Genomic DNA, 216,579 nt, shown 5'->3' with positions numbered 1-216,579 from the left:
GCGTCCGTAGCTCAGTTGGTTAGAGCACCACCTTGACATGGTGGGGGTCGGTGGTTCGAGTCCACTCGGACGCACCATATTGCTAATTTATCTCTCCCCCTATCGCGTTATACTTCCCGTTGTTTCGTCTCTGCTCGACCGCTCGATTTCTCATGTCGATTGCGCCGAACTACCGCCATCCACCATCAGGAACGCCACATGACCACCTTTACCGCCAAAACCGCCTTTTTACCGCTCGACAATGGCCTTGCCCGCCGTGAAGGGGTGATGAGCGACGGTTCGCCGGCGGCGGAAGTGCGTTTCGAGGCCGGCGCCTTTGGCCAACTGCAAAAGCCCCCGCATGCGCTGCAAACCCGGGTGATATCGGGTGAATTCGAGTTCACCCTCGGCGGCGATACGCGGACAGTACGGGCCGGCGAGAGCCTGATCCTGCCGGCCAACGTCGCCAGCGGCTGCTTCTGCCTGAGCGCCGGCGTGCTGCTGGAAATCCCGCAAACGCGCTAAGCCGTATTTACAGCAAGGTTATTTGCGCAACAAGCTGTACGCAACGCGTTGCATTTGCGCCACATTTGCCCCCGTTTTGACATATCCGCCACACCGCTGCGGTTTTTTATTTTGTTTCCCGCCGCTTAGCCTTTATAATGCGCAACGTCTATCAGTTGAATGGTTTCAGCCCTTGATCTGCGAAAACGCAATAACAACACGATTTCATCTCACCCCGTTGCGCAGCATCTCCGCGCCCCCGCGCGGGCTGAATTTTTCCGCCCCACTTCAACTGTCGTCACCTATCCTTAACTATGTTTTTCACCACCAGGCACGGCTCAAATTCCCTATCGGCGTAAATAGCGCCGGTCAAATTCGTTTTTTTATCCATCACAACTTGTAGAAAACTCCGCCATGAAAAAGACCAAAATTGTTTGTACCATCGGTCCAAAAACCGAATCGGAAGAAATGCTGACCAACCTGCTCAATGCGGGCATGAACGTGATGCGTCTCAACTTCTCTCACGGCGACTATGAAGAGCACGGCAACCGCATCAAGAACATGCGCGCCGTGATGGCGAAAACCGGTATCAACGCCGGCATCCTGCTGGATACCAAAGGCCCGGAAATTCGCACCATGAAATTGGAAGGCGGTAAAGACGCCTCGCTGGTCGCCGGCCAAACCTTCACCTTCACCACCGACCAGAGTGTGATCGGCAACAGCGATCGCGTAGCGGTCACCTACGCCGGCTTCGCCGCCGACCTGAAGATCGGTAACACCGTGCTGGTTGACGACGGCCTGATCGGCATGGAAGTCACCAACGTGACCGAGAACGAAGTCGTTTGTAAGGTGCTGAACAACGGCGATCTGGGCGAGAACAAAGGCGTCAACCTGCCGGGCGTGTCCATCCAGCTGCCTGCGCTGGCCGAAAAAGACAAACGCGACCTGATCTTCGGCTGCGAGCAAGGCGTCGACTTCGTGGCGGCGTCCTTCATCCGTAAACGTTCCGACGTGCTGGAGATCCGCGAGCACCTGAAAGCGCACGGCGGCGAGCAGATCCAGATCATCTCCAAGATCGAGAACCAGGAAGGCCTGAACAACTTCGACGAAATCCTCGAAGCGTCCGACGGCATCATGGTTGCCCGCGGCGATCTGGGCGTGGAGATCCCGGTCGAAGAAGTGATCTTCGCCCAGAAGATGATGATCGAAAAATGCAACCGTGCGCGTAAAGTGGTGATCACCGCCACCCAGATGCTCGATTCCATGATCAAAAACCCGCGCCCTACCCGTGCGGAAGCCGGCGACGTTGCCAACGCCATCCTGGACGGCACCGATGCTGTCATGCTGTCCGGCGAGAGCGCCAAGGGCAAATATCCGCTGGAAGCGGTCAACATCATGGCGACCATCTGCGAGCGCACCGATCGCGTGATGCCAAGCCGCATCGACTCCCTGAACGATCGCCGCAAGCTGCGCATCACCGAAGCGGTGTGCCGCGGCGCGGTTGAAACCGCCGAGAAACTGGACGCGCCGCTGATCGTCGTCGCCACCAGCGGCGGCAAGTCAGCGAAATCCGTGCGTAAATACTTCCCGAACGCGGTGATCCTGGCGCTGACCACCAATGAGACTACCGCGCATCAGCTGGTGCTGAGCAAGGGCGTCATCCCGCAGATGGTCAAGGAAATCGCTTCTACCGACGACTTCTACCGCATCGGTAAAGAAGCCGCGCTGGCCAGCGGCCTGGCGCAAAAAGGCGACGTCGTGGTGATGGTTTCCGGCGCGCTGGTGCCGAGCGGCACCACCAACACTGCCTCGGTACACGTGCTGTAATATAAAACGTGACATAATTGCCTTGATCAAAACGCCGCTTTGCGGCGTTTTTTTTATCAGCAGTAACCTATTTTTCTCAAAACGCAACCGCGGACCGCTCATTATTTAGCTAATAAAGAATCGGAGTAGTCCCATGGAAGCCGGCTGTTTTCCCTCGTTTTTTTAACTAATTTGTAAAACCAGATGCAAGTTTGAGCGAACGATCAAAATAAAGCACCTCAACACTAAAAAATTATTCTCTTTCGAAAAAAGTTTGTGTAATACTTGTAACGCTACATGGAGATTAACTCAATCTAGAGGGTGTTATAATGAATCGTACTAAACTGGTACTGGGCGCGGTAATCCTGGGTTCCACTCTGCTGGCTGGCTGCTCTAGCAACGCTAAAATCGATCAACTGTCTTCTGACGTTCAGACTCTGAACGCTAAAGTTGATCAGCTGAGCAACGACGTGAACGCAATGCGTTCTGACGTTCAAGCTGCTAAAGACGACGCAGCACGCGCTAACCAGCGTCTGGACAACCAAGCTCACGCTTACAAAAAGTAAGATAGCTTTGGTTATTGAAAACGGCGCACATTGTGCGCCGTTTTTTTTCGCCTGTATCCTGGACTGATTTTTCCTGCATAGCGGGCAAAAAAAGAGGTTCAGCACGCTGAACCCCTCTTCGACCGCTCAATCTTGCAAACTTAGTTCACCGAACTGATTGGCGCTGCCTTGAATGGGCTCTTATTCGCCGCAGGCGCCGCTGCAGGCGTTAAACTCACCTCAGACGGACTCTCTCCTACGTTGACCAGCACCGGCATGCCAGAACGGCGTACAACCGCGCTATCGAACACGGCGCGATCGGTCTGACCATCCGCAGCAAAGGCTTTCTCCGCTTTAGACAACGCGATCGGCATGGTCTGCGGATCGTCGCTTTCTACCCGCGACAGCGGCTGGTGCACTTCCACATAGCGTTTGCCGTCCGGCTCAACCGAAATCTTCACCGGATCGTTGATCACCTGCACCCGTGTACCACGCGGCACCTGATTGAACAGCGCTTCGATGTCCGTCGGACGCAGGCGAATGCAGCCGGAGCTGACACGCATGCCGATACCGAAGTTGGCGTTGGTGCCGTGGATCAGGTATTCACCGCGCCCCATCGCCAGACGCAGGGCGAACAGCCCCATCGGGTTCTCAGGCCCGGCCGGCACCACTGCAGGCAGCGTCACGCCCTGGGACTGATAGCGCTTGCGGATGTTGGCGGTGGGCGTCCAGGTCGGGTTAGGGATCTTCTGGCTGATGGAGGTCACTTCCAGCGGCGTGTGCATCCCGGTCTGGCCGATGCCGATCGGATAGACGATCACTTTGTTCTCGCCTTTCGGGTAGTAGTAAAGACGCAGCTCGGCCAGATTGACGATAATCCCTTCACGCTTAGTGTCAGGCAGCAGCATTTGGGTCGGAATGGTCAGCACCGTGCCTGGCTTGGGCAGGAACGGGTCGGTGCCAGGGTTGGCTTCCAGCATGCCCAGCAGGCCAATCTTGTAGTCGGCGGCGATCGCCTCCAGCGGACGGCCGTCGTTTGGCACGGTATAAGTGGTGTTTTCACCGATCAGACGGCTGTCTGGCGGCGGCAGCGGGTACTCGGTCGCACTGGCGGCCTGCGTGCCGGCCAGTACGGTGGCGAAGACCATGCCCATTAAACTCAACGCACGTTTCATTATCATCCCTATATTTTTTATGACGGTTCGCCCCCAAGGCTAACGAGCGCCCGACGGTGGGTAAATCAGACAATACCTGATTAATACTAGCAATGCTGGCATCAAAGGCAATAAGTTCTCTAAAAATCAACACGTTATAACGTAATCGCCGTCGTTGATTGTCAACGAAACGTCAATAGGTAAGCTGCTGAAATATCACTGAATTGGGGGATGGTTCCTGGGGAAAACAACGGATTGTAAAGACTCATTGACAAAGCGAATATATCAATGAGCCTTGAGGAGAAAGGCGTTAAGGATCAGGCCAGCTGCGCCGCTTTACTGCGAATGGCACGGATCATCGCCTCCAGCCCCTGCGAGCGTGAAGGCGTCAGATGTTGGCTGAGCGCCAGTTCGCCGAAAAACGGCCGCACATCGAGATCGACGATCTGTTGTGGCGTTAATTGACGATAAAGAATAAACACCACCGCCAGCAACCCTTTGACGATCGCCGCATCGCTGTCGCCGTGAAACTCGACCTGCCCCTGCTCATCGAGACGCATCACGATCCACACCTGGCTCTGACAGCCGGAAATCAGGTTGCCGGCCTGCCGCTCGGCCTCGTCCAGCGGCGGCAACTTGGCGCCAAGTTCAATCACGTACAGGTATTTCTCCTCCCAGTTCAGACAGCGGGAGAAATTACGCACCAATTTATCTTTGTCCGGCAAATTCGCCATGGGGATCCTTTTGTACCGCCGGGGACGCGCCCCGGCCTAACCTAATAGCTGATGAATGCGTTGCAGCCCGGCCACCAGCCGGTCCACCTCTTCGCGGGTATTATATAACGCCAGCGAAGCGCGGCACATGCTCGGCACCTGATAAAACGCCATCAGTGGCATGGCGCAGTGATGGCCGGTGCGAATGGCGATGCCATACTGATCGAGGAAGCTGCCGACGTCATAGGCGTGGTGTTCTCCCAAATTAAAGGCGATCACCCCGGCCCGATGTGCCGGACCATAGATTTTCAGCGTCGGCACCTGCTTGAGCGCCTCGAGCGCGTAGTGCATCAGCGACTGTTCATAATCGTGGATCGCATTCAGACCCAGGGCTTCGACGTAATCGAACGCCGCCCCCAGCCCCATGATGCCGGCGGTGTTCGGCGAACCCGCCTCGAAGCGCCACGGCGGATCGGCGAAGGTGGTGCCCGCCGTCAGGCTGACCTGGCGGATCATCGAGCCGCCCCCTTCCCACGGTGGCATCTGCTGCAGCAGCGCCTGGCGGCCATACAGCATGCCGATACCGGAAGGGCCGTACAGCTTGTGGCCGGAAAACACGTAAAAATCGCAGTCCAGCGCCTGAACATCGACGCGCTGGTGCATCACCGCCTGCGCGCCGTCCACCAGCACCGTCAGATCCGGCGCCAGGGCTCTGGCGCGGGCGATGATGTCGCGCACCGGGTTGACGGTGCCCAGCACATTGGAGACCTCGGTCAGCGCCAGCAGTTTGCAGGACGCGTCGACCAGCTCCGGCAACCGCGCCAGATTCAGCGTGCCGTCGGGCTGCAGCGGCCAAACCCGCAGCTGCAACCCACGCTCCTGCGCCAGCATCTGCCAGGGCACGATGTTGGCGTGGTGTTCCATCTCGGTGATGAGAATCGCATCGCCCGGCTGCAGCAGGTGGCGGCCAAAGCTGTTGGCCACCAGGTTGATGCCTTCGGTGGTGCCCTTGACGAACACCATCTCTTCCGCCGAGGCGGCGTTGATAAAGCGCGCCGCCTGTTCCCGCACCGCTTCCATCTGCTGAGTCGCCTCGGCGCTCAAGGTGTGAATGCCGCGATGCACCGCGGCATAGCCGTGGCGATAGAAATCCAGCTCGCGGTCGATCACCACCTGCGGTTTCTGCGCGCTGGCGGCGCTGTCGAGATAGGCCAGCGGTTGGCCGTTCACCTCACGCGCCAGCAGCGGGAAATCGCCGCGCACGCGTTCAATCGGATAACTCATGCAGCCTCCCCCGGCAGGCGCTGGGCGATGCGTGCCAGCACCCGCTCCCGGATGATGTCGTTGGCGATGCCTTCGGTCAGCTCGGCGGCGAAGGCGAAGATGATCATCTGCTGTGCCGCGTGCTTGTCGATACCGCGCGACTGCAGATAGAACAGCTGCTCTTCATCGATGCGCCCTACGGTGGCGCCGTGGCTGCACTTGACGTCATCGGCGTAGATCTCCAGCTGCGGCTTGGTGTCCACTTCCGCCACCTTACCCAACAGCAGGTTATGGTTGGTCATCTGGCCGTCGGTTTTAATCGCGTGCTTGGCCACTTTGATCATGCCGTTGAACACCGCCTTGCCGCGATCGCTGACCACGGTTTTATGCAGCTGGCGGCTTTCGCAATAGCCCTTGTTGTGCTCCAGATAGGTACGGGTATCGCAGATCTCTTTGCCCACCGGCAGCACCAGGCTGTTGATCACCAGGTTCGCGCCTTCGCCGTTCAGCTGCGCGCTGGTGTTATGCCGCGTCAAGCCGGCGCCCAGCAGGAAGCTGTCGCTTTTCACCCGCGCGTCGCGGCCAATGACCAAATCGTTATGGGCAAAGTGGTAGCTTGGCTGGCTCTCAAACGCCAGCTTGCAATGCAACAGTCCGGCGTTGTCCGCCACGTTGGCGGTCAGGCGTGCACCGGTGAAGTGCGCGGCCTCGCCCAGGCTGACATAGTGTTCGATCACTTCCGCCTCGGCCCCGCGCCCAATCTCCAGATGATGGCGGTGATGCACGGTGTTCACTTCCCCGCTGGCGCCGCGTCCGCTGCTGATATGCAGCAGGTACAGCGGACGAGCCGGGGCCTTGTCGGCCGGCAGGCGAATCAGGCTGGTTTCCTGCGCCAGGCTTTCGGTCAGGTGCAGGAAAATTTCCGGTTGGATCGCCTCCGGCAGCGCCTGTGGCGTGCCGTAGGCGGTCAACTCGAACTGGTAATCACCCAGATCGTCATCGCTCAGCGCGGCGCTGTAGCGGCCGTCGATAAACACCAGCCGGCAGGCATCGATGCCGAGCGCCAGCGCCTCGAGCTGCTCTGCGCTCACCAATGCGGGCTGCGGCTCGAGGAACTGCTGCTCCAGCAGGCTCTCCAGCGGCGTGTATTTCCAGTTTTCATGCTTGCGCGTCGGCCAGCCGAGGCGCAGCGCCTGCTGCCAGTGCGCCAGCGCATGCGGCGAACGCTCGCCACCGCGGCCTTCGAACAGGCGATACAGCTGCTGCAGCGCGTTTGAATTACTGTTGGTCGGTAAGCCAGCCATAGCCCTGCTCCTCCAACTGTTTCACCAGCGAGAAATCGCCGGATTTGACGATGCGCCCCTGGGACAGCACGTGTACGTAATCCGGCTGGATGTAGTCCAGAATGCGCTGATAGTGAGTCACGATGATAAAAGCGCGCTTGCCGTCCCGCAGCGAGTTGACGCCGTTGGCGACGATCTTGAGCGCATCGATGTCCAGACCGGAGTCGGTTTCATCGAGAATGCACAGATCCGGCTCCAGCGCCGCCATCTGCAGAATGTCGTTGCGCTTTTTCTCGCCGCCGGAGAAACCGACGTTGACCGAACGGGTCAACAGATCGGCCGGCATGTCCAGCAGCGCAATTTTCTCTTCGATGAAATCGGCGAAGTCAAAACGATCCAGCGGCTCCTGCTCGCGGTATTTGCGCACCGCGTTGACCGAGGTCTGCAGGAAGAAGTGGTTGCTGACGCCGGGGATCTCCACCGGGTACTGGAAGGCCAGAAACACGCCCTCGCCGGCGCGATCTTCCGGATCAAGCTCCAGCAGGTCCTTGCCCTTGAAAGTGACTTCCCCTTCGGTCACTTCGTACTCTTCACGCCCGGCCAGCGTGGCGGACAGCGTGCTCTTGCCCGAGCCGTTCGGCCCCATGATGGCATGCACTTCGCCCGGTTTGATCTCCAGATCCAATCCCTTGAGGATCTCGTTGCCTTCCACGCTGACTTTCAAATTCTTGATGCTTAACATGCTGTGTCCTCAGATAGCGCCGACGGCGCTAAAAATGCGGCGATTAACCCACGCTGTGTTCCAGGCTGATGGCCAGAAGTTTCTGCGCCTCGACGGCGAACTCCAGCGGCAGCTCGGAGAAAACGTCCTTGCAGAAACCGTTGACGATCATCGAAATGGCGTCATCCTCGCTGATGCCGCGCTGCAGGCAGTAGAACAGCTGGTCGTCGCCGATCTTCGAGGTGGTGGCTTCGTGCTCCAGCTGAGCGCTGTTGTTGCGCGCTTCAACGTAAGGGAACGTGTGGGCACCGCTGTCCGGCCCGATCAGCATCGAGTCGCACTGGGTAAAGTTACGGGCGTTTTCCGCCCCCGGCAGGATTTTCACCAGGCCGCGATAGGTGTTCTCGCTGTGGCCGGCGGAAATGCCTTTGGCGATGATGGTCGACTTGGTGTTTTTGCCGATGTGGATCATCTTGGTGCCGGTGTCCGCCTGCTGATGGCCGCTGGTCAGCGCCACCGAGAAGAATTCGCCGATCGAGTTGTCGCCCTGCAGGATCACGCTCGGGTATTTCCAGGTGATGGCCGAGCCGGTTTCCGACTGGGTCCAGGACATTTTCGAGCCGGCGCCTTCGCACAGCGCGCGCTTGGTGACGAAGTTGAGGATACCGCCCTTGCTCTCACCGCCGGAGAACCAGTTCTGCACCGTCGAGTATTTCACTTCGGCGTCTTTATGCAGGATCACTTCCACCACCGCCGCGTGCAGCTGATAGCTGTCGCGCACCGGGGCAGAACAGCCTTCGATATAGCTGACATAGCTGCCTTCGTCGGCGATCAGGATGGTGCGCTCGAACTGGCCGGTTTTGGCGGCGTTGATACGGAAATAGGTCGACAGCTCCATCGGGCAGCGCACGCCTTTCGGCACATAGACGAAGGTGCCGTCAGAGGCCACCGCGGCGTTCAGCGCAGCGAAGAAGTTATCGTTGGACGGCACTACGCGCCCCAGGTACTGACGCACCAGATCCGGGTATTCCTGAATCGCTTCGCCGAACGAGCAGAAGATCACCCCGCTCTCCGCCAGTTTTTCACGGTAAGTGGTAGCGACCGATACTGAGTCGAAGATGGCGTCCACCGCCACTTCGCTGCCCTCGCGCACCGGCACGCCGAGCTGATTGAACGCCAGCTCCACTTCGCTGGTCAGGTAATCTTTTTCCGTCGCCGCGCCCGGTTGCTGCTCGGCGCCGGGTTGCGAACCACAGGCATCGTCGCAGCTGCCGCAGGACGGCGCCGAATAGTAACTGTAGTCCTGGTAGTTAAGGCGTTCGTAATTGGCCTTCAGCCAGTGCGGCTCTTCCATCTGCAGCCAGGCGCGGTAGGCCTCGAGGCGGAATTCCAGCATCCACTCAGGTTCGTTGCGCTTGGCCGAGATGGCGCGCACCACCTCTTCGTTGATGCCTTTGGCCAACTCATCGGTTGCCAGCTGGGTGAAGAAACCTTCTTTGTAGCGACCTTCGCTGACCCAAGCCTGCACTTCATTAGGCATTTCTACATTGCTTCGTGTCATGTTGATTGCATCGCTCAAACGCCAAAGCTCTCGCCGCACCCGCAGGCATGCTGAGCTTTAGGGTTGTTGAATTTGAATATCTGATTCAGCCCTTCGCGGACGTAATCTACCGTGGTGCCATCGATGAACGGCATGGCCTTCAGCGGCACATAGAGTTTGGCGCCGTCGCGCTCAAACAGCAGATCGTCATCGGCGGGTTCGCGGGTCAGATCCAGCACATAGGCAAAGCCGGCGCAGCCGGATTGTTTCACCCCTAGCTGCAGCCCTTTCACCTGCGGATCCTGCTGCATCAGTTTCGTTATTTGTCGTACGGCGCTGTCGCTGAGCGAAATGCCTTGCCAGACATTTTCATCCAGAGAAAAAGTGCCGACATTTTCCGTTTGCATAGGGTCTACCTCACACTCGTGTTTGGCCACAGCCAATCTGGGTTGCTTATATGTTAGTGATAACGATTATCACTTCAACCGTTTGTTTTGCGGGGGTATCCACCGCGAGCGCGGTTTTTCGCTGCGGCGTGCGGCAAGCCAGCGGGACATCCGTGGTGGCTTGCGGCATCTGGCGGCAAGGTGTGCATGCTATCCCTATGAATTTGTTCTTTATCCTGCATCACCGTACCGCACTCCCCGGTGGCCCGTCAGCGTTACAGTGCCGCGGTACACTGCCGATCTAAACATTCATAGAAAATACCTATTTCTGCATTCTGTCTGTCGTAAATGTGCGTTTATCGGCATTTCGTGGCGCGGCACCAGCGCGCGCCCCTCAGGTTAAAGTTTAGTCGCTCAGGATTAAATTGGGTCGTCGGCGGCCTTTTACACCCCCGCGATGAAAAAACGCCGCGCCGGGGATTGATCGGCAACGCGGCAATTTATATGATAATGATTATCATTCAATTAGAATTTGAGCGCGAAGCCAATGACTCTTTCGATCAACGCATGGTTGCTGGGCAAGATTGATGACTACAAATTCAGCGTGCGCGACGCCACGGTGGACTTTTATATGGCCGAAGCGGCGCTGCGGCGCCCGGAATGCAATATTGATCATCTGAAGCGGTACAACAGCGTCAGCCTCACCATGGCCAATCTGTGCCTGGAGAACGGCGATGATGACAGCTATCTGCACGCGCTCAGCAAGCTGCACAACCGGCTGATCGTCGAGATCAACAATCCGCAGCGCTGCCAGCTGTTTCGGGTGCAAAGCTACCACTTCGCCCGCCACACGCTGACGCTGATCTGCCAAAAATATGCGATGGAAGGCACCTGGGAGAAGGCAAACGCGTTTCAGAAGGACTTCGTCAAACGCGTGCCGTTTCAGCTGTAAAACGAAGCGCTCCGCAGGCCGATCGCCTGCGGAAACCGGCGGGGATCAGTCGATGACCGCCGTGGTCAGACGCGAGGTGCAGCACAGCCGATCGCGCGCGTCGAAGATCTCGATTTGCCACACCTGATGGCGACGGCCGACGTGCAGTGCGCGACATACCCCGCGCACCTGGCCATCGAACACCGCGCGCAGGTGGTTGGCGTTGATCTCCAGCCCCACCACTTTCTGCTCGCCCTCACTGCACAGGTAACCGGCCATCGATCCCATCGATTCCGCCAGCACCACCGACGCCCCGCCGTGCAACAGCCCGAACGGCTGGCGGGTACGGCCATCGACCGGCATGGTAGCCTCGAGGAAATCCTCGCCCAATTGGGTAAACTCGATGCCCACATGGCTGACCATGCAGCCGTCGCCGGCGCGGTTCAGCTGCTCCAGCGATGTTTCACGTTTCCACAATTTCACTCAATCATCTCCAGAAGTGCCTGTAATGGGTGGCGCACGCCATTGCCCTCGATGCGTTTCACCTGACTGCGGCAGGAATAACCGGTCGCCAGGCAGCGCTGCCGCGGCAAACGCTGTAGCGTCGGGTGCCATGATAGCTCATAAATGCCGAGCGAGTTTTGCAGGTTCTTGGCTTCATGGCCGTAAGTCCCCGCCATGCCGCAGCAGCCGACGCTGACATTCTCCAGTTTGGCGCCGAAACGGGCGAAGATCGCCGCCCACTGTTGGCCGCTGGCCGGCAGCGCGGTGGTTTCGGTGCAGTGACCGAACAGATACCAGGGCTCGCCGGTCGCCGGCTGTTCGGCGCGATCCGCGATCCGCTGCTGCAACCATTCATGCACCAGCTGCACCTGGAAATCGCCGCGCTCGGCGCCGAGGATCTCGCGGTATTCGTCGCGATAGCACAGCACCAGCGCCGGATCGACACCCACCAGCGGCATGCCGAGCTGCGCCACGCGGTTGAGGAAATCGGCGGTTTTGCGCGCGGTGCGGGCGAACCGCGTCAGGAAGCCCTTCACATGCTGCGCCTTGCCGTTCGGCGAGAACGGCAGCAGCACCGGTTTATAGCCGAGCTTTTCCACCAGCCGAACGAAATCCGCCACCACTTTGGCGTCGTAATAGCTGGTGAACGGATCCTGAACAATCAGCACGTGTTCTTCGCGTTGCTCGGCGTTCAACCCTTCCAACTGTTCCAGCGTCAGCGTGGTCGCACGGTGGCCGGACAGCTGCTGACGCAGCGTCGGGCTGGACAACAGCGGCAGATCGACCATGCCGACGGCGTTGCGGCTCATCTCCCGCAGCCACGGCTGGCGGAAGAAGAAGTTGAACACCTTCGGCGCGCGGGCCATCAATGGGGTATAGCTCTCTACGCCGGCGACCATGTAGTCGCTCACCGGGCGCAGGTAGCGGGTATGGTAAAGCTGCAGGAAGCGCGAACGGAACCCCGGCACGTCAATTTTGATCGGGCACTGGGTGGAACAGGCCTTGCAGGCCAGGCAGCCGGACATCGCCTCTTTCACTTCGTGCGAGAAGTCGTACTCGCCCTTGCCGGCATGCCAGCTGTTGCGGGTTTTCTCGATTAGACCGCGCAAGCTGAGGCGCTGCTGCGGCAGCTGTTTCTCCAGCGCCAACGGATCGACGCCCTGCTCGGCCAACAGACGCAGCCACTCGCGCACCAGCGTCGCCCGCCCTTTCGGCGAATGAATGCGGTTGCCGCTGATCTTCATCGACGGGCACATCGGGCTACGCACGTCGAAGTTGAAGCACAGGCCGTTGCCGTTACACTCCAGCGCGCCGCGGAACGAAGTGCGCACCTCGACCGGGATCTGACGATCGAAGGTGCCGCGTTTGACCGCGTCTACCTCCATCATCGGCGCATCTACCGCCAGTGGCGAACAGATCTTGCCCGGGTTCAAACGGTTATCCGGATCAAACGCCGCCTTGATGCGGCGTAGCTCTTCATACAACGTTTCCCCGAAGAACTCAGGGCTGTACTCGGCACGGAAGCCCTTGCCGTGCTCCCCCCACAACAGACCGCCGTATTTGGCGGTCAGCGCCACCACCCGATCGGAGATCTGCTTCATCAGCACTTCCTGCTGCGGGTCGCACATGTCGAGCGCCGGGCGCACGTGCAACACCCCGGCGTCGACGTGGCCGAACATGCCGTAGCTCAGGTTGTGGTCGTCAAGCAGTTGACGGAATTCGACGATATAGTCCGCCAGGTGTTGCGGCGGCACACAGGTATCCTCGGCAAACGGAATCGGCTTGGCGCGCCCCTTGGCGTTGCCCAGCAGCCCGACCGCCTTCTTGCGCATGTTGTAAATGCGCTCGATGCCAGCCAGATCGCCGCAGATCTGGTACCCGATCACGCCGCCCTGCCGCTGCGCGATCAGTTCATCCAGCCGTTGGCACAGAGCCTCCATCTGGCCGTCGATCAGCGCCCGATCGTCGCCGGCGAACTCGACGATGTTCAGCCCGAGCATTTCTTTATCCGGCACGTCGGCGATCAGTTCGTTCACCGAGTGCCAAACAATGTCTTCACGCGCCAGATTCAGCACCTTGGAATCGATGGTTTCCACCGACAGCGCCTTGGCCTCGACCATAAAGGGCGCATTGCGCAGCGCCGAGTCGAAGGAGTCGTACTTCACGTTGACCAGGCGGCGCACTTTCGGCAGCGGCGTGATATCCAGCCGCGCCTCGGTGATAAACGCCAGCGTGCCTTCGGCGCCGGTCAGGATGCGCGTCAGATCGAAGGTTTGCAGATCGTCGCTCAGCACGTGGCGCAGATCGTAACCGGTGAGGAAGCGGTTGAGCTTGGGGAATTTCTCGAGGATCAGTGCGCGCTGCTCACGGCAGCGATTGAGCACCGTGCGGTAAATGCGCCCTTCCGCTGTCTCTTCCAGAGCAATCGTTTCCGCCAGCGCCGTCGGCATGGCGCGGGTATCGATCATCTCGCCGCCCAGCAGCACCGCCCGCAGGCCCAACACGTGATCGGAGGTTTTGCCGTATACCAGCGAACCTTGGCCGGAGGCGTCGGTGTTGATCATGCCGCCCAGCGTGGCGCGGTTGCTGGTGGACAGTTCCGGCGAGAAGAAGTAGCCGAACGGCCGCAGGTATTGATTCAGCTGATCCTTGATCACGCCGGCTTCGACTTTCACCCAGCCTTGTTCGACGTTGATCTCCAGAATGCGGTTCATATGGCGCGACATATCGACCACGATGCCGGTATTGAGCGACTGGCCGTTGGTGCCAGTGCCGCCGCCGCGCGGGCTGAAGGTCAGCGTATTGAATCGCTCTTCCCCGGCCAGACGCGCAATCAGCGCCACGTCAGCGGTGGAACGGGGGAACACCACCGCATCGGGCAACAGCTGATAGATACTGTTGTCGGTGGCCATCGTCAGGCGGTCGGCGTAGCTGGTGGCGGTATCGCCGTTGAATCCGTTTTGCTTCAGTGCTTCCAAAAAGTCGAGCACCCGTTGAACGAGGCCGGGCGCCTGAGAAATCTGTGGGATCATTCGCTTTTTTGACCCTGTCCGTCTATTTTTTATGCGCTGATGTACGCTGAATCGGGCCTTTAATTCAGACCCACCCTATTTTTTAGTGACACTAAAAACTAACATACTCGTTTAGTGAAGGCATTCACATTATTACCGCCCTGCGAGCGCCGCCACAGGCGGCCGCCCGGCGGCGATAAACCGACCGACAGGCACCCCGATTCGCCGGTGCCAGGGATTTAATTGACCAGGATGAGAAGCCACTGATGCCACTCCCGCAATCGCGTTACGACTTACCGCGAATTATTTTCGGCGTGCTGTTTATCGCCATCATGATCGTTGCCTGTTTTTGGGTGATCCAACCGTTTATTCTCGGCTTCGCCTGGGCGGGCATGGTGGTGATCGCCACCTGGCCGTTGCTGCTCAAACTGCAAAAGCTGCTGTGGGGCCGTCGCTCGCTGGCGGTGTTGGTCATGACCCTGCTGCTGATCCTGCTGTTCATTCTGCCGATTTCCCTGCTGATCAGCAGCGTGGTGGATAACAGCGCGCCGCTGATCGCCTGGGCCAGTTCACCCGGCAAGCTGCACATTCCCGATCTCGCCTGGCTGCAGTCCGTGCCGATGATCGGCGACAGGCTCTATACCAGCTACCACACATTGGTTAACGCCGGCGGCGCTGCGCTGCTGGCGAAGGTACAGCCGTACTTCGGTCAAACCGCCACCTGGTTCGTGGCGCAGGCGGCGCATATCGGCCGTCTGCTGCTGCACTGCGCGCTGATGCTGCTGTTCAGCGCCTTGTTGTATGCGCGCGGCGAGCAGGTGGCGCTGGGTATCCGTCACTTTGCGGTACGCCTCGGTTCCAAACGCGGCGATGCGGCGGTGCTACTGGGCGGCCAGGCGATCCGCGCCGTCGCGCTGGGCGTGGTGGTGACGGCGCTGGTGCAGTCGGTGCTAGGCGGCATCGGTCTGGCGGTGAGCGGCATACCAGCCGCCACCCTGCTGACGATGCTGATCTTTATCTGCTGCGTGGCACAATTGGGGCCGCTGTTGGTGCTGGTGCCGGCCATCATCTGGCTGTACTGGCACGGCGACACCACCTGGGGCACCGTACTGCTGGTCTGGAGCTGCGTGGTAGCCACGCTGGATAACGTGCTGCGCCCGGTGCTGATCCGCATGGGCGCCGACCTGCCGCTGCTGCTGATCCTGTCCGGCGTTATCGGCGGCTTGCTGGCCTTCGGCATGATCGGCCTGTTCATCGGCCCGGTGGTATTGGCGGTATCTTATCGCCTGCTGACCGCCTGGATGGATGAAGCGCCGGAGCCGACCACCGCGCCGGAGCAAGTCATCGAAGATCTGGAAAAACGCTAATTCCCCCCTTCCGCCCGCATCGTCGGGCGGAACATTTCACTCAGGTCATTATTCCTACCTCATTCGAGTAATATCTCCGCCAAATATAATGCCGCCCTATATTGATTACGGTACAGCGAATGAAAGGTGCAATGTAAATCCCTGTTTGTTGCAAGCGGCAAAAAGAGATAACTCCCACAAATAAAATGTGATGGCGCTATCGATTAGGATGATTCTTAATGACTAGTCGCGTTCAAAAATCTAGTATTATGGCCATCTATTGCTTCAAATTACTGATTTTAAAGCAACCTTTCTGAACAATGTAATGCCATACATGTGAATTGCTGTGTGTAGTCTTTGCCCATCTCCTACGGTGGGCTTTTTTTTATTCTTTTTTCGTCGAATTGATTATTTTACGCGCCGTTATTTACATTCGGAAATAAAAAGGCCGCAGCGTTAACTGCGGCCCTGCGTTAATGCCTCAGCGAGGCCGAGACATTATTTCTTTTTCGACAAATTGATCCAGGTCTGCACCACGGTGTCTGGATTGAGCGACAGGCTATCGATGCCCTGCTCCATCAGCCACTCGGCGAAGTCTTCATGGTCAGACGGGCCCTGGCCGCAGATGCCGACGTATTTGCCGTGGCGTTTGGCCGCCTGAATCGCCATCGACAGCAGCGCTTTCACCGCCTCGTTGCGCTCGTCAAACAGCTCCGACACCACGCCGGAGTCACGATCCAGCCCCAGCGCCAGCTGGGTCATGTCGTTGGAACCGATAGAGAAGCCGTCGAAGTGCTCGAGGAACTGATCCGCCAACAGCGCATTGGACGGGATCTCGCACATCATGATCACTTTCAGCCCGTTTTCACCGCGCTTCAGCCCCTGACGCGCCAGCTCCGCCACCACCGCTTCCGCCTGGGCCACGGTGCGCACGAACGGCACCATGATTTCGACGTTGGTCAGCCCCATTTCGTTACGCACGCGTTTCACCGCCTCGCACTCCAGCGCGAAGCAATCGCGGAAGCTGTCGGCCACGTAACGGCCGGCGCCGCGGAAGCCCAGCATCGGGTTCTCTTCGTGTGGTTCATACTTATCGCCGCCCACCAGGTTGGCGTACTCGTTGGATTTGAAGTCGGACAGGCGCACGATCACACGCTTCGGCCAGAAGGCGGCACCCAGCGTCGCGATCCCTTCTGTCAGGCGGCCAACGTAGAACTCGACCGGGTGGTCGTAACCCTGCATTAACGCGCGAATTTCGTTTTGCAGCGCCGGCGTCTGCTGATCGAACTCCAGCAGCGCGCGCGGGTGCACACCGATCATGCGGTTGATGATAAATTCCAGCCGCGCCAGGCCCACGCCTTCATTTGGCAAACGCGCAAAGTCGAAAGCGCGATCCGGGTTGCCGACGTTCATCATGATCTTCAGCGGCAGATCCGGCAGCTCGGTCACTTCGGAGCTCTGCACGCTGAAATCCAGCATGTCGCTGTAAACGAAGCCGGTGTCGCCTTCCGCGCAGGAGACGGTGACTTTTTGGCCGTCTTTCAGCACATCGGTGGCGTGGCCGCAGCCTACCACCGCCGGGATGCCCAACTCACGGGCGATGATCGCCGCGTGACAGGTGCGCCCGCCGCGGTTGGTGACGATCGCGGCGGCCTTCTTCATGATCGGCTCCCAGTCCGGGTCGGTCATGTCGGTCACCAGCACGTCGCCCGGCAGGATGCGATCCATTTCGCTGATGTCGTGGATCACTTTCACCGGACCGGCGCCGATGCGATGACCGATGGCGCGGCCTTCCACCAGCACCGGGCTAGTGCCATTCAGCTGGTAGCGCTCCATGGTTTGTTCGTTGGAGCGAACGGTTTCCGGACGCGCCTGCACGATCAGCAGCTTGCCGGTATGGCCGTCTTTCGCCCATTCGATATCCATCGGGCGGCCGTAATGCTTTTCGATCAGGATCGCCTGCTGCGCCAGCGCCTGCACTTCGTCATCCGTCAGCGAGAAACGGCTGCGCTGCGCTTCCGGCACGTCTTCGATGCGCACCTGCTTACCGTGATCCTGCGACGGTGCGTACACCATGCGGATCTTTTTCGAGCCCAGGTTGCGGCGCACGATCGCCGGCTTGCCTTTTTGCAGCGTCGGTTTGTGCACGTAGAACTCATCCGGGTTCACCGCGCCCTGCACCACCATTTCACCCAGACCGAAGGCGGAGGTGATGAACACCACCTGATCAAAGCCGGACTCGGTATCGATGGTGAACATCACGCCCGAGGAGGCCAGATCCGAGCGCACCATGCGCTGTACGCCCGCCGACAGCGCCACGCCGCGGTGGTCATAGCCCTGGTGCACGCGATAAGAGATGGCGCGGTCGTTGAACAGCGAGGCGAACACGTGCTTGATCGCCACCATTACGGCGTCGATGCCCTGCACGTTGAGGAAGGTTTCCTGCTGGCCGGCGAAGGACGCGTCCGGCATGTCTTCCGCCGTGGCGGAGGAGCGCACCGCAAAGGAAGCTTCCGGTTCGCCGTCGGCGAGCTGTTGGTAAGCCTGATGAATTTCACGCTCGAACTCGGCGTGGAACGGCGTGTCGATCACCCATTGGCGGATCTGGGCGCCGGCCTTGGCCAGTTGGGCAACGTCGTCAACGTCGGTCTGATCCAGTAGCTGATAGATGCGCTGGTTAACACCGCTTTGTTCGAGGAAATCGTTAAACGCCTGTGCGGTGGTGGCAAAACCGTTCGGCACGGCCACGCCCAAATCGGAAAGATTGGTGATCATTTCACCGAGGGAGGCGTTTTTGCCGCCGACACGGTCAACGTCGTGCATGCCAAGCTGGTTGTACCAAAGCACATTACGCAAGTCTGGGCCATTGTTGGACATCGAGACAATCCTTATTGCTATCAGTAGGGTAAAGACGGATTTAATTCGCTTGCTTTACAGCGCCGCTAACACGGAGCCGAATCAGACTAGCACACTGATCTGGGGAAAATGGAAAGGTGAATCGATCAACCCACTGAAGAAAGTGGTTTTTAAGAGAATGTCCTAACCGGCTGATTTGGCAGGGAACCGTTCCCAATCGCACGAAAAGCTTAGATCTCAACAAATTACGTTCTTTTTAAACTTCTGTTTTAATGACCGCGCAAACGCTACCGTTTTTGGTGAAAATAACGGCAAATTTACGTTTCGGGTCGAAAAACCTCGTTGCGCCACAATTTTTACCGCCGGCAAAACGCGCTTTTCTTCACGCGCCGGCGCAAAGCGCTTTACCGTCCCGCCGTCACAATTTTTTCCCTCCCCCCTTTACCGACGGATCGTCCGCGGCCCATGATATTGACAGTGATGACAGCAGGAACACCGTTTTCAGGTAAGGAGCCTCGGGTGGAAAGAAGCGTTTTTTATATTTCGGATGGTACGGCGATCACCGCCGAAGTGTTGGGGCACGCGGTGCTGTCGCAGTTTCCGGTCACGGCGACCACCTTTACCCTGCCGTTCGTCGAAACCGAGGCGCGCGCGCGCGCAGTTCGCCAGCAAATCGATGATATTTATAATCAAACCGGCGTGCGGCCACTGGTGTTTTACTCCATCATCTCGCCGGAAGTGCGCGATGTGATCGTGCAGAGCCAGGGCTTCTGCCAGGATATCGTGCAGGCGCTGGTCGGCCCGCTGCAGGGCGAGCTGGAAGTGGAACCGACGCCGGTGCCGAACCGCACCCACGGCCTGACCGCCAGCAACCTCGGCAAGTACGACGCGCGCATTGCCGCCATCGACTATACCCTGGCGCATGACGACGGCATTTCGCTGCGCAACCTCGATCAGGCGCAGGTGATCCTGCTCGGCGTGTCGCGCTGCGGCAAAACCCCCACCAGCCTTTATCTGGCGATGCAGTTCGGCATTCGCGCCGCCAACTATCCGTTTATCGCCGACGATATGGATAATTTGCACCTGCCGGCCTCGCTGAAACCGTTTCAGCATAAATTATTCGGCCTGACCATCGATCCGGAACGCCTGGCGGCGATCCGTGAAGAGCGGCGTGAAAACAGCCGTTACGCTTCATTACGCCAGTGCCGCATGGAGATCGCCGAGGTCGAGGCGCTGTTCCGCAAAAATCAGATCCGCTACCTCAATACCACCAATTATTCTGTCGAAGAGATTTCCACCAAAATCCTCGACATCCTCGGTATGAGTCGCCGCATGTTCTGATCATTTTCTCGCGGGGCCGCCGTGCCCCGCCGCCTGCCGTTTATTTCAACAGCAGCTGATTTTTTTGTGCTTTTTTTCGCGGTTTTGATCAACAGAACACAATCTCTACGGTTGAATTCAGCGCTTTTTGCGTTATTGTGATCGCCATCACTTCCCGGCACTCCTGCCGCAGAGAAGAACAGTTTCCAGGGAACAACATGCACAAAACAGATGAACTGCGGACCGCGCGCATCGACAGCCTCGTCACGCCGCAAGCGTTGGCAGACAAGCTGCCGATCTCGGCGGCCGTCGCCGACAACGTGACAGCGTCACGAAAACGCATTGAAAAAATCCTCACCGGTGAAGACCGCCGCCTGCTGGTGGTGATCGGCCCCTGCTCCATCCACGATCTCGACGCCGCCGTCGATTACGCTGGCCGGTTGAACGCCCTGCGCGAACGCTACCAGGATCGTCTGGAAATCGTGATGCGTACCTACTTCGAAAAACCGCGTACCGTCGTCGGCTGGAAAGGCCTGATCTCCGATCCGGCGCTGGACGGCACCTTCCAGGTCAACCGCGGCATCGAAATGGCGCGCCGCCTCCTGCTGGAAGTGAACCAGCTCGGCCTGCCGACCGCCACCGAATTCCTGGACATGGTCGTCGGCCAATACATCGCCGATCTGATCAGCTGGGGCGCCATCGGTGCGCGCACCACCGAAAGCCAGATCCACCGTGAAATGGCCTCGGCGCTCTCCTGCCCGGTCGGCTTCAAAAACGGCACCGACGGCAACACCCGCATCGCCATCGACGCCATTCGCGCGGCGCGCGCCGGGCACATGTTCCTGTCGCCGGACAAACATGGCCAGATGACCATTTACCAGACCAGCGGCAACCCGTACGGCCACATCATCATGCGCGGCGGAAAAACGCCGAACTACCACGCCAGCGACATCGCCGCCGCCTGTGACAGCCTGCGCGAGTTCGATCTGCCTGAACACCTGGTGATCGACTTCAGCCACGGCAACTGCCAGAAAATGCACCGTCGCCAGCTGGAAGTGGCCGACAACGTCTGCCAGCAGATCCGCGCCGGCTCCGCCGCCATCACCGGCGTAATGGCGGAAAGCTTCCTGGTGGAAGGCACGCAGAAAATCGTCGCCGGCCAGCCGCTGACCTATGGCCAGTCGATCACCGATCCTTGCCTGAGCTGGTCCGACAGCGAGCAGCTGCTGGCGATGCTGGCGGATGCGGTTGATAGCCGTTTCTAACCCAGTAGAGGCCGGGGCCACGCCCCCGGCTTTATTCCTTCTGCCCCGCTCATCTATACTGATTGCAACGCTTTAGCGCCCGCCGAAACGCACTGGGAGCCCCGGCATGATTCACTCTCTGTTATCCATCCCCTGCGTCACGCTGCAGGGCGAGCAAAAAACGCTGGGCGATTTCCCGGCGCGCGCTTACCTGGTGGTCAACACCGCCAGCAAGTGCGGCTTCACCCCGCAATACCGTGGGCTGGAAAATTTGTGGCAATACTATCGCGAACGCGGCCTGGTGGTGCTCGGCTTCCCCTGCAACCAGTTTGGTTCTCAGGAGCCGGGCAGTCCGCTGGAGATCGCCAACTTTTGCAGCCTCAACTACGGCGTCAGTTTCCCGCTGTTCAGCAAGATAGACGTTAACGGTCCCGGCGCGCACCCGCTGTTCAATGAGCTGAAACGCCTGGCACCCGGCATTCTGGGCAGCCGCCGCATCAAGTGGAATTTCACCAAATTCCTGCTCACCGCCGACGGCCAGCGCATCACGCGCTTTGCGCCGATCACTAAGCCCGAGCGTTTGTTTGACCGCATCGAAACCCTGCTGAAATAACGCCCCTTTTTTACGGGCCGAGTGCGCTCGGCCCGCCGCCGGATGTCCGTTCGACAAAAAGGTTCCATCGGTAAGAAAATTTTCCTTGATGTAACCTTTCCTTCACATGATAATGATTCTCAGTTTGATATTAATTACCATTTAATGGTCTGTTTTATAAGCACAATGATGATGGATACTGCCAACACGCCTACCCCCGCCGCCGCGGCCCCGACCGAGCACAGCGCAAACGCGCCGCCCAGCTACGACAGCGCACAGCTGCTCGGCACCGACGGCATCGCGTTCATTACCCATCAGGGCCAGCGCTATCAGCTGCGGCAGACCAAAGCCGGGAAATTGATCCTGACCAAATAACCACAGAATCCTCAAACGCCAGCCACCCCGATCTTTTGATCCAGGCAGCCAGCAAATCTATTGATATGTTTTATTACATACGGAGAGTTGCACCATGCCTCTGACATTTTCCACCCGGCTGCGTTTTTCCGCTTTGAGTCTGGCGATTGCCTGCGCTCTGCCTACGGTGGCCTTGGCACAAAACACCAGCACAACATCCTCTTCCAACGCGGCGCCGGCTAAAAAAGCCAAAGCCGCCGACGAGACCATGACGGTGGTCGCCACCGGTAACCAACGCAGCAGCTTTGAAGCGCCGATGATGGTCACGGTCATCGAAGGCAATTCGCCAGAAAGCCAAACTGCAGGCACCGCCGCCGATATGCTGCGCCGCGTGCCGGGCATTACCGTCACGGGTTCCGGGCGCAGCAATGGGCAAGATCTCATGATGCGCGGTTACGACCGACGCGGCGTGCTGACGTTGGTTGACGGCATCCGCCAGGGGACCGATACCGGCCATATTAACGGCACATTTTTGGATCCTGCGTTAGTGAAACGCATTGAAATCGTGCGCGGCCCCTCCGCGTTGCTGTACGGCAGCGGCGCGTTGGGCGGCGTAGTGTCTTATGAGACCGTCGATGCCGCCGATCTGCTGCTGCCGGGCCACGATACCGGGTTCCGCGTCTACGGCACCGCCGGCACCGGCGATCACAGCCTGGGGATGGGCGCCAGCGCCTACGGCAAGACCGATAACCTCGACGGCCTGCTGTCGTTCGGCACTCGCGACGTCGGCGATCTTCGTCAGGGCAACGGCTTCGATGCGCCTAACGACGAAACCATCAGCAACGTGCTGGCCAAAGGCACCTGGAAGATCGACGATAGCCAGTCGCTGAGCGGCAACCTGCGTTACTACAACAACAGCGCCCAGGAGCCGAAAAACCCGCAAACTCCAGCCAGCTCCAGTGGAAACTTAATGACCGATCGTTCGACGATTCAACGCGACGCGGCACTGAGTTACAAACTGAAACCGGCCGGCCAAGATTGGCTGGATGCAGAAGCGAAAGTGTATTATTCAGACGTAAAAATTAACGCTCACGCCAATGGCAGCGAAGATGAAGCACGCAAACAAACCACGAAAGGCGCCAAACTCGAAAACCGAACGCGCCTGTTTGCGGATACTTTCGCCTCTCACCTGCTGACCTACGGCACCGAGGCTTACAAACAGGAACAAACGCCGGGCGGCGCTACCGAAAGTTTCCCGCAAGCAAAAATCAATTTCGCTTCAGGCTGGCTGCAAGATGAAATCACGCTGCGCGATCTGCCTGTCACTCTGCTCGCCGGCACCCGCTATGACAATTACAAGGGCTCAAGCGACGGTTATGCCGATGTGGATGCGGATAAATGGTCCTCTCGCGGTGCGGTCAGCATTACGCCTACCGACTGGTTGATGCTGTTCGGCTCCTATTCTCAGGCGTTCCGCGCGCCGACGATGGGTGAGATGTACAACGACTCCAAACACTTCTCAATTCCAATGGGGCCAACCACCATCACCAACTATTGGGTGCCTAACCCGAATTTGAAACCGGAAACCAACGAAACCCAAGAGTACGGGTTTGGTCTGCGTTTCGATGATTTGATGCTGGCCGATGATAGTCTGCAGTTCAAAGCCAGCTATTTCGATACCAAAGCCAAGGACTACATCACCACCGATGTCACAATGGAACTGGGACGCGGTCCGCGAGGCCCTTATTGCATCAGTTGCACCACATTCTCGACCAATATCGATCGCGCCAAAATCTGGGGATGGGATGCTACGCTCAGCTATAAAACACCGTGGTTCGGCTGGGATTTGGCTTATAACCGCACCCGTGGCAAAAATGAAGCGACCGGTGACTGGTTAAGCAGCATCAATCCAGACACTGTCACCAGCTCGCTGGACGTGCCGCTGGGCGAAACCGGTCTGTCCGCCGGCTGGGTCGCCACCTTCGCCGAACGCGCGACGCGCGTGGAGACCGGCACGGCCGAACAAGCCGGCTATGGCGTCAACGACTTCTATCTGAGCTACAAGGGTCGCGATCGGCTGCAGGGCATGACCACCACCGTGGTGCTGGGCAACGCCTTCGACAAAGAATATTACTCGCCGCAGGGCATCCCGCAGGATGGACGCAACGCCAAACTGCTGGTCAGCTACCAGTGGTAATCATTTGACTATCTGGCGGACAACCCGGTTGTCCGCCGTTCGCATTACAGCGCAGGAGAATCCCGCATGAGCAACACCCTATACGAACGCTACCAACAGGCCAAAATCGACCACCCAGGCAAATACGCCCGCGATCTGGCGGCGATCCTTGGCGTCAGCGAAGCGGAGCTGACGCACGCCCGCGTCGGCCACGACACCCGCCGCCTGCAGGCCGACGCGCGCACCCTGCTGACCGAGCTTGAGCAGGTGGGCGTCACCAAGTCCATCACCCGCAACAGCTATGCGGTGCATGAGCAGATGGGCCGCTACCGCAACCAGCACCTCAACGGCCACGCCGGGCTGATCCTCAACCCGCGCGAGCTGGATCTGCGCCTGTTCCTCAACCACTGGACCAGCGTCTTCGCCATGAGCGAAACCAACAAGCGCGGCGTGCGCCACAGCATCCAGTTCTTCGACCAACAGGGCGATGCGCTGCACAAGGTCTACACCACCGACGAAACCGATCTGCCGGCCTGGATGGCACTGGTGGAGCGCCACCTGAGCGAAGAAAACCCGGCGCTGGCGCTGCAGCCCGCCGAGGCGAGCACCGCGGATGAAACGACGCAGGATCATGCCAAAATCGACGGTGAATGGCGCGCGATGACCGACGTTCACCAGTTCTTCCAGCTGCTCAGCCGCAACAAACTGACGCGCCAGCAGGCGTTCCGCGCCGTCGGCGACGATCTGGCCTATCAGGTGGACAACAGCGCGCTGTCGCAGCTGCTGGAAGCGGCGCAGCAGCAGCAAAACGAGATCATGATCTTCGTCGGCAACCGCGGCTGCGTGCAGATCTTCACCGGCCAGATCGAACGTTTGATGCCGCAGGAAGGCTGGATCAACGTGTTCAACCGTCGCTTCACGCTGCACCTGATCGAAGACGCCATCGCCGAAAGCTGGATCACCCGCAAACCGACCAAGGACGGCATCGTCACCAGCCTGGAGCTGTTCGCCGCCGATGGCACGCAGATTGCGCAGCTGTATGGCCAGCGTACCGAAGGGCAGCCGGAACAAACCCAGTGGCGCGAGCAGGTTGCCGCGCTCGCCGCCAAGGACATCGCCGCATGAAATCTTCCTTGATCCGCCGCCTGACGCTGATGATGACGCTGGCGCTGCCGCTCACCGCGGCGGCGGCGCAGCGCATCGTCTCGATCGGCGGCGACGTGACGGAAATCGCCTTCGCGCTCGGCGCCGGCGACGACGTGATCGCCCGTGACAGCACCAGTCTGCATCCGGAGGCGGTGAAAAAGCTGCCGGACGTCGGCTACATGCGCCAACTGAACGCCGAAGGCATTTTGGCGCTCAAACCGACGCTGGTGCTGACGACCGAGCTGGCGCAGCCGGCGCTGGTGCTCAAACAGCTGGCGGACAGCGGCGTCAAAGTGGTCAGCGTGCCGGGTGACACCACCCTGCAGGCGGTGCCGCAGAAAATCGCCGTGATCGCCGCCGCGCTGCAGCGTGATGAGCAAGGCAAACAGCTGAGCGAGCGCTATCAACAACAGCTGGCGGCGGTCGACACCTCTCCGCTGCCGGTCAAGGTGCTGTTTGTGATGAGCCACGGCGGCATTACGCCGATGGCCGCCGGGCAACACACGGCCGCCGACGCGGTGATCGCCGCCGCCGGATTGAAAAACGCCATGCAGGGTTTTGACCGCTATCGTCCTCTGTCGCAGGAAGGCGTCATCGCCAGCGCGCCGGACCTGTTGCTGGTCACCACCGACGGCGTGCGCACCCTCGGCGGCGAACAGCAGCTATGGACGCTGCCGGGCCTGGCGTTGACGCCAGCAGGCAAGCAGCGCCGCGTACTGATCGTCGATGACATGGCGCTGCTGGGCTTCGGTCTGGAAACGCCGGCGGCGCTGGCCAAACTGCGCCACGCGGCGGAGCAAAAGTAATGCGCTGTCGCACCTCGCCTCAGTTGGCCATCATCGGCCTGCTGGTGCTGCTGACGTTGCTGGCCCTGGTCGCCGCCAACCTGGGCGCGCTGACGCTGTCGTTTCGCACCCTGTGGCGCGAACCCTTCAGCGACGCCGCCTGGCACATCTGGCTGAACATTCGTCTGCCGCGCGTGCTGCTGGCAGTAGTGATCGGCTGCGCATTGGCAGTGTCCGGCGCGGTGATGCAGGGGCTGTTCCGCAACCCGCTGGCGGATCCGAGCCTGCTGGGCATCAGCAGCGGCGGCGCGCTGTTTGTCGCCCTGTTCATCGTGATGCCGCTGGCGTTGCCGGTGACGATCGCGCTATACGGCCATATGCTGGCGGCGTTCCTCGGCAGCCTGCTGGTATCGCTTTTGATCTACGGCATCAGCCGCAGCGGGCACGGCAATCTGTCGCGGCTGCTGCTGGCGGGCATCGCCATCAACGCCCTGTGCATGGCGGCCATCGGCGTGCTCTCCTACGTCAGCAGCGATCAACAGCTGCGCCAGTTCTCGCTGTGGATGATGGGCAGCCTCAGCCAGTCGCAGTGGCCGACGCTGGCCGTTTCCGCCTCGCTGATCCTGCCTACGGCGCTGCTGACGCTGTTGCAGGCGCGCCGGCTGAATCTGTTGCAGCTGGGGGACGAAGAGGCCCACTACCTCGGGGTGAACGTCCAGCGCGCCAAGCTGCAGCTGCTGTTGCTGAGCGCCCTGCTGATCGGCGCGGCGGTAGCGATGAGCGGCGTGATCGGCTTCGTCGGTCTGGTGGTACCACATCTGGTGCGCATGCGCCTTGGCGGCGATCACCGCTGGCTACTGCCCTGCTCCGCGCTGGGCGGCGCCTGTCTGCTGCTGGTCAGCGATACGCTGGCGCGCACACTGGTGGCGCCGGCCGAAATGCCGGTAGGCTTGATGACCAGCCTGATCGGCGGTCCTTACTTCTTATGGCTGGTGATGCGCCAGCGGGAGCGAACCGGTGGATAACGCCGCCTGCCTGACAGCCCGAGAGCTGCGTTACAGCCTCGGTACGCGCCGCTTGATCAACGACGTTTCGCTCAGCCTCGCCAGCGGTGAGATGGTGGCGATTATCGGCCCTAACGGCGCCGGCAAATCGACGCTGCTGCGCTTGCTGACCGGCTATCTGACGCCGGACTGCGGCGAATGCCGGCTGCTCGACCGCCCGCTGGAACACTGGGCGCCGCAGCAGTTGGCCAAAGTCCGAGCCGTGATGCGCCAATACAGCGATCTGGCGTTTCCCTTCAGCGTGGAAGAAGTGGTCAGCATGGGGCGATCGCCGCACGGCAAACGCGACGAGCATCAGGCGATCCAACAGGTGATGGAACAAACCGACTGCCTGGCGCTGGCGCAGCGCGATTACCGCCGGTTGTCCGGTGGCGAACAGCAGCGGGTGCAGTTGGCGCGGGTGTTGGCGCAGCTGTGGCAACCACAACCGTCTCCCGCCTGGCTGTTTCTCGACGAGCCGACCTCGGCGCTGGATCTGTATCACCAGCAGCACACCCTGCGCCTGCTGCGCTCGCTGACACGTCAACAGCCGCTGGGCGTCTGCTGCGTGCTGCACGATCTCAATCTGGCGGCGCTGTACGCCGATCGGATCCTGCTGTTGCATCAGGGACGTCTGGTGGCGAGCGGCACGCCGCAAGAGGTCCTGCAGACGGAGATCCTCACCCGCTGGTATCAGGCCGATCTCGGCGTGGTGCATCATCCCGAAGTGTCTCTGCCGCAGGTCTATCTGCGACAATGAAACGTTCAAGGGCGCCATGAGGCGCCCTTTTTCATCTCAACTGGAGCAGGAAATCTCCAGATGTTTGCCCCAATCCGGCGGCAGCGCAGCAAGATCGTCATACTCCGGCGCATCGTCGAACGGTCTCAGCAGAGCCTGATGCAACCGCTGCAAACGGCCCACGTCGTCTTTCTCCGCATCCTCAATCGCCTGCTGCGCCAGATAGTTGCGCAGGATCAGGCGCGGGTTCACCGCCTTCATCGCCCGTTGCCGTTCCGCATCGCTGACCTGTTCCTGTTGCAAGCGCTGACGATACTGCTGATACCAGGCGTCGAACGCCGCACGGTCGATAAACTCGTCGCGCAGCGGCGACTGCGCCTGCTGCTGTTCGGTCTCGCTCAACAAGCGGAACGTGCGGGTATAGTCCCGCCCTTCCTGCGCCATCAGGCTCAACAGACCGGTGAGCACGTCATTATCCTGCGCCGTCGGCGTGAAGAAGCCGAGTTTGGCGCGCATCTGTTCACCGTAGGCGCGCATCAGCGCCGGCTCATATGCCGACAGCGCCTGCTGCAGCTGCTCGGTGGTCATCAACCCAGACAGGGTTTGTGCCAGGCGATGTAGGTTCCACAGCGCCACCGCCGGCTGATTGTCGAAGGCGTAACGCCCCTGGTGATCGGAGTGGTTGCAGATATAGCCGGGCTGGTAGTCGTCCAGGAAGCCATAAGGGCCGTAATCGATGGTGATACCGAGAATCGACATATTGTCGGTGTTCATCACGCCGTGGGCGAAACCGACGGTTTGCCAATGGGCGATCAAACGCGCCGTGCGTTCGACCACGTCGGTAAACCACAGCAGGTAACGCTCAGCCAGATCCTGCAACTGTGGCCAGTGACGGGCGATGACGAAATCCGCCAGCTGCCGCACTTGCTCCGGCTGTTTACGGTAATAAAAGTGTTCGAAGTGGCCGAAGCGCACATGGCTTTCCGCCACCCGCATCAGCATGGCGCCGCGTTCTGGCTGCTCGCGATATACCGGTTGCTGGCTGGTGACGATAGTCAACGCTCGGGTGGTGGGGATCCCCAGATGGTGCAGCGCCTCAGAGGCAAGAAACTCGCGGATAACCGAACGCAGCACCGCGCGGCCATCCCCCATGCGTGAATATGGCGTTAGCCCGGCCCCCTTCAGGTGCCAATCGCGGTGGCTGCCATCCGCCATGACCTGTTCGCCCAGCAAAATGCCGCGGCCATCACCCAGTTGCCCGGCCCACACGCCGAACTGGTGGCCGCTGTACACCTGTGCCAGCGGCTGCATGCCGGGCAGCAGCGATTCTCCCGCCCAAATGGGGGTTTTATCCTGGGTAAACCAGCTTTCATCCAGCCCCAGCTCGCGTGCCAGCGGCTCGCTGTGGTACAGCAGGCGTGCATCCTTGAGCGGTGTCGGGTTCAGGGCGGTGTAGAAATCGGGTAACTGTTGGTAGTAAGCGTTATCGAACTGCGGCATAGGCCCTCCGTTTCAGCGTAGTGTAGAGCCTGAACGGGCGGATTAACACCGAAGGAATGCAGGGAGAACGCATCCGCCTGTCACCAGGGCGGATGCGGGGAGTTTGGCGTTGCCCCTCAGCTGAGGAAACGCGCTTTAACGTCGGCTGACAAACGCAGTTATCAGCATAAAGCGATGGCGAATAACGGCGACGGGATCACAGTAACCTCACCCCGTGCATTATTTACCTCATTGTGTGTAGTTTTTTATATCACTTCTTAATTATTGAACTCGCTGGGCCTCGCCAGCAAAGCTTGCAGATTATCCACACCAACGCTGGGCCATAAAAAACCTTGCAGGCCTAAAACACCGGCGTATCTGAGTTTATTAAAGTACTCTTTTTTCTCTATTCCTCCGACGATTACGCCTTTACATAACAGGTTGATATTCTTTAACAACGAGTCGATGACCACGTCATATCCCTGATGGGTAAACAGCTGCCAGTAAAAACGCTTGTCTATCTTTACATAGTCAAACAAACCATCGTACAGCGCGGTCAACGTGGCTTTACCGGAACCGAAATCATCGAGCCACAGCGTAAACATTTCGCTTAATCGCCGCACGCTCGGGTTGTTCTTCCCGGCCGAAAGATTCGGAAAACTCTCACTGATTTCAAATGCAATAAAAGGATATTGCCCGATCCGTTGACATAACGCCGAATCAGAAAGAATAAGTTCGACGATGGTTTCTTCGATATTGATGGTCAACTGCACGTTGTTACCGGTAAACCAAGCCGCATGCTGCTCCGCAAGTTTCAATTGCTCATTAAATAACTCAATCCTTTGTTCAGACGTCAATAAATTAATCCCAATTTCGGCCGGCATGGCTAAATCACCGTCGAGACTGTTGAAACGGCTCAACATTTCAACCGCCAACAGCCCGCCCTCCATTGAGTAAACAGGTTGCAAAACATAGCTACTAATAAAGTCAGCTTCGAGTTGGATGTTCATTTTAATGCCACAGGATGAATGGCTAGCGTATCATCGTATATCAATATATTTTATCGATCAATCCCTCTGGGATTAATCGGAAATATCAATGTAAATACCCATGAAATATCATTTAATTGATAGATTAAAGCTATACGACAATCGTGAAAGGCGCAAAGAAAAGCAGCCTGACTTATGCCATAGCGACCGCCAAACGCGTTATGTGAAAAGGTATTTGGCTTAAGTTGAATGGATTGGCGGCTAAATTTGACTTATCTCCCTTGTTTTATTTAAGAAAAATCTTAAATAAAGTAAAATAATCTTTCCTCCTTAACGCGGATTTTTCCCACCGTTAACGACGACTGATTAAATTTAATAACGCATCAATTCCGCCCGTTATTCTCGGCATTGAAAATGTAAAAAAGTGCCCATCTTGATTTTCAGAAAATCTGCGCTACGCCCCTGCTAAACGCCGATTTCAGCGATAAAAAAAGGGATGAGCACGCTCATCCCCTTCACCATTCCCACTCCGGCTAACGGATCGTTTCGCTCAGCCATTGCCGCAACTCGGCTAATTCGGCCGCCTGTTGAGGATACTCCGCCATCAGTCGGTCACAGCAGGCGGCGACGGGCTCACTGCGGTACGCGCAGCCCACCAGCATGTCCGCCAACCGCTGCAGCGGAGCGGGATTCAGGCTATCGGTGAACACCTGCGCGCGAACAATCGCCCCTTTCTCCACATCGAAGAACAAGTCTACGCCGCCCCAGACGAAACGCTCGTTAAGCAAGTGGCTGAACGCCGGCGCCTTGCCAAAATTCCATTCCCAACTGCTCTGTTTGGCGAACTGCGCGGCAAAATCGGGCAGATCGGGGAACACGTCCGGCGAAATAATCTCCGGCTCGACCGTCTCGCCATAGTGGGCGAAGAAGGCCTGTACGATGGCGTCGCATACCTGCGCATGGCTGATGCCCGGCAAAAACTCCGCCAGATTGGCGACGCGCGAACGCACCGAGGTAATTCCCTTGGCCTGCAGCTTTTTGGGATCCGGATTGAGATAGTCCGCCAACCGTTCCAGATCGGCATTCAGCAGCAGCGTACCGTGATGGAAACCGCGATCCTGCGTTTCTCGATAGGCCGAGCCGGATATTTTGCGCGGCCCGTCGGCGGTTTCCATCACCAGATCGTTACGCCCCGATGCGCTGGCCGCCACGCCCAGCTCCCGCAGCGCTTGCAGAATGATGTCGGTCGAGACGCTCTTGTCGTAGCCCGGCTTGCCGGCCATAAAGGTGAAGCAGGTATTGCCCAGGTCGTGAAATACCGCCCCGCCGCCGCTGCTGCGCCGCGCCAGCCGAATGCCATCCTGCTCCATGCGCCGGGTATTGCACTCTTTCCAGGGGTTCTGCGACTGACCAATCACCACCGTTTCGGCATTGCGCCACAGGAAGAGAATTTTTTGCGTGGTCATTTCGCGGAAGATGCACTCTTCCACTGCCAGGTTGAACCAGGGATCGTAGGAGTCGGAGATCAGTAAACGCAGGCTGTTCATGGCAGGCACCGTTCAAAACACGAGATGCCGCCATGATACACCAAATCAACGGGTTAAGGTTAAATGCGTCGCGCCTGCCAATACACCCGCTTCCAATAGACGTTATCGAGCGAGGAGCGGATCACCCCGCGGCTGGTCGAAGCGTGGATAAACTGGTCATTGGTATCGTAAATGCCGACATGCAGGCCGTTCTCACCGCCGCCGGTTTTGAAAAACACCAGATCGCCCGGCATCAACTCATCGCGTGAGACCTTGGTACCCAGTGAGGTCTGTTCTTCGGTCGAACGCGGCAGTTGCATGTCGAAGCGATCGCGGAACGTGCGGTAAACAAAGCCGGAGCAATCTACGCCGCCGCGATCCAGGCCGCCGTAACGGTATGGCGTACCGTACCACTGGCGCAGTTGTTCATTGAGTTGGGCCACCACCACGATAGAATCCGCCAGGCGGCCGCTGGGCGGCGGCGCATGGCTGCTGCAACCGGCGAGGATCAAACTGGCTAATAAAAACCACACACGCATCCGCATAATATCCCTTCATTGAACACGTTGCCGCATTATGCCATCCGGTACACCACCACACCGCCTGCGAGGCAAAGCCGGCACCACGTAAGGAGAGCGCTATTGGGCGTTAATTTATCTCCCGCACGGGGAAAAAGGCAAGCGCCATGAGGGAGATAATAGCAGGATCGCCGGTTTAGCCCCTATTCCGGCGATTTTGTCTCGGATTTGCTGTTAATCAGCCCGACGCCGAACAGAATAAACAGCGTGCCCAACGTTTTCAGCAGCGTAGCGGACTCGTTAAACCACGGCAGGATCACCGCCGCCAGGTAGACCAGCGCGTAGCTAACGCTCAACAGAGGATAAGCACGATTTAACGGCAGATGGCGCAGCGCGAAAAACCAACACAGCATCGACAGCGCATAGCCGAAGATGCCGCCGCCCACCGCCAGCAGCGGTAGCCAGTAATTGCCGATCAACGCCAACGAGACATCGGCGAACGACATCAGCGGGATCTGCACCATGCCCCACTTCATCAGCAACTGCGCCAGCGTCACCAGCAGTACGCTGGCGGCGCCCCAGGCATAGCCCTTCATGAATGCACGCTCATCAGCAGGATCCCCAGCATAATCGACGCCACGCCGCACCAGTGGCGAGCGGTCGTCGGCTCATGAAACAGCCAGCGCGCCGCCAGCGTCACCATCACGAAGTTAAGGCTGAGCATCGGGTAAGCCAGGCTGAGCGGCAGACGTTGCAGCACATTGAGCCACACCGCCATGCCCAGCCCCAGCAGCAGCACCGCCAGCGCCAGCCAGCGCAGCGTCTGTTTCAGCCGCGCCTCGCCCGCCCGTTCCCAACAGTGCGCCGCCTGTTTCTGGCACAGCTGCCCACCACAGGTGAGCAGACTGACCACTATCACCAACAGAAAACCGATCATGGTTGCTGTTTATACCACATCAGCACCAGGCGGTTCATGCGATCCACCTTGTCTGCGGCAGGCAGCTCCTGCGGCAGCGCTTCGCCACGTGACAGTTGCAGCACCAACGATACGTTCCCCTGCTTACGCGCCTGCGCCAGCCACTGCGGGAAATCGGCATCGCTGATCAGGTGACCTTTGGCGTCCGGATACTCCAGACCATAGGCCACCTCGCCTTTCTGGCTGTACATCAGCACGTCGCTGCGCTTCAGCTCCCAGGCCAGGCCGGCCGCCAGCCCAACGCTGTCGCTTAGCACGTAACGACTGTCGCCCAGCTCGGCCATCGTGGCGCGGGCGAAGTTTTGCGGCAGTTTGGAATCGGTCACCTGTTGCGGAATGGCGTAACCGATCACCAGGCACAGCAGCACCGGGCAAGCCGCCGCCCAGCGCCATTGGCGGCCGTTATCGCGTGCGGAAACCAATGCGAACAGCAGCCAACCACCGAAGGCGATCAGGCCGAGCACCACTTTCGGCCACTCTTGGGGAGTAAACAGATGCGCTTTCGGCAGCAGACCGGAGCTCAACACCACCAGCGCCACGATGCCAATCAGCCCGAACAGGCCGTTCAACCAGGCATTGGCCTTGAACAGCTTGGCGCGCAGCGTGGCGGCATAGTCTTCCGCATAGGCGGTCATCAGCAGCGCCAGCGGCGCCATGCACGGCAGAATGTAGGTCGGCAGCTTGCCTTTGGCGATGCTGAAGAAGATCAACGGCATCATCGCCCAACTCAGCAGGAAGAACAGCTCCGGGCGCTGCACGCGCTCGCGCCAACCTTTGAGCAGCGCGCCGGGCAGCAGCGCCAGCCAAGGCAGCACCGCCGCCAGCAGAACCGGCAGGTAATACCAGAACGGCGCCTTGTGTTGAGCATTATCTTCGGCGAAACGCTGAATATGCTCGACCCAGAAGAAATAATTCCAGAAGTCGGGTTCGCGTTGCGCGATCGCCAGCGCCCACGGCAGGCTGAGCAGCGTCGCGGTCACGATCGCCACCGGGCCATAGCACAGCAGATCCTTGATGCGGCGTTGCTGGATAACGATCGGGATCACCGCGATCACCGGCACCGCCAGTGCCAGGAAGCCCTTGGTCATAAAGCCCATGCCGCAGGCCAAGCCCAGCAGTGCGTAAGCGCCCAGTTTTCCCTTGACCGAGGAGGCCTTCAGCGTCAGGTAATAACTGACCATCGCCGCCGCCAGCCACAGCGAGATCATCGGATCCAGCACGCTGTAGGTGCCGATGCTGAACACCAGCACCATCGACAGGAACATCAGCGCCGCCAGGCTGGCGCGGCGCGCATTGCGCCACATCAGCATCGCCAGCGCGAACACCAGCAGCGCGGTCATGCCGGTGCTGAACACCGAGCCGAAACGCACCGCAAAGTTGTTTTCGCCAAACAGCCACTGGCTGATGTTATTGAACCAGTAACCCGCTACCGGCTTTTCGAAATAACGCAGCCCCAGCAGGTGCGGCACCACCCAATCGCCGCGCTGCAGCATTTCACGACTGATCTCGGCATAACGCGTCTCATCCGGCTGCCACAGCAGGCGGCCGTTAAGCGGGATCAGGTAAACCAGAGCAAAAAAAACGGCCAGCAGAATGGCCCAGGATCCTTTTAGCGCCTTCATGTAACGTCCTTCACATCGGTTTGACAGCCCAGCCAACCTTCGCGGCCGGGGAAAGGAGCACGCTTGATGCGGCCCAACGGCAGTGACGCCAAATCTTGTGGTAACAGCGCGCTAAGCGGACAGAATTCGATGCCCTGCTGCCGTGCGCGTTGCAATAACTGTTCGAACATCGCCGCTTGCGACATGCCTTCCACTTCGGTGTGAATGGTGTACACCGGCACGCCGCGATCGTTCTCGATGGCGCGCAGAATGTAGTCGTTGAAGTCGGCCATGCTGACTTCGCTGCCGATCACTTCGTCGAAGGTCGGCAACGTCACCGGGATCTGCACCGTGCCGTGGCGCCCGTCGCTCAGCACCGGACGGAACGGATGGGTGCCGCGGCAATCGCTGTTGTAATGAAAGCCGAAGCGCTGCTTGACCTCCAGCACGCGCGTATCGGCACGCCAGCCCGCCACGGCGGAGCATTTCACCGGCTGGCCGGTGCAGGCGCTCAGGGCGTCGACGCCCCGCTGCACCTGTTCGGTCAGCTGCGCTTCGCTCCACTTGCCAACCTTGGCCTGCCACCCTTGGTGATCCCAGGCGTGCAGCCCGACTTCATGGCCGGCTTCGGCGGTGCGCTTCATCAGCGGCCCCAGCGCGCGTGAAATGTTGCGCCCCGGCCAGGCGGTACCGGCCAGCAGAATATCCAGCCCATACAGCGAGGCGGCGTTCGAACGCAGCATTTTCCACAGAAATTTCGGACGCAAAAGGCGCCAAAGATGGCGCCCCATGTTGTCCGGTCCCACGCTGAAGAAGAAGCTGGCCTGAATGTCGTACTTGTCGAACAGGTCCAGCAACTGCGGCACCCCTTCACGGGTGCCGCTGAAGGTATCTACATCAACCCGCAGACCGACTTTCTTCATGCACCGTTCCCTTCCTGAACGGTAGTGCGCAAGAAGTAGTCCAGCGTATCGGTGACGGTTTGCTTCATCTCGATGGTTGGCTGCCAGCCCAGCAGGCGGTGAGCGTTCTTGATGCTCGGCGTGCGGTGCTCGACGTCCTGGTAACCTTTACCGTAGTAGCTGCTGCTCTCCACGTCCTTGAAGCCGGCAAACGGCGGGAAGCGGTCGCGCAGCGGGTGGTTGTTGAAGCTTTCCAGCAGCATTTCCGCCAGCTCGCGGATGCTCGCTTCGTTGGTCGGGTTGCCGATGTTGACGATCTGGCCGTCGCACAGGCCATCGCGGTTCTCAATGATGCGGAACAGCGCTTCGATGCCGTCGTTGATGTCGGTGAAGCAACGTTTCTGTGCGCCGCCGTCCATCAGTTTGATCGGCGAACCTTCCACCAGGTTGAGGATCAGCTGGGTGATGGCGCGGGAAGACCCGATGCGCGCGGCGTCCAGGTTATCCAGACGCGGCCCCATCCAGTTGAACGGACGGAACAGCGTGAACTTCAGGCCTTCTTTGGCGCCGTAAGCCCAGATCACCCGATCCAGCAGCTGTTTGGAGACCGAGTAGATCCAGCGCTGTTTGTTGATTGGCCCGACGATCAGACGCGAATGGTCTTCGTCGAACTCTTTGTCGTCGCACATGCCGTACACTTCTGAGGTGGACGGGAAGATGATGCGCTTGTTGTATTTCACGCAGTCGCGAACGATCTTCAGGTTCTCTTCGAAGTCAAGCTCGAACACGCGCAGCGGGTTACGGGTGTATTCGATCGGCGTCGCGATCGCCACCAGCGGCAGCACCACGTCGCATTTCTTGATGTGATACTCGATCCACTCGGAGTGGATGCTGATGTCGCCTTCCACGAAGTGGAAACGCGGGTTGTCGAGGAAGCGGCTGATGGCGTCAGAGCCGATATCCAGGCCGTAGATGTCGTAGCGATCGTCACGCAGCAGGCGTTCGGTCAGGTGGTTACCGATGAAGCCGTTAACTCCGAGGATCAGCACGCGAGTGCGGCGTTTCATTACGGCATTCGGCTTGGCGGCCAGGCGCACGTCGGTGACGATGCCCATTTCTTGCGCCAGGCGGCTGCCCTGCACGTACAGACCGCTGTCGTTCTGGCCGGCGACGATCTCCAGCGCGCCTTCGCCACAGGCGATGACCAGCGGCGAGGTGCTCAGCACGGTGCCCGGTTGTTTATCATGTTGGGTATCCAGCACGCGGGAGCGCCAGACGATCAGCTTGCGCTGGCCGAGGTAGCTGAATGCGCCCGGGTACGGTTCGGTGACGGCGCGTACCAGGTTGTTGATCTCTTTGGCGGACTTGTGCCACAGGATCTCGCCGTCCGCTGCGGTGCGGCGGCCGAAGTAGCTGGCCTGAGACTCATCCTGCTTGGTGAAGGTGGCGGTGCCGTTCTTCAGCTTCGGCAGCTGCTCTTGCAACACGACCTGCGCGGCTTCCAGCACTTTTTTGTGCAGCGTCAGCGCGGTGTCGTTGTCTGCGATGGTCACTTTCTGCTGACCGACGATGTCGCCGGCATCCGGGCGTTTCACCATCTTGTGCAGCGTGGCGCCGGTTTCGGTTTCGCCATTCACCAGCGCCCAGTTCACCGGGGCGCGGCCACGGTAGTGCGGCAGCAACGAACCGTGCAGGTTGAAACCGCCCTGCGGCGCCAGCGACAAGATCTCGTCGCTCAGCATGTGGCGGTAGTAGAACGAGAAGATCACGTCCGGCTGCAGTGCGCGGATGCGGTCAACCCATAGCGGGTGATTTACGTCTTCCGGCGCATAGACCGGCAGATCCAATTCGGCGCCCAAACGGGCCACGGAGGAGAAGAAATTGTTCTCACCAGGGTCGTCGGTGTGCGTGAATACGGCCTGCACGTCATAACCCGCCTCAGTCAGCGCTTTCAGACCTGCGCAGCCAATATCGTGGTAAGCAAATACAATAGCTTTCATCATTCTTCTTCCTGAGTATTGTGGTCCTGCTGTGCACCGACCACTTTCTGAACAAAATAGCGAGGACGCGCACGCACGTCGGTATAGATGCGGCCGATGTATTCACCCAGTAGCCCCATGCCAACAAACTGGGCGCCGATAAAGGTGAACAGCACGGCGAAGAGGGTGAACACGCCGCCGGCGGCCCATTCAGGGCCGAGCAGCAGACGCAGCGCAATCAGCACCAGTGCCAATACAAACCCGGACAGCGCCACGATGCTGCCGACCACGCTGAGCAAACGCAGCGGCGTAGTGGTCAGGCAGGTGATCAGGTCGTACATCAGGTTGATCAGCTTCATCAGGCTGTACTTGGAGTCGCCAAACTCACGTTCGGCGTGACGCACGTCGATCTCGGTCGTGCGACGGGCGAAGGTGTTCGCCAGAATCGGGATAAAGGTACTGCGCTCATGGCAGTGCAGCATCGCCTCAACGATATGACGACGGTAGGCACGCAGCATGCAGCCATAGTCCCCCATCGACTTGCCGGTGGCGCGTTGAATCATCATATTGATCACGCGCGAGGCGCTTTTGCGGAACCAGGAGTCTTGACGGTTGGCGCGCACGGTGCCCACCACGTCATAGCCCTCTTCCGCCACGCTGACCAGACGAGGGATCTCCTCCGGCGGGTTCTGCAGATCGGCGTCCAGCGTAATCACCAAATCGCCGGTCACCTGATTGAAACCGGCCATAATGGCCGAGTGCTGGCCATAGTTGCGGTTCAGTAAGACAGCGACCACGTTGCTGTCCGGCTTTTCCGCCGCCGCAGTCAGCATGTCGGCGGAATTGTCGCTGCTGCCATCGTCGACGAGGATGATTTCATAGGGTTGAGATAACTGCTTACAGGCGGCAGTAGTGCGTTCCAGCAACGCCGGCAAGCTTTCCTGCTCGTTGTATACCGGGATGACTATCGACACTTTTTTAATCGGTTCAACGCGAGACACGTAAAGACTCCACAACAGAAGACAAGGCATTGACCACGCGATCCACGTCGGCGTCGGTCATATCAGGGAATAGCGGTAAGGTGCACAGCCGCGCCGAGTTCCACTCGGTATTCGGCAAAGAAAGCTGCGGATAGCGCTCACGGTAGAATTTCTGGGTGTGCGCGGCACGGAAATGCAGCCCGGTGCCGATGCCAACCTCTTTCAGGCGCTCCATCAGTTGGTCGCGATCGAGGCCGCAGCGCTCGGGATCGACGCGCACCATAAACAGGTGCCAGGCGTGGTCATGCGGATAATCCGGCACGCCCAACGGTTGGAACGGCGAGCCTTCCAGCGCGCTCAGGTAGCGCTGCGCCAGCGCCTTGCGACGCGCGTTCAGCTCGGCGAAGCGCGAAAGTTGCACCACGGCGATCGCCGCGTGAATGTCGGACAGATTGTATTTGTACCCCGGTTCCACCACTTCGGCCTGCGGTTTGCGGCCAAGCTGCTGGCGATCGAAGGCATCGACGGCCAGACCGTGGAACTTCAGGCAACGCAGGCGATCCGCCAGCGCATCGTCGTCGGTGGCGATCAGGCCGCCTTCGGCGCAGGTCACGTTTTTGATCGCATGGAAAGAGAAAATCGCCGTGCCGCGCGCGCCGACCCATTCGCCGTTGTAGCGCGTGCCGACCGCGTGGGCGGCGTCTTCGATCAGCGGCAGACCATGGCGTTCGGCCACGGCGCGCAGCGCATCCATCTGCAGGGGGGCACCGGCGTAATGCACCGGAACAATCGCTTTGGTATTCGGGGTGATGGCAGCCTCGACGTCGGCGGCGCTGACCATCAACGTATCGCGGTCAACATCGATCATCACCGGCGTGGCGCCCAGCAGCTCGATCATGTTGAGGGTGGAGACCCAGGTTTGCGAAGGGGTGATGACTTCGTCGCCAGGGCCGACGCCAAGCGCCATTAACGTGATGTGCATGCCCGCCGTGGCGGAACTGACCGCGATGGCGTGCTTACAGCCGAAGGTGGAACAGAAGTCGCTTTCCAGTTGCTGGTTTTGCGGCCCGGTGGTGATCCAACCGGAGCGCAACACTTTCTCTACCGCGGCGATTTCTTCATCGCCGATGGCCGGACGAGAGAAAGGCAAAAATTGATCCATAGTTAACCCCAAACGTATCGAGCTGCTTTTGATGACACTGTAAATCCCTTTCGTTTAACGAATATTAAACGCCAGAGAAGAATCGTTTCCGTGGATTAACTGACAATGTAAGGCCGCAAGCTTAACTAAACCTTAAGACGAGACTCGTCATCAGTGGGAGAACTGATAGGAAGGTGCCGTCATCATTAATTTAAATTTATTATTAAAATCAATTTCTTATATTTATTAATAATTATTTACTTATTTTATTTTTGCCGAATCAAGCGTAGCACGTCATCGACGTTTTTCAAGAAAATCCACGAGAAAATGAGAGGCAGCACAATAATAGCCGATGATTACCCGGATATTTATATTCACTACGTTTAGTTTTCGTTTACATTTATGCCGCCGGGGCGAATTAAGCCGTGCGGGTCATGATCCAACGCTGGTTCCCCACCCATTGCAGGTGGAAATCCACTTCATAGATCTGCGACAACAGTGCGGGCACCATCACCTCACGGGTGATGCCCTGCGCGACCAACTGCCCAGCGTGCAACAACCAAACCCGATCGGCCTGCTGCAGGGTATGATTCAGATCGTGCGCACACACTAGCGCGCTGCGCCCACTTTGGCAGAATTCGCGCAGCAGGCGATCCAGCGCAACCTTTTGCGCCACATCCAGGCTATTGGTCGGTTCATCCAGCAACAACAATCGGCTATGCGGGTTGACGCTGGGCCACACCTGCAGCAATACCGCCGCCAGTCGCACCCGTTGCCATTCTCCGCCGGAAAGCTGCGCCAGCATGCGTGACAGTTTATCCACCAGCTTCAACCGCTGGCACAGATAGAGGATGGCTTGCTCCACCTCGGTTTGCGCCGCGCCGGCAGGCCGGTGCAACGCCAAATACTGAAACACCGGCATGAGCGACACCGGCGGCTGTTGCTGGCTGAGATAACCGCGTCGGTGCGCCAGCTCGTCGCCCGAATAACCGGACAGCGCGCGTCCGTCCAGGCAGACTTCGCCCTGCCCCGGCAGCATGCCCGCCGCCCGGGCCAGCAAGGTGCTCTTCCCTGCGCCATTTGGGCCGATCAGGTGAACCTGCAACCCGCCGTCAATCTGTGCCGTAAAAGGCGCCAGGCGCCCCGCCACCCCAACCTCAACGAGTTGCAGCATCCGTATTATCCCGCCAGCGCTTGTTTCACCGCCGCCACCAGCGCCGGATCCTCTGGCGTGGTGTCAGGCGAGAAGCGCTGGATCACCGTGCCGTCGCGTGCGATAAGGAATTTCTCGAAGTTCCACAGAATATCGCCGGTGTGCTTCGGCGCACGCCCTTTGCTGGTCATCCGCGCCAGGAACTCGCTGCCTTCCGGGGCGACAGCTTCCGGCTGGGCGGCAATCAACGCCTGATACAGCGGATGACGGCCTTCGCCGTTCACCTCAATCTTGGCGAACATCGGGAATTGCACGCCGAAGGTTCCGCGGCAAAACGCCAGGATCTCTTCGTTGCTGCCCGGCTCCTGACCCAGAAATTCATTGGACGGGAACCCCAGAACTTCCAGCCCCCGATCGCGATAGGTTTCGTACAGCGCTTCCAGCCCTTCGTACTGCTTGGTCAGGCCGCACTCCGAGGCTACGTTGACCACCAGCAGCACCTTGTCCTGATAGCTCCCCAGCGTGGTGGCCTGATTCTCGATAGTCTGTAACGGCAGATTGTAGATTGGCTTACTCATCGGTTGTCATCCTTTGGTTTTTTAATGGCAGGTGAATAAAGAAAACTACCTTACGCCCTTTGTCCGGGTCAGTAACCAGATAAATAGCGGCGCCCCCAGCGTGGCGGTCACCACGCCGATCGGCAGCTCGGCCGCCAGCAGCGCAACGCGGGCCACCACATCGGCCACCAGCAACACGCCGGCCCCCGCCAGCGCGCAGGCCGGCAACAGATAGCGCTGGTCAGTCAGGCCCGTAAGCCGCAAAATATGCGGGATCACCAGGCCGACGAAGCCGATCACCCCGGCCAGCGCCACGCTGACACCGACCAGCCAGCCGATCGCCAGCACCAGCAGATTGCGCCACAGATGCAGCGACAGCCCGAGCTGTCGCGCCTGCACCTCGCCCAGCGCCATCAGATTGAGCACCCGCCCCTGGCCACACAGCCACAGCAACACCGGCAGCAGCGCCAGCACCAGCCACTTTTGGCGCCAGTCTACGCCACCGAAGCCGCCCATCATCCAGTACATCAGCTGCCGCAGATCGAGACTGGTACTGAAATAAACTGCCCAGGTCATCAGCGCGCTACACACGATGCCCAGCGCCACGCCGACCAGCAACAACCGCGCATTGGTCAAGCGTCGCCGGCGAGCAAAGCCCAACAGCAAGAAAGTCATCGCCAGCGCACCGACTATCGCGGCGGCGCTCAACAGCGCCACCGGCAACAAACCGTGCCCCAACAACACCGTCAGCACCAGCGCGACACCGGCGCCGTTAGCGACGCCCAGCAGACCGGGCTCCGCCAGCGGGTTTTCAAACAGCGCCTGCATCACCGCGCCCGCCACCGCCAGGGCAGCGCCGACCAGCATCACCGCCAGCGCGCGCGGCAAGCGCAGTTGCCAAACGAACAGTTGCGCCCGTTCGCTGAACCATTCTGACGGCCATATCCATTGGTCGCCGGCGCAAAGGCTGAACAGTAAAGCCACCGCCACGCCCAGCGCCAACAGACTGACCTGGCGTTTATCGCAGTAACGTTGATGTTGCAACAGTAAGGTGAAGGTACGGCTGGTTGGCATGGCGCGGCGATTCCCTGCCGGCCGCTGTCGTGGCCGGATAATTGACGTCTGAGTCGAATATTAGGGGGTTAACGCCGCAAGGGGAAGCCTTGCGTAGGCGATGGCGCAGGAAAGCAGCGGCTGGTCCTGCCCGTCATCGCAACGATGATGGCAAAACCAGCCGCCGATAAACTCAGGGATTAACGATGCGGGCCGGCGTTGCCCGGTGGATAAGGCTGACCGCGGGCGTCATCACGGCGGTCATGGTCACCACGATCGTCATGACGGCGGTCGTGGTCGCGATTATCGCGATCGCCGTGGAACGGATTGCCGCTGCGTGCCGGCTGGCGATGTTCATAGCCACGCGGCGGCGAAGGTTGCCAGCGTCCGCCGTCCCAGTACAGACCGCGCGCATTGCGCTCCCCCAGACCTCGGCCCTGGTGCGCATGCCACCACTGCGGTGGGCGCCAGTCGTAGCCATCCCAGTAGTAGCCGCGGCGGTCCTGATCCCCCAGGTGCAGAGAAACGCCCGGCACGTTGATATCGACGGACACATCGGCCTGCGCCGCCAGCGGCAGCGACAGCGACAGCGGGATACACACCAGCAACAGGATTTTTTTCATTTTACCTTCTCACTCTATTTTTCTTGCTGCAGTGGTTATATCAGCGCATTTATTTAACGACTATCTCATCGATACCTATTTTCAGATCGTTTTCGACGGCCTTACACAATCCCTACACTGTTTGCCGCCGCCTTTAATTATCATAGCCACTGACAAGGCTTAACGAATTGCTGACATCGCTTAAGCGACGCGAAAATTATAATTAACCGGATTCCCATCGGAGGATAATAAAATGATTAAACGTATAGGTAGGTTGTTAGCCGTTGTAGCCTTGGCCTCAAGCCTCAGCGCCTGCTGCTGGGGCCCTCACTGGGGCGGCGGCCACCGCGGCGATGGCCCTGGCCATTATTACGGCCGTTACTGAGGAGAGAAAATAGATTCACTCATCAACAATAATAAGATATAAGAATATTCCGCAACTGAGGTTAAATTAATTCCTCCATACCGACTTAACGAACAAATTTAATAGTCGCCTTGAGAATTAGGAATAAACTGAATTTTGTCCCAGAAAAGAAAAAGGCCGCGCAAGCGGCCTTTTTTGATGTCACGTCACTCACCCTTTCGGGCTGGCGTTTTCTACCCGGCTTTTCAGCTTCTGCCCCGGACGGAAGGTCACCACGCGGCGCGCCGTAATCGGAATGTCTTCGCCGGTCTTCGGGTTACGCCCCGGACGTTGGTTCTTGTCACGCAGATCAAAGTTGCCAAAACCCGACAGTTTTACCTGTTCGCCATTCTCAAGGGCCCGACGGACCTCTTCAAAGAACAGTTCCACCAGGTCTTTGGCGTCCCGTTTGCTAAGCCCAAGCTTCTCAAACAGGTGTTCTGACATTTCAGCTTTAGTAAGCGCCATAGGTTCAATCCCTCAAGGATGCTTGGAATCGCTGTTTTAGAGCCTCTACGCATTTTGCAACGGTAGCGGCTATCTCCTCTTCTTCCAGTGTACGAGCGGTATCCTGCAATACCAGACTGATAGCCAGGCTCTTGTCACCTTCTGCCACGCCCTTGCCACGGTACACGTCAAACAAGTTTACGCCAACTACCTGATTTGCGCCAACTTTCTTACACTCGGCCAAAATATCTTCTGCGGGGACGTTTTCAGCCACCACAACAGCGATATCACGGCGGTTTGCCGGGAAGCGCGAAATCTCCCGCGCCTGAGGCACGGCGCGGCTCGCAAGCTTGTTCCACTCCAGTTCAAACACCACGGTGCGGCCGTTAAGATCCAGTTTACGTTCAAGTTCCGGGTGAACCACACCGATGAAACCAACGCGTTCGCCGTGCAAATAAATCGCCGCACTTTGCCCTGGATGCAGGGCCGGATTGGCTTCCGCCCGGAACTGAATTTCGGATAATTTACCGGTCAGCTCGAGGACAGACTCCAGATCCCCTTTTAAATCATAGAAGTCGACGGGCTTGCGCGCCAGATCCCAATGTTCATCGTGCGTATGGCCGGCGATCACGCCTGCCAGCATGACGTCCTGACGGATACCCAGATTTGCCGCACTATCAGGCACAAAGCGCAGGCCGCTTTCGAACAGGCGCAGACGCGTCTGCTGGCGGTTCTGGTTGTACACTACCGCGGACAGCAGGCCGGTCCACAGCGACAGGCGCATGGCCGACATTTCGACCGAAATCGGGCTCGGCAGGATCAGCGCTTCTTCATTCGGATGCAGCAACGCCTGCACTTTCGGATCGACGAAGCTATAGGTGATCGCTTCCTGATAACCGTGATCGACCAGCATGGTCTTCACGCGCTTGAGCGTCAGATCGGCTTCGCGATGCTGGGTCATCACCAGATCGGCACGCACCGGCACATCCGGGATGTTGTCGTAGCCGTAAACACGCGCCACTTCTTCCACCAGATCCTCTTCGATCTCCATATCAAAACGCCAGCTCGGCGCGATCGCTTGCCAGCTGTCGCCCTGCTCGGTCACCTGGCAACCCAGGCGGCGCAGAATGTCGCTGACCTGCTCGCTCGGCACCACGTGGCCGATCAGGCGATCCAACTTCTCGCGGCGCAGCGTGATGGTGGCGCGCTTCGGCAGTTCGTTTTCATCGGTCACGTCAATAATCGGACCGGCCTGGCCACCACAGATGTCGAGCAGCAGGCGCGTGGCGCGCTCCATCGCTTTGTACTGCAGCGCCGGATCGACACCGCGCTCATAGCGATGAGAAGCATCGGTGTGCAGGCCGTGACGGCGCGCACGACCGGTGATCGATAGCGGACTGAAGAAAGCGCACTCCAGCAGCACGTCCTGGGTTTCCCCGTTGACGCCGGAATGCTCGCCACCGAAGATGCCGCCCATCGCCAACGCTTTTTGATGATCGGCGATCACTAAGGTGTCGGCGTTCAGTTTGGCTTCGTTACCGTCCAGCAGCGTCAAGGTTTCCCCTTCTTCCGCCATGCGCACCACGATGCCGCCGTCGATGCGGCTCAGATCGAAGGCGTGCATCGGCTGGCCAAGTTCCAACAGCACATAGTTGGTGACGTCGACGACGGCATCGATAGAACGGATACCGCAACGACGCAGTTTTTCACGCATCCACAGCGGGCTTGGCGCCTTGACGTCGATGCCTTTCACCACGCGGCCCAGATAACGCGGGCACGCCTGCGGCGCGTCAACGCGGATCGGCAGCGTGGCGTCGATAGTGGCAGCCACCGGGCTCATATCCGGCTCGGTCAGCGCAACCTGGTTCAGTACGCCCACGTCACGCGCAACGCCGATGATGCCCAGGCAGTCGGCGCGGTTCGGCGTGACGCTGATCTCGATGGTGTTGTCGTTCAGTTTCAGATAGTCGCGGATGTCGGTGCCGATCGGCGCATCCAGCGGCAGCTCAATGATGCCGTCATGATCGTCGGAAATGCCCAGCTCGGAGAATGAGCACAGCATGCCTTCCGAAGGCTCGCCGCGCAGCTTGGCGGCCTTGATTTTGAAGTCGCCCGGCAGCACCGCGCCCACGGTGGCGACCGCCACTTTCAGGCCGGTGCGGCAGTTCGGCGCGCCGCAGACGATGTCGAGCAGGCGATCGCCGCCTACGTTAACCTTGGTGACGCGCAGTTTGTCGGCGTTCGGGTGTTGGCCGCACTCGACCACTTCGCCCACCACAACGCCGTTAAACGCGCCGGCAACCGGATCCACGCCGTCCACTTCCAAACCGGCCATGGTGATTTGATCGGATAATGCTTCGCTGCTGATGGCCGGGTTTACCCACTCGCGCAACCAGAGTTCACTGAATTTCATGTGATATTCCCGCCTTACTTAAACTGTTTGAGGAAACGCAGATCGTTTTCGAAGAATGCGCGCAGGTCGGTGACGCCGTAACGCAGCATCGTCAGGCGCTCCATGCCCATACCGAAGGCGAAGCCGGAGTAAACTTCCGGATCGATGCCCACGTTGCGCAGCACGTTCGGATGCACCATGCCGCAGCCCAGCACTTCCAGCCATTTGCCGTTCTTGCCCATCACGTCCACTTCAGCGGACGGTTCGGTGAACGGGAAGTAGGACGGACGGAAACGAACCTGCAGGTCTTCTTCAAAGAAGTTATTCAGGAAATCGTGCAGCGTGCCCTTCAGGTTGGTGAAGCTGATGTCTTTATCGACGATCAGCCCTTCCATCTGGTGGAACATCGGGGTGTGAGTCTGATCGTAGTCGTTACGATAAACGCGGCCCGGCGCAATGATGCGGATCGGCGGCTGCTGGTTCTTCATGGTGCGGATCTGCACGCCGGAGGTCTGAGTGCGCAGCAGGCGCGTGGCGTCGAACCAGAAGGTATCGTGGTCGGCGCGCGCCGGGTGATGCCCTGGAATATTCAGCGCGTCGAAGTTATGGTAATCGTCTTCAATCTCCGGGCCGGTAGCGACGGAGAAGCCCAGCTCGCCGAAGAAGGTTTCGATGCGGTCGATGGTGCGGGTCACCGGGTGCAGGCCGCCGTTTTCCATGCGACGGCCCGGCAGAGAGACGTCGATGGTTTCAGCCGCCAGGCGCGCGTTCAGCGCGGCGCTTTCCAGCGCGTTCTTGCGCGCATTCAGGGCGTCTTGCACCTCTTGCTTGGCCTGGTTGATCACCGCGCCGGCCGCCGGGCGGTCTTCCGCCGGTACGTCGCGCAGAGACTGCATCTGCAAGGTGAAATGACCTTTCTTGCCAAAATATTCGACGCGTACCAAATCTAACGCGGCAACATCCTGGGCATCTTCTACGGCTGCCTTGGCACTGGCAACCAGCTCTGCGAGATGTGGCATTGCTTTCCTCTTCCTCTGGCCGGGATGGCCCTAAGTAATTGTTATCTATTATTCGAACACGCCTTTGAGCAATCTTCAAAGACTTTTCAATGCGTTGTCGGCCGGATGGCTCACCTGCGCGGCACAGGGCCGGCTGAGTACCCGCCGTTCTCACCGCAACGCTTTGCAAGGCGAGCCGATGGCCAAAAACAAAAAAGCCTCCACGAGGGAGGCTTAGGCGCTACTTTTCGTTTCTTTTCTTACGCGCAAAGCCTCCTGAAATCAGGCGCTAAAGTAAAAAAAGAAACGAAAAATAGCTGCGTGCATGATTGCGGTACCTTGTCGATGATTGACCACCAGTGATATAGCGGCGGGCAATGAAAGTCAATATTTGTCGCTGAAAACAAAGATTAAAAGAGGGAGCAAGCTCCCTCTTCTACTGACTTACGCCAGAGCTGCTTTCGCTTTCTCAACCAGTGCGCCGAAGGCCACTTTGTCGAAGACTGCGATGTCAGCCAGGATCTTACGGTCAATTTCGATCGACGCTTTTTTCAAGCCGTTGATGAACTTGCTGTAAGACAGACCGTTCTGACGAGCAGCTGCGTTGATACGTGCAATCCACAGCTGACGGAACTGACGCTTACGTTGACGACGGTCACGGTAAGCATACTGGCCTGCTTTGATTACTGCCTGGAAGGCAACACGATATACGCGCGAACGGGCACCGTAGTAACCTTTCGCCTGCTTCATAATTTTCTTGTGACGTGCGCGTGCAATTACACCACGTTTTACGCGAGCCATATGCTCTCTCCTAAAGTCTTATTCTAAATTCAAAAAAAATGGCTTATGCGTACGGCAGGCACGCGGTAACCAGGACCAGATCGTTTTTAGACACCATGCCTTTCGGACGCAGGTGACGTTTACGCTTGGTTGCTTTTTTGGTCAGAATATGACGCAGGTTGGCATGTTTACGCTTAAAACCACCGCTGCCGGTTTTTTTGAAGCGCTTGGCTGCACCACGTACAGTTTTAATCTTTGGCATTTTAATTAAATCCACTTCGCATTGTTAAACAACGAATCAGTTGGGCGAATAAAACCCACACAGCGCAAGCGCCGCGCGGGTTCCATTACTTGTAAGCCTTACTGTTTCTTCTTAGGAGCGAGCACCATAATCATCTGGCGGCCTTCGATCTTCGTAGGGAAGGATTCGACCACTGCCAGATCCATATCTTCACACAGGTCTTTACGGACGCGGTTAAGCACTTCCATACCGATCTGCTGGTGCGCCATCTCACGCCCACGGAAACGCAGGGTGATTTTGGCTTTATCGCCATCTTCCAGAAAGCGAATCAGGTTGCGTAGTTTGACCTGATAGTCGCCATCATCGGTGCCAGGACGGAATTTGATTTCCTTAACCTGGATAACTTTTTGCTTCTTCTTCTGTTCTTTCGTCGACTTGCTCTTCTCGTAGAGGAATTTGCCGTAATCCATGATTCGGCAAACTGGCGGTTCGGCATTTGGGCTGATTTCTACTAAATCAACGCCCGCTTCCTCAGCTTTTTCAAGAGCTTCATTCAGACTGACAATACCAATCTGCTCGCCATCGACGCCGGTTAGGCGAACTTCTTGCGCGCGAATTTCTCTGTTAATGCGATTAGGACGCGCCGGTTGAACTCGTTTTCCGCCTTTAATACTTTATTCCTCCAGTTGATGAAGACTACGGCTGCGAATCTCTTTCAGCAGCTTGTCTACGACTTCGTTTACGTCCAGGCTTCCCAAGTCTTTGCCACGGCGGGTACGAACGGCAACTTTGCCTGCTTCGACCTCTTTGTCACCGCACACCAACATGTAAGGGACTCGACGTAAAGTATGTTCGCGAATTTTAAAGCCAATCTTCTCATTTCTCAAGTCCGCTTTCACGCGAATACCTGCATCCTGCAGTTTTTTGGTCAATTGCTGGACGTAATCAGACTGGCTATCGGTGATATTCATCACCACCACCTGCACCGGAGCGATCCAGGTCGGGTAGAACCCGGCATATTCTTCGGTAAGGATACCGATGAAGCGTTCCATGGAGCCCAAAATGGCGCGGTGAATCATTACCGGCACGACGCGATCGTTGTTTTCGCCAACGTACGATGCGCCCAAACGGCCCGGCAAGAAGAAATCGAGCTGCACGGTACCACATTGCCATGCGCGATCCAAACAATCATGCAGGGTAAATTCAATTTTCGGTCCGTAGAAGGCGCCCTCACCCGGCTGATATTCAAACGGAATGCCGTTCTCGGTCAGCGCGGCGGCCAGGTCTTCTTCCGCACGGGTCCACATGTCGTCGGTGCCGATGCGTTTTTCCGGACGCGTGGACAGCTTGACGGCGATCTTGTCGAAGCCGAAAGTGCCGTACACGTCATACACCATGCGGATACATTCGTTCACTTCGGCGCGCACCTGCTCTTCGGTACAGAAAATGTGGGCGTCATCCTGCGTGAAGCCGCGCACGCGCATCAGGCCGTGCAGGGAACCCGAAGGCTCGTTGCGGTGGCAGCTGCCGAATTCACCCATGCGCAGCGGCAAATCACGGTACGACTTCAGGCCCTGGTTGAAGATCTGCACGTGACCCGGGCAGTTCATCGGCTTGATGCAGTATTCGCGGTTTTCCGACGCGGTGGTGAACATGGCGTCTTTGTAGTTTTCCCAGTGGCCGGTTTTTTCCCACAGCACGCGGTCCATCATGAACGGACCTTTCACTTCCTGGTACTGATACTCTTTGAGCTTCATGCGCACGAAGGCTTCCAGCTCGCGGAAGATAGTCCAACCGTCGTTGTGCCAGAACACCATACCCGGCGCTTCTTCCTGCATGTGATACAGGTCGAGCTGTTTGCCGATCTTGCGGTGATCGCGCTTGGCCGCTTCTTCCAGACGCTGCAGGTAGGCGTTCAGCTGCTTCTTGTCTGCCCAGGCGGTACCGTAGATACGCTGCAGCATTTTGTTTTTGCTGTCGCCGCGCCAGTAAGCGCCGGAGGTTTTCTGCAGTTTGAAATGGTGGCAGAAACGCATGTTCGGCACGTGCGGACCGCGGCACATGTCGACGTATTCTTCGTGGTGATACAGGCCCGGACGATCGTCATGGCTGATGTTCTCATCCAGGATCGCCACTTTATAGATTTCGCCGCGCTCAGCGAAGGTGTCACGGGCTTCTTGCCAGCTGACCTTCTTCTTGATGACGTCGTAATCCTTATCGGCCAACTCGTGCATCCGCTTTTCCAGCAGATCCAGGTCTTCCTGCGTCAGGGTGCGGTCGATGTCCACGTCATAATAAAAACCGTTGTCGATCACCGGACCGATCGCCATTTTGGTATCCGGCCACAGCTGCTTGATCGCATGACCCAGCAGGTGCGCGCAGGAGTGGCGCATGATTTCCAGACCGTCTTCATCTTTGATGGTGATGATGGCCAGCTGCGCATCCGATTCGATCAGATCGCCGGCGTCAACCAGCTCGCCGTTGACGCGGCCGGCGATACAGGCTTTCGCCAGGCCAGGGCCGATATCGCGCGCGACATCCATCGGGGAAACGGGGTGGTCGAAATGACGCTGACTACCGTCAGGAAGAGTAATAACAGGCATTAATAATTCCTTATCTACAGTGGTGACCCACACGACAGATCACATGCAGTACGAAAATTGGATTTTGGGTTTGGTCAGCCAGGTTTCAGATCTCGCCCACAATTGCCAGATTGAAACCTCACTGGGTATACAGAATGGAACGCATACCTTCTCAGCCGCATTCGGCTAAGCGAATAGTATCACTAAAATTGTTCCGGATAAATAAAGTGCCGCCGCCCTCACACTTTCGCCTTATTCGGCGCAAAAACGTCTTTCAGGTAGCTGAGGGTGGCCAACAGACACAGGCCATAGCCCAACAGTTCGCACCCCTCTTCCACCATGTTTTTCACCACTCGGTTGTAGCCGTCCAGCATCAGCGTTTGCCACAGCGCGCTCATGCCGAACAGGCGTGAAAACACCAGAATGCACAGCAGGCCGGCGCACATCATGCCGTAGCCGGGATGCGTCACGAAATAGGCCAGACCGCGCACCGTGGCCGCAATATGCCGTGCCGCATGCCACAGGCAGGCCAAGGCGACCGCCAGTGCGAACCACACCCAGGCGCCATGCCACAACGCATCGAACGCGAAGTCCATCTCGCGGATCAGCATGCAGAGAAAGAAGCCGCCAACCAGCAGCCAGGCGGAACGCCGTTCAGCCTGTCGCCGGGCCGCGGCGAAAAAACCGCCGGAGATGGCGAGCAGCAACAGTTCCTGTGCCGCTTCGGTCAGCGAGGTTTCATGAACGAAGTTATGCAGCCAGTGCACATCGATAAACACCAGGCCGACCAATGCCGCCATGAAGGCGGCGGAAAGCGCGAATGCGCCGATTTTCCCCAGTAAAAGATGCAGTTCTTGTTTCATAATCACACTCATTATTATTTACAGCGCATCTATGGTATCCACCTGTTCTCAGGGATCGTGGCAATTGGTGCCTAATGCCCTGAGCCACGCGAAAGGTGGTCGTTAATTACGCCGAAACAATAAAAAAACCCCGGCACCTGGGCCGGGGTGGGGCCAGTCTTTCCTGGCTGTCACTTCATCGTCGTCAGTATTCCAGGCTCTCATCCCTCTATCATCGAGACGCGCAAAGGAGCCCGAAGATTACGCCTGCGCAGGTGATACCGCGATACGGCGGGCATTGGTGTTAACGCCCCACAAGCCTGCCAACGCACTGACCACTGCGCCAATCAACAGCGCAAAGAATGACCATAATGCGGCCCGCGACAATTCGTCTGCAGCAGCGGCAGCCTGTTCGCGCGCTTTCTGTTTCAGCTCCACATACTCCTGTTTTGCCTGATTGATTTTTGCTTCGGCGTCATCCAAACGCTGATTAACCAGCTGCGCAGTTTTATTTTTGGCTTCGACCAAATTCTTCACCGTCTGGTCCACTTCCTGCGGCGTCATATCGGTATTTTCTGCCAAGGCCTTTTTCAGGGCGTCTTGATCCACATCTTGCGAGATGGCCTCACCCTGTTTTTTAAGCTTGGCGACCAGTTGATTAATAATGGCGTCGCTATTGTCAGGCTGAAGTACCAGGGCTTTTACTGCGTCCGCCAAATCAGTTTTGGCCGCATTCAACTGCTGTTGCATGAATTCAGGCTGCAATGACGGGATACCGCTTTTTTTAAGCGCCGTAACCACATCGCCTTGCAGCTGTTCAGGTTCCAAGGTTGTGTCAATGCCCAACTTGTCAAACACTTTACCGCCGGCGTCCGCCAATCCGGATGCCCCTTTGCCAATCGCTGAACCGGCGCCGGAGAGCAAGCTGCCGGAGGTCGAAGCGATAGCGCCCAGCGCATTGCCGGTCGCCTTCACTGCAGACCCGACCAGCATCCCACCCAGTACCGCCGCCACAATCAGTGACGTAGCCCAGACCAGGAAGCCATGAATAAGTCCGTCATTAGCAGCCAAACGCCCAGCAATAAAAGCGCCGGCGGCCAAACTAATAATGATTGAAACAGCGGACCAAATCACTACGGTGGTACCGGCGCCGTTTATCGGATCGTCTGATGTCGGATCCACGATGGAGAATCCAAGACTGGTGCCTAACGTCGACAGCAGCAGTGAAACAGCCAATACGGTGATCACGCCGCCGATGACGCTGCCCCAGGAGATTTTTTTCGCCGCTACCCATTCTTTTGCCACTTCCATAGTAAAACTCCTTTTAAGTTTTCGATTATAAAGAAATGCCAGAAAGCCTTACCATTATAGACTCGCTTCATCAATCAGGCGGTTAAAGGGTGAAAACAGTTAAAAATAATTAATGATAATAACATCAAGAGTGCGTCTACTCTCAGCGGCGATACGCTGACAGACCGTCTTAGCATCACTATTCTTACGCTATCCACCAGTGAACAGGGTCTTAGCGCACAACATGAACCGGTTACTCGCAGCCCTCATCGTGGCGTGCGCGGCATTGGCGACGTTATATGGGCTGGTGCATTTTGGCGCACGTTCGGTGCCGCGCGCGATCGCGGTCAACGAAGCGCCGCTGGGGTGTGAGGATGAACCTGAGCTCGCCGGCGAGTGCGGCGATGACGATGAGTCTCCCGCCGACCAATTTCGCCGGCCGGCGGCACTGAACGCCCGGGCCGACGGTTAATTAACGTTACGAGCTATCCCCATTGCCGCCAGGCGTACGGCAAGCTAGGCTGTTCAGCTCATGGGCCGCCGTTTGGCGGCTTGAACGTTGCACAGGGAGTCTATTTTATGACGGGTATTTTGCAGTTATTCCAGGCCATCGGACTGGGTTTGGTGCTGCTGTTGCCGCTGGCCAACCCGCTGACCACGGTGGCGTTGCTGCTCGGGTTGTCCGGCAATATGACGCGCGAAGAGCGTAATCAGCAGTCGCTGATGGCCTCGGTTTATGTGTTCTGCATCATGACGGTGGCGTTTTACGCCGGGCAGGTGGTGATGAACACCTTCGGCATTTCGATCCCCGGCCTGCGCATCGCCGGCGGCCTGATCGTCGCCTTCATCGGTTTTCGCATGCTGTTCCCGCAGCAGAGCCCCGAAGACGCGCCGGAGGTGGAGAGCAAGTCGCACGAGCTGCGCCACAAGACGTCGGCCAACATCGCCTTCGTGCCGCTGGCCATGCCGAGCACCGCCGGGCCGGGCACCATCGCGATGATCATCAGCTCGGCATCGAGCGTCAAAGCGAACTCGCTGGGCTTTGAACCCTGGGTGTTGGCCGTGGCGCCGGTCGCCATCTTCCTGACGGTCGCGGTGATCCTGTGGGCCTGCCTGCTCAGTTCCGGCGCCATCATGCGGTTGGTGGGGAAAAGCGGCATCGAGGCGATCTCGCGCCTGATGGGGTTCCTGCTGGTGTGTATGGGGGTACAGTTCATCATCAACGGCGTGCTGGAGATCATCTCCACCTATACACCGACCGCCTGATCATACAAAACGGGCGCGACATCGCGCCCGTTGCCGTTATTTCCCCGCCGGCGCCTGCGCGCCCAAAATGCCCTTGCCTTCCGGCACTTCGGTAAAGCGACTGAGGATCTCGCTGTAGGTCTTGGCCGGATCCAAATCCGGGAACTGCGCCGGATAGATAAACTTCGCCAGATACTCTAGCCCGACGATGTTGTACGGGTGGTTGTAGAAGTTATGGTAGATGCCGTAGAACCGCCCTTCCTTCACCGCCGACACCTGCGAGAACCCTGGGCGCTGCTTCATGCGGTTGAAGGCCTCATCCACCTGCTGCTGCGTCACGCCATAGCCGAACGGCACCGCGGCATTGGTCTTGCTGGCCCACTGCGAGCCGGAAACGATATACGCATCCGGTTTCATACTGATCACTTTTTCCAGCGCCACGTCGCCGGTCGCACCCGGCAGCAGCGCAGAACCGATGTTACGCGCGCCGACCGCTTCGACCAACGCGCCCCAGCCGACGTGCGCATGGGTGAAGCAGCAGGATTCCAGGCCATTCAGACCGGCCTTGGCTTCGAAGAACACCAACGGTTTGGGTGCCACCGCCTGCGTTTTGGCCAAAATGGCCTGATAATGCTGCTGATAATAATCGGTATATTGCTTGGCTTCGCTTTCACGGTTGAGGGTTTCCCCCAACAGCGTCACGCTTTTCGGCGTGTTTTCCACCGGCTTGAGCATGGTATCGATAAACAGCACCGGCACGTTCAGCGCCTTCAGCTTATCCAGCACGCCGGTTTGGCTCAGCGAAGGCTTGGAGCGCAGCTGGGCGATCATCAGATCGGGGCGCTTGGCGATCACGCTCTCCAGATTCACCTCGCCTTTATCGCTGAATCCCATGTCGATGATGTTTTTCGCCGCCGGCCATTTGCTTTGCAAGATTTCCCAGGTCGCCGCGTCGCTTTTCTTCAGCAGGTTATTCCAGGCCACCAGCCGGCCGAACGGGTTGGCGCGATCGAGCAGCGCCAGCGTGAGAATGTCGCGCCCGTCCTGCACCACGATGCGTTTCGGCTCCTGCGGGAGGGTGACCGTCTGGCCGGAGGTGTCGGTCAGGGTCAACGGATAGGTAGTGGCCATCGCCGGAGAGGCGAGTAAGGCGGCGCAGACCAGCGCCGGCAAAGTGATTCGACGGTGCACGAAAGACTCCTTAGTCATGAATACATTCAGGAAATACTAATGAGAATGGCTTGCATTATCAAAGATAACGCCCAGCATGCCGGCGATTAATTGCAAAGGGATGTGTAAAGGAAGGATAAGAGGCGCGCCGGAGCCGGCGCGCCCAGGGGATCACATCAGGCCGTAGATCAGCGCCGACAGCGCAATCAAGCCCATCACCAGCACGAAGACGTTGCTCGCCGCGCGATATTGGCGCATGGCCGGCACCGCACGCACCGCGTACATCGGCAGGATGAACAGGATCGCTGCAATCAGCGGGCCGCTGATGGTTTCGATGATGTGCAGCGCGCTGGGGTTCCACACCGTCGCCGCCCAGGTGAGCAGGAACAGTGCCACCGCCGAGATGCGGTGCGTCATGCGCGAGCTGAGCGGCTTGCCGACCGCGCGCGTGACGCCATCGATCAGGCTGGTCGCCCCTTCCGTCACCCCCAGCGAGGTGCCGAGATAGGATTTAGCCATTGCCAGCATTGCCATCACCGGGCCGAGATAGGCGATCAGCGGGTTGGAAAACTTGTTGGCCAGCGTGGTCAGCACCGTGATGTTCTGATCTTTCGCCTGCTGCATGTCTTCATGGGACAGGCTCAGCACGCAGCTGAACACGAAAAACAGCACGGTAACGCAGATCAGCACATAGCTGTAGCGCATGATGCGCGCGCAGCGGCGCTCCGCCTTGTCGCCATACAGGCTCTTCTGGGTCGAGGCGAAGGAGGAAATGATCGGCGCATGGCTGAAGGAAAACACCATCACCGGCACCGCCAGCCACAGTGAATGCCACAGCCCCGGCGTGTCGAAGCGGGTGGTGGCCAGGCCGTGCACGAAGTTGGCGGTATTCCAGCTCGGCATCAGGTACAGCGAAATACCCATCAGGAACACCAGCAGCGGGAACACCAGCATGCCCATCGCCGCCACGATGCTGTCTTTGCCACGCAGCAGCACCAGATTGAGCACTACGACCACCGCCAGACTCAGCCAGATACGCGGCAGCGGCGCCACGTGGAACTGGTGGATCAGGAAGCTGTCCAGCGCGTTGGTGATCGAAATGCTGTACACCAGCACGATCGGGAAGAACGCCATCAGATACAGCATCATGATGATTTTTCCGGCCAGCACGCCGAAGTGTTCCACCACCACATCGTGAATATTGCCGTCGCGGCTGGAGCCAGAAAGCACGAAGCGGCTGAGCGCGCGGTGCGGCAAATAGGTCAACGGGAAAGCGAACAGCGCCATCAACAGCAGCACCAGCGGGCCGTTCAAACCGGCGTTGATCGGCAAGAACAATGTGCCGGCGCCCACCGCGGTGGCATAGAGACCGAACATCCAGACGGTGTCGGTTTTGTTCCATTTGGCAGGCTGAGCGGCCGTCAGCGTGCCTGAATCGGGAGAAATCGTACTCATGAGACAGTCTACCTTAATCTGCAGCGCCAACGATTGCGCCTAACGGGATATCCTTCTCCGCGAATTTTTTAATAGTAATCAGTGAATTAAAGCGATATTTCATACTTACGCCTGATGAAAGGACGGCAAAGGATAATGAAAAATCCGCTGCGGGTCTATGTTTTATCGGCTGAACGGATGATTTGTGAACAGAAAATGCTGAAAAAACCGGCACGGGCAGGAAAAACTAAGGGCTCCTTGCGGAGCCCTTAAGCGGTTTACTTCTTCGCGTCCGGATGGTCCGGCACCTCGGCGCTGCCCATCTCCTTCTCGTCGCGGATCATCGAGCGGTCTTTACGCACGTCGGCCACGTCGGAGGCGCTCACCGGTTTGGCGCTGTTGCCCCAGCTGGTACGGATGAAGTTCACCACGTCCGCCACCTGCTGATCGTTCAGACGCCAGCCAAACGGCGGCATGGTGATGTTGGACACCGCGCCCTGCACCGCCGGCGTGGTGTTACCGGTCAGCACGATGTGGATCAGCGAGGTCGCGTCCTCGGTCTGCACCACCGGGTTGCCCTTCAGCGACGGGAAGGCGCGCTTATAGCCCACGCCGTCGGTGCGGTGGCAGGCCGCGCAGTTATCGACATACAGCGCCGCGCCGGGCTTGCTGTCGTCACCGCGCCACAGATCCTTGGCCACGCTGTCTTCGACCGGTGCCGCCTGCTGCTTGCCGTCTTTCGGCGGCAGCGATTTCAGGTAGCGTGCGATGGCGGTCAGATCGTCGTCGCTCAGGTATTGCAGGCTGTGCTCCACCACGTCGCTCATGCCGCCAAACACGATCGCCTTGTCGTTACGGCCGGTTTTCAGGAACTCGGTCAGCTCGGCTTCGCTCCAGCTGCCCAGGCCATCCTTACGGTCGCTGCGCAAGCTGGAAGCCACCCAGCCGTCGATCGGCGCGTTGCTGCCGGACAGGTAGTCGTCGCTTTCGCTGTTGCTCAGCGCTTTTTCCTGCATGGTGATGCTGCGCGGGGTATGGCAGGCACCGCAGTGGCCCAGGCCTTCCACCAGGTAGCGGCCGCGCTCAATCACCGGATCGGCCTTGGCGTCAGCGACGAAATCCGCCGGCGACGGCGCGAACATGCCGCGCCAGATGCTCAGCGGCCAGCGCATCGACAGCGGCCACGGGATGTCGGAATCCTTGTTGGCCTGCTCCACCGGCTGCACGCCGTGCATGAAATAGGCATACATGGCGCGCATGTCGTCCTCTTTCACCAGCGCGAACGACGGGTACGGCATCGCCGGGTACAGGGTGCTGCCGTTTTTGGCTACGCCCTTACGCACCGCGTTGTCGAAATCCTCGAAGCTGTAATCGCCGATGCCGGTTTTCTTGTCCGGCGTGATGTTGGTGGAGTAAATGGTGCCGATCGGCGTCTCCATCGCCAGACCGCCGGCGAAGGTTTTGCCGCTCTTGCCGTCGGTGTGGCAAGCCACGCAGTCGCCGGCGCGCGCCAGGTATTCACCGCGCTTGATCAGCTCGCTGCTGACGGTGGCGTCCTGCGCCCAAACGGAAAAACTCACTGCACTGAGAACCAGTGCCGGTACAAATGCTTTCATCGTTCGCCGTCCTTATGCCTGCACCAATGGGCCTGGGTTTTTCAGATACTGCTCGCGAATGGCGCAGGCAGACCAGTAAGCCAGCGCCGCCACGGTGCCGGTCGGGTTGTAGCCCAGCCCTTGCGGGAAGGCCGATGCGCCGATCGAGAACACGTTGTGCACGTCCCAGCTCTGCAGATAGCGGTTGACCGCGCTGGTCTTCGGATCTTCCCCCATTACCGCGCCGCCGTTCATATGGGTGGTCTGGTAGCTGGTGGTGTCGAAGTGGCTGTTGGCGTTTTTCGGGCTGCCGGCGATCAGTTTCGGGTTCATCGCCTTGGCGATCGGCGCCATCTTGTCGTACATGAACTGCGCCATCTTGATGTCGTTTTCCTGCCAGTCGAACGTCATGCGCAGCAGCGGCTGGCCAAAGACGTTCTTGTAGTTGGGATCGAGATCCAGATAGTTGTTGCGGTACGACTGGTGCGCGCCGTGGGCGTCCATCGAAACGTGGTGGGTGTAGGCATCCGCCACCGCCGCTTTCCATTTGCTGCCCCAGGCCGGGGTGCCCGGAGGCGTCGGCAGGCCGGAGATCGGCTTGGTGCCAGCCTGGTTGACCCAGAACGGCGAACCGCCGACGAAGCCTTCTTTGGCATGGTCGAAGTTATCGGCGTTGAAGTCGTCCACGCCCACGCCGTTGCCGCCGGCGCCGATGAACGGGTTGGTGAACACGTCTTTATCGAAGAACGCCTTGATGGTGGTCATGTTCTGGTAGGCGAAGTTGCGCCCGACCACGCCTTCGCCGGTCACCGGATCGTAAGGCTTGCCGATGCCGGACAGCAGCATCAGGTGCACGTTGTGGAACTGGAACGCGCCCAGGATCACCAGATCGGCCGGCTGTTCAATCTCGCGGCCCTGCGCATCGACGTAGTTCACGCCGGTGGCGCGGGATTTGTCGTCGGTCAGGTTGACCTTCAGCACGTTGGCGTTGGTGCGCAGCTCGAAACGTTTCTCCATGCGCAGCGCCGGCAAGATGTTGACGTTCGGCGAGGCCTTGGAATACATGTAGCAGGCGTAGCCGCTGCAGAAACCGCAGAAGTTGCACGGGCCCATCTGCGCGCCGTACGGGTTGGTGTAAGAGTCCGAGGTGTTGGCGGACGGCAGGTTGTAAGGGTGATAACCCACCTCCAGCGCCGCTTTCTCGAACAGCTGGGCGGAGTAGGTATTTTTCTGCGCCGGCAGCGGGAAGTCGCTGGAACGATCCGCCGCAAAGCGGTTGCCGCCCTTCTGCGCCACTTTCTGCCCTTTGATGGTCCAGGCGGTGCCGGAGGTGCCGAACACTTTCTCCGCTTTATCGAAGAACGGTTCCAGCTCGTCGTAGGTCACGCCGAAGTCCTGGATGGTCATGTCCTTCGGAATGAAGTTTTTGCCGTAGCGCTCTTCATAGTGGCTGCGCATGCGCAGTTCGATCGGATCGACGCGAAAATGCACGCCCGACCAGTGCAGGCCGGCACCGCCAACGCCGGTGCCCGGCAGGAACGCCGCCAGCTGGCGGTAAGGCACCGCGGTCTGGCTGCTGTTGTGGCGAATGGTGACGGTGCTTTTCGACAGATCCTGGAACAGTTTGCGGCGGATGTTATAGGTCAGCTCGTCGATCACCTGCGGATAAGAACCGTCCGGATAGGTGTCGCGCATCGGGCCACGCTCCAACGCCACCACGTTGAGGCCGGCCTCGGTCAGCTCTTTGGCCATGATCGCGCCCACCCAGCCGAAACCGACGATCACCGCATCTACTTTTTTCATTACCGTTGCCATGATCAGCCCCTCTCCCCACGAATCGAGACCGGCGGGAAGGGATAACGCTCCCCTCGCTCAACCCAGTCCATAAAATCGGCGCGCGCGCCCGGAAAATTAATCAGCTTCCAGCCCACCATGTCTTTGTTGCCGCCATGGATAGGATCGCTGAAGAAACCTTCGCGGGTGTTTTGCAACAGATAGGAGAAGAACAGTTTCGACGGCAGCTGCTGGAACTCCGCCTCGCCGGACTCGAACTTTTGCAGCATGGCGTCTTGCTGTGCGCCATCCAGTTCGGCGAAGGGCTTGCCGGCGGTTTTCTTGCTGTAGGCGTCGGCGTCACTGATGCCGAGGTTGTAGATTTGCTTGGGCACCAGCGGCAGCTGATAACCCATCTCCTTCGGCACATCGGGGTTGAATGGCCCCTGCATGTACCAGATGGAGCCGGTGGCGTATGGGGTATTCATCTGGCGATCGATAAACTCCGGCACGCCGGCTTCCAGTGCGCCAGGGCCGCGTTCGTCGGCCGGGATCAGGCGCGCGACGGCGGCCCTGATGAAGGCCCACTCTTCCGGGGTGAAAAAGGTCGGTTGGTAATCGTTCTGCGTTGAAGTGTTCGGGGCCGCGACCGCTGGTGCCGGTGCCGTCAGCGCGCCAACGCCACTGCCACCAATTACCGCCGCAGGAATTAAGGTCATCGATTTCAACAAGAAATCGCGCCGCGAATTGTTGGTTTTATGATTCGACATGTCACATTCCATCCAAAGATAGTCACAACTATTTAACCGCAACCTTGCGATCGATACGGGTTTTTAAAATAATTTGTTACTTATTTGTCTATTTATTGAAGGTCAGAATGCGAGCAAATGCAAAAATGTTACCGGTAACTTATTGAATGAACGTAAAGATTTATCTGCTAACGTAAATTTAACTTTTTGTGCGGTTTTTCTGATAACCGGCGAGGAAATAACGAAAAATGAGAGGTGCGTCGTGCTCTTAAGCGGCGCCATAAACAAAATCGGCCGCGTTCAGCGGCCGATTCGACAAAAGAGAGGGTTACTGCGACATCGCCTGGTAGGCGGTGGTCACCTTCCACAAATAGCGCGGCGCCTGCGGTGCCGGGTGCTTTTTCTGGATGTGCTGATAAAACTCGTCCGGACTCATCTGATTGATGCGATTCACCGCCACACGCTTGTCCGAGGAGAAGGTGCGTAACATGGCACCCGCCCCGTTCACGTACGAAACGATGGTGGCATAACGCAGAGTCTGAGGGTTGTTGATCCCGGCTAGCTGCTGGCTTTGAAGAATATTGATATAGGCCGTTCCCAGATCAATATTGACCGCCGGATCTTTCAGCTCACGCGAGCTGGGTTGCCCGTTTCGTCCTTTCATGCGATAGGCGTCGCGGCCGGCGGTAGAAGCCTTAAGCTGCATCAATCCCACTGCGTTCGAGGTGCTGACCACGTTCGGGTTAAACCCGGACTCCACCTGAATAATCGCTTTAATCAGCGTTTCGTCAACGCCGTAGTTGCTGGCGGCCTGACGAATGTAATCGTTATAAGCAACCGGGGTGCCTGTGCGGTTTACCGGTGCCTGCGGAGGGGGTTTTAACCAACCGCCGCGCGTTGTGCCACTGCCTGAAATATTGCTTGCCGTTTGTGGGTCTTTGGCGCACCCCGACAAAAGCAAAATTGCCGTAAGGCAACCTATTTTTGTTTTCACAGAATCCCTCACTCCTTTCAATGAGTTGCGTAGCATATACAACTTGTAAGGACACCTGCAGTAATTTTTTGGGCTAATCTCAAGCTATCCATATACCAAGAGGTGATTTATGAGTCAATCTGCAACAAACTGCTTTGTGGTGACTTTTCGCTATCAGGAAGCGGGATTAACCGACCTGGCGAAGCTGACCGGGCAATTGACGCGCGAAGGTTTTGTCACGTCGGTGACAGACGAAAATGGCGTTCACCATGAGCTCGGCAGCAACAGTTTTGCGTTTATAACCGTGCTGGATCAAGAGGATGTACAGCGTCTGGCGCAGGGGTTCGGGCAGTTGGCATTGGGAAAACAGCCGGAGGTGGCGATATGCAGCTGTAAGGACTACCTTCAGCGGTTACATACTGATACATAAAATGCTATAACTCCCCGGACGGTATTATTTTTTCAGTTGGAGAAATACCCCGCCGGCGGTGGGCAAGTGACGCTTGACTTCGCTTCAATTGATATTGATAATCATTTTCATTTGAACCAGGAGACGTCATCATGCCATTGATAAGTAGCGCTTTTCGTCGCAGTCGCCCTTCCCGCGCTGCCGCACTGTTACGCCCTTTCACGCTCGCCTGCCTGCTGCTCGGCACCGCCTTGGTCAGTCAACACGCGCTGGCGGATAAAAAGCTGCGCGTGGTGACGACCTTTACCATCATTCAGGACATTGCCCAGAACGTGGCCGGTGACGCCGCCGTGGTGGAATCCATCACCAAGCCGGGCGCCGAGATCCACGACTATCAACCGACTCCGCGCGACATCGTCAAAGCGCAGCACGCCGACCTGATCCTGTGGAACGGCATGAACCTGGAACGTTGGTTCCAGCGCTTCTTCGAAAACATCAAACAGGTGCCGGCGGCGGTTGTGACCGAAGGCATCACCCCGCTGCCGATCCGCGAAGGGCCGTATAACGGCAACCCGAACCCGCATGCCTGGATGTCGCCAAGCAACGCGCTGGTGTACATCGAGAACATTCGCAAAGCCCTGGTGGAGCACGATCCGGCACATGCGGAAACCTATAACCGCAACGCCAAAGCCTACGCAGAGAAAATCGGCGCACTGGACGCCCCACTGCGCGAACGCCTGGCGCGCATTCCGACCGCACAGCGTTGGCTGGTGACCAGCGAAGGCGCTTTCAGCTACCTGGCGCAGGACTATCAGCTGAAAGAAGTCTATCTGTGGCCGATCAACGCCGATGAGCAAGGTTCGCCGCAGCAGGTGCGCCGGGTAATCGACGCGGTGCGCGCCCACCATATTCCGGTGGTGTTCAGCGAAAGCACCATTTCCGACAAGCCGGCCAAGCAGGTAGCGAAAGAAACCGGCGCCAAATACGGCGGCGTGCTGTACGTGGATTCGCTGTCCACCCGCGACGGCCCGGTGCCGACCTATATCGACCTGCTTAACACCACCGTGCAAACCATCGCCAAAGGATTCGATCAATGACCCATGAACCGTTTGTCCGCCCTGAATTGAACGTGGACGACGTCACCGTGACCTACAACAACGGACACACCGCCATTCACAACGCCAGCTTTACCCTGAGCGGCGGTTCGATCTGCGCACTGGTCGGCGTCAACGGCAGCGGTAAATCGACGTTGTTCAAAAGCATCATGGGCCTGGTCAGGCCCACCAGCGGCCGGGTGTCGCTCAGCGACAAACCGGTAGCGGACGCGCTGAAAAAGAACCTGATCGCCTACGTGCCGCAGACCGAGGACGTCGACTGGAACTTCCCGGTGCTGGTGGAAGACGTGGTGATGATGGGCCGCTACGGCAAGATGAATTTCCTGCGCATTCCGTCGCGAGAGGACCGGTTGCGGGTTGACAAGGCGCTGGAGCGCGTCGGCCTCAGCGAGCTGCGCGGTCGGCAGATCGGCGAGCTGTCCGGCGGCCAGAAAAAGCGCGTGTTTCTGGCGCGCGCGCTGGCGCAACAGGGCACCGTGCTGCTGCTGGATGAACCGTTCACCGGCGTGGATGTGAAAACCGAGAATGCCATTATCGAGCTGCTGCGCGCATTGCGCGACGAGGGGCATCTGATCCTGGTCTCCACCCACAACCTCGGCAGCGTGCCGGAGTTTTGCGATCGGGTGATCCTCATCAACCGCACGGTGCTGGCCGCCGGCCCAACCGAAACCACCTTCACGCAGAGCAACCTGGAGCAGGCATTCGGCGGCGTGCTGCGCCATATCAACCTCTCAGGCCCGGACCTGCACGACGACAACGATCCGCGCACCGTTACGGTGTTGACCGACGATGAGCGCCCGGCGGTGTTCTACGGCCACACCAAAAGCGATCCGCCGGCCAACAGCCAGGCCAGGGAGAAACAATCCTGATGCTGGACCTTCTGCTGCAACCTTTCAGTTATAACTACATGGTGAAAGCCATCTGGGTCAGCGCCATCGTCGGCGCCGCCTGCGCGTTCCTGTCCGCCTATCTGATGCTGAAGGGATGGTCGTTGATGGGCGATGCGCTGTCGCACTCGGTGGTGCCCGGCGTGGCCGGCGCCTACGCCCTCGGCCTGCCCTACGCCGCCGGCGCCTTCTTTACCGGCATGCTGGCGGCGCTGGCGATGACGCTGGTGCGCCACATCACCCGCCTGCGCGAAGACGCCATCATCGGCTTCATCTTCTCCACCTTCTTCGCCGTCGGCCTGCTGATCGTGTCGCTCAACCCCACCTCGGTCAACGTACAGTCGATCATCTTCGGCAATATCCTCGGCATCGCCGACGAAGACGTGCTGCAGGTGGAAATCATCATCGGCGTTTCGCTGCTGATCCTGTGTCTGGTGTGGAAAGACCTGCTGGCGGTGTTCTTCGACGAAAGCCACGCGGTATCGATCGGCCTGTCGCCGCTGAAGCTGAAGATCCTGTTCTTCACCCTGCTCAGCGCCTGCACCGTCGCCGCGCTGCAAACCGTCGGCGCCATTTTGGTGATCGCCATGGTGATCACGCCGGGCGCCACCGCCTATCTGCTGACCGACCGCTTCAGCCGGCTGGTGATCATCGCCATCATCATCGGCGCATTGACCAGCGGCATCGGCGCCTACCTGAGTTTCTTCCTCGATGGCGCCACCGGCGGGGTGATCGTCACCCTGCAAACGCTGGTGTTCCTGGCGGCGTTCTTCTTCGCGCCGAAACACGGCCTGCTGGCGTCCCGGCGCCGTGTGGCGCATTCGCAAACCGGAGGCCGCTGATGGACACCCTGTATCAACTGCTCAGCGAACCCTTCGCCTACCCGTTCATGCAGCGGGCGATCGTCGCCGCCATCGTCACCGGCGTAGTGTGCGCCGTGCTCTCCTGCTATCTGGTGCTCAAAGGCTGGTCGCTGATGGGCGACGCCATCTCGCACGCGGTACTGCCCGGCATCGTGGTGGCGTTCGTGGTCGGCATCCCGCTGGCGATCGGCGCCTTCCTCTCCGGCATCTTTTGCGCGGTGGCCACCGGCTACCTGAAAGAGAACAGCCGGGTGAAAGAAGACACGGTGATGGGCATCGTCTTTTCCGGCATGTTCGCCTTCGGCCTGGTGCTGTTCTCGCGCATCGACACCGACCAACACCTAAGCCACATTCTGTTCGGCAACATGCTGGGCATCACCGACGGCGAGCTCAAGCAAACCCTGCTGATTGCCGGCATCACCCTGGCGGTGGTGTTGCTCAAGCGCAAAGACTTCATGCTGTACTGTTTCGACCCGCACCACGCCCGGGTGATTGGCCTGCCGGTCAAGCTGCTGCACTACGGGCTGCTTTGCCTGCTGGCGATGACCATCGTCGCCTCGCTGCAGGCCGTGGGGGTGATCCTGGTGATCGCCATGCTGATCGCCCCCGGCATCATCGCCTTTATGCTGTGCCGCCGGTTTGATCGCATGCTGATGGTGGCAACGGTGGTGTCGGTGTTCTCTTGCGTGCTCGGCACCCTGATCAGCTTCCACATCGACGGCGCCACCGGGCCCTGTATCGTCATCGTGCAGGCCGTGCTGTTCGTTGTCGCCTTGTTGTACAGCAAGCTGCGCCCGTTACAGGGTAACCAAAACGCCCCGATGGGCAGTTAAACGCCCCTCTGATGCGGCGGTGTGCCCGCCGCATCCTATTCCTCCGCTGGCTTATCCGTTGTCATCAAGTTGCAATCGGTATTGCGCTTAAATTAATCAATAGGGTATATACTTTGAGCTGGCGAGGCGCTGAAAAAATCGCCGCCTTTGACGCCGGCTGTGCGCCGCGTCGTGTTTTCACCACGGGAAAGACGCTAACCTAATGAATTATCAGGCAGCACAGAGGGGGAAATACCATGTGGCAAGCCGTTAGCCGTCTGTTAAGTGAACATCTTGGCAGCGCAGAGATACGCGAAAGGATTGAACTGCCCGGGGGCGACATTCACCCGGCGTGGCGCGTGAGTTACGGTGACAACGAGGTGTTCGTGAAATGCGACGCCCGTGAGCAACTGCCGATATTCACCGCCGAGGCCGATCAGCTGGCGTTGCTGGCGCGCAGCAAAAGCGTGCGGGTACCGGAAGTGTATGGCGTCGGCAGCGATCGCGACTACAGCTTCCTGCTGCTGGAGTATCAGCAGTTGAAACCCCTCGACGCCCACGGCGCCTACTGCCTGGGGCAACAACTGGCGCATCTGCACCAGTGGAGCGAGCAACCGCAGTTCGGTCTCGACTTCGACAGCGATTTGACCACCACCCCGCAACCCAACGCCTGGCAACGCCGCTGGTCGGAATTCTTCGCCGAGCAGCGCATCGGCTGGCAGCTGCAGCTGGCGGCGGAAAAAGGCATGACCTTCGGCGACATCGACGACATCGTCGATCGGGTGTATCTGCGCTTGCAGCATCACCAGCCGCAGCCTTCCCTGCTGCACGGAAACCTGTGGCCGGGCAACTGCGCGATGACCGCCAACGGGCCGATCCTGTTCGATCCGGCCAGCTACTGGGGCGACAGAGAGTGCGATTTGGCGATGCTGCCGCTGTATCCGGAGCTGCCGCCGCAGATCTACGACGGCTATCAGAGCGTGTGGCCGCTGGGGGCCGGATTTATCGAACGCCAGCCGCTGTATCAGCTGTACTACCTGCTCAACCGCAGCAATCTGTTCGGCGGCCAGCATTTGGTGGCTGCCCAACGCGCGGTGGAGGCGCTGCTGCAGCCCGAGGCGTCGTAACGTACCGGGGCGCCGTGCGGCGCCCCGATCATGGTTCAGGCCGCGCCGGCCAACTGCCCCAACAGGCGGATCACGAACCAGGCGATCACCGCAATCACGATAGGCAGGATGTACAGCGGGAAGTATTGCAGGAAGATGGTGTGGTGCGGCAGCGTAATGCGCTCCTCAAGCTGTTGGCGCGTGTGCCCTTCGCTGCCCTTGGCCTGCTCCAGGATCATCTGGTCTTCTAACCCTTCGCGGATGAACTTGACCTGACGCGACATGCGCGCGCCGGAGGCCTGCAGCGCCAGCCCGACGAAAATCAGAATATAGATGATGATGAACATCAGATTGGCGCCGCTGAACAGGCTTTTATCCACGTCAGGCACCGGTGAGTTGTACCAGAAAAGGTTCAGGAACGGCGTGTTGAAACGCACCATGTCCACCATCACGTGGACAAAATCCAGCATCACTGCGTTGATGCCCTTGGTTTTTTCACTGTGCTGATAGATAAAACCCAGCACGGAAATCAGCGTCGACAGCAACGCCGGGATAAAAACCACCCATCCGAGAATGCGTTTCAAAATGGCGAGACGCCCGGCCTGTTGATACGTCATGTGTTCCCCTTGTTAGCGACGTAACCGAATCGGCTAAGTCTACCTGCTGTTGGCGAAACTCGCCCACCGTTTTCTTCACTCCCGCTGTGCTACAAGCTTAGCCGAATTCGTCGAAATCAAAAACTTAACGGCGCCGGCACACTATCATTGAAGGGGTAACGTTATCCATTCGGACAGAGGCCGCCATGATTCGACTGATTATCTTATTGCTGGGCGCCCAGGCGCTGCACGGCCAGCGCCGCCTGCTGGTGCTGTTCGGTTGGCTGTGGATAGCCGCAGGGGCGCTGATGTTGTTCGACATACTGCAGGATGGCCGGTCGGTGCTGGCGCTGGATGCGCTGGCGGTCATCCTGGCGCTGGAGGGGCTGGTGGCGATATCCGCTGCGCTGGTGATCGGCTCTTCGGCCAGCAGGCCGGTGTTGCTGAAGGGATTGGGTTTCGTGTTTATGGCCTTTTTAATGCTGGACGTGCCCGCAGACGATAACATCGTCGCCACCGTGGTGTTTGGCAGCGCGCTGCTGCTTGACGGCGCCGTGCGCATCGCCTCCTCCACGGTGATTCAACACAGTCGATGGAAAGGCGTGGCGCTGGCGGGCGGCGGCGAGATCCTGCTTTCGTTGATGATTTTTGTCGGCTGGCCGGCGCCGCATCGGATGACGGTGCCCTTTTGCCTCGGCGTGATGATGGTGCTTTCCGGCTGGGCCTTATTGCGTATCGCCCGGAGACTGACAAGCTTCTCTCTGAATCAGCACCCCGCGCGGCAGCCACCGCACCCGGAGGATGAGACTGCGCCACTCACGGTGTACATCTGGACACCGATTGGTGCGGCTAAAGATCCACGCCGGCGTTACATCGTCGACCGATACATCGCGGCGGTCGACGGCGGCGGCAATATCTCCACCGGTCATGCCGCCCTGGCGCTCGCGCCGGATGTGTATATCAGTCACTACCCGCTCAACGACATCAGCCATTCCGTTCAGGATTTCCGCCAGTTGTTGCATGCCGGCGAGCAGAACAACGTCGACGGGCGTTTCCTGCCCGACCTGCCGGGTGAGATCGCCGCCTGGTGCCCACCGGACAAGAAAATTCAATTCTACCGCTATAACCCGGCGGCGCTGCGCGCATTCTGGCTGCGTTATCGGCAAGACGCCACCTACAATCTGACCCGACGCAACTGTTCCACCACGGTCATCGGCGCGCTCGACAGCGCGTTGGAAGGCGTGCTGGGTGATAAACATCTGTGGCGCCGCTTTCTGTTGCTGGTGCTCGATCCCAATCTGTGGATGCTGGCGGTACTACGCAGCCGCGGCGAAAGCATGACCTGGACGCCGGGTTTGGTGCTGGACTACGCACGCATGTTGCAACAGGTCACCGAGCGTCAACATCAGCGCTGGTGGCTAAAATTGCGCGAGGCGTGGAATATCCTGCGTTTTGGCAAAAGCCAAACGCGCAGGCAAAGGTTTTAGTCTCGTCACCGGCGATGATAAAGTGTCGGGCACATTCACCCGCGCCGGCAGGAGTTAACCGTTAATGGCTTATTCGCAACGCATTGAAACCGCAATTTTTGATATGGACGGCTTGTTGATCGACTCGGAACCGCTATGGCTGCAGGCCGAGCTGGATATCTTCGGCGCGCTGGGTTTGGATCTGTCCGACCGTCACAAGCTGCCGGACACGCTGGGGTTGCGCATCGATCTGGTGGTGAAGATGTGGTACCAGGCGATGCCGTGGCAAGGGGTTTCGCTCGATGAGGTGTCGGCGCGGATTATCGAGCGCGCCATCGAGCTGGTGCACGAGACGCGCCCGCTGCTGCCGGGCGTTCAGCAGGCGCTGGAGCTGTGCCGCAGCCAGGGGCTGAACATTGGCCTCGCCTCCGCCTCGCCGCTGCACATGCAACAGCAGGTGCTGAAGATGTTCGATCTTGAAGGTTACTTCGATCAGCTGGTTTCCGCCGAATACCTGCCGTACAGCAAACCACACCCTGAGGTCTACCTGATCGCCGCCGAGCGCCTGGGCAGCGATCCGCTGCGCTGCATCACGCTGGAAGACTCCTTTAACGGCATGATCGCCACCAAGGCCGCACGCATGCGTTCCATCGTCATCCCGGCGGCCGAATACCGTCACGATCCGCGCTGGGCGCTGGCGGACCACAAGCTGGAGACCCTGGAACAGCTCACTCTCGCCCACTTTGCCTGACCTGCGGCGCCGGTCATCGGCGCCCTGGCTTTCCGCTCTGCGCCATAAAAGGGATCCGTGCCGCAAAACAAACGAAACAGCGTTTCATTATTATTGAATCGGCATGCTGTTGTTATTATGCTGGGTGGCAGGGAAAGCGACGGCCCGCGGCGCGTTGTCACTGCCACGCAGCGCGGTTCAAGGCCGCCGCTTCCTCCCGCCACACGCCAAGCCACCGTCTTTTTTCTCATCTTCATGCATCGCCCATCGCCCGCTTTTTGTTCTCGCCAGTCAAAATCGATGATTTGTTACGCAGCACCGTAACAAGCCGTTGTAAAACAGGGAAAAATAAACAATTGGTTACAGGGTAACTGCTTCCACTACTGGGAATTTTCCCATATACTGGATAAATTAACAGTTTACCAGCCGGAATCGCAACAGCATGACCGCGGAAGGACATCTCATTTTCTCTGTCGCTTGCGCGATCTTCGCCAAGAAGGCGGAAGTGACGCCAGAGCTGGCTACCGGCGACTGGTGGCACATCATACCCGCCGCGCTGCTCACCTCGCTGCTGCCGGACATCGATCACCCCAAGTCGGTACTGGGCCAGCGCCTGCGCTGGATCGCCCTGCCCATCGCCCGCGCCTTCGGCCACCGCGGTTTCACCCACAGCCTGCTGGCGATCGCCGGCGGCATGGCGCTGTTTCAGCTGGACGTGCCGCGTAGCTGGCCGATCCCGGCCGATGCGATGCACGCCATGATCATCGGTTACTTCAGCCATCTGCTGGCCGACATGCTCACGCCCGCCGGCGTGCCGCTGCTGTGGCCGTGCCGCTGGCGTTTTCGCCTGCCCCTGCTCAACTCGCAAAAAGGCAACCAGCTGGAGCGCGTACTGTGTCTGTGCCTGGTGGCGTTTGCCATCTGCTGGCAAGGCGATTTCACCCTGCCGGTGCAATCCTATGTCGAGCAAATCAGAAATATCAGACTCTGATCACAAAAATACGCCCAATCCATCATCTTGGTGTATATAAAACAAACAAAAAAACACAAAAAGCTATATCAAATTCCATTTGGATATAAGTAGGCCACTCAGCAAACTGTTACGATATTTACATCGCGACATACGTGATGCGTAGTCGTTTTTATAAGAAAGATTATTGGAGACATTGGGGATGAATCTTCCGCTCGTGATTAACGTGCTGGTGTTTGTCGCGCTTCTTTTGCTGCTGGCGCAAACCCGCCACAAGCAATGGAGCCTGGCGAAAAAAGTGCTGGTCGGCCTGGTGGTCGGCGTAGTATTCGGTCTGGGCCTGCAGCTGGTGTACGGCGCCGACAACCCGGTACTGAAAGAATCCATCAGCTGGTTCAACATCGTCGGCAACGGCTATGTGCAACTGCTGCAAATGATCGTCATGCCGCTGGTGTTCGCCTCGATCCTGAGCGCGGTGGCCAAGCTGCATAACGCCTCTTCTCTGGGCAAAATCAGCGTCCTGACTATCGGCACGCTGCTGTTCACTACGCTGATCTCGGCGCTGGTGGGCGTGCTGGTCACCAACCTGTTCGGCCTGACCGCCGAAGGCCTGGTGCAGGGCGCGCAGGAAAGCGCGCGCCTGACGGCGATCCAGACCAACTACGTGGGTAAACTGGCCGATCTGACCGTGCCGCAGATGGTGCTGTCGTTCATCCCGAAAAACCCGTTCGCCGATCTGACCGGCGCCAGCCCGACGTCGATCATTAGCGTGGTGATTTTCGCCACCTTCCTCGGCGTGGCGTCGCTGCAGCTGCTGAAAGACGACAAGCCGAAAGGCGAGCGCGTGCTGGTGGCTATCGACACCCTGCAGGCCTGGGTGATGAAGCTGGTGCGTCTGGTCATGAAGCTGACGCCGTACGGCGTGCTGGCGCTGATGACCAAAGTGGTCGCCGGTTCCAACATTCACGACATCGTCAAGCTCGGCAGCTTCGTGGTGGCCTCGTACATCGGCCTGGCCATCATGTTCGTGGTGCACGCTGTGCTGCTGGCCTTCACCGGCGTTAACCCGATGAAGTTCTTCCGCAAGGTGTGGCCGGTGATCACCTTCGCCTTCACCAGCCGCTCCAGCGCCGCCAGCATTCCATTGAACGTGGAAGCGCAGACCCGTCGTCTGGGCGTGCCGGAATCCATCGCCAGCTTCTCGGCGTCGTTCGGCGCCACCATCGGCCAGAACGGCTGTGCGGGCCTCTACCCGGCGATGCTGGCGGTGATGGTTGCGCCGACCGTCGGCATCAACCCGCTGGATCCGGTGTGGATCGCCACCCTGGTTGGCATCGTCACCCTCAGCTCCGCCGGTGTGGCGGGCGTGGGCGGTGGCGCCACCTTCGCCGCGCTGATCGTACTGCCGGCGATGGGCCTGCCGGTGACGCTGGTCGCGCTGCTGATCTCGGTCGAACCACTGATCGACATGGGCCGTACCGCGCTAAACGTCAACGGCTCCATGGCGGCAGGCACCATCACCAGCCAGCTGATGAAGCAAACCGACAAAGCCGTGATGGACAGCGAAGACGAAGTCGAATTGGCTCACAGCTAACGCCCTCTCAGATCGAAAAAACCGGGGATTATCCCCGGTTTTTTTATGCCCCGCGTTCGGTCGTTACGGCCGCTCGCCGTTCGCCAGCCGCCGGTTGATATCGGCGATCACATCCGGTAATTGCGCCAGCGTGTCTATCACATAATGCGCGCCCGCCGCGTACAGCTTATCGGCGGCCGCCGTGCGGCGCTGCTCTATTTCCCCTGCCGCCATTTGACGGTACTCCGACCAGGTAGCGCCGAACTCGTTGCCGGACAGCGCCAGCCCGACGCTCCACATCCCGGCGTTCAGCCCTTCGGCAATGCCCGGCACCGCGTCATCGACCTTCACGCAGTGCGCCACCGCATCGATGCCCAGCGCGATGACGTTCTGCAACGCCATCCACGGCCCCGGTCGGCCGCCGGCCGCAAGATCGTCGGTGGCGACCCAATAATCCGGCGCATAGCCGCGCTGCGCGGCGGCCGGCGCCAGCACCTCCATCACCGCGCGCGGATAACCGGAGCAGGAACCGATTTTGATGCCCTGTTCGCGCAGCCCGGCAATCACCTGCGGCACGCCCTCGATGGGATCGGCAAAGTCGATCACTTTGGCGATTTGCAGCGGCATAAACGCCTGATACAGCGCGTCGATATCCTGGTGGCTCATCGAGCGGCCCAGCTTCTGCCGCCAGCGCGCGTCGACCGCCGGCAGTTTGCCCAGCGCCTCGATGTGCTGCCATTTGCCGAGCCCCATCGGAATGCGCGCCTCCGCCAGGCTGATGTCGATATCGAAGGTTTGCTTGAACGCCTCGACAAAAATCTGCGTTGGCGCAAAGGAGCCGAAGTCCACCGTGGTGCCGGCCCAGTCGAGGATCACTGCGTTGATCTGTTTCATGGTCAATCCTTATTGATTCCAGTACATCGCCTGCCCGACGGCCGCCAGCAAGCGTTCGATATCCTGCGGATAAATTTCCCCGATGTTGCCGATGCGGAAACAGTCGCTCTGCGACACTTTGCCGGGATAAATCACGAAGCCTTGCTGCTTCAGGCGCTGATAAAACTCGGCGAAGCGGTAAGTGTCGGCCTTCGGCGAATAGAACGCGGTGATGATCGGCGAGTGCAGCGCATCGTCCAGCAGGGTCTCAAAGCCCAGTTCACGCATGCCCGCCACCAGCCGACGCTGATTGGTCTGATAGCGGTGGTGGCGCGCGGCAATACCGCCCTCGTGTTCCAGCTCTTTCAGCGCCTGCGCGAAGGCCAGCACGGTGTGGGTCGGCGACGTAAAGCGCCATTTGCCGGCCTGGTCTTCCATACAGCGCCACTGGGCATACAGATCCAGCGACAGCGAGCGCGAACGGCCGGCGCATTTCTCCAGCTCGCTGCGGCGGGCGATGACGAAAGCGAAGCCCGGCACGCCCTGAATGCATTTGTTGGCGGAGCTGATCAGAAAATCGATGCCCAGCGCGTCCACATCCAACGGAATGCCGCCGAAGCTGCTCATGGCGTCAACGATAAAGGTTTTACCGTTGCGCGCCGCCAGACCGGCGACCTTCTGCAGCGGGTTGAGCATGCCGGTGGTGGTTTCACAGTGCACCATGGCGATATGGCTGATGCGCGCATCGCTTTTCAGCACCGCCTCCATCGCCGCCACGTCCGGCTCATTGACCTCGCCGCAGTCGAAAGCGTGGTGGTCAATATCCATTAGCCGCGCCATTTCGATCATTCGCGCCCCATAGGCGCCGTTGTTGACGATCAGCAGCTTGTCCTGCGGGCCGATGACCGTGCCCAACACGCCTTCCACCGCAAAACTGCCGCTGCCCTGCAGCAGCACCGCGGTGTAACCGGCGGACGGCGTCGCCAGCGCCACCAACCGTTGGCGGATGCGCTGCACCACGCCCAGGTTGTAATCTTCATCCCAGGTGCAGCTGTCATACAGCATCGCCTCTTTCACCGTTTTCGACGTGGTCAACGGGCCGGGGGTCAACAGCAGGTAGTTACGATCGGACATGTCATTCACCTATTTGGTCTATACCAGATTGCGGGCATTGTGGCGGCAAATTCCTTCCCCGGTCAAACGACAAAGCGCGGTGAAACAAAAAATTCATCTGGCTATGTATAATAAGCGCGTGCCGGAATGTCGGGCCGATGCCATAGCGAGATGAAATGAAAGAACATCAGGGCGATATGCCCCATTACCTGCAGATCAAGGATCAGCTTCAGGCGCGCATCACCCGCGGCGCGCTGCAGGCGGGCGACAAGCTGCCTTCGGAGCGCGAGCTGTGCGCCATCTTCTCTACCACCCGCGTTACCATTCGCGAGAGCCTGGCGCAGCTGGAAGCCACCGGCGCCATCTACCGCGCCGATCGCCGCGGCTGGTTCGTCACGCCGGAACGGCTGTGGCTGGATCCGACGCAGAACACCAACTTCCACCGCCTCTGCCAGGAGCAAGGGCGCACGCCGCGTACCGCGCTGCTGTCCGGCGAAAAAACCACGGTGCCGCTCGACGTGATGCAGCCGCTGGCGCTCGAGCCGTTCGATCAGGTGTATCTGCTGCGCCGCGTGCGCTATGCCGACGGCCGCGCCATCTGCTATTGCGAGAACCACTGCCTGCCGCAGCGGGTGCCGGAACTGCTCCGCCACGATCTCAACGGCAGCTTGACCGAGGTTTATCAGCAGCATTACGATTTGATTTACAGCAACATGCACCTGTCGTTCTACCCGACCGCCCTGCCTTACCGCGCCGCCAACGCGCTCGGCGCCATGGTCGGCCTGCCCGCCTTATTGCTGCGCCGCTTGAATTACGATCAGCACGGCCGCATTCTCGATTTCGATATCGAATACTGGCGCCACGACAGCCTGCGCATCGAGGTCGATACGCTTTAATCTCCTGAATATCGGGGCTGCGCCTGCCGCCCCCTTTTCTCTCCCACGCCCAATCCCCGTTGCCGGTAAATATATTTTGCCGCTTTCATTTGTTTGTCATATTCGCCGATTAGCTTGGCCGCATATCTGGTGTATACCAGTTCGCATTAACCCGCAACAGTGAGGCTGAAGCTATGAAACTTTCTCGTCTGGTCGTGATGACCGCCATCGCACTCGGCTCCGCGCCGGCCTGGGCCGCCGATGCGGTGGTGACCGTCTACTCCGCCGATGGCCTGCACGACGGCGATCACAGCTGGTATCAAACCCAGTTTGACGCCTTCACTCAGGCAACCGGGGTCAAGGTGCAGTACGTCGAAGGCGGTTCCGGCGCCATCGTCGAGCGGCTGTCGAAAGAGCGCAGCAACCCGCAGGCCGACGTGCTGGTGACGCTGCCACCGTTCATCCAGCGCGCCGCCGCGGAAAAACTGCTGCAGGACTTCACCCCGCAGGATGCGGCGCAGATCGCCAACGCCCAGCCGCAGTTCGTGCCGCTGGTGAACAACTACCTGAGCTTCATCTATAACGCCAAACTGCTGCCGCAGGCGCCCGCCAGCTACCAACAGCTGCTGGACGCGCAGTTCCGCAACAAGCTGCAGTACTCCACGCCGGGCCAGGCGGGTGACGGTACCGCGGTGATGCTGCAGGCGTTCCACAGCTTCGGCAGCAAAGACGCCGGTTTCGACTACCTCGGCAAGCTGCAAAGCAACAACGTCGGCCCTTCGGCCTCCACCGGCAAGCTGACCGCGCTGGTCAATAAAGGGGAGCTGCTGGTGGCCAACGGCGATCTGCAGATGAACCTGGCGCAGATGCGCAGCAACCCGAACGTGAAGGTGTTCTGGCCGGCCGGGCCGGACGGCAAGCGCAGCACGCTGGTGCTGCCTTACTATGTCGGCCTGGTGCAAGGCGCGCCGCAAAGCGCCAACGGCAAAAAACTGATCGACTTCCTGCTGAGCAAAGAAGCGCAGAGCAGCGTCAGCGCCATTTCCTACGGTATGCCGGTGCGTAAGGACGTCACCCCGACCGACGATAACTTCAAGCAGTCGCAGGCGGCGCTGAAAGGCGTGGACATCTGGGCGCCGGACTGGAATCAGGTGGTGAGCAGCCTGTCCGCCGATATCTCCCGCTGGCACCAGGTGACCGAATGACGCTGACGATGCCTTCTACCCTCTCTTCCCGCGCCGAGGCGCGGGATCGCAGCCAGGACATCGCCGGGCCGTCGGGCATTCAGCTCGACCGCGTCAGCGTGTCGTATCGCGGCACCGAGGTGCTGAAACCCCTGACGCTCACCATCGCCCCCGGCGAAGTGCTGGCGCTGATCGGCCCCTCAGGCTCGGGCAAAACCACCGTGCTGCGGGCCATTGCCGGATTCGTGCAGCCGTCCGCCGGGCGTATTGCCATCGGTGACGTCGATGTCACCGACGTGCCGCCTTATGAGCGCGGCCTGGGCATGGTGGTACAGAACTACGCGCTGTTTCCGCATATGCGCGTCGAAGACAATGTGGCGTTCGGCCTGCGCGCGCAAGGCAAGCCGCGCGGCCTCACCGCCGAGCGCGTCGAAGAAGCGCTGGCCATCGTCGGCATGTCCGCCTACGCCAAGCGCTATCCCAGCCAGCTTTCCGGCGGCCAGCAGCAGCGGGTGGCAATCGCTCGCGCCATCGCGGTGCGCCCCAAAGTGCTGTTACTGGATGAGCCGCTGTCGGCGCTGGACGCGCAAATTCGCCACAGCATGGTGGAAGAGATCGCCCGCCTGCACCGCGAACTGCCTGACCTGACCATCCTGTACGTCACCCACGATCAGGGCGAAGCGCTGACGCTGGCGGACAAGATTGGCATCATGCGCGACGGCCACCTGATCGCCCACGGCGAGACCCGCGCGCTTTACCATCATCCCACGAACCGCTTCGCCGCCGAGTTCCTCGGCCGCGCCAACCTGCTGCCGGCCACCGCGCTGGAGACCACTACCGGGCAAGGCATGACCACCGTCAGCTGCGCCGGCAAAGTGATCGGCTGTTTCACCTACGGCGCACAACGCGGCTTCGACAAGCTGCTGTGCATCCGGCCGCAGCATATTGCGCTCGATGCCGACGCCCAGCGCAGCAACAGCCTCATCGGCACGCTGCGCGATATTCACTGGCAGGGGGAACTGACGCACCTGCAGTTCGACGTTCAAGGCCATCCTCTGCGCGTGGTCACCACCCATCGCAGCCGGATGCCGCAGATCGGCGAACGCGTGCCGCTCTATTTCGCCCCCGACGATGCGGTACTGATCGAGGACTGACATGATCGACTCTACGCTTATTCGCCCGGCCCTGCGGCTGCGTTTCCCGCGCCGCCTGTGGATCCTGCTGCCGCTACTGGTGCTGGCGACGCTGTTTTTCTACCCGTTGGCGCTGATCGTCAAACAGGCATTTACCGACGATCAGGGGCTGTTCAGCGCCGCCGCGCTGCAGCAGGTGTTCGAATCCCGACGCTTTGTCGGCGCCCTGCTCAACACGCTGCAGATTGCGCTACTGGCGACGCTGGGCTGCCTGGTGCTCGGCACCCTGCTGTCGCTGCTGCTGGTGTTCACGCCGTTCCCCGGCAGCCGACCGATCGCCCGGGTGATCGATACCTTTATCGCCATGCCGACCTTCCTGATCACGCTGGCCTTCACCTTTATCTACGGCTCCGCCGGCCTGCTGAACGGCACGCTGATGGCGACCTTCGGTTTCACCCTGCCGCCGGTAGACTTTCTTTACTCCATCTGGGGGGTGATCCTGGCGGAAATCACCGTGTTTACGCCGCTGGTGATGCGCCCGCTGATGGCGGCATTGTCGCAGATCGATCGCAGCCAGCTCGAGGCCGCCAGCATCCTCGGCGCCCGGCCGGGGCGCGTGGTGCGCCAGGTGATTTTGCCGGCCGCGCTGCCGGCCTTGCTGGCCGGCGGCAGCCTGTGCCTGTTGTTGACCACCAATGAGTTCGGCATCGTGCTGTTTATCGGCGCCAAGGGCGTCACCACGCTGCCGATGATGGTCTACTCCAAAGCGATTCTGGAGTCGGATTACGCCGTCGCCTGCACGATCGCCGTCGTGAATATCGCGCTATCGCTCGGGCTGTTCTCCCTTTACCGCTACGCCGCGGCGCGCGCCGGGCTGAGGAACTGACAATGTTGATTTGGTCCCGCACCGGACGCACCCTGACCTGCACGTTGACGATCACGCTGTTCGCCCTGTTCTTCTGCCTGCCGCTGGCGGTGATCCTGATGTCCAGCCTCAGTGAGCAGTGGAACGGCGTGCTGCCGAGCGGTTTCACCCTCAACCACTTCCGCCAAGCGTTCAGCGGCGCCTCCTGGGACGCGCTGGTCGCCAGCCTGGCTATCGGTTTCATCGCCAGCCTGTTCGCGCTGCTGTGCGGTACCTGGGCGGCGCTGGCGCTGCGCCACGTGCCTGAACGCGGCCGACAGCTGCTGGGCACGCTGTTTTTCATTCCCAGCGCGGTGCCTTCGGTGTCGATCGGTTTAGGGATGCTGGTGGCGTTCAGCCAGGGGCCGCTGCAGATGAACGGCACCTTTCTGATCGTGCCCGCCGCTCACTTCGTGCTGATTTCCGCCTTTACCTTCGGCAACGTGATGGCCGGGTTGACCCGGCTACCTGGCGACTACGAGAACGTCGCCGCCAGCCTGGGCGCGTCGCCGCTGTTTCGCCTGCGCCACGTCACCCTGCCGATGATCGCCCCCTATATGATCTCCGCCTTCGCGCTCAGCCTGTCGCTGTCGATGGGGGAGCTGGGCGCGACCATGATGATCTACCCGCCGAGTTGGGCGACGCTGCCGGTCACCATTTTTAGCCTGACCGATCGCGGCAGCATCGCCAACGGCGCGACGCTGACCATGATCCTGGTGGCGGCCACGCTGTTGCTGATGTTAGTACTGGAGCGGATTGCTCAGCGGCTGACGCCGGGCGCAAAATAGCAACAAGGCGCTGCCATGGCGGCGCCTTGTTCTTCGAAGCGAAGGGTCAGAACGGGTAGTCGTGATAGCCCTGCTGTTCGGAAATGCGTCGGGCGGCGACGTGCAGCAACGCCACATACTCCTCCCGCGCCGCTTCGGAAAAGCGCAGCGTCGGGAAAGAGATGCTCAGCCCGGCGATCGCTACCCCGAACCTGTCAAAGACCGGTACCGCGATGCAGCGGATCCCCGCTTCTTGCTCTTCGGCATCTTCGCCGTATCCCTGCGCTCGAACCCGATCCAGCACCGGCAACAGTTCGGCGGCGCTGGCCAACGTATGTTCGGTGCTGCGGGTAAACTCAATCTGCGACAGGATCTGCGCCACCTCATCCCGCTCGCGCCAGGCCAGCAGCACTTTACCGATGGCGGTGCTGTGCAGCGGGTTGCGGCGACCGATGCGCGAATACATACGCAGGTTATACATCGCGTCGATCTTGTGGATGTAGACGATGCCATCTTCGTCCAGAGCGCCGAGGTGGATGGTCTCGCGGGTAAGATTCGACAATTCGCGCATCTGCACGTCGGCGCTGCGGATCAGATCGACGTTCTGCAACGATTTGGCGCCCAGCTCGAACAGCTTGAGCGTCAGCGCATACTTTTCCGTCTCGCCCTCCTGTGAAACGTAGCCCAGCGCTTTCATGGTCTGCAGAAAACGGTAGACAGTGCTTTTAGACATCATCACCCGCTGGGACAGTTCGGTAATGCCAATCTCGCGCTCATCGCCGAGCGCCTGCAAAATGCCGAACACTTTCATCACGGATGAGACGGCATCCGGTTGCTTGTCTGAATCTGCGTTAGCCATGGTGCATACCCTACTTAACGGTTTTGTTTCAGGAAATTTAAACAAGGGTTTCAGTATAATCGGAACAGATCGCAGCGCGCAACGCAGCTGAGCGCTAAGCAATTGAAGCCAAATGGATAACCGTTGGCCCGCTCACCGCCCTTTACAATTAAGCGGACAAGGGGCATGCAATCACGGGTGAATATGATTAGCATGATAATACTCCCCTGAATAAATACCGCTGAGACCAACATGCGTCCTTGTTCCGACGGCCTCCCCGTCCCGCAACGCTATGGGGCGATCCTCGCCATCGCCCTCGGCATTACCGTATCCGTGCTCGACGGCGCGATAGCCAACGTGGCGCTGCCCACCATCGCTCGCGATCTCAACGCCAGCCCGGCCAGTTCCATCTGGGTGGTCAACGCCTATCAGTTGGCGATCACCGTCTCTCTGCTGTCGCTGGCGTCGCTCGGCGATCTGGTCGGCTACCGCCGTATCTACCAGGCCGGGTTGCTGGTGTTCAGCATCACCTCACTGTTCTGCGCCCTGTCCGACTCGCTGCTCACGCTGACCATCGCCCGCGTGCTGCAAGGCTTTGGCGCCGCCGCTATCATGAGCGTCAACACCGCGCTGATCCGCATCATCTACCCGCAGCGTTTTCTCGGCCGCGGCATGGGCATCAACTCGCTGATCGTCGCCTGCTCCTCGGCGGCCGGGCCGACGGTGGCGGCGGCGATCCTGTCGGTCGCATCCTGGCAATGGCTGTTCGCCATCAACCTGCCGATCGGCATCGTCGCGCTGCTGCTGGGGATGAAATTCCTGCCGGCCAACGGCCAAAAAAGCGATAACCGCCGTTTCGATCCCACCAGCGCCGTGCTGAACGCGCTGACCTTCGGCCTGCTGATCACCGCCATCAGCGGCTTCGCCCAGGGCCAGAGCCTGACGCTGATCTTCAGCGAGATCGCCGCGCTGCTGGCGATTGGCGCGGTGTTCGTGCGCCGTCAGTTACGCCAGGAATTCCCTCTGCTGCCCGTCGACCTGCTGCGCATCCCGATCTTCGCCCTGTCGATGGGCACCTCAATCTGTTCGTTCGCCGCGCAAATGCTGGCGATGGTGTCGTTGCCGTTCTTCCTGCAAAGTGCATTGGGCCGCGACGAGGTGGCGACCGGGCTACTGCTGACGCCGTGGCCGCTGGCGATCGTGGTGATGGCGCCGATCGCCGGCCGGCTGGTGGAGCGCGTGCACGCCGGCCTGCTGGGCTGCATTGGGCTGGCGGTGTTCGCGCTCGGACTGTTCTCTCTGGCGCTGCTGCCGGCGGCGCCGTCGAATATGGACATCATCTGGCGCATGATACTGTGCGGCGCCGGTTTCGGCCTGTTCCAGTCGCCCAACAACCACACCATCATCTCCGCCGCGCCGCGCAACCGCAGCGGCGGCGCCAGCGGCATGCTGGGCACCGCGCGCCTGCTGGGGCAAACCTCGGGGGCTGCGCTGGTGGCGCTGATGTTCAACCTGTTCCCCACATCCGGCACCCACGCTTCACTGATCCTGGCTGGGGTGTTCGCCACCCTGGCGGCGGCCGTCAGCAGCCTGCGCATCACCCAATCGACGGCGCAAGCGGCGCAGCCGAGCCGCGAGGTGAAATAGCGGGCATAAACGAGCCGGGCTCCCATCGATTGTAAAACCGACGGGGCCAGCACTGACGGCCGGCCTGAGCCGGGCCGCGTCGGATGCAATGCCGTGAGCATTGCAGGCCAGGCGTCAGTCTCCGTGCCTCAAGGGGCTTCGGCCTTGTCGTAAACAGGCTAAATAGGCGTCGTCATCCGGATACCAGCCAACAATGCGTTGGCCGTCGTGATCCATCCCCTCGAAGGCTTTCAGTAGGCCGGGGGTGAACATGCGCTTTATCAGATCTTCGGACTGCGCGCTGTCGATTCGACAGTCACAGCGCGTCTCTCCGTCAACCTGAACGAAGTTCTGCAACGAAGCGAGACATCGCGCGTCGAGGTCGCCATGGACATGGATAAACTCCCCCGTTTCTACCAGGGTGAGCGCGGTCAGGTCTCCCCCTACCACGAACGCGCCGTCGTTTCCTGAGCTGCAATAGGCATGGCGTATGCGGACATCGTCACGCACGACCAGTCCGCCCCAGCAAATCAGCGTATCCGCCTGCAGCCGCCCCAGCACGACAATGCCGCCGTCCTCTCGCTGCGGTGACACCGCCAGGCATCCCTCCACGAGCACATCGCCGTCCACGATCAGGTAATCGTAATCGTGGCCGTCGTGCTCGTCGGGGAAAAACGCCGGCTGGCGCAGATCGCCTGAATGCCAGCGAATAGCCGGCGGTTCATCATCGTCATCATGCCGGTTCAACAATTCCGCAACCGCATCGGCGACACCGCCAGCCAATGCGGCCAGGCGCGCCGACACCTCATCACCGTTGAGTAAGGGAAGGTGGTTGATTTTCATAGGGCCTCAGGGACAAATGTCATTGTGCCAAAGCATATAACATGCGCTTCCAAAGCCAAACAGGCGGTCGTGACCGGGCCCGATGCGGCTTGCCCTCTCACCGGGTGATCTGGCACCGCGCCAGCCCAGGCTGAGAGGCCGAAAGACGCTGTTTGCAGGTGGGATTCAGGGACTTCGGGCGCTGCTGCAGGGCATTTACGCCCGCAAACTTTGGTAAAGCGCTTTACCCCATTCATCGCCGAATTTCATTGCTGAATCCGCCGCCGCTGAAAAAGCGGTTCAGGCATGCCATAAAAAAACCCCGGCAAGCCGGGGTTTTTCCTTTCATTCAGCCGATTACTTCAGGTACTGGCCGGAACGCAGCGCTTCGATACGCTTGTCGAGCGGCGGGTGCGACATGAACAGCTCGCTGAACGACTTGGATTTGCCGTTGATGCAGAACGCCATCATGCTGCCCGCTTCCTGCGGTTCGTAGCTGGTTTTCAGGCGCTGCAAGGCGGCGATCATCTTCTCGCGGCCTACCAGTTTGGCAGAGCCTGCGTCGGCATAGAACTCGCGGTGACGCGAGAACCACATGGTGATGATGCTCGCCAGGATGCCGAACACCAGTTCCAGCACCATCGACACGGCGAAGTAAATCATCGGGTTGCCGTTGCCTTCCCCTTCGCCATCACCGTCGCGGTTGCCGAGGAAACCGGCGGCGACCTGCGCGATCAGGCGTGAAATGAAGATGACAAAGGTGTTCACAATGCCCTGAATCAGGGTCATGGTCACCATATCGCCGTTGGCGACGTGGCTGATTTCGTGCGCGATGACTGCTTCCGCTTCGTCGCGGCTCATGCTCTGCAGCAGGCCGGTGCTGACGGCGACCAGCGAGGCGTCGCGGCGTGCACCGGTAGCGAAGGCGTTGATGTCCGGCGCGTGGTAGATAGCGACCTGCGGCATGGCGATGCCCGCCTGCTGCGACTGACGGCGTACCGTTTCCAGCAGCCAGTTTTCTGTTTCGTTACGCGGTTGTTCAATCACTTCCCCGCCGACGGAGCGCAGCGCCATCCACTTGGACATCAGCAACGACACGAAAGCGCCGCCGAAGCCGAACAGACCGGCCATGATCATCAGGCCCTGAACGCTACTGGATTGGATTCCTGTCAGGCTGAGCACCAGCCCGAAAACCAACATCACCGCCAGGTTGGTGAGCAGGAACAGAGCTATACGCATCATAAATTGTTTACTTCCTCATAAATGTTAACAAAACGCTGTCTAAGATACCCTAGATCGTATGGGCATTCGTCACAGTTTCAAGAGTCGCGCGTCATTAACCTACTAAAAATACGAAACTTTACAAAAACGGCACGCGACCGGGATTTGGCAAATTGTAAACGATTGTTGCGTAAGGCGTAGGGTTTTTTACCCTAAATTTGTCAGGCGATGCATCAGCCCACCTCCCTTCACCCTGCTGGGAAGCCGGCTTTCGCGTCGCCATAAAAAAACGCACCCGAGGGTGCGTTTTTCATCCTGCCGTACGCGGCCTTATTTGGCCGGCGTTGGCTGCTGAGCGGGCTGATCTTTTTCCAGATGAGCCAGGTCCAGCGCGATATGCACGGATTCATCCAGGTACGGATCCGGCTCCTGGTAATCCTTCGGCAGATCGTCGAGCGATTTCAGCGGCTTCTTGCCCGCACGTTCCAGACGCTCGTTGATGCGTTTCAGACGGGTCGCGTCGTCATCGTGGTTCTCTTTCTCGCGCACCGCCAGATTGAGGGACACGATGTTGCGTTTATCCTTCAGCGCCTTGTAATGCGCGATATCCTGCGCGATGTACTGGAACTCTGGATTTTGCGCAATGCGCTGCTGGTGATCTTTCAGCAGCTCCGGCTCGAACGGCGCCATATCGCCTGTCTTGCTGTAGGTCGCCGCGTTGATGCTGTCCCACGGCATAGCGTTGTCTTCAAACGCTTCGCCGGTTTCCGCCGGATCGACGCCGGTCGGCATCAGAATGTCCGGCGTCACGCCCTTGCGCTGGGTACTGCCGCCATTGACGCGGTAGAACTTCTGAATGGTGTACTGCACCGAGCCAAGCGCTGGCCACTCAGGGCGCAGCATCTGGTCGTAGATGCGGTTCAGCGAACGGTACTGCTGCACGGTGCCTTTACCGAAGGTCGGTTCGCCGACGATCAGCGCACGGCCGTAATCCTGCATTGCCGCCGCGAAGATCTCGGAGGCGGAGGCGCTGAAGCGATCGACCAGCACCACCAGCGGGCCTTTGTAGTAGGTCACGCCGTCGGTGTCGGCGTCTTCACGCACTTTGCCGTTGTTGTCGCGCACCTGCACCACCGGGCCGCTCGGAATGAACAGGCCGGACAGCGACACCGCTTCAGTCAGCGCGCCGCCGCCGTTGGTGCGCAGATCGATGATCACGCTCTTGACGTTCTGCTTGGCCATCTTCTGCAGCTGCACTTTCACGTCATCGGTCAGACCGACGTAGAAGCCAGGGATGTCGAACACCGCCACCTTCTCTTTGCCGACGGTCTTGATGGTCATTTTCACCGCGCGGTCTTCCAGGCGAATACGCTCGCGGGTCAAGGTGACCACGCGGGTTTTGGTGCCCTTGCCGGCCGGCAGGACTTCCAGGCGCACCTTGCTGCCCTTCGGCCCTTTGATCAACGACACCACGTCGTCCAGACGCCAACCGATCACGTCCACCATCGGTTTGCCGGCCTGGCCGACGCCGACGATGCGATCGCCTACGGTGATCGCCTTGCTCTTCGCCGCCGGTCCGCCCGGCACCATCGAGTTGATCAGGGTGTAGTCGTCATCCATCTGCAGCACCGCGCCGATGCCTTCCAGCGACAGGCTCATCTCGGTGTTGAACTGCTCGGTGTTGCGCGGAGACAGATAGTTGGTGTGCGGGTCGATTTCATGCGCAAAGGCATTCATCGCCAGCTGGAAGACGTCTTCGCTGTTGCTTTGCGTCAGGCGCTTGATGGCGAACTGATAACGCTTGGTCAGCGTGTCGCGGATTTCTTTGTCGGTCTTGCCGGTCAGCTTGAGGTTCAGCTCGTCATACGTGACTTTCGCATCCCACAGGCTATCCAGCTCGGCCTTGTCTTTCGGCCACGGCGCTTTGCTGCGGTCGAGATCGATAGTGCCGTTGCCGGTGAAGTTCATCGGCTTGTCCAGCAACGACAACGCATAGGTGTAACGCTCAAAGCGGCGTTTCTGCGCCAGATTGAACAGCGCGTAGAAGGTGTCCAGCTTGCCGGTTTTCAGCTCTTCGCCAACCTGATTGCGTTTGCCGGCGAACTGCGCCACGTCGGAGGCCAGCAGCACGTTATGGTTGTAGTCCAGCATGTTCAGGTAGCGATCGAAGATCTTGCCTGAAAACTCCGCATCGAGGGCGAACTGGCGGTAATGAGAGCGAGTGAAGCGCGAGGTGACGCGCTCACTCACCGTAGCGTGCTGGGGTTCCTGTTGCAGTTGGGGCAGTTGGTCGATGCGGATGTTGGCTGTTTCCGCGCCGTAACTGACACCCGCCCACAGCAGCCCTGCAATCGCTGTTAATCTGACGAATTTGTTCATGCCTGGGTTGGCCTCCGTATCAGAACTGCAAGTGTTCTGCGCGCACAATCATCGCCAGACCGGAAGAGAGCTGCACACGTACGCCATCTTTAGCGATTTCGAGTACGGTAGCATCCATCGCGCTCTTGCCTGCTCTGACTTTGATTTCCTGGCCAATTTGCAGTTTAGAGATATCCGTGACTGGCGCATAACGCGGCTGGCTTTCCTCTTTGGCTGCACGAGGTTGGCGAGCGGGCTGTGGGCGAGTTTGTGGGCGCGGCTTGCGGTTTTCCGGCGCGGCTCCGCCTTCGCGACGCGCAGCGGGCTTTTTACCGGCTGGACGCGGACGGCGCGGAGCGGCATCGGCGGATTCGCCGGCGGCTTCACGTTTTTTGGCGTTTTGTTCGGCACGCTGTGCCTGAACGCGCGCTTTGGCTTCTTCAAGCTGCTGGCGAGCATGATCGACATGCTGCTGCTCAAGTTCACCGCACGGATTGCCGTCCAGATCGACGCGCTGTGCGCCAACCTTGACACCGTACAGATAACGCCAGCTTGAGGTATATAGGCGCAGGGCAGAACGCAATTGCGTTTTGCTGAGATTTTCTTCCCCCTGCACGCGCTCTACCAAATCCTGAAAAATACCGATTTTCAGCGGACGAGCTTCGCCTTCGGCGCTAAAGCAGAGCGGAAAACGCTCGGCAAGAAAAGCAATGACTTCTTTACTAGAGTTCAACTTAGGTTGATTTTCCATGAAATTTCCTGATTACAACGGTATTGCCAACAAGCCACAGGCATGAACAGGCGTCATTATAATGACGCCATCGGTAATTGCCACGTTAACCGTCGATCAACTTGCCGCTACAGTCACATATTTCGCACTGTCACACTGTTCCAGTTGCTCACAAAGCCCCGCCACCACTGCTTTCAGGCCCACTTCATCCTGTTCGTCGAAGCGTTGATAAACCGTGCTGTCGATATCCAAAACGCCGATCGCTCGGCCGCCAACCGCCAGCGGCAGCACGATTTCCGCGTTGCTGGCCGCATCGCAGGCGATATGGCCCGGAAACGCATGCACGTCACCGACGCGCTGCACGCGATTTTCCGCCACCGCCGTGCCGCACACGCCTTTGCCCACCGGAATGCGCACGCAGGCAATCTTGCCCTGGAACGGCCCCAGCACCAGCTGGTCGCCCTCCATCAGATAGAAACCGACCCAGTTCACGTCATCCAGACGCTCGTTGAGCAACGCGCTGGCGTTGGACAGCGCCGCGATAAAGTTGGTTTCCCCGCCGAGCAACGCGCTCAGGTCACGTTTTAATTCCGCGTAGAATTGTTCTTTTGTCATGTGTTAACCATTGAAACAATGAAGATGGCCAGAAGCCCAAAGCTTAGGCCCTATAAAATAAGCATTAAATGCGTATAGCCACAAGGTTAATCATCTGTTGCTTCACAAAACCCCGTCGCTCGGGGTATGTTTGCCGCTCAGAATCCCGGTTTACCTCGTTTTACCGTCCGGCGCCCGATCGCCGGTGACGCGGCCGGTTTATTTTTCAGCTACGCTGACACTTCCGGCGGGCTCAAGGGCAGCTACTTGTCAAAAATGAAAATACACGCGATCACCGCTCCCCTTTCCAAAGCGCGTCACCAGCGCTGCTGCGAGTGCGACCTGCTGTTCGTGCTGCCGCCGCTCAGCGGCAATCAAGCCGCCTATTGCCCGCGCTGCAACGCCAAGGTGGTGAACGGCCGCGACTGGTCGATGACGCGTCTGACCGCCATGGCGATCGCCATGCTGCTGCTGATGCCGTTCGCCTTCACCGAACCGCTGATCAGCATTCGTCTGCTCGGCACGCGCATCGACGCCAGTTTGCTGGAGGGCATCTGGCAGATGAGCCGCCAGGGCGATCCGCTCACCGCCAGCATGGTGGCGTTTTGCACCCTCGGCGCCCCGCTGACGCTGGTGCTGTCGCTGCTGTACCTGCGCGTCGGCCATGCGCTCGGCATGAACCTGCGCCCGGTGCTGCTGATGCTGGAGCGGCTCAAAGAGTGGGTAATGCTGGACATTTATCTGATCGGCATGGCGGTGGCGGCGATCAAAGTGCAGGATTACGCCGACATCCAGCCCGGCAGCGCGCTGATCGCTTACCTGTCGCTCACGGTGCTGAGCATCCTGACGCTGATCCACGTCAACCTGGAGCAGCTGTGGGAGCGCTACTATCCGCAGGAACAGCCGGAAGGCCCGCCGACGGCGCTGCACATCTGTCTGTCCTGCCACTATACCGGCTATCCCGACGCGCGCGGCCGCTGCCCGCGTTGCCATGTGCCGATGTGCCATCGCCAGCCCTACAGCCTGCAGAAAACCTGGGCGGCGCTGATCGCCGCGATGATCCTGCTGATACCGGCCAACCTGCTGCCGATTTCCATCATTTACGCCAACGGCACGCGGCTGGAAGACACCATTTTCTCCGGCGTGGTCTCATTGGCCACCTCCGGCAACGTGCCGATCGCCGCTATCGTGTTCATCGCCAGCGTGCTGGTGCCCTTCACCAAGGTGATCGTGCTGATCATGCTGTTGCTGAGCATCCACTTCAAAACCTCGCACAGCCTGAAAACGCGCATTCGTCTGCTGCGCCTGGTCACCTGGATCGGCCGTTGGTCGATGCTCGATCTGTTCGTTATCGCCTTGATGATGTCGCTGGTAAATCGCGATCAACTGTTATCTTTTACTATGGGACCGGCCGCGTTTTACTTTGGCTCGGCGGTCATTTTGACTATTCTTGCCGTTGAATGGCTCGATAGCCGATTGATTTGGGATGCACATGCAACAGGAAACGCCGACTACACCGACTGAAGCGCGGGTCAAGAACAAACGCCGCATTTCACCGTTCTGGTTACTGCCGTTCATCGCCCTGCTGATCGCCGGGTGGCTGGTCTATAACAATTTCCAGGAGCGCGGCACCACCGTCACCATCGATTTCCAATCAGCGGCAGGCATCGTCGCCGGCCGCACGCCGGTGCGCTACCAGGGCGTTGAGGTCGGCACGGTGCAAAAAATCAGCCTGAGCAAAGATTTACGCAGCATCGTGGTGGAAGCCAGCATCAAAAGCGATCTGGAAGACTCGCTGCGCGAAGGCACCCAGTTCTGGCTAGTGACGCCCAAGGCCTCACTGGCCGGGGTATCCGGGCTCGATGCGCTGGTCGGCGGTAACTATATCGGCATGATGCCCGGCAGCGGCAAGGAGCAAACCCACTTCACCGCGCTCGATACCCAGCCGAAGTACCGCCTGAACACCGGCGAACTGATGATTCACCTGCATGCCGACGACCTGGGTTCGCTCAACAGCGGCTCGCTGGTCTATTACCGTAAAATCCCGGTCGGCAAGGTGTATGACTACACTATCAGCGAAGGCAACAAGGGCGTGACCATCGACGTGCTGATCGACCGCCGCTTCGCCAACCTGGTGAAGAGCAACAGCCGCTTCTGGAATGTCTCCGGCTTCAAGGGCGATTTCAGCCTGTCCGGCGCCACGGTGCAAATGGAGAGCCTGGCGGCGCTGGTCAACGGCGCCATCGCCTTCGATTCGCCGACCGATGGCCAGCAGGCCAAGGGCGATCAAAGCTATACCCTGTATCCGGATCTGGCCCACAGCCAGCGCGGCGTCAATATTTTGCTGGATCTGCCGAGCGGCAACAGCCTGAGTGAAAACCGCACGCCACTGATGTACCAGGGACTGCAGGTCGGCACCCTGACCAAGCTGACGTTGCAACAGGACAGCAAAGTCATCGGTGAACTGACCATCGATCCTTCGGTGGTCGATCTGATGCGCAGCGGCACCCGCATCGTGATGCGCAGCCCGCGCATCAGCCTCAACGACGCCAAGCTAAGCCAACTGCTGACCGGCACCACGCTGGAACTGGTGCCGGGTGAAGGCGAACCGCAGCAGCGCTTCAACGTGCTGGACAGCAGCGAAACGCTGTTGCAACAGCCGGGTGTGCTGACCGTCACGCTGAATGCGCCGCAAAGCTACGGCATCGACGTCGGGCAGCCGCTGGTGGTGCACGGCGTGAAAGTCGGCCAAATCCTGAGTCGCACCTTGACCGCCGGCGGCGTGGTGTTCACCGCCGCCATCGACGCGCAGTACCGCGGCCTGCTGCATAAAGACAGCAAATTCGTGGTCAACAGCCGTCTCGACGTCAAGCTGGGCATTGACGGTATGGAAGTGCTCGGCGCCAGCGCCCAGGAATGGGTAGACGGCGGCGTGCGCATTATCCCCGGCAGCAAAGGGGAACCAGGCGGCCAGTACCCGCTGTACGCCAACAGCGAAAAAGCCGAGGAAGGCATCGTCGGCAACGCCCCTTCTACCACCCTGACCCTCAGCGCCACCAGCCTGCCGGACGTGCAGGCCGGCTCGGTGGTGCTGTACCGCAAATTCCAGGTGGGCGAGATCGTCAACGTCCGGCCGAAGGCCAACGAGTTTGAGGTGGACGTCTACATCAGCCCGGAATACCGCAAGTTGCTGACTCGCGAAAGCATCTTCTGGGCCGAAGGCGGCGCCAAAGTGCAGCTCAACGGCAGCGGCCTGACGGTGCAGGCCTCCCCGCTCAACCGCGCGCTGAAAGGCGCCATCAGCTTCGACAACCTGCAGGGCGTGACGCTGAACAAAGGCGCCAACCGCGTGCTCTACGCCAGCGAAACCGCCGCTCGCGCGGTGGGCAGCCAAATCACGCTGAAAACCTACGACGCCAGCAAGCTGTCGGCGGGCATGCCGCTGCGTTACCTCGGCATCGACGTCGGCCAGGTGGAGTCGCTGCAGCTGGCGCCGGAGCGCAACGAAGTGTTGGCTAAAGCGGTGCTGTATCCGGAATACGTGCAGACCTTCGCGCGCCTCGGCAGCCGCTTCTCGATCGTGTCGCCGGAGATCTCCGCCGCCGGCGTCAGCAACCTCGATACCCTGCTCCAGCCTTATATCAACGTGGAGCCGGGGCGCGGCCGCGAGCTGCGCACTTTCGAACTGCAGCAGGCCAGCATCACCGACTCGCGCTATCTCGACGGCCTGAGCGTCGTGCTCGACGCCGCCGAAACCGGCTCGCTGCAGATCGGCACGCCGGTGCTGTTCCGCGGCGTAGAGGTCGGCACCATCACCGGTTTCTACCTTGGCGCCATGTCCGACCGGGTGCACGTTGCGCTGCGCATCAGCAAGAAGTACCAGCATCTGGTGCGCAACAACAGCGTGTTCTGGTTGGCGTCGGGTTACAACCTGCAGTTCGGCCTGACCGGCGGCGTGATCAAGAGCGGCACCTTCCAGCAGTTCATTCGCGGCGGTATCGCCTTCGCCACCCCGCCGACTATTCCGCTGGCGCCGAAAGCCACGCCGAACAAGCACTTCCTGCTGAATCCGGAAGAGCCGAAGGACTGGAAAACCTGGGGCACCGCCATTCCGCGCGATTAACTTTCGCGTTTTCCTCAGGGCCCGGCAATGCCGGGCCCTGTTTTTTTCCGCTTTGTGATAAACTCTCGCCCTTGTCTTTATTGCACCCTGAGAGTTCGCCCCGTGGCCAAATCCACCGCCCTTTTTCTGCCCCCCGCTTTCCTCGACGCCACCCGCGCCATCATGCCCGCCGAGCTGGCGATGGACGATTTTATCGCCGCTTGCCAGCGCCCCCTGCGCCGCAGTCTGCGCGTCAACACGCTGAAAATCAGCGTCGCCGACTTCCTGGCGCTGGTGCAGGATTACGACTGGCGATTGGAGCCCATTCCCTGGTGCGCGGAAGGGTTCTGGATCGAGCGCGACGATGAAGAGCTGCGATTAGGCAGCGCCGCCGAACACCTGAGCGGTCTGTTCTATATTCAGGAGGCCAGCTCGATGTTGCCGGTCAGCGCGCTGTTCTCGGGCGACGCGGCGCCTACTCGAGTGCTGGACGTGGCGGCGGCGCCGGGCTCCAAAACCACCCAGATCGCCGCGTTGATGGGCAACCAGGGCGGCATCGTCGCCAACGAATACTCCGCCAGCCGGGTGAAAGTGCTGCACGCCAATATCAGCCGCTGCGGCGTGAAGAACACCGCGCTGACCCATTTCGATGGCCGGGTGTTCGGCGCTGCACTGCCGGAGAGTTTCGACGCCATTCTGCTCGACGCCCCCTGTTCCGGTGAAGGTGTGGTGCGCAAGGATCCGGACGCCATGAGCAACTGGTCGCCGGACAGCGTCGCCGAGATCGCCGCCACCCAGCGCGAGCTGATCGACAGCGCGTTTCATGCGCTGGCACCGGGCGGCGTGATGGTTTATTCCACCTGCACGCTCAATGCGCAGGAAAATCAGCAGGTGGTGCGCTGGCTGCTGGATACCTATGGCGACGCAGTCAGCGTCGAGCCGCTGGGTGAGCTGTTCCCCGGCGCCGACAAGGCGTTGACCGCCGAAGGCTTCCTGCACGTCTTCCCGCAGATTTACGACAGCGAAGGGTTTTTCGTCGCCCGCCTGCGTAAAAAACACGCCGTGGCGCCGTTGGCGAAGCCGACCTATAAAGTCGGTAAATTCCCGTTCAGCCCGCTATCCGGCAAAGAGGCGGCGCTGGTCGCCCAAGCCGCCGCCGCATCCGGCTTAACCTGGGGCGATGACAGCCGGCTGTGGGAGCGCGACAAGGAAATCTGGCTCTTCCCGGCCGAGCTGGAGCCGCTGTTTGGCAAAGTGCGCTTCTCGCGTATCGGCCTCAAGCTGGCGGAGCGCTTCCCGAAAGGTTTCCGTTGGCAGCACGAAGCGGCGATCGCCCTCGCGGGTGCCGGCGGTAAACAGCATTTCGAGCTGGACGCCGCGCTGGCCCAGGAGTGGTATCACGGCCGCGATCTCTACCCTGAGCAGCCGCCGGCGGGCGACGAGTGCATCGTCACCTATCAGGGGCAACCGCTGGGCATCGCCAAACGCATTGGCAGCCGCATAAAGAATAACCTGCCGCGCGAACTGGTGCGCGACGGCGTGCTGGATTTCCACCTGTAAACGATACCGCGCCGGGGAATGAAATTCCCCGGCAATAAAATAACGCTAATAATATTCCCATCGCCGTTCGTTATTATTCTAATCATTTCACTTTATCGGTATACCTCGCCTACAAGCCCCGTCAACCGGGGGAATGAGAATAAAAAGTTTCTCGTTTTCATCAAGACAATTCCCGATTCTTATTCTATTAATTAAAGTGCAGCTAAATGAATACGTTCAACTCACCTCTGGGTGGCGTCTTTGCGGGCTTTCTCTCATACGGCAAGGAATTAAGATGAAAAAAACTCTGATGGCATTGACCTCGGTAGCAACCCTGCTGTGCGCCAACGGCGCGGCTAACGCAGCAGGCACCATTCAAGGCACGTTAGGCGTGACGCTGACCATCGGCGCCGGTTGCGTCGTGGGGGGCGGCAGCAGCAGCGGTTCCGTCAACGACTTCGGCTCCATCAGCTTCGGTACTTACTCTTCACTGGCCAACATCATCGACGCCAGCGCCACCGGCGCAGGGGGGGCCGGTACGCTGTCATTGACCTGCACGACCGGCACAGACTACACGGTGGCGCTGGACAACGGGCTCCATGTCACTTCAGGCACCCAACGCCGCATGGCCAGCACGGCAGGCGCCTTCATCAGCTATAACCTGTACCAGGATGCCGCACGCACTACCGCCTGGGGCAGCGGCGCCAACGCGCGGACCGGCACCGGCACCGGCGCCGCCGTTCCGCTGATCGTGTATGGCCGCGTCCCGGCGGCCGGTTCTACCCCGGCGGCAGACACCTATAACGACACCGTCACGATGACGGTCACCTGGTAACGGTGCGGCGCGCGCTTTGCTGCTGCGGATTATGGGCGTGCAGCCTGTTGGCGCAGGCCGACAGTAAAACCGCGACCCTCGGCGTCAGCGCGACCTTGCTCAGCGCCTGTGAGGCCGGCAGCAGCTCAGGCGGCAATGTCAGCTTCGGCACGCTGAATTTCGGCACGCTGTATTTTCTCAGCACCGCAACCAGCGTCGCCGGGCAACAAAACGCCGGCGCCATTCGGGTGAAATGCACCAACGGCACCAGCTACAGCGTTCTGCTTGGCGGCGGGCAAAGCGGCAATACCGCTGCCCGCTACCTGCAAAGCGCGGCCGGCCAACGGGTGAATTACAACCTGTATACCAACGCCGCCCACAGCACCATTTGGGATAATCTGACGGGCGTGTCACAAACCGCCAACGGTTCGGACAACTGGCTGCCGGTCTATGGCATGATTCCGGCGCAATCCACACCTCCGACAGGCAGCTACACCGATACGGTACAGGTCACGATCAATTGGTAATGACGATGCGCGCTTCAATTTGCGGTTTGCTGTTCTGCCTGCCGCTTTCCCCGGCCCAAAGCGATACCGGCGTCAACGACTTGACCAAAAGCCAGCCGTTCACCGTCAATGCAACCGTGGTTAAAGGCTGCGTATTGGGCAGCGGCGTCAGTGACGTGACCACCTTCGGCACCCTGAACTTCGGCCAGTTGTCCTCACTGAGCAACGCAGTCAGCGTCGTCTCCAGCAGCGGCGCCGGTTCGGTGCTGTTTCGCTGCAACCCGGGGCTGAGCGTCACGCTGGCCCTCGGCGTCGGCAATCACGTGACCGGATCCATCGCCGGCGGCAGAAAATTACAAAACGCCGCCACGTCGGAAACGCTGCTGTATCAACTTTATCAAGACAGCAACTACGCCACCCTTTGGGGCGATGGCGCTAACGGCGGCGCGGCGCAGACCGTCGCCGCCACCGGTAGCACGCAAGAAATCAAGGTTTACGCCCGTCTGTTTTCGACCAGTACCCTGCCCACCAGTGGCGTTTACAGCGATACGGTCTTGTTGACGGTCACTTATTAAGTTTTTTTGCAATAAGGATTGAGTTATGCGCATACCCTTCCGTCTGCCGTTAACGGCAGCCTTGCTCCTGGCAAGCCAACAGCACGCCCTGGCCGCGGCTTCCATTCTCATTTGGCCGATCGATCCAGTGATTGAAGATCAACAACAGGCCACCGCGCTGTGGCTTGAAAATCGCGACAGCAAACCGGTCTATATGCAAATTCGCGTGTTGGGTTGGAAGCAAACCGCCGGCAAAGACGATTACAGCAACCAAAGCGACGTGATCGCCAGTCCGCCGGTGGCGTCGATCGCGCCAGGCAAACGCCAGCTGATACGCCTGATCAAACAGTCGGCGCCGGCGGCGGGACAGGAGCGCGCCTATCGCATTTTGGTCGATGAAGTGCCGGTGAAAGAACAATCATCGGATGCCGCCCCCGGCGGTGCAGAGATGGGGCTGAAATTCCAGATGCGCTACTCGGTGCCGCTGTTCGTCAGCGGCAAGGGGATTTGGACCAAACAGGACAGCGAAAAACCTCGCGATTACGCGACCGCCAGCCAACCCAAGCTCAGCTATCGTTTACAGCAGCAAAGCAGCGAACGCTGGCTGGAGGTGCGAAATCAAGGCGCAGTGCATGCCCGAATCTCGAAAGTGACGCTGCAAGGGCGCAGCCTAAATCCCGGCCTGATGGGATACGTGCTGCCCGGTTCACAGATGCGCTTCGCTTTGCCACCCGCCGGCGGTTTCAGCAGCGGCAAGCTGATGGCCACGGTCAATGACAACAAACAGCCCGTAGCCATTCCGTCTTATTGAGGCCCAGGTGCAGCCGACAGGGAGGCTATCGACGCGGCGTTTCAACCTCAAGCCGCTGGCGTTTGCCATGCTGAGCATGGCGGCCGGCGGCTGGCTGCCGTTCGCGTTCGGCGACGATCTGCCCCCGCCGCCCAGCGCCATCAGCATGCCGGACACCACGCTGTATCTGGAGCCGGTCGTCAACGGGCGCCAAACCGGCAACGTCGTGCCAGTCAACTACCGCGGCGGCCATTACTACATGACGCCCCAGCAACTGCTCGACGCCGGGCTGCCGGTAGCGGATAAACAGGCGAAAGACATCGCCGTCGATCGGCTGGAGAAGGTGGATGTCAGCTACAGCGGCGAGAGCCAGCAGTTGCTGATCAACGTGCCCAACGACTGGTTGCCGCAGCAAACCATCGGCGCCCATTCACCGCTGCAACGCTTGCCGGCGCAAAGCAGCCTGGGTTTGCTGTTTAACTACGACATCTATGCCAGCCAAAGCAACGGCAATGGCCGACCAGGCTACCTGTCGGCGTGGAGCGAACAGCGGCTGTTCGACGGTTTCGGCGTCATCGCCAACACCGGCATCTACCGCAGCGGGTTTAACGGCGGGCCAAACGACGATGGCGGCCGCTATATTCGATACGACAGCTACTGGCGCTTCAACGATGACCAGCGGATGCTGAGTGTGATCGCCGGTGACTTAACCACCGGCTCGCTCCCCTGGAGCAGCGCCGTGCGCATCGGCGGCTTGCAATTGGCGCGCAATTTCGCGGTACGCCCGGATCTTATCACCTATCCGCTACCGCAGTTTTCCGGCCAGGCGGCATTGCCCAGCAGCGTCGATTTATACATCAACAGCTATAAAAACAGCACCACCAACATCAATCCCGGGCCGTTTACCCTCAACAGCGTGCCCTACATTAACGGCGCGGGTCAGGCCACGGTCGTCACCACCGACGCCCTCGGCCGTCAGGTCAGCACCACGGTGCCGTTCTACGTGGCCAGCAACCTGCTGCAGACCGGCATGAGCGATTTCAGCGTTTCCACCGGTTTGCTGCGGCGCAACTACGGGTTGAATTCTGCCGATTACGGGCAATGGGTAGGCAGCGCCAGTTTACGTTACGGCGTCACTGATTGGTTAACCCTGGAAGGACGCGCCGAAGGCGCAGCCGAATTGGCGGTCGGCGGCGGCGGCGCCGACATTCGCGTCGGACAATGGGGGGTTTTCAACGCGTCCTACAGCGTCAGCCAGGCCGGCGACGAAGCGTTTAACGGTGGCCGGCCGATACAATCCCCCACGTATTATGACCCGCTGACCGGCAGGCCGTTGCAACAGCCGGATCCCCAGCCCGTCTATCGCTACACCGGCAACCACGGCGATCAGAGCAGTTTTGGCTACACCTACAGCAACTCACGCTTCAGCCTCAACGCGCAACGTATCCTGCGCAGCGCCGATTTTGGCGACATTTCCGTGTATAAAAGCGACTACCGTCTGAGCCGCCGCACCGATCAATTGACCGGCAGCGTCAGCCTGGGCCGGCTCGGCAGCCTCGGCGCCGGTTATTTTGACGTACGCGACGCCATCGCCCAACGAACTCGCCTGATGAACCTGTCCTACAGTGTGTCACTTTGGCGCAACAGCAGCCTGTACGCCTCGCTGAACCGGGAAATCGGCAGCAGCGGTTACAGTGCCCAACTGCAGCTCTCCATTCCGTTCGACAGTTGGGGTACCGCCAGCTTCAGCGCCGCGCGCGACAACAACAACCGCTGGAGCGAACGCGTCAGCTACAGCCGCGCCGCGCCGACTGATGGCGGTTTCGGTTGGAATCTGGCCTACGCCAATAACCCGAGCGGCGGCGATTACCGCCAGGCGGATCTGACCTGGCGCACCCGCAGGCTCGAAGCCCGAGCGGGCGTATACGGTACCCGTGATGAAACCAACCACTGGGGAGAAATCAGCGGTTCGCTGGTGGCGATGAACGGCGGCGTGTACGCCACCAACACCATCAACGATGCCTTTGCGCTGGTGTCCACGCAAGGATACGCCGACATTCCGGTGAGCTATGAGAACCAGCCGATCGGCAAGACCGATGCCCAGGGCTATTTACTGGTGCCGACCGTCACCTCTTACTACCATGCGAAATTCCAGATTGATCCGCTCAGCCTGCCCGCCGACGTCGCGCTGCCGACGGTGGAAAAAACCGTCGCCATTCGCGATCACAGCGGTTTTCTGGTCGAGTTCCCCATCCAACCCATCTCCGCCGCCGACGTCGAACTGGTTGACGAGCAAGGCAAACCGCTGGCCAACGGCAGCCAGGTGGCGGTGGTTGGCGGCCATCAGCAAAGCTATGTCGGTTGGGATGGCATGACCTATATCGACCCGGTGCAACAACACAATCGCCTGAGCGTGATCCCGGCCGACGGCGGCCCGCCGTGCCAGGCGGAATTCAGTCTGGCGAAGCCTCAGGGCATCCAGCGCGTCGGCCCGGTTGTCTGCCGCTAATTCAACGACGGAGAGTCACTATGTTTCGGGGATTGAAAGCCTTATTGTTAACCCTTTCGCTGCTGCTCTGTCAGCGCGCATTCGCCGACTGCGCCACCACCAACGGCACCGTCACCTTACCGGGGAGCAGCTCTTTCGTGGTCTACAATGGGCAGATCAACGCCCAGGGCACCGCCGGCCTCAACTGCACCGGCCTCGGCCTCAATTTGCTCACGCAAAACACCGTCACGGTCAAGATCGCCTCCACCACCAACAATATGGCGGTTGCCAACACCGACGGTTCCGGCGATAAAATCGCTTATCTGATCTACCCCGACGCCAACTACCAATATCCTTACAGCATCGGCCAAACCATCGACTACAGCTCGCTAAACCTGCTGTCGCTGATCCTGATTTCCTCCAACGTCAACTTTCCGCTGTATATCAAAACCACCGCCGGCGCCAACGTGCGCGCAGGCACCTATACCGACAGCATCAACCTGATCTGGAATTACCATATTTGCGGCCTGGGCGTGCTCGGCCTGTGCGTTTGGTGGGACGGCGTCGACAAACCCAGCACGGTCAGCGTCAGCGTCACCATCACCAAAGACTGCCTGATCGGCACCGCGCCCAACGTCAACTTCGGCAGCATGGCGTTGGTCGGGCAGTTCAATCCTGTCAATCAGAGCATCACCCTGACCTGCACCAAAACCGAGGGATACAACACCTATTTCACCAACGGCAATAACCCGGTCTCCGGTTGGCGACGCATGAAAAGCGGTACCAGCAATTTCATGCAGTACCAGATTTACTTGCCTAATACGACGACCGTTTGGGATAGCACCAACAAACAGAGCGGCGCCGGCACCGGCCTGGCGCAAAGCATCCCGTATAAGGCGGCGGTCAATGCGGCGCAGACGGAAGTGGCGGTCGGCAGCTATCAGGACACGCTCAGTTTTGTGGTGGAGTACTAGGCGTTGTGTTTTGCCGGCGTGGAAATTGTTTCCAAAATGTAATTTTTATGTGGCATTTTTTGCTCATTTGGCTATGCTCTTACCAATGGCCGAACTGGTCTAACCTCCTACCACACCATTGAGCAAGGAGTTCCCATGAGCAAAACCGTCGTAAAAATTGGCAGCTTCGAGGTCGATGACGCGCATCTTCACGCCGACGCCGACCGCACCGGCACCCTGAGCATTCCCTGCAAGTCCGATCCGGATCTGTGCATGCAGCTGGACGGCTGGGATGAACATACCAGCATCCCGGCCATCCTCGACGGCAAACAGTCGCTGCTGTACAAGCAACACTACGATCGGCAAGCGGACGCCTGGGTGATGCGGCTGGCATGAAAATGCATCAGAACTGCTGACGACGCGCTGTTTTCATCGGAAACAGCGCGTTTTTTTATGCGATGGCGATGCCGCGGCCTGCAAAGAAAGGGGCGAAGCGGCTGAGCGGCAGGTGCACCCGCTCGCGCGTCGCCGGGCTGTCGCCCGAAGGATTGTGGAAGATCACGCTTTGCGCATCGGCGGCGGTGATCAGCACCAGATGCCCGCCCCGCTGCGGCGGCGTACTCTCCGGCCGGCGAATGGAGGGATGCACCGAGGCGATAAAGTAGCGGCATTCATGAAGCAGCGCCGGCACCTCGGCGGCCTCTAGCCCCACCTTCACCTCCGCTTGCAGCGCGAACTGCTCGCGCACATACTCGACGAACGGCGCATAAATCAGCCCCTTTATCCGCTCACCTTCGCGTACATAGGCGCCGTAGGGCAGGCTGCGGCGCGCCAGCTCCAGCAGCGGCGGCGCTTCGCCGTCGCGGTGGCCCAGCACCATTTTCAGGCAGGCCATGCCGCACACGTGGTTGGCCCACTCGACGTACTCTGCCCGATCGCGGGCGCCGCTGCGCGCCCAATTTTCGTCTTGCGCCAGCGTCGCGCGGCCGGCGATCAGATCGGCGGCCAGCTCCGGGCTCGCCCACTGGCACTCGTAGGGAACGGCGCGCATAAGATTAAAATTTGTCGACGACTTTGAAATTCATCAGCACCAGCGTCATATCCGGCGAGAACAGGTCATACTCTTCGAAGAAGCGCTGCAGCTCTTTGCGCCAGTGCGCCAGCGAGCGATCGCCCTCGCCTTCGGCAAAGGCGTGCGCTTCATCAACCTGATCGTAAGTTTTCATTTCCACCGCGGTCAACTCGACTGCGCAAACCGGCTCACCCTTGCCGTCCACCACCAGGAACAGATCGCCGGCCTGTGGGATCCCTTCGCCGTCCAGGTTAGAACAGGTGGCCGTTTTGGTGCCATTGAGGATCAATTGCACGACTTCATCGGCCTGCTGCTCGGTATCGCCGAACGCCCAGCGCTCAAGGTGCTCGTATTTCTGTGGAATTGCCGTCGCCATGATTATACCTTTAGGAAAAATGCATCAATGCAGACAGGATAGTACAACGTATTGCCGGCCGTCTGCATCCGTCGCAAGCGCGACTGCGCGTTTTGCCAGCGCCACTTTTACGCGTTTTTACCTTTCTTCGCTGTGCCTGCCGCGCTGCCGGGCGCATACTGTGAACATTATTCACCCAATGGCGACCGCCAGGCGGTAACATGCAGCAAAATGACATCGATGCTGACGATACCTTCAGCGATTTACTCAACGGCGTCGCGTTAGTGACGCTTGTCCTCATCACCCTCGCCGGCGGGTGGTATTTCAGCTAAAAGGGGCGCAACGTGGCAACAAAACGCATGGGCAACAAGCTCAGTAAAATGGTCGTGGTGCTGCTGCTGATCTGCCTGGCGTTGCTGCTGTTACGTTGGGCGGCGATCGCCTTCGGTTAATGCCGCGAGACGACGCCGGCCGAACGCCGGCGCCCTGTTCATCGCCGCCGTGGCGCGGTCGGCTCCAGCAACTCCTGCAAATAGGCCAAACGCGCCTCCCCCTGAAGCAACCAGCGGCGACACAGCCAATGCTGCGTTTCACCCGTGCGGCTCAGGCGGTAGTACTCCGCCAAGGTTTCGACCCAGTTCATGATGTTTTCTCCTGCTTTTCGACACCGTCAGTATTGAGCGTAAAAACCAGAAGAAATACTGATGGCTTGTTTTTTATGCTTCCTGTTTTAGGCGGCGGGTAGCGAAGCCGCAGTTCAGCTGTTACATTGGGCAAAAATCAACCCACCGAGGTGTAGACCATGACGTTCTCGGAACAGGAGATTAAACCCGTATGGGATGAGGTCGCACGCCTGATCGGCGACGGCGTGATGCAGCTGCGCCATCGCGGTGAAGCGCTGTCGGTGGAAACGCTGGAAAAACATCTGGCGCGGCAGTTGGCGGACAGCAACGATATCGAACGGCGCATCCTACTCGGCGCCGCCATCAACATGCTGAAAGGCGGAAAATGAATCGCCAACCGAAAAGGTTGGCGATTCGACAGAAGCCCGAGGTATGCAAGCCCGGCCTTCTGCGCGCTACTATGTCACGCTAATATGACGTAATTAATAGGAATTGTCGGGTTTTTGCCCAAAACGCCCTATTTTTGTTGCCTGCATTACGCCAACACGAAATCGCCGGCATCCAGCGGCTGCCCCACCACTTTCACCAGGAAGTCGTTGCCGTCAAAGGCGCCGCCCAGGTTGATCGCCACATCGCTGACGTGATTTTGCTCATCGTAGCTCAGCTTCGCCTCGCCCGCCTTGCCGCTGAACTGATCGACGAAGCGGATGCCGTCGGCGCTGCCGGTGTTGAACAACGTCAGATCGATCTTGTCCTCGCCGCGCACGAAGTCGCGGATCCAATCCGGCGCCGCCGCCGTCGACTCATCCGCCGCAAAGTAGACGAAGGTGTCCTTGCCGGCACCGCCCCACAGCTGATCCGCCCCTTTGCCGCCGTACAGCACGTCATCGCCCGCGCCGCCCTTGAGCACGTTATCGGCGGCGTTCCCGACCAGCACATCGTTACCCGACCCGCCGATGGCATTTTCAATCGTCACGCCTGCGGCGATAGACACATTGCCTTTCAGGCCACCAACGTCCGAGAACGCCTTTTCATTCAGGTTGATGCGCTGATTTTGACCGAAGCCGGAGAAGTCGAAGGTGTCGTTGCCGCCGGCATCCCAGGCGGTGAAAATTATCTTGTCCTGCGCGCCGGTGGCGGTGAGGAAGTCGCGATCGGTGTTGGAATTGAATCCGTAAACCGTATCGCCGGTGCGGGTGTTCATGTTGGCGCCGTAGAAATGCTGGATCGCCGTGATGTCGTTGAGCAACGGCCCAGAAGAGTACGCGCCTTTAAAGTCCTGCCCGGTGTTGCTTTCGCTGAAATAGCTCATTAGGCTGTGGGCACGGCTATCTTCGAAGTAGGTCGCGTCTTTAGCGTAGGTGATGCTGACGCCCGGCGCGGCGTTATAGTCGCCCGGATGCTGCAACCCCAGCGCATGGCCGATTTCATGGGTGAAGGTCTGGCGACCGTACTCGTTCTCATGGATCTGGTTGTTGACGAAGGTATGGTTCTTGGCGTTATACCAGGTTTGCCCGGCAACCGAAGGCGATGAATCCGGGTTATACGCAAAGGCATAGGAGCCGCGCGAGCTGTAGTCGAACAGGCCGAATTTGATGTTGGCAGCGGCGGTGTTGCTGGTTTCGGTGAAGGTGATGTTAGCCACGTCTGACCATGACTGCAGCGACAGTTTAGCCTGCTCGCGCTGTTCGGCGTTAAAGCTGCTGAAGCCGCTGATGCCCATGCTCGACATGTTGCCCGGCGCCTTTTCCCAGAAGCTGTAGGTCAGAGAGACCGGCGTGTCGGTCACGCCCTTGTCGTGCCAACTGCGATCGCCGCGCACCAGCTCCAGGCCGGCGTTTTCGAACGTTTTCGACGGATGAAGCACGGTAATGGTGTCGTCTTCATCGGGTTTATAAGCGCCCAACAGGGCTAATACGCCTTCGGCCTTAACGGAAGCATTGCTTGATGACATAACCTTATCTCCATATTCGTCAATTCAATCGGGGGGATGCCCCAACTGGCGGATTGCCTGAACGGCAGCGGCCCGGTGTTGAATCAATACGGGGATATCGGTAATGCGGTGGCGCCTTCCCTCGGCACTCTGAATGAGAACGATAATCCCTTAAGAGAAAAGAATAGACACATTTTCGTCGAGTACAGAATTTTCTCAGATAAAGTCCGACTATGCATTTGCGCCATACGAATGATTTTCAAGATAATCATCAGCATTATCACGATGAGCGGAAAAAAGCATAAAAAAACCGGGGCAATCCAACCCCGGTTATCCATAAGAAACTCTGGACTCAGACTAACCAACCGAGCAATAGCGTCGCGCCAATGACCGTGGAAGCGCCGCCAATGCGCGTGGCGATTTGGGCGAATGGCATCAGCCCCATACGGTTCGACGCCGACAGGATCGCCACATCGCCGGTGCCGCCCAGGCCACTGTGACAACAGGTGACGATTGCCGCCTCCACCGGGAACATCTTCAGGTAAGGCGCAATCAGGAAACTGACCAGCCCCATCGACAGCACCACCGAGCCGCAGACCACCACATAACCGACCGAGAACACTGCCACCACGCTTTCCAGCGGCACGTACAGCATGCCCAGACCGATCATCAGCGGCCACACCAGCGCCGTGGAGACGAACTTGTAGAAACTGTGCGCGCCGGTTTCCATCGAGGCCGGGATCACCCGGCAGTACTTGCACAGCACCGCGAACAGGATCATCAGCACCGGGCCGGGAATATGCACGATGTGTTCGAACAGGCCGCCGACGATAAAGAAGGCGCAGATCACCAGCAGCCCGCCGCCCATCAGTTGGAAATCGACGTTGCCGCTTTGCTCCTTGATGGCGAACATCGCGTTCTCCTGCGCCGAACGGATCAGCATGCCGTCGCCGCTCAGCGCCTTGCGCTGCATGCCGATACGCGCCAACACCCCGGCGGTCACGATGGCGAAGATGTTACCCAGCACCGCCGCCGGCGCCAGCTGCGCGACGTAGACGTCCGGCGTCGAGCCCAGGATCGCCGAATAGGCCAGCGACAGCGGTAAAATCCCCTCGCCGATGCCGCCACCGATGATTGGCACGATGATGAAGAAGAAGGTGTGATAGAAGGTAAAGCCGAACAGCTTGCCCACCAGCAGCCCGGTGATCACCGCCGTGATCGTACCCACCACCAGCGGCACGAACATGCGAATCATCCCCTGGATCAGGATCACCCGGTTCATGCCGAGAATGCTGCCGACCACCAGACTGGCGATGACGAAATAAAGCAGGTTGGCGTCTTTCATCAGCAGATGGACGGTGCCCATAACGTTGGGCTGGAAGACATTGAAATAGACCAGCACCGAGGGCACCATCAAACACAGAATGGCCGGCCCGCCGATATCGCGCAGCACGGGAATGCTTTTTCCCAACTGAGCCAGCGCAAAGCCCAGCGTCATTATCACTGCCAGGCCGCCGATCATATTTTTCGGCAGGAAGTTGGCATAGGCGGAAATCGCCACGATGGCGCAAATCGTGATAAACAACGCGATCGGTACCGCGCCGATATCTATTTGACGAAGTTGATTAATTAATCCTGAGGATTCGGACGATGCCGTATTTTTATCACAGGCCAGTTCTGCATTTATCTGTTTCATTATTCACCCTGCTGACAAGCGTACAGTACGGTTAGATTCACCTGGCGCAACATCCCGCCATTGCCAAGCAAAAACAAATGATTACGAAAAATCCTATTGTGGATTTCGCTTTTTCTAATAAGAAATAAAACAGTAGACAGCCCTGAAGATATGATAAAAAATAAAAATGCAAAACTAAATTACACCGACGGAATTCAATATTGTGACCCTCCGCCAAGGTTGGTTTTAATTAATTATCGTCAGCATTTTGTAATTAAAGTAAGCAGGTTTAAATTCGCTGCTATGCTATAGGAGGGCGAAAAAGCCCCCTGTTTTATTAATAAAGAACCGGAAACGCAGTAGCTGAATCCGGTCAGCTTGATCCGAACCTTAATCCTGCGCGCGGCACCGCTCGGGAAAGAGGCATAATATGACTCATAAGGAAGTAGAATATGTCTTCACGCGCTGTTACCCCACAAACTCTCGCTCGCTACGGCATCCATCAGGCCGCCGATATCGTCTATAACCCCAGCTATGAATTGCTGTTCGCCGAAGAGACCCGCGCCGACCTGCCGCCGCTGGAACGCGGCACCCTCACCCAACTGGGTGCGGTCAACGTCGCGACCGGTGAGTTCACCGGCCGTTCGCCGAAGGACAAATACATCGTGCGCGACGACACCACGCGCGATACCGTCTGGTGGTCGGACAACGGCACTGGCAAGAACGACAACCAGCCGCTCTCGCCGGAAGTCTGGCAGCATCTGAAAACGTTGGTGGGCAACCAGCTCTCCGGCAAGCGTTTGTTCGTGGTGGACGCGTTCTGCGGCGCCAACGCCGACACGCGCCTGAAAGTGCGCTTCATTACCGAGGTGGCCTGGCAGGCGCACTTCGTGAAAAACATGTTTATTCGCCCGAGCGACGCCGAACTGGCGGACTTCGAGCCGGACTTCGTGGTAATGAACGGCGCCAAATGCACCAACCCGGACTGGCAGCAGCAAGGGCTGCATTCGGAGAACTTCGTCGCCTTCAACCTGACGGAACGCATGCAGCTGATCGGCGGCACCTGGTACGGCGGCGAGATGAAGAAAGGCCTGTTCTCGATCATGAACTACCTGCTGCCGCTGAAGGGCATCGCCTCGATGCATTGCTCGGCCAACGTCGGCGAGCAAGGCGACGTGGCGGTGTTCTTCGGCCTGTCCGGCACCGGCAAAACCACCCTCTCCACCGATCCGAAACGCCAGCTTATCGGCGATGACGAGCACGGCTGGGACGACGACGGCGTGTTCAACTTCGAAGGCGGCTGCTACGCCAAGACCATCAAGCTGTCGCCGCAGGCGGAGCCGGAAATCTATCAGGCGATCCGCCGCGATGCGCTGCTGGAAAACGTCACCGTGCGGGCCGACGGCAGCATCGACTTCGACGACGCCAGCAAAACCGAGAACACCCGCGTCTCCTATCCGATTTATCACATCGAGAACATCGTCAAACCGGTGTCCAAAGCCGGCCATGCGCGCAAGATCATCTTCCTGACCGCCGACGCCTTCGGCGTACTGCCGCCGGTATCGCGCCTGACGCCTGAGCAAACCCAGTACCACTTCCTGTCCGGCTTCACCGCCAAGCTGGCCGGCACCGAGCGCGGCATCACCGTCCCGACGCCGACCTTCTCCGCCTGCTTCGGCGCCGCGTTCTTGACGCTGCACCCGACGCAGTACGCCGAAGTGCTGGTGAAACGCATGGAGGCCGCCGGCGCCCAGGCTTACCTGGTCAACACCGGCTGGAACGGCAGCGGCAAACGTATTTCTATCAAAGATACGCGCGGCATTATCGACGCTATTCTGAATGGCGACATTGAGCAGGCCGACACCTTCACGCTGCCGATCTTCGGGCTGGCAGTGCCGACAGCGCTGCCGGGCGTCGATCCGTCGATCCTCGATCCGCGCAAAACCTACGCCGACGAATCGCTGTGGCAGGAGAAAGCGCAGGATCTGGCGCAGCGCTTTATCGATAACTTCGCCAAATATACCGTCACCCCGGCGGGCGAAAAGCTGGTGAACGCCGGGCCGAAGCTGTAACGCAGACGTTTTGCATCCTGCTGTTCAAGGGCCGATTCGTCGGCCCTTTTTTGTTTTCACGCTTCCGCCAGCAAACCCGGCATCACCAGCGCTACCGCCGCCGCGATGCGCTCGTCGATCGCGCTGCCCGGCGGCAACAGCCCCAGCGTCATCTGCCGCAGCGGTTCGGCGATGGCCATCGCCAACAGCAGATCGCTGGTTTGTGCCCAGTCGCGCTCACGCAGCCACCCGCACTGCTGCTGGCGCTGCAGCCAGTCCGCCACCGTCGCCCGGCCGCGCTGAATGCCGTTGCGCTGATAGCTGTCCAGCAGCGCCTCGCGCCCCGGAAACTCGCTTTGCAGCAGCCGAAACATCCCTACCGCCTCGGCGCTCAATACCTGCTGCGCGATGGCCTTCAGCCCCTTTTCCAACAGTGGCGCCACCGCCGCCCGTTGCCCGGCATCCTGGGCGAAGGCCGGCTGAAACGCCTCGGTCCAGCCGCTCACCGCCTGCGCGACCAGTTCGTCGCGATTGGCCGCAAAGCGATACAGGGTTTTTTTAGCCACCCCGGCGCGTTTCGCCACCGCGTCCACCGTTGCTGCGGCATAGCCGCCGTCGAGCAGCAACGCCAGCGTCGCTTGCGCCAGCGCGGCGCGCAGCGCCGTTTCCGGCGTGGCCGGCCGGCCGCGAGCGCGCGGCGGTTCTTCATTCGGGTTCGCCATATTTATTCCTCACAAGCATTGACAGACTCAGCATAGCGGCATAGTTTTATTTTGGAAACACAATTCGTTTCCAAAATAAAACAGGAACCCATTATGACACATCCCTCCTTGCTGGCGCCCTGGGGCGTTAACGATATCAACGAGTTGCTCAAACCTGAACCGCTGCGGCTGGAGATGGGGCTGAGTCGCAGCGCTGACGGTTTGCTGACCGTCGCGGTCCGTACCGATCTGCACGGCTGCAAGGGGCGCATGCTGGACTGGTGGTTCACCTTCTTTGAGAACACGCAGCACATCAACTGGTGGCACCCACACGATCACGTCGAACATCGCGGCTGGGACCGCCACTGGAAAAAAGGGGAAAGCTACGTCGGCGCCAGCATCGAAGCGGTCGAATGGCTGGCGGAGCTGCCGCCGGTCGCGGCGCGCCTCAAATTCCACGCCGCCGAGGACTTCTTCGCGCCGCAGCCGCTGCGCCAGGCGCGTGATGCGCAGGCGCTCTCCGCCGCCGTGTGTGCGCGCATCGGGTTCGGTGACCAGGTGGCGCTGGATGACAGCGGCGATCCCTGCGACGGCGAGATGCTGCATCTGGCGCGCGATACGCCCTATGGGTGCGTGCTGCGCAGCCGTTTCCTGCTGGGTAAAGCCTGCGCCAACGCCCACGACGAACTGTCGGATGACATCGGGTTTAACCTGATGCGCCACTGCTACAACGAATTCAGCTATCTGGCTCAGTTCCTGCCGTCGCTGTACTACGCCGAAAACGGCCGCGAGCCGGCGCCGTTACTCTGGTAAGCCACCGGCGGGGCCTGTTATTTTTTCGCGATGCCGCTATAGTGATTTTCATCGCCATTCCCGCGTTTATGACGGAGAACTCATGGAAAATCCAGGCTATAGCGGCGGCTGCCTGTGCGGACATATTCGCTTTCAGGTGCACGGCCTGCCCGGTAACCCACACAGCTGTTCCTGCGAATTTTGCCGGCGCCACTCCGGTGCACCGACGCTCTGCTGGGTCGAATTTCCGCGTCAGGCCGTCGAGTGGAACGGCCCGGGCGGCATGCCCACGCTCTACCGCTCTTCCCCCTATTCCAGCCGCGCCTTTTGCCCGCGCTGCGGCAGCACGCTGGGGGCGATCGACGACGAGCCGACGGTGGCGTTGAGCACCGGCAGCTTCGATCGGGCCGATCTGCCGGAGCTGCGCCCGGTCTCGCACGCGTTCGCCGATGTTTGCCCCGAATGGTGGCATATCGACGGCATGCGCTGAGCGCCTCACAGTTCCCGCTGAAATCAATTGATTGTTTTGTCGTATAAATTTAGAACTGACGAACAATAATTCAAATGTATGGGAACGGGGATGAATCAACAGACTCTCGACGCGCGCCGTTCGCGTCAGGCGTTGCTGGCCGGCTCGGTTGGCAACTTTATCGAATGGTATGAGTTCGGGGTGTACGGGTTCCTGGCCACCGTTATCGCCGCCAATTTTTTCACGCTGCAGGGTGAAAATGAAATCACCAGTCTGATCCTCACCTACGCCGCTTTCGCGCTGGCGTTTTTCTGTCGGCCGATCGGCGCGGTGATCTTCGGCCGCATCGGCGATCGCATCGGCCGTCGCCCGACGCTGATTGCGGTTCTGCTGTTGATGACGCTGGCCACCGCGCTGATCGGCGTCATGCCGACCTATGCCTCGATCGGCGTCGCCGCCCCGCTGCTGCTGACGCTGCTGCGCATGTTTCAGGGGCTGTTCGCCGGCGGCGAATTCGGCGGCGCCGTGTCGCTGATGACCGAGTTCGCCCCGAAGGGCAAGCGCGGGCTGTTCGGCGCCTGGCAGTCGCTGACCGTCGCGCTCGGCCTGTTGGCCGGCGCCGGATTGGTGGCGCTGTTGGCCGCGCTGCTCAGCGCGCAGCAGCTGCATGACTGGGGCTGGCGCATTCCGTTCCTGCTGGCGCTGCCGATGGGCGCCGTGGCGCTGTGGCTGCGGCTCAAGCTCGAAGAGACGCCCACGTTTACCCAGGCGCAACAGGCCGCGGAATACAGCGCCCCACCGCAGGAGGCGAGCTTGGGCGGCGTAGCGAAAACCATACTGATCGGCATCGGCCGCATGATGGGCTGGTCGGCCGCCGGCTATACCTTTCTGGTGGTGATGCCTTCCTATTTGCAAACCTCGCTGCACGCCACCTTCCAGCAGGCGCTGGTGGCGACGGTGCTGGCCAACGTCGGCTTCGCCCTGACCATTCTGCCGGCGGGCATCATCAGCGACAAACTGGGGCGTAAAACGGTGATGCTGACGGCGGTGGCGGCGGTGATCCTGTTCACCTTCCCGCTGCTGCAGCTGTTGCAGGATGCGCAGAGTTCACTGTGGGTCAAAGGGCTGGCAGTGATGGTCGCCGGCGCCGTAGTCGGCCTGCTGGCCGGCCCCGGCCCGGCGATGCTGGCGGAGATGTTCCCGACCCGGGTGCGCTATACCGGTTTGGGGCTGGCTTACTCGCTGTCCAATGCGGTGTTTTCCGGCTCGGCCGGGCTGATTATCACCGGCCTCATCAAACAGACCGGTAATATCGACATTCCCGCCTACTACGTGGTCGCCACCTCGGTGGTCAGCCTGTTTGCGCTGATGACACTGCGCCGCGACGATCATCTGCGCTCGCTTAACGAACGTTAATCCTCCGGGGGCACATCGCCCCCTTGCCAACTCGTGACCTCGATCACAAGGCACAAATGTTAACGTTAACTTTTGTGATTAACATCTCATGCGTGATATCTGGCCGCTTCATCCCTTCGCGAGTTAACGTTAACAATAGAGCTAACTTCACTCACCGGGGCCCTACCCATGAACCGCGAAACTAAAAAATATTACGTGCTGCTCAGCGGCCTGCTGTTCTTCTTTTTCTTCACCTGGTCTTCCAGCTTTTCGCTGATCTCGCTGTGGCTGAATCAGAAGATCGGCCTGAAAGGCGCCGAGACCGGCCTGATCTTCTCCGCTATCTCGTTGGTGGCGCTGTGCGCCCAGCCGCTGTACGGGTTTATTCAGGATAAACTTGGGCTGCGCAAACACCTGCTGCAGTTTCTTGGCGTGATGCTGCTGCTGACCGGCCCGTTCTTTATCTACGTTTACGCCCCGCTGCTGGCGAGCAGCCTGCCGCTCGGCGCTTTGGTCGGCGGGGTGTTCATCGGCGCAACCTTCTTCGCCGGTATCGGCGCGCTGGAATCTTATACCGAGCGGGTCAGCCGCATCAGCGGTTTCGAATTCGGCCGCGCCCGCATGTGGGGCTCGCTCGGCTGGGCCAGCGCCACCTTTGTGGCCGGTTTTATCTTCAATATCAATCCGAACATCAATTTCTGGCTGGCCTCCGCCGCCGCCGTGGTGTTCCTGGTGCTGCTCAGCCAGGTACGCGAGCTGAAGCCGAACGCCATGGCCGGCCTGGCGTTCGGCAAACCGGAAAACCTGCGGCTGCAGGACGCGCTGGCGCTGCTGCGCATGCCCGGCTTCTGGGCACTGGTGGTGTTTGTGCTGGGGATCAGCGTATACAACGTTTTCGATCAGCAATTTTCGGTCTACTTCGCTTCACAGTTCGCTTCTCGCGCACAGGGCAACGAGATGTACGGTTTTCTCAACTCGCTGCAGGTCTTCCTCGAGGCCGGCGGCATGTTCCTGGCGCCGCTGCTGGTGAACCGCATCGGCGCCAAACAGGGGCTGTTGCTGGCCGGTGGCGTGATGGCGCTGCGCATGTTCGGTTCCGGCTTAGTCAGCGGCGCCCTGATGATCTCCGCCATGAAACTGCTGCACGCCGTAGAATTGCCAATCCTGCTGATCGCTATCTTCAAATACATCGCGAGCCGCTTTGACAGCCGACTCTCCTCCACACTGTACCTGGTAGGCTTCCAGTTCATCACCCAGGTGATGGCCAGCTTCCTGTCGCCGCTGGCGGGCTACGGTTATGACCGCATCGGCTTTGCCGACACCTATCTGCTGATGGGCTGCGCGGTCGCCGCCACGACGCTTGTCTCCTGTTTCCTGCTGCGCGGCGAACGTTCCGCCAGCGTAGCCCCCTTTCAATCCGCCATTAAATCAAGTGAGTCTGTCCAATGAACACTGCCTTAGCTCAAGCCGACCATGCGGTCGAAGCCCTGCGTGCAGAGCGCCGAGACGATTACTACCCGCAGTTCCATCTCGCGCCGCCCGCCGGCTGGATCAACGATCCCAACGGCCTGATCTGTATTGACGGCGTCTATCATGCCTTCTTCCAGCATCACCCCTATAGCGAACACTGGGGCCCCATGCACTGGGGGCACGCGACCAGCCGCGACCTGATACGCTGGCAGCATCAGCCCATCGCCCTGGCGCCCGATGCGCCCTATGACAAAGACGGCTGCTTTTCCGGCTGCGCCGTGGATGACAACGGTGTGCTGACGCTGATTTACACCGGCCACGTGTGGCTGGGCGAACCCGGTGACGACAGCCAGGTGCGGGAAGTGCAATGTCTGGCCACCAGCGAAGACGGCATACGCTTCGTCAAGCACGGGCCAGTGCTGGCCCCGCCAGACGGCATTCAGCATTTTCGCGATCCGAAAGTCTGGCGCGAGAACGGCGAATGGTGGCTGGTGGTCGGCGCCAAAGAAAACGGCCTGGGCCAGGTGCGCCTGTACCGTTCTGCCGACCTGCGCGCCTGGCGCTTCGATCGGGTGCTGGCCGGCGCGCAAACGGCACATCAAGGGTATATGTGGGAATGCCCGGATTTCTTCCCGCTGGGGGAACAACACCTGTTGCTGTTCTCGCCGCAAGGGCTGGTGGCGCAGGGCTACCGCTACCGCAATCGCTTCCAGAGCGGCTATCTGCTTGGCCACTGGCGGCCTGATAGCGACTTTACGGTGACCCAGCCCTTCTGCGAGCTGGATGCCGGCCACGATTTCTATGCGCCGCAGACCTTCACCGCCGCCGACGGCCGTCGGCTGCTGTTTGCCTGGATGGATATGTGGGAATCCCCAATGCCCAGCAAAGCGCACCGCTGGGCCGGCGCCCTCACGCTGCCGCGCGAACTGACGCTGGCCGCCGACGGCAGCGTCCGCATGAGCCCGGCGCGTGAACTGACGGCGCTGCGCCGAGAGTCACACACGTTTTTGGCGCAGACGCTGACCAATCAGCATCTGCCGCTGGCGAACGATATGCAGGAGCTCATCCTGACATTGAGACCGGCCGACAGCGACGCTGAGCGGTACGGGCTGGCCATTGGGAGTACGGCGCGGCTGTTCGTCGACAATCAGGCGCACCGGCTGGTGCTGGAACGTTTTCATGAAAACCGCGCCCTGTGCACCTGCCGCAGTGTGCCGCTGCCGGGGGGTGACATCCTGTCGCTGCGGATCTTTATTGACCGCTCATCGCTGGAGATCTTCGTTAATCAGGGACAGGCCTGCCTGACCAGCCGCATCTATCCGACGGCGGGCGATCGCCGTCTCCGCCTGTTCGCCGAAGGCGGCCGGGCGCTGTTCGAGCCCACCACGGGATGGCAGTTGGCAAGCATCTGGAAGTAATGGGAATGAGCACCGGGCGCGCAGCAACGCGCCCGGTGTGGCTACAGCGAACCACGCTCCAACAGCGGGCAAGGCACTTTCACCGTATCACGCTGTTCCCGCCGCTCAATCACATGCAGCGCCGCAAGGCGGCCCAACTCATAATGCGGCAGCTGCACCGTCGTCAATGCCGGCAGGAACAGCTCGCCGGTGCCGACCATATTGTCGTAGCCCAGCACCGCCACCTGTTGCGGTATCCGCCATCCTTGCGCCAGCAATACCTGATACACCAGAAACGCTATCCGATCGTTTCCGCACACCACGACATCGCAATCGCGCCGTTCTGCTGAGAAATGCCGCTCCAGCAACGCGACGCAGTCGCGATAGCTTTGATCGCCGGCGCTCAGATCGAGATGATACTGCCGCAGCTGTTCAACATCGCGCCCCGCTTCGCGCCAGGCGCGTTCCAGACCGCGGCGGCGCAGCCCCGCCGCCAGCGTATCCGCCGGTAAATGAATGCACAATGGCGCGCGATAGCCTTTGGCGATCAGCGTGCGCGTGGCGTCATACTGCCCTTGCTCATCATCAGGAATGTAGCTGGCGATCGAATGCGCCGGGCTGACGCAGTTGGCCAACACCAGCTTTTTGTCCAGCAGTTTGGCCGGTAGCGTCACCTCACGCAGCCCCATCGTGGTGAATATCACCCCATCCGGTCGATGCGCCAACAGCAGATCGACGGTCTGTTCGGCGTTGTCGTCGGCAAACAGGTTGACGACGAAGCTGTTCCAGCCGCGCTCGCGCGCGGTTTTCTCAATCGACAGGATCATTTCCACCGAGAACGGCGTCGTGGCGGTGTCCAGCGCCAGCACGCCGAGCGTCTGTACGCGATTTCCGTCACCGCGAATACGCCGCGCCGACAGATCCGGCACGTAGTCTAACTGGTCGATCGCCTGTTTGACGCGGTGATAGGTTTCCGGCCGCAGCTTGCCGGGTTCATTGATGGCGCGGGACACCGTCATCAACGAGACTCCGGCAAGTTTTGCGACGTCTTTCAGCGAAGCCATGCGCCCTTCTTTATGATTAATGGGGAAAAGTGAATAATCCCATAACCGGGCGCAGGACTCTACTCTGCGTTAGCAGGCTGTGATGTTCGCCCACAGGATCGCGCCGTCGGCCGTCAGCGGCGCCACTTCGCCGCCCGCCGCCGTCCACCAGACACCCTCGCGCGCCCGCAGTTCTCCGCCCTCCGGCAGCGACCAAACACCGCTCAGCACATACAGCACGCCCGCCCGGTTGGGTGACAGGGTGACGGGCACCGTGCTGCGCAGCACCTCGGCCGCCTGCCGGCCGCGGCGTGTCATGATGTTGAAATCCTGACTGGCGCCGCCCAGCAGCGTCGCTTCCAGCGCCACGTCGCCGGAAAAGGCGAACGGCTCCCCGATACGCGCCAACTGATGGTCGATATGCCCGGCGCTGAACAGCCGCACGCCGTCGCCTTCCAGCAACGTTATCGAGCGATCGATGCCCGCAAAGGCGGAAAACGGCCCGTCCTGCGCGATGGTGGCGATACTGGCGCGCCAGTCGAAATCCGGCTCGCCCGGCGGCCAGCTGACGATTTCACGGGTTTCCCCACCGCCGTTGCGCCACGGGCTGACCGGCAGCGCGGCGAAGTTAAAACGGGTCAGGCTCATTATGCCTCCTGCTGAAAGGTTTTCAGCACCTGCAGGAACTCTGCGCTGCTCCGCTGTTGCAGCGCGTGCCGCCCCTGCTCGATCACCTGCCGGCCACCGACGAACACGTCGCGAATTTGCTCCTTGCCGCCGGCGAACAGCCAGCGATTGAGGATCGAGGCGTCCGGCGCCGCCGCCAGATACGGATCGTCGCCGTCCAGCACCAGCCAGTCGGCGCGATAGCCGCTCTGCAGCCGACCGATCGGCGCGCCGCACGCCTGCGCGCCGCCCTGCAGCGCCTGCAGGTACAGCACATCGCCCACCGCCGACTGTTCCGGTGTCGTCAGGCGATTGCGACGCTGATCGCGCAGCCGCTGGCCATATTCAAACCAGCGCAGCTCTTCCACCACGTTGAGCGAAACGTGGCTGTCGGAACCGATGCCCCAGCGCCCCTGCTGCTGCAGGTAAGCGTCGCCAGGGAAAATGCCGTCGCCGAGGTTGGCTTCGGTGGTCAGGCACAGGCCGGCCACCGCGCGGCTGCGCGCCAGCGCTTCCAGCTCGTCGCGATCCAGATGGGTGGCGTGCACCAGACACCAGCGCTGATCTACCGGCAGGTGGTCATACAGCCAGGCCACCGGGCGCTGTCCGCTCCACGCCAGACAGTCGTTCACCTCTTTTTGCTGCTCGGCGATATGAATATGCACCGGCAAGGTGCGATCCGACGCGGCCAAAATCTGCTGCATCTGCCCCAGCTCCACCGCACGCAGCGAGTGGAAGCACAGCCCCTGGTTCTGCAACGGGCGATCCGCCAGCTGACGGGCAATCACCTGCTGCTGATGCAGATAGCTTTCGGCATCCTGGATAAACCGTTTCTGCCCCGGCTGGGCCGCCTGGGCGCCGAAACCGGCATAGCTATACAGCACCGGCAGCATCGTCATGCCGATGCCGGCCTGATGCGCGGCCTCGCTGAGGCGGCCGGTCATCTCACCGCGATCGGCGTAAGGCTTGCCGTCGGCGTCGTGATGCAGGTAGTGGAATTCGGCCACCTGGGTATATCCGCCCTTGAGCATTTCGATATACAGTTGACGGGCGACCACCTCCACCTGCTCCGGCGTCAGGCGCTGCACCAGCCGATACATCAGATCGCGCCAGGTCCAGAAGCTGTCCTGCGGGTTGCCCGCCACTTCCGCCAGCCCGGCCATCGCGCGCTGGAAAGCGTGGGAGTGCAGGTTCGGCATGCCCGGCACCGCGTCGCCGTGCAGCCGGATGCAGCCTTGCGGCTCAGCGTTGGCGGTAACTTGAGTCAGATAACCTTGCGCATCGACGTCCAGCCGGACGTTATGCGCCCAGCCCTCAGGGAGCAAAGCGCGTGGGGCAAAATAAGCAGGCATGGCAGTATTCCACGGTTGATGTAACGGCGAATGAGGCGCGGCGATGGCGCGCATTCAGGAATTTTTGGCGGTCGCCGGCAAGTTTCTGGCGCGACGGCCACTAGTTGTATATACATATACATACGCCGACATCAACAGTAAACTGGTGTTATTATTTTTTTATTTGACGAGGTTAACGTCGTGGCTGAACAACAGACCGTGTTACAACTGGCGGCTGCAATGAGCGATGCCCCCGCCCCGATCTACCAACGGGTCAAACAGGCGATCGTGAATCAAATTCGTGCGGGGCATTGGCAACCGCACCAGCGCGTGCCCTCCGAAAGTGAACTGGTGGCGGAACTGGGCGTCAGCCGCATGACCATCAACCGCGCGTTGCGCGAGCTGACCAGCGAAGGTTTTTTGATCCGCATGCAGGGCGTCGGCACCTTCGTCGCCGAAGCCAAGGCGCATACCGCGCTGCTGGAAGTGCACAACATCGCCGATGAGATCGCCGCGCGCGGTCATCGCCACAGCAGCAAGATCCTCGAGCTGAAGGCCCGCCCGGCCAGCGAGGAAGAGGCGACGGCGCTGGGTATTCAACCCGGCCAACGGCTGTTCTACTCGCAGATCGTGCATTACGAAAATGACGTGCCGGTGCAGGTGGAAGACCGCTGCGTCAACCCGCTGGTGGCGCCGGATTACCTGAAGCAGGATTTCGACCGCGTCACGCCTTACACCTATCTGACGCAGGCCGCGCCGCTGACCGCCGGCGAACACATCGTCGAAGCGGTGATCCCCACCCGGCGCGAAAGCGAGCTGCTGCAGCTGGAAGACCACGAACCCGGCCTGCTGATCCATCGCCGCACCTGGTCCGGCAAAACCGTGGTGACCTCGGCCCGGCTGCTGTACCCCGGCAGCCGTTATCAACTGTTCGGCCGCTTCACCAGCGAAGTCTGATCCCCGGCGGGCGCGCCCTGCGCCCGCATCTCCGTGGTCGATCACATCCTGATAACAAAATCTCTCCCGCCTCTTGTGACATCCCGGTGAATGCGTTAGGTTGTTTTTAATTGTATATACAACCATGTGGGAGCTGCGGCTCCGGCGGAGGAAAGCAATGACGTCTGAGATTCACTGTGACAGCCTGTGGCACGGCGCCGATATCGTCACCATGCGCGACGGCAACTATCACACCCTGACCGACGGCGCGATCGCCGTACGCGACGGCAAGATTGTCTGGATTGGCGAACATGCGGCGCTGCCGCCCGGCCTGATCGCGGACGAAACGGTGAAATTCGATGGCGGTATCATCACCCCTGGCTTTGTTGATTGCCACACGCACCTGGTGTTCGGCGGCAACCGCAGCGGCGAGTTCGAACAGCGGCTGAACGGCGTGAGCTATGCCGACATCGCCGCGCAGGGCGGCGGCATTATCTCCACCGTGAAAGCCACCCGCGAGGCCGACGAAGCGCTGCTGCTGGAGCAGGCGCTGTTCCGCCTGCGTCCGCTGCTGGCGGAAGGCGTCACCTGCGTGGAGATCAAATCCGGCTATGGCCTCAGCCCGGAAAGCGAGCTGAAAATGCTGCGGGTGGCGCGCAAGTTGGGCGAGCTGCTGCCGGTCGAGGTGAAAACCACCTGTCTGGCAGCCCATGCGCTGCCGCCGGAATACGCAAACCGCGCCGACGACTACATCAATCTGGTCTGCGATACCATCATCCCTCAGGCCGCCGCCGCCGGCCTGGCGGATGCGGTTGACGCCTTCTGCGAACACCTGGCGTTCTCACCGGCGCAGGTGGAGCGAGTCTTCGCCGCCGCCGAAGCCGCCGGTTTGCCGGTCAAACTGCACGCCGAGCAACTCTCCGCCCTCGGCGGCAGCACGCTGGCGGCGCGCCATCACGCGCTCTCCGCCGACCATCTCGAATACGCCACCGAGCAAGATGCCCGCGCCATGGGCGACGCCGGCACCGTGGCGGTGCTGCTGCCGGGCGCCTACTACCTGCTGCGCGAAACCCAGTGCCCGCCGGTAGAGCTGTTCCGCAAGCACCACGTGGCGATGGCGATCGCCAGCGACGCCAACCCTGGCACGTCGCCGGCGCTGTCGCTGCGTCTGATGATCAACATGGCCTGCACGCTGTTCCGCCTGACGCCGGAAGAAGCGCTGGCGGGCGTTACCACCCACGCTGCCAAAGCGCTGGGGCTGCAACACAGCCACGGCACGCTGGAAACCGGCAAGGTGGCGGACTTTGTTCACTGGCCGCTGTCGCGGCCGGCGGAACTGGCTTATTGGTTGGGCGGCCAGCTGCCCTGTACGGTGATTTTCCGAGGAGAAGTACGTCAATGACCATTCGCGATCCTTTTAGCTTCCAGACCGGCAGCCTGCCGCTGCTGATCAGCATCCCACACGCCGGCACGCAACTGACGCCGGCGGTCGAGGCCGGGCTGACCGACGATGCCCGCCCGCTGCCCGATACCGACTGGCACATTCCACAGCTGTACGACTTCGCCCGGGCGATGGGCGCCAGCGTACTGGTCGGCAACTATTCGCGCTTCGTCATCGACCTGAATCGCCCGGCGGACGACAAGCCGCTGTACACCACCGCCACCACCGGTCTGTATCCCGATGTGCTGTTCGACGGCCGCCCAAGCTTCCTGCCGGGCAAAGCGCCGACGGACGAAGAACGCGCCGGCTATCTGCAGCAAATTTGGCAACCTTATCATCAGCAGCTGCAGGACGAGTTGGCACGCCTCAAAGCGCGGCACGGCTATGCGCTGCTGTTCGACGCGCACTCCATCGCCTCGGTGATCCCGCGGCTGTTCGACGGCAAACTGCCGGATCTCAACCTCGGCACCAACGGCGGTGAAAGCTGCGCCCAGGCGCTGAGCGATCGGCTGGTCGCCTGCTGCGAGCAGCAACAGCAGTACACCCACGTGCTGAACGGCCGCTTCAAGGGCGGTTACATCACCCGCGCCTACGGCCAACCGCAGCAGCAACAGCATGCGATCCAGCTCGAGCTGGCGCAGGTCAACTACATGTCCGAACAGTATCCTTTCGCGTTCGAACCGCAGCGCGCCGCCTCGCTGCAGCGCCTGCTCAAGCAGATGATTGAAGGCCTGTTGGACAGCGCCGCCAGACTGAACTGATCCCCTTTACAGGCGCCGCCGGGCGCCTGTTCCTCTCCCTGTCCTTAACCGTAACGTCAGCCGCAATCTGCGCGCTATATCAAAGTTTCGCGTGATTCCCTACTGACTGGTCTAAACAGCGCACAAAACAGCGGCCGACGAAAAACGCGCTGCGCCACAATCAGCCGAAAAGCCCGCGCTCATCGTCAGCGCCGGGCGGCGTGTGGCCGAGCTGGCCCGTTTCGAACCATCACTCTGGAGGCCCTATGTCTGTAACACCGTTAAACTGGCGCGCTGCCGGCGCCCTCGCCGAACAATTGCTGGCCGGCTGGCAACGGCGTGGCGAACCCGGCGGCGCCATCACCCTGTTTGACGCCGAACAACTCCGCGCCACCGCCAGTGCCGGCTTGGCCGATCTGGCGCAGAATACCCCCTTCACCGCCGACAGCGTGGTGCGCTACGCCTCAGTGACCAAGCACATCTTCGCCGCGTTGGCGCTGAACGCCACCGATCGCGCCATTCGACTCGAACAACGCCTGGGCGAACTGCTGCCCGCCCTGCAGCCCGCGTTGGCGGACGTTACCGTCGGCCAGGCGCTGGACATGACCGGCGGTCTGCCTGACGTGCGCGAGACGCTCGGTCTGCTGGGCATATCGCTGCATGCCGTCAGCGAGGCGCAGCCGGTGATGCAGTTTGTCGAGGGGCTGGAAAGATTGAACTATGAAGCCGGCAGCGAGATCGCCTACAGCAATACCGGCTATCGGCTGCTGGAGGCCGCGCTGCGCAGCAAAGGGTATGATTTCGACCAACTGGTGCAACAGCACATCGCCCGGCCGCTGCAGGTGCAGATGCAAGCGCCGGAAAGCTGGTTCGACGTGGTGCCAGGGTTGGTGCCGGGTTACTGGCGTGCGGCGCGGGGCTGGCAACACGCCAGCGCCGGTCTGCACCTTTCCGCCTCCGGCAGCCTGACCGGCAGCCTCAACGCCCTCACCCGCTGGCTGCAAACGCTGCTGGCCGACCAGGGCCCCGGCCAGGGCGTGCTGGCGCAACTCGGCGCACCGCGCCGCCTCAATCAGGGTCAGCTCAGCGCCTATGGACTGGGGCTGGCGCGCACGCCGCTGGGCCGCCGCCGCTTGCTCGGCCACGGTGGTTCCCACGCCGGTTACAAAACCTATTTCCTGCTGGCGCCCGATCGCCAGGTCGGCGTTGCGCTGGTGGCCAACCGCGAAGACTGCGACAGTTTCGGGATGGCTTTGCAGGTGATGGCAGCGCTGCTGGGCGAACCTTTGCCGCAGCGCAGCACGGCGATCCCCGACGGTCTCTACGCCACGCTGGCGGAGCCGCACTGGCTGGAGGTCAAAGACGGCAACCTGGCCTATCTGGGCAGCGATGAACCGCTGTATCAGGGCGAAGACGGCTACGCGGTGTCGCTGTCCGCCCATATGCCAATCAAATTGAAGTGGACCGGCGAAGCGGTCGAGGGCGAAGTCGGGCATGTGGCGCGCCGTTTCCTGCCGGTCACGGCCAACGGCGACTGCCTGAAGCATGTGCAGGGGTTGTGGTATCACCCGCACTATCGCACCGCCTTTGAAATTCGCGGCAATCGGGTGCATATTGGCGTCGGCCCGGCGGCGCAGACCGGCACGCTCAGCCCGCTCGGCCAGGGCCGCATGCTGGTGGAGTGCCAGGACGGCCCATGGTTGAAACGCTTTTGCCTCTATTTCCGCGGTTACAACGTGGATCTCATCGCCAACCGCAGCCGGATGCTGACCTTCCGACGCAGCACCGTCGGCCGCGACTGACGCTCAGCGTGCGCTGCCGGTTCTGACCGCCAGCAGCGCATCCGCCAGCCGCCGCTTGTCGGCGGCGCTGAGATTCACCTGATCCACAGACGCCATAAACGCCGCCTGATCCGCCTCGCCGAGCGGGCCGGTACGCAGTCGCTCCGCCAGCCGTTGCAATATCTGGCTGCTCAGCTGCGCGATCTGTGGGCGCACCTGCGTCAACGGGCGCGGCTGCCAGCCGGGCTCCGGGCTCGCCAGCCAGTCGGCGCGATAGCGGTACTGAATCGCCTTGGCGGCGTCCATCTGCGCGGCGATAAAAGGCCGCACCGACGCCGGCTCCAGCCCCAAACGCCCCGCCTCCGCCTGCGCGCTGGCCAACACCTTCGCCTCCTGCGCCAGGTCTTCGATCGGCAAATGCTGCTGCGCCTTGTAACCGGCAACGTCTTTCATCAACGACAGCCGTTGGTTCACCAGTTCGCCGATGGCGGCAGCGCCGTCTGCCAACGCTGGAAAACTGGTCAAACAGCAGGCTATCAATAACGCCCTGAACATGGCGCCTCCCTTATGATGCAGTGAAAAGGTCAGGCGCCAAGTTCACCACGTCAGCCCTGCGCCGGCAAATAAAAAAGGCCCCGCCGCAGCGAGGCCCGATGAGACCCAACCGGCGTTAGTCGAACACGCCGTTGATGACGGAGGCCACAATCGCGGTGCTGAGTGCGACCAGCACCAGATCGTCGCCGGCGATACGCCACTCATAACCCGGGTACTGCGGCAACTCACGCAGCATCGAGTAAGGCACCACTTTTTTGGCGATGCCCGGCGGCAGCGGTTTACCACGCGCCAGATTCTTGGCGATGCCCGGTGGCAGCGAGCTATAGCCGGTCAGGCCGTAGTTGTGCGCCAGCGAACGGGCGCGGTCGCGCGAAAGGCTGACGGAGACCAGATTATCGTCGTTCCTATAGCCGCCTTTATCTTTATTGCCTTTGTTGCCGTGATTACCGTTGTTGCCATGGTTACCGTTATTGCCGCTGTTGCCATGGCCGTTCCCGTTCCCGTTGCCGTTACCATTGCCGCCTTTGTCGGCCAAGGCCGGGGCGGATGACAACCCCAGCGATGCAATCAGCGCTAACACCGTGAGAGTCGTACGACGTTTGTTCATGTTGTGTATTCCTGCGTGCGTGACTCTGTTGACTATAGCTAGCCTTTTCCAGACAAAGTATAAGGAAAACTCCGAGATAACGGCGCGCTTTTACGGCATTCGCTTTCAAACCTTGTCTCAACGCAAAACGCCTCGAAAATGCCGATGCTTGTCTCAGATTTTTCTTGAAGAAAAATAAGCCTTACGCTAGCGTGGGAAGGTAACAAAAAAGAGTTAGCGTGCTCTTTTTCGTCGCACCTCAAATCTTATTCTTATCATCCATAATGATAATAGCGAACACTTCCCGCCTCTCCGTGCGGGATTCTTTTTTCCGCCGCCGTCGCCCCAATCTGGTGCTTTATGTTGAGATTTAGTTGCCGATAATTTACATTCGCTGTCTGAGAAACCTCAACCTCCCGCGGTGGCCAGGCTGGCAACGGGTGGGCGTTCAGGAGCAAAAGACGTGCAAATGACCCTCATGGAATACATCACTCGACACTTTAACGGCGATCTTCATCGTTACGCGCAGTCGGAAGGCGTCAGCCGTGAACAAATCATTAGTTGGATAAATAATGAATGTCACGTGATCAAAGGCAGGCTGTTTATGCCGGTGAAGCATCTCCCGGTTGAACAAGCACAGTGATGACAAAAAAACCCCGCCAGGCGGGGTTTTCTGTTTCTGATAGCACGGAAAATCAGAAGTTATAGCCGACCACGAGGTAATAACCCCAACCGGTAGACTTGATCGGGCCCTGTGGCAGGTTGATATCCGCGCCATCCTGCCACTGGCCGCCGTTATGGAAATAACGCGCCACGAAAGAATAGTGCCAGTGATCGTAGTTCAGCGCCAAAATGTGGCTGGAGGCGATAGAGTTGCTAGTGCGCAGCTGTTTGCCGTTGATCGCGTTACCACTGTCCTTGCCCAGATCGGAACCAAAGTCGAAGTTGGTGAAGCCGATGTAGCTCAGGTTGCCGCCCCACACCTGGGTCAGCGGCACGAAGTATTTCACCTTGAAGCGGTAACCGTCCCAGCTGTTCTCGTTGGCAGCCTGGTAGTTTTCCCACTGGTATTTGGCATAGATGTTCATCGACAGGCTCATCGGCAGGCCGGTGTCGATATCGGTGCCCAGACCCATGTACCAGGTGTTTTGACGACCGTCGGCGTTGTGGCCCAGGTCATAGATGTAGTTGTTGGCGAAGTACCACTCTTTGAACGGACCGAAGCTCAGATCGGTGCCGGTCAGCTTGTCGATGGAGAAGCGCGGTTCAATCTCCATAAACAGCGGGGAGCCTTTGTCCCAGATGCCGCGATCCGGGGTATTGCCCACGCCGAAGAACTTCGGCACGTCAACGTAACCGTAGAAGTCGAACCAGTCTTTCTTGGCGAAGGCTTCGTATTCGAGATACACGTCGTTATTCAGCTGCGGTCCGAAACGGGTGTGGTAGCTGCCCACCACGTTAACGCTCTGGTGCCACCAGTCGGAGACATATTGACTGTCTTTGCTATCAGCCATTGATGATGCACTGTAAGACGCTGCGAGCAGTACACCTGCTGCGAGAGCTATTTTTTTCATTTTATTACCACATGCTTAAAGGGCCATTTCCTGCCCGTTTAGAAAAGATGACAATGAGTCTGCCGACACCTGGCGTTGTCTTCACACAGAAACTCGGATGACGCGCGCATTATAGAAACCACTGACTGTAAGAATCTGTGATCCAGTTACGCATTTCGCGAATAGGTAATCGATTGCGTTCACATTTGTCAAATTATGTTTCATTCAAATTCACATTCGCTGTGATTTTTGTCATGCACATCGATTTTTAGCGCAGTTTTTGAGCCAACTGTCATCAACCGGCAATGAAGAGGAGTACGGCATTCAAGCGGGAAATGCCGGCGAAAACTCGCCGGCGAGAGAGAAGCGGCAGCCGATCACGCTGGCCACATCGAACGACGAATGAGGCTGCAAAAATTACCGCGAACAAAGCTCGGTTCCTTATCCGCCAGCACGTCCGCTTTGACGTTGCCGAAGGTGCTGTCCGGCTTATGTCGAATCCCGTCGTAAAACGCCTGAATAATCGCTTCCTTGAAGTTTGCCCCGCGGGGATGCAGCTCCACTACCTGCTCTCGCAGCGCCGCGTCATAGCCCTGGTAATTGATCCCTAACACATCCATCTCTACTCCCGCGGTCACCAGCGCAATCAGCGGGTGCATGTATTCCGGGATCCCCGGCGTGGTGTGTAACGCGATCGCCGTCCATACCCGATCGATATCCTGACGGCTGACCCCGTGCCCGCGTAAAAACTCGGCCGCCGCATCGGCGCCATCCACTTCGAAACGTTTGTCGCAGCTGCAGTGATCGTGCGTCAGTCCCATATCGTGAAACAAGCAGCCGACGTACAGCAGTTCAGGATCGTAAACCAGCTTGCGCTGCTGCCCCGCCAGCGCCGCCCAGTAATACACCCGGCTGGAGTGGTGAAACAGCAGATCTGATTCGGTGTCGCGCACTAACTCGGTCGCCTGACGCGCCATCGCGCTATCCGGCACGCTGATGCCGTTGATGGTTAAACTCATAACTTGATTCTCCCGTTGTCTGGAACCCGGTTAGATTAGGCGTTACACTGAATGTCCTCAATTGCCATTAATCAACGATTAGGGACATCCCCCATCCATCGGGATATCGCATGCCATGAGTAAAACCATCGCTATTCTCGCCGTGCCACAGGTGCAGCTGCTGGACGTTTCCGGTCCGCTGGATGTTTTCGCCGAGGCCAATCTGCAAGCCGGCTATGCCGCCTATCATCTGCAGGTAGTCGGAAAGACGCTGGCGCCGATCGTGTCCTCATCCGGCGTCAAACTCGTGCCGGATCTCGCCATCACCCAATGGCGTGAACAGGCGATCGACACGTTGCTCATCGCCGGTGCACCGGGTATCGCCGACGGCGAAAGCGAAACACGCACGCTGGACTGGCTACGCAGAGTGGTACCCCGCACTCGCCGCTACGGCTCGGTGTGCAGCGGCGCTTTTCTGCTGGCGGAGGCCGGCCTGTTGGATGGGCGGCAAATCACCACCCACTGGGCGGTAGCCGATCAATTGTGTCGCCGCTATCCTCAGGTCACGGTGGATAAAGACGCCATTTATGTGCGTGACGGGCGCCTGCAGACTGCCGCTGGCGTGACCTCAGGGCTGGATCTGGCGCTGATAATGGTGGAAGACGATTTAGGGCGTGAGATCGCGCAGCGGGTCGCGGCCCAGCTGGTGATGTTTTTCCGCCGTCCCGGCGGGCAGATGCAATTCAGCTATCGGGAACAGGCGACCCTGGCCGGGCGCTCAATGCTGCAGGAAGTGCAACGCTGGGCGATAGACAATATCGGGTTACCGCACAACGTAGCCAGCCTGGCGGAACGCGCCGGCGTCACCCCGCGGCATTTCAGCAGGCTGTTCGGCAACGAGGTCGGCACCTCTCCCGCTAAATGGCTCGAGGAAGCCCGCATCGCCGAAGCGCGCAGGTTATTGGAACTCGGCGTATTGGCGCCAAAACAGGTGGCGGCGCATTGCGGTTTTTCCAGTGCAGAGCTGATGCGGCGGGCATTTATCCGCCGGCTGGGGGTAACGCCGGCGGACTATCGAAAAATGTTTCTCGGTAAACAACTGCGGCGCGAAAGCTGAGATCAGTTTACCGCCGGCACCGCCTTGGCGATGTTTTCCTGGCGGAACGCCACCTCTTCGCCGTTTTTCACCTCCCAGTTGGCAACCGGAATGTCGGTCTTGGGCGCCGCCGCGACGACCGAACCGTAAATCAGCTTGTCGTCGCGGCGCAAAATATAAACGTCGAGCTGATATTCGTGCCGCAGATTCGCCGTGGTCAGGCGCACGGTATCGCCGCGCTCATAGTGATGCACGTCGATTTCAGGCTGTTGAATAAATTGAATGTCGCTTCTCATCGTCGTCGTTCCTTCAGGCAACATGGCTAGTTAAATTCTAGTTCAACATTGCGCCGACGGCGGATAATTTCCGTTAATTTCCGCGAGTTGCCCGCCAACAGATCAGCGAGCCAAGCGTGACCATCGCTACGCCCTGCCAGAAATTGGCGGTCAGCGAGGTATGCAACACCAGCGCGGCGAACACCGCCGACAGCACCGGGGTGAAATAAGAGACGGTGGCCAGCAGCGTCATGTTACCGTGCAGAATGCCAACGTTCCAGGCGGCATACCCTGCTCCCATCGCCACCCCGGCGCACAGCAGCGTTACGGTCACGCCGAGGCTGAACTGCATGCCGCTTTCCGCGCTGAAAGCATACTTCAGCCACAGCGCCAGCGCGGTCAGCACGATGAACAGCACTACGCCGTTGCTGCCTTGGGCAATCTTCTTGGTCAGGTTGCAATACAGCGCCCAGATCACCGCGCCGCTGAACGCCAGCGTATAGCTAAGCGGATTGCTGCGCACGTTGGCCAGCATCTGCGCCGGTGACCAGCCGCCCTCGCCGCTCATGATCCAGCCGATGCCGAACAGCGACAGCAGCAGCCCCGGCAGCAGCCACCATTTCGCCTTTTGGCCGTTGAGCGCCAGCGCCATCAGCACGGTGAAACAGGGCCACAGGTAGTTGATCATGCCCACTTCTATCGCCTGCAGGCGGGTATTGGCGTAGCCGAGCGACAGCGACAGGCAGATCTCGTAGCTGACGAACAGCAGGCTGCCGACGATGAGATAAGGTCGCGGAAAGCTGCGCCATTTCGGCACGCCGAGCGCCACCAGCAAAAACACCGCGCTGACGCTGTAGATCATCGCCGCGCCGCCGATCGGCCCCAGCCCTTCGCTGACGCTGCGAATAAGGCCAACCACGCTGCTCCACAGCACAATGGCCAACAAACCGAACAACGTGGCGCGGGTACGCGAGGGCAAAGCGGGCATAAGACAGGTCCAATGGGTTATTTTTTATCAGGTTTTTCACTCTACTGCCGCACGTGCCAAAAAGAAAGGCGGGATACTCCCGCCTGTGAATTTATTGCTGCGGTTGCCGCTCCAACTGCGGCGGCGGCTGGCGAAAGCGTCGGGTCAGCCAGGCCAAATAGCCGAAGCCCAGTGTCGCCCAGATCAGCCCCATGGTCAGCGAGCTTTTCTCCAGGTTCAGCCACAGCACCCCCACCGTCAGCGCCCCCACCAACGGCAGGAACAGGAAGTTGAACCGATCCTTCCAGCTTTTGTTGCGCCCTTCGCGAATGAAGAAGTGGCTGATCACCGACAGGTTAACGAAGGTAAAGGCTACCAGCGCACCAAAGTTGATCAGCGCCGTGGCGGTCACCAGATCGAACGACAGCGCTGACAGCGCCACCAGCCCGACCATCAGTACGTTCAGCGCCGGGGTGCGCCATTTGGGGTGGATATAGCCGAAGAATTTCTCCGGGAACACGTTGTCACGCCCCATCACGTACAGCAGGCGCGATACGCTGGCGTGCGACGCCAGGCCGGAGGCCAGCGTGTTGATGAAGGTCACGCACAGGAAGATCGACTGGAACAGCTTGCCGCCGACGTACAGCGCGATCTCCGGCAGCGCGGCGTCGGGCTGGTGAAAGCGTTGAATGGACGGGAAAAACAGCTGAATGAAGAACGACACGCTGATAAAGATCACCCCGCCGTACAGCGCGGTCAGGAAGATGGCGCGCGGGATCACCTTGGCGGCGTCGGGCGTCTCTTCGCACAGCGTAGTCACCGCGTCGAAGCCGAGGAACGAGAAGCACAGGATAGTGGCGCCGGTAATGATCGGCAGCAGGTGCGCATTCTCGCTGAGGAACGGCCGCAGGCTCCACACCGTGCCCATCCCCTCGCCGTTGTGCAGGCCGCGCACCACCAGATAGATGAACACCAGAATGATCGCCACCTGCGCCAATACGAACAGGGTATTGAAGTTGGCCACCAGATTGACGCTTTTCAGGTTGATGGCGGTGATAAGGATAACGAAGCCCACGACCCACACCCAGGGCGGCACTTCCGGGAACAGCGCGGTCAGGTAAATCTTCGCCAGCAGCGTATTGATCATCGGCAGGAACAGATAATCAAGCAGCGATGACCACCCCACCAGAAAACCGACGTGCGGGTTGATCGCCTTCTGCGCATAGGTATAGGCAGAGCCGGCGGTGGGAAACTGGCGCACCAGTTTGCCATAGCTGATGGCGGTGAACAGCACGCCGGCCAGCGCCAGCAGATAGGAGGTCGGCACATGGCCGTCGGTGAGGCCGGAGACGATCCCGAAGGTGTCAAACACCGTCATCGGCGTCAGATAGGCCAGGCCCATCATCACCACCTGCCACAGCTTGAGGGATTTGCGCAGCTGCGGTTTGCCCGCCGGGCCGCCGTCGATGGCTTTAATCGTCATGGCATTTCCCCTCTTGGTCCTCTGCTGTCAACCGTGCAACGTCATTCAGAGAGGCCGCAGGGAAACTGCTGCTCAGGCGGCGGTAAAAACGGGTTGGTATCGCTGTCGGGCGGCCGGCGACCGGCCCGTAGGCACTGCGGCACAGACAAACGTCTGCGCAGGGGGCTGACTGAGTCATGGTTATTTCCTCGTCGGCGTCCTGTACGCCGTGATAGAAGAAATTCTGTACCGCAGCGCGCAGCCTCGCCGGCCACAGGAGAGCCGATGAAATGCGCCGGACGCGCGCGGTAGTCGCAGGGTGAGCGGGATCAGGCGTTTTTCAACATCCACTCGATTTCGGTTTCGGTGATCAGGCGCTCGAACTGCACCAGCTCATCAGTTTTGCAGGCCAGATAGACGTGGCTGAAGCGTTCGCCCAACAATGCATTGAGCACCGGCTGATGTTCGAACTCGTACAGCGCGTCGCTCTGGCGGATCGGGAACGGTAGCCCGTCCTGCTCCAGACCGTTGCCGGTCACCGGCTCAGGCAGCGGCAATGCGGTTTCCAGGCCATAAACGATGCCGGCCAGAATGGTCGCCATCACCAGATAAGGATTGGCGTCGGCGCCCGCCACGCGATACTCCACGCGGTGGTTGTCGCGATCGCCGCAGGGAATGCGCAGCGCCACGGTGCGGTTGTTATGCCCCCAGGAAGCCTGGGTCGGCACATACATGCCAGGCTGGAAGCGGCGGTAGGCGTTGACGTTCGGCGCCAGCAGCGCCATCGAAGACGGCATCAGGGCGATCATGCCCGCCAGCGCCTGTTTCAGCAGCGCCGAATCTTCGCCGTCATCGTCGGCGAACACGTTGTTGCCCTGCGCGTTCAGCATGCTGATGTGCACGTGCATGCCGCTGCCGGCGTGCTCCTCATACGGTTTGGCCATAAAAGTCGCCTGCATATTGTGGTTCTCGGCCACCATGCGCACCAGCCGCTTCAGCGCCAGCGCGTGATCGCAGGCCTGCAGCACATCATCAGTATGATGCAGGTTGACCTCGAACTGCCCCGGCGACGCCTCCGCCACCGCGCCGTCCGCCGGAATGCCCTGCAAACGCGCCAGTTCGTCGATCTCGCTCAGCACATCGGCGAAATGGTTCAGGTTATCGACGGAGTACACCTGGCTTTGGGTGTTGCGTTCTTGCGTGCCCGGCGCGCACGGCGGCTGCAGATAGCCTTCCGCGTCACGTTGACGATCGATGAGATAGAACTCCAACTCTACCGCTACCACGGGGGAAAGCCCGCGCTGACGCAAACGCTGCCACACTCGGTTCAGCACATTGCGCGGTTCAACGTCAAAGGGAGTGCCATCTTCATCCAACATGGTGAGCAGCACCTGCGCGATATATTGCGGGTCCGCCGCCGACGGCGTCAGCGTGCCCGGTACCGGCACGCATACGTGATCCGGCTCGCCCAACTCCTGCCCCAACCCGGCCTCTTCCACCACGTTGCCGAGAATATCCATCGCAAATACCGACGCCGGGAAGTAACAGCCCTTCTCCAGTTTGTTCAGGCCGCCGACCGGGATGCGTTTGCCGCGGAAGCTGCCGTTCAGGTCGGTCAACAGTACGTCGACATGTTGGGTTAACGGATAACGTTCCAGATACTTCTTCACTTCGCGCTGGAACGCGCTACTTCGTCTCTCTTCACTGTGCTGAACAAAGTTTTCCACTTCTACGATGTTGGTCTGCATGGTTCACCCGCCGTTTGTGTTTTGCTGTCGTCGATGTTTATTGACCGTATTGTTCAATATAATGCCCACAAATGAAACGTAGATGAAACAAATTTGTTTTGCAAGTGTTACTTTTGGTTTGAATATTGCCCAATCGACTGCTAGATTTATAGAATATTGAACGAAATCGGCGGTGGAGAAGCTTATCGTTCATAATTTCGAACGTACCAAGGGGATAGCATGGACAATATATTTAACAGACCAGTCATTGGCGTCATCATGTGCAGGTATAGGTTAAACGGGCACCTCACACAGACCTTGCAAGAAAAGTACCTGAATGCCGTTATCACCGCCGGCGGCTTGCCGATCGCCCTGCCGCACGCGCTGGCGGAGCCGGAAATGCTGGCGGAACTGCTGCCGCGCCTCGACGGCATTTTGCTGCCGGGCAGCCCCAGTAATGTGCAGCCGCACCTTTATGGTGAAAACGGCGATGAGCCTGACGCCGATCCTGGCCGAGACGCGTTGAGCCTGGCGCTGATCCGCCAGGCATTCGACAGGCGCATTCCCCTTTTCGCCATTTGCCGCGGCATGCAGGAAATGGTGGTCGCCACTCAAGGCACCCTGCATCGCCGCCTGTACGAACTGCCCGAGCTGCTGGAGCATCGTGAAGATCACGATCTGCCGCTGGAACAGCAATACGCCCCCGCCCACGAAGTCATCGTTCAGGAAGGGGGGCTGCTTTCACAACTGATACCGGATTGCAACAGATTCTGGGTGAACTCGCTGCACGGCCAGGGTGCCAAAACCCTGGGCGCGAGCGTTCGCATCGAGGCGCACGCCGCTGACGGGCTGGTGGAGGCGATCAGCGTGCGCGATCAGCCTTTCGCGCTCGGCGTGCAGTGGCACCCCGAGTGGAACAGCGACGAGTATGCCCTGTCGCGCCTGTTGTTTGATGGTTTCATCACCGCCTGTCGGAACTATCAAAAGGAAAAACGCCCATGAGCGACGTCAGCTTGGCACCGGGAAAACGTCTGTCGCAGATCCGTCAACAATTGGGGTTGTCGCAGCGCCGGGTCGCCGAACTGTCTGGGTTAACCCACAGCGCCATCAGTACTATCGAGCAAGATAAGGTCAGCCCGGCCATCAGCACGCTGCAAAAGTTGCTGACGGTGTACGGTCTGTCGCTGTCGGCGTTTTTCGCCGAGCCGGAAAAACCGGCTGAGCCGCAGATCGTGATAGACAGCGACGACCTGATCGAAATCGGCAGCCAGGGCGTTTCGATGAAGCTGATCCACAACGGCGACCCGAATCGTACGCTGGCAATGATGATCGAGACCTACGAACCGGGCACCACCACCGGCGAGCGCATCAAACACCAAGGGGAAGAGATTGGCACGCTGCTGGAAGGCGAAGTGGTGCTGCAGGTCAACGGCCAGAGCTATCACCTGCTGGCCGGGCAGAGCTACGCCATCAATACCGGCATCCCCCACAGTTTCAGCAACACGTCGGCGCGCATTTGCCGGATTATCAGCGCCCATACGCCGACGACATTCTGATCAACGGAGCCAGGCATGAACTTTCACCACTTGCAGTATTGGCAACAACGGGCGCAGGCCCTGAAGATTGAGCACCAGCTGTTTATCGACGGCCGCTACCAGCCGGCCGCCGCGGGGAAATGTTTCGCCGTGGAAGATCCCGCCGGCCGCCGTGAGCTGGCGCAGGTCGCGCGTGGCGAAGCCACCGACATCGATCGGGCAGTCAGCGCGGCGCGCGCCGCCTTTGAGCGTGGCGACTGGGCGCAGGCCGTCCCGGCGCAGCGCAAAGCCACGCTGCTGCGTTTCGCCGATCTGATGGAGCAGCATCACGAAGAGCTGGCGCTGCTGGAAACGCTGGACACCGGCAAACCCATCCGCCACAGCCTGCGCGACGACGTGCCGGGCGCCATCCGCTGCATCCGCTGGTACGCCGAAGCGATCGATAAGGTCTACGGCGAAATCGCCCCCACCGGCCGCGAGGCGCTGGCGCTGATCGAGCGCGAGCCGATCGGCGTGGTCGGCGCCATCGTGCCCTGGAACTTCCCGCTGCTGCTGGCCTGCTGGAAACTCGGTCCGGCGCTGGCCGCCGGCAACAGCGTGGTACTCAAACCCTCCGAAAAATCGCCGCTGAGCGCCATCCTGCTCGGCAAATTGGCGCAGCAGGCCGGGTTGCCGGACGGCGTGCTGAACGTGGTGCCCGGCTATGGCCACGACGCCGGCAAGGCGCTGGCGCTGCACCGCGACGTCGATGCCCTCACCTTCACCGGCTCCACCCTGGTGGCGAAACAGCTGATGATTTACGCCGGCGAATCGAATATGAAGCGTGTCTGGCTCGAGGCCGGTGGCAAAAGCGCCAACATCGTCTTTGCCGACTGCCCGGATCTGGATCAGGCTGCCCGCAGCGCCGCCGCCGGCATCTTCTACAATCAGGGGCAGGTGTGCATCGCCGGCACTCGCCTGCTGGTCGAAGCGAGCATTGAGCAAGCGTTCCTGCAGGCGCTGCGCAAACACGCGGCGACCTTCGTCCCCGGCGATCCGCTCGATCCCGACACGGTGATGGGCACGCTGATCGACAGCGGCCACTGCGAGAAAGTGGCCGGCTATATCGATCGGGGGCTGAGCCAGGGCGCCGCGTTGTTCCTCGACGGGCGCGACCATCCGCAGGGCGACCACGCCGGCTATCTGGGGCCGACCATCCTCACCCAGGTGAACAACGCCATGAGCGTGGCGCGCGATGAAATCTTCGGCCCGGTGCTGGCGGTGACCACCTTCGACGACGAGCAACAGGCGCTGCAGCTGGCCAACGACAGCGACTACGGCCTCGGCGCCGCGGTCTGGACCCGCGATCTGGCGCGCGCGCACCGCATGGCGCGCCAACTGAAGGCCGGCACGGTGTTCGTCAACAACTACAACGACGGCGACATGACCGTGCCGTTCGGCGGCTACAAGCAGAGCGGCAACGGCCGCGACAAATCGCTGCACGCGCTGGACAAATTTACCGAATTGAAAACCACCTGGATCTCGCTGGAATAAGGGCTTATCTCATGACTGAACACGTAAAAAGCTACTATGCGGCCACGGCCAACGCACATCAGCCCTATCCGCAACTGAATGAATCGATCGAATGCGACGTCTGCGTGATCGGCGGCGGCTATACCGGCCTCTCCTCCGCGCTGTTCCTGGTGGAAGCCGGCTATAACGTGGTGGTGCTGGAAGCGGCGCGCATCGGTTTCGGCGCCAGCGGCCGCAACGGCGGCCAGTTGGTCAACTCTTACAGCCGCGACATCGATGTGATTGAAGAGCGTTACGGCGCGGAAAGCGCCCGCCTGCTCGGCAGCATGATGTTCGAAGGCGCGGAGATCATTCGCAGCCGCATCAGCCGCTACGCCATCGACTGCGACTACCGCCCCGGCGGCATCTTCGCCGCCCTGAACAACAAGCAGTTCCATGCGCTGATCGAGCAAAAGCGCAACTGGGAGCGCTACGGCAATACCCAGCTCGAGCTGCTCGATGCGGATCGGGTGCGTCAGGAGGTCGCCAGCGATCGCTACGTCGGCGCGCTGCTCGATCACAGCGGCGGCCACATCCATCCGCTCAATCTGGCGCTGGGCGAGGCCGAGGCGATCCGCCTGCAGGGTGGGCGCATCTTCGAGCAATCGGCGGTGACGAACATTCGCCACGGTGAACCGGCGCTCATCAGCACCGCCAACGGCCAGGTGAAGGCGCGCTTCGTCATCGTCGCCGGCAACGCCTACCTGGGCGATAAGCTGGAGCCGCGGCTGGCCAAGCGCAGCATGCCGTGCGGCACTCAGGTGGTGACCACCGAACCGCTGGCGCCGGAGATCGCGCAGGCGCTGATCCCGCAGAATTACTGCGTGGAGGACTGCAACTACCTGCTGGATTACTACCGCATCACCGCCGATCATCGTCTGCTGTACGGCGGCGGCGTGGTATACGGCGCGCGCGATCCGGACGATATCGATAACCTGATCCGGCCGAAGCTGCTGAAGACCTTCCCACAGCTGAAAGGGGTGCGCATCGACTATCGTTGGACCGGCAACTTCCTGCTGACGCTGTCGCGCATGCCGCAGTTTGGCCGGCTGGAGAATAACGTGTACTACATGCAGGGCTACAGCGGCCACGGCGTGACCTGCACCCATCTGGCGGGCAAGCTGATCGCCGAGCTGATGCGCGGCGACGCCGAACGCTTCGACGCCTTCGCCAAGCTGCCGCACCTGCCGTTCTTCGGTGGACGCAATCTGCAGATCCCGTTCACCGCCATCGGCGCGGCCTACTACACGCTGCGCGACCGCATCGGCGTCTAAAAACAACAGGCCCGGTCATCCTGGCCGGGCCGGTAGGTTAACGCTTAGACGATCTTCGGTTGGCCGTCCGAGGCGGTCGCCCCGCCATCGACCGGAATGTTGGCGCCATTGATAAAGCTGGCGTCGTCGCTGGCCAGAAACGCCATCACCGCCGCCACTTCTTCCGGCTCCGCCGCACGCCCCAGCGCGATGCGCTCATTGAACTTGTCGCGGATCTCCTGCGGCCAGCCGTTGGTCATGTTGGTTTTGACCAGGCTCGGGCAGACCGAGTTGATGCGCACGCCGTCACCGCCGTGATCCAGCGCCATGGCGCGCGTCAGGTTGACCACCGCGCCTTTCGCCGCGCAGTAATAGGCCGCACCCCAGTCGCCACCCAGGCCGGACACCGACGCGGTATTGACGATACAGCCCTTGGTTTTCAGCAGGTGCGGCAAGGCAAATTTGGAACAGAACACCACGCCATCGATATCGACCCCGGCGATGCGGCGCCAGTCGTCGACGCTGGTTTCCAGCACGCTGCCCGCCACGTGTACGCCGGCGTTGTTCAGCAGGACGTCGATGCGGCCCAGTTTTTCCGCCACCTCGTTCATCATTTTTTCAACCGCGACGTGATCGGAAACATCGATATGCACCGCCATCGCGCGGCCCTTCGGCAGCGAAGCGGCGACCTTGTCTACCGCTTCCTTGGCCCAGTCGGCCAGCACCACGATGGCGCCCTCGGCGGAGAAACGCCGCGCCGCCGCTTCCCCCATACCATTGCCCGCACCGGTGATAACCACGACTTTATTGTCAAAACGCATGAGACCTCCTCCATGTGAACGTATTTATATAAGTCATACAAATCTCATTACCCCGAGGATAAGACGCCCCTCCCCAGAGAACCAGTCAAAACGTGCGGTTTATTAACCAAAAGGAGGTATGTCAGTGATTTCAATGCGCTGGATTAACCTTTATCGGATTTTGGCCAACATATTGATGGATAAAATAAAATCACGGTGAGTCACTATTCGTCAGGCGGATTGTCAGCTAGCGGGATTATTGCGGGTAGGCGGTTATGGCTGCTCAGAGATAAGCGATACGAATGAAAAAAGGCAGCCGCCCGCAGGCGGCGGCGACTATTTTTTCTCGATGGGGACAACCAGCAGATCGACGTTCAACTCATTGATCGCCTGACGCGCCGAAGAAACCAGCCGGCTCCAGACATCGTGGTGATGGCCGAAGATCACCAGATCGAACCCTTTCTCTTTCGCCACCCGGTTCAGCTCTTCCGTCAACGCGCCACGGCTGACGATCACCTCTTCGACCGGATACGACGACTGCCCTTTGATCGCATTGAGCATATTCTTCACCCGCTCCGAAAAGGTGCGATCGGTGTAGTTGTAATCTCCCACGCCCAGATCGACGTAATAGCCGGCGCGGTGGATGTCGATATAGATCAGGGAAAGTTTGGCATGGAGCGCGGCAGCCAGCCTGGCGCCCTTGCCCAGCAGAAACTCGGCGTCTTCGCTGAGATCCGTGGCGACAACGATATGCTGATAAGCCATGACGGTGGCCCTCCGCGTCAAACCCATGAACAGGATGGCGTTCCTTGCCGCATGTTTCTTATGCACCTTAAGTTTAGCCCAGCGCCGAGCCCTTCGCCTGCGTCAAAATCGTTCCATTTATGGAACGATGTATCCCGACTTCAGGCTCTACCGGATTTCTCTCTTCTCCCTACACTGTAGGCAAGTGCTGAGTTTCAGCCTTATCAATCAAAGAAGATACCCACTGACCTCACGACGAGAAAAGGAAAACACCATGAGCACTCCAGCCAACTTCAACGGCCAGCGTCCTGTTATTGATGCCAATGACGCGGTCATGCTCCTGATCGACCACCAGAGCGGCCTGTTCCAGACCGTCGCCGATATGCCGATGACCGAGCTGCGCGCCCGCGCCGCCGCCCTGGCCAGCATCGCTACCCTCAGCAAACTGCCGGTGATCACCACCGCCTCGGTGCCGCAGGGCCCCAACGGCCCGCTGATCCCGGAAATTCACCAGAATGCGCCGCACGCGCAGTACGTCGCCCGTAAAGGGGAAATCAACGCCTGGGACAACCCTGACTTCGTAGCGGCGGTCAAGGCCACCGGCCGCAAGACCCTGATCATCGCCGGCACCATCACCAGCGTCTGCATGGCCTTTCCGTCCATCAGCGCGGTGGCCGAAGGCTATAAGGTCTTTGCGGTGATCGACGCCTCCGGCACCTACTCGAAAATGGCGCAGGAAATCACCCTGGCGCGCGTGGTGCAGGCCGGCGTGGTGCCGATCGACACCGCCGGCGTCGCCTCCGAGCTGCAGGGCAGCTGGAACCGCGCCGACGCTCAGCAATGGGCCGAGGTTTACACCAAAATCTTCCCGGCCTATCAGCTGTTGATCGAGAGCTACCTCAAGGCGCAGGACGTGGTGAAAAACAACGAACTGCTGGACTCGCAGCGTTAAAATCGCGGGCATAAAAAACCCCGGCTAAGGCCGGGGCTATTGATCATGTGCCGGTGGCTTTCCCGGCTGTCATGTTATGGCGTAAGCGTCCATCCAACACTCCAACATTACGCAGCCTAAGCACAACTTTTTCACAACAGAAAAAAAGACTGAAAAGTGGCATTATTATTTATGCGATAATCTGTTTTTCTGTTGCCAATAATAATTAATTATTGGAACGTCATCGAGGAATCGAACCCCAGTCCGCCAACGAATATTTCGCTGCCGCTCTTCCTGCTGAGCTAATGACGTATCGATAAAGACTCCGGGCGAACCCGGAGTTTATTCAGGCTAAAGGTGTTATTTCTTAACTGCTCCGGCTTAAACCCTCATCGCTGTCGTAAGAAACCGCACCTCGACCGAAAATTACAACGCGACCACGTTGCCGGCAGAAGGCCCCTTCATACCCTTTTCGATAGTGAACTCAACCTGTTGGCCTTCGTCCAGCGTTTTGAAATCGTTGCTCTGGATAGCAGAGAAGTGTACGAACACGTCTTTGCCGCCGTCTGCCGGGGTGATAAAGCCGAAGCCTTTCCCTGCATCAAACCATTTTACCAAACCCGTCATTTTAGTAGACATAGAGATATTTCCTTTATATTTTTGCGACGCCATAGGGCGATAGAGGTCTGTTTTTATTGGAAACTTATGGGGCACTAGAGAAGAAAATTCGCGGAAGAAGAGGTATCTGGGAGATATCACTAACACTTAGAACTGCTTTACTAAAACTGCTTTCATAAGGTCTGTATGACAAACCGATGACGCTATTTACACACAGCTAATTTATTTAAGCAAGATATATTTTAAATTATATTCATATGGCTCATAAATTTATTATCGCAAAAGGCCGCTGACGCCTGTCGCTACGGGCAGGTAAAAAAAGGTTTCACCCTGCTGGATCATATCGGCGATTCATTATAAAACTAAGGCTAACTCGCTGCTTACAGGCCATTAACCGATGATCGATATGCCAGCCGTGCTCGCCGTTTTCACCGTCTATATCGTTGGCGTGGTGATCCCCGGCCCCAATTTTGTCGCCGTCGCCCACAAAGCCGTTTCCGCGCGCCGCAGCGAGGCTTTCGCTCTGGTGGCGGGCATTGTCTTGGTCAACCTGTTCTGGGCGAGCAGCGCCCTGCTCGGCGTCGGTATAATTTTCGCCTTGTTCCCCTGGTTGGCGCTAGCGGTAAAAGTGGCCGGCGCCGGCTATTTACTGTGGTTCGGCTATCGGCTTATCGCCCAGGCGGCGCCTTCTTCCGGCCCCTCCACGGTGACCGGGAAAAGCGGTTTTCGCGTCGCCTTTCTGCAGGGCATCGCCACCAACATCGCCAATCCCAAATCCATTGCGTTTTACGCCGCCGTCTTCTCATCAGCGGCGCCCGCCCATGTTTCTACGCCGACCTTCCTCGCCATGCTGTTGGAAGTCGCGGTGATAGCCAGCTTGTGGTACGGGTTGGTGGCGCTGGTGTTGTCGCACGCCCCTGTCGCCGGCGCCTACCGCCGCAGCAAGGCTTGGATCGATCGCGCCTGCGGCACGTTGATCATCGTACTGGGGCTGCGGCAGCTGCTCAGCCGATGATCGCGATCCCGAGCCGCTCCAACAGCTGCGCGGCCTGGTGGCTGTCCATTTTGACGCCCTGCAGATCGGTAGTGCGCAAATCCAACTCGCCCAGTTCCGCGTTGCTCAAATCACACTGGGTGACGTCGGCGGCACGCCAGTCGAAACCGGAGAATTCGCCGCCGGACAGATCGGAGCCGCTGAAGCTGGCGCCGAGCACCTGTGCGCCGTGCCAGCGGTTTTCCCACAGCTCGCATTTCTCCAGCACCACCTTGGCGAAGTTGGCATAGCTCAGGTTGCTTTTGGTGATATAGGCGCTGCAAAACCAGGTGCGGCTGGTGATCATGTTCATAAAGCTGGTGCCGCGAAAATCGGCGCCCTGCGCGCGGCATTCGCGGATCTCGATGCCCAACGCGTTGGCATGACGAAAATCGGCCATCGATAAATCACAGCTTTTAAAACTCGCGTCTTTCAGTATCGCGCGGCTGAAGTTGCCGCCCTGTCGGCTGTCGCGGTCGTAGAACTGGCAGCCGATAAATTCGGTGCCGGTCAGATCGGCACCCGAAAAATCACACAGCATAAAGCTGCCGTTTTCAATCTTCTCGCCGGTAAAGCGGTTACGTTCGATCTTCTCACCCTTCAGCGCCAGGCTCATTGCAATACCCCTGTTTATTTATACAGCCAGGGCAGCATTTAATCCTATTCCGACAGGGTTGGCAACCGTCGTCGATCAGCGTGCCTCAGCCGCAGGCCGTGCTAACGCCACCTTGACGATGCTGAACGTCCTGATGCTCTCCGCCTGAGCGACATCAGCAAACAGTTTGGGGTAACGGGAGTTGACCACCCACACCTCGCCATCGCGCAACGCGGCGCCGGTCGGCCCATCCAATCCCGGCGGCGTGGCGACCGCGGCGACATAGGCGCTGGCCCAGCCGTCGGCCGAGGCGAGCAGCGTCACGTCGCCGGACATGCTCCCCTTTTCAGCCGGAAAAGACTGTACGATCACCAATTCGTTGGCGTTTTTGAGCCGCAGCCCGTCCGGCCCTTTCAGCCGATGCGGCAGCCTGATTTCACTTATCGCAGGCGTGTTATCCAGCGTCACCTTCCACAGCAGCCCGCGGGTGTAGTCCGACGCAATCAGGTAGCCATCCGGGTGATACACGATGCCGTTGAGATAAGGCTGTGTGCCCTGCGCAGCGGCGGGTGCGTCGGCGGGCAGCAGAAGCGATGAGCGCACCAGGATCGACACGTGGCGCGTTGCCCGGTCGATCTTGTAAATCTGCGGCTGGAAGCTGTCGGTTACGTAGATATTTCCCTGCGCATCGAGCGTCAGATCGTTGGCCAGCGTCGGCCCACGGCTTAACGATGAGAGATCGTACGTCTGCTGCAGCGCCGGTATCGAGATTGAACTCCAGCACCTGCGCCACGCGATTGCGCGTGCCAGGGGCTGAATGGAGGGAGACGCCCACGTCTTCGTTGCATACCAGCACCCGGTTGCGCTCGGTGTCCACCAGCATGCCGGAGGTGGTAATCAGTCCCTTGTCGGTGGAAAACCGCCGATAGCGGCCATCCGGGTAGACCAGGCCCAGCTGGCCACCGCGCAGGGAGGAGATCAGGAACGCACCGGCGCGCGGCTCCCAGGCGATGCCCTCAGGGTAGGCGCCGGCGGGATCCGGCGAAAACTCGATGCGTTGCGTGGCCTGCGCCTGCATAACGACGCCGAGAAGCAGTGTGGCGCCGGCCAGCTGGGTGACGCGCCGGCGGTGCGGCAATAAAAAAGAAAAGAGGCTGAAGCGGAACATGAGCATGACCCTGATGATGACTCGGATCGCTAGAGTAGGATCGCGCCGCTCACGGCACCAGCCGGGAAAAAGCAATGCGCTACTAAAAAAATCGCAGTAATCAGCGCAAAAAAAACCGCCCGGTGCGGGCGGTTGAGGTGGCGGCGAACCGTTACTTCAGGGCTTCCTGAATGGCGTCGGCCATCGGGCCGATGTGCTTCTCCGCCGCCTTCAGCTGGAAGTCCACGCCGTTGCCGTCGTTGGTATCCGACAGCGTGGCCTTGATCAGTTCCAGCGCCGCCTGCACCGCCACCAGCCGTTTGTGCTGTTCGTCCGTGACCGGTTCGGCGCCCATATTGGCCGGATAGTAATGTTCTAACATCGCGATCTCCTTTTGATGACGTTAACCTCTAACCTACCAGAAAACCGCGCATTTACTAAGGAAACCAAGCCGGGCGCGGCCGAGTGACGATAAATTGCACTATACTGGGCAAACACTCCCCCCTGATACAGGATCATCGCCATGTCATTCCAGGGAAGCTGCCACTGTGGCGCCGTCACCTTCTCCGTAGACGCCGAACTGCCCACCGAAGCCCTCAGCTGCAACTGTTCTATTTGCCGCCGCAAAGGGCTGCTGCTGTCGTTCTTCCCCATCAGCGCTTTCACGCTCAACAGCGGTCAGGACCAGCTCAGCACTTACACTTTCAATCACCACAGGATCCGCCATCAGTTCTGCCGGACCTGCGGTGCCCAGCCCTTCGCCTACGGAACCGCGCCGGACGGCGCCGCGATGTGCGCCGTTAACCTGCGCTGCGTGCCTGACGTCGCGCTGGATGCGTTACAGATCCACCGCTACGACGGGGCCAGCGTCTGAGCGAATCGCGCACTCAGTCGAAGGCAACCCAGCCGGCGTCGGTTTCAGCGGATTGCACGCAGCGCGCCACCCACTTCACGCCCAGTGCGCCAGCCTGCACGTCCGGGTACCAGAAGTCGGCCAGGAAGGCCGCGTCGCGCCGATCGGTGGCGTCCATCGCCAGCGCGAAGCGGCGGTAGAGATTCGACCAGGCTTCAAACAACCCCTCCGCATGACCGCCGCCGATGCGATCGTCCGCCAACGCCGGCGCATCGAGATACGGCATGCCGCGCTCCAGGATCCGCACCGGCTCGCCCTGCACTTCGAAGCGTAGCTGATTGGGTTGTTCATCCCACCACTCCAGGCTAGCCTTTTCACCGACGATGCGCACCTTTTGACCGTGCATCGAACCGCAGTTGACCGCCGAACACCACACGGAGCCGACGGCGCCGTTGTGATACTCCATCAGCACATAGGCGTTGTCCTCCAACGGCGCGCGCGACGGCACAAAGCTTTGCCGGCTGCAGATCAACCGCCGGATCTTCAGCTGCGGCGCCATGGTTTCCGCCAGAAACAGCGTGTGGGTCGCCAGATCGCCCAGCACATAGCTGGGGCCGACAAAGCGCGGATCGACCCGCCAGCGAGTGCTGGGATTATCCTGCTCCACCGGCGCGGCGTGAAAGCCGTGAGCGAACTGCATATTCACCAGCCGGATTTCCCCCAGACGGCCATCGGCAATCATCTGCCGGGCCTGTAAAATCATCTGGTGCCCGGCATAGCCGTAGGTCACGCCGATGACTTTGCGCTGCCGCTCGCACAACGCCGCCAGCGCCTGCGCCTCATCGACGCTGAAACACAGCGGCTTCTCGCACACCACGTGCAATCCCGCCTCCAGCGCCGCCCGGCAAATGGCGTAATGGGTGTTGTTCGGCGTGGCGATCGAGACCGCTTCGATGCCGTCCGCCCGCGCGGCTTCGGCGCGGAACATTTCGGCATAATCCGCATAACAGCGCTCCGCCGCCACGCCCAGACTCCGGCCAAAATCACGCCCGCGTTCGGCGTCAATGTCGAACGCGCCGGCCAACAGAGTAAACGCACCGTCGCGCAAGGCCGCCGAACGATGGATGTAACCGATCTGGCTGGTGCCGCCGCCGCCGACCATGCCCCAGCGCAACGATCTCGCCAAAGGTTTGCTGCCGTTGATCATCGTGTTTCTCCTGATTAAAAGCCGAGGCCGCGCAAGTAGCGCAAGCTGGCGGTGACGTCCTGCAGGCTGCCCTGCACATTGCGCGGATCGCGTTCCTGCTCGATAGTGATCCAGCCCCGGTATCCGCGCTCGGCCAACAGCGCGCGCAGCTGCGGATAATCGATCGCCCCGCTGCCCAACGGGCACATGACGCCCTCGGCGCAGGCGGTGAAAAAATCGACGCCGCGCGCCAGCACCTCGCGGAACACCTGCGGATCGACGTCTTTGAAGTGCAGATAATCGAGACGTTCAAAGTGCTTGCTCAGCCAGGCCGCCGGATCCAGCCCGGCGTAATACAGATGGCCGGTATCCAGGCACAATCCGGCGGTGTGATGCGGAATGTCCGCCGCCAACCGGTCGATTTCGTCGGCGAACTCGATACAGCCGCCGGCGTGCGGATGCACCACCGGCCGCACGCCGTATTCCCGCCAGGCCAGTTCGCTGATGCGCGTAATGTGCCCGATCATCCTCTGCCACTCGGCCTGCGACAAACGCGGCGCTAAATCTGAGCGCCCGGCGAACCTGGCGCGTTGCGGATTGCCGAAATCGATAATCACCAAGAACGGCGGCGCGGCGCGATCGCCCTCGGTCGGCTCCGCCCTGGGCGCCCGCGAGAGGTTGCGGCATATCCGATGAGTCAGGGCCAGCAAGCGCTCAATGTTCGCCTCGCTGACCAGATCGTCAAAAATCGTGCCGGCCACCAGCGACAGACGATGCTGCTCCAGCGCGGCGCACAGCGCCTCGCTCTGCGTCGGCAAATAGCCCCACGGCCCCAGCTCGATGCTGCGGTAGCCGGCCGCCGACGCTTCTTGCAGAACCGTGGCGTAGGGCGGCAAATGGGGATTGTTTGGGTCATCCACGCCCCAACTGCAGGGCGCATTGGCGATAGGCAAAGTCATGGCGACGGCTCCTTTCTTGCGGGGAATGCCGGCAGTATCAAACAAAAATTCCAAAACCATCAATAATGAAAATTTTATTTTTTGATAGAGATCGCGCTATTTTTGATGAATTATTTGATAGTTTTTAATCAAATTGAGGCGACGCCTGACTGCGCCATGACCTCGGCAAACACCACTCAGCGGCCGTCAGAGGTTTTCTTTGGTGATCACATCGAAGCGATTAATGATGTGGCGTAATCCCGGTTGTTCATCGGCAGCGAGCAGCGTCTCGACAATCGTGGCGGCCAACTCAGAAATGCGGTGACACAGCAACAGATCCACCGTGCCGTCGAGCAGCGCCATTTCACCGCCCTGCACCGGGCCGTGGCACACCAGCGTGATGTCGCGCTGCCGGCCGCTCTCTCGTAACGCCTGAATAATGCCCTCTACACCGCCGCTCGGCGCGTACAGCGCCGCCAGCTCCGGGTGGTTCGCCAGCAGTTCACGCGTGACCCGGCGCGCCGTTTCCGCGTCCTCGAGGCTGCGCACCGGTTCCAGCACACGCTGGCCGCTCATCTGCTCACGCAGGTAGGAGCGAAAACCGATCTCGCAGGCTTCCTGGCAAGTAAAACGGTTGTCGCCGATGATCACGCCAACATCTCCCTGACGCCGGCACAGACGGTCCACCGCCCAACCGGCGGTGCGGCCCGCTTTTTGATTATCCAGACCGATGTAGCCGGCGCGGCTGGGCACCGATAAATCCGACAGCAGCGCGAAAACGTTGATGCCCGCCTGCGTGGCTTCTTCTACGGCATAGTGGATCAGGGGGTGATCCAGCGCCAACACGCCGATCGCGTCCACCTGGCGGCTCAATTGGCTAATGGCGGCGGCGGTATCGCCGATGGCATTGAGAGAGTGGAAGATGAACTGCGGCGGCTGCCCCGGCTCATGATACGGCGCCGCTTGCACCATCAGTTCATCAGCCAGTTGCGCATAGAAGGAGTGTTCGCGCCGCAGTAGGATGAACCCCATTCTCAGGCGGCGTTCCGGCCTGCCCAGCACCGCCGACAGGCAGTGGGACTTTTCCAACGCGAACCCCAACTTTTTCGCCGCCTCAATCACCCGGCGCTGGGTGGCGGGCCGCACCGACGCGCGTTGGTTGATCACCCGATCGACGGTGGCGACGCCGACCCGCGCCTCTCTGGCGATGGCCGCCATGGTGGTTTTCTTGCCGCTCATGTTCATCTCCATCAACGATTTGATGGAAAAATATCATAGACGTTGCCGCCCCTGATGTGATGCCGTTCGCGATTAACGGTAGACGGAGAACTTCTTGGTAAGCGGCTTAAGCTGTTCAGTGTCGCCGTAGAGCGCCACCGCCACGAAGTCCAACTGCTCGTAGGGAGTATTGGCGGTGTCGGCGATCTGTTGTTCGGCGGAGTGCGACAGCATGGTGGTGGTGAAGAAGTTGGACAGCACGCCCTCCTCCTTGCACTTGAGGATCAGGTTGCTGAGCTGGCTGCTGTTCTTGGCCTGCAGGATGACGATCGGGTAGTGGCTCATATTAGCGCTGACGCCGTCGAGGCTGCTCGGGTAGTGGTGAAACTCGCGCTGCTCGATAAGATCGGTGATGCCCGCCGTCAGATGGCAGGAGGCGTTAAACAGAGTGGCCGGTTCGTGGTTGCGGTTGAGGATGATGTAGAATTTTTTCTCGTTGTCGCTGTACATACTCTTCTCCTTGAATAGACAACCCTTTTTACCCAAGCCAAGGGCGGTTTTCAAGGCGAGATAAGGGCCGCGTCCGGCCCCGTGATGACGTTTCAGCCTCAGATCCCGCCTTCGCCCGGGCCCAGCGGCTGCGCCACCTGATGCAGCACGGTGATGTTCTGCAGGACAGTGCCGCCGTCAATCGGTTTCATCTGGCCGTCGCGATCTTTATAGTGCGTCGGTTTGGCGCCGTGGAAAAACAGGCCAGCGTTAACCTGCACGCCCAGATAGCCTGCGCTGGCCGGCAGGCGCTGCACGTCGGTCCAGGGGTTGGAAACCGGCACGTACTGGAAGCCCTCGCCCGTCTTGGCGTATAGCGGGCGCAGCAGCGTGACAAAGGCCATCATCGGCGACAGCGCTTCTTTAAAGATCTGCACCGGCCGATCGACCGTCATCAAGAAACCCTGCGGTTGCTCCTCAACCGTGTCGAGGCTCAGGCTGCTGCTGATATCATCACCCCGGCCGCCATAGCTCCACTCCATCACCGGCGCTCCATTTTCATTCATCATCTCTGACATACACTGCTCCTTATAAATAAAATTGATCGGGCACGCTCGCTGCGTGCCGGAACAGTAAACCGCTGAACGGACACCCGCGTCCACGCCGGGTGGTACGCTGGCGAACCAAACAACGAGGTGCGCAAAATAAAGCTCGAAATGAATAATTTCCCCGCGTGACAGCGCAGCATTTGAACGACTTCTGTTGTAGCGCAGACGCATAGTGAGGGCGTTACCGCCTCTGGAGAGTGTTATGACCGCGATTAAACCGGACGCCATCGACCGCGTCCTTCCCGCCGCTACGCCCTGGCTAGCCGTCATCAACGTGCTGTTCGCCGGCATCGCCGCGGCGCTGCACGTAGGTAAGGCCACCATCGCGCTACCGGCGCTGCAGGCCGAATTCGGCCGTTCGCTCGAAACGCTGAGCTGGGTCATCTCGGCCTTTCCTTTCGTCGGGGTGTTCGGCGGCATCGCCGCCGGGCTGCTGGTGCGCCGCTGGGGCGATCGGCGCCTGCTGGCGGCGGGGTTACTGATCGTCAGCGCCGCCAGCTTTACCGGCGCCACGCTGCACGACTTCAACGGATTGATCGTCAGCCGCTTTGTCGAAGGCCTCGGCTTCGTGATCGTGGTGGTCGCCTCGCCGGCGGTGCTGAACCGCATCGTCGCCCCGGCGCAGCGCAGCCTGGTGTTCGGCATCTGGAGCACCTTCATGCCGGCGGGCATCGCCATTTCATTGTTTTTCGGCCCCCATCTCGCCGGCTGGCAACAGAGTTGGCAGGCCGGTGCGGCGTTGACGCTGCTGGCCGCCCTGCTGCTGCCGCTGACCACGCCCCGACGCGCCGCCAAGACGCACGTTCCGCCGTTGCAGCTGCGGCATGCGCTGGGCGCGATGCTGCGGGCACGCCAACCGCTGTTGCTGGCGCTGATGTTCGCCACTTACAACCTGCAGTTTTTCTCGGTGATGACCTTTCTGCCGATCTTCCTGATGCAGCGCATCGGCCTGTCGCTGGCGGCCGCCGGCGGCATCAGCGCAGCGGCGGTGGCGGCGAACATCATCGGCAACCTCGCCGCCGGGTTCTTGCTGTCGCGCGGTCTGCGGGCCGGTAGCCTGCTCGCGGCCACCAGCCTGGTCATCGGCATCTTCGGCATCGGCATTTTCCTGCCGATGACGCCCAACGGCCTGCTGATCCCACTGTGTTTCCTGTTCTGCGCCATCGCTGGCATGCTGCCCGCCACCATTCTGGCCGCCACGCCGGCGGCGACGCCGGAGCCCAAGCTGTTGCCGCTGAGCCTGGGGCTGGTGATGCAAGGGAACTATCTCGGCCAGGTGATCGGCCCGGTCGCGCTGAGCGCCATCGTGGCCGCAGCCGGTTGGGTGGCGCCGGCGTGGCTGGTGCTGGCGGCGGCCCTGTTAGGGGCGCTGTTAGCGCTGGCTTTTCTCAGCAGGCGGCATAATGCAGGGTGATAAGCAGAAAAGTCGTTCTGTTTGTTATAAGCGGTGCTGAATTTTCCCTGGTGCAGGTGCCTGCCTATCGCGAAGGATAAGGCCAATGATGATCGAGACCCGACAATGACAATGCGCCAGTGGCCGCGAAATACACCAGCAGGCCGGCAAAGGCGATCAGTAGCGTTTTCTCGATGACACCGAGTCGTTTGTGTTCAGTCATTTGCATACTCCTTCGTGATATCGGACGAAAGGCCGCCCTCCTAAAAACTAGGAAAGCCTGGCGCAGGCGGCAAGCGCGGCTCACAAAATGAAACACAATCGATAAATTTTGTTAATTATTTAGCCCTCTTTCTTTTCTCGCGCCGCCGCCTGTTCACCCTGCAGCGCCCGCCTTTCCCTTAGTAACCCTATGGTATACGCCGTTAAAAATCCCCTACCGGTTAAGCAAAGGTGATGATAGTGTTGTTTTCATTCAGTTCATCTATGCTGAAAATTCATCTTTTGAGGGACGACTATGATGTCTAAAGGCATTTCCAAGGGATTCTTTATTCTGATCCTGTTCATCGTTACCGCCGCCTTTCTCGACGTGCTGGGGCCTTATTACTCCTCAGTGCTGTGGGCGGTTATTCTGGCGGTGATTTTCCATCCGGTGAAAAAGAAGTTGAAGCAGTACGTCGGCGAACGCAACGGCGTAGTGTCGCTGCTGACGGTGGCGCTGATCTGTCTGATCGTGTTCACGCCGTTGGCGATCATCGCCTCATCGCTGGCGATGGAATTCAACGTGATCTACACCAAGCTGCAAACCAACAACAGCCAATTGCCGACCATGCTGGCGGACTTTATGCGTCACCTGCCCGGCTGGGCGCAGCGCTTCCTGGCGGAGCATAACCTCAACAGCGCCGCCGAGATCCAAAAGCAGCTTTCCGACGTGGCGCTCAAGGGCGGGCAATATCTGGCGGGCAGCGTCTTCCTGATCGGCAAAGGCACCTTCAACTTCGTCGTCGGCTTCGGCGTGATGCTCTACCTGCTGTTCTTCCTGCTGAAAGACGGCCCCTATCTGGTGAACCTGGCGCTCGAAGCGCTGCCGCTCTCCCAGCACGTGAAGCACCACCTGTTCGTGAAGTTCGCCGCCGTCTCCCGCGCCACCGTCAAGGGCACGGTGGTGGTCGCCGTGGTGCAAGGTGCGCTCGGCGGGCTGGCATTTTACTTTACCGGCATCGACGGCAGCCTGCTGTGGGGCGCGCTGATGGCGTTCCTGTCGATCATCCCGGCCGTGGGCTCCGCCATAATCTGGGTGCCGGCGGTGATCTACTTCTTCGCTACCGGCATGCTGTGGAAAGCCATTTTCCTGGTGGTGTTCTTCGTGGTGGTGATCGGCCTGGTGGACAACATTCTGCGCCCGCTGCTGGTAGGCAAAGACACCAAAATGCCGGACTACCTGATCCTGATCTCCACCCTGGGCGGCATGGAGATCTACGGCATCAACGGCTTCGTCATCGGCCCCTTGATCGCCGCGCTGTTCATCGCCTGCTGGAACATCCTGTCCGGCCGCGACAGCGAGGAGAACATCGAAGAGATCGACGAAGAATTCATCGAGGAAGGCAAAAATCATCCCGACGCGGCGGAGTAACCCTCTCGCAGCGAATCACGCCGGGGCCCAATTGGGCCCCTTTTTTGTCTGTGGTATCCTTGCCGCGCTTACAAGGAAGAACGGGTTTCGTTATGCTTATTTTTTACGCCACGCTGGCTATCGCCTTCACTCTGCTGTGCCTGTTAGCCTTTATCTATTGCGCCTATCAGCTGTCAAAACACGGTGACGTCAGGTTTTTGGCCTCGCTTTCCGTGCTGCTCTTCGCGCTGCTGGCCTTCTATGCCGCTTATGGCTACGTCAGCACCTGGCTGCAACAGCAGGCGGTCGATGTCCGGCTGTATTAGCGCAGCGGGATGAAAAAGACCTGCTCCGGGTCGCCGTCATCGAGATTGTCAATTTGGCCGCTGGCGACAAACCCGGCGTTCAACAGCAGCCGCTGCATCGGCAGGTTGGAACGATTGGTGGAGGTGAACAGCTTCGGATGTCGGCAATGGGATTTCAACGCCGCAATCAGCGCCTTCCCGACGCCCCGGCGGCGATAGCGCTCGCCGACCATCAGCATCTCGACAAAGCCGCAGCCGAAGAAGTGATAGTGCAGCACAGCGTAGCCCATCACCACGCCCCGTTCTTCGGCAAGATAGCAGACACTCTGTGCGCACCAGGTGCGGATCTGCGCCGCGCGCTGCGGCTCGCCTTCGGCGACGCTGTCGAGGGCGATCAGGGCTGCGGCATCGGTTTCAGTGGCAAGACGAACACACATGTTTACCCCTCATTCTGATGGGTGACGGCGACACCGCTTCAACGAAACGGCAACCGAAGCGGGATAACTTTTACATCCCCGCCGAATTTTGTAATCCTATTATAGAGTTACTAAAGCACACGCCAAGGAAGGAAAGCATTTCCCGATGAGAATACCGCAAATCTCCGCCGCCCTGCTGTTTACCCTGCTGCTGGCGGGCTGCCAGTTCCACAAAACCGTGTTCCCGCCGCCGTATATCGGCACCCCGCAAGAGATCAGCACCTACGAAGTGAAAGGGCTGACATTCGTCACCACCGTCACCTTCAGCGGCCTGTTCGCCGAAGATCTGGTGCGCGAATACGCACAGAAACATCACTATCGCTACTATGTGGTAACGATGCGCAGCAACGGTTTTAAAGATCGGGCCGAGCGCGTGAGCGCGATGATGTATCGGTAATACCAAACAAGTAGCCGGCGCGTTAAACCCAATGATAAAGTGATTTGCGACAAAGAGCTTGCCCGCACCTTAGCCGTAACCTTGTCATCTGCGCGCCAAGACGGGAAATTATCGCTCGTTCTCTCAGGGTAACATTACGATACGCTGCAACGCAGAAAAGGAACCGTTATGCCTTTACTCCCTGCCGTGCACATCGAAACCGAACGGTTGATATTACGTCCTCACAACCTGGCCGATTTCGATGCCTGGTATGCCATGTTTACAGATAAGGAACTGTTCAAATTTATCAGCGCCCCCAATCTTTCACCTGAAGACGGTTGGAATAGACTACTGCGCTATATTGGCCACTGGTCGGTTTTCGGCTATGGGCTGTTCGCCATATTTCGCAAAGTGGACGGACAGTTCCTGGGCGAGACCGGGTTGGCGGATTTTCATCGGGGTCTGGGCAATGACTTCGATGGGAGCCCTGAAGCCGCATGGATTATTGCCCGGGAGGCCCAAGGTCAGGGAGTCGCGCAAGAAGTGGCTGCCGCAGCGCATCAATGGATTGACAGCACGTTATCACCCGCTCAAACAGTTTGCCTTATCGGTGAAAACAATCGGCCTTCCGTTAAAATAGCTCAACATCTGGGTTACCAAATATTTGGCCAATGCGAATACAAAGGAGCATCTTGCTTAAAACTAAGACGGACAATAAAGACTTAAATCTAAATCCACCAGCCGCACAGGCTGGTGGAAGTCACGTGAACACCTAAATTTTTTACTAAAAGATCCCGCTGCAAAACACTGCGTTATCCCAACCCCTTATTTCATCTAGCTGCTTAAGGACGCAGTTGCAACGTGATAATTTGGAACGCATTATGGGCCCCTGCCGTCGGCGGCTTAGGGAAGCGCGAATCGGCAATTGCCTTCATGGCGGCGCGGCAAAGATCCGGATCGCCTCCTTCAGTTCGAACACCGATTGGCATACCGTCCGGCGCCAGCGTGATACGCAATGTGCAACGCTTGCCCGAGTAGGCTTCGGCATCTTTCAAATGGCTTTGAATCACGGCCTGCAACTGGGCGATATAGCGTTCTTTCTCTTTTCCCGGTGCCGGCGCCTTTGGGTCGCCAAGATTGGCGAAAAGATCGTCAACCTTTTTATTTTCCGGATTGCTTTGGCTGGGGGCTGTACTCTTGGCACACCCCGTTAATGCCAGTGCGAACATTCCCGCCAATAATATGGCGGCGCCGGTTTTGTAGCCTGAATGCGTAATTTTCATATCCCTGTCCTTATGGATGATTATCAGCCAAATCAACGTGGTATTTGACAAGATCCCCGGTCAATACTTATACAGAATTCACGTAAAACCGCCAATGACATCAAGCTCTGGCACGCGGAAAATCGTGAGTAGATGATGATATGAAACCCTAACCCCATCGGCGGGCCGTACGCCTGAAGGCCATGACTTATCGACATCCCTCGGATGGGCAATCATCCCATCAATAAATTAAGAAATTCTTAATTTTTTATCGCATTAAAAGCACTTTTAACGCTAGCAATCTGGAGATTCTGCCTATACTTACTTTCCTGCCATTAAATTCATTTAAGTAACCAGGATGGTAAGTATGAAAAGTAAACGACTCTTTGCCGCGCTTCTTACTGCGACCACGGTGATGTTCATGGCGGGCTGCGCTTCCAATCAGGCGATTAAAACAACGGATGGCAAGACTATTGTCACCGACGGCAAGCCTCAAGTCGATAAAGATACCGGGTTAGTCTCCTACCGAAATGCAGAAACGGGCAAAACGGAACAGATCAATCGAGACCAGATTGCAAACATGAGTGAGTTGGATAACTAAAAGGAGCTTCAAATGAAAAAAGCGCTTGTTCTTCCCGCGATCGCCCTGGTTGCTATCGCCACACTGTCAGGCTGCACACGCACCAGCTACGCTATTCATACCCACGATGGCCGAACGCTCATCAGTGACGGTAAACCGAAAGAAACCTCTGCCGGTTTGCTCGGTTATACCGATGCCAATGGCGTTAAACAGCAAATCAACAAGACGGAAGTCAAAGAGGTTTCAGAGATCCCTCATTAAGGTTCCGATAATCTTAGCCCGCTAAAACCTAGGGAGCCCATGGCTCCCTCCCAACTCAAACACCAACCGTGCCTGCCCGCGTTTAATGAGAACGTCGATAACCACCTGACATTTCAGCAGACAACGTTCTCAGGTTTGCCATACGGATCTCCCCTTTCCCGGCGTCGAACGGCTATAATCCAAGAAGTGGAGTTATTTGATAACGATAAGGAGGGAGTATGTACAAAACTATTTTGGTTCCCGTGGATATTACCGAGCCGGAATTAACACAGCAGGTCATCCCGCATGTCAATGCGCTCGCCAGGCTCGAAGACTCCCACGTCCATTTCCTGGCGGTGATCCCGTCTCGCGCCACCTACGCGGCCTTCGGCTTTGCCGCCACCGCGGCGGTGGAAACCAAAGATGAAACTATTGCGGTAGCGACCGAGGGGCTGGCAAAAGCGGCGAAACAATTCAGCGTTCCCGAGGATAGAGTGACCACCCATGTGGCCGTCGGCGATCCCAAAGATCAGATCCTGGAACTCGCTGATGCGCTTAACGCGGAGATTATTGTGATGGGTTCCAACCGCCCTTCTGCAATGACTTACCTCCTCGGCTCGAATGCCACCGCCGTCGTCCGCCACGCCAATTGCCCGGTGCTGGTCGTGCGTGAATCGGCTAACGTTTGATATCTCTTACTCATTTGAACAATAAAAAACGGGAGCCCTAAGGCTCCCGCTCCCATTCAAGCGCCAAACACGCTTACATGTGTTTAATGATAGCATCGCAAGATTACTAGGCAGCGTTTGAATCTAGAGTGTATGACCAGCGATTTTCAACATTACTGATAACAACATCGATACATGGTCAATGCGATACTATCGGCCATAATCACAGTGACATGCCCCCATGGATTAATACAGCTCGCACTCTAACGAAAGTCCGCTTCTGGCAGAGAACTGCCCATCAGATTGGGATTGGTTCTGTACCGTATCAGGTCTGAACTAATACACTTGAGGGTCCCCCTCAAGCTTTTACTCTTTCTCGAACCCAAACGTCACGCGGTGCCGTTTTAAGTATTTTTTATTCTCCCCAAACAGCCCATCAATTTTTGAGTCCAAGGGAATTTTTAAATCATGAAGCAAACCTGCAAATTCTTTCTTGTGCAATAAGCGTCCATTATCATCAAAACTGATCATGCCCCGGTCGAACAATCTGTCCAGGTTAGGAATCAGGGGGAATCCGTTGTAAGGGTCAACTTTCTCTTTGTCATTTGAGATAGACCACGAAACAATATGAGAAGCGGTTAGCATTGACTCAAGCGCAATGCCGGTGACCGCGCATTTTCCGCCCCACTTCTTAAATAATTTATCGCGGTAGGGGCCGTGACCAACGCGAGCCTGAATGACGGCTGCTTTAGTGCTTCCTCTCGCCTCTTTTACCGTGGCCGTCTGTTTATTGAAGTCTATTGAAACGTTATCGTTAATAAAACTTGCTATCATTTTTGCTGCAGCCTCGGGTATTTCGCACATGTAAGTCTGCGTACAAAACCCGTTTTCAGCAAAAACTGTTGGCCGACTTAACTCATTAAACACACTCAGAAATATGTCACTGAACTGCAAAACATCGATCGGGTGCTCTAAAACGGTCAAATCTACTTCTACTCGGGTACCTTCACGCTCCCACTTATCAAAAGATCGATTAGGTGGCCGCGGTGCATCATCAGCATCGGCTGTAGCAGTCGCTACATAGACAATCTCTCGATCCTTATTACAAAAGATGACGTCACCTGCTTTTACATCCTTCACTGTCTCCCAGGAGGCATTACTAAACTTTTTCCCGTGCTTATTCATGCCATATTGTGGAGCCCAGAGGAAATTTTGTTCTTTAACCTCATTAAAACTGCTACCAATATTTACCCAGAAAAAGCTCATTAACACTCCTTGTAGAATTTTATCTCATGCAAAAAAATGCGGCTGCAGGCAGTTTATCGTCCATTTCATTGCAAAGTTTAGACGCAGCTCAACCTTTAGATCTATACGCTCTAAAGCGCCAAAATGGCCGAGTTTTTATAACCGTTGCAGTTTGAATAATAAAAAACGGGAACCATCTGGCTCCCGTTATCATTTAACGCTAAAACACCATTACATGTGTTTAACGATAGCGTCGCCAAACTCTGAACATTTCAGCAGCTTAGCGCCTTCCATCAGGCGTTCGAAGTCATAGGTCACGGTCTTGGCAGCGATTGCGCCCTCCATGCCTTTAACAATCAGGTCAGCCGCTTCGAACCAACCCATGTGGCGCAACATCATCTCTGCGGACAGGATGATGGAGCCTGGGTTCACTTTGTCCTGGCCGGCGTACTTCGGCGCGGTGCCGTGAGTCGCTTCGAACAGCGCGCAGTCGGAGCCGATGTTGGCGCCCGGCGCGATACCGATGCCGCCAACCTGGGCCGCCAGGGCGTCGGAGATGTAGTCGCCGTTCAGGTTCATACAGGCGATCACGTCGTATTCCGCCGGGCGCAGCAGGATTTGCTGCAGGAAGGCGTCGGCGATCACGTCTTTAACCACGATCTCTTTGCCGGTGTTCGGGTTCTTGATCTTCAGCCATGGGCCGCCGTCGATCAGCTCACCGCCGAACTCTTCGCGCGCCAGCTCATAGCCCCAATCCTTGAAGGCACCTTCGGTGAACTTCATGATGTTGCCTTTGTGAACCAGGGTCACGGAGTCGCGGTCGTTGGTGATGGCGTATTCGATCGCCGCACGCACCAGACGCTTGGTCCCTTCTTCGGAGCATGGCTTCACGCCGATACCGCACTGCTCTGGGAAGCGGATTTTCTTCACGCCCATTTCGTCGCGCAGGAATTTGATCACTTTGTCCGCTTCGGCGGAGCCGGCTTTCCACTCGATGCCGGCGTAGATGTCTTCGGCGTTTTCGCGGAAGATCACCATGTCGGTCAGCTCAGGCTGTTTCACCGGGCTTGGAGTGCCCTGGTAGTAACGCACCGGGCGCAGGCACACGTACAGGTCCAGCTGCTGGCGCAGGGCCACGTTCAGAGAACGGATGCCGCCGCCGACCGGGGTGGTCAGGGGGCCTTTGATGGCGACGCGGTAGTCGCGGATCAGGTCCAGAGTTTCGTCCGGCAGCCACACGTCTTTACCGTAAACGTGGGTAGATTTTTCGCCGGTGTAGATTTCCATCCAGGAGATTTTACGTTCGCCGTGGTAAGCCTTTTTAACGGCCGCATCAACCACGTGGATCATGGCAGGAGTCACGTCAACGCCGATGCCGTCGCCTTCGATGAACGGGATGATCGGGTTATGAGGAACAACCAGTTTACCCTGGGCGTCAACCGTGATTTTTTTACCTTCTGCCGGAACAACTACTTTGCTTTCCATCAACCTCTCCTTCAAGCGCAATTTTGTTAATGCTTTGTAAGATGCGTGTAGATACTACTTGAATATTCGGTCCGCGCCAATCCGAAACGGATTCGGTTATAATGCGCTTATCATCCGTAATCTCAACTGTTATGAAAAAATTCTCTGTTAGAAATCACAACGTTAAACGATTCAGCAAGCCGAATGCCGCCAAACCCGCCGCGCCGAAGGGGCCGCGTCGAATTGTGTTATTCAACAAGCCCTTCGACGTGCTGCCGCAGTTCACCGATGAAGCCGGCCGCGCCACGCTGAAAGAGTACATCCCCTTCCCCGACGTTTACGCCGCCGGGCGTCTGGATCGCGATAGCGAAGGGCTGCTGGTGCTGACCAACGACGGACAGCTGCAGGCGCAGCTCACCCAGCCGGGCAAGCGCACCGGCAAAATCTATTATGTGCAGGTCGAGGGCACGCCGCAGGAGAGCGATCTGGCGCCATTGCGCAGCGGCGTCACGCTGAAAGACGGCCCGACGCTACCCGCCGGTGTTGAGTTGGTGGCCGAGCCTCAGTGGCTATGGCCGCGCAACCCGCCGATCCGCGAGCGTAAATCCATCCCCACCAGTTGGCTGAAAATCACCCTGTTCGAAGGGCGAAACCGCCAGGTGCGTCGCATGACGGCGCATATCGGGTTCCCTACCCTGCGCCTGATTCGCTACAGTATGGGTAATCTTTCGCTGGGTTCACTGCAGCCTGGTGAATGGAAAAGCATCGATTCCCTGTAGACCGATAACTGATGGAGGCGCCATGAAATCCACGCCGATCGCGCTGCTGCTCGCCGCTCTGGCGGCCCCGTTCGCGGCCCAGGCCGCCAGCTTCGACTGCGCCAAGGCAGCAAACCGCGATGAGCAAGCCATCTGCGCCAACCGCACGCTGAACGATTTGGATGTGCAAATGGCCACCAAGTACCAATTCCTGCGCGGCCTGTTCGCCATGGGCGCGCGTGGCGCGATGCAGGACAGCCAGCAGGCCTGGCTGGCAAAACGCCAGCGGTGCGGCGGCGATACCGCCTGCCTGCTGCAAAGTTATCGCACCCGCATCGCCGAGCTGGACGACATCTACCGGCGCATCGACAAACCGCTGTAAGGAGACCGCATGTTCAAACCGCACGTCACTGTGGCCTGCGTGGTACACGCCGCCGGCAAATTTTTGGTGGTCGAAGAGACCATCAACGGCAAAGCGCTGTGGAATCAGCCGGCCGGCCACCTGGAGGCCGACGAGACGCTGGTGCAGGCCGCCGAGCGCGAGCTGTGGGAAGAGACCGGCATCCGCGCCACGCCGCAGGCGTTCCTGCGCCTGCACCAGTGGATAGCGCCGGATCGCACGCCGTTTCTGCGTTTTTGCTTCGTTATCGAGCTGGAACAGCCGCTGCCGACCGAGCCGCACGACAGCGACATCGATCGCTGCCTGTGGCTGAGCGCCGACGAGATTTTGCAGGCGCCCAACCTGCGTTCCGCGCTGGTGGCGGAGAGCATTCGCAGCTACCAGCAGCCGGAGCGCTATCCGCTGTCGCTGGTCGGCAGCTTCGCCTGGCCGTTTTAAGGGCGCCGAGCAGCACAAGATGACCAGTGCGCCGGCGCGGCCAACGTGGTAAAATCCTGCGCTTGTTTTTATCAGCACGGTTCGTGTTCAAGTTCGTGAGATCCCCATGTCAGACAACAGCCAGAAAAAAGTAATCGTCGGTATGTCCGGCGGCGTCGACTCCTCCGTTACCGCCTATCTGTTACAGCAACAGGGCTATCAGGTCGCTGGGCTGTTCATGAAAAACTGGGAAGAAGACGACGACGAAGAGTACTGCTCCGCCGCGACCGATCTGGCCGACGCGCAAGCGGTCTGCGACAAGCTGGGCATCGAACTGCACACGGTGAACTTCGCGGCGGAATACTGGGACAACGTGTTTGAGCTGTTCCTGGAAGAGTACAAGGCCGGCCGCACGCCGAACCCGGACATCCTGTGCAATAAAGAGATCAAATTCAAAGCCTTCCTGGAGTTTGCCGCCGAAGATCTTGGGGCCGATTTTATCGCCACCGGCCACTACGTGCGTCGCCAGGACGTGGACGGCAAGAGCCGCCTGCTGCGCGGCGTCGACGGCAACAAAGATCAGAGCTACTTCCTCTATACCCTGAGCCACGAGCAGGTGGCGCAAAGCCTGTTCCCGGTCGGGGAGTTGGAGAAGCCGGAGGTGCGCCGCATCGCCGAGCAACTGGAGCTGGTCACCGCCAAGAAGAAAGACTCCACCGGTATCTGCTTTATCGGCGAACGTAAATTCCGCGACTTCCTCGGCCGCTACCTGCCGGCGCAGCCGGGCCCGATCGTCAGCGTCGACGGCCAGACCGTCGGCGAACACCAGGGCCTGATGTATCACACCCTGGGCCAGCGCAAAGGGCTGGGCATCGGCGGTATGAAAGACAGCAGCGAAGATCCGTGGTACGTGGTGGATAAAGACGTGGCCAACAACGTGCTGGTGGTCGCGCAGGGGCACGATCACCCGCGCCTGATGTCCGTCGGCCTTATCGCGCAGCAGCTGCACTGGGTTGATCGTCTGCCGCTGACCGGCCCGTTCCGCTGCACGGTGAAGACCCGCTATCGCCAGCAGGACATCCCTTGCACCGTGACCCCACTCGACAGCGAACGCATCGAAGTGCGTTTCGACGAGCCGGTCTCCGCCGTCACCCCCGGCCAGTCGGCGGTGTTCTACCAGGGCGAAATCTGCCTCGGCGGCGGCATTATCGAACAGCGCCTGGCATAATTCGTCTGTCGCAAGAAAAACGCTGCGTTTACCGCAGCGTTTTTTTTTATTCAAAATTCCACCTGTGCCCCCAGTTCAATCACCCGATTCGGCGGGATTTCGAACAGATCCGGCGCCCTCAGCGCGTTGCGCTGCAACAGCTGGAATACCTTGCCACGCACGCGCAGATACCAGGGGCGCTTGCCTAATACCAGCGTATCGCGCGACATGAAGAACGAGGTCTCGTTCATGGTGAAGCTCATCCCCTCCAGCCCGCAGCGATAAAGGATGTCCGTCACGTTGGGCGTCTCGCGCCAGCCGTAGCTTGCCACCACCCGCCAAAAGCTCGCCGACAGCTGTTCAATCGCCACCCGCTGCACGTTGTGCACGTACGGCATGTCGGTGGTGACGATGGTCAGCAGCACCACACGCTCATGCAACACCTTGTTGTGCTTCAGGTTGTGCAACAATACCAGCGGCACCGCATGCGGTGTGCGCTCCATAAACACCGCGGTGCCCGGCACCCGCTTCGGCGGCGCTTTCTCCAGCGACTCGATCAGCGCGCTCAGCCCTTCCTGATTGTCGCGCAACCGGCGGATCAGGCGCGAACGCTCGGTCTTCCAGGTCAGCATGATCAGCAGAATCGTCAGCCCAAGCGCCACCGGCAGCCAACCGCCGGTCGCCAGCTTGATCAGGTTGGCACCGAACAGCGGTACGTCGATGCACAGCATGACCAGCAGCATCAGCCCGCCCAACGCGCGCGGCCAGCCCCAGTTTTTCACCGCCACAATGCTCAGCAAAATCGACGACAGCAGCATGGTGCCGGTCACCACGATGCCGTAAGCCGACGCCAGGTTGCTGGAGTGTTTGAAACTGATAATCACGATCAGCACCGCTGCGAACAGCAGCCAGTTCACCACCGGAATGTAAATCTGCCCGGATTCCTGATCGGAGGTATAGATGATACGCATCGGCGGCAGGTAGCCCAGCCGCACCGCCTGGCGCGTCAGCGAGAACACGCCGGAGATCACCGCCTGCGAGGCGATCACCGTCGCCAGCGTGGCGATCACCAGCAGCGGGATCAGCGCCCAGGTCGGCGCCAGCAGGAAGAACGGGTTGTTGATCGCCGCCGGATTGGCCAACAGCAGCGCCCCCTGGCCGAAATAATTCAACACCAGCGCCGGTGCCACCAGCGTAAACCACGCCAAACGGATCGGCTTTTTACCGAAGTGGCCCATATCGGCGTACAGCGCTTCGGCACCGGTGACCGACAGCACCACCATGCCCAACGCAAAGAATGACACCGCCTTGTATTCGAGGAAGAAATTCACCGCCCAGTAAGGGTTCAGTGCCCGCAGCACGCCGGGGTGATGCAGAATACCGCCGATGCCCAGCAGCGCGAGCGTCAGGAACCAGATAACCATCGCCGGGGCGAACAATTTGCCGACGCTGCCGGTGCCGCGTTTTTGGATCGCGAACAACGCGGTCAGCACCAGCAGCGACAGCGGCACGATAAAGCTGTCCAGCTCGGGGGCGATAATCTGCAGCCCCTCGATGGCCGAGAGCACCGAAATGGCCGGAGTGATCACCCCGTCGCCGTAAAAGAAGCTGCCGCCCACCAGCCCGATCAGCACCGCCGCCGGTACCCAGCGTGCATCCAGCTTGCGGATCGCCAGCGACATCAGTGTCAGAATGCCTCCCTCGCCGTCGTTGTCGGCACGCATCACAAAACAAATGTACTTAATTGACACCACCAGCGTCAGCAGCCAGAAAATCAGCGACAAAAAGCCGTAAATCGAGGCCGGCGTCAGGGTGATGCCCTCCTCCGCCGTCAGGCATTCGCGCAAGGTATACAGCGGGCTGGTACCGATATCGCCGTACACCACGCCGATGGCCGCCAGCGTTACCGCCGGCAGTGGCTGCTTGTTTTTTACGTGCATATAGAGGTCTTTATTTAAGGGGTCACGTTGGCAGTATAGATGCAGCCACCGCACTTTATTTGTCGCCGCAACAATAAGTTCGCACCGCCGCGCCGGCGATTTTCGCCGCCTATTTGCGCAGTTCTGCGCCGCACGGCGCATCCGCCTTGCCGCAGGCGTATTAGACGCTGGGTTTACCCTCGATTTTGTGGCATGATCCGCGGCATTCGTTGTCATCGTTGTTACAGCCACGCCCGATCGTTCCCGTTCGCGGCCGCCGCCGTTACCCTGGCGATACACACAACCTTATGCAGTAAGCCATGTACCGTTCACAGCGTTTACAGGAGTATTCGTGGCGAAGAATTATTATGACATCACGCTGGCCATGGCGGGCATCAGCCAGGCGGCGCGTTTGGTTCAGCAACTGGCCCACGAAGGGCAATGCAATCGCGAAGCCTTTCAGACCTCGCTGAAAAGCCTGCTGCAGATGGACCCGCCCTCCACGCTGGCGGTGTTCGGCGGCGAGGAGCGCAATTTGATGGTCGGCCTCGAAACCCTGATGGGCGTGCTTAACGCCAACAACAAAGGGCCGGGCGCGGAACTGACCCGCTACACCATCAGCCTGATGGTGCTGGAGCGCAAGCTCAACGCCAACAAACAGGCGATGAACACGCTCGGTGAACGCCTCGGCCAACTCGAACGCCAACTGGCGCACTTCGATCTTGAGTCAGACACCATCATCAGCGCGCTGGCCGGCATTTACGTCGACGTGGTCAGCCCGCTCGGGCCGCGTATCCAGGTAACCGGCTCGCCGGCTATCTTGCAGAACCCGCAGGTGCAGGCCAAGGTTCGCGCCACGCTGCTGGCCGGCATTCGCGCCGCCGTGCTGTGGCAACAGGTTGGCGGCAGCCGCCTGCAGTTAATGTTTTCCCGTAATCGTCTGTTCAAGCAGGCGCAAAATATCGTTGCTCATTGTTAATCGATCCCAGGAGTTGCTACCGATGGAATTATCCTCACTGACCGCCGTTTCCCCCGTTGATGGACGCTACGGTGATAAAGTCAGCGCACTGCGCCCCATTTTCAGCGAATACGGTCTGCTGAAATTCCGCGTACAGGTTGAAGTACGTTGGCTGCAAAAACTGGCCGCCTGCGCAGAAATCAAGGAAGTTCCCGCTTTTGACGCCGACGCAAACGCTTTCCTCGACAAAATCGTCGCTGAATTCAACGAAGAAGACGCTCAGCGTATCAAAACCATCGAGCGCACCACCAACCACGACGTGAAAGCGGTCGAGTATTTCCTGAAGGAAAAAGTGGCGGCGGTGCCTGCGCTGCACGCGGTGTCCGAGTTCATCCACTTCGCCTGCACCTCCGAAGACATCAACAACCTGTCGCACGCGCTGATGCTGCAAAGCGCCCGTCAGGACGTGGTGCTGCCTTACTGGCGTAAAATCATCGATGCGCTGAAAGGGCTGGCGCTGGAATACCGCGATATCCCGCTGCTGTCGCGCACCCATGGCCAGCCGGCGACCCCGTCGACCGTCGGCAAAGAGTTCGCCAACGTGGCTTACCGCATGGAGCGCCAATACCGCCAGTTGGAGCGCGTGGAGATCATGGGTAAAATCAACGGCGCGGTCGGCAACTACAACGCCCACATCGTCGCTTACCCGGAAGTGGACTGGCATCAGTTCAGCGAAGCGTTCGTGACCTCGCTCGGCATCACCTGGAACCCGTACACCACCCAGATCGAGCCGCATGACTACATCGCCGAGCTGTTCGACTGCGTAGCGCGTTTCAACACCATTCTGATCGACTTCGACCGCGACATCTGGGGCTACATCGCCCTGAACCACTTCAAGCAGAAGACCATCGCCGGCGAAATCGGTTCTTCCACCATGCCGCACAAGGTCAACCCGATCGACTTCGAAAACTCCGAAGGCAACCTGGGCCTGGCCAACGCCGTGCTGGGCCACCTGGCGGGCAAACTGCCGGTCTCCCGTTGGCAGCGCGACCTGACCGATTCCACCGTGCTGCGTAACCTGGGCGTGGGCCTGGGCTATGCGCTGATCGCCTACCAGGCCACCCTGAAAGGCATCAGCAAGCTGGAAGTGAATCAGGCACACCTGCTGGACGAACTGGATCACAACTGGGAAGTGCTGGCCGAGCCGATCCAGACCGTGATGCGCCGCTACGGCATCGAGAAGCCTTACGAGAAGTTGAAAGAGCTGACCCGCGGCAAGCGCGTGGACGCTGCCGGCATGCAGGCGTTCATCGATGGCCTGGCGCTGCCGGAAGAAGAGAAAACCCGTCTGAAGGCGATGACCCCTGCCAACTACATCGGCCGCGCCACCACCCTGGTCGACGAGCTGAAGTAAGCGCTTTAGCCCGATAAAAAGGCGGCCCGCGGGCCGCCTTTTTGCTTATTATTCGCCGCGCAACACCTGCAGCCGAGCTATCTGCCGCCCCTGCGCATCGAAGTTGTCCGCGCTAAGCCAGCGCGCCAGCGCCTGTCGTACCGTCGGCCACCGGTCGGCGGTGATGGCGAACCAGTCGGTATCCCGGCTGCGCCCCTTGACGATCACCGCATAGCGGAAGTTACCCTCGTAGCGAAAGCCAAAGCGCAGCGCAGCCTGGCGGGAGGGCGCGTTATGGCTGTCGCACTTCCACTCGCAGCGGCGGTAGCCCAGCGTGTCGAAGGCATAGCGCAGCAGCAGCGCGATAGCCTCGGTGGCGCTGGAGCGCTGTTTCATCAACGGCGACCAGCTGACGTGGCCGATCTCCAGCACGCCATTGGCCTCGTCGATGCGCATCAGCGCCACCGTGCCCACCGGCGCGTCGCTGGCGGCGTCGAACACCGTCAGATTAACCAGCGTCGGGTTGGCCTGCAGCGTTTCCAGATGCTGCAGCATCGCCGCCGGCGTATCGGGCCGCTCGATAGACAGATAGGTCCAGTCGCGGCCGTCCGGCGCCAGTTGAAACGCCTCGAACAGCGCGGCGTAATCCCGCTGCGGCTCGAGCGGCGCCAGCGAGCAGAAACGCCCGCCGAGCGTCGCGCCGCCCGGACGGCGAGCCGGCTGCCAATCCGGCATCGGTTCGCCAATCGGCTGACCATAACGATTCATTGCCATACACGCCTCCTGCGGTTAACGGGTATAAACGATAAACGAGCTTCTTCTGCCGATTTTGTCGTACAGCGAGCGCGCCGGCGCGTTGTACTCCTGGGTCATCCAGTAGACCCGATCGCTGCCGCGCGTCTCTGCCAATCGGTACGCCTGTTCGAACAGCTTTTCCGACACCTTATGGCCACGCGCCTGCGGCGACACATAGAGATCTTCGATATAACAATAGCCGACTGCGCTCCAGGTGGACGGGTGGAACACCAGGTTCATCAGCCCCAGTAGCTGGCCGTCGGCATCCTCCGCCACCAGCCCGTACACCTGTTCATCCTGCCCCAGGCGTTCGAAGGTGCGATCGGTCACCTGCGGCGCCACATCGGCGCGGTAAAAGTCGAGATAGCCCTGCCAGAGCGCCAGCCATTGCGCTTTGTCGTCGCCATTGATTCTGCGGATAGTCACTTCAGGGTTTGATGGGTTCATAGCGCCTCACGGTGTAAGATATTATTTCCATTAGGGAAATAATCGGATAGCGGCAGAATACACCGCATGGCGGCGGTACAATACGGACCAATTCAAAACGCCGAGCAGACCAATTTTAGCCATCGCTTTCCACCGGCAGCGCGTTGAACACCTGCGCCAGCGTGGCGATAAAGCGCACGATCTCATCCGGCGTATAGGCCGAGAAGCCGAGCACCAACGCCCCGCGCTGCGGTGTGCCGGTGTAGAAGTCCGCCAGGCCGTACAGCCGTATCCCCCTTTCGGCGGCCGCCACTACCAGCCGCCGCTCCGTCGCCGCATCCGCCAACGGGCAAACCAGCTGCAGCCCGCCCTGCGGCAGCGCCGGACGCGTCCAGGCAGCAAGGTGACGATGCACCGCGTCGTACAGCACGTCCAGCCGCGCTTTGTACAGCGTGCGCATATTGCGCAGATGCTCAGCGTAGCCGCCCTCGTGCAGGAAGTGGAACAGCGTCATCTGCGCCAGCGCCGACGTGTAGCCGTCCTGAAACTGCCTGGCGGCGACCAAGGGCCGCACCAATTGAGGCGGCGCGATCATGAAACCGATGCGCAGCCCCGGAAACAGCGTCTTGCTGAAGGTGCCGATGTACAGCGTACGCCCGCCGCTGTCCAGCCCCTGCAGCGCCGCCTTGGTTTGCCGGTCGTAGTTGAACTCGGCGTCGTAGTCGTCTTCGATGATCCAGGCCCGGCAGCGCTGCGCCCACTGCAACAGCGCCAGCCGCCGCTCGAGGCTCAGCGAATACCCCAGCGGGTAATGATGGGACGGCGTAATGTAAACGCCCCGCCCGCCGCCCGAAGCCTGCATCAACTGCCCGACGTCCAGCCCTTGTTCATCGATGCCGATCGGCCGCGCCTGCAGCCCCGCCGACTGCACCAGTTTTTTTGCCCCCTGGTAACCCGGCTCTTCGACGAATACCGCATCGCCGGGATCGAACAGCACCTGCGTACACAACGCCAACGCCTGCTGAGAGCTGGTGACCACGATCACCTGTTCCGCCGTCGCCTTGACGCCCCGCTCCCGCTGCAGATAGTGCGCGATCTCCGCGCGCAGCTCCGGCAGCCCTTGCGGATCGGCATACCCCAATAATCGCTCGCCGTGCCGCCGCAGCGCCTGCTTTTCCTGCTGCAGCCATTGCTCGATGGGGAACGCCCGCAGGTCCGCCAGCGAAGGCGTCAGCGAAGCCTGGCGGCAGGTGTGCGGCGTATGGCTGACCGCCAGCAGCGCCCGGCCGCGATCGCTCAGCTCGCGCTCCGCCAGCCGCGCCTCTTGCCCCGTCGCCGTCGTCAGCAGTTCACGGCCGAGCAGCGTGTCACTACGATAACGCACAAAGCTGCCGCGCCCCACCATTCGGCTGATGAACCCCTCAGCCTCCAGCCGCGCGTAGGTCTGTTCCACCGTGTCGCGCGCCACCGTCAGCCGGGCAGCCAACGTACGGCTCGGCGGCAGCTTCGCCCGCCAGGGCAGTTCTCCGGCGGCAATCAGTTGCAACAGAGCCTGATGCAGCGCCGAACGCCGGGTCAGGCCTTGTTGCCGCTGCTGCGCGAAGGCGGCCAGGATTGCCGCGTCATCCGCGTAGGGTGGGTGATCACTCATGGGCAGTCTGTTTCTCCGAGCTTAAGGCGATTGCACACTACTCTACCCCATTTCCCCTCTTGGCGGCGGCAGTTGCGCTGCCCGGCGAAATCCCCTTAAATAAGCCATCGCAATGCGGCTACAGGATTTCCGTCGGCTATGAGCAAGGAGACCAACCAGCGTCTGCTGGACAAACTGCAGCAGGATCTGGCCAGCGCGGGCGCGATGCCGCTGTATTTGCGCTTCAACGCCTCGGTGCGCCAGGCTATCGATCAAGGATTGCTGAATGCGGGGGATTTTTTGCCCAGCGAGCGCCTGTTCACCGAACGGCTCGGCATCTCGCGCATCACGGTACGCAAAGCGTTGGCCTGCCTCGAGCAGGACGGCCTCATCGGCCGTTCACGCGGTTACGGCACCTTTATCCAACTGCAACGGCCCGAACCGAAGCTGTTCTATTCTTTGGCAGACGTCAAAGGATTCTCGAGCGAGGTGTTACAGCAGGGGCGCCGGCCAGATACGCAATGGATCAGCCGCGCGCGGGTACCCGCCAGCGCTGAACTGGCTGAAAAGCTGCAGCTGGCGGCCGGAACGCCGATCTACACACTCAAACGCATTCACTTGATCGATCGGCGGCCGATGTCGGTGGCGGTGTCCTACGTGGTGGTGGCGGCGATTGCCAACGTCGACGAGATCGGCATCTCGCTGTACGACTACTTCCGGCGCAATAACGTCGAAATGGGATCGCTGCGCAGCCAGGTCAGCGCTGCGATGGCCGACGACGACATCCGCCGGGCGCTGCAATTATCAGAACCGATGCCGCTGCTGATCGTGCGTCAAACGCTGTTCGACCACAGCAAGAAGCCGATCGAATACAGCGAAAGCTTCTGCCGCAGCGACATGTACGAGTTTACCAGCGAAAGCTGATCCGTTATGCCTCGCCCTGCCGGCGGCGGCGAAAGCGCACGAACGCCTGAACGTAAGCCTCGATATCCAGCGGATTCATCCGTTTTAACTCCGCCAGCAACCCGGCTTCGATCGCTTCTGCGCCATGCAGCGCGCCGCAAATCGCAGTGGCCATCGCACCGATGGTGTCGGTATCGCCGCCCAGGTTGGCGCACAGCACGGCGCACCGGGTAGGGTCGGTTTGCGCCAGCTGCACCATCGCCAGCGCCGCCGGCACCGACTCGATGGTGCTGACCCCGGCGCCGATCAGTTGATACACCCGCTCGGAGGCCTGCTCGGGATCGCTGGCTTCATCCACCACCTGAAACGCCAGCTCGATACGCGCCGCCAACGAGGGGCTGAACGTCGTCTCCTGACGGCGCTGGGCATACTCCGCCACGCCCGGCAGCGCCAGGCGAATCGAGGCCCAGTCCGCGCCCTCCACCGCCCGCGCAACCGCCCAAGCGATCGCGACGGCCCCGGCGACGGCGATGTCAGATTTGTGCGTCGGGCTGGAGGCCAGCCACACCTGCTGACAGAACTCCTCCAGCGGCGCAGACGGCAGCACGCAGCCTAAAGGCGAAATGCGCATTGCCGCACCGTTGGTGATGCCGTTGTTTTCCAACTCGGCGATTGGCGTTCCCGCTTTCTGCTCGCTCAGCGCCAGTTTGGAACTGGGGCCGAGAATGTTCTTGTTGAAGGCGTCAAAACTGTCCACCCAGCGGATCACGTTGCGGGCGATCAACTCTGGCACCACCTCGCCTTTCGCCTCCCGCAGCGCATCGGCCAGCGCTAACGCCATCGCGGTATCGTCGGTATATTGCCCGGCCTTGAAGTAGCAGGCGGCCGAGTTCTCCGCCGGCCCATCAAGGAAACCGTCTATCCAACCGAAATGGCGCTTAACCCGCTCGCGCGGCCACAGCTCGGAAGGCATGCCGAGCGCGTCGCCCAGCATCTGTCCGTAAAGTGCGCCCGCTATGCGTTCTGCCTGGGTTAACTGCTTCATCCGTCGCTCCTGAGAAAATATGCCGATATCTCGATAATACCTTATTAGTACCTTTAAAGCTTATCAAGCGCCCCGGTTCACATTTTGCTTTCGCGACAATGCCTGGCGCGTTTAAGTTGCGTTTAACGTTGCCCCGTCGCTGTTTATCCGACGTTTATCAGAAGTTGTCGATAATGTCGGCGAACAAATTGATAACGCTTATTTTAATACATTGCTTCGGTTCTCTTGCGAGCCGGGCGGGTTATACCTACCATAGCCTCAGCACTTTTTGTCAAAATGGTTCAGGTGGCCGCGTTATCCCCTGACACGCCGCAGAGCGTGTTCCCTTTTATCGCGTGGGTGACAGGACGTTCACCCGCACAGTCACAGGAGTTCGCCATGCGAGTACTGGTTGTTGAAGATAATGGTTTGCTGCGCCACCACCTTTCCGTTCAGATGCGCGAGATGGGCCATCAGGTCGACGCGGCCGAAGACGCCAAGGAAGCCGATTATTTCCTGCAGGAACACGCGCCGGATATTGCCATCGTCGATCTCGGCCTGCCGGGCGAAGACGGCCTGAGCCTGATCCGCCGTTGGCGCGCGCACCAGACCAAACTGCCGATCCTGGTGCTGACCGCCCGCGAAAGCTGGCAGGACAAAGTGGCGGTGCTGGAAGCCGGTGCCGACGACTATGTCACCAAGCCGTTCCACCTGGAAGAAGTGATCGCCCGCATGCAGGCGCTGATGCGCCGCAACAGCGGCCTGGCTTCGCAGGTGATCGTGCTGCCCCCGTTCCAGATCGATCTGTCGCGCCGCGAACTGAGCGTCAACGATCGGCAGATCAAGCTGACCGCTTTTGAATACACCATCATCGAGACCCTGATCCGCAACGCCGGCAAGGTGGTGAGCAAGGATTCGTTGATGCTGCAGCTCTACCCGGACGCCGAACTGCGCGAAAGCCACACCATCGACGTGCTGATGGGACGTTTGCGTAAAAAGGTGCAGGCGGAATACCCGCATGAAGTGATCACCACGGTACGTGGCCAGGGTTATCGTTTTGACGCGAAGTGAACATGATGTTCAACAAGAATAAAAAACCGTTTTCGCTGCGCGCCCGCTTCCTGATGGCGACCGCCGGGGTGATCCTGGCGCTGTCGCTCTCTTACGGTTTGGTGGCGGTCGTCGGCTACATCGTCAGCTTCGACAAGACCGCCTTCCGCCTGCTGCGCGGCGAGAGCAACCTGTTCTTCAGCCTGGCTCAGTGGAAAGACAACAAGCTCACCATCGCCATCCCCCCCGATATCGATCTCAACTTCCCGACGCTGGTCTTTATCTACGACGATAAGGGCAACCTGCTCTGGAGCCAGCGCAAAGTGCCGGAGCTGGAGAAGCTGATCAACAAGGAATGGCTGGAAGAGTCCGGCTTCTACGAAATCGACACCGACACCCGCGTCAGTAGCGAAGTGCTGGGGGATAACCCCAAGGCACAGGATCAGCTGAAGAATTACGACGATACCGATCAGAACGCGCTGACGCACTCGGTGGCGGTCAACACCTATGCCGCCACGCCTCGGCTGCCGGCGCTGACCATCGTGGTGGTCGACAGCATTCCGCAGGAGCTGCAGCGCTCAGACGTGGTGTGGGAGTGGTTCAGCTACGTGCTGCTGGCCAACCTGCTGCTGGTGGTGCCACTGCTGTGGCTGGCGGCCTACTGGAGCCTACGGCCGATCAAGGCGCTGGTCAATCAGGTGGGCGAACTGGAGAACGGCGAACGCGATCAGTTGGATGAGAACCCGCCCAGCGAACTGCGCGGCCTGGTGCGCAATCTGAACATTCTGGTGCGCAACGAGCGCCAGCGCTACACCAAATATCGCACCACCCTGTCGGATCTGACCCACAGCCTGAAAACGCCGCTGGCGGTGCTGCAAAGCACCCTGCGCTCGCTGCGCAGCGGCAAGCAGACCACCATCGAAGAAGCCGAGCCGATCATGCTGGATCAGATCGGGCGCATCTCGCAGCAGATCGGTTACTACCTGCACCGGGCCAGCATCAACTCCGGCCAGACGGTGCTGACGCGCGAGATCCACTCGGTGCCGGCGCTGCTCGACAGCCTGGTGGTGGCGCTGAACAAGGTTTACCAGCGCAAAGGGGTGGTGATCACGCTGGATATCTCGCCGGAAGTGACCTTTATGGGCGAGAAGAACGACTTTATGGAAGTGATGGGCAACGTGTTGGAAAACGCCTGCAAATACTGCCTGGAGTTCGTTGAGATCACCTCGCTGCACTCCGAGAAAAACCTCACCATCGTCATCGACGACGACGGCCCGGGCATCCCGGAAAGCAAGCGCCAGCTGATTTTCCAGCGCGGCCAGCGGGTGGATACCCTGCGCCCCGGCCAGGGCCTTGGCCTGTCGGTGGCGGCGGAGATCATCGAGCAATACGACGGCGAAATCGTCATCAGCGACAGTCCGCTCGGCGGCGCGCGCATGCAGGTCACCTTCGCCCGCCAGCACGACACCCACCACAACGAGTAAATTATGCCGCTGCGGCCCCGATCCACGGGGCCAAACTTCCGTTATAATCGCACTCAGGCTCACTCCTCTATCCTGGAATAGAACATGGATTATCAATTAGATCTGGACTGGAACGATTTTTTGCAACGCTATTGGCAAAAGCGTCCGGTGATTCTGAAGCGCGGCTTCAAAAACTTTATCGATCCGATCTCCCCGGATGAGCTGGCCGGGCTGGCGATGGAAAACGAAGTGGACAGCCGCCTGGTCAGCCACCAGGACGGCCGTTGGCAGGTTGCGCACGGCCCCTTCGAGAGCTTCGATCACCTGAGCGAAAACAACTGGTCGCTGCTGGTGCAGGCGGTGGACCACTGGCATGAGCCTTCCGCCGCGCTGATGCGCCCGTTCCGCCAGCTGCCGGACTGGCGGATGGATGACCTGATGATCTCCTTCTCGGTGCCTGGTGGCGGCGTCGGCCCGCACCTCGATCAGTACGACGTGTTCATCATTCAGGGCACTGGCCGCCGCCGCTGGCGCGTCGGGGAAAAAACGCCGCTGAAACAGCACTGCCCGCACCCAGATCTGCTGCAGGTCGAACCGTTCGACGCCATCATCGACGAAGAGATGGAGCCGGGCGACATTCTCTACATTCCGCCGGGCTTCCCGCATGAAGGCTACGCGCTGGAAAACGCGCTCAATTACTCGGTGGGCTTCCGCGCGCCGAACGGCCGCGAGCTGGTGAGCGGCTTCGCCGATTACGTGCTGGCGCGCGAGCTGGGCAGCAAACGCTACGGCGATCCGGACGTTAAACTGCGCGAACACCCGGCGGAGATCCTGCCGCAGGAAGTGGACGCCTTACGGCAGATGATGCTGGATCTGGTGCAACAGCCGGAACACTTCCAGCACTGGTTCGGCGAGTTCATCTCCCAGTCGCGCCACGAGCTGGATCTGGCGCCGCCGGAGCCGCCGTATCAGGCCGGGGAAATCTACGAACTGCTGCAACAGGGTGAAGCGCTGCAGCGCCTGGGCGGGTTGCGCGTGCTGCGGGTCGGCGATCGCTGCTTCGTCAACGGCGAACTGATCGACACCGACCAGCTGCAGGCCGCAGATGCCCTGTGCCAGCACTTCAGCGTCGACGCCGCCCTGCTCGGCGACGCGGTGGACGACCCGTCATTCCTGGCGCTGCTGACCGCGCTGGTCAACAGCGGCTATTGGTACTTTAACGACTGATTGCGAGTACGCGAACAAGCCGCCCTATCGGGTGGCTTTTTTTATGCCTGCCGCGCCTGCGCGCGAAAGCCGGCCAGCGCTTCATTCGCCATGCCCGCCTGCTCCGCCGCCGCGCAAATCTGCCGCCAGGTATTGGCGTCTATCGGTATGCCCTGCTCCAGCCGCGCCGCGCGGTTGGCCTCTTCCCATTCTCCCGGCACCGCGATCGGCTGTTCGCCGCTCGGCGGCGACGCCTTCACCCAGCCGATAAACGCTTCGGCCTCGGCCTGCATTTGCGGGGCGTCGAAGGCCTGAGGATCGAGGATCAGGGTCGTCATGCAGTTGAAGATGGCGTCGCTGTCGGCTTTCAGCGTAGCGTCGTGGGTGGTGCGGCCGCCGGAGAGCGCGCCGCCGAGGATCTCGCACATCGCCGCCAGCGCATAGCCTTTGTGCAAGCCGAACGGCAGCAGCGACCCGAACGGCGCTTCGTGCATCACCTTCGGTTCGGTGGTGGGTTGCCCGTGTTCGTCGATCAGATAGCCCGGCGCCACCGACAAGCCTTTGTTATAGGCCACCCGAGTCTTGCCGAAGGCGATGCCGCTGGTGGCGAAATCCAACAGCAGCGGCGTGCGGCCCGGCCGCGGGAAAATGGCGCAGAACGGGTTGGTGCCGAAGCGGCGATCGCTGCCGCCGAACGGCGCCACCATCGGATCGCCCACCACGTTGACGAAGTGAATCGAGATAAAACCGGCGCGGGCACACTGTTCCGCCCAATAGCCGATGCGGCCGATATGGTGCGCATTGTGCAGCGCCACCGCCGCCAGGCCCAGCTTGCCGGCGCGTTCAATGCCCAGCGCCATCGCTTCGCTGGCCACCACCTGACCGAAGCCGCGCGCGCCGTCGAGCGTCAGCACCGCGCCAGCGTCGCGCACCACTTCGGCGTGCTGATTGAGCTGTAATTGCCCCTGCGCCAACGACGCCATGTAGCTGGGGATCATGCCGACGCCGTGCGAATCGTGCCCGGCCAGATTGGCCTGCACCAGATGATCGGCCACCAGCTCGGCTTCGCGCGCCGTACTGCCGGCCTGGCGCCAAATCGCCTGAACGAACTGCGCCAAATGCGGGCTGGCGATACGGTATTCGGTGCTCATCATGCGGTCCTTATGCGTGGGGAATGTGCCTCCACACTATGAGCAACGCCTTGTTGCGGCAAGCGATTATGCCGATCGCAAGCGTCCCGTTTTAACTACAGTGTCCGCACGTTAGCCTGCGACAAAAATAGCGGGCGCCGCTACTTTAGCCCCCGGCAAAAGGCTCTCGTTACGGTGCCCTTCCACCTGCCAAAAAAGAAAACCCCCAACAAACTTTCGTTTGCTGGGGGTTAAAGATGCACTAATCAGACCATAACTATGGCTATTCGATACCGTATTTTTTCTCGGTTACGAATTTCGGCTCTTTCCAGTTGGGGCCTTTCACTACTTTTCCATTTTGATCTTGAAGCACCCCTTTTTGGAATAATGCATCATAAGTAGAAGAGAGCTCCCCGCTGGAAATTGCATCAAAGCGATTATAGGTATATAGACGATCCAATTTACGGTAATCAGCGGTCGGCCCCAAAAAAGTTAGCACATCTTCTACACTTTCATTTTTAACGATATCTTTTAAAGGCATTATTTCTTCCCTCCCATAGCATCTTTCAGTTCCTGTTCATATGCGGCTTGTAGGGCCCCATCTGTATAAAGCGCCTGTTCCTTTTCATTTATTCTATAGTCTTCAAGCGTAGCAGTATGTGTATTATTCCATACGGCCTTCTGTTCTTGAACACTGTGCGGAACCTCACCATCTTTTATGCCAAGATTCCTGTACCTCTCCAACTCTCTGATTTCATGAGTATAAAATCGCCTATCAGTGTCAGTAGGTTGTAGCTCCCCTTTCAAAATTTTATCCAAACGGTCAATCATCACTTGGTTTTCCGGAGTCTGTTCAAAACGCCCTGTATGCAGCTTCACCTTATCCACGCCGGCACGGTCGATGCTAGCCCCTTTCCAATCCAGGATCTGAATGGGGCCCCCTGCTTTATTGGTGTTGTATTCACGCCCGCTGTATTTGCCCCTGGCGTTGGTTTCACCATAGGGCTTGCTCACCATCACATAAACAGCTTCAACTCCGGTTTCCAGCGCATCCGGCTGCCACAGGATAAAATCTTGCAGATCCTGCACCACATCCGCCGGGAAGGTGGTAACCACGATGCTGTCCGCCTGCCTGATGCCGGTGCCGGTATGCACTGGCGATTTGGGCCCCGGTGAGCCGTTGCCGGTATGCGCCGGCGCAGCCGGCCCGGTCGGCACCGGGTTGATCAGTATCGTTCTGGCCGGCGCGCCCGCCACCGCCGGCAGCGTGATTTTGTCCAGCCCCGTCAGGTCATCGCGAACGGGTCTGAATACCGGCACGCTCGGCGATACGCCGCCGACGCCCGTTCTGACGAAGTTGACGCTCTGTCTCCCGTTATCGTCAGTGGTGATAAATCCGCGCACCGGCAAATCGACCGAGGTCATGCCGGGCTGAATGGTCGCCCTGCCCGCCGCCGCCAGGCTCGCCTGCAGGGCAAACAGATTGACATCCCGCCCGGGCACCCGATCACTCCCTGCACCGACCTCCGTCGGGTAGAAGCCGAGAGCAAAAGCCCCCAGCACCGATCCGGCGGCGACCGCGGTGCCGGCGCGTATACTGCCGACTTCGTAGGCCGCCCGCCACGATGCGCTCGCTGCCCAGCCGGCCAGTTCGCTCGTGGTCGTCATCACACCTTGCCCGACCATCGACGTCTGCAGCATGGCGGGGGCGCGGTTGAGCACCATGGCGCCTGCCGCCGCCAGCGCCGCATTGGCCGCTTTTAGCTTTTCCGGCGTATACGCCGGAGCGTCCATAATACCCGCTTTAGCGAACAACGCTTTTCTGGCGGCTTCCACCTTGCGGGCCTCTTCAGCCTTACGGGCTTCCTCGGCTTTGCGAGCCTCTTCAGCCTTACGAGCCTCTTCGACTCTGCGGGCCTCTTCCGCCTTTCGGGCCTCCTCAGCTTTACGGGCCTCTTCGGCCACTTCTCGTTCTACCTGTTTAAATTGTTGATAGGCCGAGGTCAAAGAAGGTACTTCGACATTGCGTTGCCGATACCCTGTGCGATCGTCCCCTTTGCCGCCTCCGTTGATTTCATATTGCTCCGTAATTTCGGTCATCATCCTATTATTATCAAGCCAGAAACCCGACGGGATTTTTCCATTAAGCACCTCGGAATAGGTGGCTAATGACGCCTTATCCTCTGCGGCAGAATTGTTGCCGTTATTGTTCCCGTTGGGTACGTTCTGATAATTACCGATTCTGTGATTGGTTTCGATATTACCGGCGAACACGATCCCGCCTTGAGCAGGCAACCCCACGCCAAGTACATTTTTAACTTGTGAGACAGAGGTAATAGCCTTGCTGACGGCGGCTTCATCGGTTGTACGAATTTCACCAACCTGCACCTGTATTTTTCCGTCAGCCCCAACACTTTTCAAAGCTACCTTTGCATAAGGTGTAACCGCACGTACTTTTTTTGTAACTCCTTCAGGATATTACTAACTTTAGGGTCATTTTTGATAGCGTTAACCTGTCGCCGTATTGCCGCTCCTTGGGAATCTCCACTGCTGCTACTGTCCCTGCCACCGTTACCGTTCCCATTACCTCCATCCCAGTTGGTACTGTTATCTTGACCGGGATTTAAACCGTGTACTCCATCGATATGCACATCCCCCATGCCAGGAATATTTATATCCATAGATCCACCGTGCCCTACATTTGGCCCCTGATCTGAAGCCCCACCTTTAACACCGCCAATTGGGCCACGGCTGTCTTTTCCATCTCCGCCACTCATGTGTCAGTCCTTTATTTCGTTATTCGGCAGCAGAGTAAATTCTTAAGTGCTTATTACCAGCAACACCGTCGATTAATACTCTGCGCAACCTACAAAAATTTTATTAATCAGGCGTTCGCAATCGCTTTTTCCAAAGCAACCAATCGAGCTTCAAATGCTTCGCGCTCGGCATCTCGAAGTGAGCGCTCTTCCTTAAGCGCCTCAACCAGCAACGCCACCACGCCGTTGATATTGATGCCCCGCGCGTCCTTCAGCACGCTGCCGTCGTTGAGCTTCAATTCGGTTTGGGTTACCGACTGCGGCAATACGCTCTCCACTTCCTGAGCGATCACCCCGGCCTCCGGCACGCCCTGTTTGAGGTAGGTGTAGCCGCCTATCTTGGCCAGCTTGTCCAATGCGCCGTCAATTTGGGTGATGTCCGTTTTCATGCGGGCGTCGGAGCTGCTGTGCCAAGCGCCGTTGGTGAAGGCGTTTCCATTATTACGGAATTCAAATAGGCCACTGCTTTTGTCATCACCAACCTGAATCTCCACAAACTGGTTTTCCCGTATCCGCTCGCCAAGGTACAGGTTGGCATAGACTCTTCCATTTCCCTGCAGGTGCAGACCATGGGTGACGCTTAACGCGTCATTTTTTTTGACAACCCCTTCAGCCCAGAACCAGCCATTGGGATTGCGCTTGGTCAATTGCCCCACCGAAAGCTCAGCGTTAGGCTTCACCTGGAGTTCGTTCCAGTTTCCTTTCATGTCACGATAAGACAGCAGGCCGTAATCCTGCTCATTGCCGACAATCCGTGAGCCCATCAGCATCGTTGAGGTCTTATCGCCGCTGGTGAACTTGCTCTCAACAGGGGAAGAATAATAGATTTGTCCATTGATAAGCGGGATCGGACCAGTGGTCGAGGTGGAGATACCCGCGTTGTGCGAGACCATCGCCCCGCCGGAAATGTCCACCCCATTGCGCAAGGCAACCCGGCCAGACGCCAAATTGAACGAGAACGGGCGCAGGGTGTTCCACTGTCCGTTAAGCGCTTGGCCACCCGGCGTCGTCAGCGCATAAAAATCGCGTCCATCATTACGCAGCATCACGCCGGTATTGCCATTTGCCAGCCGAAAACCGTTGGCCGATTTGGAGACGATTTCACCGTCGCTGACCACGCGCTGGCGCAGCGTAGAAAGCGATTTCAGTTCCGCGATATCGTCATTAACGCCGTTAATCACCTGCGCATTTTTCTTTTCTTCTGCCATGATTGTTACCCTCTTACGTCCTGTTTGATGGCGGTTAACAGCGCTCATTCCCCCAGCATTCCCCGGCCACTGGGCTCACCGCACCGAAGCTGTAAAACCGGTTAAGCACACAGCAACACTGTATGCATAACCAGAACTTTATCTCGAAGAATAATGGGATTCCCTCACCACGGGTTGTGTGATGAACGGGACAACCAAGCGGCGGGAACTATAAAGAGAACAGAAGCAGAGAACGGCGGGCGCGCTGAGCCCCTCCGGGCATATCAGAAAAAGGAATACGGGCCGGCGCAAGCCGGCCGGGGAACGAAGGGGTTTACCGCGCCCGCTCGGCGGCCAGCGCCGCGATGCGCATGATCACCGCCACCGCTTGCTCCATGCCTTCCAGCGTCACGAACTCGTGCTTGCCGTGGTAGTTGTAGCCGCCGGTGAACAGGTTCGGGCACGGCAAGCCGCGGAACGACAGCTGCGCGCCGTCGGTGCCGCCGCGGATCGGTTTCATCACCGGTTCGATGTCGCAGTCGCGCATCGCCTGCTGCGCCAGCGCGATCACGTGCGGGTGCTCCGCCACCTGTTCGCGCATGTTGTAATAGCTGTCTTCGATGCTCACTTCGATATAGCAATCGCGCGGCAAGCCTTTGCCGACCTCGTGGGCGATGTCCACCATTTTGCGTTTGCGCGCCTCGAACCCCTCGCGCTCGAAGTCGCGCAGGATATAGTGCATTTCGGCGCGCTCTACGCTGCCCTTGATGCTGCTGAGGTGATAAAAACCCTGGTAGCCTTCGGTGGTCTCCGGCGCTTCGTCCGCCGGCAGCGCCTGATGAATGCGGGTGGCCAGCGACAGCGCGTTGACCATCACGCCCTTGGCGCTGCCGGGGTGCACGCTGTTGCCGAGGATTTTGATCGTCACCGAGGCGGCGTTGAAGTTCTCGCACTCCAGCTCGCCGACGCCGCCGCCGTCCACGGTGTAAGCCCATTCGGCATTGAAGGCCGCCACGTCGAACAGCTGCGCCCCCTTGCCCACCTCCTCGTCCGGGGTGAAGGCCACGCGGATGTCACCGTGCGGGATTTTGCGCGCGCGCAGGCGCACCATGGCGGTGAGGATCTCGGCGATGCCGGCCTTGTCATCGGCGCCCAGCAGCGTTTTGCCGTCGGTGGTGATCAGGGTCTGCCCCAGCATCTGGTGCAGGATCGGGAACATCACCGGCGACAGCACTTCATCGCCGATGCCGAGCGCAATGTCGCCGCCGCGATAGTTCTCGACGATTTGCGGATTGACGTGTTTGCCGCTGAAATCCGGCGAAGTATCCAGATGGGCGATAAAACCGACCGCCGGCACCGTCCAGGCGACGTTGCCCGGCCAGGTGCCCATCACGCAACCGTGTTCGCTGAGCGACACCCGCTCGAAGCCGAGCGCGATCATTTCCTGCTGCAACGCACGCGCCAGCTTCAACTGCCCGTCGGTGCTCGGCACATGCTTTACGTTCGCTTTGGACTGGGTGTCGAAAGAGACGTAGTTGAAAAAGCGGTCAAGTAGTTTGTCCATGGTAGCGGCCCCTCAGAATATCGCGTTTCATTATGCGGAACCGATCAGGATCAAATATTGCGTCAGGTCATTTTTAACCAGAATTCGCCAATATCATTAATCTTTGTGATGATTTCTGAGGGGAATAATGCTGTCATCACAGGGTCATTTGTCGCTATCATGATGAAAAACGCGGCATCTGGGCCGGATCGGCTTTCAATTCCGGCATTCAGCGTCTATCATGCGCGCTCGAAAAATTTCCATTGGCGTAACTGGTTTGAGCTTCATTTGATCAGCGGGCATCCCACAAGCTCCGGCAGTCTTTTCCAGTTGCGGTTCTATCTGCATTAGCCCACGGGATAGAGTAATACGATAAATGACTGAGACATCCTCTCGAGCACCCCTTGTTGAACTGCATGCCCTGAGCAAAGCGTTCGATGGCAAAACCATCATTGCCGATCTCAGGCTGACGATTAACCACGGCGAATTCCTCACCATTCTCGGCCCCTCCGGCTGCGGCAAAACCACGGTGCTGCGCCTGATTGCCGGTCTGGAAGACGCTGATTTGGGCCGCATCGTGCTCGACGGCCAGGACATCACCGCCATTCCAGCCGAACATCGCCACGTCAACACCGTGTTTCAGAGCTACGCCCTGTTTCCGCACATGTCGGTGTTCGACAACGTCGCCTTCGGCCTGCGCATGCAAAAGGTGCCGGCGGCGGAACTGACGCCGCGCGTGGAAGAGGCGCTGCGCATGGTGCAGTTGGATGCCTTCGCCAAGCGGCGGCCGGGGCAGCTCTCCGGCGGCCAACAGCAGCGCGTGGCCATCGCCCGCGCGGTGGTCAACAAACCGAAGGTGCTGCTGCTGGACGAATCGCTGTCGGCGCTGGACTACAAGCTGCGCAAACAGATGCAGAACGAGCTGAAGGCGCTGCAGCGCAAGCTGGGCATCACCTTCGTGTTCGTTACCCACGATCAGGAAGAAGCGCTGACCATGTCGGATCGCATCGTGGTGATGCGCGAAGGCCGCATCGAGCAAGACGGCACGCCGCGTGAGATCTATGAAGAGCCGAAGAACCTGTTCGTCGCCAGCTTCATCGGCGAGATCAACATCTTCGACGCAGTGGTCCTGCAACGTCTCGATCCGCAGCGGGTGCGCGCCAACGTCGAAGGCCGCGAGTGCGACATCTACGCCGATCTGCCGGTAGAGCCGGGGCAAAAGCTGAAAGTGCTGCTGCGCCCGGAAGATCTGCGGGTGGAAGAAGTGAACGACAGCGCGCAACACGACGGGCTGATCGGCTACGTGCGCGAGCGCAACTACAAAGGCATGACGCTGGAGTCGGTGGTCGAGCTGGAGAACGGCAAAACGGTGATGGTCAGCGAGTTCTTCAACGAAGACGATCCGGACGTCGATCACTCGCTCAATCAGAAGATGGCGGTAACCTGGGTTGAAAGCTGGGAGGTGGTGCTGGCCGATGAAGAAATCGCGTAAAGTCTTCCAGAATGTGGTGATCGTCGGCGTCGTCGCCTGGCTGCTGCTGTTCGTGTTCATGCCGAACCTGATGATCATCGGCACCAGCTTCCTGACCCGCGACGACGCCAACCTGGTGCAGATGGTGTTCACGCTGGACAACTACCGGCGCTTGTTCGATCCGTTGTACGCCCAGGTACTGCTGCACTCGCTGAACATGGCGCTGATCGCCACCCTATGCTGCCTGGCGCTCGGCTATCCGTTCGCCTTCATCCTGGCGCGCTTGCCGCAGAAGGTGCGGCCGCTGCTGCTGTTTCTGCTGATCGTGCCCTTCTGGACCAACTCGCTGATCCGCATCTACGGCCTGAAGCTGTTTCTCAGCACCCGCGGCTATCTCAACGACGCGCTGCTGTGGATCGGCGTCATCGACAAGCCGCTGCGCATCATGTACACCTCGGAAGCGGTGATCCTCGGCCTGGTGTATATCCTGCTGCCGTTTATGGTGATGCCGCTCTACTCCAGCATCGAAAAACTCGATAAGTCCTGCCTGGAGGCGGCGCGCGATCTCGGCGCCAGCAAGCTGCAGACCTTTATCCGCATCATCGTGCCGCTGACCATGCCGGGCATTATCGCCGGCTGCCTGCTGGTGGTGCTGCCGGCGATGGGGTTGTTCTTCGTCGCCGATCTGATGGGCGGTGCCAAAAACCTGCTGATCGGCAACGTGATTAAAAGCCAGTTCCTCAATATCCGCGACTGGCCCTTCGGCGCGGCCACCAGCATCTGCCTGACGCTGGTGATGGGGCTGTTGCTGCTGGTCTATTACCGGGCCGCCCGCCTGCTGAACAAGAAGGAGGATCTGGCATGATCGGACGTCTGCTGCGCGGCGGCTTTATGACGCTGGTATACGCCTATCTGTATATCCCGATCGTCATCCTGATCGTCAACTCCTTCAACGCCTCGCGCTTCGGTATCAACTGGCAAGGGTTCACCACCAAGTGGTACAGCACGCTGCTGAACAACGACAGTCTGCTACAGGCCGCGGGCCACTCGCTGACCATGGCGGTGCTCTCCGCCACCTTCGCCACCCTGATCGGCTCGCTGACCGCAGTGGCGCTGTACCGCTACCGCTTCCGCGGCAAGCCATTCGTCGGCGGCATGCTGTTCGTGGTGATGATGTCGCCGGACATCGTGATGGCCATCTCGCTGCTGGTGCTGTTCATGCTGCTGGGTATTTCACTTGGCTTCTGGTCGCTGCTGTTCTCGCACATTACCTTCTGCCTGCCGTTCGTGGTCGTGACCGTCTACGCGCGCCTGAAAGGCTTCGACGTGAAGATGCTGGAAGCCGCGCGCGATCTCGGCGCAAGCGAGCTCACCATTCTGCGCAAAATCATCCTGCCGCTGGCGATGCCGGCGGTGGCGGCCGGTTGGCTGCTGAGCTTCACCCTGTCGATGGACGACGTGGTCGTCTCCTCCTTCGTCACCGGGCCGAGCTACGAGATTTTGCCGCTGAAGATCTACTCGATGGTGAAAGTCGGCGTCTCGCCAGAGGTCAACGCGCTGGCCACCATTTTGCTGCTGCTGTCGCTGGTGCTGGTGATCGCCAGCCAGTGGGTGATGCGCGATCGCTCCCCCAAGGCCGAATAACCCTTCCCGCCGGGCGCTGCCGCGCCCGATTGTGATCCCCTTCACAACCGGCACCGGTTGTCACTCCCTGACCATCGGTGCCTATTTCCGCCCCGCCGATTGCAGCGGCGAAAACTTCCCCCTATAACTGAATCCAGGCAAGGTGCCTTATTTTTTCTCGCTTCCAGGGAGTTTATTCAGCAACGTCGTCATCCATTAAAATATAAAAAGGAACTGCCATGAAAGGTATTATCGATAATATCTTAAACAAGCTGCAGCTTTTCTCCAAAGCCATGATGGGGCCGATATTTTTCCTGCCGGTAATCGGTCTGATCCTGGCGCTCAGTTCTATTCTTACCAATGCCACATTAATCAATGAACACTCCGCCGTCTTCTCTATCGGTAAAATGATCGGCGATACCTTCTGGCCGTTATTCGGCAACCTCGGGCTGATTTTCTGCATCGGCATTACCTACGGCCTGGCCAAAGACAAGAAAAGCGAAGCGGCGTTGGTCGCGGTGATGTGCTTTATCATGTTCCTCGGCGCCAATTCGTCCTATCTGCAACTCAGCGGCCACGTCGCGGCCAAGATCAACGGCGAATATTACGGCACCGGGCAGACGGAACTGCTGGGTTTTACCGTGGTGGATATGGGCATTTTCCTCGGTCTTATCCTCGGCGTCACGATCGCCTGGGTGCATAACCGCCTGTGCAACGTCGAACTCAACGGCGTGTTCTCGGTCTACGGCGGCGCCAAGCTGGTGCTGATTGCCATGACGCCGATCATCATGCTGTACGCCGTCGCCTTCAGCTACCTGTGGCCGGCTATCTCACAGGGCCTGATCGCGCTCACCGGCTTTATGAAAAGCGCCGGCTCGCTCGGGGTATTCGTCTACGGCTTCTTCGAGAAATTCCTGATCCCCACCGGGCTACACCACTTTATCTGGTCGCCGTTCCAGCTCACCAGTATCGGCGGTTCGATCGTACAAGAAGGCCAGACCGTCTCCGGCTCGCAGGCGATTTTCCTGGCCTACATGCGCGACCCAAGCATCTCGCCGCTGATGAACGAGGCGCTGCGTTTCTCGCAGCAAGGGATGGTGACCATCTTCGGCCTGTCGGGCGCGGCATTGGCTTTCTATCACACCGCCAAACCGGAAAAGAAAATGCTGGCCAAGGCGATTCTGATCCCGGCCATCACCACCTCGATCCTGGTCGGCATCACCGAGCCGATAGAGTTCACCTTCCTGTTTATCTCTCCGCTGTTGTGGGTGATCCACGCCGTGTTGACCGCGCTCTCGCAGGTAGCCTGCAACCTGTTCCAGGTGCGCCCCTGGGGCGCCAGCGGGCTGGTCGAGTTCCTGGCCTACAACCTGCCGCTGCCGGTCTCTCTCACCCGCTGGCCGCTGTATGTGGTCATCGGGCTGGTGCAGTTTGCGGTGTATTACCTGGTGTTCAAAACGCTGGTGCTGAAGCTCAATCTGAAAACGCCGGGCCGTGAAGATGATCAGGACGTCAAACTCTATTCCAAACAGGATTACCGGAACCGTAAAAATACCCCGGACGAGCCAAGCGGCATCATTATTCGCGCGCTGGGTGGCAAGGAAAACATTATTTCCGTCGATAACTGCTTTACCCGGCTGCGGGTGGAATTAAAGGATATGGCGCGGGTGGATGAGGCCGCGTTGAAAAGTACCGGCGCCAAAGGCGTGGTGAAGAATCGCCGTGAAGTGCAGGTGATTTACGGCGTCACGGTCGGCAAGGTCAAAAATCAGGTAGAGAAATATTTAGCGGCACTCTAACGCTTTATTAATGGGAGATATCGAATGAAATTAACCGTTCTCGGCGGCGGCGGCGTGCGTTCCCCGTTCCTCGCCAAATCCATCGCCTATAACGCCCATCGCATCGGCATTACCGAAGTGGTGTTTATGGATACCGATGAGCGCCATCTGGCGATCTACGGCGCCCTCGCGCAGGGCGTATTCCAGCGCATTCGCGGCGACATTGCTTTCAGCCTCAGCAGCGATCCGCGCCAGGCGCTGCAAGACGCCGATTACATCATCACCACCCTGCGCATCGGCGGCGAGGAAGGCCGCATCCATGACGAGCGCATCGCGCTCAATCACCAGTTGCTCGGGCAAGAAACCACCGGCGCCGGCGGCTTCGCCATGGCGATGCGTTCAATTCCGGCGATCCTCGACTATTGCCGCCTGATCGAGCAGCTTTCCTCGCCGGCGGCGGTCTTGTTCAACTTCACCAATCCTTCCGGCATGGTGACCGAGGCGATCATCAAATCCGGCTTCCAGCGCCGGGTCTACGGCATCTGCGACGCCCCCAGCGAGTTTATCCGCGAACTGGCCGAGCTGCTGGACTGCCGCGAAGACCAACTGAGCGTCGACTGCTTCGGCCTCAACCATCTTTCCTGGTTCCGCAATGCGCGCGTCAACGGCGAGCCGGTCACGGAACAGTTGCTGGCGGATCCGCGCCTGTATCGCGATACCTGCATGAAATACTTCTCGCCGGAGCTGGTGGCGCTGTCAGACAATTTGATGCTCAACGAGTATCTCTACTATTACTACTACCGTGAGCAGGCGATCGCCGCCATCGTCGCGGGCGGCGAGACCCGCGGCGAACAAATCGCGGCGATCAACCGCCAAATGCTGTCAGAGTTAGGCGAGCTGGACATCCCCCACCAGTTGGAACACGCCTTCTCTGTCTACTTCAGCCATTATCTGCAGCGCGAAAACTCCTACATGCAGCGCGAGTCCAACCAGGGCAAGGTGAAAAAACGTGAGATGCTGACGCTGCAACAGTTTATCGAGCAGCCGGACAGCGGCGGCTATGCCGGGGTGGCGATCGACATTCTGGAGGCGGTCAACAGCGGCCGGCAAAAACGCGTAGTGGTATCGATGCAAAACCGCGACTCGCTCGATTTTCTGCACCCGGAAGACGTGATCGAAATCAGCTGCGAATTGAGCAGCGCCGGCATTCAGCCGGTAAAAATGCGCGATATTCCCGACACCCAGAAAAACCTGATTTCGCAGGTGAAAGAGTACGAACGGCTGGCGGTGGCGGCGATCCTGACCGGCAACCGCCAACTGGCCATCAAGGCGCTGATGGTGCACCCGCTGGTCAACTCCTACTCGCTGGCGAAAACGCTGGTGGAGGAGTACCTGCTGGCCCACCGTCAGTATGCCAGGCACTGGCGCTAAACGGTGCGATGCGGCCGTCAGCGGCCGCGTCGTTCAAACCAGGCGGTGATCACATTCTCGAATCCCAACAGACAGTGGCCGAAAAATGGGTTGGGATAGTAGATATCGTGATCGTATTTTTGCCGATCCTCAAACAGAAAGGTCATATCGGCCTGCTGCGCCAGCGGGCTGTCGCCGTCGCCGCAGAAGGCCGCCAGCAGAATGTGATTACGCTTCACCGCCTCGCTCCAGCTCAGCGCCGAGCCGCTGTTGCCCGACTTTGAAATCACGATCACCATGTCGAAGCGAAAGCGCGTCTCGCGGTCAAGAATGTCGAAATCCGGCCACAGCGACAGGTAACTGTCTACGCCCAGCGTCATAAACTTGTTGTACATATACTGCGCCACCAGCTGTGAAAAACCGCTGCCGTGGATCAGGATCTTGCCGCTGCCGAGCAGATCGAGAAACTGCGCCTGCTGGGCCGGCGGTGCCGCCGACGTAGGGCGTGCCGCCTGGTAGGCCGGCGCCATCGTCAGGTTGAACTTGATGAAATAGACCAGTTCGAGATAGCCGCGAAAGCCCAGCTTTTTAGCCAGCCGCACCAGCGTCGAGGGGGAACTGTAGCAGCGTGCGGACACCGCGCGGATGCCGTCGTCGATGCAGGCGTCCGGGTTGTCGAGAATGCAGTGCAAAATCGTCAGATCCGTCTTGCTGAGCTCCGCCTGGCTGAAGACCTGTTTGAAATTCATCGCCGCCCTCGTTTATTCGCCAAAATTATTGTTTCGCACGCGCTTCACCGCCTGTCCAGCGCGAGACACACAAATTGTGATGCGCTTTAAGCCGCCGAACCCCTTGATTTGCCAACGGGATAACCGCCTTTACCCACCCCGCCCCGGCCCCTATAATGGCCCCTTTCTGGGGTATGGCGCGGCCGAAAACGGCAGCCCATACGGGTTCGGCTCACTACTGCTGAAGGATACGCTGCATGAAAAAGTGGTCACATCTGCTCGCAGCCGGGATGATGGCGCTGAGTTTCTGCTCTGCAAACGCCTCTGACGGCAAGACACTGTACTTTTATAACTGGACTGAATACGTCCCGCCGGGGCTGCTGGAGCAGTTCACCAAGGAAACCGGCATCAAGGTGATCTATTCCACCTATGAATCCAACGAAAGCATGTACGCCAAGCTGAAAACCTACAAAGACGGCGCGTACGATCTGGTGGTGCCTTCCACTTACTTCATCGCCAAGATGAGCAAGGAAGGCATGCTGCAAAAAATCGACAAGAGCAAGCTCAGCCACTTCAAGGATCTCGATCCCACCCTGCTGAACAAGCCGTTCGATCCCAACAACGACTATTCCATTCCTTACATCTGGGGCGCTACTGCCATCGGCGTTAACAGCGACGCGCAAGATCCCTCTACCGTTACCGCCTGGGCCGATCTGTGGCAACCGCAGTACAAGGGCCGCCTGCTGTTGACTGACGACGCACGCGAAGTGTTCCAAATGGCGCTGCTCAAGCTGGGCTATTCCGGTAACACCACCGATCCGAAGGAGATCGAAGCTGCCTACCACGAACTGCAAAAATTGATGCCAAACGTGCTGGCCTTCAACTCCGACAACCCGGGCAACCCGTTTATGGAAGGGGAAGTCAACGTCGGCATGGTGTGGAACGGTTCGGCCTTTGTGGCGCGCCAGGCCGGCACGCCGCTGGAGATCGTCTGGCCGAAGGAAGGCGGGATCTTCTGGATGGACAGCCTGGCCATTCCGGCCAACGCGCGCAACGTCGAAGGGGCGCTGAAGCTGATCGACTTCCTGCTGCGGCCGGAAATCGCGGTGCAGGTGGCGGAGACCATCGGTTACCCGACGCCGAACCTGGCGGCGAAGAAGCTGCTGTCGCCGGAGATCGCCAACGATCCGTCTCTCTACCCGGATAAGACGGTGATTGAGCACGGCGAGTGGCAAAACGACGTCGGCGACGCCAGCACGCTGTACGAAAGCTACTTCCAAAAGTTGAAAGCCGGGCGCTAATACGCCCCGCCATCACATCAGGGCGCGCAGTGCGCCCTGATGCCTTTCTCAGGGCCTGTCGGCCCGCGCCACCTTGCCCACCAGGAATTTGTGCACAAAACGCGGCACCACTTCACTGGCCAGACCGTAGTGTTTCTCGTCGAACTGGCTTTCCACCTGACTCGGCTCCAGGTTCAGCTCCATCGCATAGGCGCCGCCCAGCCGCGCCTCATGCACGAACCCGGCCGCCGGATAGACGTGGCCGGAAGTGCCGATGGCGACGAAGAAATCGGCCTTGCTCAGCGCCTGGTAGATGTCGTCCATGCCCAGCGGCATCTCGCCGAACCACACCACGTGCGGCCGCAGCGGCGCCGGGAACTGGCAGCAATGGCAACGATCGTCGACGCTGAGATCACCGGGCCATTCGAACACCTGCCCCGACTGGGTGCAGCGCACCTTCAGCAATTCGCCGTGCATATGCAACACCCGCTTGCTGCCGGCGCGCTCATGCAGGTTATCGATGTTTTGCGTGACCAGCAGGAAGTTGTCCCCCAGCCACTCTTCCAGATCCGCCAGCGCGCGGTGCGCGGCGTTCGGGACGATCTCCTCCGTTTGCAGCTGACGGCGGCGTTCGTTGTAAAACGCCTGCACCAGCGCCGGATCGCGCTGGAAACCTTCCGGCGTGGCGACGTCCTCCACCCGGTGCTCTTCCCACAGCCCATCCGCGGCGCGGAAGGTGCGAATGCCCGACTCGGCCGAAATGCCGGCCCCGGTCAACACCACCACAAACGGCTTTTTCAGCTCTGCCGCCGCCATGGTGTCACGGTGAAAAATACGTGAACGAAAGCGCTGATGCAGCACATGCTTACTCTTGCGAAACTGACACAGCCGATGGCGAGTGTGCATTAACTCTCTCCTTACTTTTCCCTGTTTACCCTTCTTACTGGACGTTGCGGCGTTGTTGACTGCATATATTCACGCCTGGCCGCAACGCCCATTACGTTGGGCGAGCCAAATTGAGAAACGCTGCGCCGCGCACGCCGCCGGCGTCGCCATAGCGCGCTTTCTCGATGCGCGGTAGCCGGGCCACCCGCAGCAGGTGAGCCGGCAGCCGCTGCGGCAACGCCTGATAAATGGCGTCGAAGTTCGACAACCCGCCACCGATCACCACCAGATGCGGATCCAGCACCGTCAGCAGGTTGCCCAGGCAGATCGCCAGCACGTCCATAAAGCGGTCGACGTGGGCCATCGCCTGCGGCTCACCCGCCTGATAATGCGCAATGATCTCGGTGGCAGGCAAGCGCCGGCCATAGAAATGGGCGTACATCCATTCGAAACCGCGGCCCGATATGTAATTTTCGATGCAACCCTGATGGCCGCACCCGCAGGCAACGCGAGGCACATCACGCCCCAGCACCTCGAGCGCGTCCACCGGCAGGCGCAAATGGCCGAACTCGCCGGCGATATAGTTGCGCCCAGGCACCGTCTTGCCGTCGACGATCAGGCCGCCGCCTACGCCGGTGCCGAGGATGATGCCCAGCACCGTCGGGTAGCGGCGGAACTCGTCGTCCCAGGCTTCCGACAGCGCAAAGCAGTTGGCGTCGTTATCGACCCGCACCTCGCGCCCGATCAGCGCCGCCAGATCGCGCGGCAGCGGACGCCCCATCGCCGCCGGCACGTTGGCGGTAAACAGCGTGCCGTCATCGTCGTTGGGCAGGCCCGGAATACCGATGCCGACGCTGCCGCGCCGGCCGCAAAACGCATCCGCCTCCAGGGTCAGATCGCACAGCGTGGCCAGCAGTTGCCGATAATCGTCGCGCGGCGTCGGCACCCGCTTTTGCCAAATGCGCCGCAGGTTGTCGTCGAACACCCCCAGCTCAATCTTGGTGCCGCCCATATCGAAACCGTAGTACATAACCCATCCCCAGGCTAAAAAAACGGGGCGGCATCGCTGCCTCCCCGTGGGTTTTATTGTCCGCTCAGCACCCGCGCCGGATCGATGCGGCTGGCGCGCCTCGCCGGATACCAACTGGCCAGCAGGCTCAGCACGATGGCGGTCGCCAGCACGATCAGCACATCCAGCCAGTGCAGCTCGGAAGGCAGGAAGTCGATGAAGTAGATATCGCCCGACAGGAAGGAATGGCCGACCAGTTTCTCGATGCCCCGGATGATGTTGGTCAGCTGCAGCGAGGCGATCACCCCGATCACCACGCCGCTCAGGCTGCCCAGCAGCCCGGCCAGCAGCCCGTACCAGATGAAGATGGCGCGGATAAAACCGTCTTTGGCGCCCAGGGTACGCAGCACTGCGATGTCGGCGCTTTTGTCTTTCACCGCCATCACCAGCGTGGAGACAATGTTGAAGCAGGCTACGCCGATCACCAGCACCATCGCCAGGTACATGATGGCGCGGATCATCTGGATGTCGCGATACATATAGCCGTACTTGCCGATCCAGCTTTTGATGTAGATATAAGAATTGGTCACTTCGCCGGCGTCGCGCACCAATTTGTTGGCGGCGAACACGTCGTTCATCTTGAGCGCGATACCCGTGACGCTGTCACCCATGTCGAGATACTGCTGCGCATCGGCCAGCGGCACCAGCGCCAGGCTGTGATCGAGCTGGCCGCTGAGCTGCAAAATGCCGGTCACATGCAGGCGAATGCGCTTCGGCTGCAGCAGCTTCATTTCCGGGTCGCTGTTGGGGATCATCACCGTGACATAGGCGCCCTGCTTGACGCCCAGCGCGTCGGCCACGCCCTTGCCGAGGATCACCTGCTGCTCGCCGGGCTTGAAGTTGGCCCAGGCGTCGCCCTGCACATACTGCGGCAGCGCGCTCAGCCGGCTCTCCTGCTGCGGATCAACGCCTTTGACTTCCACCGCGCGCAGCTGCGCGCCGTTTTCCATCAGGCCGGTAAAGTTGATGTACGGTGCGGCGGCCACAATGCCTGGCACCTTTTCCACCCGTTGCAGAATCGACGGCCAGCCGCTGAACGGCTGATTGACCGGTTCGAGTTCGCCATGCGGCACCACCGCCAGAATGCGGTTCTTCAGCTCGCGCTCAAAGCCGTTCATCGCGCTCAGGCCGACGATCAGCACCGCCACCCCCAACGCAATGCCGATGGTGGAGATAACCGAGATCAGCGACACCATGCCGCCGCGTTTACGGCCGCGGCTGAAACGCAGGGCCGTCAGGAAGGACAGTGAGGCTCCCGCCATTACTCGGCCCCCATCAGGGTCAGCTGCGCCTGCAGGTGGCCGTCGGCCATTTCCAGCTGGCGGCTCAGACGCTTGGCCAGCTGCAGATCGTGCGTCACCACCAGGAACGCGGTGCCCTGACGCACGTTCAGCTCGCCCAGCAGATCGAAGATGCTGTCCGCGGTGCGTTTATCCAGGTTACCGGTCGGTTCGTCCGCCAGCACCAGCGCCGGGTTGTTGACCAGCGCGCGGGCGATCGCTACGCGCTGACGCTCGCCGCCGGAAAGCTCGGACGGACGGTGTTTGCTGCGCTTTTCCAGCCCGACCGCCGCCAGCATCTCCCGCGCTTTCTCCTGCGCCTGCGCCGGTTTGGCGCCGCCGATCAGCAGCGGCATGGCGGCGTTTTCCAGCGCGGTGAAGTCCGGCAACAGGTGGTGGAACTGATAGATGAAGCCCAACTGGCGGTTGCGCAGCTCAGCCTTGGCCGCCGAAGACATGGCGTTCAGCGATTCGCCCTTGAAAATCACCTCGCCGGAGGTCGGTGAGTCCAACCCGCCCAGCAGGTGCAACAGGGTGCTCTTGCCGGAACCCGAGCTGCCGACGATCGCCATCATTTCGCCCTGCTGCATAGCAAAGCTGACGTTGCGCAGCACGTCGGTGTGCAGGTTGCCTTCCTGATAGGTCTTGCACAGGTTGTCACACTGCAACAAAAGATGGTTACTCATAACGTAAAGCCTCAGCGGGTTGTACGGCGGCAGCGCGCCATGAAGGATAAAGCGTGGACAATAGGGAAACCGCCATCGCCACCACGGCGATGATCGTCACCTGCAGCGGATCGACCGCCACCGGCAGCGAAGCGCCGTCGATCAAGGCGCCGAGGATCGGCATCAGGTTATTCAGGTTGGTGGCCAGCAGCACGCCGAGCAGCGTGCCGAGCAGCGAACCGATGATGCCGGCGCTGGCGCCCTGCACCATGAATACCGACATGATCTGGCGGCGGGTCAGCCCCTGGGTCTGCAGAATGGCAACCTCGCCCTGCTTCTCCATCACCAGCAGGCCGAGCGACGTAATGATGTTAAACGCCGCCACCGCCACGATCAGGCTGAGCAGCAGCCCCATCATGTTCTTCTCCATGCGCACCGCCTGGAACAGCTCGCCCTTGCGATCGCGCCAGTCTTTCCAGACGGTGCCCGCCGGCAGCGCCTGTTGGCTGAGGGTATCGACCGTCAGCGGCTGTTGCAGGAACAGGCGCCAGCCGGTGATGTTGCCGGCCGGGTAACGCATCAGGCGCGAGGCATCCTGTTGGTTGACCAACAGCTGATAGCCGTCCACCTCGCTATTGGCATGGAAGGTGCCGATGAGGGTGAACAGGCGCTGGCTGGGGATGCGGCCCATCGGTGTGAACTGGCTGGCGCTCGGCACCATCACGCGCAGCGAATCGCCGCGCTTGACGCCCAGTTGCCCCGCCAGCTGTTCGCCGATGATGATGTTGTATTGGCCCGGCTGCAGCTGTTGCTGCTTGACGTTGACCAGATAGGGGGTTAGCGGATCGGCCTCGTCGGGATTGACGCCAAGCATCACCCCAACCGCCACGCTGCGGGCGCTTTGCAGCACCACGTCACCGGTGGTCAGCGGCGCAACGCGCGTGACGCCCTGCAGCTTCTGCACCTCGGAGGCCGGCAGCTGCTGCGGGTTGACCGATCCCTGTGGACTGGTGACCAACGCCTGCGGCATCAGGCCGAGGATGTTGTTCTCCAGATCCTTTTCGAAACCGTTCATCACCGACAGCACGGTGACCAACGCCATCACCCCCAGCGTAATGCCGATGGTGGAAAGCCAGGAAACAAACCGCCCGAAGCGGTCTGAGGCTCGCCCGCGCATGTAGCGCAGGCCAATGAATAACGCGACAGGTTGATACATGAAATCCGTTTGATAGCCGTGGCTTAAGCAAAGTGATCATGGATAATAAAGGCTCTCCCTCGTTTAGGGAACACCCGACGGCCTTTTATTGCGTGGCGGCGAAGAGGGAGACGGCGGCAGCTTCGCGCGTTATTTATCCTCAGCCGCAAAAAACAGACGGCATTAACCGGTTAAATAACCGGCAGAAAATTGATGAGCAGCGCTTTTTGCTGTGTCAGTTTGCCGGCCGCTGGGCTACTATAAACAGCATAAAGGCGCTGGGTTATCCGTGCCGGGACGCCATCCAACACATTGATTAAAGATACCTGAATGAGCACTTCCGATAGCCGTAACCGTTCTTCATCCCCTCGTTATTCTCTGCCCGATCGCGCGGGCGATCTGCGCCAACTGGGGCAACTGACCGGCGCGGCCTGTGCCGTGGAATGCGCCGAGATCGTCGAACGCCACCCTGGCCCGGTGATGCTGATCGCGCCGGATATGCAAAACGCCCTGCGGCTGCGCGACGAGATCCAGCAGTTCACTGACCAGATGGTGACCACGCTGTCCGACTGGGAAACCCTGCCGTACGACAGCTTCTCGCCGCACCAGGAAATCATCTCAGATCGTTTGTCGAGCCTGTATCACCTGCCGACCATGGCGCGCGGCGTGATCATTCTGCCGGTCAACACCCTGATGCAGCGCGTCTGCCCGCACGAATTCCTGCACGGCCACGCGCTGGTGATGAAGAAAGGCCAGCGCCTGTCGCGCGACAAGCTGCGCGCGCAGTTGGAACAGGCCGGCTACCGCAGCGTCGATCAGGTGATGGAGCACGGCGAATTCGCCACCCGCGGCGCGCTGCTCGATCTTTACCCGATGGGCAGCGATGAGCCTTACCGCATCGACTTTTTCGATGACGAAATCGACAGTCTGCGTATCTTCGACGTCGATACCCAGCGCACGCTGAGCGAAGTCGAGGCCATCAATCTGTTGCCGGCCCACGAGTTCCCCACCGACAAGAACGCCATCGAGCTGTTCCGCAGCCAGTGGCGCGAGCAGTTTGAGGTGCGTCGCGACGCCGAACACATCTATCAGCAGGTCAGCAAAAGCGCCTGGCCCGCCGGTATCGAATACTGGCAGCCGCTGTTCTTCAGCCAGCCGCTGCCGTCGCTGTTCAGCTACCTGCCAGGCAATACGCTGATCGTCAACACCGGCGATCTGGAGGGCGCCGCCGAGCGCTTCTGGCAAGACGTCAATCAGCGTTACGAAAGCCGCCGCGTCGATCCGATGCGCCCGCTGTTGGCGCCGGATACGCTGTGGCTGCGCGTTGACGCGCTGTTCGGCGAGCTGAAGGCCTGGCCGCGCATCGCGCTGAAAACCGATGAGCTGCCGGCCAAGGCCGGCAATACCAATCTGGACTACCATACCCTGCCCGATCTGGCGGTGCAGGCGCAGCATAAATCCCCGCTGGATAATCTGCGGCGCTTTATCGAAGGCTTCGACGGCAGCGTGATTTTCTCCGTCGAGAGCGAGGGGCGGCGTGAAACGCTGCAGGATCTGCTCGGCCGCATCAAGCTGGCGCCGGCGCTGATTCAGCGCCTCGATCAGGCGGAAACGGCGGGCCGTTACATGATGGTCGGCGCCGCCGAACACGGCTTCCTCGACGGCCTGCGCCAGCGGGCGCTGATCTGCGAAAGCGATCTGCTCGGCGAGCGCGTCAGCCGCCGCCGGCAGGATAACCGACGCACCATCAATACCGATACTCTGATCCGCAACCTGGCGGAGCTGCATCCCGGCCAGCCGGTGGTGCATCTGGAGCACGGCGTCGGCCGCTACGTCGGTCTGACCACGCTGGAGGCCGGCGGCATCAAGGCCGAATACCTGATCCTCTCCTACGCCGGTGAGGACAAGCTGTACGTGCCGGTTTCTTCGCTGCATCTGATCAGCCGTTATGCCGGCGGCGCGGACGAAAACGCCCCGCTGCACAAACTGGGCGGCGACGCCTGGACGCGCGCGCGGCAGAAAGCCGCCGAGCGGGTGCGCGACGTGGCGGCCGAGCTGCTGGATATTTACGCCCAGCGCGCCGCCAAGGCCGGTTTCGCCTTCAAACACAACCGCGAGCAGTACCAGCTGTTCTGCCAGAGCTTCCCGTTCGAAACCACGCCGGATCAGGAACAGGCGATCAACGCGGTGCTGAGCGACATGTGCCAGCCGCTGGCGATGGACCGCCTGGTGTGCGGCGACGTCGGCTTCGGCAAAACCGAAGTGGCGATGCGCGCCGCCTTCCTGGCGGTGGAAAACGGCAAGCAGGTGGCGGTGCTGGTGCCGACGACGCTGCTGGCGCAGCAGCACTTCGACAACTTCCGCGATCGCTTCGCCACCTGGCCGATCCGCATCGAGATGATGTCGCGCTTCCGCAGCGCCAAAGAGCAGCAACAGGTGCTGGACGACGCGACCGAAGGCAAAGTGGACATCATCATCGGCACCCACAAACTGCTGCAGAGCGATCTGCGCTGGAAGGATTTGGGGCTGCTGATCGTCGATGAAGAGCACCGCTTTGGCGTGCGCCACAAGGAGCGCATCAAGGCGATGCGCGCCGATGTCGATATCCTGACGCTGACCGCCACGCCAATCCCGCGGACGCTGAACATGGCGATGAGCGGCATGCGCGATCTGTCGATCATCGCCACTCCGCCGGCGCGCCGCTTGGCGGTGAAGACCTTCGTGCGCGAATACGACAGCCTGGTGGTGCGCGAGGCGATCCTGCGCGAAGTGCTGCGCGGCGGCCAGGTTTACTACCTTTACAACGACGTGGAAAACATCGAGAAAGCGGCGCAGCGCCTGGCTGAGCTGGTGCCTGAAGCGCGCATCGCCATCGGCCACGGCCAGATGCGTGAACGCGATCTGGAGCGGGTGATGAACGATTTCCACCACCAGCGCTTCAACGTGCTGGTGTGCACCACCATCATCGAAACCGGCATCGATATCCCCAGCGCCAACACCATCATCATCGAGCGGGCCGATCGCTTCGGCCTGGCGCAGCTGCATCAATTGCGCGGCCGCGTCGGGCGTTCGCACCATCAGGCTTACGCCTATCTGCTGACGCCAAACCCGAAAGCCATGGGCACCGACGCCCATAAACGGCTCGAGGCCATCGCGTCGCTGGAAGATCTCGGCGCCGGGTTCGCGCTGGCAACCCACGATCTGGAGATCCGCGGCGCCGGTGAGCTGCTGGGTGAAGACCAGAGCGGCCAAATGACCACCGTCGGTTTCTCGCTCTATATGGAACTGCTGGAAAGCGCCGTCGACGCGTTGAAAAACGGTCGCGAACCGTCGTTGGAAGATCTCACCAGCAGCCAGACCGAGGTAGAACTGCGCATGCCGACGCTGCTGCCGGAAGACTTCATTCCCGACGTCAATACCCGCCTGTCACTGTATAAGCGTATCGCCAGCGCGAAGAACGACGGTGAGCTTGACGAGTTGAAGGTCGAACTGATCGACCGCTTCGGCCAGCTGCCGGATGCGGCGCGCAACCTGTTGCAATGCGCGGCGCTGCGCCTGCATGCGCAGAGGCTGGGGATCAAACGCATCGAGAGCAACGAGCGCGGCGGCTTTATCGAGTTCGGCGACAACAACCGCGTTGACCCGGGTTATCTGATCGGCCTGTTGCAGGGCAATCCGCAGGTTTACCGCCTGGACGGCCCGAGTAAGCTGAAGTTCACGCTCGATCTGGCCGATCGCCAGAAACGCCTGACGTTCACCGAAGAGCTGCTGAACGCCTTCCGCGAACACACGCTGGCGGCCTAAGGCAACGCCCCCGTCGCTCCGACGGGGGCGGCTTATCCGCGCGGAAAACCGGCGCCCAGCGGCGCCAGCTGCATCACGCGGCTGGTCACCACCCGGTTTTTGCCGCTGCGCTTCGCCTCGTACAACGCTTCGTCGGTCATGGCGATTGCCTTGTCCAACGTCATGCCGGGCAGATACAGCGACACGCCGATGGACATCGTGATGTGCGCTTCGTCGTGTGCATTCAGCAAGAACGTCGAGCTTTCCACCGCGCTGCGAATACGTTCGGCTACCCCACCGATGACCTGCGGATCGTAGCTGGCGGTGATCACCATAAACTCCTCGCCACCGTAGCGCCCGACGAAGTCCTCGTTACGCACGCTGTTTTGCAGCAGCCGACCGACGCTGGCCAGCAGCACGTCACCGGCCGGATGACCGTAGGTATCGTTGATGCTTTTAAAGTTATCCAAATCGAGGATCATCAACCCGCACGGGCGACGCTCGGCACGCTGCAGCATCAGCTGATAATCGACGCTGGCGCGGTTGTTGATGTGGGTCACACTGTCGGTCGTGGCACGCGCACGCATCGCGAAATAGGCGTAGATGTGGCGCTCTTTGAAATTCAGCGCATGATAGCAAATCGCCAGACAGAGCGCGGAGACCGCCTGGTACAGCAACACATCCGGCCACAGCCCGCTCATGTCCACCAGCAGCCACACCACCGCGATGCGATACAGCGCGATAATGCCGATCGTCAGGTAAAACGTCCGGTGGGATTTTTTCAGCCACACCTGCGACAGCAGCAGCGGCGCGATGATCGAGGCGATGAACAGGTTATCGACGGTGAAACCGCCGGTCAGCGCCATGGCGAACAGAAAACTCACCAGTCCGCTGACGCCGCCGCCGAAGAACGTCACCAGTATCATCGGGATCATCGCAAAGCTGTAATGTACCTTATCGGTCAACACCAGCCGATCCTGACTCAAATACAGCACCGCCACCCCGGCCAGCAGGCCGAACACGACGCGCTTCCACAGTGCGGAACGGTAGGAAAACGGGGCATTCTTGCTGAGAACGAAATAGCTTACCGACAGCGTGGCATAGGTGATGCAAGCGTCGCTGTAAAGGGTGGAAATGGACGCAATGTAAGTCATAAATAGTCAGCGCGCTCCTCGGGATCGCCAGGGGTAATGTAAAGACGTTGAATAACGCATCCCTGTCGTCTCCGCTTCGGCGGCGGCCATTTTACACAGTCTATTAATAGAGTAGCAGTTCTATCTTATCGCCAAGCCGTCTATCTCACGATGCTCGCTTCAGGCTACTCTGTCCTTTGTATATCGGGGGAGAAACGCATGAATATCGACGATGAACTGCAGGCGCTCAGCGAACAGGAAGCGACGCTGGCCTTTACCCATTTTGACGCCACCACCGCCTGGGAGCTGGGCGCGGCGCTGAAAACCGCCGCCGAGCGACGCGGCCTGAGCATCGCCATCGAAATCCAACTGGCCGGGCAGACGCTGTTTTATTACGCCATGCCGGGCGCCACGCCGGACATCGCCGACTGGGTGCGGCGCAAGCGCAATCTGGTGAACCATTTTCACAAAAGTTCTTACGCCATCGGCCTGCGTCTGCAGCAGCGGCAAACGTCGCTGGAGGAGCGTTACGGGCTGAGCGTGCGCGACTATTCGGTGCACGGCGGCGCCTTCCCGCTCACCCTGACCGGCCTCGGCTGCGTCGGCAGCATCAGCATTTCCGGCGCGCCGCAGAAGGAAGATCACCAGCTGTTGGTAAGCACTTTAGCCCACTTTCTCGGCTTATCCCTACCCGCTCTGCACTAACCGCCAAAACCTTGATGATTCCTTTCTTTTTCAGCCGCAGAATCTGCGGCTTACTTACCTCTTAACGGCATTTAGCGCCGGATAAAACGACGACTCTCTGATTTCCTGTGCCAAATTGACGCAGGTCTGGTAATCCGCTGAACAAAAGGCGTATGGTATCTGTCACGTGACAAGACGGACCTCATCGGGCCCGCCATTCCTTTCACTTTTGAAGATTTGGTACGCACCGTAGATGAAAACGCATGAAATAAACAAAATTCGCCCCTTCAGCGCGCTGATAGATGCCTGCTGGCGGGAACCTTATAGCCTGGCGCGGTTGCTGAAAGACGCCATCGCCGGGGTGACGGTCGGTATTATCGCCATTCCGCTGGCGATGGCGCTGGCGATCGCCAGCGGCGTGCCGCCGCAGTACGGCCTGTATACCGCCGCCATCGCCGGCATCGTCATCGCCGTCAGCGGCGGTTCGCGCTACAGCGTCTCCGGCCCCACCGCCGCCTTCGTGGTGATCCTCTATCCGGTCTCGCAGCAGTTTGGCCTGGCCGGCTTGCTGGTCGCCACGCTGATCTCCGGGGTATTTCTGCTGCTGATGGGGCTGGCGCGCTTTGGCCGGCTGATCGAATACATTCCGCTGCCGGTGACGCTGGGCTTTACCTCCGGCATTGCCATCACCATCGCCACCATGCAGATCAAGGACTTTTTCGGCCTGCAGCTGGCGCACACGCCGGAAAATTACGTTGGCAAGCTGTACGCCCTGCTGCAGGCGCTGCCGACGCTGGATTTCGGCGATACCCTAATCGGCGCGGTGACGCTGCTGATCCTGATCTTCTGGCCCAAGCTCGGCCTGCGGGTGCCGGGCCACCTGCCGGCGCTGCTGGCGGGCACCGCGCTGATGGGGCTGCTGGCGCTGTTTGACCACCCGGTGGCAACCATCGGCTCGCGCTTCAGCTACCTGCTGGCCGACGGCAGCAGCGGCCAAGGCATTCCGCCGATCCTGCCGCAGCTGTTGCTGCCCTGGGATCTGCCGGGCGGCGGCGGGCAGCCGTTCACTCTGAGTTGGCAAACCGTCTCCGCCCTGCTGCCGGCGGCGTTTTCGATGGCAATGCTCGGCGCGATCGAGTCACTGCTGTGCGCCGTGGTGCTCGACGGCATGACCGGCAAGAAGCATAACTCGAACAGCGAACTGATCGGCCAGGGCGCGGGCAACATCATCGCGCCGTTCTTCGGCGGCATCACCGCTACCGCCGCGATTGCCCGTTCGGCGGCCAACGTGCGCGCCGGTGCCACCTCACCGGTATCCGCCATCATCCACGCGCTGCTGGTGCTGTTGGCGCTGCTGGTGCTGGCGCCGTGGCTCTCTTATCTGCCGCTGGCGGCGATGGCGGCGCTGCTGTTGATGGTCGCCTGGAACATGAGTGAGGCCCACAAGGTGGTTTACCTGCTGCGCCGGGCGCCGAAGGACGACATTCTGGTGCTGCTGCTGTGCATGTCGCTGACGGTGCTGTTCGACATGGTGATCGCCATTACCGTGGGCATCGTGCTGGCTTCGCTGCTGTTTATGCGCCGCATCGCCCGCATGACGCGGTTGAGCGAGCTGAGTGCCGGCGACGGCCGCCTGGTGCTGCGGGTGAACGGCCCGCTGTTCTTCGCCGCCGCCGAGCGCATCTTTACCGAACTGCTGGCGCGCAGCGAAGGTTACCGCACGATCGTGCTGCAATGGGATGCGGTGCCGGTGCTCGATGCCGGCGGTCTGAGCGCCCTGCGTCGCTTTATCGACGTGCTGCCGGCGGACAAGAAACTGGTGATCACCGACGTGCCGTTCCAGCCGCTGAAAACCCTGGCGCGTGCGCGGGTGCAGCCGATCGAGGGCCGCTTGCAGTTCTATCCGACCCTGCCGGAAGCGCTGGCGGCCACCGGCGCCTAAACGTAAAAAAGCCCGACGAGTCGGGCTTTTTTTATGGCGACGAGCGCTTAGTTGCTGGTATCCAACTCCGGGAAGCTCTTCACCAGGTCGTCGATGGCTTTCATCTGCGCCAAGAACGGCTCCAGCTTGTCCAACGGCAGCGCGGAAGGACCGTCGCACTTGGCGTTGTTCGGATCCGGGTGCGCTTCGAGGAACAGGCCGGCCAGGCCAACCGCCATGCCGGCGCGCGCCAACTCGGCCACCTGAGCGCGGCGGCCGCCGGACGCGGCGCCGAACGGATCGCGGGTCTGCAGCGCGTGGGTCACGTCGAAGATCACCGGATGGCCGCCGGTCACGTTCTTCATCACGTTGATGCCCAGCATGTCGACCACCAGGTTGTCATAACCAAAGTTGCTGCCGCGATCGCACAGGATCACCTGGTCGTTGCCGCCTTCTTTGAATTTGTCGACGATGTTGCCCATCTGCCCCGGGCTGACGAACTGTGGCTTCTTGACGTTGATCACCGCGCCGGTTTTCGCCATCGCTTCCACCAGATCGGTCTGACGCGCCAGGAAGGCCGGCAGTTGGATCACGTCAACCACTTCAGAAACCGGCTGCGCCTGCGCCACTTCATGCACGTCGGTGATGATTTTCACGCCGAAGGTTTTCTTCAGCTCTTCGAAGATCTTCATCCCTTCTTCCAGGCCCGGACCGCGGTACGAGTGGATGGAAGAACGGTTGGCTTTGTCGAAAGAGGCTTTGAATACGTAAGGAATGCCCAGTTTTTGCGTCACGGTGACGTAGTGCTCGCAGATGCTCATCGCCAGATCGCGCGATTCCAGCACGTTCATACCGCCAAACAGCACAAACGGCAGGTCGTTTGCTACGTCGATGTCGCCAATGCTAACCACTTTCTGTTTCATGCTTTCGCCTTTGTTAAGGTTGTAACCGTCGCCTTGCAAACTGCACGGAGTCATTGAATTAATGCAGCGTCACCTGTTTCGGCTCAATCGAGTGGATCTGTACTTTGATCACTTCGCTGACCGGGTCTTCAGGACACTGCTCGACAAAATAGTTGAGATCGGAAATCGCGATGTGGTTGCACTCCAGCTGGGCATAAATCAGCCCGCGGTCGCGGATCTCGTAAGGATCTTCCGGATCGAAGCACAGCACCGTTTCGCTGGTGCGCAGCGCCATTTCCAGCTGCTTTTCTTCCATCAGGGCGGCCTTCAGCGTATCCAACATCTTGCGCACCACCATGATGTTCTCCGACTCGTCGAGGTCGTCGTCTTCCAGTTCGGCGCCCAGCCCCAGGTTGCCCTTGATCCACACTTCCAGCTGGTGCTCGCTCAGGGTTTCGCCGTTCAGCGGGTTGATCAGCCACAGCTCTTCGTCCAGCCAATCGGCGCGCAGGATCAGCTGAGTGGGGAAAATCACCGGCAACAGAGGCAGATCCAGCGCGTTGGCGATGTGCAGGAAAATGGTGCCTAGCGAGACCGGCGTGCCCTGCCGCCCTTCCAGCACCTTGTCCAGCCAGATGGCGTCCGACAGGCGGTAAACGCCGCTGGCGCCGCCGAACCCCCAGGTTTTGTAGAACAGTTCGATGAGCGCATCCAGTTGCTGCTCCTGAGTGATATCGACCGGCACCGCCGCACGCGCTTCATCCACCAGCTGTTGCAGCTTGCGCTCCACGTCGGCAGCGGGAAAATCGCGCCGCACCGACTGCGACACCAGGATCACCCCTTCGCTCAGCGGCGAGGTGTTAAATTCAAAATCAGCAATGCTACTCATAGGTATCCCATCAGAAACGGTATTTTCGTCGTGGCAAGTTTAATTATCAGATACAGACAGCCCAACGCCAGCATGAACGCCACGGTTCGCAGCCGCTGACTTTTGGTCTTCTTGCCCAATGCGACGTAGCCAAGCAGGATATAGATAATAACGCCAAACAGCTTCTCGGTCAGCCATGAGTCCATACCCAGCAGCGGATAAAACCCGAACGTCACCACCAACGCGATGCCGCTGACGAACAGCAGCGTGTCATTCAGGTGCGGCGCTACCTTGACCCAGCGGCGGCCCATGATCGGCGAGCGGCGCCACTGCCAAAAGAAACGCAGCACAAACAAGGTAATACTGATGGCGACCGTCAGCAAATGGAAATGTTTCAACGCGGTGTATGCAGTCATGATGCTCCCTTAAATAGCCCGGGCGTCGTTATTATGAGTGGCGCTTATCCCGGCCATTGGCCGAGCGTCACGCGGTCGTTGTCGCCGTAATCACGGTGGGTGGCGACAGCGGAAAATCCGGCGGCCTGCAGCAGCGCGCGCACGCTCTCGCCCTGCTGCCAACCATGTTCCAACAGCAGCCAGCCCTGCGGCTGCAAATAATGCGGCGCCTGGCGCACGATGGCGGCCAAATCCGCCAGCCCGTGCTCGGCGGCAACCAGCGCGCTACCGGGTTCAAAGCGCACGTCGCCCTGCGACAAATGCGGATCGGCGGCGTCGATATAGGGCGGATTGCTGGCGATCAGCGCGAAGCGTTGCCCCGCCACCGGCGCAAACCAGCTGCCCTGTAGAAATCGGACGTTGTCGATCTTCAGCTTGTGCGCATTGTGCTGCGCCAGCGCAACCGCCTCCGGCTGCACATCGATGCCGATAGCCGAACAATCCGGGCGCTCACTGGCCAGCGCCAGCGCGATGGCGCCGGTGCCGGTGCCAAGATCGAGGAAATGGCAGGGTTGCGGCGGCAGGCGCGCCAGCGCCAGTTCCACCAGGCATTCGGTATCAGGGCGTGGGATCAGCGTCGCCGGCGAGACCGACAGCGGCAGCGACCAAAACTCGCGCTCGCCCACCAGATAGGCCACCGGCTCACCGCGTTCGCGGCGCGCCAGCAGCGTCTCCAGCTGCTGTTGCTGCGGCGGCGTCAGCAGGGTTTCCCCGAACGCCATCAGGAAGGTTCTGGCCTTGCCGGTCACGAAACCCAACAGGATTTCCGCGTCGCGCCGGGCGCTGTCGCTGTGGGTCAAACGCGCGGCGGCGGCTTTCAGCCAGTATTGATAATCCATCACTCTTGCTCGGCGGACAGCGCAGCCAGCTGATCGGCCTGATACTCCTGCACGATCGGCTGGATCAGCATATCCAGTTTGCCTTCCATCACTTCGTCCAGACGGTAGAGCGTCAGGTTGATGCGGTGGTCGGTTACCCGCCCCTGCGGAAAGTTGTAGGTGCGGTTGCGGTCGGAACGATCGCCGCTGCCCAGCAGGTTGCGGCGAGTGGACGCCTCGGCCTGCTGGCGCTTGGCCATCTCGGCGGCGCGAATGCGCGCGCCCAGCACCGACATCGCCTTGGCTTTGTTTTTGTGCTGCGAACGTTCGTCCTGGCACTCCACCACGATGCCGGTCGGCAGGTGGGTGATGCGGATCGCCGAGTCGGTGGTGTTAACGTGCTGGCCGCCGGCGCCGGAGGAGCGGAAGGTGTCGATTTTCAGATCGCCCGGGTTGATGTCCGGCAGCTCGGCTTCCGGCACTTCCGGCATCACCGCCACGGTACAGGCGGAGGTGTGGATGCGCCCCTGGGATTCGGTTTCCGGCACGCGCTGCACGCGGTGCCCGCCGGATTCAAACTTCAGCTGACCGTACACGCCATCGCCGGAAACTTTGGCAATCACTTCTTTGAAACCGCCGTGTTCGCCTTCGTTGGCGCTCATCACCTCGACACGCCAGCGGCGGCTTTCCGCATAGCGGCTGTACATGCGGAACAGATCGCCGGCAAAGATCGCCGCCTCATCGCCGCCGGTGCCGGCGCGCACTTCGAGGAAGCAGCTGCGCTCATCGTCCGGATCTTTCGGCAGCAGCAACACCTGCAGCTGCTGCTCCAGCGCTTCGCTGGTCGCCCGCGCCTGTTTCAGCTCTTCCTGCGCCATCTCGCGCATTTCCGGATCGTCCAGCATCATTTCCGCCGTCTCCAGATCCTCCTGCACCTGACGCCATTCCAGGAAGCAGCGGCTGACGTCGGTCAGCTGCGCGTATTCTCGCGACAGCGCGCGGAACCGGTCTTGCTCGGCGATGACGCCGGCATCGCCGAGCAGCGCCTGCACTTCTTCATGGCGCTCTTGTAACGCTTCCAGTTTGGCAACAATAGAAGGCTTCATGCGTGGTAATAAACCCTGTTAATAGAGAAAACTAATGCTGATCCAGCCCGAGGCTGTCGCGTAATAACTGCAACCGCTCCACGTCGCCGTCGCCGGCGGCCTGCTGGAGGGATTTGGTAGGGGCATGAATAAGACGGTTGGTCAGTTTATGGGCCAGCTCGTGAATAACCTGCTCCACGTTGGCGCCCTGCGCGATGGCGGCCAGCGCTTTGGCCTCCATTTCCGCGCGAATTTGGTCAGCCTGCGAACGGTAGTCGCGGATGGTTTCCACCGCGCCCTGCGAACGCAGCCAGGCCATGAAGTTGATGCTTTCCTGCTGCACGATCGACTCCGCCTGCACCGCCGCCGCTTTGCGCTGCGCCAGGTTGCTTTGAATGATGGCGTGCAGATCGTCCACGCTGTACAGATAGGCGTTGGCCAGTTTGCCGACTTCCGGCTCGATATCGCGCGGTACGGCGATATCCACCAGCAGCATCGGCTGGTTGCGGCGCGCCTTCAGCGCGCGCTCCACCATCCCCTTACCGATGATCGGCAGCGGACTGGCGGTGGAACTGATGATGATGTCGGCGTCCGCCAGGCGTTCGTCGATCTCCGGCAGGGTGATCACTTCCGCGCCCACCTCGTCCGCCAGCAGCTGCGCGCGCTCGCGGGTGCGGTTGGCGATGATCATGTGCCGCACTTTGTGTTCGCGCAGGTGGCGCGCCACCAGCTCGATGGTTTCACCGGCGCCCACCAGCAAGACGTTGAGATCGGCCAGCGATTCGAAGATCTGCCGCGCTAGGGTACAGGCAGCAAACGCTACGGAGACCGCGCTGGCGCCGATTTCGGTTTCGGTGCGCACGCGCTTGGCGACGGAGAAGGATTTCTGGAACAGACGCTCCAGCTCGCCGGACAGCGACTGGCCGCGTTGCGACTCGGCGAAGGCCTTTTTCACCTGGCCGAGGATCTGCGGTTCGCCCAATACCAATGAGTCCAACCCGCTGGCCACCCGCATCAGATGGCTGACCGCGTCGTTGCCCTGATGCCAGTACAGGCTTTTCTTCACCTCTTCCGGGCGCAGGTTGTGATATGCGCACAGCCAGGCGACCAGCTGCTCGTGCATGTGTTCCTGTTGCTCTACGCTGAGGTACAGCTCGGTGCGGTTGCAGGTGGACAACACGACACCGCCCTGCACCAACGGTTGTTGGAGCAAGCTGGTCAGCGCCTCATCGATGGACTCTGGCGAGAAGGTCACCCTTTCACGCAGAGAAACCGGAGCGGTTTTGTGATTTATACCTAACGCCAGCAGGGTCATTGCTTCGAGTAATACTTATCTTGGTACGGGTTCTCGTTGAACGGCATTCTACTTGATGCGCGGGATCAATAAAAGTAACAACCGCATCTTCCGTTCAATCGCTGTCATAGATGACATCAATTAATGAATAAGCAATAAATACAGCGGGATAAATAGTCATAGGCTAGGTTGATTGCTTAAATTTTAGCGCAGTTTGCGATAACGCGCACGCTATTCGGCGTACGCAACGGCGGCGTTTGCGCAACTCCGGCACCGCTTATCGGGCGCGCCTCCCCGCCTTTAGGCGATTGTGTTACGCTTAATGGCGACCCCGACGCGCGTACCGGGTTGGCATTGCGCCGGCAAAAGCGGAAAGATTCAACGCGATGCAGCAAAAAATTGACGCGCCGCCGCCGCCCCGTTAGCGTGAGCGCTGAATCCGGGTTTCGTCGCGCATGCCCGCAAGGACAAAAGGACAAGAGAAAGTTATGCCAATACGCAAAGTTAGTTTGCTCCGTCTGATCCCGCTGGCCAGCCTGGTGCTGGCCGCCTGTACCACCACCAAGCCGACCGGCCCGGCCACCAGCCCGACTTCACCGCAGTGGCGCGCCCATGAGCAGGCAGTGCAACAGCTCAGCACCTATCAGACCCGCGGCTCCTTCGCCTACTTGTCTGATCAGAAAAAAGTCTACGCCCGCTTCTTCTGGCAGCAGTTCTCGCCGGAGCGCTACCGCCTGCTGCTGACCAACCCGCTGGGCAGCACGGAAATGGATCTCAACGTGCAGAAAAACGTGGTGCAGCTGACCGACAACCAGGGCAAACGCTACGTCAGCGACAACCCGGAAGAGATGATCCGCAAGCTGACCGGCATGGCGATCCCGCTGAACAACCTGCGCCAGTGGATGCTCGGCCTGCCGGGCGAAGCCAGCGATTTTGCGCTGGATGACCAATATCGCCTGAGCAAGCTGACCTACCAGCAAGGCGGCCAGACCTGGAAAGTGGATTACCAGGGCTACAGCAACGAGGTGCAGCCGACGCTGCCGAACCGCCTGGAGCTGCAGCAGGGCGACCAGCGCATCAAGCTGAAGATGGATAACTGGACGCTCAAATGATCCGCCAGTGGCCCTCCCCCGCGAAACTCAACCTGTTTTTGTACATCACCGGCCGTCGTGAAGACGGCTATCACCTGCTGCAGACGCTGTTCCAGTTTCTGGACTACGGCGATACCCTGACCATCGACCCTCGCCAGGACGACCGCATTCATCTGCTGACGCCGGTCGACGGCGTTCCAGACGAGCAGAACCTGATCGTGCGCGCCGCCCGCCTGCTGCAGCGCTATTGCGATGAACGCGGCCTGCAAACCGCGCCGCGCGGCGCCGACATCAGCATCGACAAGCGCCTGCCGATGGGCGGCGGTTTGGGCGGCGGTTCCTCCAACGCCGCCACCGTGCTGGTGGCGCTGAACGAACTGTGGCGCTGCGGTCTTGGCGACGACCAACTGGCAGCGCTGGGGCTCAGCCTCGGCGCCGACGTGCCGGTGTTCGTGCGCGGCCACGCCGCCTTCGCCGAAGGCATCGGCGAGCGCCTGCAGCCGGCCGAGCCGCAGGAAAAATGGTATCTGGTGGCGCATCCTGGCGTCGGCATCCCGACGCCGGTTATCTTCGGCGACCCCGAATTAAAAAGAAACACCCCGGTTCGCTCCTTAAGTGAGCTGTTGCAGGCGCCGTACGCAAATGATTGCGAACCGATCGCAAGAAAACGTTTTCGCGAGGTTGAACAGCTTCTTTCATGGCTGTTAGAATACGCCCCGTCACGCCTGACTGGCACAGGTGCTTGTGTGTTTGCTGAATTCGACACAGAAATCGCCGCCCGTCAGGTGTTAAATCAAGCCCCGGAGTGGTTGTGTGGTTTTGTAGCGCGCGGCGTTAACGTCTCCCCACTACATCGCATTCGTTCCGGGCGGTTTGAGTCGTAGCCCAACGTTTCGCTGCGCAGGGTCATGCACACCTGGCCCTGTTATCCCTGCGCTGCCTGCGGTCTCAATTTTAGTTTTACATACCCGTATGTATATTGCGCCGGCGTCGCCGACTGCCCCTTGGCGATGTCGCATGACAATATCTTCTCTGGACGCAAGCCTGAGGTTCTTCTCGTGCCTGATATGAAGCTTTTTGCTGGTAACGCCACCCCGGAACTAGCACAACGTATTGCCAACCGTTTGTACACCAGCCTTGGTGACGCCGCTGTAGGTCGTTTTAGCGACGGCGAAGTGAGCGTGCAAATCAACGAAAATGTACGCGGCGGTGATATTTTCATCATCCAGTCCACCTGTGCCCCGACCAACGACAACCTGATGGAACTGGTTGTGATGGTCGACGCCCTGCGTCGCGCCTCCGCAGGTCGTATTACCGCCGTTATCCCTTACTTCGGCTATGCCCGCCAGGATCGCCGCGTGCGTTCCGCGCGTGTACCCATCACCGCCAAGGTGGTTGCCGATTTCCTCTCCAGCGTAGGGGTTGACCGCGTTCTGACGGTGGATCTGCATGCTGAGCAGATTCAAGGCTTCTTCGACGTACCGGTAGACAACGTGTTCGGCAGCCCGATCCTGCTGGAAGACATGCTGCAGCAGAACCTGGAAAACCCGATCGTGGTTTCCCCGGACATCGGCGGCGTAGTGCGTGCTCGCGCCATCGCCAAACTGCTGAACGACACCGACATGGCCATCATCGACAAACGCCGCCCGCGCGCGAACGTTTCTCAGGTGATGCACATCATCGGTGACGTGGCAGGCCGCGACTGCGTGCTGGTCGACGACATGATCGACACCGGCGGTACCTTGTGTAAAGCGGCTGAAGCGTTGAAAGAACGCGGTGCCAAGCGCGTATTCGCCTACGCGACGCACCCGATCTTCTCCGGCAACGCCGTGGACAACATCAAGAACTCGGTGATTGATGAAGTGATCGTCTGCGACACCATTCCGCTGTCGCCGGAAATCAAGGCACTGAAAAACGTTCGCACTCTGACCCTGTCCGGCATGCTGGCTGAAGCCATCCGCCGCATCAGCAACGAAGAGTCGATCTCTGCGATGTTCGAGCATTGATTCGTCGTCTTTCCGGTGCGGTGCCCACCGTGCCGGAAAGATAGCGAGCCCGACACCAGAAAAAGAAAAACCCGTTGGTGCGTGAGCAACAACGGGTTTTCTACTCGTAGTCCAACATGACCTCAGACCTTAATGCACGGCAGATATTCCCTTGCCCTGCTCTTGCTTCCCTTCTGATTTTTTAATCAATGCGACGAACGATGTTGGTCGTTACGGCACCGTTTATCAAAGTGTTTTACCCACCAGTAGCGATCCGCCACCTGCTCGCGGCCGCCTATACGCGCGCCCACCAGCCATAACAGCGCGCCGACGAAGATACTCATGATGGCGCCGTGGGCGAAAAATTGCGGTAAATTGAACTGGGAAACTTCAGCAATAATGGAGTATCCAACGCCGCCGATCATCACGACCAGCCCCAGCCCCATAAAAAAGTTGCCCATTCTGTCCGCGCTTCTACGTTTCATATGCCACCTCCATGATTGCCATGTGCCAACCGGGATAACGCTGCAACTTGTTAACCCACTTTGATAAGTTAAGTATAGTCCTTGTTATGGCAAGGGGATTGCGGAGGCGATCACAAATGGTAAAGAATTATTGACACTTCTTAACACGCCACTGAAAATTAGCAGACAAATTGAATGATTCAGCTAATGAATCATTCGTCTTTCTTACCAACGCCGAAGGCAGAGATCGGATTTTGTCATTCACCGCCCCGACAGGTAGACTAAGGCCCTTTCCATTACCCTGATCATAGTGAATCTCCCAGTGAGCAGTATTAAATTGATAGTCGGCCTGGCCAACCCGGGCGCGGAATACGCCCAGACACGCCACAACGCCGGCGCCTGGTACGTCGATCTGCTGGCACAGCGCCACAATCAGCAGTTGAAAGAAGAGAGCAAGTTCTTCGGCTACACCGCCCGTTTGAATCTGGCGGGCAACGACGTGCGCCTGCTGGTGCCGACCACCTTCATGAACCTGAGCGGCAAAGCGGTGCTGGCGATGGCCAATTTCTACCGCATCGAACCCAACGAGATCCTGGTGGCGCACGACGAGCTGGATCTGCCGCCCGGCGTGGCAAAAATCAAGCTCGGCGGCGGCAACGGCGGCCACAACGGCCTGAAAGACATCCAAAACAAGTTCGGCAATAACCCGAACTTCTACCGCCTGCGCATCGGCATCGGCCATCCGGGCGACAAGAACAAGGTGGTGGGCTTCGTGCTCGGCAAGCCGCCGGCCAGCGAGCAGAAGATGATTGACGAAGCGATCGACGAGTCGCTGCGCTGCACCGAGATGCTGATGAAGGACGGGCTGGAAAAAACCGTTCAGCGCCTGCACAGCTTCAAGGCGCAGGCCTGAACCTTACCGCAGCGGGCGCCCTGCCCGCTGCCGGCTTTTAGCCGCGCGGGTTGAAGGTCTCCTCGCCCACGCGGCGATCATCGGCGGCGAACCCCTCTTCCGCCACGTAATACTGCGGATCGTCCAGTTCATGGCTGCAAAACGGCCCGGCGCGCTTGAGCAGGCGCACGCAGTCACCGCTCAGGTGGCGCAGACGAATGCTTTTCCCCGCCGCCAGATAACGCGCCGTCAGCTTATCGATCGCTTCTACGCCGCTGGAATCCATCACCCGGGTGCCGGCAAAGTCCAGCACCACGTTCTGCGGATCGCCTTGCGGCTCGAACAGCTCGGCAAAAGCCGCGGCCGAGCCGAAGAACAGCGGACCATCGAGCCGATACACCGCCACGTCGCCCGTCACCTGCCGCTGGCGCACGCGGATGCGTGCCTGCTGCCAGGCGAACACCAGCGCCGAGATAATCACCCCGCTGATCACCGCCACCGCCAGATCGGTAAAGATGGTGATCAACGTGACGGCGATCATCACCAGCGCGTCCGCCTTCGGCATACGACGCAAACGGCGCAGCGAACTCCACTCGAAAGTGTTGTAACACACCACCAGCATCACCCCGGCCAGCGCCGCCACTGGCAGCAGGCCGATATAGCGCGACAGGCTAACCACAAATAAAATCAGCAGGATAGCGCCCACCGTGCCGGAGATGCGCCCGCGCCCGCCCGAGGTGAAGTTGATGATCGACTGGCCGATCATCGCACAACCGGCGAAGCAGCCGAACAGGCCGCACACCGCGTTACCGGCGCCCTGCGCGATGCTTTCGCGGTTACCGTTGCCCTTCTTGCCGCCCATTTCATCCAGCACCGTCATGGTCAGCAGCGATTCAATCAAACCGACCAGGGCAATCACTACTGCATAGGGTAGCACCACCCGCACCATCTCCAGGGTAAACGGCGCCGTCGGCAGGCTGAAGTGCGGCAGCGCGCCGGAAATGTCCGCCAGATCGCCCACCCGCAGCGTATGCAGATTGAGGCCGATCGCCAACGCCGAAACCACCAGCAGCGCCGCCAGCGAAGACGGAATGGCTTTGGTCAGGCGCGGGAACAGCACCACCACCGCAATCGCCAGCGCCACCAGGCCGTACATCAGCGGCCCCTGCCCGGCGATCATCTTCAGCTGCGCCAGCATGATGACGATCGCCAGGCCATTGACGAAGCCGTGGATCGCCGGCAGCGGCACCAGGCGAATGAACTTGCCCAGCCGGAAGGCGCCGATCAGGATTTGAATCCCCCCGGCAAACAGCGTGGCCCACAGCACGTAACCCATGCCGTACTGCGCCGCCAGACTCATCAGCACCACCACAATGGAACCTGCGGCGCCGGAAACCATGCCCGGCTTGCCGCCGAACAGCGCCGTGACCAGGCCGATAATAAACGCGGTATGTAAACCGACGATCGGCGAAAGACCGGCGACCAGCGAAAAGCCGACCGCCTCGGGGATCATCGAAACCGCCACCACAAAGCCCGCCAGGACTTCATTTTTAACGTCCGCGATCCTGACGTTACTCAGGTTAAACATGCATTATTCACTTATGACAGATGACATCATCTCCCCGCGTAGCGGGTATGGGGTACCGCAAGGGGCGGCAGACTGCAGGCGGGCACAGCTCAGGGTGGCGTAGGCAAGAAATACATCCGGCGCGTTTCCTGTCGGTTAATCGGAACGGCCAGTATGGTTAAATGTGATCCAAATCTCAATCAAAAACCGGTCGCCCGCGCTGCATTCGCCCCGGCCAAGCAAGTCTGATCGAGATAAACGCCCATTACGTGTATAATAGCGGCATTATTTTGCCCTTTATGCAGTTGGTTAAATCTAACAGACTGATAGTTAAGATATTTAAGGTGATTACAACATGGGATTCAAATGCGGTATCGTCGGCCTGCCTAACGTAGGCAAATCCACCCTGTTCAACGCGTTGACCAAAGCGGGCATTGAAGCAGCCAACTTCCCGTTCTGCACCATTGAACCGAACACCGGTGTGGTGCCGATGCCCGATCCGCGTCTGGATAAGCTGGCCGAGATCGTCAAGCCGCAGCGCATTCTGCCGACCACCATGGAATTCGTCGACATCGCCGGCCTGGTGAAAGGCGCGTCCAAGGGTGAAGGCCTGGGCAACCAGTTCCTGACCAACATCCGCGAAACCGAAGCCATCGGCCACGTGGTGCGCTGCTTCGAGAACGACAACATCATTCACGTCAACAACAAGGTCGATCCGGCCGAAGACATCGACGTGATCAACACCGAACTGGCGCTGTCTGACCTGGACACCTGCGAGCGCGCCATCCACCGCGTGCAGAAGAAAGCCAAAGGCGGCGACAAAGACGCCAAAGCCGAGCTGGCGGCGCTGGAGAAATGCCTGCCGCACCTGGAAAACGCCGGCATGCTGCGCGCGCTGGATTTGAGCGACGAAGACAAAGCGGCGATCAAATACCTGAGCTTCTTGACCCTGAAGCCAACCATGTACATCGCCAACGTCAACGAAGACGGCTTCGAGAACAACCCGTACCTGGACACCGTGCGTAAAATCGCCGACGCCGAAGGCTCCGTGGTGGTTGCCGTGTGCGCCGCCGTGGAATCCGACATCGCCGAGCTGGAAGACGAAGATCGCGACGAGTTCATGGCAGAACTGGGCCTGGAAGAGCCGGGCCTGAACCGCGTGATCCGCGCCGGTTACGAGCTGCTGAACCTGCAAACCTACTTCACCGCCGGCGTGAAAGAAGTGCGCGCCTGGACCATCCCGGTCGGCGCCACCGCCCCGCAGGCGGCCGGCAAGATCCACACCGACTTCGAGAAAGGCTTTATCCGCGCGCAAACCATCGCCTTTGACGACTTCATCACCTACAAGGGTGAGCAAGGCGCCAAAGAAGCCGGCAAAATGCGCTCAGAAGGTAAAGACTACATCGTCAAAGACGGCGACGTGATGAACTTCCTGTTCAACGTCTAACCCTACCCCGCAGCGTATCTCTCGGCTGCTGGAAACGGAAAAATCCACGCTTCGGCGTGGATTTTTTTTGTCTCGCGATTCCGCGTGTTAGCGCTCTGGATAAGAATCTAATGTCAAAGGCACAACGCACTGAACGTTACGATGAGCAACGGACAGTTTTATTTAGTAGAGCCCCTCATCCAGCATGATTGAATTTTATGCTACTTAATACTTCCGCAACTGCAGTAAGATAGTTCCCTATTGGATATGAGTAAGCTAGACAGGGATAATAGCGATGCCTCTACCTAACCGAATGAGACCCACAAAAGTCAGTAGCAAAAAGATCAATGAGCTGGCAAACAAAGTTAAGCAGATACTTTCAAGAATTGACGAAGGTTTTGACGAACAAGATTCCGTTTTAGAAGCAATGATAGTCGAATGGAACAGCCAGGTTGCATGCCCCTATGCGTTTTCAGATTTCAGAGATTTCTCCTCCTGGACCAGTGCCAAGGAGTTCACCCACATGGCTTTCAATCTGGAAAAATTCTATGTGGATTTTACCTGGGATGAATTGGTTCAAACACTTCGCTGTGTGTCTGATGCCAAAAGTAAGGAATCCGAACAAAATTTCGCTCTTGCACTGCTTGAGAAAAATTTTGATGGCAATCCATCAGACCTCATTTTTTGGCCGGATGAATGGTTCCAGGATCCTGATATGTTCCATGTTGACCTGACAACCGAAGAGATTGCCGGCTATTTAATGGCCCGCTCTGGCAGGCATTTAGCTGATGCGCCTGAAATAGAGTTAAAGTATCCCATACCCATGATTAATCCTTAATCAACGCGCCCTCCACTTCTTTTCAATTTGAACGCTGAATGTGGAGTCCGTATATCACCCACAGCGGCCTCAGCTAAAGGCTTTCCATATAGTTGAATGCGTTCATCAGCTCTTCTTCAGTTAACGGTGATTCCAGATTTGAGCCTGACTCTTTCTCAACTTTTATCAGAAGCTCACTGCGAGTCATTCCCAATCGGTTCGCCACATGGTTAGCACAACTGCGCGCGTGAGACGCTCTGTGTGCCAGCGACATTGCTGTATTCAACACTTTTTTCCTCGCTGATGAATGAGACATGGCTTCTCCCTGCAAGCGACATTTTTATCCATTCTAACACTTCCGAAAAACAGCCTCTTGGAGGCTGCCTTTCAATTTTTTTCGGCAGATACAGTACGCATTATTTCATAGTCCACAAGCATTACCGGTGCTCATTATGTCCATTTCTCGCGGTTATCCCCCTCCCACGCCGAAGGCCGATTCTCGCTGCACCACTTCTCGCCTGCCGCCGTCCCCGGCGCCGGCGGTTTTAATCCGTCAATCGTCCACAGCGAGAACGGCGTTTCATCGACGTGCAGTTCCCAGCGCAACCCGCGGGCGGCGATGTAGGGTTGCAGGATGCGGGTGCAGGCCGCCAGGAATTGCTGCTGCTCCGCGTCGTTGTCCATGGCGCGCGCGATGTGGTCGATGGTCACACGTACGAAATCATCGGCCGGTTCGCCGCCGAGATAGGCCGAACCTGGCGGCAGCGCGTGGAAGAACACGTTGACGTAAAAGCGCGGCAAAAAATCCTGGTACAGGGCGGTGACCTTCTGCGCAATCGCGCGTTTATCGGCGGCGCTGAAGGCCGGCTCAGGATGGTAAATCTGCCACAGTGGCATAACGTTTTCTCCTCGGTGAAGGCGTGGGTTTCCGGCCGGCGTTCAGGCCATCAGCCGCTGTTAAATATACACTCCAATAATAAGAGTAATAACTCCAATTATTGAAGTTATCAAGCCGAGGCGATAAAATTATCCGCATTCGGGCGTCAAACAGAGGTAAAGCAACGTGAAAGCAAAAGGGTTTGAAGGCATGACGTGCTCGGTGGCGCACGTGCTGTCGGCATTGGGCGATCGCTGGGGTGCGATCCTCATGCGCGATCTGCTGCTGGGGCTCTCGCGCTATGACGATTTGCGCCAGTCGACCGGTATCACCAACAATACGCTGACCGATCGGCTCAAGGCCCTGGAAAACCATGGCCTTATCGAAAAGCGGCAATACCAGACGCGCCCCGATCGTTACGAGTACCTGCCGACGGAGAAGGGAAAAGATCTCGGGCTGCTGGTGATGGCGATGATTCAGATTGGCGACAAATGGAATCTGTCCGAGCTGGCCGGGCCGCCGCTGCGCGTGGTTGACCGCGTAACCGGCCACCCTGCCACCCTGCGCGCGGTGGATGCCGTGACCGGCGAATCGCTGCCGCCGCAAAACCTGGCGCTGGCGGCCGGGCCCGGCGCCGATGAGAGCACGCGATGGCGGCTGGCCGTCGGCAAAACCCGCTAACGGTGCGCTACAACAGCGCTATCATCTTCAGTAGTTCGACCCGATTGCGGATGCCGAACTTTTTGCCGGCATTGTTGAGGTGCGAATAAACGGTTTTCGGGTGCAGGTTAAGCCGCCGAGCGGTCAGGCGGATATCTTCGGTGCGGGCGGTTTCACACAGCACCGCCGCTTCGCCAGGCGTGATCGCCGCCGCCCGCTGCCGGTTCACCACGTGCCGTTCGCTCGTCTCCTGGTGGGCCAGCGTTGCGCAGGTCTCTCGCACCACCTGTAGCGCTTCCCGTTTGTGCAAAATCGCATCCGGCTGCGCCGCCGCGATAAATGCCAGGATCAGCGGCGAAGTCTTATCGACGAAGAACAATATCCGGACATTTTTATATTCAGCGCGGCAAAGGTGAATAAACGTCAAATAGGCTTCGAACCGATAAATTTCATGGGGAAAATCCATGATAATTAAACCAGGCGCCGGGCTTATATTTTTAATAATATTAATATTGGGAGAGGATAAGGTTATCACCCCACCGCCTAATAATGTTTTCATGCCCAACCGGCACAGCGGTGAACCGTCGATATAAATCACTCTCACTTTAATTCTCCTTATCAGCATGGACGCATGCTTCCACACCTCAGGCGGCTTGTCGCTGCTCTTTTTTGGGGTAATTCGCCTGCAAAGCACACCGATATAAAACATCTTGATAACATGTTTTTCAAATAATCAGGCAACCGTCAGCACGTTGATTAATACGCAAAAAAGGCATGAATGTTTCAAATTATTTCAATCACAAAAACTGGTAATCCAATAAAATCGCAACGCAATGATATAGATCTATTTTCTATTTTGTATGATATAAGCGCAAATGAAAAAAAATGTAACAGCAGGCTTTCTCGTCTTATTGCCTTATTCAAAACACCTATAGGGAAAATTCTTAGTTTGTTAGGATGAAAATCCATGTTTGCCGACGCGTTTAAAAAACAATTGCGCAACATGATTAACCCACAACCGCACGTCAGTAATTTATTACTGTCAGGAAAGCTTTTCTCTAAAGTAAATTAAAGGGCATTTCACATGAATGTTAAATTAGTCGCATTATCCATGCTGGCTCTCTCCGGCACCTGTGCGGCCGCTTCGTCCAATACGGTGCAATTTAAAGGCGAAGTCAGCACGCAAACCTGCTCGGTGAATATTAACGGCAACCAATCCAACCCGGTCGTTCTGCTGCCGACCGTCGCCGCCAGCAAGCTCGCCGCCAAAGGCGCCACCGCCGGCGACACCACCTTTACCGTCAACGTGACCGGCTGTGCGGCCGCAACCAGCGATACGGCGATCAAAACCGTGCTGGCGGGCAACAACCCAACCACCAACGGCAACCTGGGCAACGCGGGCGATGCGGCCAAAGTGTCCATTCAACTGCTGGACAGTGACGCCACCACGCCGCTGTCGTTCGCCAGCGGTTCGACCGTCACCACGTCGGCGATGACGCTGGCGAAAGACGCCACCTCCACCTCGCAGAACCTGGTGGCCCGCTACTACGCGGAAGACACCGGCGTGGCGGCCGGTTCGGTGATCGCCACCGCACAGTTCGCCATTAGCTACAAATAAGCCGGCGTCAGGCGCCATACCTGTTGATGCCAGCGCCGCCCTTCGCCGGGCGGCGCTGAATGACTCGCTCCCTTTATCGGTTCACGTTTATGCCGCAGATAACCCGCTCCGCCCGCCGATGGGCCGCCCTGTCGCTTTGCCTGATAAGTTTTGCCGCTACCCACGCGTCGGCCAGCGTGACGCTGCTCGGCAACCGCGTGATCTACCCCGCCGAGGCACGGGAAAAAACGTTGCAGTTCACCAACGACGACGGCACCCCGGCGCTGATGCAAATCTGGCTCGACATCAATAACCCCAAATCCACGCCGGAAAACGCCGATGCGCCCTTTGTCGCCTCGCCGCAAATCTTCCGCATGAATCCGCACAGCGGGCAGATGGTGCGGCTGTCGTTCGTCGGCCAGCCGCTGCCGCGCGATCGCGAATCGCTGTTCTACCTCAACTTCCTGCAGGTGCCCGCGGTGCGCCAGACGGACAGCGACAAAAACAAACTGCTGCTGGTGGTCACCAATCGGCTGAAGGTGTTCTATCGCCCCGCCGGGCTGGCCGGTGACGCCAACCACGTTATCGATCGGCTCAGCCTGCGCCAGGCCGGCAACGCGCTGCACGTCGACAACCCGACCGGCTACTACGCCAACGTCAGCCAGGCCGCGATCCTCAGCGGCGCGAAACGCACCGTGATCCCGCAGGCGGATCTGATCCCGCCGTTTTCGCAGGCCAGCTGGCCGGTGAACGGGGAGGTGCGGCAGGTCGCACTGCGCGTCATCAATGACTATGGGGTGGAAATCACACGCACCCTGA

Annotated in this window: 213 protein-coding genes, 1 tRNA gene, 1 other RNA gene, 1 pseudogene and 1 other annotated feature (1 of these 217 cut by a window edge); of the genes and pseudogenes, 104 read left to right on the top strand and 112 right to left on the bottom strand. The window is 59.5% G+C overall.

All coding sequences use genetic code 11. The features are described from left to right. The 4 genes from FOT55_RS10110 to FOT55_RS10095 all read left to right on the top strand — a co-directional run bounded on the left by FOT55_RS10110 (window position 1) and on the right by FOT55_RS10095 (window position 2,855). Window positions 1-77, top strand: a tRNA-Val gene (locus FOT55_RS10110). A 121-nt stretch (window positions 78-198) separates the two neighbouring features. Then, window positions 199-504 (top strand): cupin domain-containing protein, encoded by a 306-nt coding sequence (locus FOT55_RS10105; protein ID WP_025302650.1) that lies wholly within the window; start codon window positions 199-201, stop codon window positions 502-504. Window positions 505-897: 393 nt separating this feature from the next. Continuing rightward, window positions 898-2,310, top strand: coding sequence for a pyruvate kinase PykF (gene pykF / locus FOT55_RS10100; RefSeq protein ID WP_025302649.1), 1,413 nt, complete (start codon window positions 898-900; stop codon window positions 2,308-2,310). Between the two features lie 308 nt (window positions 2,311-2,618). Continuing rightward, on the top strand, window positions 2,619-2,855 hold the full coding sequence (locus FOT55_RS10095; protein WP_004931354.1) for a major outer membrane lipoprotein: 237 nt from the start codon (window positions 2,619-2,621) through the stop codon (window positions 2,853-2,855). Between the two features lie 140 nt (window positions 2,856-2,995). Here FOT55_RS10095 and FOT55_RS10090 read toward each other — a convergent pair whose 3' ends face one another. The 7 genes from FOT55_RS10090 to sufA form a co-directional block, all read right to left on the bottom strand. Further along, complete coding sequence (locus FOT55_RS10090; protein ID WP_025302648.1) at window positions 2,996-4,009, bottom strand: L,D-transpeptidase family protein; 1,014 nt, start codon at window positions 4,007-4,009, stop codon at window positions 2,996-2,998. A 296-nt stretch (window positions 4,010-4,305) separates the two neighbouring features. Then, a complete protein-coding gene (gene sufE, locus FOT55_RS10085) occupies window positions 4,306-4,722 on the bottom strand; it encodes a cysteine desulfuration protein SufE (RefSeq protein WP_025302647.1) in 417 nt (138 codons plus the stop codon). 36 nt (window positions 4,723-4,758) lie between these two features. Beyond that, entirely contained in the window at window positions 4,759-5,985 is a 1,227-nt protein-coding gene (gene sufS, locus FOT55_RS10080) for a cysteine desulfurase SufS (protein ID WP_147823429.1), read from the bottom strand. Continuing rightward, window positions 5,982-7,268, bottom strand: coding sequence for a Fe-S cluster assembly protein SufD (gene sufD, locus FOT55_RS10075; RefSeq protein ID WP_049209413.1), 1,287 nt, complete (start codon window positions 7,266-7,268; stop codon window positions 5,982-5,984). The genes sufS and sufD overlap by 4 nt, the downstream gene beginning before the upstream one ends. Continuing rightward, window positions 7,243-7,989 carry a Fe-S cluster assembly ATPase SufC gene (gene sufC, locus FOT55_RS10070; RefSeq protein WP_016927936.1) on the bottom strand — a complete coding sequence of 249 codons (747 nt, stop codon included), beginning with the start codon at window positions 7,987-7,989 and terminating at the stop codon, window positions 7,243-7,245. Before sufC ends, sufD begins: the two co-directional genes overlap by 26 nt. Before the next feature lie 43 nt (window positions 7,990-8,032). Then, window positions 8,033-9,529 carry a Fe-S cluster assembly protein SufB gene (sufB, locus tag FOT55_RS10065; RefSeq protein WP_025302644.1) on the bottom strand — a complete coding sequence of 499 codons (1,497 nt, stop codon included), beginning with the start codon at window positions 9,527-9,529 and terminating at the stop codon, window positions 8,033-8,035. Between the two features lie 14 nt (window positions 9,530-9,543). Then, entirely contained in the window at window positions 9,544-9,915 is a 372-nt protein-coding gene (gene sufA / locus FOT55_RS10060) for a Fe-S cluster assembly scaffold SufA (RefSeq protein WP_004931368.1), read from the bottom strand. A 526-nt stretch (window positions 9,916-10,441) separates the two neighbouring features. On the opposite strand from sufA, the gene FOT55_RS10055 reads away from it, so the two are divergent. Further along, window positions 10,442-10,846: a hypothetical protein gene (locus FOT55_RS10055; RefSeq protein WP_004931369.1), complete on the top strand. Its 405-nt coding sequence runs from the start codon at window positions 10,442-10,444 to the stop codon at window positions 10,844-10,846. Between the two features lie 45 nt (window positions 10,847-10,891). On the opposite strand, the gene menI is transcribed toward FOT55_RS10055, so the two are convergent. Continuing rightward, a complete protein-coding gene (gene menI, locus FOT55_RS10050) occupies window positions 10,892-11,308 on the bottom strand; it encodes a 1,4-dihydroxy-2-naphthoyl-CoA hydrolase (protein WP_016927938.1) in 417 nt (138 codons plus the stop codon). Beyond that, window positions 11,305-14,361 (bottom strand): D-2-hydroxyglutarate dehydrogenase YdiJ, encoded by a 3,057-nt coding sequence (gene ydiJ / locus FOT55_RS10045; RefSeq protein ID WP_049205158.1) that lies wholly within the window; start codon window positions 14,359-14,361, stop codon window positions 11,305-11,307. Before ydiJ ends, menI begins: the two co-directional genes overlap by 4 nt. 245 nt (window positions 14,362-14,606) lie before the next feature. Here ydiJ and ydiK point away from each other — a divergent pair, with 245 nt between their 5' ends. Both ydiK and rprA read left to right on the top strand, forming a co-directional pair. Then, the gene (ydiK, locus tag FOT55_RS10040; RefSeq protein ID WP_025302642.1) at window positions 14,607-15,707 is read left to right on the top strand and encodes an AI-2E family transporter YdiK; all 1,101 of its coding nucleotides are present in this window, start codon (window positions 14,607-14,609) and stop codon (window positions 15,705-15,707) included. Between the two features lie 256 nt (window positions 15,708-15,963). After that, window positions 15,964-16,075: antisense sRNA RprA (rprA, locus tag FOT55_RS10035), an RNA gene on the top strand. A 109-nt stretch (window positions 16,076-16,184) separates the two neighbouring features. Here the strand turns inward: rprA and ppsA are convergent. After that, entirely contained in the window at window positions 16,185-18,563 is a 2,379-nt protein-coding gene (ppsA, locus tag FOT55_RS10030; protein WP_049209411.1) for a phosphoenolpyruvate synthase, read from the bottom strand. A gap of 459 nt (window positions 18,564-19,022) precedes the next feature. On the opposite strand from ppsA, the gene ppsR reads away from it, so the two are divergent. From ppsR to FOT55_RS09980, 9 genes are all read left to right on the top strand, one after another. Beyond that, complete coding sequence (ppsR, locus tag FOT55_RS10020; protein ID WP_161781785.1) at window positions 19,023-19,883, top strand: posphoenolpyruvate synthetase regulatory kinase/phosphorylase PpsR; 861 nt, start codon at window positions 19,023-19,025, stop codon at window positions 19,881-19,883. Window positions 19,884-20,080: 197 nt separating this feature from the next. Beyond that, complete coding sequence (locus FOT55_RS10015; RefSeq protein ID WP_004931381.1) at window positions 20,081-21,127, top strand: 3-deoxy-7-phosphoheptulonate synthase; 1,047 nt, start codon at window positions 20,081-20,083, stop codon at window positions 21,125-21,127. Window positions 21,128-21,233: 106 nt separating this feature from the next. Further along, window positions 21,234-21,719, top strand: a complete 486-nt coding sequence (locus FOT55_RS10010; RefSeq protein ID WP_025302639.1) for a glutathione peroxidase — start codon at window positions 21,234-21,236, stop codon at window positions 21,717-21,719. 171 nt (window positions 21,720-21,890) lie between these two features. Continuing rightward, window positions 21,891-22,073, top strand: coding sequence for a hemin uptake protein HemP (hemP, locus tag FOT55_RS10005; RefSeq protein ID WP_043141213.1), 183 nt, complete (start codon window positions 21,891-21,893; stop codon window positions 22,071-22,073). Window positions 22,074-22,167: 94 nt separating this feature from the next. Next, window positions 22,168-24,249 carry a TonB-dependent hemoglobin/transferrin/lactoferrin family receptor gene (locus FOT55_RS10000; protein WP_060432956.1) on the top strand — a complete coding sequence of 694 codons (2,082 nt, stop codon included), beginning with the start codon at window positions 22,168-22,170 and terminating at the stop codon, window positions 24,247-24,249. A 66-nt stretch (window positions 24,250-24,315) separates the two neighbouring features. Further along, on the top strand, window positions 24,316-25,353 hold the full coding sequence (locus FOT55_RS09995) for a hemin-degrading factor (protein ID WP_060432955.1): 1,038 nt from the start codon (window positions 24,316-24,318) through the stop codon (window positions 25,351-25,353). Further along, window positions 25,350-26,180 (top strand): heme/hemin ABC transporter substrate-binding protein, encoded by an 831-nt coding sequence (locus FOT55_RS09990; RefSeq protein WP_147823427.1) that lies wholly within the window; start codon window positions 25,350-25,352, stop codon window positions 26,178-26,180. Before FOT55_RS09995 ends, FOT55_RS09990 begins: the two co-directional genes overlap by 4 nt. Beyond that, window positions 26,180-27,184 (top strand): FecCD family ABC transporter permease, encoded by a 1,005-nt coding sequence (locus FOT55_RS09985; RefSeq protein ID WP_016927948.1) that lies wholly within the window; start codon window positions 26,180-26,182, stop codon window positions 27,182-27,184. The genes FOT55_RS09990 and FOT55_RS09985 overlap by 1 nt, the downstream gene beginning before the upstream one ends. After that, window positions 27,177-27,962 (top strand): heme ABC transporter ATP-binding protein, encoded by a 786-nt coding sequence (locus tag FOT55_RS09980; RefSeq protein WP_025302633.1) that lies wholly within the window; start codon window positions 27,177-27,179, stop codon window positions 27,960-27,962. The genes FOT55_RS09985 and FOT55_RS09980 overlap by 8 nt, the downstream gene beginning before the upstream one ends. 36 nt (window positions 27,963-27,998) lie before the next feature. On the opposite strand, the gene FOT55_RS09975 is transcribed toward FOT55_RS09980, so the two are convergent. The 25 genes from FOT55_RS09975 to FOT55_RS09855 form a co-directional block, all read right to left on the bottom strand. Next, window positions 27,999-29,441: a protein adenylyltransferase SelO gene (locus FOT55_RS09975; protein ID WP_147823426.1), complete on the bottom strand. Its 1,443-nt coding sequence runs from the start codon at window positions 29,439-29,441 to the stop codon at window positions 27,999-28,001. A gap of 257 nt (window positions 29,442-29,698) precedes the next feature. Next, a complete protein-coding gene (locus FOT55_RS09970) occupies window positions 29,699-30,430 on the bottom strand; it encodes an EAL domain-containing protein (protein ID WP_147823425.1) in 732 nt (243 codons plus the stop codon). A gap of 512 nt (window positions 30,431-30,942) precedes the next feature. After that, on the bottom strand, window positions 30,943-31,956 hold the full coding sequence (locus FOT55_RS09965) for a lipoate--protein ligase A (protein WP_043143387.1): 1,014 nt from the start codon (window positions 31,954-31,956) through the stop codon (window positions 30,943-30,945). Window positions 31,957-32,015: 59 nt separating this feature from the next. Continuing rightward, entirely contained in the window at window positions 32,016-32,480 is a 465-nt protein-coding gene (locus tag FOT55_RS09960) for an NlpC/P60 family protein (RefSeq protein ID WP_016927954.1), read from the bottom strand. 176 nt (window positions 32,481-32,656) lie between these two features. Continuing rightward, on the bottom strand, window positions 32,657-33,049 hold the full coding sequence (arnF, locus tag FOT55_RS09955) for a 4-amino-4-deoxy-L-arabinose-phosphoundecaprenol flippase subunit ArnF (protein ID WP_049205166.1): 393 nt from the start codon (window positions 33,047-33,049) through the stop codon (window positions 32,657-32,659). Then, window positions 33,046-33,390, bottom strand: coding sequence for a 4-amino-4-deoxy-L-arabinose-phosphoundecaprenol flippase subunit ArnE (arnE, locus tag FOT55_RS09950; protein WP_025302628.1), 345 nt, complete (start codon window positions 33,388-33,390; stop codon window positions 33,046-33,048). Before arnE ends, arnF begins: the two co-directional genes overlap by 4 nt. Continuing rightward, entirely contained in the window at window positions 33,387-35,051 is a 1,665-nt protein-coding gene (gene arnT, locus FOT55_RS09945; RefSeq protein WP_025302627.1) for a lipid IV(A) 4-amino-4-deoxy-L-arabinosyltransferase, read from the bottom strand. Before arnT ends, arnE begins: the two co-directional genes overlap by 4 nt. Continuing rightward, window positions 35,048-35,953 (bottom strand): 4-deoxy-4-formamido-L-arabinose-phosphoundecaprenol deformylase, encoded by a 906-nt coding sequence (arnD, locus tag FOT55_RS09940; protein ID WP_025302626.1) that lies wholly within the window; start codon window positions 35,951-35,953, stop codon window positions 35,048-35,050. The genes arnT and arnD overlap by 4 nt, the downstream gene beginning before the upstream one ends. Continuing rightward, entirely contained in the window at window positions 35,950-37,932 is a 1,983-nt protein-coding gene (gene arnA / locus FOT55_RS09935; protein ID WP_147823435.1) for a bifunctional UDP-4-amino-4-deoxy-L-arabinose formyltransferase/UDP-glucuronic acid oxidase ArnA, read from the bottom strand. Before arnA ends, arnD begins: the two co-directional genes overlap by 4 nt. Beyond that, window positions 37,932-38,912 (bottom strand): undecaprenyl-phosphate 4-deoxy-4-formamido-L-arabinose transferase, encoded by a 981-nt coding sequence (arnC, locus tag FOT55_RS09930; RefSeq protein ID WP_025302624.1) that lies wholly within the window; start codon window positions 38,910-38,912, stop codon window positions 37,932-37,934. The genes arnA and arnC overlap by 1 nt, the downstream gene beginning before the upstream one ends. Continuing rightward, on the bottom strand, window positions 38,899-40,053 hold the full coding sequence (arnB, locus tag FOT55_RS09925; RefSeq protein WP_025302623.1) for a UDP-4-amino-4-deoxy-L-arabinose aminotransferase: 1,155 nt from the start codon (window positions 40,051-40,053) through the stop codon (window positions 38,899-38,901). The genes arnC and arnB overlap by 14 nt, the downstream gene beginning before the upstream one ends. 397 nt (window positions 40,054-40,450) lie before the next feature. After that, complete coding sequence (btuD, locus tag FOT55_RS09920) at window positions 40,451-41,206, bottom strand: vitamin B12 ABC transporter ATP-binding protein BtuD (RefSeq protein WP_049205168.1); 756 nt, start codon at window positions 41,204-41,206, stop codon at window positions 40,451-40,453. 5 nt (window positions 41,207-41,211) lie between these two features. Further along, window positions 41,212-41,763 (bottom strand): glutathione peroxidase, encoded by a 552-nt coding sequence (locus FOT55_RS09915; protein ID WP_025302621.1) that lies wholly within the window; start codon window positions 41,761-41,763, stop codon window positions 41,212-41,214. Window positions 41,764-41,808: 45 nt separating this feature from the next. After that, window positions 41,809-42,816, bottom strand: a complete 1,008-nt coding sequence (gene btuC, locus FOT55_RS09910; protein ID WP_060432948.1) for a vitamin B12 ABC transporter permease BtuC — start codon at window positions 42,814-42,816, stop codon at window positions 41,809-41,811. A gap of 179 nt (window positions 42,817-42,995) precedes the next feature. Beyond that, window positions 42,996-43,418: a DUF2502 domain-containing protein gene (locus FOT55_RS09905; RefSeq protein WP_060432947.1), complete on the bottom strand. Its 423-nt coding sequence runs from the start codon at window positions 43,416-43,418 to the stop codon at window positions 42,996-42,998. Window positions 43,419-43,971: 553 nt separating this feature from the next. After that, window positions 43,972-44,268 carry an integration host factor subunit alpha gene (gene ihfA, locus FOT55_RS09900; RefSeq protein WP_004931414.1) on the bottom strand — a complete coding sequence of 99 codons (297 nt, stop codon included), beginning with the start codon at window positions 44,266-44,268 and terminating at the stop codon, window positions 43,972-43,974. Between the two features lie 4 nt (window positions 44,269-44,272). Then, window positions 44,273-46,660 (bottom strand): phenylalanine--tRNA ligase subunit beta, encoded by a 2,388-nt coding sequence (gene pheT, locus FOT55_RS09895; RefSeq protein WP_049205172.1) that lies wholly within the window; start codon window positions 46,658-46,660, stop codon window positions 44,273-44,275. A 14-nt stretch (window positions 46,661-46,674) separates the two neighbouring features. Further along, window positions 46,675-47,658, bottom strand: a complete 984-nt coding sequence (pheS, locus tag FOT55_RS09890; protein ID WP_043143373.1) for a phenylalanine--tRNA ligase subunit alpha — start codon at window positions 47,656-47,658, stop codon at window positions 46,675-46,677. A gap of 187 nt (window positions 47,659-47,845) precedes the next feature. After that, window positions 47,846-47,968: a sequence feature (Phe leader region), on the bottom strand. Beyond that, window positions 47,920-47,964, bottom strand: coding sequence for a pheST operon leader peptide PheM (gene pheM / locus FOT55_RS25525; protein ID WP_121626058.1), 45 nt, complete (start codon window positions 47,962-47,964; stop codon window positions 47,920-47,922). (Overlaps the previous feature by 45 nt.) 113 nt (window positions 47,969-48,081) lie before the next feature. After that, window positions 48,082-48,438 carry a 50S ribosomal protein L20 gene (rplT, locus tag FOT55_RS09880; RefSeq protein WP_004931417.1) on the bottom strand — a complete coding sequence of 119 codons (357 nt, stop codon included), beginning with the start codon at window positions 48,436-48,438 and terminating at the stop codon, window positions 48,082-48,084. Between the two features lie 43 nt (window positions 48,439-48,481). Continuing rightward, entirely contained in the window at window positions 48,482-48,679 is a 198-nt protein-coding gene (rpmI, locus tag FOT55_RS09875; RefSeq protein WP_004931418.1) for a 50S ribosomal protein L35, read from the bottom strand. A gap of 98 nt (window positions 48,680-48,777) precedes the next feature. Continuing rightward, window positions 48,778-49,329 carry a translation initiation factor IF-3 gene (gene infC / locus FOT55_RS09870; protein ID WP_048233542.1) on the bottom strand — a complete coding sequence of 184 codons (552 nt, stop codon included), beginning with the start codon at window positions 49,327-49,329 and terminating at the stop codon, window positions 48,778-48,780. 3 nt (window positions 49,330-49,332) lie between these two features. After that, the gene (thrS, locus tag FOT55_RS09865; RefSeq protein WP_025159696.1) at window positions 49,333-51,261 is read right to left on the bottom strand and encodes a threonine--tRNA ligase; all 1,929 of its coding nucleotides are present in this window, start codon (window positions 51,259-51,261) and stop codon (window positions 49,333-49,335) included. Window positions 51,262-51,479: 218 nt separating this feature from the next. Next, entirely contained in the window at window positions 51,480-52,103 is a 624-nt protein-coding gene (locus tag FOT55_RS09860; RefSeq protein ID WP_147823424.1) for a hypothetical protein, read from the bottom strand. Between the two features lie 240 nt (window positions 52,104-52,343). After that, window positions 52,344-53,393: an AAA family ATPase gene (locus FOT55_RS09855; RefSeq protein ID WP_147823423.1), complete on the bottom strand. Its 1,050-nt coding sequence runs from the start codon at window positions 53,391-53,393 to the stop codon at window positions 52,344-52,346. Between the two features lie 223 nt (window positions 53,394-53,616). On the opposite strand from FOT55_RS09855, the gene FOT55_RS09850 reads away from it, so the two are divergent. Further along, window positions 53,617-53,844 (top strand): hypothetical protein, encoded by a 228-nt coding sequence (locus tag FOT55_RS09850; RefSeq protein WP_065424057.1) that lies wholly within the window; start codon window positions 53,617-53,619, stop codon window positions 53,842-53,844. Window positions 53,845-53,951: 107 nt separating this feature from the next. Beyond that, window positions 53,952-54,638, top strand: a complete 687-nt coding sequence (locus tag FOT55_RS09845; RefSeq protein ID WP_025302613.1) for a MarC family NAAT transporter — start codon at window positions 53,952-53,954, stop codon at window positions 54,636-54,638. Window positions 54,639-54,674: 36 nt separating this feature from the next. Here FOT55_RS09845 and FOT55_RS09840 read toward each other — a convergent pair whose 3' ends face one another. The 6 genes from FOT55_RS09840 to FOT55_RS09815 form a co-directional block, all read right to left on the bottom strand. Beyond that, window positions 54,675-55,808, bottom strand: coding sequence for an ABC transporter substrate-binding protein (locus FOT55_RS09840; protein ID WP_033642872.1), 1,134 nt, complete (start codon window positions 55,806-55,808; stop codon window positions 54,675-54,677). 150 nt (window positions 55,809-55,958) lie between these two features. Next, window positions 55,959-57,242, bottom strand: coding sequence for an SLC5/6 family protein (locus FOT55_RS09835; protein ID WP_043143391.1), 1,284 nt, complete (start codon window positions 57,240-57,242; stop codon window positions 55,959-55,961). A 257-nt stretch (window positions 57,243-57,499) separates the two neighbouring features. After that, the gene (locus tag FOT55_RS09830; protein WP_043143369.1) at window positions 57,500-58,837 is read right to left on the bottom strand and encodes a c-type cytochrome; all 1,338 of its coding nucleotides are present in this window, start codon (window positions 58,835-58,837) and stop codon (window positions 57,500-57,502) included. Between the two features lie 12 nt (window positions 58,838-58,849). Then, entirely contained in the window at window positions 58,850-60,631 is a 1,782-nt protein-coding gene (locus tag FOT55_RS09825; protein WP_147823422.1) for a GMC family oxidoreductase, read from the bottom strand. Window positions 60,632-60,633: 2 nt separating this feature from the next. Next, a complete protein-coding gene (locus FOT55_RS09820; protein ID WP_025302608.1) occupies window positions 60,634-61,359 on the bottom strand; it encodes a gluconate 2-dehydrogenase subunit 3 family protein in 726 nt (241 codons plus the stop codon). A gap of 307 nt (window positions 61,360-61,666) precedes the next feature. Next, complete coding sequence (locus FOT55_RS09815; protein ID WP_025302607.1) at window positions 61,667-62,332, bottom strand: transglycosylase SLT domain-containing protein; 666 nt, start codon at window positions 62,330-62,332, stop codon at window positions 61,667-61,669. A gap of 109 nt (window positions 62,333-62,441) precedes the next feature. On the opposite strand from FOT55_RS09815, the gene ghoS reads away from it, so the two are divergent. The 6 genes from ghoS (at window position 62,442) to FOT55_RS09785 (ending at window position 67,524) form a co-directional block, all read left to right on the top strand. Then, window positions 62,442-62,741 (top strand): type V toxin-antitoxin system endoribonuclease antitoxin GhoS, encoded by a 300-nt coding sequence (gene ghoS, locus FOT55_RS09810; RefSeq protein ID WP_147823421.1) that lies wholly within the window; start codon window positions 62,442-62,444, stop codon window positions 62,739-62,741. Window positions 62,742-62,872: 131 nt separating this feature from the next. Next, window positions 62,873-63,817: a metal ABC transporter substrate-binding protein gene (locus tag FOT55_RS09805; RefSeq protein ID WP_147823420.1), complete on the top strand. Its 945-nt coding sequence runs from the start codon at window positions 62,873-62,875 to the stop codon at window positions 63,815-63,817. Then, window positions 63,814-64,704, top strand: a complete 891-nt coding sequence (locus FOT55_RS09800; protein WP_043143367.1) for a manganese/iron ABC transporter ATP-binding protein — start codon at window positions 63,814-63,816, stop codon at window positions 64,702-64,704. The genes FOT55_RS09805 and FOT55_RS09800 overlap by 4 nt, the downstream gene beginning before the upstream one ends. Next, window positions 64,704-65,564, top strand: a complete 861-nt coding sequence (gene yfeC / locus FOT55_RS09795; protein WP_015377686.1) for an iron/manganese ABC transporter permease subunit YfeC — start codon at window positions 64,704-64,706, stop codon at window positions 65,562-65,564. The genes FOT55_RS09800 and yfeC overlap by 1 nt, the downstream gene beginning before the upstream one ends. After that, a complete protein-coding gene (locus FOT55_RS09790) occupies window positions 65,564-66,418 on the top strand; it encodes a metal ABC transporter permease (protein WP_025302603.1) in 855 nt (284 codons plus the stop codon). The genes yfeC and FOT55_RS09790 overlap by 1 nt, the downstream gene beginning before the upstream one ends. A gap of 236 nt (window positions 66,419-66,654) precedes the next feature. After that, window positions 66,655-67,524, top strand: a complete 870-nt coding sequence (locus FOT55_RS09785; RefSeq protein ID WP_033642864.1) for a fructosamine kinase family protein — start codon at window positions 66,655-66,657, stop codon at window positions 67,522-67,524. A 35-nt stretch (window positions 67,525-67,559) separates the two neighbouring features. On the opposite strand, the gene FOT55_RS09780 is transcribed toward FOT55_RS09785, so the two are convergent. Beyond that, window positions 67,560-68,120: a YniB family protein gene (locus FOT55_RS09780; protein WP_025302601.1), complete on the bottom strand. Its 561-nt coding sequence runs from the start codon at window positions 68,118-68,120 to the stop codon at window positions 67,560-67,562. A 185-nt stretch (window positions 68,121-68,305) separates the two neighbouring features. Between FOT55_RS09780 and FOT55_RS09775 the strand changes: the two genes are divergently transcribed. From FOT55_RS09775 to FOT55_RS09760, 4 genes are all read left to right on the top strand, one after another. Beyond that, a complete protein-coding gene (locus FOT55_RS09775; protein ID WP_147823419.1) occupies window positions 68,306-69,586 on the top strand; it encodes an HdeD family acid-resistance protein in 1,281 nt (426 codons plus the stop codon). 64 nt (window positions 69,587-69,650) lie between these two features. After that, window positions 69,651-70,316, top strand: a complete 666-nt coding sequence (gene hxpB, locus FOT55_RS09770) for a hexitol phosphatase HxpB (RefSeq protein ID WP_147823418.1) — start codon at window positions 69,651-69,653, stop codon at window positions 70,314-70,316. A gap of 421 nt (window positions 70,317-70,737) precedes the next feature. Continuing rightward, window positions 70,738-71,286, top strand: coding sequence for a metal-dependent hydrolase (locus FOT55_RS09765; protein WP_141997901.1), 549 nt, complete (start codon window positions 70,738-70,740; stop codon window positions 71,284-71,286). Window positions 71,287-71,467: 181 nt separating this feature from the next. Further along, a complete protein-coding gene (locus tag FOT55_RS09760) occupies window positions 71,468-72,859 on the top strand; it encodes an L-cystine transporter (protein ID WP_025302598.1) in 1,392 nt (463 codons plus the stop codon). Between the two features lie 63 nt (window positions 72,860-72,922). On the opposite strand, the gene phnX is transcribed toward FOT55_RS09760, so the two are convergent. Further along, window positions 72,923-73,732, bottom strand: a complete 810-nt coding sequence (gene phnX / locus FOT55_RS09755) for a phosphonoacetaldehyde hydrolase (protein WP_025302597.1) — start codon at window positions 73,730-73,732, stop codon at window positions 72,923-72,925. Window positions 73,733-73,741: 9 nt separating this feature from the next. Then, window positions 73,742-74,845 (bottom strand): 2-aminoethylphosphonate--pyruvate transaminase, encoded by a 1,104-nt coding sequence (gene phnW / locus FOT55_RS09750; protein ID WP_049209394.1) that lies wholly within the window; start codon window positions 74,843-74,845, stop codon window positions 73,742-73,744. Window positions 74,846-75,000: 155 nt separating this feature from the next. On the opposite strand from phnW, the gene phnR reads away from it, so the two are divergent. From phnR to FOT55_RS09725, 5 genes are all read left to right on the top strand, one after another. Continuing rightward, complete coding sequence (phnR, locus tag FOT55_RS09745; protein ID WP_033633223.1) at window positions 75,001-75,720, top strand: phosphonate utilization transcriptional regulator PhnR; 720 nt, start codon at window positions 75,001-75,003, stop codon at window positions 75,718-75,720. A 173-nt stretch (window positions 75,721-75,893) separates the two neighbouring features. Continuing rightward, window positions 75,894-76,904, top strand: a complete 1,011-nt coding sequence (locus FOT55_RS09740; protein ID WP_049205185.1) for a 2-aminoethylphosphonate ABC transporter substrate-binding protein — start codon at window positions 75,894-75,896, stop codon at window positions 76,902-76,904. A gap of 2 nt (window positions 76,905-76,906) precedes the next feature. Then, window positions 76,907-78,037, top strand: coding sequence for a 2-aminoethylphosphonate ABC transport system ATP-binding subunit PhnT (gene phnT, locus FOT55_RS09735; RefSeq protein ID WP_376783368.1), 1,131 nt, complete (start codon window positions 76,907-76,909; stop codon window positions 78,035-78,037). A 1-nt stretch (window position 78,038) separates the two neighbouring features. Continuing rightward, window positions 78,039-78,902: a 2-aminoethylphosphonate ABC transporter permease subunit gene (gene phnU, locus FOT55_RS09730; RefSeq protein ID WP_049295462.1), complete on the top strand. Its 864-nt coding sequence runs from the start codon at window positions 78,039-78,041 to the stop codon at window positions 78,900-78,902. A 2-nt stretch (window positions 78,903-78,904) separates the two neighbouring features. Next, window positions 78,905-79,708 carry an ABC transporter permease gene (locus FOT55_RS09725; RefSeq protein WP_147823416.1) on the top strand — a complete coding sequence of 268 codons (804 nt, stop codon included), beginning with the start codon at window positions 78,905-78,907 and terminating at the stop codon, window positions 79,706-79,708. A gap of 46 nt (window positions 79,709-79,754) precedes the next feature. Here the strand turns inward: FOT55_RS09725 and kdgR are convergent, their stop codons facing one another. Beyond that, entirely contained in the window at window positions 79,755-80,546 is a 792-nt protein-coding gene (gene kdgR / locus FOT55_RS09720) for a DNA-binding transcriptional regulator KdgR (RefSeq protein WP_025302591.1), read from the bottom strand. A 231-nt stretch (window positions 80,547-80,777) separates the two neighbouring features. On the opposite strand from kdgR, the gene FOT55_RS09715 reads away from it, so the two are divergent. Beyond that, entirely contained in the window at window positions 80,778-82,172 is a 1,395-nt protein-coding gene (locus FOT55_RS09715) for an MFS transporter (RefSeq protein ID WP_025302590.1), read from the top strand. Between the two features lie 114 nt (window positions 82,173-82,286). Here the strand turns inward: FOT55_RS09715 and FOT55_RS09710 are convergent, their stop codons facing one another. The 5 genes from FOT55_RS09710 to FOT55_RS09690 all read right to left on the bottom strand — a co-directional run bounded on the left by FOT55_RS09710 (window position 82,287) and on the right by FOT55_RS09690 (window position 87,897). Further along, a complete protein-coding gene (locus tag FOT55_RS09710; protein WP_147823415.1) occupies window positions 82,287-82,994 on the bottom strand; it encodes a hypothetical protein in 708 nt (235 codons plus the stop codon). 336 nt (window positions 82,995-83,330) lie between these two features. Continuing rightward, entirely contained in the window at window positions 83,331-84,215 is an 885-nt protein-coding gene (gene htpX, locus FOT55_RS09705) for a protease HtpX (protein ID WP_016927998.1), read from the bottom strand. A gap of 309 nt (window positions 84,216-84,524) precedes the next feature. Continuing rightward, window positions 84,525-86,573, bottom strand: coding sequence for a carboxy terminal-processing peptidase (gene prc, locus FOT55_RS09700; protein WP_147823414.1), 2,049 nt, complete (start codon window positions 86,571-86,573; stop codon window positions 84,525-84,527). Window positions 86,574-86,592: 19 nt separating this feature from the next. Beyond that, the gene (proQ, locus tag FOT55_RS09695; protein ID WP_004931497.1) at window positions 86,593-87,303 is read right to left on the bottom strand and encodes an RNA chaperone ProQ; all 711 of its coding nucleotides are present in this window, start codon (window positions 87,301-87,303) and stop codon (window positions 86,593-86,595) included. Window positions 87,304-87,399: 96 nt separating this feature from the next. Further along, complete coding sequence (locus tag FOT55_RS09690; protein WP_025302587.1) at window positions 87,400-87,897, bottom strand: GAF domain-containing protein; 498 nt, start codon at window positions 87,895-87,897, stop codon at window positions 87,400-87,402. A 255-nt stretch (window positions 87,898-88,152) separates the two neighbouring features. Between FOT55_RS09690 and yebS the strand changes: the two genes are divergently transcribed. From yebS to FOT55_RS09635, 10 genes are all read left to right on the top strand, one after another. Then, window positions 88,153-89,400 (top strand): membrane integrity lipid transport subunit YebS, encoded by a 1,248-nt coding sequence (yebS, locus tag FOT55_RS09685; protein WP_025302586.1) that lies wholly within the window; start codon window positions 88,153-88,155, stop codon window positions 89,398-89,400. Next, window positions 89,369-91,999 carry a PqiB family protein gene (locus FOT55_RS09680; RefSeq protein WP_147823413.1) on the top strand — a complete coding sequence of 877 codons (2,631 nt, stop codon included), beginning with the start codon at window positions 89,369-89,371 and terminating at the stop codon, window positions 91,997-91,999. Before yebS ends, FOT55_RS09680 begins: the two co-directional genes overlap by 32 nt. Before the next feature lie 162 nt (window positions 92,000-92,161). Then, complete coding sequence (rsmF, locus tag FOT55_RS09675) at window positions 92,162-93,538, top strand: 16S rRNA (cytosine(1407)-C(5))-methyltransferase RsmF (RefSeq protein ID WP_406882409.1); 1,377 nt, start codon at window positions 92,162-92,164, stop codon at window positions 93,536-93,538. Between the two features lie 274 nt (window positions 93,539-93,812). Then, a complete protein-coding gene (locus FOT55_RS09670; RefSeq protein WP_016928005.1) occupies window positions 93,813-94,352 on the top strand; it encodes a Csu type fimbrial protein in 540 nt (179 codons plus the stop codon). Between the two features lie 2 nt (window positions 94,353-94,354). Further along, window positions 94,355-94,858, top strand: a complete 504-nt coding sequence (locus FOT55_RS09665; protein WP_025302583.1) for a Csu type fimbrial protein — start codon at window positions 94,355-94,357, stop codon at window positions 94,856-94,858. Window positions 94,859-94,863: 5 nt separating this feature from the next. Next, complete coding sequence (locus FOT55_RS09660) at window positions 94,864-95,412, top strand: Csu type fimbrial protein (protein ID WP_086557004.1); 549 nt, start codon at window positions 94,864-94,866, stop codon at window positions 95,410-95,412. A gap of 25 nt (window positions 95,413-95,437) precedes the next feature. Next, window positions 95,438-96,202: a fimbrial biogenesis chaperone gene (locus FOT55_RS09655; protein WP_025302581.1), complete on the top strand. Its 765-nt coding sequence runs from the start codon at window positions 95,438-95,440 to the stop codon at window positions 96,200-96,202. A gap of 67 nt (window positions 96,203-96,269) precedes the next feature. Further along, complete coding sequence (locus FOT55_RS09645; RefSeq protein ID WP_238476102.1) at window positions 96,270-98,690, top strand: fimbria/pilus outer membrane usher protein; 2,421 nt, start codon at window positions 96,270-96,272, stop codon at window positions 98,688-98,690. A 20-nt stretch (window positions 98,691-98,710) separates the two neighbouring features. Continuing rightward, entirely contained in the window at window positions 98,711-99,643 is a 933-nt protein-coding gene (locus FOT55_RS09640; RefSeq protein WP_025302579.1) for a Csu type fimbrial protein, read from the top strand. Between the two features lie 135 nt (window positions 99,644-99,778). Then, window positions 99,779-100,018 (top strand): DUF1480 family protein, encoded by a 240-nt coding sequence (locus FOT55_RS09635; protein WP_147823411.1) that lies wholly within the window; start codon window positions 99,779-99,781, stop codon window positions 100,016-100,018. 55 nt (window positions 100,019-100,073) lie between these two features. Here the strand turns inward: FOT55_RS09635 and FOT55_RS09630 are convergent, their stop codons facing one another. Beyond that, a complete protein-coding gene (locus tag FOT55_RS09630; protein ID WP_025302577.1) occupies window positions 100,074-100,673 on the bottom strand; it encodes a C39 family peptidase in 600 nt (199 codons plus the stop codon). A 4-nt stretch (window positions 100,674-100,677) separates the two neighbouring features. Continuing rightward, window positions 100,678-101,070 carry an ASCH domain-containing protein gene (locus FOT55_RS09625; protein WP_004931522.1) on the bottom strand — a complete coding sequence of 131 codons (393 nt, stop codon included), beginning with the start codon at window positions 101,068-101,070 and terminating at the stop codon, window positions 100,678-100,680. A gap of 338 nt (window positions 101,071-101,408) precedes the next feature. On the opposite strand from FOT55_RS09625, the gene yniD reads away from it, so the two are divergent. Next, the gene (yniD, locus tag FOT55_RS25590; protein WP_016928013.1) at window positions 101,409-101,501 is read left to right on the top strand and encodes a small membrane protein YniD; all 93 of its coding nucleotides are present in this window, start codon (window positions 101,409-101,411) and stop codon (window positions 101,499-101,501) included. Window positions 101,502-101,539: 38 nt separating this feature from the next. On the opposite strand, the gene FOT55_RS25415 is transcribed toward yniD, so the two are convergent. Next, a complete protein-coding gene (locus tag FOT55_RS25415) occupies window positions 101,540-101,692 on the bottom strand; it encodes a hypothetical protein (protein WP_162837925.1) in 153 nt (50 codons plus the stop codon). A gap of 159 nt (window positions 101,693-101,851) precedes the next feature. Between FOT55_RS25415 and FOT55_RS09620 the strand changes: the two genes are divergently transcribed. Beyond that, window positions 101,852-102,061, top strand: coding sequence for a hypothetical protein (locus FOT55_RS09620; protein WP_004931526.1), 210 nt, complete (start codon window positions 101,852-101,854; stop codon window positions 102,059-102,061). A gap of 146 nt (window positions 102,062-102,207) precedes the next feature. Here FOT55_RS09620 and FOT55_RS09615 read toward each other — a convergent pair whose 3' ends face one another. Together FOT55_RS09615 and FOT55_RS09605 are read right to left on the bottom strand one after the other, a co-directional pair. Beyond that, window positions 102,208-103,626 carry a serralysin family metalloprotease gene (locus tag FOT55_RS09615; RefSeq protein ID WP_060432931.1) on the bottom strand — a complete coding sequence of 473 codons (1,419 nt, stop codon included), beginning with the start codon at window positions 103,624-103,626 and terminating at the stop codon, window positions 102,208-102,210. Between the two features lie 331 nt (window positions 103,627-103,957). After that, window positions 103,958-105,301: a 2-hydroxycarboxylate transporter family protein gene (locus FOT55_RS09605; protein WP_016928018.1), complete on the bottom strand. Its 1,344-nt coding sequence runs from the start codon at window positions 105,299-105,301 to the stop codon at window positions 103,958-103,960. 431 nt (window positions 105,302-105,732) lie between these two features. Here FOT55_RS09605 and pckA point away from each other — a divergent pair, with 431 nt between their 5' ends. After that, window positions 105,733-107,352: a phosphoenolpyruvate carboxykinase (ATP) gene (pckA, locus tag FOT55_RS09600; protein WP_147823410.1), complete on the top strand. Its 1,620-nt coding sequence runs from the start codon at window positions 105,733-105,735 to the stop codon at window positions 107,350-107,352. A gap of 56 nt (window positions 107,353-107,408) precedes the next feature. Here the strand turns inward: pckA and FOT55_RS09595 are convergent, their stop codons facing one another. Next, window positions 107,409-108,053, bottom strand: coding sequence for a TetR/AcrR family transcriptional regulator (locus FOT55_RS09595; RefSeq protein WP_147823409.1), 645 nt, complete (start codon window positions 108,051-108,053; stop codon window positions 107,409-107,411). A gap of 93 nt (window positions 108,054-108,146) precedes the next feature. Between FOT55_RS09595 and FOT55_RS09590 the strand changes: the two genes are divergently transcribed. From FOT55_RS09590 to FOT55_RS09570, 5 genes are all read left to right on the top strand, one after another. Beyond that, on the top strand, window positions 108,147-108,845 hold the full coding sequence (locus tag FOT55_RS09590; RefSeq protein ID WP_147823408.1) for a DAPG hydrolase family protein: 699 nt from the start codon (window positions 108,147-108,149) through the stop codon (window positions 108,843-108,845). Window positions 108,846-108,927: 82 nt separating this feature from the next. Beyond that, window positions 108,928-109,314: a GFA family protein gene (locus FOT55_RS09585; RefSeq protein ID WP_025302571.1), complete on the top strand. Its 387-nt coding sequence runs from the start codon at window positions 108,928-108,930 to the stop codon at window positions 109,312-109,314. Between the two features lie 90 nt (window positions 109,315-109,404). Continuing rightward, window positions 109,405-110,709 carry an MFS transporter gene (locus FOT55_RS09580; RefSeq protein ID WP_147823407.1) on the top strand — a complete coding sequence of 435 codons (1,305 nt, stop codon included), beginning with the start codon at window positions 109,405-109,407 and terminating at the stop codon, window positions 110,707-110,709. Window positions 110,710-110,877: 168 nt separating this feature from the next. Beyond that, on the top strand, window positions 110,878-112,137 hold the full coding sequence (locus FOT55_RS09575) for an MFS transporter (RefSeq protein ID WP_025302569.1): 1,260 nt from the start codon (window positions 110,878-110,880) through the stop codon (window positions 112,135-112,137). Further along, a complete protein-coding gene (locus FOT55_RS09570) occupies window positions 112,134-113,576 on the top strand; it encodes a glycoside hydrolase family 32 protein (RefSeq protein WP_147823406.1) in 1,443 nt (480 codons plus the stop codon). Before FOT55_RS09575 ends, FOT55_RS09570 begins: the two co-directional genes overlap by 4 nt. A 41-nt stretch (window positions 113,577-113,617) precedes the next feature. Here FOT55_RS09570 and FOT55_RS09565 read toward each other — a convergent pair whose 3' ends face one another. The 3 genes from FOT55_RS09565 to FOT55_RS09555 form a co-directional block, all read right to left on the bottom strand. Then, the gene (locus tag FOT55_RS09565) at window positions 113,618-114,619 is read right to left on the bottom strand and encodes a LacI family DNA-binding transcriptional regulator (protein WP_147823405.1); all 1,002 of its coding nucleotides are present in this window, start codon (window positions 114,617-114,619) and stop codon (window positions 113,618-113,620) included. A gap of 69 nt (window positions 114,620-114,688) precedes the next feature. After that, window positions 114,689-115,246: a HutD/Ves family protein gene (locus tag FOT55_RS09560; protein ID WP_025302566.1), complete on the bottom strand. Its 558-nt coding sequence runs from the start codon at window positions 115,244-115,246 to the stop codon at window positions 114,689-114,691. After that, window positions 115,246-116,616, bottom strand: coding sequence for a formimidoylglutamate deiminase (locus FOT55_RS09555; protein ID WP_147823404.1), 1,371 nt, complete (start codon window positions 116,614-116,616; stop codon window positions 115,246-115,248). The genes FOT55_RS09560 and FOT55_RS09555 overlap by 1 nt, the downstream gene beginning before the upstream one ends. A 180-nt stretch (window positions 116,617-116,796) precedes the next feature. On the opposite strand from FOT55_RS09555, the gene hutC reads away from it, so the two are divergent. The 4 genes from hutC (at window position 116,797) to FOT55_RS09535 (ending at window position 121,514) form a co-directional block, all read left to right on the top strand. Then, complete coding sequence (hutC, locus tag FOT55_RS09550; RefSeq protein WP_025302564.1) at window positions 116,797-117,552, top strand: histidine utilization repressor; 756 nt, start codon at window positions 116,797-116,799, stop codon at window positions 117,550-117,552. A gap of 157 nt (window positions 117,553-117,709) precedes the next feature. Then, entirely contained in the window at window positions 117,710-118,933 is a 1,224-nt protein-coding gene (gene hutI, locus FOT55_RS09545; protein WP_038877714.1) for an imidazolonepropionase, read from the top strand. Beyond that, window positions 118,930-119,733 carry an N-formylglutamate deformylase gene (gene hutG / locus FOT55_RS09540; RefSeq protein WP_025302562.1) on the top strand — a complete coding sequence of 268 codons (804 nt, stop codon included), beginning with the start codon at window positions 118,930-118,932 and terminating at the stop codon, window positions 119,731-119,733. Before hutI ends, hutG begins: the two co-directional genes overlap by 4 nt. 245 nt (window positions 119,734-119,978) lie before the next feature. After that, window positions 119,979-121,514 carry a serine hydrolase domain-containing protein gene (locus FOT55_RS09535; RefSeq protein ID WP_147823403.1) on the top strand — a complete coding sequence of 512 codons (1,536 nt, stop codon included), beginning with the start codon at window positions 119,979-119,981 and terminating at the stop codon, window positions 121,512-121,514. A gap of 3 nt (window positions 121,515-121,517) precedes the next feature. Here the strand turns inward: FOT55_RS09535 and FOT55_RS09530 are convergent, their stop codons facing one another. Beyond that, window positions 121,518-122,048: a chorismate mutase gene (locus FOT55_RS09530; RefSeq protein ID WP_060432923.1), complete on the bottom strand. Its 531-nt coding sequence runs from the start codon at window positions 122,046-122,048 to the stop codon at window positions 121,518-121,520. A gap of 115 nt (window positions 122,049-122,163) precedes the next feature. Continuing rightward, window positions 122,164-122,655 (bottom strand): anti-virulence regulator CigR family protein, encoded by a 492-nt coding sequence (locus FOT55_RS09525; protein ID WP_060432922.1) that lies wholly within the window; start codon window positions 122,653-122,655, stop codon window positions 122,164-122,166. A gap of 442 nt (window positions 122,656-123,097) precedes the next feature. Between FOT55_RS09525 and FOT55_RS09520 the strand changes: the two genes are divergently transcribed. Beyond that, complete coding sequence (locus FOT55_RS09520) at window positions 123,098-123,277, top strand: hypothetical protein (RefSeq protein ID WP_025160261.1); 180 nt, start codon at window positions 123,098-123,100, stop codon at window positions 123,275-123,277. Between the two features lie 52 nt (window positions 123,278-123,329). Here FOT55_RS09520 and FOT55_RS09515 read toward each other — a convergent pair whose 3' ends face one another. After that, on the bottom strand, window positions 123,330-124,208 hold the full coding sequence (locus FOT55_RS09515) for a nucleoside-specific channel-forming protein Tsx (protein WP_060432921.1): 879 nt from the start codon (window positions 124,206-124,208) through the stop codon (window positions 123,330-123,332). A gap of 356 nt (window positions 124,209-124,564) precedes the next feature. Next, a complete protein-coding gene (locus FOT55_RS09510) occupies window positions 124,565-125,206 on the bottom strand; it encodes an HD domain-containing protein (RefSeq protein ID WP_025302558.1) in 642 nt (213 codons plus the stop codon). A 115-nt stretch (window positions 125,207-125,321) separates the two neighbouring features. Between FOT55_RS09510 and FOT55_RS09505 the strand changes: the two genes are divergently transcribed. Further along, window positions 125,322-126,302 carry a GlxA family transcriptional regulator gene (locus FOT55_RS09505; RefSeq protein ID WP_025302557.1) on the top strand — a complete coding sequence of 327 codons (981 nt, stop codon included), beginning with the start codon at window positions 125,322-125,324 and terminating at the stop codon, window positions 126,300-126,302. A 2-nt stretch (window positions 126,303-126,304) separates the two neighbouring features. On the opposite strand, the gene FOT55_RS09500 is transcribed toward FOT55_RS09505, so the two are convergent. The 4 genes from FOT55_RS09500 to FOT55_RS09480 form a co-directional block, all read right to left on the bottom strand. Further along, on the bottom strand, window positions 126,305-126,577 hold the full coding sequence (locus FOT55_RS09500; RefSeq protein ID WP_025302556.1) for a hypothetical protein: 273 nt from the start codon (window positions 126,575-126,577) through the stop codon (window positions 126,305-126,307). A 73-nt stretch (window positions 126,578-126,650) separates the two neighbouring features. Next, entirely contained in the window at window positions 126,651-127,544 is an 894-nt protein-coding gene (yddG, locus tag FOT55_RS09495; protein ID WP_060432919.1) for an aromatic amino acid DMT transporter YddG, read from the bottom strand. A gap of 91 nt (window positions 127,545-127,635) precedes the next feature. Next, window positions 127,636-129,006, bottom strand: a complete 1,371-nt coding sequence (locus FOT55_RS09490) for an APC family permease (RefSeq protein WP_025302554.1) — start codon at window positions 129,004-129,006, stop codon at window positions 127,636-127,638. Window positions 129,007-129,314: 308 nt separating this feature from the next. Next, window positions 129,315-130,733, bottom strand: coding sequence for a glutamine synthetase family protein (locus tag FOT55_RS09480; protein WP_025302553.1), 1,419 nt, complete (start codon window positions 130,731-130,733; stop codon window positions 129,315-129,317). 219 nt (window positions 130,734-130,952) lie between these two features. Between FOT55_RS09480 and puuD the strand changes: the two genes are divergently transcribed. Genes puuD through FOT55_RS09460 form a run of 4 tightly spaced genes read left to right on the top strand, consistent with a single transcriptional unit; the run spans window position 130,953 to window position 135,072 of the window. Beyond that, on the top strand, window positions 130,953-131,714 hold the full coding sequence (gene puuD, locus FOT55_RS09475) for a gamma-glutamyl-gamma-aminobutyrate hydrolase (protein WP_147823402.1): 762 nt from the start codon (window positions 130,953-130,955) through the stop codon (window positions 131,712-131,714). Then, on the top strand, window positions 131,711-132,268 hold the full coding sequence (puuR, locus tag FOT55_RS09470; protein ID WP_016928041.1) for an HTH-type transcriptional regulator PuuR: 558 nt from the start codon (window positions 131,711-131,713) through the stop codon (window positions 132,266-132,268). Before puuD ends, puuR begins: the two co-directional genes overlap by 4 nt. A 15-nt stretch (window positions 132,269-132,283) precedes the next feature. Beyond that, window positions 132,284-133,780 (top strand): aldehyde dehydrogenase PuuC, encoded by a 1,497-nt coding sequence (gene puuC, locus FOT55_RS09465; RefSeq protein ID WP_147823401.1) that lies wholly within the window; start codon window positions 132,284-132,286, stop codon window positions 133,778-133,780. An 11-nt stretch (window positions 133,781-133,791) separates the two neighbouring features. Next, complete coding sequence (locus FOT55_RS09460) at window positions 133,792-135,072, top strand: NAD(P)/FAD-dependent oxidoreductase (protein ID WP_025302550.1); 1,281 nt, start codon at window positions 133,792-133,794, stop codon at window positions 135,070-135,072. Window positions 135,073-135,116: 44 nt separating this feature from the next. Here FOT55_RS09460 and budC read toward each other — a convergent pair whose 3' ends face one another. Together budC and FOT55_RS09450 are read right to left on the bottom strand one after the other, a co-directional pair. Then, a complete protein-coding gene (budC, locus tag FOT55_RS09455) occupies window positions 135,117-135,872 on the bottom strand; it encodes a meso-2,3-butanediol dehydrogenase (RefSeq protein WP_025302549.1) in 756 nt (251 codons plus the stop codon). Between the two features lie 315 nt (window positions 135,873-136,187). Further along, entirely contained in the window at window positions 136,188-136,616 is a 429-nt protein-coding gene (locus tag FOT55_RS09450) for a universal stress protein (RefSeq protein WP_025302548.1), read from the bottom strand. A 253-nt stretch (window positions 136,617-136,869) separates the two neighbouring features. Here FOT55_RS09450 and FOT55_RS09445 point away from each other — a divergent pair, with 253 nt between their 5' ends. After that, the gene (locus tag FOT55_RS09445) at window positions 136,870-137,547 is read left to right on the top strand and encodes an isochorismatase family protein (protein ID WP_016928046.1); all 678 of its coding nucleotides are present in this window, start codon (window positions 136,870-136,872) and stop codon (window positions 137,545-137,547) included. A 213-nt stretch (window positions 137,548-137,760) separates the two neighbouring features. On the opposite strand, the pseudogene FOT55_RS09440 reads toward FOT55_RS09445, so the two are convergent. Beyond that, a pseudogene (locus tag FOT55_RS09440) lies at window positions 137,761-137,838 on the bottom strand. A 114-nt stretch (window positions 137,839-137,952) separates the two neighbouring features. Further along, entirely contained in the window at window positions 137,953-138,165 is a 213-nt protein-coding gene (gene cspE / locus FOT55_RS09435) for a transcription antiterminator/RNA stability regulator CspE (protein ID WP_025302547.1), read from the bottom strand. A 376-nt stretch (window positions 138,166-138,541) separates the two neighbouring features. On the opposite strand from cspE, the gene FOT55_RS09430 reads away from it, so the two are divergent. Then, window positions 138,542-139,159 (top strand): LysE family translocator, encoded by a 618-nt coding sequence (locus tag FOT55_RS09430; RefSeq protein ID WP_060432916.1) that lies wholly within the window; start codon window positions 138,542-138,544, stop codon window positions 139,157-139,159. Here FOT55_RS09430 and FOT55_RS09425 read toward each other — a convergent pair. Both FOT55_RS09425 and FOT55_RS25585 read right to left on the bottom strand, forming a co-directional pair. Then, window positions 139,149-139,793 carry a Qnr family pentapeptide repeat protein gene (locus FOT55_RS09425; RefSeq protein WP_025302545.1) on the bottom strand — a complete coding sequence of 215 codons (645 nt, stop codon included), beginning with the start codon at window positions 139,791-139,793 and terminating at the stop codon, window positions 139,149-139,151. The two genes, FOT55_RS09430 and FOT55_RS09425, sit on opposite strands and share 11 nt — an antisense overlap. Before the next feature lie 75 nt (window positions 139,794-139,868). Beyond that, entirely contained in the window at window positions 139,869-140,375 is a 507-nt protein-coding gene (locus FOT55_RS25585; RefSeq protein WP_238476100.1) for a hypothetical protein, read from the bottom strand. Window positions 140,376-140,589: 214 nt separating this feature from the next. Here FOT55_RS25585 and FOT55_RS25580 point away from each other — a divergent pair, with 214 nt between their 5' ends. Beyond that, window positions 140,590-140,913, top strand: coding sequence for a hypothetical protein (locus FOT55_RS25580; protein ID WP_238476099.1), 324 nt, complete (start codon window positions 140,590-140,592; stop codon window positions 140,911-140,913). 178 nt (window positions 140,914-141,091) lie between these two features. Here FOT55_RS25580 and FOT55_RS09415 read toward each other — a convergent pair whose 3' ends face one another. Next, window positions 141,092-141,301: a hypothetical protein gene (locus FOT55_RS09415; RefSeq protein WP_004941260.1), complete on the bottom strand. Its 210-nt coding sequence runs from the start codon at window positions 141,299-141,301 to the stop codon at window positions 141,092-141,094. Window positions 141,302-141,442: 141 nt separating this feature from the next. Between FOT55_RS09415 and FOT55_RS09410 the strand changes: the two genes are divergently transcribed. Further along, window positions 141,443-141,793 carry a GFA family protein gene (locus tag FOT55_RS09410; protein WP_047575702.1) on the top strand — a complete coding sequence of 117 codons (351 nt, stop codon included), beginning with the start codon at window positions 141,443-141,445 and terminating at the stop codon, window positions 141,791-141,793. 13 nt (window positions 141,794-141,806) lie between these two features. Here FOT55_RS09410 and FOT55_RS09405 read toward each other — a convergent pair whose 3' ends face one another. From FOT55_RS09405 to FOT55_RS09385, 5 genes are all read right to left on the bottom strand, one after another. After that, a complete protein-coding gene (locus tag FOT55_RS09405) occupies window positions 141,807-142,979 on the bottom strand; it encodes a Gfo/Idh/MocA family protein (protein WP_049204205.1) in 1,173 nt (390 codons plus the stop codon). 14 nt (window positions 142,980-142,993) lie between these two features. Then, window positions 142,994-143,917, bottom strand: a complete 924-nt coding sequence (locus tag FOT55_RS09400; RefSeq protein ID WP_099817339.1) for a TIM barrel protein — start codon at window positions 143,915-143,917, stop codon at window positions 142,994-142,996. 186 nt (window positions 143,918-144,103) lie between these two features. Beyond that, window positions 144,104-145,135, bottom strand: a complete 1,032-nt coding sequence (locus FOT55_RS09395) for a LacI family DNA-binding transcriptional regulator (RefSeq protein ID WP_147823400.1) — start codon at window positions 145,133-145,135, stop codon at window positions 144,104-144,106. Window positions 145,136-145,207: 72 nt separating this feature from the next. Beyond that, entirely contained in the window at window positions 145,208-145,624 is a 417-nt protein-coding gene (locus tag FOT55_RS09390; RefSeq protein ID WP_004941246.1) for a DUF2000 domain-containing protein, read from the bottom strand. Between the two features lie 98 nt (window positions 145,625-145,722). Beyond that, entirely contained in the window at window positions 145,723-146,181 is a 459-nt protein-coding gene (locus FOT55_RS09385; RefSeq protein WP_025302539.1) for a hypothetical protein, read from the bottom strand. Between the two features lie 232 nt (window positions 146,182-146,413). Here FOT55_RS09385 and FOT55_RS09380 point away from each other — a divergent pair, with 232 nt between their 5' ends. After that, window positions 146,414-147,625 carry an MFS transporter gene (locus FOT55_RS09380; protein ID WP_147823399.1) on the top strand — a complete coding sequence of 404 codons (1,212 nt, stop codon included), beginning with the start codon at window positions 146,414-146,416 and terminating at the stop codon, window positions 147,623-147,625. Between the two features lie 64 nt (window positions 147,626-147,689). Here the strand turns inward: FOT55_RS09380 and FOT55_RS25410 are convergent, their stop codons facing one another. Further along, window positions 147,690-147,827: a hypothetical protein gene (locus tag FOT55_RS25410; protein ID WP_162837928.1), complete on the bottom strand. Its 138-nt coding sequence runs from the start codon at window positions 147,825-147,827 to the stop codon at window positions 147,690-147,692. A 294-nt stretch (window positions 147,828-148,121) separates the two neighbouring features. Between FOT55_RS25410 and FOT55_RS09375 the strand changes: the two genes are divergently transcribed. Next, window positions 148,122-149,237 carry an AI-2E family transporter gene (locus tag FOT55_RS09375; protein ID WP_141997861.1) on the top strand — a complete coding sequence of 372 codons (1,116 nt, stop codon included), beginning with the start codon at window positions 148,122-148,124 and terminating at the stop codon, window positions 149,235-149,237. Between the two features lie 92 nt (window positions 149,238-149,329). Then, window positions 149,330-149,542, top strand: coding sequence for a hypothetical protein (locus tag FOT55_RS09370; RefSeq protein ID WP_099817336.1), 213 nt, complete (start codon window positions 149,330-149,332; stop codon window positions 149,540-149,542). Here the strand turns inward: FOT55_RS09370 and FOT55_RS09365 are convergent. Next, a complete protein-coding gene (locus FOT55_RS09365) occupies window positions 149,539-149,958 on the bottom strand; it encodes a GNAT family N-acetyltransferase (protein ID WP_147823398.1) in 420 nt (139 codons plus the stop codon). The genes FOT55_RS09370 and FOT55_RS09365 overlap by 4 nt on opposite strands. Window positions 149,959-150,103: 145 nt before the next feature. Between FOT55_RS09365 and FOT55_RS09360 the strand changes: the two genes are divergently transcribed. Beyond that, window positions 150,104-150,394: a hypothetical protein gene (locus tag FOT55_RS09360; protein WP_025302534.1), complete on the top strand. Its 291-nt coding sequence runs from the start codon at window positions 150,104-150,106 to the stop codon at window positions 150,392-150,394. Window positions 150,395-150,562: 168 nt separating this feature from the next. Then, the gene (locus FOT55_RS09355; RefSeq protein ID WP_147823397.1) at window positions 150,563-151,099 is read left to right on the top strand and encodes a GNAT family N-acetyltransferase; all 537 of its coding nucleotides are present in this window, start codon (window positions 150,563-150,565) and stop codon (window positions 151,097-151,099) included. Between the two features lie 116 nt (window positions 151,100-151,215). Here FOT55_RS09355 and tolA read toward each other — a convergent pair whose 3' ends face one another. After that, complete coding sequence (gene tolA, locus FOT55_RS09350) at window positions 151,216-151,656, bottom strand: cell envelope integrity protein TolA (RefSeq protein WP_060433870.1); 441 nt, start codon at window positions 151,654-151,656, stop codon at window positions 151,216-151,218. Between the two features lie 346 nt (window positions 151,657-152,002). Between tolA and FOT55_RS09345 the strand changes: the two genes are divergently transcribed. From FOT55_RS09345 to uspF, 3 genes are all read left to right on the top strand, one after another. After that, complete coding sequence (locus tag FOT55_RS09345; protein WP_019454814.1) at window positions 152,003-152,236, top strand: YgdI/YgdR family lipoprotein; 234 nt, start codon at window positions 152,003-152,005, stop codon at window positions 152,234-152,236. Window positions 152,237-152,248: 12 nt separating this feature from the next. Continuing rightward, window positions 152,249-152,476: a YgdI/YgdR family lipoprotein gene (locus tag FOT55_RS09340; protein WP_025302531.1), complete on the top strand. Its 228-nt coding sequence runs from the start codon at window positions 152,249-152,251 to the stop codon at window positions 152,474-152,476. Window positions 152,477-152,694: 218 nt separating this feature from the next. Continuing rightward, window positions 152,695-153,144: a universal stress protein UspF gene (gene uspF, locus FOT55_RS09335; RefSeq protein ID WP_049204198.1), complete on the top strand. Its 450-nt coding sequence runs from the start codon at window positions 152,695-152,697 to the stop codon at window positions 153,142-153,144. 345 nt (window positions 153,145-153,489) lie between these two features. On the opposite strand, the gene FOT55_RS09330 is transcribed toward uspF, so the two are convergent. Further along, complete coding sequence (locus FOT55_RS09330; RefSeq protein WP_147823396.1) at window positions 153,490-154,389, bottom strand: HNH endonuclease; 900 nt, start codon at window positions 154,387-154,389, stop codon at window positions 153,490-153,492. 210 nt (window positions 154,390-154,599) lie between these two features. Further along, window positions 154,600-155,853 (bottom strand): NADP-dependent isocitrate dehydrogenase, encoded by a 1,254-nt coding sequence (gene icd / locus FOT55_RS09325; protein ID WP_015377612.1) that lies wholly within the window; start codon window positions 155,851-155,853, stop codon window positions 154,600-154,602. Window positions 155,854-155,984: 131 nt separating this feature from the next. On the opposite strand from icd, the gene rluE reads away from it, so the two are divergent. The 4 genes from rluE (at window position 155,985) to mnmA (ending at window position 158,635) form a co-directional block, all read left to right on the top strand. Next, window positions 155,985-156,611: a 23S rRNA pseudouridine(2457) synthase RluE gene (gene rluE / locus FOT55_RS09320; protein WP_025302528.1), complete on the top strand. Its 627-nt coding sequence runs from the start codon at window positions 155,985-155,987 to the stop codon at window positions 156,609-156,611. Window positions 156,612-156,633: 22 nt separating this feature from the next. After that, window positions 156,634-156,972: a lysozyme inhibitor LprI family protein gene (locus FOT55_RS09315; protein ID WP_025302527.1), complete on the top strand. Its 339-nt coding sequence runs from the start codon at window positions 156,634-156,636 to the stop codon at window positions 156,970-156,972. A gap of 9 nt (window positions 156,973-156,981) precedes the next feature. Next, window positions 156,982-157,428 carry an NUDIX hydrolase gene (locus FOT55_RS09310; RefSeq protein WP_025302526.1) on the top strand — a complete coding sequence of 149 codons (447 nt, stop codon included), beginning with the start codon at window positions 156,982-156,984 and terminating at the stop codon, window positions 157,426-157,428. Window positions 157,429-157,534: 106 nt separating this feature from the next. Then, window positions 157,535-158,635, top strand: a complete 1,101-nt coding sequence (gene mnmA, locus FOT55_RS09305; protein ID WP_025302525.1) for a tRNA 2-thiouridine(34) synthase MnmA — start codon at window positions 157,535-157,537, stop codon at window positions 158,633-158,635. A 50-nt stretch (window positions 158,636-158,685) separates the two neighbouring features. Here the strand turns inward: mnmA and kup are convergent, their stop codons facing one another. Then, window positions 158,686-160,554 carry a low affinity potassium transporter Kup gene (kup, locus tag FOT55_RS09300; protein ID WP_016928067.1) on the bottom strand — a complete coding sequence of 623 codons (1,869 nt, stop codon included), beginning with the start codon at window positions 160,552-160,554 and terminating at the stop codon, window positions 158,686-158,688. Between the two features lie 331 nt (window positions 160,555-160,885). Between kup and hflD the strand changes: the two genes are divergently transcribed. Both hflD and purB read left to right on the top strand, forming a co-directional pair. After that, window positions 160,886-161,512 (top strand): high frequency lysogenization protein HflD, encoded by a 627-nt coding sequence (gene hflD, locus FOT55_RS09295; RefSeq protein WP_025302523.1) that lies wholly within the window; start codon window positions 160,886-160,888, stop codon window positions 161,510-161,512. A 22-nt stretch (window positions 161,513-161,534) separates the two neighbouring features. Continuing rightward, window positions 161,535-162,905, top strand: coding sequence for an adenylosuccinate lyase (purB, locus tag FOT55_RS09290; protein ID WP_033652066.1), 1,371 nt, complete (start codon window positions 161,535-161,537; stop codon window positions 162,903-162,905). A gap of 48 nt (window positions 162,906-162,953) precedes the next feature. Here the strand turns inward: purB and FOT55_RS09285 are convergent, their stop codons facing one another. From FOT55_RS09285 to pdxR, 3 genes are all read right to left on the bottom strand, one after another. Next, entirely contained in the window at window positions 162,954-163,658 is a 705-nt protein-coding gene (locus FOT55_RS09285; RefSeq protein WP_025302521.1) for a GNAT family N-acetyltransferase, read from the bottom strand. A 15-nt stretch (window positions 163,659-163,673) separates the two neighbouring features. After that, window positions 163,674-164,126: a GNAT family N-acetyltransferase gene (locus FOT55_RS09280; protein ID WP_043141490.1), complete on the bottom strand. Its 453-nt coding sequence runs from the start codon at window positions 164,124-164,126 to the stop codon at window positions 163,674-163,676. 115 nt (window positions 164,127-164,241) lie between these two features. Next, window positions 164,242-165,756, bottom strand: coding sequence for a MocR-like pyridoxine biosynthesis transcription factor PdxR (gene pdxR, locus FOT55_RS09275; protein ID WP_147823395.1), 1,515 nt, complete (start codon window positions 165,754-165,756; stop codon window positions 164,242-164,244). Window positions 165,757-165,894: 138 nt separating this feature from the next. Between pdxR and FOT55_RS09270 the strand changes: the two genes are divergently transcribed. Next, complete coding sequence (locus FOT55_RS09270; RefSeq protein ID WP_060432909.1) at window positions 165,895-166,659, top strand: GntR family transcriptional regulator; 765 nt, start codon at window positions 165,895-165,897, stop codon at window positions 166,657-166,659. Between the two features lie 4 nt (window positions 166,660-166,663). Here the strand turns inward: FOT55_RS09270 and FOT55_RS09265 are convergent, their stop codons facing one another. Beyond that, window positions 166,664-167,683: an ADP-ribosylglycohydrolase family protein gene (locus FOT55_RS09265; protein ID WP_025302514.1), complete on the bottom strand. Its 1,020-nt coding sequence runs from the start codon at window positions 167,681-167,683 to the stop codon at window positions 166,664-166,666. 378 nt (window positions 167,684-168,061) lie between these two features. Between FOT55_RS09265 and phoP the strand changes: the two genes are divergently transcribed. The 3 genes from phoP to FOT55_RS09250 all read left to right on the top strand — a co-directional run bounded on the left by phoP (window position 168,062) and on the right by FOT55_RS09250 (window position 171,402). After that, the gene (phoP, locus tag FOT55_RS09260; protein WP_025302513.1) at window positions 168,062-168,733 is read left to right on the top strand and encodes a two-component system response regulator PhoP; all 672 of its coding nucleotides are present in this window, start codon (window positions 168,062-168,064) and stop codon (window positions 168,731-168,733) included. A gap of 5 nt (window positions 168,734-168,738) precedes the next feature. Next, window positions 168,739-170,196 (top strand): two-component system sensor histidine kinase PhoQ, encoded by a 1,458-nt coding sequence (phoQ, locus tag FOT55_RS09255; protein ID WP_033638202.1) that lies wholly within the window; start codon window positions 168,739-168,741, stop codon window positions 170,194-170,196. Between the two features lie 84 nt (window positions 170,197-170,280). Continuing rightward, window positions 170,281-171,402: a ribosomal protein uL16 3-hydroxylase gene (locus FOT55_RS09250; protein WP_004941161.1), complete on the top strand. Its 1,122-nt coding sequence runs from the start codon at window positions 170,281-170,283 to the stop codon at window positions 171,400-171,402. A gap of 41 nt (window positions 171,403-171,443) precedes the next feature. Here FOT55_RS09250 and FOT55_RS09245 read toward each other — a convergent pair whose 3' ends face one another. The 5 genes from FOT55_RS09245 to pepT all read right to left on the bottom strand — a co-directional run bounded on the left by FOT55_RS09245 (window position 171,444) and on the right by pepT (window position 178,078). Continuing rightward, window positions 171,444-172,532, bottom strand: a complete 1,089-nt coding sequence (locus FOT55_RS09245) for a malate/lactate/ureidoglycolate dehydrogenase (RefSeq protein WP_147823434.1) — start codon at window positions 172,530-172,532, stop codon at window positions 171,444-171,446. 262 nt (window positions 172,533-172,794) lie between these two features. Further along, window positions 172,795-173,052 carry a hypothetical protein gene (locus tag FOT55_RS09240; RefSeq protein ID WP_060432908.1) on the bottom strand — a complete coding sequence of 86 codons (258 nt, stop codon included), beginning with the start codon at window positions 173,050-173,052 and terminating at the stop codon, window positions 172,795-172,797. Then, a complete protein-coding gene (locus tag FOT55_RS25405) occupies window positions 173,052-174,899 on the bottom strand; it encodes an S-type pyocin domain-containing protein (protein ID WP_238476098.1) in 1,848 nt (615 codons plus the stop codon). Before FOT55_RS25405 ends, FOT55_RS09240 begins: the two co-directional genes overlap by 1 nt. 496 nt (window positions 174,900-175,395) lie before the next feature. Beyond that, complete coding sequence (locus FOT55_RS09230) at window positions 175,396-176,535, bottom strand: tail fiber domain-containing protein (protein WP_141997850.1); 1,140 nt, start codon at window positions 176,533-176,535, stop codon at window positions 175,396-175,398. Window positions 176,536-176,848: 313 nt separating this feature from the next. Further along, on the bottom strand, window positions 176,849-178,078 hold the full coding sequence (gene pepT, locus FOT55_RS09225; RefSeq protein WP_147823394.1) for a peptidase T: 1,230 nt from the start codon (window positions 178,076-178,078) through the stop codon (window positions 176,849-176,851). A gap of 57 nt (window positions 178,079-178,135) precedes the next feature. On the opposite strand from pepT, the gene FOT55_RS09220 reads away from it, so the two are divergent. The 6 genes from FOT55_RS09220 (at window position 178,136) to FOT55_RS09195 (ending at window position 184,360) form a co-directional block, all read left to right on the top strand. Beyond that, complete coding sequence (locus FOT55_RS09220) at window positions 178,136-178,408, top strand: hypothetical protein (RefSeq protein ID WP_147823393.1); 273 nt, start codon at window positions 178,136-178,138, stop codon at window positions 178,406-178,408. A gap of 25 nt (window positions 178,409-178,433) precedes the next feature. Further along, on the top strand, window positions 178,434-179,549 hold the full coding sequence (gene potA / locus FOT55_RS09215; RefSeq protein ID WP_147823392.1) for a spermidine/putrescine ABC transporter ATP-binding protein PotA: 1,116 nt from the start codon (window positions 178,434-178,436) through the stop codon (window positions 179,547-179,549). Beyond that, window positions 179,533-180,393 carry a spermidine/putrescine ABC transporter permease PotB gene (potB, locus tag FOT55_RS09210; RefSeq protein WP_147823391.1) on the top strand — a complete coding sequence of 287 codons (861 nt, stop codon included), beginning with the start codon at window positions 179,533-179,535 and terminating at the stop codon, window positions 180,391-180,393. Before potA ends, potB begins: the two co-directional genes overlap by 17 nt. Continuing rightward, a complete protein-coding gene (gene potC / locus FOT55_RS09205) occupies window positions 180,390-181,172 on the top strand; it encodes a spermidine/putrescine ABC transporter permease PotC (RefSeq protein WP_147823390.1) in 783 nt (260 codons plus the stop codon). Before potB ends, potC begins: the two co-directional genes overlap by 4 nt. Window positions 181,173-181,390: 218 nt before the next feature. Beyond that, window positions 181,391-182,950, top strand: a complete 1,560-nt coding sequence (locus FOT55_RS09200; RefSeq protein ID WP_147823389.1) for a PTS transporter subunit EIIC — start codon at window positions 181,391-181,393, stop codon at window positions 182,948-182,950. A 24-nt stretch (window positions 182,951-182,974) separates the two neighbouring features. Beyond that, a complete protein-coding gene (locus tag FOT55_RS09195) occupies window positions 182,975-184,360 on the top strand; it encodes a family 4 glycosyl hydrolase (RefSeq protein WP_127146171.1) in 1,386 nt (461 codons plus the stop codon). A 17-nt stretch (window positions 184,361-184,377) separates the two neighbouring features. On the opposite strand, the gene FOT55_RS09190 is transcribed toward FOT55_RS09195, so the two are convergent. Continuing rightward, window positions 184,378-185,088 (bottom strand): MurR/RpiR family transcriptional regulator, encoded by a 711-nt coding sequence (locus tag FOT55_RS09190; protein ID WP_147823388.1) that lies wholly within the window; start codon window positions 185,086-185,088, stop codon window positions 184,378-184,380. A 236-nt stretch (window positions 185,089-185,324) separates the two neighbouring features. Here FOT55_RS09190 and potD point away from each other — a divergent pair, with 236 nt between their 5' ends. Then, window positions 185,325-186,368 carry a spermidine/putrescine ABC transporter substrate-binding protein PotD gene (potD, locus tag FOT55_RS09185; protein WP_049207158.1) on the top strand — a complete coding sequence of 348 codons (1,044 nt, stop codon included), beginning with the start codon at window positions 185,325-185,327 and terminating at the stop codon, window positions 186,366-186,368. Window positions 186,369-186,416: 48 nt separating this feature from the next. On the opposite strand, the gene cobB is transcribed toward potD, so the two are convergent. The 5 genes from cobB to lolC form a co-directional block, all read right to left on the bottom strand. Next, window positions 186,417-187,253, bottom strand: coding sequence for a Sir2 family NAD+-dependent deacetylase (cobB, locus tag FOT55_RS09180; protein ID WP_016928086.1), 837 nt, complete (start codon window positions 187,251-187,253; stop codon window positions 186,417-186,419). 91 nt (window positions 187,254-187,344) lie between these two features. Then, window positions 187,345-188,262, bottom strand: a complete 918-nt coding sequence (nagK, locus tag FOT55_RS09175; protein WP_147823387.1) for an N-acetylglucosamine kinase — start codon at window positions 188,260-188,262, stop codon at window positions 187,345-187,347. 53 nt (window positions 188,263-188,315) lie between these two features. Beyond that, window positions 188,316-189,563 carry a lipoprotein-releasing ABC transporter permease subunit LolE gene (lolE, locus tag FOT55_RS09170; RefSeq protein ID WP_025302503.1) on the bottom strand — a complete coding sequence of 416 codons (1,248 nt, stop codon included), beginning with the start codon at window positions 189,561-189,563 and terminating at the stop codon, window positions 188,316-188,318. Continuing rightward, on the bottom strand, window positions 189,563-190,267 hold the full coding sequence (gene lolD, locus FOT55_RS09165) for a lipoprotein-releasing ABC transporter ATP-binding protein LolD (protein WP_004941120.1): 705 nt from the start codon (window positions 190,265-190,267) through the stop codon (window positions 189,563-189,565). Before lolD ends, lolE begins: the two co-directional genes overlap by 1 nt. Then, window positions 190,260-191,462, bottom strand: coding sequence for a lipoprotein-releasing ABC transporter permease subunit LolC (lolC, locus tag FOT55_RS09160; protein ID WP_004941116.1), 1,203 nt, complete (start codon window positions 191,460-191,462; stop codon window positions 190,260-190,262). Before lolC ends, lolD begins: the two co-directional genes overlap by 8 nt. A gap of 38 nt (window positions 191,463-191,500) precedes the next feature. Between lolC and FOT55_RS09155 the strand changes: the two genes are divergently transcribed. Continuing rightward, window positions 191,501-191,761 (top strand): hypothetical protein, encoded by a 261-nt coding sequence (locus FOT55_RS09155; RefSeq protein ID WP_016928090.1) that lies wholly within the window; start codon window positions 191,501-191,503, stop codon window positions 191,759-191,761. A gap of 10 nt (window positions 191,762-191,771) precedes the next feature. Further along, window positions 191,772-195,245, top strand: coding sequence for a transcription-repair coupling factor (gene mfd, locus FOT55_RS09150; RefSeq protein WP_147823386.1), 3,474 nt, complete (start codon window positions 191,772-191,774; stop codon window positions 195,243-195,245). 32 nt (window positions 195,246-195,277) lie between these two features. On the opposite strand, the gene FOT55_RS09145 is transcribed toward mfd, so the two are convergent. After that, window positions 195,278-196,378: a GGDEF domain-containing protein gene (locus FOT55_RS09145; protein ID WP_043141520.1), complete on the bottom strand. Its 1,101-nt coding sequence runs from the start codon at window positions 196,376-196,378 to the stop codon at window positions 195,278-195,280. 198 nt (window positions 196,379-196,576) lie between these two features. On the opposite strand from FOT55_RS09145, the gene FOT55_RS09140 reads away from it, so the two are divergent. Together FOT55_RS09140 and dauA are read left to right on the top strand one after the other, a co-directional pair. Continuing rightward, window positions 196,577-197,062, top strand: coding sequence for a heme-degrading domain-containing protein (locus FOT55_RS09140; protein ID WP_025302499.1), 486 nt, complete (start codon window positions 196,577-196,579; stop codon window positions 197,060-197,062). Between the two features lie 232 nt (window positions 197,063-197,294). After that, window positions 197,295-198,983, top strand: a complete 1,689-nt coding sequence (gene dauA / locus FOT55_RS09135) for a C4-dicarboxylic acid transporter DauA (protein WP_060442610.1) — start codon at window positions 197,295-197,297, stop codon at window positions 198,981-198,983. A 47-nt stretch (window positions 198,984-199,030) separates the two neighbouring features. Here dauA and kdsA read toward each other — a convergent pair whose 3' ends face one another. Genes kdsA through hemA form a run of 6 tightly spaced genes read right to left on the bottom strand, consistent with a single transcriptional unit; the run spans window position 199,031 to window position 204,405 of the window. Beyond that, window positions 199,031-199,885, bottom strand: coding sequence for a 3-deoxy-8-phosphooctulonate synthase (gene kdsA / locus FOT55_RS09130; RefSeq protein ID WP_025302497.1), 855 nt, complete (start codon window positions 199,883-199,885; stop codon window positions 199,031-199,033). A gap of 58 nt (window positions 199,886-199,943) precedes the next feature. Beyond that, window positions 199,944-200,753, bottom strand: coding sequence for an invasion regulator SirB1 (sirB1, locus tag FOT55_RS09125; RefSeq protein WP_016928096.1), 810 nt, complete (start codon window positions 200,751-200,753; stop codon window positions 199,944-199,946). Next, a complete protein-coding gene (locus tag FOT55_RS09120) occupies window positions 200,750-201,151 on the bottom strand; it encodes a SirB2 family protein (RefSeq protein WP_169541429.1) in 402 nt (133 codons plus the stop codon). Before FOT55_RS09120 ends, sirB1 begins: the two co-directional genes overlap by 4 nt. Window positions 201,152-201,192: 41 nt before the next feature. Next, complete coding sequence (gene prmC / locus FOT55_RS09115; protein ID WP_025302495.1) at window positions 201,193-202,026, bottom strand: peptide chain release factor N(5)-glutamine methyltransferase; 834 nt, start codon at window positions 202,024-202,026, stop codon at window positions 201,193-201,195. After that, on the bottom strand, window positions 202,026-203,111 hold the full coding sequence (prfA, locus tag FOT55_RS09110) for a peptide chain release factor 1 (protein WP_016928099.1): 1,086 nt from the start codon (window positions 203,109-203,111) through the stop codon (window positions 202,026-202,028). The genes prmC and prfA overlap by 1 nt, the downstream gene beginning before the upstream one ends. Before the next feature lie 31 nt (window positions 203,112-203,142). Next, the gene (hemA, locus tag FOT55_RS09105) at window positions 203,143-204,405 is read right to left on the bottom strand and encodes a glutamyl-tRNA reductase (protein ID WP_025302494.1); all 1,263 of its coding nucleotides are present in this window, start codon (window positions 204,403-204,405) and stop codon (window positions 203,143-203,145) included. Window positions 204,406-204,872: 467 nt separating this feature from the next. On the opposite strand from hemA, the gene lolB reads away from it, so the two are divergent. From lolB to prs, 3 genes are all read left to right on the top strand, one after another. Further along, window positions 204,873-205,496, top strand: a complete 624-nt coding sequence (gene lolB / locus FOT55_RS09100) for a lipoprotein insertase outer membrane protein LolB (RefSeq protein WP_025302493.1) — start codon at window positions 204,873-204,875, stop codon at window positions 205,494-205,496. Next, window positions 205,493-206,359: a 4-(cytidine 5'-diphospho)-2-C-methyl-D-erythritol kinase gene (gene ispE / locus FOT55_RS09095; protein ID WP_049207164.1), complete on the top strand. Its 867-nt coding sequence runs from the start codon at window positions 205,493-205,495 to the stop codon at window positions 206,357-206,359. The genes lolB and ispE overlap by 4 nt, the downstream gene beginning before the upstream one ends. A 174-nt stretch (window positions 206,360-206,533) precedes the next feature. Continuing rightward, window positions 206,534-207,481: a ribose-phosphate diphosphokinase gene (gene prs, locus FOT55_RS09090; protein ID WP_004941061.1), complete on the top strand. Its 948-nt coding sequence runs from the start codon at window positions 206,534-206,536 to the stop codon at window positions 207,479-207,481. A 185-nt stretch (window positions 207,482-207,666) separates the two neighbouring features. Here the strand turns inward: prs and ychH are convergent, their stop codons facing one another. Further along, on the bottom strand, window positions 207,667-207,945 hold the full coding sequence (gene ychH, locus FOT55_RS09085) for a stress-induced protein YchH (protein WP_025302491.1): 279 nt from the start codon (window positions 207,943-207,945) through the stop codon (window positions 207,667-207,669). Between the two features lie 301 nt (window positions 207,946-208,246). On the opposite strand from ychH, the gene pth reads away from it, so the two are divergent. After that, window positions 208,247-208,837, top strand: a complete 591-nt coding sequence (pth, locus tag FOT55_RS09080) for an aminoacyl-tRNA hydrolase (RefSeq protein ID WP_004941053.1) — start codon at window positions 208,247-208,249, stop codon at window positions 208,835-208,837. 37 nt (window positions 208,838-208,874) lie between these two features. Here the strand turns inward: pth and FOT55_RS09075 are convergent, their stop codons facing one another. Further along, complete coding sequence (locus FOT55_RS09075; RefSeq protein WP_025302490.1) at window positions 208,875-210,404, bottom strand: SulP family inorganic anion transporter; 1,530 nt, start codon at window positions 210,402-210,404, stop codon at window positions 208,875-208,877. Between the two features lie 334 nt (window positions 210,405-210,738). Here FOT55_RS09075 and ychF point away from each other — a divergent pair, with 334 nt between their 5' ends. Next, the gene (gene ychF / locus FOT55_RS09070; protein WP_049211448.1) at window positions 210,739-211,830 is read left to right on the top strand and encodes a redox-regulated ATPase YchF; all 1,092 of its coding nucleotides are present in this window, start codon (window positions 210,739-210,741) and stop codon (window positions 211,828-211,830) included. A gap of 274 nt (window positions 211,831-212,104) precedes the next feature. Beyond that, window positions 212,105-212,647 (top strand): hypothetical protein, encoded by a 543-nt coding sequence (locus FOT55_RS09065; RefSeq protein ID WP_147823385.1) that lies wholly within the window; start codon window positions 212,105-212,107, stop codon window positions 212,645-212,647. Window positions 212,648-212,720: 73 nt separating this feature from the next. Here the strand turns inward: FOT55_RS09065 and FOT55_RS09060 are convergent, their stop codons facing one another. Continuing rightward, complete coding sequence (locus FOT55_RS09060) at window positions 212,721-212,942, bottom strand: hypothetical protein (RefSeq protein ID WP_072070360.1); 222 nt, start codon at window positions 212,940-212,942, stop codon at window positions 212,721-212,723. 134 nt (window positions 212,943-213,076) lie between these two features. Further along, window positions 213,077-213,523 (bottom strand): tautomerase family protein, encoded by a 447-nt coding sequence (locus tag FOT55_RS09055; protein ID WP_147823384.1) that lies wholly within the window; start codon window positions 213,521-213,523, stop codon window positions 213,077-213,079. A 166-nt stretch (window positions 213,524-213,689) separates the two neighbouring features. Here FOT55_RS09055 and FOT55_RS09050 point away from each other — a divergent pair, with 166 nt between their 5' ends. Then, a complete protein-coding gene (locus FOT55_RS09050) occupies window positions 213,690-214,184 on the top strand; it encodes a winged helix-turn-helix transcriptional regulator (RefSeq protein WP_147823383.1) in 495 nt (164 codons plus the stop codon). A 7-nt stretch (window positions 214,185-214,191) separates the two neighbouring features. Here FOT55_RS09050 and FOT55_RS09045 read toward each other — a convergent pair whose 3' ends face one another. Beyond that, complete coding sequence (locus tag FOT55_RS09045; RefSeq protein WP_238476097.1) at window positions 214,192-214,872, bottom strand: helix-turn-helix domain-containing protein; 681 nt, start codon at window positions 214,870-214,872, stop codon at window positions 214,192-214,194. A gap of 375 nt (window positions 214,873-215,247) precedes the next feature. Here FOT55_RS09045 and FOT55_RS09040 point away from each other — a divergent pair, with 375 nt between their 5' ends. Both FOT55_RS09040 and FOT55_RS09035 read left to right on the top strand, forming a co-directional pair. Beyond that, entirely contained in the window at window positions 215,248-215,781 is a 534-nt protein-coding gene (locus FOT55_RS09040) for a fimbrial protein (RefSeq protein WP_049209198.1), read from the top strand. 59 nt (window positions 215,782-215,840) lie between these two features. Continuing rightward, window positions 215,841-216,579 carry the 5' portion of a fimbrial biogenesis chaperone gene (locus tag FOT55_RS09035; protein ID WP_230490452.1) on the top strand. It continues 14 nt past the right edge of the window, so only the first 739 of its 753 coding nucleotides appear in the window; its start codon is at window positions 215,841-215,843; its stop codon lies beyond the right edge, outside the window.

Origin of the sequence: Serratia bockelmannii (assembly GCF_008011855.1) — a bacterium.
Classification (GTDB): domain Bacteria; phylum Pseudomonadota; class Gammaproteobacteria; order Enterobacterales; family Enterobacteriaceae; genus Serratia; species Serratia bockelmannii.
Note: the sequence above shows the minus strand (reverse complement) of the source record. Positions and strands in the feature narration are given on the sequence as shown.

What these genes read in the sequence shown, in the direction of transcription:
- FOT55_RS09725 (WP_147823416.1), top strand. Translation starts at nt 78,905, where the DNA reads ATGTTGATTTGGTCCCGCACCGGACGCACCCTGACCTGCACGTTGACG.
- pckA (WP_147823410.1), top strand. Translation starts at nt 105,733, where the DNA reads ATGTCTTCACGCGCTGTTACCCCACAAACTCTCGCTCGCTACGGCATC.
- FOT55_RS09990 (WP_147823427.1), top strand. Translation starts at nt 25,350, where the DNA reads ATGAAATCTTCCTTGATCCGCCGCCTGACGCTGATGATGACGCTGGCG.
- FOT55_RS09365 (WP_147823398.1), bottom strand. Translation starts at nt 149,958, where the DNA reads ATGTGTGTTCGTCTTGCCACTGAAACCGATGCCGCAGCCCTGATCGCC.
- FOT55_RS09460 (WP_025302550.1), top strand. Translation starts at nt 133,792, where the DNA reads ATGACTGAACACGTAAAAAGCTACTATGCGGCCACGGCCAACGCACAT.
- FOT55_RS09670 (WP_016928005.1), top strand. Translation starts at nt 93,813, where the DNA reads ATGAAAAAAACTCTGATGGCATTGACCTCGGTAGCAACCCTGCTGTGC.
- FOT55_RS09490 (WP_025302554.1), bottom strand. Translation starts at nt 129,006, where the DNA reads ATGACGATTAAAGCCATCGACGGCGGCCCGGCGGGCAAACCGCAGCTG.
- potD (WP_049207158.1), top strand. Translation starts at nt 185,325, where the DNA reads ATGAAAAAGTGGTCACATCTGCTCGCAGCCGGGATGATGGCGCTGAGT.
- FOT55_RS09985 (WP_016927948.1), top strand. Translation starts at nt 26,180, where the DNA reads ATGCGCTGTCGCACCTCGCCTCAGTTGGCCATCATCGGCCTGCTGGTG.
- FOT55_RS09240 (WP_060432908.1), bottom strand. Translation starts at nt 173,052, where the DNA reads ATGCCTTTAAAAGATATCGTTAAAAATGAAAGTGTAGAAGATGTGCTA.
- ihfA (WP_004931414.1), bottom strand. Translation starts at nt 44,268, where the DNA reads ATGGCGCTTACTAAAGCTGAAATGTCAGAACACCTGTTTGAGAAGCTT.
- FOT55_RS09480 (WP_025302553.1), bottom strand. Translation starts at nt 130,733, where the DNA reads ATGCAGACCAACATCGTAGAAGTGGAAAACTTTGTTCAGCACAGTGAA.
- FOT55_RS09570 (WP_147823406.1), top strand. Translation starts at nt 112,134, where the DNA reads ATGAACACTGCCTTAGCTCAAGCCGACCATGCGGTCGAAGCCCTGCGT.
- FOT55_RS09850 (WP_065424057.1), top strand. Translation starts at nt 53,617, where the DNA reads ATGAACCGGTTACTCGCAGCCCTCATCGTGGCGTGCGCGGCATTGGCG.
- FOT55_RS09045 (WP_238476097.1), bottom strand. Translation starts at nt 214,872, where the DNA reads ATGTTTTATATCGGTGTGCTTTGCAGGCGAATTACCCCAAAAAAGAGC.
- FOT55_RS09915 (WP_025302621.1), bottom strand. Translation starts at nt 41,763, where the DNA reads ATGAGTAAGCCAATCTACAATCTGCCGTTACAGACTATCGAGAATCAG.
- FOT55_RS09790 (WP_025302603.1), top strand. Translation starts at nt 65,564, where the DNA reads ATGGACACCCTGTATCAACTGCTCAGCGAACCCTTCGCCTACCCGTTC.
- FOT55_RS09970 (WP_147823425.1), bottom strand. Translation starts at nt 30,430, where the DNA reads ATGAACATCCAACTCGAAGCTGACTTTATTAGTAGCTATGTTTTGCAA.
- FOT55_RS09635 (WP_147823411.1), top strand. Translation starts at nt 99,779, where the DNA reads ATGAGCAAAACCGTCGTAAAAATTGGCAGCTTCGAGGTCGATGACGCG.
- hutI (WP_038877714.1), top strand. Translation starts at nt 117,710, where the DNA reads ATGACGTCTGAGATTCACTGTGACAGCCTGTGGCACGGCGCCGATATC.
- FOT55_RS09525 (WP_060432922.1), bottom strand. Translation starts at nt 122,655, where the DNA reads ATGAACAAACGTCGTACGACTCTCACGGTGTTAGCGCTGATTGCATCG.
- kdsA (WP_025302497.1), bottom strand. Translation starts at nt 199,885, where the DNA reads ATGAAACAGAAAGTGGTTAGCATTGGCGACATCGACGTAGCAAACGAC.
- FOT55_RS10010 (WP_025302639.1), top strand. Translation starts at nt 21,234, where the DNA reads ATGATTCACTCTCTGTTATCCATCCCCTGCGTCACGCTGCAGGGCGAG.
- FOT55_RS09395 (WP_147823400.1), bottom strand. Translation starts at nt 145,135, where the DNA reads ATGAGCGGCAAGAAAACCACCATGGCGGCCATCGCCAGAGAGGCGCGG.
- FOT55_RS09415 (WP_004941260.1), bottom strand. Translation starts at nt 141,301, where the DNA reads ATGTTAGAACATTACTATCCGGCCAATATGGGCGCCGAACCGGTCACG.
- pdxR (WP_147823395.1), bottom strand. Translation starts at nt 165,756, where the DNA reads ATGAGTGATCACCCACCCTACGCGGATGACGCGGCAATCCTGGCCGCC.
- FOT55_RS09060 (WP_072070360.1), bottom strand. Translation starts at nt 212,942, where the DNA reads ATGTCTCATTCATCAGCGAGGAAAAAAGTGTTGAATACAGCAATGTCG.
- FOT55_RS09565 (WP_147823405.1), bottom strand. Translation starts at nt 114,619, where the DNA reads ATGGCTTCGCTGAAAGACGTCGCAAAACTTGCCGGAGTCTCGTTGATG.
- FOT55_RS09315 (WP_025302527.1), top strand. Translation starts at nt 156,634, where the DNA reads ATGAAATCCACGCCGATCGCGCTGCTGCTCGCCGCTCTGGCGGCCCCG.
- yddG (WP_060432919.1), bottom strand. Translation starts at nt 127,544, where the DNA reads ATGCCCGCTTTGCCCTCGCGTACCCGCGCCACGTTGTTCGGTTTGTTG.
- ydiJ (WP_049205158.1), bottom strand. Translation starts at nt 14,361, where the DNA reads ATGATCCCACAGATTTCTCAGGCGCCCGGCCTCGTTCAACGGGTGCTC.
- pheS (WP_043143373.1), bottom strand. Translation starts at nt 47,658, where the DNA reads ATGCCACATCTCGCAGAGCTGGTTGCCAGTGCCAAGGCAGCCGTAGAA.
- FOT55_RS09640 (WP_025302579.1), top strand. Translation starts at nt 98,711, where the DNA reads ATGTTTCGGGGATTGAAAGCCTTATTGTTAACCCTTTCGCTGCTGCTC.
- FOT55_RS09835 (WP_043143391.1), bottom strand. Translation starts at nt 57,242, where the DNA reads ATGAGTACGATTTCTCCCGATTCAGGCACGCTGACGGCCGCTCAGCCT.
- FOT55_RS09040 (WP_049209198.1), top strand. Translation starts at nt 215,248, where the DNA reads ATGAATGTTAAATTAGTCGCATTATCCATGCTGGCTCTCTCCGGCACC.
- FOT55_RS09450 (WP_025302548.1), bottom strand. Translation starts at nt 136,616, where the DNA reads ATGGCTTATCAGCATATCGTTGTCGCCACGGATCTCAGCGAAGACGCC.
- budC (WP_025302549.1), bottom strand. Translation starts at nt 135,872, where the DNA reads ATGCGTTTTGACAATAAAGTCGTGGTTATCACCGGTGCGGGCAATGGT.
- FOT55_RS10000 (WP_060432956.1), top strand. Translation starts at nt 22,168, where the DNA reads ATGCCTCTGACATTTTCCACCCGGCTGCGTTTTTCCGCTTTGAGTCTG.
- FOT55_RS09340 (WP_025302531.1), top strand. Translation starts at nt 152,249, where the DNA reads ATGAAAAAAGCGCTTGTTCTTCCCGCGATCGCCCTGGTTGCTATCGCC.
- FOT55_RS09845 (WP_025302613.1), top strand. Translation starts at nt 53,952, where the DNA reads ATGACGGGTATTTTGCAGTTATTCCAGGCCATCGGACTGGGTTTGGTG.
- arnA (WP_147823435.1), bottom strand. Translation starts at nt 37,932, where the DNA reads ATGAAAGCTATTGTATTTGCTTACCACGATATTGGCTGCGCAGGTCTG.
- arnT (WP_025302627.1), bottom strand. Translation starts at nt 35,051, where the DNA reads ATGAAGGCGCTAAAAGGATCCTGGGCCATTCTGCTGGCCGTTTTTTTT.
- arnE (WP_025302628.1), bottom strand. Translation starts at nt 33,390, where the DNA reads ATGATCGGTTTTCTGTTGGTGATAGTGGTCAGTCTGCTCACCTGTGGT.
- FOT55_RS10095 (WP_004931354.1), top strand. Translation starts at nt 2,619, where the DNA reads ATGAATCGTACTAAACTGGTACTGGGCGCGGTAATCCTGGGTTCCACT.
- arnB (WP_025302623.1), bottom strand. Translation starts at nt 40,053, where the DNA reads ATGGATCAATTTTTGCCTTTCTCTCGTCCGGCCATCGGCGATGAAGAA.
- FOT55_RS10055 (WP_004931369.1), top strand. Translation starts at nt 10,442, where the DNA reads ATGACTCTTTCGATCAACGCATGGTTGCTGGGCAAGATTGATGACTAC.
- FOT55_RS09710 (WP_147823415.1), bottom strand. Translation starts at nt 82,994, where the DNA reads ATGAAAATCAACCACCTTCCCTTACTCAACGGTGATGAGGTGTCGGCG.
- FOT55_RS09535 (WP_147823403.1), top strand. Translation starts at nt 119,979, where the DNA reads ATGTCTGTAACACCGTTAAACTGGCGCGCTGCCGGCGCCCTCGCCGAA.
- FOT55_RS09580 (WP_147823407.1), top strand. Translation starts at nt 109,405, where the DNA reads ATGAATCAACAGACTCTCGACGCGCGCCGTTCGCGTCAGGCGTTGCTG.
- btuC (WP_060432948.1), bottom strand. Translation starts at nt 42,816, where the DNA reads ATGCCAACCAGCCGTACCTTCACCTTACTGTTGCAACATCAACGTTAC.
- FOT55_RS09680 (WP_147823413.1), top strand. Translation starts at nt 89,369, where the DNA reads ATGCAACAGGAAACGCCGACTACACCGACTGAAGCGCGGGTCAAGAAC.
- puuD (WP_147823402.1), top strand. Translation starts at nt 130,953, where the DNA reads ATGGACAATATATTTAACAGACCAGTCATTGGCGTCATCATGTGCAGG.
- FOT55_RS09285 (WP_025302521.1), bottom strand. Translation starts at nt 163,658, where the DNA reads ATGGCAATGAATCGTTATGGTCAGCCGATTGGCGAACCGATGCCGGAT.
- FOT55_RS09510 (WP_025302558.1), bottom strand. Translation starts at nt 125,206, where the DNA reads ATGAGTTTAACCATCAACGGCATCAGCGTGCCGGATAGCGCGATGGCG.
- FOT55_RS09530 (WP_060432923.1), bottom strand. Translation starts at nt 122,048, where the DNA reads ATGTTCAGGGCGTTATTGATAGCCTGCTGTTTGACCAGTTTTCCAGCG.
- FOT55_RS09630 (WP_025302577.1), bottom strand. Translation starts at nt 100,673, where the DNA reads ATGCGCGCCGTTCCCTACGAGTGCCAGTGGGCGAGCCCGGAGCTGGCC.
- FOT55_RS09390 (WP_004941246.1), bottom strand. Translation starts at nt 145,624, where the DNA reads ATGTACAGCGACAACGAGAAAAAATTCTACATCATCCTCAACCGCAAC.
- phnR (WP_033633223.1), top strand. Translation starts at nt 75,001, where the DNA reads ATGAAAGAACATCAGGGCGATATGCCCCATTACCTGCAGATCAAGGAT.
- FOT55_RS09860 (WP_147823424.1), bottom strand. Translation starts at nt 52,103, where the DNA reads ATGAAACAAGAACTGCATCTTTTACTGGGGAAAATCGGCGCATTCGCG.
- FOT55_RS09620 (WP_004931526.1), top strand. Translation starts at nt 101,852, where the DNA reads ATGACGTTCTCGGAACAGGAGATTAAACCCGTATGGGATGAGGTCGCA.
- FOT55_RS09740 (WP_049205185.1), top strand. Translation starts at nt 75,894, where the DNA reads ATGAAACTTTCTCGTCTGGTCGTGATGACCGCCATCGCACTCGGCTCC.
- mfd (WP_147823386.1), top strand. Translation starts at nt 191,772, where the DNA reads ATGAGCACTTCCGATAGCCGTAACCGTTCTTCATCCCCTCGTTATTCT.
- FOT55_RS09310 (WP_025302526.1), top strand. Translation starts at nt 156,982, where the DNA reads ATGTTCAAACCGCACGTCACTGTGGCCTGCGTGGTACACGCCGCCGGC.
- proQ (WP_004931497.1), bottom strand. Translation starts at nt 87,303, where the DNA reads ATGGAAAATCAACCTAAGTTGAACTCTAGTAAAGAAGTCATTGCTTTT.
- FOT55_RS09560 (WP_025302566.1), bottom strand. Translation starts at nt 115,246, where the DNA reads ATGAGCCTGACCCGTTTTAACTTCGCCGCGCTGCCGGTCAGCCCGTGG.
- FOT55_RS09400 (WP_099817339.1), bottom strand. Translation starts at nt 143,917, where the DNA reads ATGACTTTGCCTATCGCCAATGCGCCCTGCAGTTGGGGCGTGGATGAC.
- FOT55_RS09385 (WP_025302539.1), bottom strand. Translation starts at nt 146,181, where the DNA reads ATGTCAGAGATGATGAATGAAAATGGAGCGCCGGTGATGGAGTGGAGC.
- FOT55_RS09655 (WP_025302581.1), top strand. Translation starts at nt 95,438, where the DNA reads ATGCGCATACCCTTCCGTCTGCCGTTAACGGCAGCCTTGCTCCTGGCA.
- FOT55_RS09265 (WP_025302514.1), bottom strand. Translation starts at nt 167,683, where the DNA reads ATGAAGCAGTTAACCCAGGCAGAACGCATAGCGGGCGCACTTTACGGA.
- FOT55_RS09430 (WP_060432916.1), top strand. Translation starts at nt 138,542, where the DNA reads ATGATCGATATGCCAGCCGTGCTCGCCGTTTTCACCGTCTATATCGTT.
- mnmA (WP_025302525.1), top strand. Translation starts at nt 157,535, where the DNA reads ATGTCAGACAACAGCCAGAAAAAAGTAATCGTCGGTATGTCCGGCGGC.
- FOT55_RS09140 (WP_025302499.1), top strand. Translation starts at nt 196,577, where the DNA reads ATGAATATCGACGATGAACTGCAGGCGCTCAGCGAACAGGAAGCGACG.
- sufC (WP_016927936.1), bottom strand. Translation starts at nt 7,989, where the DNA reads ATGTTAAGCATCAAGAATTTGAAAGTCAGCGTGGAAGGCAACGAGATC.
- FOT55_RS09230 (WP_141997850.1), bottom strand. Translation starts at nt 176,535, where the DNA reads ATGGCAGAAGAAAAGAAAAATGCGCAGGTGATTAACGGCGTTAATGAC.
- icd (WP_015377612.1), bottom strand. Translation starts at nt 155,853, where the DNA reads ATGGAAAGCAAAGTAGTTGTTCCGGCAGAAGGTAAAAAAATCACGGTT.
- FOT55_RS09515 (WP_060432921.1), bottom strand. Translation starts at nt 124,208, where the DNA reads ATGAAAAAAATAGCTCTCGCAGCAGGTGTACTGCTCGCAGCGTCTTAC.
- yfeC (WP_015377686.1), top strand. Translation starts at nt 64,704, where the DNA reads ATGCTGGACCTTCTGCTGCAACCTTTCAGTTATAACTACATGGTGAAA.
- FOT55_RS09345 (WP_019454814.1), top strand. Translation starts at nt 152,003, where the DNA reads ATGAAAAGTAAACGACTCTTTGCCGCGCTTCTTACTGCGACCACGGTG.
- phnX (WP_025302597.1), bottom strand. Translation starts at nt 73,732, where the DNA reads ATGAAACAGATCAACGCAGTGATCCTCGACTGGGCCGGCACCACGGTG.
- FOT55_RS09555 (WP_147823404.1), bottom strand. Translation starts at nt 116,616, where the DNA reads ATGCCTGCTTATTTTGCCCCACGCGCTTTGCTCCCTGAGGGCTGGGCG.
- lolB (WP_025302493.1), top strand. Translation starts at nt 204,873, where the DNA reads ATGCCAATACGCAAAGTTAGTTTGCTCCGTCTGATCCCGCTGGCCAGC.
- rluE (WP_025302528.1), top strand. Translation starts at nt 155,985, where the DNA reads ATGAAAAAATTCTCTGTTAGAAATCACAACGTTAAACGATTCAGCAAG.
- cobB (WP_016928086.1), bottom strand. Translation starts at nt 187,253, where the DNA reads ATGCACACTCGCCATCGGCTGTGTCAGTTTCGCAAGAGTAAGCATGTG.
- yniD (WP_016928013.1), top strand. Translation starts at nt 101,409, where the DNA reads ATGGGCAACAAGCTCAGTAAAATGGTCGTGGTGCTGCTGCTGATCTGC.
- pepT (WP_147823394.1), bottom strand. Translation starts at nt 178,078, where the DNA reads ATGGACAAACTACTTGACCGCTTTTTCAACTACGTCTCTTTCGACACC.
- puuR (WP_016928041.1), top strand. Translation starts at nt 131,711, where the DNA reads ATGAGCGACGTCAGCTTGGCACCGGGAAAACGTCTGTCGCAGATCCGT.
- sufD (WP_049209413.1), bottom strand. Translation starts at nt 7,268, where the DNA reads ATGGCTGGCTTACCGACCAACAGTAATTCAAACGCGCTGCAGCAGCTG.
- FOT55_RS09505 (WP_025302557.1), top strand. Translation starts at nt 125,322, where the DNA reads ATGAGTAAAACCATCGCTATTCTCGCCGTGCCACAGGTGCAGCTGCTG.
- btuD (WP_049205168.1), bottom strand. Translation starts at nt 41,206, where the DNA reads ATGCTGCAACTCGTTGAGGTTGGGGTGGCGGGGCGCCTGGCGCCTTTT.
- FOT55_RS09445 (WP_016928046.1), top strand. Translation starts at nt 136,870, where the DNA reads ATGAGCACTCCAGCCAACTTCAACGGCCAGCGTCCTGTTATTGATGCC.
- FOT55_RS09805 (WP_147823420.1), top strand. Translation starts at nt 62,873, where the DNA reads ATGCCATTGATAAGTAGCGCTTTTCGTCGCAGTCGCCCTTCCCGCGCT.
- FOT55_RS09625 (WP_004931522.1), bottom strand. Translation starts at nt 101,070, where the DNA reads ATGGCGACGGCAATTCCACAGAAATACGAGCACCTTGAGCGCTGGGCG.
- FOT55_RS09830 (WP_043143369.1), bottom strand. Translation starts at nt 58,837, where the DNA reads ATGAAAGCATTTGTACCGGCACTGGTTCTCAGTGCAGTGAGTTTTTCC.
- yebS (WP_025302586.1), top strand. Translation starts at nt 88,153, where the DNA reads ATGAAAATACACGCGATCACCGCTCCCCTTTCCAAAGCGCGTCACCAG.
- FOT55_RS09200 (WP_147823389.1), top strand. Translation starts at nt 181,391, where the DNA reads ATGAAAGGTATTATCGATAATATCTTAAACAAGCTGCAGCTTTTCTCC.
- FOT55_RS09905 (WP_060432947.1), bottom strand. Translation starts at nt 43,418, where the DNA reads ATGAAAAAAATCCTGTTGCTGGTGTGTATCCCGCTGTCGCTGTCGCTG.
- phoQ (WP_033638202.1), top strand. Translation starts at nt 168,739, where the DNA reads ATGTTCAACAAGAATAAAAAACCGTTTTCGCTGCGCGCCCGCTTCCTG.
- FOT55_RS09690 (WP_025302587.1), bottom strand. Translation starts at nt 87,897, where the DNA reads ATGACAAAAGAACAATTCTACGCGGAATTAAAACGTGACCTGAGCGCG.
- purB (WP_033652066.1), top strand. Translation starts at nt 161,535, where the DNA reads ATGGAATTATCCTCACTGACCGCCGTTTCCCCCGTTGATGGACGCTAC.
- FOT55_RS09645 (WP_238476102.1), top strand. Translation starts at nt 96,270, where the DNA reads ATGCTGAGCATGGCGGCCGGCGGCTGGCTGCCGTTCGCGTTCGGCGAC.
- uspF (WP_049204198.1), top strand. Translation starts at nt 152,695, where the DNA reads ATGTACAAAACTATTTTGGTTCCCGTGGATATTACCGAGCCGGAATTA.
- FOT55_RS09355 (WP_147823397.1), top strand. Translation starts at nt 150,563, where the DNA reads ATGCCTTTACTCCCTGCCGTGCACATCGAAACCGAACGGTTGATATTA.
- prfA (WP_016928099.1), bottom strand. Translation starts at nt 203,111, where the DNA reads ATGAAGCCTTCTATTGTTGCCAAACTGGAAGCGTTACAAGAGCGCCAT.
- FOT55_RS09145 (WP_043141520.1), bottom strand. Translation starts at nt 196,378, where the DNA reads ATGACTTACATTGCGTCCATTTCCACCCTTTACAGCGACGCTTGCATC.
- ppsR (WP_161781785.1), top strand. Translation starts at nt 19,023, where the DNA reads ATGACAGCAGGAACACCGTTTTCAGGTAAGGAGCCTCGGGTGGAAAGA.
- FOT55_RS09065 (WP_147823385.1), top strand. Translation starts at nt 212,105, where the DNA reads ATGCCTCTACCTAACCGAATGAGACCCACAAAAGTCAGTAGCAAAAAG.
- phoP (WP_025302513.1), top strand. Translation starts at nt 168,062, where the DNA reads ATGCGAGTACTGGTTGTTGAAGATAATGGTTTGCTGCGCCACCACCTT.
- FOT55_RS25580 (WP_238476099.1), top strand. Translation starts at nt 140,590, where the DNA reads ATGGAGGGAGACGCCCACGTCTTCGTTGCATACCAGCACCCGGTTGCG.
- FOT55_RS09245 (WP_147823434.1), bottom strand. Translation starts at nt 172,532, where the DNA reads ATGAGCACCGAATACCGTATCGCCAGCCCGCATTTGGCGCAGTTCGTT.
- FOT55_RS09380 (WP_147823399.1), top strand. Translation starts at nt 146,414, where the DNA reads ATGACCGCGATTAAACCGGACGCCATCGACCGCGTCCTTCCCGCCGCT.
- potB (WP_147823391.1), top strand. Translation starts at nt 179,533, where the DNA reads ATGAAGAAATCGCGTAAAGTCTTCCAGAATGTGGTGATCGTCGGCGTC.
- lolC (WP_004941116.1), bottom strand. Translation starts at nt 191,462, where the DNA reads ATGTATCAACCTGTCGCGTTATTCATTGGCCTGCGCTACATGCGCGGG.
- htpX (WP_016927998.1), bottom strand. Translation starts at nt 84,215, where the DNA reads ATGATGCGTATAGCTCTGTTCCTGCTCACCAACCTGGCGGTGATGTTG.
- FOT55_RS09820 (WP_025302608.1), bottom strand. Translation starts at nt 61,359, where the DNA reads ATGTCGAATCATAAAACCAACAATTCGCGGCGCGATTTCTTGTTGAAA.
- potC (WP_147823390.1), top strand. Translation starts at nt 180,390, where the DNA reads ATGATCGGACGTCTGCTGCGCGGCGGCTTTATGACGCTGGTATACGCC.
- FOT55_RS09995 (WP_060432955.1), top strand. Translation starts at nt 24,316, where the DNA reads ATGAGCAACACCCTATACGAACGCTACCAACAGGCCAAAATCGACCAC.
- sufB (WP_025302644.1), bottom strand. Translation starts at nt 9,529, where the DNA reads ATGACACGAAGCAATGTAGAAATGCCTAATGAAGTGCAGGCTTGGGTC.
- rplT (WP_004931417.1), bottom strand. Translation starts at nt 48,438, where the DNA reads ATGGCTCGCGTAAAACGTGGTGTAATTGCACGCGCACGTCACAAGAAA.
- sufS (WP_147823429.1), bottom strand. Translation starts at nt 5,985, where the DNA reads ATGAGTTATCCGATTGAACGCGTGCGCGGCGATTTCCCGCTGCTGGCG.
- prmC (WP_025302495.1), bottom strand. Translation starts at nt 202,026, where the DNA reads ATGGATTATCAATACTGGCTGAAAGCCGCCGCCGCGCGTTTGACCCAC.
- puuC (WP_147823401.1), top strand. Translation starts at nt 132,284, where the DNA reads ATGAACTTTCACCACTTGCAGTATTGGCAACAACGGGCGCAGGCCCTG.
- nagK (WP_147823387.1), bottom strand. Translation starts at nt 188,262, where the DNA reads ATGTACTACGGTTTCGATATGGGCGGCACCAAGATTGAGCTGGGGGTG.
- FOT55_RS25415 (WP_162837925.1), bottom strand. Translation starts at nt 101,692, where the DNA reads ATGAACTGGGTCGAAACCTTGGCGGAGTACTACCGCCTGAGCCGCACG.
- FOT55_RS09280 (WP_043141490.1), bottom strand. Translation starts at nt 164,126, where the DNA reads ATGAACCCATCAAACCCTGAAGTGACTATCCGCAGAATCAATGGCGAC.
- ispE (WP_049207164.1), top strand. Translation starts at nt 205,493, where the DNA reads ATGATCCGCCAGTGGCCCTCCCCCGCGAAACTCAACCTGTTTTTGTAC.
- FOT55_RS09055 (WP_147823384.1), bottom strand. Translation starts at nt 213,523, where the DNA reads ATGCCACTGTGGCAGATTTACCATCCTGAGCCGGCCTTCAGCGCCGCC.
- ppsA (WP_049209411.1), bottom strand. Translation starts at nt 18,563, where the DNA reads ATGTCCAACAATGGCCCAGACTTGCGTAATGTGCTTTGGTACAACCAG.
- ghoS (WP_147823421.1), top strand. Translation starts at nt 62,442, where the DNA reads ATGAGTCAATCTGCAACAAACTGCTTTGTGGTGACTTTTCGCTATCAG.
- FOT55_RS09595 (WP_147823409.1), bottom strand. Translation starts at nt 108,053, where the DNA reads ATGGCGAACCCGAATGAAGAACCGCCGCGCGCTCGCGGCCGGCCGGCC.
- dauA (WP_060442610.1), top strand. Translation starts at nt 197,295, where the DNA reads ATGAAAACGCATGAAATAAACAAAATTCGCCCCTTCAGCGCGCTGATA.
- FOT55_RS09800 (WP_043143367.1), top strand. Translation starts at nt 63,814, where the DNA reads ATGACCCATGAACCGTTTGTCCGCCCTGAATTGAACGTGGACGACGTC.
- FOT55_RS09270 (WP_060432909.1), top strand. Translation starts at nt 165,895, where the DNA reads ATGAGCAAGGAGACCAACCAGCGTCTGCTGGACAAACTGCAGCAGGAT.
- FOT55_RS09780 (WP_025302601.1), bottom strand. Translation starts at nt 68,120, where the DNA reads ATGACGTATCAACAGGCCGGGCGTCTCGCCATTTTGAAACGCATTCTC.
- FOT55_RS09975 (WP_147823426.1), bottom strand. Translation starts at nt 29,441, where the DNA reads ATGCCGCAGTTCGATAACGCTTACTACCAACAGTTACCCGATTTCTAC.
- kdgR (WP_025302591.1), bottom strand. Translation starts at nt 80,546, where the DNA reads ATGGCTAACGCAGATTCAGACAAGCAACCGGATGCCGTCTCATCCGTG.
- FOT55_RS09250 (WP_004941161.1), top strand. Translation starts at nt 170,281, where the DNA reads ATGGATTATCAATTAGATCTGGACTGGAACGATTTTTTGCAACGCTAT.
- hemP (WP_043141213.1), top strand. Translation starts at nt 21,891, where the DNA reads ATGGATACTGCCAACACGCCTACCCCCGCCGCCGCGGCCCCGACCGAG.
- FOT55_RS10105 (WP_025302650.1), top strand. Translation starts at nt 199, where the DNA reads ATGACCACCTTTACCGCCAAAACCGCCTTTTTACCGCTCGACAATGGC.
- FOT55_RS09195 (WP_127146171.1), top strand. Translation starts at nt 182,975, where the DNA reads ATGAAATTAACCGTTCTCGGCGGCGGCGGCGTGCGTTCCCCGTTCCTC.
- FOT55_RS09360 (WP_025302534.1), top strand. Translation starts at nt 150,104, where the DNA reads ATGAGAATACCGCAAATCTCCGCCGCCCTGCTGTTTACCCTGCTGCTG.
- arnF (WP_049205166.1), bottom strand. Translation starts at nt 33,049, where the DNA reads ATGAAGGGCTATGCCTGGGGCGCCGCCAGCGTACTGCTGGTGACGCTG.
- thrS (WP_025159696.1), bottom strand. Translation starts at nt 51,261, where the DNA reads ATGCCTGTTATTACTCTTCCTGACGGTAGTCAGCGTCATTTCGACCAC.
- kup (WP_016928067.1), bottom strand. Translation starts at nt 160,554, where the DNA reads ATGCACGTAAAAAACAAGCAGCCACTGCCGGCGGTAACGCTGGCGGCC.
- FOT55_RS10015 (WP_004931381.1), top strand. Translation starts at nt 20,081, where the DNA reads ATGCACAAAACAGATGAACTGCGGACCGCGCGCATCGACAGCCTCGTC.
- FOT55_RS09760 (WP_025302598.1), top strand. Translation starts at nt 71,468, where the DNA reads ATGAATCTTCCGCTCGTGATTAACGTGCTGGTGTTTGTCGCGCTTCTT.
- rsmF (WP_406882409.1), top strand. Translation starts at nt 92,162, where the DNA reads ATGCCCGCCGAGCTGGCGATGGACGATTTTATCGCCGCTTGCCAGCGC.
- FOT55_RS09410 (WP_047575702.1), top strand. Translation starts at nt 141,443, where the DNA reads ATGTCATTCCAGGGAAGCTGCCACTGTGGCGCCGTCACCTTCTCCGTA.
- sirB1 (WP_016928096.1), bottom strand. Translation starts at nt 200,753, where the DNA reads ATGAGTAGCATTGCTGATTTTGAATTTAACACCTCGCCGCTGAGCGAA.
- hxpB (WP_147823418.1), top strand. Translation starts at nt 69,651, where the DNA reads ATGGCTTATTCGCAACGCATTGAAACCGCAATTTTTGATATGGACGGC.
- lolD (WP_004941120.1), bottom strand. Translation starts at nt 190,267, where the DNA reads ATGAGTAACCATCTTTTGTTGCAGTGTGACAACCTGTGCAAGACCTAT.
- pykF (WP_025302649.1), top strand. Translation starts at nt 898, where the DNA reads ATGAAAAAGACCAAAATTGTTTGTACCATCGGTCCAAAAACCGAATCG.
- tolA (WP_060433870.1), bottom strand. Translation starts at nt 151,656, where the DNA reads ATGAAAATTACGCATTCAGGCTACAAAACCGGCGCCGCCATATTATTG.
- FOT55_RS09405 (WP_049204205.1), bottom strand. Translation starts at nt 142,979, where the DNA reads ATGATCAACGGCAGCAAACCTTTGGCGAGATCGTTGCGCTGGGGCATG.
- FOT55_RS09375 (WP_141997861.1), top strand. Translation starts at nt 148,122, where the DNA reads ATGATGTCTAAAGGCATTTCCAAGGGATTCTTTATTCTGATCCTGTTC.
- ydiK (WP_025302642.1), top strand. Translation starts at nt 14,607, where the DNA reads ATGCCACTCCCGCAATCGCGTTACGACTTACCGCGAATTATTTTCGGC.
- sufE (WP_025302647.1), bottom strand. Translation starts at nt 4,722, where the DNA reads ATGGCGAATTTGCCGGACAAAGATAAATTGGTGCGTAATTTCTCCCGC.
- pheT (WP_049205172.1), bottom strand. Translation starts at nt 46,660, where the DNA reads ATGAAATTCAGTGAACTCTGGTTGCGCGAGTGGGTAAACCCGGCCATC.
- FOT55_RS10090 (WP_025302648.1), bottom strand. Translation starts at nt 4,009, where the DNA reads ATGAAACGTGCGTTGAGTTTAATGGGCATGGTCTTCGCCACCGTACTG.
- ychH (WP_025302491.1), bottom strand. Translation starts at nt 207,945, where the DNA reads ATGAAACGTAGAAGCGCGGACAGAATGGGCAACTTTTTTATGGGGCTG.
- hutG (WP_025302562.1), top strand. Translation starts at nt 118,930, where the DNA reads ATGACCATTCGCGATCCTTTTAGCTTCCAGACCGGCAGCCTGCCGCTG.
- FOT55_RS09715 (WP_025302590.1), top strand. Translation starts at nt 80,778, where the DNA reads ATGCGTCCTTGTTCCGACGGCCTCCCCGTCCCGCAACGCTATGGGGCG.
- sufA (WP_004931368.1), bottom strand. Translation starts at nt 9,915, where the DNA reads ATGCAAACGGAAAATGTCGGCACTTTTTCTCTGGATGAAAATGTCTGG.
- FOT55_RS09855 (WP_147823423.1), bottom strand. Translation starts at nt 53,393, where the DNA reads ATGGAAGTGGCAAAAGAATGGGTAGCGGCGAAAAAAATCTCCTGGGGC.
- phnU (WP_049295462.1), top strand. Translation starts at nt 78,039, where the DNA reads ATGATCGACTCTACGCTTATTCGCCCGGCCCTGCGGCTGCGTTTCCCG.
- hemA (WP_025302494.1), bottom strand. Translation starts at nt 204,405, where the DNA reads ATGACCCTGCTGGCGTTAGGTATAAATCACAAAACCGCTCCGGTTTCT.
- FOT55_RS09615 (WP_060432931.1), bottom strand. Translation starts at nt 103,626, where the DNA reads ATGTCATCAAGCAATGCTTCCGTTAAGGCCGAAGGCGTATTAGCCCTG.
- FOT55_RS09590 (WP_147823408.1), top strand. Translation starts at nt 108,147, where the DNA reads ATGACACATCCCTCCTTGCTGGCGCCCTGGGGCGTTAACGATATCAAC.
- phnW (WP_049209394.1), bottom strand. Translation starts at nt 74,845, where the DNA reads ATGTCCGATCGTAACTACCTGCTGTTGACCCCCGGCCCGTTGACCACG.
- arnD (WP_025302626.1), bottom strand. Translation starts at nt 35,953, where the DNA reads ATGAAGAAAGTCGGTCTGCGGGTTGATGTAGATACCTTCAGCGGCACC.
- FOT55_RS09500 (WP_025302556.1), bottom strand. Translation starts at nt 126,577, where the DNA reads ATGAGAAGCGACATTCAATTTATTCAACAGCCTGAAATCGACGTGCAT.
- rpmI (WP_004931418.1), bottom strand. Translation starts at nt 48,679, where the DNA reads ATGCCAAAGATTAAAACTGTACGTGGTGCAGCCAAGCGCTTCAAAAAA.
- FOT55_RS09605 (WP_016928018.1), bottom strand. Translation starts at nt 105,301, where the DNA reads ATGAAACAGATAAATGCAGAACTGGCCTGTGATAAAAATACGGCATCG.
- FOT55_RS09785 (WP_033642864.1), top strand. Translation starts at nt 66,655, where the DNA reads ATGTGGCAAGCCGTTAGCCGTCTGTTAAGTGAACATCTTGGCAGCGCA.
- FOT55_RS09825 (WP_147823422.1), bottom strand. Translation starts at nt 60,631, where the DNA reads ATGGCAACGGTAATGAAAAAAGTAGATGCGGTGATCGTCGGTTTCGGC.
- FOT55_RS09660 (WP_086557004.1), top strand. Translation starts at nt 94,864, where the DNA reads ATGCGCGCTTCAATTTGCGGTTTGCTGTTCTGCCTGCCGCTTTCCCCG.
- FOT55_RS09075 (WP_025302490.1), bottom strand. Translation starts at nt 210,404, where the DNA reads ATGTTTAACCTGAGTAACGTCAGGATCGCGGACGTTAAAAATGAAGTC.
- FOT55_RS09965 (WP_043143387.1), bottom strand. Translation starts at nt 31,956, where the DNA reads ATGAACAGCCTGCGTTTACTGATCTCCGACTCCTACGATCCCTGGTTC.
- lolE (WP_025302503.1), bottom strand. Translation starts at nt 189,563, where the DNA reads ATGGCGGGAGCCTCACTGTCCTTCCTGACGGCCCTGCGTTTCAGCCGC.
- FOT55_RS09330 (WP_147823396.1), bottom strand. Translation starts at nt 154,389, where the DNA reads ATGAGCTTTTTCTGGGTAAATATTGGTAGCAGTTTTAATGAGGTTAAA.
- FOT55_RS09425 (WP_025302545.1), bottom strand. Translation starts at nt 139,793, where the DNA reads ATGAGCCTGGCGCTGAAGGGTGAGAAGATCGAACGTAACCGCTTTACC.
- FOT55_RS25410 (WP_162837928.1), bottom strand. Translation starts at nt 147,827, where the DNA reads ATGACTGAACACAAACGACTCGGTGTCATCGAGAAAACGCTACTGATC.
- FOT55_RS09575 (WP_025302569.1), top strand. Translation starts at nt 110,878, where the DNA reads ATGAACCGCGAAACTAAAAAATATTACGTGCTGCTCAGCGGCCTGCTG.
- FOT55_RS09585 (WP_025302571.1), top strand. Translation starts at nt 108,928, where the DNA reads ATGGAAAATCCAGGCTATAGCGGCGGCTGCCTGTGCGGACATATTCGC.
- ychF (WP_049211448.1), top strand. Translation starts at nt 210,739, where the DNA reads ATGGGATTCAAATGCGGTATCGTCGGCCTGCCTAACGTAGGCAAATCC.
- FOT55_RS09765 (WP_141997901.1), top strand. Translation starts at nt 70,738, where the DNA reads ATGACCGCGGAAGGACATCTCATTTTCTCTGTCGCTTGCGCGATCTTC.
- prc (WP_147823414.1), bottom strand. Translation starts at nt 86,573, where the DNA reads ATGAACAAATTCGTCAGATTAACAGCGATTGCAGGGCTGCTGTGGGCG.
- FOT55_RS09960 (WP_016927954.1), bottom strand. Translation starts at nt 32,480, where the DNA reads ATGCGGATGCGTGTGTGGTTTTTATTAGCCAGTTTGATCCTCGCCGGT.
- FOT55_RS09370 (WP_099817336.1), top strand. Translation starts at nt 149,330, where the DNA reads ATGCTTATTTTTTACGCCACGCTGGCTATCGCCTTCACTCTGCTGTGC.
- potA (WP_147823392.1), top strand. Translation starts at nt 178,434, where the DNA reads ATGACTGAGACATCCTCTCGAGCACCCCTTGTTGAACTGCATGCCCTG.
- FOT55_RS09190 (WP_147823388.1), bottom strand. Translation starts at nt 185,088, where the DNA reads ATGAATTTCAAACAGGTCTTCAGCCAGGCGGAGCTCAGCAAGACGGAT.
- FOT55_RS09155 (WP_016928090.1), top strand. Translation starts at nt 191,501, where the DNA reads ATGGATAATAAAGGCTCTCCCTCGTTTAGGGAACACCCGACGGCCTTT.
- cspE (WP_025302547.1), bottom strand. Translation starts at nt 138,165, where the DNA reads ATGTCTACTAAAATGACGGGTTTGGTAAAATGGTTTGATGCAGGGAAA.
- FOT55_RS09775 (WP_147823419.1), top strand. Translation starts at nt 68,306, where the DNA reads ATGATTCGACTGATTATCTTATTGCTGGGCGCCCAGGCGCTGCACGGC.